Here is a 227134-nt window from a genome sequence, read left to right on the forward strand (position 1 = left end):
AATTCTTCGCGGTTCATCAGTTCGGCCATGGCGGAGGCTCCTGGTTGGCGATGTGGGGCGATTGAGTGGGTTGGATGCCGGGGTCGCTTCGTAAATCGATCAGCCCTTGCATGGTTGTATACTATATACAGTGAGGCAGCGACGACAAGGGCTTCGTTGACTAATCACGTAAGTGTTTACCCGTCGGTGGCGCGTGCGATGGCGCTCAGGCGACGCGACGCTCCGCCGCGCCGGCGATGCGGGACCAGGCGAAGCCCGCCAGCGCCACGTCCTCCAGCCCCACGCCGACTGACTTGTAGATCACGATGTCGTCGTCTCGCTGGCGCGGCGACACCTTGCCCAGGACCACGTCGCCCAGTTCGACGATCTTCTCGCGCGGAAGGGCCTGCGGATCGGCCAGCACGATGTCGCCCGCCTCGCGCACGGACTGCGGGCGCCACTCGACCACAATGGCAGCGGCGCGGCGCAGCGCGCTGTCGTCCAGTTCACGCGTATGCGGCAGGCTGGAACCAATGGCGGCGACAAAGGCGCCAGGTCGGAGCGACGCGCCCGCGAACAGCGGCGTGGTCGCGCGCGAGGCGGTGACGACGATATCGGCCTCCGCCACGGCAGCATCGGGCTCCGCCAGTGTGACCGGGATGCCGCACAGCGCCGACAGCCGCGCCGGCATGCCTTCATCGGCGTGCGGATCGGACACCAGGATGCGCGCCAGCCCGAGCGTCTCGCTGAGCTGGCGCGCGTGCTGCACACCCTGCATGCCGGCGCCGAACAGCGCCAGCGTGCGCGCGCCGGGCCGGGCCAGCCGCTGCGCCGCCAGCGTGGTACAGGCGGCCGTGCGCAGGCGCGTGATGGCGCCGGCGTCGAACAACGCGAGCGGCCGGCCGTCGTCGGTCGAGAAGATCAGGATGACAAAGGAGAACTGGCCGTTGATGGTGGTGTAGACCTTGGCGCCCGCCACACCCTGCTGCGGGATCACCGCACCCAGCGTGGACAGCTTGACGCCTCCCGCCTCGGTGCGAATGCGCTCCTGCATCGCGGCGTCGCCGCGCCCGAAGCTGGAAAACGCTGCTTCCATGACTTGCCGGGCATCCTCCGGACTGACGTGGGCATCGACCATCTCATCTGTGATGTGCTGCATGGGAACTCCGCTGATTGGATTGGCAGGGAAAGACAGGAAAACGCGCGGGCAACCGCGCGCAGAAATCGTCAGGCAAACGCCGTGCGTCCGAGCACGCCAAGCGCCCCGGCTGCGCACAGTCCCAGCAACAGGCGGCGCACGACGCCGGGCGAGACGTGCCCACGCAGGCGGTTCGAGAGCGCGAAGCCGGCCAGCAGGAACGGCGCAAGCGCCGCTGCCAGCATCAGCTGCGGCAGGCCGAAGCGCCCCGCCAGCGCGAGCATGGCCAGCGACAGCACTGCGCCGCCGGACAGGATGGTGCCCATGGTCGCGCGCATCGGCGCCGGCGCCATGTGCTGCATGACCAGCGCGAACGGCGGCGCGCCGGCCGAGGTGATGGTGCCCATGAAGCCCGACAGGGTGCCGGCAATGGCCACGTTGCGCGAACTCGGCAGCAGGCGCCAGCCCAGCAGGCTCAGCGCCACGGCGGCGAGTATCGACACCGAGAACAGCACCCCCAGCGGGCCCGGCGCCAGCCACGCCAGGGTCAGCACCGCCGCCGCCCCGCCGAGCGCGCGCCCGATCAGGGCGAAGCCTGCGATGCGCCACGCGATCGCCTCCCGCTCGCGCAGCGCGCCCATTAAAGAGAGACAGCAGCCCATCGCCAGCAGCGGTCCCGGCACGAGGTCGGGAAAGAAGATTGCGCCCAGCGGCGCCGACAGCATCGCGAAGCCGATCCCGCCCACGCCTTGCAGGCAGGCGCCCACGAGAATGAGTGCCCCCATCCATAGATATGTGGGGACGGAGAGTCCGGCTGGAAGCAGGGAGAGCAAGGTGGCGGGCAAGGCAGAGGCCATGGCGGCAGGTCGTAAAAGCGGCTTGGAAGGCGCGAAGGAAGCGCGTCGGACGGACGGCCTCTTGGGGGCATGCCTCCTGCAAGTCGCCGCACACGGTATACAGTCTACATGTCGCAGCGCAGTCGGGCAAACTCGCCGATCCGCCTGTGCACCACTTAAAGGACGCTTCGCATCGCCGCAAGCCCAATAAATGTGCGGCGTTCGGGCAACTTGCACCACTCTGGTATAGGCGTAAGTCCGGATGAAAAACCTGTTGTCGCGAGATGGCACTGGAATATAGTATACCGACACTGGGTTCCAGAACTGGTACGGAACCCGGGGCCCCACAACCCCTCCGCCCCCAGGGAGTCTTCATGTCACAACAAGTCGTGATCGGTGCCGCGCACTGGATCTATCTGTCAGGGGTAGCAGTCATCGTGCTGACGATGATCCTGCGCGCCAATGTTGTCGTCCCTTCCATCATCGGCACCGCCCTGGTCGTCTTTGCCCTCACCGGCAGTCCGGTCTCCGCACTGGGCGGGGTGTTCTCCGCGAGCCTGGTTGCCGCCAAGGAACTGTTCAATATCTTCCTGGTGATCGCGTTCATGACGGCGCTGCTCAATGCGCTCAAGACGCTGCGCTCCGACATCCGCATGGTCGAGCCCTTCCGCGTAGTGATGAAGAACGGGCATTCGGCGTTCTTTATCCTGGCGGGCATCACTTACGTCATCTCGCTGTTCTTCTGGCCCACGCCCGCGGTGCCGCTGGTCTCGGCAATCCTGCTGCCGGCCGCCATCGCTGCGGGGCTGCCGCCGCTGGCAGGCGCGATGGCCATCGCCATCGCCGGCCAGGGCATGGCGCTGTCATCGGACTACGTGATCGGCGTCGCGCCCGGCATCAGCGCCAAGGCGGCCGGCGCGGCGGTGAGCGCCGCGGTGGTGGCCGATCGCGCGCTGGCGCTGTCGATCATCACCGGCACGATTGCGCTGTGCCTGGCCTATCTGTCGATGCGCAAGCATATCGTCCCCGCCTGCGGCACCCTGCTCGACCGCTGGCAGGCGCGCGCCGGCGGCAGCGCCGAGGCGCTGGAAGGCGGCGGCACCTTCGACAAGGCCGAGATCGCCAGGGGCACCGCCCACGCCGAGCCGCTGGCCAGCGACAGCAATATCGAGGCAAGCCTGGCGATGGTGGCCCGGCGCCGGGTGAAGTGGTCGAAATGCTTCGCGATCGTCACGCCCATCGCCTTCCTCGCCGTGGTCGCCGTCATGGTGCTGCCCAAGCTCGGCGCTGGCGTGCAGGACCTCAAGGGCGGCGATGCGGCCGCGTTGGTCGGCGGCGTCGCTGCGGTGCTGATGATGCTGGCGACGCTGGCCGCGGAAGGCCCGCGCCGCATGCTCGACGTATGCCCGGAGCACATCACCGACGGCTTTGTCTTCGCCTTCAAGGCGATGGGCTCGGTGCTGCCGATCGCGGGCTTTTTCTTCATCGGCGCCGGCGAAACCGCCGCGCAGATCCTGGGCCTGCCGCCGGGCAAGGCGCCGAGCCTGCTGTTCGAACTGATCCAGGCCTACCAGCACATGATCCCGGACAACCACGTGCTGGTCGCCTTCGGGGTGCTGCTGGTCGGCATGATCACCGGCATCGACGGCTCCGGTTTCGCAGGCCTGCCGCTGACCGGCACGCTGGCCGGCGCGCTCGGCCCGGTGGTCGGCTTCGACCCTGCCACGCTGGCCGCGGTGGGCCAGATGGGCGCGGTCTGGACCGGCGGCGGCACGCTGGTGGCGTGGTCGTCGCTGATCGCGGTGGCCGGCTTCGCCCGCGTGCCGGTGCTGGACGCGGTGCGCGCGCTGCTGATCCCGGTGCTGATCGGGCTGGCCTGCTCCACCGTGGCCGCGATGGTGTTGTGGTCGTAGGCGGCCGCAAACAACAGCCAGGTCCCACCGATTTCTTCGACTATTCATGATGCCGGGCGGCCAGCCCGGCAGGAACCGCGCCATGCCGACAGTCACTTTCCACAAGCAGGGCCAGACCTTCGTCGACGAGGTCAAGTCCCAGACCAACCTGGTCGTCCGCGCCGGGATCCGCCAGTTCCCCTACCCCAACCTGCGCTATGAGTGCGGCATGGGCAAGTGCTCCAAATGCGCCTGCCGCGTGATCGCCGGCGCCGAACACCTGCCGCCGCCCAACTGGAAAGAGAAGAAGCAACTCGGCGAGCGGCTCGAACAGGGCTACCGGCTGGCCTGCCAGCTCTGGATCGAGCATGACATCGAACTGGCCCAGGACGACCTGCCCGCCCAGGCACCTGCCATCGTGGCCACGGCCGGCGCGGATGCCTGACATGTTCGTCCTTCTCACCAGCCGCCCCGGCCAGTTCCGCACCGAGCCCACTGCGGGCATGACCGCGGTCGAGGCATACGACTACGTCTTCTATGGCAAGCGCACCGCGCGCTTTGTCATCGCGGAACTGGCCGCCGATACCAAGGTGCGGGTCCTGGAAGAAACGCCGCCCGGCATCGTCAACCTGGTGTCGACCAAGTTCCTCGACAAGTACGCCACGCTTGAGGCCGCCCGCGTCGCGCTGCGCGAGCTGGCCAGCTTCGGCAGCATGGACATCGCCCTGGTGCCCGCCCCGGTCGCCATCGCAGGCGCTCCTGGCTACTAACGCCTGACCTTCAGTCAATCTTCGCCATGATCCAGATCACCTTCCTCACCAACCACGGCAAGACGGTCAGCGCACCGGTCAACAGCAATCTGCTGCGCGTGTCGCTGCGCGAGCAGGGCGGCATCCCTTTCAAGTGCGGCGGCGGCCTGTGCGGCACCTGCAAATGCCGCATCGAAAAGGGCCACGAGCATACGGACGCGGTCAAGCCGAAGGAAAAGAAACTGCTGACCGAAGAGGAGCTGGCGACGGGGTTCCGGCTGGCCTGCCAGACTTTTATCGATGGGAATATCGCGGTGTCATGGCAGCCCAGGGAGACGGTGCGCGGGTGAGCGGGCGCTGAGGAGAGTGCGCCTTCGGCTGGTATGACTTCCTGGCCGTGTCCGCGTACCAGCGTTTCGAACGCTAGTCTTCCCGCTACCGCCGCCTCGCCCCCACCAGCCCCGCCACCTCATCCAGCATCGCCATATCCACCGGCTGCGACAGGTCCAGCGCCAGCGTGTGCCGGTAGTAGGGGCTCAGGTCCAGCCCAACCCCCAGCCCCAGCACTTCCACATCTCGCAGCGTCGCATGCCGGGCCACCACCGCCTTCAGGTGGTTGTCGAGGTAGCAGGCGTCGTTGGCCTGCCCGGTCGCGGTATCCATGGGACTGCCGTCGGACACCACCACCAGGATGCGGCGGGCCTTGCCGCTGGCGTGCAGGCGCGCGCAGGCCCACTCCACCGCCTCGCCGTCCACGCCTTCGCGGAACAGGTCGGCCTTGAGCAGGGCGGCGATGTCGGTGCGCGCGCGCCGCCAGCTGCGTTGCGCGTCCTTGAACACCATATGGCAAGTCTCGTTGAGCCGGCCGGGGTGCTGCGGGCGGCCGCGCGCAAGCCAGTCGGCACGGGCGCGGCCGCCGTTCCAGGCGTTGGTGGTAAAGCCGAGCACCTCGGTGGCAACGCCGGCCTGGTCGAGCGCGCGGGTGAGCATGTCGATCAGCAGCGTGAGCGGCTCGGCCTGCGCCTTCATCGAGCCTGAGCAGTCGATCAGGAATCCGACCACGCAGTCGGCGTGGGCCTTGTGCGCTTCCAGGCGGAAGAGCCGGCGCTCGGAGGGGGAGCAGACCAGTTGCGCCAGGCGGCGGCCGTCGATGCGGCCGCTTTCCTCGCCGAAGGACCAGCCGTCCACGCGCGGCTGCGACAACGCGGCGCGCAGCCGGCGCGCCAGCCGGGCCATGTTCACGCCCGCGCGCGCGATGCGTGCGTCGAGCCGCGTGCGGTACTCGTCCAGCAAGGCGCGGCGCACCAGCGTGGCGGCGCGCACTTCGCGGTCGTAGCGGGTGGTGAAGACGCGGTAGCCGTCGGTGGCCTCGGCCAGTACGCGGCTGTGGCCGCTGTCGGCCAGCGCAAAGTCTTCCGCAGGCGGTTCGTCGAAATCCAGCCACAGCGCAAACCCGGCGCGCGCGGCCGAGGCTGAGTTGTCGTCGTCTTCGCCGGCAAGCGGGGCTTCCGCACGGATCATCTGCGCCACCGCGCGCGCCAGCGCCAGTGCGTGCGCGGCGTAGGCGGCCTGGTCGTGGCGTTGCGCGCGCAGGCCGGCCAGCGCGGTGCCCAGCACCGGCACGATGGCGGCGCGCGTGGCTTCGATCAGGTCTTCGGTCTCTTCCAGCACCGGCTCCCCCGTCAGGCGCGACCACGACACCTGCGCCACGGTATAGAGCAGGATGCCGAGGTGCCCCTCGGTCAGCCCGGAACGATGGAAGGCCCGCGACCACGCCATGAAGCGGTGGCGCAGGTTGGCCGCCACGCCGGCCATGCCGCGCGGCAGGCGGGTCTCGCAACGCAGCTGCTCCAGCAGTTCGAAGACCAGGCGCTCGACCGGATCGGCCGGGCACAGCTGCCGATGCAGCACGGCGTCGGAATGCGCCTGGCGCAGGGCGGCACCATCGGCCGCGCCGCGCAGGCAGGTGGCCGTGTCGGTCTCCAGGTCCGTGCGCAAGTGCGGCGCATGCTGCGGCACCGGGCGCATCGCGCGCCAGAGCTGGCCGTCGCGGAAATGCAGCGCCGCATCGCCGGTGATCGCGCGCACCGCGGCGCCGGACAGCTCATCCTGCCGCTGGCGCCGGCGCAACTGCTGCGCGACCGTGGCCGCGCTCATCGCGCGGGCTCCGATTCTGCGCTGACGCCGGCGGCTTCACCCGGCAGGTGGCCGAAGCAGCGCTGGTAATACTCGGCCACCACCGGCCGCTCGGCTTCGTCGCACTTGTTCAGGAAGGTCAGGCGGAAGGCGAGCGCGGGGTCGCGGAAGATCTGGCAGTTCTCGGCCCAGCTGATCACCGTGCGCGGCGACATCAGCGCCGACACATCGCCGGCGGCAAACCCGCGGCGCGTGAGCCCGGCCAGCGCCACCATCGCATCGACCAGCGCGCGCCCGGCGTCGTTGTCCAGTTCCGGCACGCGCGCCAGCACGATGCCGGCTTCTTCTTCATGCGGCAGGTAGTCCAGCGTGGCCACCACATTCCAGCGGTCGATCTGCGCGTGGTTGAGCAGCTGGGTGCCGTGGTAGAGGCCGTTGACGTTGCCCAGGCCCGCGGTATTGGATGTCGCAAACAACCGGAACGACGGATGCGGGCGGATCACGCGGTTCTGGTCCAGCAGCGTGAACTTGCCGTCACGCTCCAGGATGCGCTGGATCACGAACATCACATCGGGCCGGCCTGCGTCGTATTCGTCGAAGATCAGCGCCACCGGACGCTGCAGCGCCCACGGCACGATGCCTTCCTGGAATTCGGTGACCTGGCGCCCGTCGCGCACCACGATGGCGTCCTTGCCGACCAGGTCCAGCCGGCTGATATGCCCGTCCAGGTTGACACGCACGCAGGGCCAGTTCAGCCGCGCGGCGACTTGCTCGATATGGGTCGACTTGCCGCTGCCGTGCAGGCCCTGCACCATCACGCGCCGGTCGCGCATGAAGCCGGACAGGATTGCCAGCGTCACCTCGGGCTGGAAGCGGTAGGCCGGATCGATCTCCGGCACGTGGTCGTCGCGCTGGCTGAAGGCCGGCACCATCAGGCCGGAATCGATGCCGAACGTGCTGCGCACCGGAATCATCCGGTCGGGCTTGCCAAACTGGTCTTGCGTCACCTCATGCTCCTTGTTGCTTGCTGCCATGCCATCGGCACTGCGGCAAGCGGAGCAATCCGCGTGACGCCGTGCGCGCTATTCGTCCTCTTCCGCGCCGCCCTGCCAGCTGCCGGCGCTGTCGGCTTCGATAGCCGCCAGCGCGCCCGCCGCACGCTGCAGCGCGGGCAGCAATTGCAGCACCTTGTCGCGCGTCACGCGCATCACCGGAGCCTGCAGCGCCAGCCCCAGGTTGGACTTGCCGCCATCCGCGGCCGGCACCAGCACGCCGATGCAGACCAGCCCCGGCAGGAACTCTTCATCGTCCATCGCGTAGCCGTCGCGCTTCACGCGCTCCAGTTCGGCTTCCAGCTGCGCGTGGTCGGTCAGCGTGTTCTGCGTGTAGCGTTCCAGCTCCACGTTGGCCAGCAGCCGCTGGCGCTGCGCCGGCGCCAGTTGCGCCAGGAACAGCTTGCCCGTGGCCGAACAGTGCGCCGGCACGCGCGAGCCCGGATGCAGGTAGAAGCGCAGCGGCGCCGCCGTTTCCACGCGATCCAGGTACAGCACCTCGCCGCCGGAGAACGCGGTCAGGTTGCAGCTCTCGCCCACCTCTTCCACCAGCCGGCGCAGCACCATGTGGCGCGCACCGTGCGAGGTGCTGTTGAGCAACAGGTTCTCCGCCAGCCGGCGCAGCCGCAGGCCGGTGCCGTATTGCCGCCCGTCGCCGTTGCGCTGGATCAGGCCCGCGGCCTCGAGCTGCTGCAGCATGCGGTGCAGCGTGGGCTTGGGCAGGCCGGTTTCTTCCACCAGCGCCTGCAGGTTGAAGGACTGGTCCTTCTCCGCGATGACTTCGAGCAGGCCGAACAAACGCAGTGCCGGCGTGTCCCCATCCGGCTTGGCGTCACTTTTGGCGAGGCGCATATCGTTCATGCCTGGCTCCATCATAGGTAAGTTTCATTTTCAGAGTCAAATCATATCAATTATCGAAACTTCTGGTTGACCTTCCCCGGCGAACGGCCTACATTTCAGTGAAAGAACAATTTTTCGGAACTTCTGGTTCCAGTTTTTTAAGAGATCACCGGAGACAAGTCGACATGTACGGATAGGCCATCCCTGCCCGGGATTGCAAATACTGAACGACCACGGCCCCAGGCTGGCAATTACTGCCCTGCCACCTATACCAAGAGAAGCCGTGGCGCCTGCCTTAAACGCTGTACTGGCTGCAACGCAGTACCGACAGCAAGCGCAGCACAGGAGACACAACATGATCCAACAACCAGAGTCCGGCAACGGGCTATCCCACGGCCTGAAGCAACGCCACATGACCATGATCGCCCTGGGTGGCGTGATCGGCGCAGGCCTCTTTGTCGGCAGCGGCGTCGTCATCAAATCCGCCGGCCCGGCCGCGGTCCTTTCCTTCCTGATCACCGGGCTGCTGGTGGTGCTGGTGATGCGCATGCTGGGCGAGATGGCCTGCGCCATGCCCGGCAGCGGCGGTTTCTATGAGTATGCACGCGAAGCCTGGCGCGACCGCCCGGCAGTGGGCAACCTGGCCGGCTTCCTGACCGGCTGGATGTACTGGTATTTCTGGGTCATCGTGGTGGCGCTGGAAGCCGTGGCCGGTGCCGACCTGGTGCGCTACTGGCTGCCCGACGTGCCCAACTGGATCATCAGCCTGGTGCTGCTGGTGATGCTGACGCTGACCAACCTGGTATCGGTCAAGTCCTTCGGCGAGTTCGAGTTCTGGTTCGCATCGATCAAGGTGGCCGCGATCATAGTGTTCCTGTTCATCGCCGGCGTCTATGTGCTGGGCCTGGCCCCCGGGTCCCATGGCATGGAGGTGGCCAACCTGACCGCCAACGGCGGCTTCATGCCGCACGGCATTGTCCCGGTGCTGACCGGCGCGGTAGCCGCCACCGGCTTCTACTTCGGCGCCGAGATCGTCACCATCGCCGCTGCCGAGACCGCCGAGCCGCAGAAGGCGGTGGCCAAGGCCACCAGCTCGGTGATCACGCGCGTGCTGGTGTTCTATGTGGGTTCAATCCTGCTGGTAGTCTGCCTGGTGCCGTGGAACTCCACCAGCATCGCCACGCCGTACGTCAGCGCGCTGAACGTGATGGGCGTGCCGGCGGCCGCGCAGATCATGAACGCGATCGTGCTGACCGCGGTGCTGTCGGCACTCAACTCGGGCCTGTATGCCTCGTCGCGCATGCTGTTCGCGCTGACCCGCCGTGGCGACGCCCCCAAGTCGCTGGCCCGCGTGAGCCGCAACGGCGTGCCGGTGCGCGCCATCCTGGTGGCAACCCTGTTCGGCTACGGTGCGGTGGTGATGTCCTATGTCTCGCCGGATACGGTCTTTGCCTTCCTGGTGAATTCGTACGGTACGGTGGCGATCTTCGTCTACATCCTGATCGCGATCTCGCAGCTGCGCCTGCGTTCCCGCCTGGAGCGCGAAGCGCCGGGCCAGCTGCGCGTGCGCATGTGGTGCTACCCGTACCTCACCTACGTGGCGATCGTCGGCATGATCGGCATCGTGGTGGCGATGGCTTTCATCCCCGACCAGCGCACGCCGCTTGCGCTGGGTGTGGTGAGCCTGGGCATCCTGCTGGTGGCCTACGCCGCGCGGCAACTGTTTCGAGGTAGCGCGGATCCGGTAGTGCCGCTGGCGGAGATGCCACGCCCGGACCTGCACGAGTATTGATGACTGACCATGACTGACGTGGCGCGCCGGTGCAGTATGCTGGCGCGCTTCGCCGTCAAGGCAACGCCCCCTGCCCCATGAGCCTGAAGTCTCCCACCACCCTCTGGTCCCAGCTGTTCCAGCAGCATACCCACTCGGGTCTGAGCCTGCAGGGCAAGATCCGCCAGATGCTGGTCTCGGCCATCCTTGACGAGCAGTTGCCGCAGGGCGAGCCGCTGCCCAGCAGCCGCGAGCTGTCGGCGCAGCTGCGCGTGGCGCGCAATACGGTGGTGCTGGCCTACCAGCAGCTGGTCGATGAAGGCTACCTGGTGGCGCGCGAGCGCAGCGGCTACTTCGTCAACCCGGAGATCCTGGGCACGCGCGTGAGCGGCGTGGCCTCGCTGCGCGGCGAGGCGGTGCCCGCCCGCTCGGGCGAGCCGGACTGGGAGCGGCGCTTTGTGTTCCGCCCCACGCAGCAGCGCAATATCGTCAAGCGCGCCAACTGGCGCGACTATCCCTACCCCTTCATCTACGGCCAGTACGACCCGGTGCTGTTCCCCACCGCGGACTGGCGCGAATGCTGCCTGAAGGCGCTCAGCGTGCTCGACATCCACGACTGGGCCCAGGACATGATCCTGCGCGACGACGAATCCCTGGTGCAGCAGATCCGCACCCGCGTGCTGCCGCGCCGCGGCGTGTGGGCCGGCGCCGACGAGATCGTGGTGACCGTGGGCGCGCAACAGGCGCTGTACCTGCTGGCCGACCTGCTGGTCAGCCCCGACACGCCGGTGGGCATCGAGGATCCCGGCTATCCTGACGCACGCAATATCTTTGGCTCGCACACCTCCCACCTGGTGCCGCTACCGGTCGACGGCGACGGCCTGACCCTGTCTGACGCACAGCGCGCCTGCGACTACGTCTACGTGACCCCGGGCCACCAGTGCCCCACCACCGTCACCATGCCGCTGGCGCGCCGCCAGGCCCTGCTGCGCCAGGCCGAGGAAGCTGACTTCGTGCTGATCGAGGACGACTACGAAAGCGAAAGCCGCTTCGAAGGCGACCCCACCCCCACGCTCAAAAGCCTGGACCGCAGCAACCGCGTGATCTATGTCGGCAGCCTGTCCAAGAGCCTGGCGCCGGGGCTGCGCATCGGCTATATCGTCGGGCCGGCGACACTGATCGCCGAGCTGCGCGGCGCGCGGCGGCTGATGCTGCGGCACCCGTCGGCCTATATCCAGCGCGCGTTCTCGCTGTTCCTGTCGCTGGGCCACTATGACGCGCACCTGCGCCGGCTGGCGGCCGCGCACCGCGAGCGCGCCGAAGCGGTGCTGGCGGCGCTGGCCACGCATATGCCTGACTTCCGCGCGGTGCCGATCGCCGGCGGCGCCTCATGCTGGATCGAGGGGCCACCATGGCTCGATGCCGATGCGCTGGCGCGGCTGGCCGAGCTGCAGGGCGTGCTGATCGAGCCCGGCAGCGTCTTCTTCATGGCCGAGCCCGCGCCGCGCAACGGCTTCCGGCTGGGCTACTCGTCGATCTCGCTGGACCGCATCGAGCCCGGCATCCGCGTGCTGGCGGGCGTGGCGCGTGAGCTGCAGGCCACCGCCAGCGGCACCACAACCATCGCCGCCGTCACTTCCCGGGTCCGTCCCGCGGCCTGAGCCGGCCCGCGGCGGTGTCTCCCGCCGCTGGCCCAAGCGATTGTCCCGAACTGGCGCTACAGCGCCGCGCGTGGCTTCCCTATCCTCGAGTCATGGCCATTTCCCCACGGACCGGCAGACAACACTCAGGAGACCAACCCATGTCCAAGGACAACACCGCCACCGGCATCGAACTGCTGCAGGCCTTCAACGACGCTTGGAACCGCCACGACATCGAGGCCCTGATGCGCTTCATGGCCGATGACTGTGCCTTCCACGGCGTGGCCGGGCCCGACCTGCTGGGCCGCAGCTTTATCGGCCGCGAGGCAGTGCGCGAAGGCTTCCAGCTGGCCTGGCAGACCTTCCCCGACGCGCAGTGGGTCGATGGCGACCACTTTGTCGTGGGCGACCGCGGCGTGAGCGAATCCACCTTCCGCGGCACCCGTGCCGACGGCGCCCGGATCGAGGCGCGCATGGTGGACGTGTTCACCTTCCGCGACGGCAAGATCGCGGTCAAGAACGCGTACCGCAAGGATCGCCCGCCCGTCGTAGCGCCCGCAGCCTGACCGAGGAGACGCGCCATGCAAGCCGTAGCCCCCCGCAGCAGCCTCCTTGCCGGTGAGCAGTCCACCGCGCCCACCCGGCCGTACGACCCCGCCTACGATCCCCTGCACACCCCCACCCCCGGTCACGGCCGCGAATACGCGCCCACCTACTGGATCGGCACCGCGGGCGAACCGCCTGCCGACGACGGCCCGATCACGCATGACATCGACGTCGATGTGGCCATCATCGGCTCGGGCTTCACCGGCCTGACCTGCGCCATCTTCCTGGCACAGGAATATGGCATCAAGGCCACCGTGCTCGAAGCCAACCGCGTCAGCTGGGGCTGCAGCACACGCAACGGCGGCCAGGCGCAATGCGCGTCCGGGCGGCTCAAGCGCTCACAGTGGATCCAGCGCTACGGCCTGGACACCGCGCTGCGCCTACATGAAGAAATCTGCGACGGTATGGAGACCTTCAAGGGCCTGATCCAGGACATCAACTGCGACCCGCAGCCTGGCGGCCACCTGTATATCGCGCACCGCGCCAAGGTGATGCCGGCGCTGGAGAAGGAAGCCAAGCTCCTGCGCGAAGTCTTCAAGTACGACGCACGGATCATGGACGCCGACACCGTGCGGCGCGAGTATGTCGACGACAAGGAAGCCGCGGGCGCCATGCATGAGCCCGAAGGCATCGGCATCCACGCCGGCAAGCTCGCCTTCGGCTACCTGCGCCGCGCGCGCGAGCTGGGCGCCAAGGTGCATCCGTCCAGCCCGGTGACCGGCTGGGAAACGCGCAACGGCGTGCACTACCTGCGCACCCCCGGCGGCATCGTGCGCGCTCGCGCCGTGGGCGTGGCCACCGGCGGCTATACCTCGCAAACGCTGCACCGCGAGCTGAAGAACCGGCTGTTCCCGATCCTGTCGAACTCCATCGTCACGCGCCCGCTCACGGCCAGCGAACTGGCCGCGTGCAACTTCCGCACCACGCAGGTCATCACTGACACCCGCATCCTGCGCCACTACTACCGCCTGATGCCGGACGGCCGCCTGCAGATCGGCAGCCGCAGCGCCATCACCGGCAACGACGCACCGCAGGAGCAGTACAAGCAAAAGCTGATCGGCGACATGCACCGCAAGTTCCCTGCGCTGCAGGGGATCCAGGTCGATTACTCGTGGTGGGGCTGGGTCGATGTCAGCCACGACATGATGCCGCGCATCACCCAGCCGGATCCGGCCCAGTCGATCTACTACGCCATGGGCTACGGCGGCAATGGCGTGATGTACTCCGCGCAGGCTGGCAAGCGGCTGGCGGCGTTGATTGCTGGTAAGGCGTCGGCGCTACCGGAGTTGCCGATCTTTCGCTCGCCGCTACCGTTCCCGAATGTGCGGGAGATGGTGGAGTCGCAGATGTTTGCGCCGTTCCGAAGGATGGGGCAGCGGGTGCTTTACCACTGGTATCACTTGAAGGATGACGTGCTTTGAGGAATGTGGTCGGGCGGCTGCATCGAGGACGCCGGCAACGCGATAGCAGGCCTTCGCGCACTGCCGGTTTGCTCCCCTCTCCCGCCTGCGGGAGAGTCCCCCGCATGCGGCCCATGCCGGCTTGCCCCAGGAACCGGTCGTATAGTGGTTGATACTCGGCCTTGACGCGCAGTGTGGCCGCGTCCCCTCTGGTGCACTTCTTGTTGCCCGTGGGAGAGACTGGCTCCGGCAGACAGCATTGGGCTTGATTGGTGAGCGTCGTTAGCTTCCCGCTGGGTAGGTTTGTTTCCATTTTTGTGTCTGCCGGGCACGTTGGCGCCGATCCTTCCCAAGAAGAGGAGGCCGCAGATGAAAACGCTACCGGTATTGGATGACCGGGCCACCGGCATCGACGTGGGCAGCGAGAAGTTGCACGTGTCCATCGCGGGTGACACGCCGCGGGTCTTTGGCACCATGACCCAAGACGTGTCGACGCTGATCGACTGGCTGCGGGACCAAGGCGTGCGCTCAGTTGCCATGGAGGCGACCGGCGTGTACTGGCTGTACCTGTACGGTGCGCTGGAGGCCGCCGGCATCACGGTCCTGGTGGTCAATGGCCGGCAGGTGCGCAACCTGCCCGGACGCAAGACCGATATGGCCGACTGCCAGTGGCTGGCCACACTGCATGCGCACGGCCTGCTGCACTCCGGCTTCGTGCCCCCGGCCGAAATCCGGCAACTGCAGGACTATCTGCGCTTGCGCCAAGATCACATCACGCTGGCGGCCAGCCACGTGCAGCACATGCAAAAGGCGCTCGAGCGCATGAACGTCAAGTTCCATGCGGTCATCAGCGACCTCACCGGCGTCAGCGGGCTCAAGGTCATCGACGCCATCCTGGCTGGCCGGCGCGACCCCGCTGACCTGCTGACGCTATGCGACGCACAAATCCGCAAGCACAAGGGCGATCGGGTCAAGGAATCGCTACGCGGCATGTGGAAGGACGAACACCTGTTTGCCCTGCGCCAGGCCTTACAGAGCTGGCAGCACTACCAAAGCCAGATCAGCGAATGCGATCGCGCCATCGAACAGGTGCTACGCGCACTAAGCGGTCCACCCCGCGACGACGACCCGGCCTCGCCGGCCAAGCCGGGCGGCACGCATACGCCCAAGATCGACGGCCTGCACCGCATGCTGCTGCAGCTGTGTGGCGGCAATGATCCCACCCAACTGCCGGGGCTCGCCGACTACTCGCTGCTGCTCGTGATCGGTGAGGTCGGCACCGATCTGAGCCGGTGGCCCACCGCCAAGCACTTCACCGCCTGGACCGGGCTCGCGCCGGGCTCCCACCAGAGCGGCAAGCGCCGCTCCCAGCAATCGCGCCACCGCAACCGTACCGGCCAACTGTTCTGCACCATGGCCCGTAGCCTGGCCAACAGCGTTGACAAGGCCCTGGGCGGCTTCTATCACCGCCTCAAGGCCCGCCGCGGCGGCCTCATCGCCAACAAAGCGCTCGCGCGCAAGCTCGCTGCCTTGTTCTGGCAGACTATGGTCAAAGGCTCGGACTACGTCGAACACGGTCTGCGCTACTACCAGAGCCGTACCGCACAGTCCGAGCAACGCGTGCTACGCAAGCTCGCGCAGAAACATGGCCTTGATCTGGTGCCAGCAAAAACAATGGGTTAGCGATGGTTCCTGGGTAGGGGCCGGGGGAGAGGGCAGGCGCATGGCCAGCATCTGGGCGCCCCACTCCGCAGAGACGCCTGCCCTCTCCCCCGCCCCTCTCCCATAAATGGGAGAGGGGAGCAAACCGGCAGCGCCTCCCATCCTTGTCGGACCCCCACCGACACCCAAACCGGACCCCGCCGCCTCCACAGCCAGCACAGCGCCGCAGTATGATTCCCAAGTCTCCCGCCCCGGGAGCATCGCGGCCGCCCGCTGGCCGCAGTGCATCAGGAGGCACGCTTGGACCCAGCCCGGCCCCCGCAGGCTGAACCCACCCCCGCCGGCGACCTGATCGTCGCCCGCCCGGAGGGCCTGTATTGCCCACCGGGCGACTTTTATATCGATCCCTGGCGCCCGGTCGAGCGCGCCGTCATCACCCATGCCCACTCTGACCACGCCCGTTTCGGCCACGCCCATTACCTGTGTGCGGAACCCGGCCGCGGCGTATTGCTGGCGCGCCTGCCCGGCATCGACCTCAATACCCTGCCCTACGGCAAGCGCATCCGCCACCACGGCGTCACGCTGAGCCTGCATCCGGCCGGCCATGTGCTGGGCTCGGCCCAGTTGCGCGTGGAATACGGCGGGCAGGTCTGGGTCGCCTCCGGCGACTACAAGCTCGAAGCCGACGGCACCTGCGACCCGTTCGAGCCGGTGCCGTGCGATACCTTCATCACCGAAAGCACCTTCGGCCTGCCGATCTACCGTTGGCCGCCGCAGGCCGCGCTGATGGCGGAGATCTTCCACTGGTGGCAAACCAACGCGCAGGCCGGCCGCGCCAGCATCGTCTACGCCTACACCTTCGGCAAGGCCCAGCGCATCCTGCACGGCCTGCTGCGCCATGCCGGCGCCGACGGCATGCCGGGCCCGGTGATCGTGCACGGCGCGCTGACCACGCTCAATGCGGCCTATGCCGAAGCCGGCGTGGCGCTGCCGCCGATGGCACTGGCTTCAGATTTGCCGCCGCGGAGCCCGCTGCTGCACCAGGCGCTGGTGGTGGCGCCGCCTTCGGCGCAGCGCTCACCATGGCTGCGGCGCTTTGGCGATGCGTCCGACGCCTTTGCCAGCGGCTGGATGCAGTTGCGCGGCACGCGCCGGCGCCGCGGTGTCGATCGCGGCTTTGCGCTGTCCGATCACGCGGACTGGCCGGGACTGCTCAGCGCCATCGAGGGAACTGGAGCCGGGCGCATCATCGTGACCCACGGCAATGTGCCGGTGATGGTGCGCTACCTGAACGAACGCGGCTGGCAAGCACAGGCGTTCGAGACCGAATACGGCGACGACGACGAATCCGCGCGCAACGAAGCGCAGTCGGCGGACACCGAAGAGAAGCCAGACGCCGGCAACGAAGAGCCCGCGCCATGAAAGCCTTCGCCGACCTCTACGCCGCGCTCGACGGCACCACCTCGACCAAGGCCCGCCTCGCCGCGCTGATCGACTACCTGCGCGTGGCGCCGCCGGAAGACGCCGCCTGGGCGGTCTATTTCCTCGCCGGCGGCAAGCCGCGCCAGATCGTGCCGGTCTCGCTGCTGCGCGAACTGGCGCGCCAAGCCGCCGAGCTGCCCGACTGGCTGTTCGAGGAAAGCTACCAGGCCGTCGGCGATCTCGCCGAGACCATCGCCCTGCTGCTGCCCGAGCCAATGGACGCCGACCACGCCGGCCTGGCCGAATGGGTCGAACAGCGGCTACTGCCGCTGCGCGGCCTGCCGCCCGAAGCGCTGATGCCGCGTCTCGATGCGCTGTGGCGGCCGCTCGACGCGCACGGCCGGCTGGTCCTGTTCAAGCTGATCACCGGCGCCTTCCGCGTGGGCGTATCGCGGCTGCTAGTGACGCGCGCGCTCGGTGAAGTGGCCGGTATCGACCCCAAGCGCGTGGCCGAGCGCATGGTCGGCTACACCGACCTGTCCGCGCGTCCCGATGCCGCGCACTTCCTGGCACTGATCGCACCGGAAGGCGACGACCACCGCGAACTGCGCGGGGGCGGCCAGCCCTACCCATTCTTCCTCGCGCATCCGCTGCAGGCGCCGCTCGAAGAGTTCGATAGCGTCTTGGGCACCACGGAAAACTGGCTGGTCGAATGGAAATGGGACGGCATCCGCGCACAACTGGTCCGTCGCGGCGGCCAGGCCTGGCTGTGGTCGCGTGGCGAGGAACTGATCACCGAACGCTTTCCGGAAATCCTGGAAGCGGCCGGGCAACTGCCGGACGGCACCGTGCTCGACGGCGAGATCGTGGTCTGGCAACAGGGCCGCGTGCAGCCCTTCGCGCTGCTGCAGCAGCGCATCGGCCGCAAGACGCTGAGCGCGAAGCTGCTGCGCGAGGCGCCTGCCATCCTGATGGCCTATGACCTGCTCGAATGGCACGGCGCTGACTGGCGCACCCGACCAGAGGCCGAGCGTCGCGCGCGACTGGAACAAGTGGTGGCGGACTACGTCCACCCTTCGCTCGAACTCAGCCCGCTGGTGGAGGCCGAGAGCTGGGAACACTTCGCGCGGCTGCGCGATGCCTCACGCGAACTCGGCGTCGAAGGTTTCATGCTGAAGGCCGCCAGCGCGGCCTACGGCGCGGGCCGCACCAAGGACGTAGGCATCTGGTGGAAGTGGAAGATCGACCCCTACTCGGTCGATGCGGTGCTGGTCTACGCGCAGCGCGGGCACGGCCGCCGCGCCAGCCTCTATACCGACTTTACCTTCGCGGTCTGGAACGCCCCGCCCGGCACGCCCGGCCGCGCGCTGGTGCCGTTCGCCAAGGCATATTCCGGCCTGACCGATGAAGAGATGCGCGCGGTCGACGCGATCGTGCGCCGGACCACGGTAGAGAAATTCGGCCCGGTGCGCAGCGTGGAGCCCACGCAGGTATTCGAGCTCGGCTTCGAGGGCATCGCCCGCAGCGGCCGGCACAAGAGCGGCATTGCGGTGCGCTTTCCGCGCATGCTGCGCTGGCGCACCGACAAGCCAATCGAAGAAGCCGATACGCTGGCCACGCTGGAAGCGATGCTGCCGGGCGCCGCCGCGCCGCGGGAGGATGCGGCATGAGTCCGCCGCGCGCCGCGCGCAAGCCGGCGGAAGACACCGCTACCGAACCTCTGGCCGTCGCGCAGGGCCTGTCGGCGCTGTTCGACGCGCGCGGCTGGCAACCATTCGCCTTCCAGCGCGAGGTGTGGACCGCGATCGCGCGCGGCCAGAGCGGGCTGCTGCATGCCACCACCGGTACCGGCAAGACTTATGCGGCATGGCTGGGCGCGCTGATGGCGTTCGGCACGACGCGCGCGGCGCCGTCCCACGACAAACCCGCGCCGCCGCTGACGGTGCTGTGGCTCACGCCGATGCGCGCCCTCGCCGCCGACACCACGCGCGCCTTGCAGGCGCCGCTGGCCGAGCTGGACCTCGACTGGACCGTGGCGCTGCGCACCGGCGATACCGGCAGCGCCGAGCGCGCCGCACAGCAGCGTCGGCTGCCGACCACGCTGGTCACCACGCCCGAAAGCCTGACGCTGATGCTGACACGCGCCGATGCCCAGGAGACCCTGCGGCGCGTGCGCATGGTGGTGGTCGACGAATGGCACGAACTGCTCGGCAACAAGCGCGGCGTGCAGGTGCAGCTGGCGCTGGCGCGGCTGCGGCAGTGGCAGCCGGCGCTGATGGTGTGGGGGCTGTCGGCCACGCTCGGCAACCTGCCGCATGCGGCCGACGTGCTTCTGTCCGGCGTGCCCGAGGAGCAGCGCGTGCTGGTGCACGGGCATACGCCCAAGAAACTGGTGATCGACACGCTGCTGCCCAACAACGCCAGCCGCTTCCCGTTTGCCGGCCACCTGGGCCTGTCGATGCTTCCTCATGTCGTTGAAGAGCTGGCGCACAGCGGCACCACGCTGGTGTTCCTCAACACCCGCTCCCAGGCCGAGCTGTGGTACCAGGCGCTGCTCGACGCGCGCCCGGACTGGGCCGGCGAGATCGCGCTGCACCACGGCTCGCTTGATCGTGGCGTGCGTGAATGGGTCGAACTGAACCTGAAGAACGGGATGTTGCGCGCGGTGGTATGCACCTCCAGCCTCGACCTTGGCGTGGACTTCCTGCCGGTTGAGCGCGTGCTGCAAGTCGGCTCGCCCAAGGGCGTGGCGCGGCTGCTGCAGCGTGCGGGCCGCTCCGGCCACGCGCCGGGCCGCGCTTCGCGCGTGACGGTGGTACCCACGCACAGCCTGGAACTGGTCGAAGCGGTGGCCGCGCGGCATGCGGTACAGGCCGGCCGCATCGAAGCGCGCGAGTCGCCCGACAAGCCGCTCGACGTGCTGGTGCAGCACCTGGTGACGGTGGCGCTCGGCGGCGGCTTCCGCCCGGAAGCGCTGCTGGCCGAGGTGCGCTCGGCGTGGGCCTACCGCAACCTGACTGACGAGGAGTGGCAGTGGTGCCTGGACTTTGTGCGCCAGGGCGGCGCCACGCTGTCGGCCTATCCGGACTTCCGCCGCGCGGTGCCGGACGAGGCAGGCGTCTGGCGCGTGCCGGACGTGGGGCTGGCGCGGCGCCACCGCATGAGCGTGGGCACAATCGTCAGCGACGCCGCCATGCAGGTGCGCTACTGGAGCCGCGCGGGCAGCGGCGGCGCCTCGCTCGGCTCGGTCGAGGAAGGCTTTATCGCACGGCTGGCGCCGGGCGACTGCTTCCTGTTCGGCGGGCGCTTGCTGGAACTGGTGCGGGTGCAGGAGATGACCGCCTACGTGCGGCGCGCTACCGGCAAGCGCCCGGTGGTGCCACGCTGGAATGGCGGCAAGATGCCGATGTCGACCGAACTGGCCGAAGCCGTGATTGATACGCTTGAAGCCGCCGCCGCGGGCCGGCTCGATCCGCGCACCACGCCGGAGCTGCCGCTGATCCAGCCGCTGGTGGATCTGCAGGCGCAATGGTCGGCCCTGCCCACCCGCCAGACGTTGCTGGCCGAATCGCTGCACTCGCGTGAGGGCTGGCATCTGTTCCTGTACCCGTTCGCCGGCCGCTCGGTCCATCTGGGGCTGGGCAGCCTGCTGGCGTGGCGGCTGGGGCAGAAGGTACCGGCCACGTTCTCGGTCGCGGTCAACGACTACGGGCTCGAGTTGCTGGCGTCGGCGCCGCTGGACTGGGCCCACTGGCTGCCGCAGGTGCTGGCCGAGGAGCGCCAGCGCGACCTGGCCGCCGACGTACTGGGCAGCCTCAATGCGGGCGAGCTGTCGCTGCGGCGCTTCCGCGAGATCGCGCGCATTGCCGGGCTGATCTTCCAGGGCTATCCCGGCGCACCCAAGAGCGCGCGCCAGTTGCAGGCCTCGTCGAGCCTGTTCTACGAGGTGTTCCGCAAGCACGACCCCCGCAACCTGCTGCTGGGCCAGGCCGAGCGCGAGGTGCTGATGCAGGAGCTGGATGCGCACCGGCTCGCCGATACGCTGGAGCGCCTGTCGGCGCTGAAGCTCGACCTGCATGAACTGAAGCGGCCCACGCCGCTGTCCTTCCCGCTGGTGGTGGAATTTCTGCGCGAGAAGCTGAGCACCGAGAAGCTGGCCGACCGCATCGCCCGCATGCTGGCCGACCTGGAACTGGCGGCAGGTCCGGAGCCAGGCGAAGCGGAAAGCATGCCGGCCGAGGCAGTGGCGCAAGCCGCCAGATTCGGCATGGCCGACCACGCCGGCCCGTCCGGGCGCACGCCGCGCAAGCCGCGCCGCGTGCGCAAGCCTTCGAAGCCGTTGCCGCTGCTATGAAACCGGATGCCCGCACATTGGAAGCGCACGGCGCGTTCGCCGTGACGGCCGTCGGCGAGACGTTGTGGCTGCTGCCCGAGCATGCGATCTGGTGGCCTGCGGCAGGCATGCTGATGGTGGCGGATGTCCATTTCGGCAAGGCCGCGGCGTTCCGTGCGCTGGGGCAGCCGGTGCCGCACGGCACCACCGGCGACAACCTGGCGCTGCTGACACGGCTGACCCGGCAACTGCCAGTGGATGAGCTGGTCTTCCTCGGCGACTTCCTGCACGCGCGTGCCGCCCGTACGCAGGCGGTGCTACGGGCGCTGGACGACTGGCGTCACAGCCTGCTGCCGCAGGTCTGCTGCACGCTGGTGCGCGGCAACCATGATGCGCGCGCCGGCGACCCGCCTGAGTCCCTCGACATCTCCGTGGTGACCGAGCCCGCCGTGGCGGGCCCCTTCGCGCTATGTCATATGCCCGGCGCTTCTGCACAGGGCTATGTACTGGCCGGCCACCTGCATCCGGCCTGCCGCCTGCGCGGCGCTGGCGCAGACAGCCTGCGCCTGCCCTGCTTCCTGTTCGGCCCGCACGGCGCCATTCTGCCCGCCTTTGGTGCCTTCACCGGCCACGCCACCGTTCGGCCGCAACCGGACGAGCACGCCTATGTGGTCGGCGGCGGCCGGGTCTGGCCTGTTGGGCCTGCCAGACGTCCGGCTCAGAACAGCGTATAGCCACCGTCGATCACAAAGGTATCCCCCGTGTGGTATGCGGAAGCCGGGCTCATCAGGTAGACCGCGATGCCGGCGAAGTCGCTGCCCTCGCCCCAGCGGCGCATCGGCACGCGCTTGTGCACCATTTCCTGGAAGACATCGTTGCCCTGGGCCACGCTGGTCATCTCGGTCTTGATCCAGCCCGGCAGGATAGAGTGCGCGCGGATGCCCTTGCGCGCGTACTCCACCGCCAGCCCCCGCATCATCGAGATCACGCCACCCTTGGTGGCAGCATAGTGCTCGGAGCGCGGCGCGCCTTCAATGGCCGCGACCGAGGCCGTGCTGCACAGCACGCCGCCCTCGCCCTGCACCAGCATCTGCCGCACCGCGGCGCGCAGCGTGAAGAAGGCACCGTCCAGGTTGACGCGCATGGTCCTGCGCCAGGCCTCGGTCGGCATCTGGTCGAACGGCCCCTTGTTGCCGCTGCCCACGCCGGCATTGGCAAAGCAGCCATCAATGCGCCCCAGCGCCGCCACCGTGCGCTCCATTGCAGCATCGACCGCCTCCTCGTCGCCGACGTCGCAAAGCTCAGTATGCACCTTGCGCCCATGCTGGGCCAGGCGGTCGGCGGCGGCAGCGTTCTTGGCGGCATTCGTGCCCCAGATCGCGATATCGGCGCCGGCCGCGGCCAGCCCTTCGGCAATGCCCAGGCCGATGCCGCCGTTGCCGCCGGTCACCAGTGCCACTTTGCCGCTCAGGTCGAATGGATGCCTTGTCATGTGATTGTCTCCTTGGGTGGTGGGACATTCTTCACATGGCAAAGCGTTCAAGGCGTCGTCGGAATGGATGAAATCGCCGAGGCAGGTGACGGGCGCCAGGCAGGCCATTGCCACCGGATCGGCGGGACGGCCAGCCGGTGAATGCGCATTTGACGTCCTTATATGAACACCGCCCGGATGCCAAGGTAAATTGAAGGGCTTTGGCTTGTAGGTATGGGTTGCTGTCTTATATCCGACCTTGCTGCAGGAACGTGCCTGCGGGCCTTGATGGAATCAGCCGGGAACGTCCCCATCTCCCACGACGGGCTGTAAGCCGCTTGGATGTCATCGGGTTTGCGTTCCCGCGGTCCGACCTAGTTTGCCATCACACCTTATCTCCTTACCCTGTGCAACCCTGAAGGTATTCGTTTGTGCCCTGCTGTGGTCGTGCTTTCGCTACGCAGGCCGTGCGCTGACATAGCCGGGTTCATAGACGCGGCGATGGGCAAGCAATGCCCAGGCGGTGCGCGCCATCTTGTTGGCTAGCGCGACGATGGCAACATTGGTCGGGCGCCTGACCAGCAGGGCCTCAGCCCAGCACGGGCGCCGCTTCGAGCGGGTCAGCACGATGCGTGCGCCATGGATCAGCAGTTTGCGCAAATAGGGATCGCCACGTTTGCTGATATGGCCGAGGTGAACCTTGCCGCCGGTGCCACTCTGGGTTGGTACCAGGCCCAGGCTGGCCGCGAAGGCTCTGCCTGAGCGGTAAGCCTGGGGAGATCCCATGGTGGCAACCAGGGCCGTGGCGGTGATCGGGCCAATTCCCGGAATCGCATCCACACATTGGGCGGCAGGCTCGGTTTTTAGCCATGCAGCGATCTCTTGCTCGGCCGCGAGGATTTCAGCGTCCAACTGCCTGAGTCGCTGTAACTGGCGCGACAACAGTCGCCACAAGGGAGCCGGGATGGTTTGCTCGATCTCGCTCAGTCGGGTGACAAACTGCGCCATGGCAGCCTTGCGACCAAGCACGAAGTGCAGGCCGTATTCGCCCAGCAAGCCGCGAATCTGATTCACTTGCCGCGTGCGGCTGTCGACTAGTTCCGAGCGAATTCGGTGCAATCCAAGTAAGGCTTGCTGTGCCTCAGTCTTTACCGGTATCGGTCGCATCCCAGGTTGCTGCGCGGCTGTCCAGATCGCGCGCGCGTCGGCCGCATCGGTCTTGTTGGTCCGCACGAACGGTCGCACGTACTTTGGGTGGAGCAGGATGGCTTCATGGCCCAGGCTGATAATCTTTCTTGCCCACCAGTGCGCGCCGCCACACGCCTCCAGTACGAACTTGCCGGGGGTGCGATTGCTCAGAAAGGAAATCAGTTGGGTCTTGCTGAGGCGCCGGCTGTGCGTCTCGCCCGTCTCTGGGTCGACCCAGTAGAGTTGGAAGATCGACTTTGCAAGATCCAGCCCATATGTCGTAGCATTCATTTGGGCTTACCTCAAGTGATGGTTCGGATCTTCACTTTGGCACATCGATGCCGTCGGTCAAGCGAGAGCCCCTCATCGTGGAACCCCCGCTAGCGTTACTGACGGGCGGTGTTCATTCCATCTCCCCTGCCTAAAGGCCTGAGCTTTACCCACATCCTATGGACCTGAACTGAAGATGCGGAACATTTCGGTAATCTCGTGGAGGACGAAGAAGCCTCGCCAGATAACCGTGGCGCCAGGCGGAGGATCACTGCGGCGATTCAGGTAGCCACCCAGCGTGGCGATCCACAGTACTGCCTGATTCAGCGATGGCACTTTGTCCGGTGGCCGGGTGGTTCGGTGTACGCGGCAATACAGAGCCTGCCATTCGATGGGCTGAAGGACTACCTCGCAGGGCAACTCGCCATCAAGGCGAGCCAGTAGAGTCGTGTACAGAATGCGCCAGGCGATTACGGCAAACAGGGAGGTGGCCCGCACGAAGCGTTCCAGTGTACCGAATTGGCGGGCCTCGATACGGCAGCCACTCTTGAGCACACGGTGCCAGGTCTGTCGGGTAAAGGACTGGCGCGGTGCTCGGCGAACTCGGCCCGTTTCCAGCCCCTCCCCATAAGAACCACTCGTGAAGTTTTCCCTCAAGCGGCTCACCCAGTGAGATTCATCGCAAGGGTTATGGGTCCTGTCGGTATGGCGGCCACTTTCACGCGAACACCTCCGCACCCGACAGCGGGCGCGTTTTCCAGTCCCAGTACAATCCCAGGACACCGTAGAGGTACTCGTTACTCCATCGTCGCCACCCGACGCTCCTCTTATTGCGTCGCTTGCGCCGCGTTAGCAGAGTTCGAACCTTCATTTCCAGATAGTCGCGCACCTCACTGAAGGCGCGACTGGCGTTGCCGACCCGAAAGTACTTGACCCATCCCGCCACCGCAGCGTTGAGTCTCGCGATCAGCTTCACGGCAGGAGTCGAGCCTCCGTGCCGGATGATGTCGCGAATCTTCGCCTTGATGGCTTGACGAGCCTTCTTCTTGGGGGTCATCAGGACGAAGTACCCGTTCCCCGCTCGTTTGCGCACGCGACGTAGGTCGAACCCCAAGAACCCAAAGGCTTCACCGTGCAGCGTGTCCACCACCGTGGTTTTCTCCGTGTTCAACTCGACGCCAAGCGGCACGAGCTGTTCCCGCAGACGCAACAGGGCGCGTTCTGCCCAGCCGCGTTTCGTGTGGTGGCCACTGACGGTAATGACGATGTCGTCAGCAAACCGATGATAGTTCACTGCCTCGTAAGGGCCCTGTGCCGTCTTGCGGCGAATCTCGTCGAGCATCCAGTCAATCTCGGTCAAGTAGATGTTCGCAGCGAGAGGGCTGAATGGGCCACCTTGCGGTACCCCAACTTTGCCCGCTGCTTTGATAACCTGCTTGACCAAGTGCATGACCTGAGGATCCTGGATGCGCTTCGCGATCTTGCCCAACAGGGTTGAGTGTTGGATTGTGTCAAAGTAGCGCGACAAATCCACGTCAACCACCGTCGACATGCGCCGCAGTACACTGCGTCTGACTTCCGCCAGCGCGCGGTGTGGGGACCGCTTCGGTCGAAACCCGTAGGAGTTCGGGCAGAAGTCCGCCTCGAATACCGCTTCGAGGATCAGTTTCAGCGCCCCCTGCACCACGCGGTCGCGGATGCAAGGAACCTGGAGGACGCGGACCTTGCCGTTGCTCTTCGGGATCTCTACCCTGCGGTTCGGCTTGGGTTCATACCTGCCTGTTTTGAGGTCTGCCTGAATCTCCGCAAGGAATACAATGCGTCCCGATGCCTCGATGTCTTCAAAGCTCAGATCATCGATTCCCGGTGCACCGCCGTTCCTCTTGGCGATACGGTAGGCCTCGTCAAGGGTTTCGCTCTTCGCAATATGCACGAAGAGTCCCCAGAAGCGATGGGTCTTGTCAGACTTCGCCTTGCGATATATCCGCCTTCTCAGCTCCTGCAGACTGCCGGATGCCTTTGTCATTTCATCCCTGCCTCACCTTGTTGGACGGAGTACTCACCGGTCCGGGCCCTTCCCTCCGGGCGCGTTTTGCTGCACGCCCATCGACAGTACTACGACCCGATCCGTCACCCTGGCACCTATGCCCGCATTTCCCACTCGCGGTTATAGCGGACATCTCCTCGACGGGATTTCTCCGCCGGGTGCCGAGGGCTTCTCCAGTTTCCACGTTATCCTTCACACCATGTCGCCGCTGATACCCCGCCGGTGAGAGTTGCCGTATCGGACTCGTTTCGGACAACTCTTGCTGCTTTCGCGCGTTATCGACCGTCTCAGCCACCGGGTTTTCGTGTGACGAGGCTACATCTGCGTTCACTGCACGTTGCAACCTGGTGCGTTGCATACACTCCTTTCTGAGCATACTGTCGGAGGGCTCCGTCATCTTGCTTTCGCGCCATGACGCCTCCCTAGCTACGAGGACTGAGTCTTTTGCCTCGGTCGGACTTTCACCGACTGGATAACGTGTCCTTATCTGGACACACCGATGGTCCAGCGCCGCGCATACCACTGAAGCCGCTCAAGAGCCTGCTCAGGCGAGTGCGTGGGCACCGAACTGAGTAGCATCCATTCGAGCGGCTCGATACCGGCGGGCGGTTCGTCCTCGATGACATGCACAGCGAAGACATTCTGCTCGGGCAAGCCAGCCCGCGTCTGAGGTGGTTGCAGGCGAACGGGCGCGTATCGCAGCGTCAGGCGGGCCGTGCGTAGGGTGCGTGCACCTCTGGCCGGAATCAGCAACTCGGTGTAGCCTGCCGCAGGGGTGTCCAATACCGCTTGCCAGAGATAGCGCTGGGGATGGCGGGCACAGCGATTCCATGCTGCGCGCACCAGCCAGTCCACTCCGTCTGGTCGCTCGGCAGCAAACAGTTCATACACATCGCTTTCGCGATCTCCGATCCCTACCAGTTGGGTCTGTGCACAGCGCGACTTCAGCGCAGACAGATGGGCAAGACCCTCGATCCACTTAGCGCTTTCTTTCTCGTGGACGGGTCGGGACTTGCGCTGCGCAGCACTACCTTTGGTTGCTTCAGCGCGTGTCCACGTCTTCATGCCCAGCACCCCAAGCGGCAGCCCCTCTGGACTGACTGCCAGCAGGCTGTGCATCAGGAAACCACGCTCATTGCCACCGGTACAGCGACCTAAGCCCTCTGTGGCGTGCAGGTGCGTCAGATTGAATTCGGTCGTATCCTGTATTGCCAGCACCACTGGCAACTGTTCCATGCGGTGCAACGTCTGTGCAATATGCGGCGCCAGCACGCCGTTGGTATCGACCTGATCGTTATCGAAGAAGCGGTAGGCCGCCTTCAGTTCAGCTGGTGACAGGGCCTGGGGGAGCGAAGTGTGTGGACTGATGGCCAGCTGCCGGGCCAGCGCGACCAGTCGCTGCGACAGGCGAGCATCGCCGAGACTCGCCTCTGCGAATTCTTCGCTAGCCCAGTCTGCCGTGTCGTCTCTGATCGCCAATCCGCTGCAACAACATAAATAGGATGGGCGAAAGTTAACACCGCTCAATCCAGTTTACAACCGGATTTGTGGGTAATCCTCAGGCCTAAAGGCAGGGGATTCCCACACCTGGCGATGCACGTCCGCATCGGAGAATGTTTAACGCAGCATTGGTATCACGGTCATGCACGACACCACATCTACTGCAGGTCCACTCTCTTATTCGCAGTCCTGCGATACCTTTCGGCCGCGTCGTGCTGTCCTTCGAACCGCACGCCGAACAGGACTGGGTAGAACCGCTTTCGTTCACTTCCTCAAACGTGGCTCCGTGCGCAATCGCTTTGTAGCGGAGCTTGTCCCGGAAGGACGACCAGGATGCGTCGTAGACGCTCTTCGCCATCTTGGTTTTGGCGAGTTTCAAAGCCGACACGTTGCCGACCGCGATGTAATCGAAGCGCCGGACGAGCTCGAGCGCAAGCTTGTGCTGGAAGTCGGCGCGGGCATTCGCCACCTTGGCATGCAGCTTGGCAATATGCCGCTTGTGCTTTCGCGCACGCTGCGCCTTCGCCAGTCGTTCGGCGGCATGCCGGCCAAACCGGTCATTAGGGAGCTTCTCGCCGGTCGAAAGCGTCGCGAAGTCCTTCAAACCAAGATCGATGCCGACGCCAGTTTGAATCGGGCGTGCCGGCATATCAGCAACTTCTATCACGATGTTGAGAAACCAGTTCCCGCGCGAATCCTGCGCAAAGTTGCTGCCGTCCCTGACCTTGCCTTCGGGCAACAGGCGACTATTGAAAACGCGGAAGGTATGCCCGGCAAAGCGAAACGCCTCGCCCTCTCGTTTCAAATCGCGGCCCTTCATGGGCACCCATCCAAGGCTCTTCCTACCGCGGTATCGCAAGTAAGGACGGCGATGCTGGCTGCGCGATTTCGCGTACTGCTCGCATGTCGCGTTGACCGTGCCGGAATGGATGCCGAGTTCCTTGCTGCTGCCCGTGGTCAGCACGTTCAGATCGAACCCGCTCGGCCACGTCTTCCCCCATTTGAGCGCGTGCTTCTGCGTGTCATTGCAGAAGTTCCAGACGTAGTTCACCGCGCGGCTCTGCTTGTTGAGCAGGCCGTTGAGCGACTTCACCCGGTAGCGGTAGACACGAATCATGCCGCTCATTCTAACGTGGGAATGCCGCCTCTCGGCGGCGCCCCTTTCACTCCCCGCCTTGAATGGCGAGGTTTCTCGGAGCAAATCTGATGAACGAACTGGGCGTCAAGGGATTAGGTGAAATCGCGTTGGTGGGCGTGGCGCCGGCCGTGGCCAACGCTGTGTTCCACGCAACCGGAAAGCGCGTGTGGGAGCTGCCGATCCGCATCGAGCATCTGGTCGAGCAATAGTCCGCGCACGGGCCTGCCCTTGCTGTTTTCGTGATCCCGGACTGGCGTTATGATGGCCGCATTCCCAACCTCTGGTTGCCAGTCATGGACAAGGCCCGTGTCCTCACCCTCTTCCTCGGCGTGGTGCGCGCCGGCAGCTTCCATCGCGCCGCGGTGGAGGCTGGCGTCACCCCGCAGGCCGCCAGCAAGGCCGTGCGCACGCTGGAGGACCATCTCGGCGTGCGGCTGCTGCACCGGACCACGCGCAAGCTCAGCCTGACGGAAGAAGGCGCACGCCTGTTCGAGCTGGCCGCGCCGGGCATGCGCCAGCTCGACGAAGCGCTCGAGCAGGTCCGCAGCAGCAAAAGCGACGACGACGGCCTGATCCGCCTGACCGCTCCGCCGTCGCTCGGCAGCCGCGTGCTGATCCCGCTGGTGCGCGGCTTTCGCGAACAATACCCCGGCATCGCCTTCGATGTGGTGCTGAGCGACCTCTTCACCGACCTGGTCGAAGCCAAGATCGATGTCGGCTTCCGCGTCGGCACCAGCCCCGGCCAGAACCTGGTGGCGCGGCGGCTGTGCGACCTGCCGCTGGTCATCTGCGCGGCGCTGGATTACCTGGCGCGGCACGGCGAGCCGGCCACCCTCGACGACCTGCTGCAGCACCAGTGCACGGGCTTCCGCCGCCCCGCCACCGGGCGCATGGTGCCGTGGGAGCTGCAGGTGGACGGCGACCTGATCTACCAGGAGGTGCCTGCCGTGGCGAGCTTCAATGACGTGGAAACCGAGGTCGAAGCGGTGCGCGCCGGCATGGGCATCGGCCAGCTGCCCGCCTACATGATCCACGCCGACCTTGTCAGCGGGCGGCTGAAGGCGATCCTGCCGGGGTACAGCAGCAGCAATATCGGCATGTACATGTACTACCCGCATCGCAGCCAGATGCCGGTGCGGGTCCGGCGCTTCATCGACTTTGTGGTGGAGGCGGGCCGGGGCGCGGAGCAGTCGCTGTCGCGCCTGGTCGGGATCGTGCCCTGAGCCTGCTACCCCGCACTAGCAACCGTAAGTTGCTAGTGAAGCGCCATTCCACTCCCTAGTGCGACGTCCGCTCCACGCCTAGATTGGTCTCAACGGCGGCTGCACGGCGCCATCCCCGGAACCACACCGGGATATGCGCAGCACCCACCGTCCGCCTCATTCTTCGATGACCAGTCTCCAGGAGCGACATCATGATTGCCCAACTCGCACGCACCCTTGTTCCCGCCGCCATCTCGCTGGTGGTCGCCGTCTCCCCCCAGAACGCCAATGCCGCGCCAGCCGGCAACAGCGCGCCCGCCAGCGTGGCAGCGCGCACGCATGACGTGTTCACCGACGGCCAGCGGCAGGGCAGTTTCGACACCTTCTCCGAAGGCGCGCATAACCGTGGCGCCGCCGCGCTCGTTGCCGGCCTCGACCGCGGCGAGGTCTCGGCCACTCCGCGGCGAAAGTTCGATCCGTACACCGATGGTGCCCGTGCGGTCGAAGGCGATCCGCGCCCGCGCGGCACGGCGTTGAATGGCGCATCGGCGTGGGTGTGATCGCCCGCTCCGAAGTCGAGGCAACGCGGCAGCGCAAGACCTGAACGGCTGACTCCGGCCCCAGACAAAGCGCCTTTCCAGACATCTCATTCTGGCCCTTCGCTTGACTTTTTCTCAACCGAAAACGCCGGAAATATCGTTTGTCGCGCAGGCCGACGACGACAACTATTACGCCAAGGCCAACCCACAGGAGACAGCCATGTCAGACCAGCCCTATCCGCTCTGGAGCGCGGAACCCGTTCCCCACCTGCTTGCCTCGCGTGATCGTGCCACCGGCGAGTGGATCTTCCCGGCGCTGCCCGCCGACTCGCCGCTGGCGGACGGCCACGAAACCGTCGCCATCACCGGCACGGGCGTGCTCTACAGCTTCACCGTGATCCACCCCGCGCCCAAAAGCGGGCAGCCGCCGTATGCGCTGGGTTATGTCGACTTCGTCGGCCCGGTGCGCATCTTCGGCCGCCTGCAGGGCACGGCGCGTCCGGTCATCGGCGAACGCTACGCGCAGCGGCATGACGCCGGGCTGGGCTATGTCTTCGAGGCCGTCACAGCCTGAACGATCGAGAAAAGGAAAGGTAAGCAAGATGCAAGACATCTATATCCACGGCGGCGCGATGACGCCGTTCGGCCGCCACCCCGGCGTGCTGGCGCCGGAACTGGCGCAACAGGCGATCCTCAAGGCGCTGGCCGATGCCGAGGTGCCGGCCGGGCGCATCCAGGCGGTCTACTGCGCCAACGTGCTGGGCGGCATGATTCTCGGCCAGCTGATCGTGCGCGACCTGGGGCTCAAGGGCATCCCGGTCTACAACGTCGAGAACGCCTGCGCCAGCGGCGCCACCGGCGTGCACCTGGCACGGCACGCGCTGCTGGCCGGGCAATACGACACGGTGCTGGTCTTCGGCATCGAGCAGCTGACCGCGCTCGGCGGCGGCACCATCCCGCTGCAGCGCAATGACCAAAAGACCGAGCTCTATGCGAAGTCGGGCATGGTGCTGCCCGCGGTGTATGCGATGCGCGGCACGCGTTTTCTGCACGAGCGCGACGCCAATCCTGCCGACCTCGCCGAAGTGGCCGTGAAGAACCGCTACCACGGCTCGCTGAACCCGTATGCCCAGCAGCGCAAGACCACCACGGTCGAGGAAGTGCTGGCCTCGCGCATGATTGCCGACCCGCTGACGCTGCTGCAGTGCTGCCCGTCGCAGGTCGATGGCGCGGCGGCGGTGGTGCTGAGCACGCGCCGCCCGGCGCAGGCGCGGCCGGTGAAGGTGCTCTCGTCGGTAGTGGTGTCGGGCATGCGAGAGGAGGCCGACGACGACATTCTCGATGCCGAGATCACCGCGCGCGCTGCGCGCCAGGCCTATGAACAGGCTGGTCTCGGCCCGCAGGACGTCGACGTGGTCGAGCTGCACGACGCCTTCACCATCGCCGAACTGCTCTACTACGAAGCCCTCGGCCTGGCACCGCGCGGCGACGCCGTGCCCCTGCTCAAATCCGGCGCGACGCGCCTGGGCGGGCGCGTGCCGGTCAACCCGAGCGGCGGCCTGCTGGCCAAGGGCCATCCGCTGGGCGCCACCGGCGTGGCGCAGATGGTCGAGATCCTGTGGCAGCTGCAAGGCCGCGCCGGCGAACGCCAGGTGGCGGATGCGCGCATCGGCCTGACGCAATGCACCGGCGGCGGCATCGCGGGCGTGGACCACGCCGCCTCTTCCGTCCATTTGCTGGGAGTCTGAGATGGGCACGCAACGCTTCGATCCTTCCCATGTAGCCGTGGTCACTGGCGCCGCGCGCGGCATCGGCCTGGGCATCGCCACGCAACTGGCCCGCCAGGGGCTGGCCGTGGCCCTGCTCGACCGCGACGCGGCCGCGCTCGATGCCGCCGTCGGCGCGCTGGTCGCCGAGGGCTTCAACGCCATTGGCGCCAGCGTCGACCTGACCGACTCGGCAGCGGTCAACGACGCCTTCGCGCAAGTGCAGGCGCGGAGCGGCCGCGTCGACTACCTGGTCAACAACGCCGGCGCGGTCCGCGACATGCGTTTCCTGAAGATGACCGACGAGGACTGGGACCTGGTCATCGATACCAACCTGCGCTCGCAGTTCCTGTGCTGCCGCGCGGCGCTGCCGGGCATGGTCGAGCGCGGCTACGGGCGCGTGGTCAATATCTCGTCCCGGGCCTGGCTCGGCGGTTTCGGGCAAGCCAACTACTCCGCAGCCAAGGGTGGTGTGGTCAGCCTGACGCGCTCGCTGGCGATCGAGTTCGCGGCCAAGGGCATCACCGTCAATGCGGTGGCGCCGGGCATCGTCGATACCCCGCTGTTCCGCGGCTTTACGCCCGAGGTGCAGGCACGGCTGCAAAAGTCGGTCCCGGTGCAGCGCATCGGCACCGCCGACGACATCGCCAACGCGGTCAGCTTCTTCCTCGATCCGCAGTCGTCGTACGTGACCGGGCAGACGCTCTATGTCTGCGGCGGGCGCAGCCTGTCGTCGCCGAGCGTATAAGGAGGCCGCCATGACCGTACGACTCCACACCGAAGGCGCGGTCGCCGTGCTGACGATCGACCGGCCCGAGGCGCTCAATGCGCTGGACGTGACCGCGCTGCGCGAACTGCGCGCGCATCTCACCGAAGTGCGCGACCGCGACGACCTGCGCGTGGCCGTCCTGACCGGCGCCGGCACGCGCGCCTTCTGCGCAGGCGCCGACCTGAAGGGCACGCGCAGTTCGCCCGCCACCTACCCGGAAGCGCTGTTCCGCGCGCCGGAGCAGGCGGCCGACCTCGGCCTCTATATCCGGCTGATGGACCTGACCGACCTGAGCCTGTGCAAGCCGCTGATCGCTGCCGTCAACGGGCATTGCCTCGGGGCCGGGCTGGAGATCGCGCTGCAATGCGATGTGCGGATTGCGTCGGAGCGGGCGAGCTTCGGCCTGCCCGAAGCCGCGGTCGGATCGATCCCCGCCGTTTCCGGCCTGCATCGCCTGCTCAAGGCCGTGCCGGCGGCGCATGCGATGCAGATGGTGCTGACCGGCGAGCGGATCGATGCGGTGCAGGCCGCGCGCATTGGCCTGGTCACCGAGTCGGTGGCGCCAGCCGCGCTGCTCGACCGTGCGCTGACCATCGCCACCTGCATCGCCGCCAATGCACCGCTGGCGGTTCAGGCAGTCAAGCGGCTGTCGCGCCAGACCAGCCACCTCAGCGAAGCCGATGCGCAGCAGCTGACTGAACTCTACTGGGGCGTGCTGCGCGATACCGCCGACCGGACCGAAGGCCGGCAGGCATTTGCCGAGAAGCGCCAGCCCCGCTACACGGGCCGCTGAGCGTTTGAAAACACACACACACAGGAGACAAAGCATGACTCGCATTACCCGATTCGCACGCCTGGCGCTGGCCGGCATGCTGGCAGCCACCGCCCTGGGCGCGGCGGCACAGGCGCCCTTCCCCACGCAGAAGCCGATCTCCCTGGTAGTGCCGTTCGCCCCCGGCGGCGGCAACGACATCCTGGCGCGGCTGATTGCGCCCAAGATGGGCCAGTTGCTGGGCCAGACCATCGTCATCGAGAACAAGCCCGGCGCGGGCGGCAACCTTGGCGCCGACTACGTCGCCCATGCGGCGCCGGACGGCTATACGCTGGTGATCGCGTCGAGCCAGGTGACGATGAACCCCTTCCTCGGCACCAAGATTCCGTTCAGCATCGAACGCGACTTCGAGCCGGTGGGGCGGATCGCGTCGGTGCCAATCATGCTGGTCGCCAACCCCAACCAGCCGTTCCGCACGCTGCAGGACTTTATCCAGTACACCCGCGCCAACCCCGGCAAGCTCAGCTATAGCAGCCCGGGCAACGGCACGCCGCAACACCTCGCCGGTGAAGTCTTTGCCAAGCTCAACAAGACCGAACTGCTGCACGTGCCCTATCGCGGCACCGGGCCGTCGATCACCGACCTGATGGGCGGCCAGGTGCAGATCTCCTTCGCCACCTTTGCCTCGGCGATCCAGTACGTGCGCGCCGGCAAGCTGCGCGCGCTCGGCATCGCCGGCAAGACGCGCACCGCGCTGATGCCGGACCTGCCGACCTTTGCGGAAGCCGGCATGGCCGGCTACGACGCCGAGCTGTGGTACAGCCTGCTGGCGCCGGCGCGGACGCCCAAGCCGGTGGTCGACAAGATCAACGCCGCGCTGGTGGCGGCGCTGAAATCGCCTGATGTGGCGGAGCAGATGGGCAAGCAGGGCTTCGAGCCGCAGGCATCATCGCCGGCCGAGCTGAAGGCGTATATCGGCAAGGAGATGGCGCGCTGGCAGCGCCTGATCCGGGACAACGGCATCAAGGTGGCGCTATGAACACGCATACCGAAAGCCATGTCCTGCCCGCCACGGACAACCCGCTGCTGGACTACCTCGGCATCCGCCTGGCCAGCGTCGGCGACGGCCGCTGCACCTTCGAGCTCGATCTCGAGCCGCGCCACCTGAACCGCCAGGGCAGCGTGCAGGGCGGCGTGACTGCCACGCTGCTCGACGCAGCCTGCGGGTACGCCGGGCTGCCCGCCCGCCGTGACGGCGCGCTCGGCCACGCGGTCACTGTCATGCTGACGATCAGCTACCTCAGCAAGGCCAGCACGGGCCGGCTGCGCGCCACGGCGCAGGTCACCCGTGCCGGCATGAGCCTGTACTTCGCCTCGGCGGAGCTGACCACCGATGCCGGCGTGCTGGTGGCCACCGCGCAAGGCACATTCAAACGATCCCGCACCCTTCCGGAGGCATGACATGTTGCGCGACGCACTGGACGGCCTGACCGTCATCGACTTCACGCAGATCGGCGCCGGGCCGACCTGCACCATGCTGCTGGCCGACATGGGCGCCAGGGTCATCAAGGTGGAGCCGCCCGGCGGCGAACTGGGCCGCGGTCTGGGACCGGGCTGGCTCGGCGACGACAGCGCGCTGTTCCACGGCTTCAACCGCAACAAGCTGGGCGTGGCGCTCGACCTCAAGTCCGCTGACGGCGTGGCCGTGGCACGCCGCCTGATCGCGGGCGCCGACATCGTGGTGGAAAGCATGCGCCCGGGCGTGATGGAGCGCCTCGGCCTCGGCCATGCGCAACTGGCCAACGCGCACCCCGCGCTGATCTACTGCTCGATCTCCGCCTACGGGCAGGAAGGGCCGCATGCGCATCGCGCCGGCGTCGACGGCATCATGCAGGCCGATTCCGGCCTGATGAGCCTGATCGGCCTGCCCGACGGCGAGCCGTGCAAGGTGCAGGCGCCGGTGGTCGACGTGACGACCGGTTACGTGGCCTGCGTGGGCGTGCTGGCGAAGCTCGCGCAGCGGGCGCGCGACGGCCTGGGCGGCCATCTCGACGTCAACCTGCTCAATGCGGCGCTGGCGCTGCAGCAGTCGTCCATCACCAGCTATTGCGCCGACGGGAAACTGCCGGAACGCGTGGGCAGCGCGGCACCCTACTCCGCGCCCAACCAGGCCTTCCGCACCGCCGATGGCTGGGTCATGGTGGCCGCCTATATGCCCGAGCGCTGGCGCCGGCTGTGCGATGTAGTGGGCCGGCCCGAACTGGCCGACGATCCGCGTTTTGCCACCTCGCCGCTGCGCGTCGCCAATCGCGCGGCAATGGTGGAGGCGCTGACCAGTGTCTTCATCACCAGCACGACCGACACATGGCTGGCGTTGCTCCAGGACGCCGACATTCTGTGCGCCCCCGTGGCGACCTACGAGGACGTCATGGCGCATCCGCAGGTGGCTGCCAACCGCATGGTGCAGCGCGTCCGGCACGACACCCTGGGCGAGATCCGGATGCCGGGATTCCCAATCAACAGCGCTCAGGAGAACGCATTGCCATCGCGGCCGGCACCGGCTTGCGGGCAGCATACGCAGGCGGTGCTGGGCGAGCTTGGCTACAGCCGCGACGAAATCGCCGCGCTGTCGTCACGGGGCGCTATCCACTGCGGCGATATCGAGGAGAAGCGACACGTGGTCGCGGCGGCATCGTGAGCGCGCTCAACCCTGAGCGTCAAACTGCGCCAGCAACCACTGCCGGAACACCGCCATGCTCGCGCTTTCCTTGCGATCGGCGGGCGTCAGCAGGTAGTAGGTGAAATCGCCCATGTCCACGGTCTGGCGGAATGGCGCCACCAGCCGGCCGGCGTCGAGATCCGCCGCCACCAGGAAGCGCTGCGCGATGGCAAAGCCCTGCCCTTCGACCGCGGCCGCATAGGCCATGGCCGAGCTCTGGTAGGTCATGCCGCTGTGCGCATCGACCTGCCCCTCCGCGCGCGCGGCCTTGAGCCAGTGGGCCCAGTCGTCGGGCCGCGCGATCGAGTGCAGCAGGGTCTGGTGCTGCAGGTCAGCGGGCTTCTTCACCTTCGGCCCGCCCTCCAGCAGCCCTGGGCTGCATACCGGCACCAGGATGTTCGACACCAGCCGGTAGGTATTCACGCCGCTCCACTTGCCGTCGCCCAGCCGGATCGCGCCGTCGATGTCTTCCTTGCGGAAGTCGACCGGATCGAGCGACGCCGTCAGCAGCACCTCGATGCCGGGATTGGCGGCATGGAAGCTCGACAGCCGCGGGATCAGCCAGCGCATGGCAAAGGTGGTGTAGGCGCGCACCTTCAGCTGCTTGCGCTTGGCGCGCTTGCTCAATCGCCGCGTGGCCTCGCGCAGGTCGTCCATCGCCTTGGTCACGGCGCGGTAGTAGTCCTCGCCGGTGCGGGTCAGCGAGATCTGCCGGTGGCCGCGATGCAGCAGCTGCACGCCCAGCCCCTCCTCCAGCGCGCGGATCTGGCGGCTGACGGCGCCGGGCGTGACGTGCAGCTCCTCGGCAGCCGTGGTGATGCTGAGGTGCCGTGCGGCCGCCTCGAAAGCGCGCAAGGCGTTCAGTGGGGGCAGTTTGTCCATGCCGGCGAGTCTGCCACACGGTTGAGGTTTGCTCAATCGACGCGCTGGCTTTTCATTCACAACTAGTAGTTGTTATTGAAACTCGATTACGCCGCCTAGTGTTGCGGGCATCGCCAGCCTAAATTTGTCTCCGTGGCCCCCGCCATCAGACATCGCAGTCAAACCGAGCACCCTGAAAGGAGATTCACCATGTCCGCCAACACCACCAACACCACTGTCAACGCCACCAGCAAGGTCTGGTTCATTACCGGCGCTTCGCGCGGCTTCGGCCTGGAACTGACCCGTGCCGCGCTGGCACGTGGCGACCGGGTCGTCGCCACCGCGCGCCGCCCGGAAACGATCACCGCCGCACTGGGCGAACACGCCAACCTGCTGGGCGTGGCGCTGGACGTCACCAGCGAAGCCCAGGCCATCGCCGCCGCCGGGGCCGCCGTGGCCCGCTTCGGCCGCATCGACGTGCTGGTCAACAACGCTGGCTACGGCCTGCTCGGCGCGGTCGAAGAGGCCTCCGCGCAGGAAGTCGAGCAGCAGTTCGCCACCAACGTGTTCGGCGTGCTCACCGTGACGCGTGCCGTGCTGCCGCAGATGCGCCGGCAGCGCAGCGGCCGCATCCTCAACATCTCGTCGATCGGTGGCTACGCGGCGTACCCTGGCTGGGGCGTCTACGGCGCCACCAAGTTCGCGGTCGAGGGCCTGACCGAAGCGCTTGACGCGGAACTGTCGCCGCTGGGCATCCGCGCCACCGTGGTCGAGCCGGGCTTCTTCCGCACCGACTTCCTCGATGCCAGCTCGCTCGTGCGCGTGCGCACCGAGATCCCGGCCTACGCGGAAACGGTCGGCGCAATGCGCGAGCACATGACTTCGGCGAACCACCAGCAGCCCGGCGACCCGGCCAAGCTGGCGGCAGCCCTGCTGACGCTAGCGGACAGCGAAACCCCGCCAGTGCGCCTGCCGCTGGGCTCGGACACGGTCTACCGCATCGCCGAGAAGAACCGCAAGGTGGAAAGCGAACTAGCCGCGTGGCAGGCGCTGGCGGTGTCGACCGACCACGACGACGTGCGCCGCTGATCTTTGCTGCGGCGCACCAGCGCACGGTTTGCTGCAGTGCAGGCAAGCCGTGCGACCCGCGAAACAAAGGCCGGCCGAGCGCCGACCTCGCCACTTGCGGGCCATCTTGCGTCCGGCATTGCACGGTGTCGGGCATCCGCGTATGTCGCTTCCGGCGAATTTCGCCAATAATGCCCTGAGAGTCATTGCCGGACGAACCGAGAGCCAACATGCACGATAGTCCCGATGCCATCCGCACCGTCGCCCTGCTCGGGCACGCGGGGTGCGGCAAGACCTCGCTGGCCGAGGCACTGTTGTACAAGGGCGGTGCCGTGCACACGCCCGGCAGCATCGAACGCGGTTCCACGGTGTGCGACAGCGATCCGTTGGAGCGCAAGTACAAACGCTCGCTGACGTCCGCGGTCGCCCACCTGCACTACCGCGACACCCGCATCTACCTGGTTGACACCCCCGGCTACCCGGACTTCTCCGGGCTGGCGATCAGCGCACTGGCGGCGGTGGAAACCGCCGCCATCGTCATCAATGCGCAGACCGGCATCGAGATGACCACGCGCCGGGCCATGGCCTGGGCGCAGGCGCGCCAGCTGTGCCGGATGATCATCATCAACGGCATCGACGGCGACAAAGTCGACCTGCCCGCGCTGCTGACGGAGATCCAGGAGGCCTTCGGCAAGGAATGCCTGCCGATCAACCTGCCGGCCGACAACGGCAGCAAGGTGGTTGACTGCTTCTTCAATCCGGCCGGCGAGTCGGATTTTTTATCTGTGCCCTCCGCGCACGATGCGCTGATCGACCAGGTCATCGAGATCGATCCCGAGCTGATGGAGCTGTACCTGGAACAAGGCGAGGCGATCACGCCGGAGCAGCTGCACGCGCCGTTCGAGCGCGCGCTGCGCGAAGGACACCTGGTGCCGATCTGCTTTACCTCGGCGGCGACCGGCGCCGGCATCACCGAGCTGCTGGATGTGTTCGTGCGGCTGCTGCCCAATCCCACCGAGGGCAATCCGCCACTGTTCTATCGCGATACGGGTGAAGGCAGCGAGAACCGCAAGGCCGTGCGCGCGGAGCCCGTGCCGGACAAGCATGTGCTGGCGCACGTCTTCAAGATGGTCGTCGATCCCTATGTCGGCAAGCTGGCGGTGTTCCGCATCCACCAGGGCACGATCACGCGCGACAGCCAGCTCTATATCGGCGAAGGACGCCAGCCGTTCAAGGTGGCGCACCTGCTGCGGCTGCAAGGCAAGGAGACACAGGAAGTGCCACGCGCCGGGCCGGGCGATATCTGCGCGGTGGCCAAGATCGATGAACTCGGCTTCGATGCCGTGCTGCACGATGCCACCGAGGACGGCGATATCCACCTGACGCCGCTGGAATTCCCCACGCCGATCTACGGACTGGCGATCGAGCCGGCACGCCGCGGCAACGAGCAGCGGCTGGCGGAGGTACTGCACAAGCTGAGCGCCGAAGACCCGTGCCTGCGCGTGGAGCATCCGGCCGGCACCAACGAGACCGTCGTGTTCGGCCTGGGTGAGTTCCACCTGCGCTGTGCGCTGGAGCGGCTGACCGAGCAATACAAGGTGGAGGTGGTGACGCGCCCGCCCAAGATCGCCTACCGCGAAACCATCGGCGGCAAGGCCGAGGGCCACCACCGGCACAAGAAGCAGACCGGTGGCGCGGGGCAGTTCGGCGAAGTGATGCTGCGCGTGGAGCCGCTGTCGCGCGGCGAGGGCTTCGACTTCGTCGATGCGGTCAAGGGTGGCGCGATTCCCGGCCAGTTCATTCCCGCCGTGGAAAAAGGCATCCGCCAGGTGCTGGACAGCGGCCCGCTGGCGGGCTTCCCGATGCAGGACGTGCGCGTGACCGTGTTCGACGGCAAGAGCCATCCGGTCGATTCCAAGGAAGTCGCGTTCGCGACCGCCGGACGCAAGGCGTTTATCGACGCGGTGCTCAAGGCCAGGCCCAGCGTGCTGGAGCCGATCGTCGATATCGAGGTGACGGCGCCGGGCACCGCCATGGGCGACATCATCGGCGACCTCTCCACCAAGCGCGGCCAGGTCCATGGCACGCGCACCGCGGCCGGCAACGCCGTGATCGTGGCCGGCCAGGTGCCGCTGTCCGAGCTCAATGACTACCAGTCACGGCTGAACAGCATCACCGGCGGCCACGGCAGCTATACCATCCAGTTCAGCCACTACGACAACGTGCCGCCGGCGCAGCAGGACAAGATGGCATCGAAGCACAAGGCGCAGCAGGATACGGATTGAGGGGTTCGCGCCCGCGGCTGCATCTAGTACGTTTCCAGATGCAGCCGCCCTTCCCGCTTCAAGCCTTCAGCCAGCGCCTCCCACTGCAGCCCCGCCTGCTGCGCTACGTCCCGCAGCGCCAGCACCACGCCCTCTTCCATGCTCTTGAGCCCGCACACATAGAAGTACGTGTCAGGGCTCGCCAGCAGTGCCGTCAGGTCCGCCGCGCGCTCGCGCATCAGGTCCTGCACATAGCGCTTGGGCTGCCCCGGCGTGCGCGAGAACGCAAGGTTGATGTCGATGAAATCCTTGGGCAGGTTCTGCAGCGGGCCGAAATAAGGCAGCTCCTCCTGCGTGCGCGCGCCGAAGAACAGCATCAGCTTGCCGCCATCGAACTTGCCGGCCTTGCGCAGGCGCCGGCGCCATTCGGTCATGGCGCGCATCGGCGCGCTGCCGGTGCCCGTGCAGATCATCACGATGTTGGAGCGCGGGTGGTTGGGCATCAGGAAGCTGGCGCCGAACGGTCCGATCACTTCCACCTTGTCGCCGACCCTCAGGTCGCACATGTAGTTGGAGGCCACGCCGCGCACCGAATTGCCGTCATGGTCCTGCAGCACGCGCTTGATCGTCAGCGACAGGTTGTTGTAGCCGGGACGCTCGCCGTTGCGCGGACTGGCGATCGAGTACTGGCGCGCATGGTGTGGACGACCGCTGGCTTCAGTGCCCGGCGGCACGATGCCGATGGACTGGCCTTCCAGCACCGGGAATGGTGTCGCGCCAAAGTCCAGCACGATGTGATGCGTGTCGTATTCGCGGCCGACTTCAGTCACGCGCACATTGCCGGTCACGGTAGCGGTGATGGTCTGGTTGGCGGACTTGGCGCCGTACAGGTTGGTGTAGGCATGCGCTGCGGACCACGGCGGCACGGTGGCGCCGTGGCGGGCGCTGTTGACGGCGTCTTCACCGGTGCCGGCCAGCGGCGACGTGGCGGGAATCTCCGGCGCGGCGGTCTGCATCTCGGCGCCGGGTGCCAGGTCGGCCAGCTGCTCGGGCGTCAGTTCTTCCGGCAGCGTGTCCCAGGTGAGTTGCTCTTCGATGCTGTAGGCGCGCAGCTTCGGCATGGCGCGCCAGTTGTCGATCGAGCCCGTCGGGCACGGGGAAATGCAGGCCATGCACAGGTTGCACTTGTCGGCATCGACCACGTAGTTGCGCGAGTCGTGCGTGATCGCGCCCACCGGGCAGGTCGCTTCGCAGGTGTTGCAGCGGATGCAGATCTCGGGATCGATCAGGTGCTGCTTGATGACTTGAATTTCTGCCATGTCCATGGCGGTCTCCACAGAATCAGGGGCGTTCGGGGTGAGGGTCGTTGTTGCAGCGGCGCTTCATGGACGCGCCAGCCCTCTCCCCCGGCCCCTCTCCCGCAAGCGGGAGAGGGGAGCAAACAGGGAGCAATGGGTAAGACCGTGACTCAATTGAAGCGCACGTATTCGAAATCCACCGGCTGGCGGTTGATGCCCATCACCGGCGGCGCGATCCAGTTGGCGAACTTGCCCGGCTCGACCACGCGGCCCATCAGGCTGGCGACAAAGGCGCGGTCGCCTTCGCTGGGCAGCCACTGGTCGCGGAAGTCGCGCCATTCGGCATCGGAGATCACGCGGCCGTCCGGCGAAACCTTGACGCCGGCCAGCGCGCCGATATTGCGGTGGAAAGCCTTGTGCGGGACCTTCAGGCGGAACGGGATGCCGGCCTTCTCGATGACCTTGTTCCAGCGCTCCACGCCGCCCATGCTGTCCTTGATGTAGTCATCGCGCAGCACTTCATTGAGTGCGTTGAGCATCGGCACTTCCTTCTCGGTCAGCTGGCCGTTCTGCGCCTGCAGGATGCGGTAGGTCTGGCCCTTGAGCACGTGGTCGTCCATGCGCTTGCCTTCTTCGTAGCGGCCCTTGAGGCCGGTGCTGTAGAAGGTGGCGGCGTTGCTCGACTCATCGGCGCCGAACAGGTCGATGGTGACGCTGTAGTGGAAGTTCAGGTAGCGCTGCAGCGTCGGCAGGTCGATCACGCCGGCCGCGCGCAGCTTCGCGGGATCGTCGGTCTTGAGTTCGCTCATCACCTGGCAGGTGCGCTGGATCACGCGCGACACGCCCGATTCGCCCACGAACATGTGGTGCGCTTCCTCGGTCAGCATGAACTTCGTGGTGCGTGCCAGCGGATCGAAGGCGCTTTCGGCGAGCGCGCACAGCTGGAACTTGCCGTCGCGGTCGGTGAAGTAGGTGAACATGAAGAACGACAGCCAGTCCGGGGTCTGCTCGTTGAACGCCTGCAGGATGCGGGGGTTGTCCTGCTGGCCGCTGCGGCGCTCCAGCAGCGCTTCACCTTCCTCGCGCCCGTCGCGGCCGAAGTACTTGTGCAGCAGGTAGACCATGGCCCACAGGTGGCGGCCCTCCTCCACGTTCACCTGGAACAGGTTGCGCAGGTCGTACATGCTGGGCGCGGTCAGGCCCAGGTGGCGCTGCTGCTCGACCGACGCCGGCTCGGTATCGCCCTGCGTCACGATGATGCGGCGCAGGTTGGCGCGGTATTCGCCCGGCACGTCCTGCCACGCATCCTCACCCTTGTGGTCGCCGAAATGGATCTTGCGGTTGGCCTCGGCCGGGTTCAGGAAGATGCCCCAGCGGTAGTCCGGCATCTTGACGTGGCCGAAGTGGGCCCAGCCCTGCGGATCGACGCTGATCGCGGTGCGCAGGTAAATGTCATGCTGGTGCGAGCCTTCCGGGCCCATGTCGTTCCACCAACTCAGGTAGTTCGGTTGCCACTGCTCAAGCGCGCGCTGCAGGGTGCGGTCTTCGCTCAGGTTGACGTTGTTGGGGATCTTGTCGCTGTAGTTGATGCCGGACATGGAGGTCTCCTTCAAAGAACGATTCGGTTGTCGTGTAAGGCTGGATCAGACGCGGTTCCAGTCGAAGGCGGCCTTGTCGCCCTTGCCGTAGACCTTGAGCGCACCCTTTTCGCCCACTGCGTTGGGGCGCTGGAAGATCCAGTTCTGCCACGCGGTCAGGCGGCCAAAGATGCGGGTGAACATGTTTTCCTGGCCGTTGAAGCGCAGATTGGCTTCCATGCCGGTCAGCGCATCGGGCGACATCGCCACGCGTTCTTCCAGCGCGATGCGCACTTCATCGGTCCAGTCGATGTCGTCGGGGTTGGCGGTGACCAGGCCGAGCGCATAGGCGGCATCGGCATCGAGCGGCTGGCCGGCCTTGGCGCGCACCGCGTCCAGCGCGGGCTGCTCGTCGTAGAAGCGGCGGCCCAGGCGGCTCTGGCCGGTGGCCATCGGGTAGAGGCCGAAGTTGACTTCCGCCACGGTGATCTTCGGTGCGCGCTCCTCGTCGTCCGGCAAGGCCAGGTGGTAGCTGCGGTCGCAGGCCAGCGCCAGTTCCAGGAAGGTGCCGGCAAAGCACGATTGCGGCTCGATCAGCGCGAACAGGCTGCGCGACGACACATCCAGGCGGCTCAGCGTGCGGCGCAGCAGGCCGATGGTCTCGCGCACCAGCCAGTGGTCCTTGTGCGCCAGCAGCGTGGCGTCGGTGGCCAGCACCGCGGCGGCGTCGCCGCTGGTCTTGATCAGCCAGGTGCCGATGTCCAGTTCATTGGTGCGCATCGACAGGATCGCGTCTTCCAGTTCGCGCGCCAGTTGCAGCGGGTACCAGGCGGCGCCGGCTTCAACGATGTCATCGATGTTCTGCGGCTGCGTGCCCGTCGGCGCCTTGACCGTAAAGGTGGCGGTGCGGCCGGCGCGGTCGATCCCGATCGTCACATGCGTGTAGCGCAGCGCATCGGCTTCGATGGTGCGCTCGATCGGGGCAAGTGGCACGCCCTTGCCGTCGGCCGGGCGGTCGCTCTGCGCTGCCAGCGCCAGCGCGCGCTCCTGCACTTTCTGCGCGAACACGGCGGGCTTGGCAATGTCGTCGACCAGGCGCCAGTCCTTGGCACGCTGGCCGCGCACGCCTTCGGTGGTGGTGCAGAAGATGTCGGCCAGGTCATGGCGCACGTGGCGCTTGTCGGTCACGCGGGTCAGGCCGCCAGTGCCGGGCAGCACGCCCAGCAGCGGCACTTCCGGCAGGCTCACGGCCGACGAGCGGTCGTCCACCAGCAGGATCTCGTCACAGGCCAGCGCCAGTTCATAGCCGCCGCCGGCGCAGGCGCCGTTGACCGCGGCCAGGAACTTCAGGCCGCTGTGCTGCGAGGAATCCTCGATGCCGTTGCGGGTCTCGTTGGTGAACTTGCAGAAATTGACCTTCCACGCATGGCTGCTGACGCCCAGCATGAAGATGTTGGCGCCGGAGCAGAACACCTTGTCCTTGCCGCTGGTGACGACCACGGTGCGCACTTCCGGGTGCTCGAAGCGGACGCGGTTGAGCGCGTCGTTCAGTTCGATATCGACGCCGAGGTCGTAGCTGTTGAGCTTGAGCTTGTAGCCGGGGCGCAGGCCGGCGTTCTCGTCGATGTCCACCGCGAGCGTGGCGACGGGGCCGTCGAACGTCAGCTTCAGGTGCTTGTATTGGGTGGGGGCGGTCTGGTAGTCGACGCGGGGGGCGGTGGTCACGGCGGTGTCTCCTCTGCGAAACTGCACTATTTTGCACGAACAGGAATCTGGTGAGACGAACTATAGTTCATCAAGCAGAATTTCTGCAAGCAATATTGTGCAGATTTCTCAAGAGGTGCCGGTCATGGCCCGATGCCGCGTTATTGCGCCTCAGCCGTCACAACGGCATGCGCAGGGCCTGGCGTACCAGTTCGCGCAGCGCGGCAAATGTGGGTTCCAGCGGCTGCGCGCTGGTGTCCAGCGAGAACTCCGCCTTGGAATAGAAGGCCGCGCGCCCGGCCAGGATATGGCGCAAGTCCTCCATGGCCTCCTTGCTGGCCGCCATCGGCCGGAAGTCGCCCTGCTCGCGCACCCGCTCCATATGGTCTTCCGGCTCCGCCTGCAGCCAGACCGTGGTGCAGTGGGCCAGCAGCAGGTTGAAGGTGGCCGGATCAGAGACCAGGCCGCCGGGCGTGGCGATCACGGCCTCGGGATAGATCTGGATGGCTTCTTCCAGCGCGCGCCGCTCGTAGCGGCGGTAGGCATTCATGCCATACAGGCCCTGGATCTCCGAGATGCTGCAGCCGGCAAACTTCTCGATCTCGCGGCTCAGCTCGACAAAGGGGAAATCCAGGTCTTCGGCCAGCATCCCGCCCAGCGTGGTCTTGCCGGCGCCGCGCAGCCCGATCAGCGCCACGCGCGGGCTGCGCGCGGCCTGGCCGGCATTGTCGCCACCCGTGCCGAGCATCTCGCCCACGGCAACGCGCACGCGCCGCAGCGTGGCTTCGTCGCGGTGCTCCAGCAGCTCGCGCAACAGGATCCATTCAGGCGACGACGTGGTGACGTCGCCCAGCAACCCGGCCAGCGAGCACTGCAGCGCATCGGCAATGTGCTGCAGCACCAGGATGGAAGCGTTGCCGCTGCCGTATTCCAGGTTGGCCAGGTGCCGCTCCGACACGCCGGCGGCCTGTGCGGCGGCCTTTCGGGTCAGGCCGCGGCAGGAGCGCAGCTCGCGCACACGCTCGCCGAGCGTGACCAGGAACGGGTTCTTCTCGGTGCCGTTGGCAGCGCTTGCATCTGAATCATGGTGCAGGTCGGCTTCCGGGGTTAACCCAGCTTTATGCAATATAGTGCTTGACATGATTTCTGTGCGGCTCTATTTTTCATACATGCACAATAATGCATGAAGCCAGTGATAGCAACTGGCGAATCAGACGGAGCCCCTCACCATGTCCCCCACAGAATTCCGCAGCCAGATCGCGCAGCTCACCGCGCAACTGGCAGGCCGCCCGCTGGATACCGCACTCGATGCCTGGCTCAATGCCGAACACGGCGCCGGCACGCCCCACCTACCAGCAACTGAAGGACGCATGCCAGGCCGGCGTGGCCGAAGGCTGGCTGTGCGACCGCGAAGGCGGCGGCATCCGCTATGGCCGCATCTTCAAGCCTGCCGACGACCTGCACGGCTTTTCCGTCGACGTGGTCGACATGCAGGACATTGCCGGCCCGCATCACACCCATCCCAACGGCGAGATCGACCTGATCATGCCGCTCGAGGGCGAGGCACAGTTCGACGGCCGCCCCGCCGGCTGGCTGGTGTGCCCGCCGGGCAGCGCCCACCGCCCCACCGTCAGCAACGGCCGCGCGCTGGTGCTCTACCTGCTGCCGGAAGGCCGCATCGACTTCACGCGCTGAGATCCCCCATGACCGAATTGCTATCCAACTACCTCGGCGGCAAGTGGCAGGCCGGCAGCGGTGCCGGCACGCCCTTGTTCGATCCGGTGCTGGGCGACGAACTGGTGCGCGTGGACGCCACCGGGCTGGACCTCGCGGCCGGCTTCGCCTTTGCCCGCGAACAAGGCGGCGCTGCCCTGCGCGCGCTGACCTATCGCCAGCGCGCCGCGTTGCTGGCCGACATCGTCAAGGTGCTGCAGGCCAATCGCGATGCCTATTACGACATCGCCACGGCCAACAGCGGCACCGTCAGGAACGACTCCGCGGTCGACATCGATGGCGGCATCTTCACGCTGGGCACTTATGCAAAGCTGGGCGATACGCTCGGCGACCGGCACTACCTGCTGGATGGCGAGGCCGCGCGGCTGGGCAAGGACCCGTTGTTCCAGTCCCGGCACGTGCTGGTGCCCACGCGCGGTGTGGCGCTCTTTATCAATGCCTTCAACTTCCCGGGCTGGGGACTGTGGGAGAAGGCGGCGCCGGCATTGCTGGCCGGCGTGCCGGTGATCGTCAAACCCGCTACCGCCACCGCCTGGCTGACCCAGCGCATGGTGCGCGACGTGGTCGAGGCCGGAGTGCTGCCGGCCGGCGCATTGTCGGTGGTGTGCGGCAGCTCGGCCGGACTGCTCGACCAGTTGCAGCCGTTCGACGTGGTGTCGTTCACCGGTTCGGCCGATACGGCCGCGGTGATCCGTTCGCACCCGGCGATCGCGCAGCGCTCGGTGCGCGTGAATATCGAGGCGGACAGCATCAATTCCGCGGTGCTGTTGCCAGGCGACGGCCCGGACACCGAAGCCTTCGACCTGCTGGTCAAGGAATTGGTGCGGGAGATGACGGTCAAGTCAGGCCAGAAATGCACCGCGATCCGGCGCGTGTTCGTGCCCGGGGCGCTGTTCGCGCAAGCTGCCGAGGCCATCGGTGCGCGCCTGTCGAAAGTCACCGTGGGCAACCCGCGCAACGACGCCGTACGCATGGGCGCGCTGGTCAGCCGCGCACAGTTCAACGCCGTACAGGAAGGCCTTGCAAACCTGCGCAAGCATGCACAGGTGCTGCACGACGGCACGCAGCAGCCACTGGTCGATGCCGATCCCGCCGTAGCCTGCTGCATCGGCCCGATCTTGCTCGGCGTCAACGATGCGGACGCCGCCGCCGCGGTGCATGACACCGAAGTCTTCGGCCCCGTAGCCACCCTGCTGCCCTACCGCGATACCGCCCACGCGCTCACGCTGGTGCGCCGCGGCCAGGGCTCGCTGGTGACATCGCTCTATGGCAATGACGCTGCCGCGCTGGGCGCCGCCGCGGTGGAGCTGGCCGACAGCCACGGCCGCGTGCACGTGATCTCGCCCGACGTCGGGCAACTCCACACCGGCCACGGCAACGTGATGCCGCAATCGCTGCACGGCGGCCCCGGCCGCGCCGGCGGCGGCGAGGAACTGGGCGGCCTGCGTGCGCTGAATTTCTACCACCGCCGCAGCGCCATCCAGGCCAGCACCGCGGTGCTCGACACCCTCGCCTGACAGTCAGCCATCCGGCTTTACCGCGCCGCCACGCCCGCGTGGCGGCGCGCAGCACACCGTACACCAGAAACGGGGAGACACGCATGACCGCCATCACAGCAGACGTCCCGGTCCAGCCGCCGGGCACGTCCTTCAACTTTGCGGCGCACCTGCTCGGCTGCAACGCGGGGCGCACCGGCAAGACCGCCTATATCGACGACGACGGCCAGCTTAGCTATGGCGAACTGGCGCAGCAGGTGCGCCGCCTGGCCGCCGCGCTGCTTGATGCCGGCATCCGCCGCGAGGAGCGCGTGCTGCTGCTGATGCACGACTGCACGGACTGGCCGGTGTGCTTCCTGGGCGCGATGTATGCCGGCATCGTGCCGGTTGCCGTCAATACGCTGCTGACCGCCGACGACTACGTCTACATGCTGCAGCACAGCCGCGCGCAGGCGGTACTGGTCTCGGCCGCGCTGCTGCCGCTGCTGCAGGAAGCGCTGGCGCGGCCCGGGCATGAAGTCGGCAAGGTGTTCGTGTCGCGGGCGCGCGGGCCGCTGCCGGACGGCATGGTGGCGCTCGATACCGTGCTCGCCACGCAAGCGCCGTTGTCCGCGCCTGCCGCGACCAGTCCCGACGATCCCGGCTTCTGGCTCTATTCGTCCGGCTCGACCGGGCAGCCCAAGGGCGTGGTGCACAGCCACGGAAATCCGTACTGGACAGTCAGCCTGTATGCGGGCCCCGTGCTCGGCCTGCAGGAACAGGACATCTGCTTCTCCGCGGCCAAGCTCTATTTCGCCTACGGGCTCGGCAATGGCCTCAGCTTCCCGCTCAGCGTGGGCGCGACGGTAGTGCTGATGGCCGAGCGGCCCACGCCCGAAGCCACCTTCCGCCGCTGGCGCGAGCAGAAGCCGACCGTATTCTTCGGCGCGCCCACGGGCTATGCCGGCATGCTCGCATCGCCGGCGCTGCCCGCGCGCGACGAGGTGGCGCTGCGGCTGTGCTCGTCCGCCGGCGAGGCGTTGCCCGCCGACATCGGCCAGCGCTTCACCGCGCATTTTGGCTGCGAGATCATCGACGGCATCGGCTCCACCGAGATGCTGCATATCTTCCTGTCGAACCGGCCCGGCCAGGTGCGCTACGGCACCACCGGGTGGCCGGTGCCGGGCTACACCATCGAACTGCGCGACGAGGAAGGCCGCCCGGTGCCCGACGGCGAAATCGGCGACCTCTATATCCAGGGCCCCAGCGCCGCCATGATGTACTGGGCCAACCGCGAGAAGTCGCGCGAGACCTTCCGCGGCGGCTGGACCAAGAGCGGCGACAAGTACGTGCGCAACCCCGACGGCACCTACAGCTACGCCGGGCGCAGCGACGACATGCTCAAGGTCAGCGGCATCTACGTATCGCCGTTCGAGGTCGAGGCCACGCTGGTGCAGCACCCGGCCGTGCTGGAAGCCGCGGTGATCGGCGTGCCCGACCAGGAAGGGCTGGTCAAGACCAAGGCCTTCGTGGTGCTGAAGGCGGGCGCGCAGCTTGGCGACGGCGAGCTGAAGGCCTTCGTCAAGGAACGGCTGGCCGCCTACAAATACCCGCGTGCGATCGAGTTTGTCGAGGCACTGCCCAAGACCGCCACGGGCAAGATCCAGCGTTTCGTATTGCGCGAGCGCGAACTGAAGGCCGCCGAAGAGCGCGCCGCCGCGGTGGCGTGACCGGCAACGCCGGCCGCCCCGCCATACCACCATACCGGAGACAAACCATGCGTCAGATCGATGTCCACAAGCTGGCCGACGAGGCCCGCTTCAACCGCTTCCACGCGCTTATCCTGTTCTGGTGCGCGATCATCATCATCTTCGACGGCTACGACCTGGCCGTCGCCGGTATCGCGCTGCCATCGATCATGAAGCAGATGGGCGTGACGGCCACCAGCGCGGGCTTCATGGTCAGCTCGGCGCTGTTCGGCATGATGTTCGGCGCGATCTTCCTTGGCACCGTGGCCGACCGCATCGGCCGCAGGCGCGCCATCGCCATCTGTATTGCGCTATTCAGCGTCTTCACCGCGGCGGCTGGCTTTACCAGCGACCCGGTAACGTTCAGCATCACGCGCTTTCTCGCGGGCCTGGGCATCGGCGGCGTGATGCCAAACGTGGTGGCGCAGATGACCGAGTACTCGCCGCGCAAGCTGCGCGGCACACTGGTGACGCTGATGTTTAGCGGCTATTCGGTCGGCGGCATGCTGGCCGCGCTGCTGGGCAAGGGGCTGATCGAGAGCTATGGCTGGCAGTCGGTTTTCCTCGCTGCCGGCCTGCCCGTGCTGCTGGTCCCGCTGGTGCTGCGCTCGCTGCCGGAGTCGATGCCCTACCTGCTCCGCACCGGCCAGACCGACGCTCTGCAATCCGTGGTATCGCGCCTGGTGCCGTCGCATCGCGCGCAAGCCGGCGACGTCTTCACGCTGGCTGCGGACGACAACGCCGGCAGCGCGCCGATCCGCCGCCTGTTCCAGGACGGCCGCGGCTTCAGCACGGTGATGTTCTGGGTGGCGTTCTTCATGTGCCTGTTTATGGTGTACGCGCTCAGCTCGTGGCTGACCAAGCTGATGGCGGGCGCGGGCTACAGCCTGGGCTCGGCGCTGACTTTCGTTCTGGTGCTGAACTTCGGCGCCATGCTCGGCGCGATCGGTGGCGGCTGGCTGGCCGACCGGCTGCCGATCAAGTACGTGCTGATCGCCATGTACTCGCTGGCCGCGGTGTCGATCACGCTGCTGGGCTACCCGATGCCCAGCGCAGCGCTGTTCGTCGTGGTGGGCCTGGCAGGTGCTTCCACCATCGGCACGCAGATCGTCACCTATGCCTATGCGGGCCAGTTCTATCCGATGGCAGTGCGCGGCACCGGCATCGGCTGGGCTTCAGGCGTGGGACGCAGCGGCGCCATCCTGGCACCGATCGTGATCGGCGTGCTGGTGGGGATGTCGTTGCCGCTGCAGCAGAACTTCCTGGCGATGGCGATCCCGGCAGTGATTGCGGTGGGGGCGGTGTCGATGATCAATCACCGGCGCTCGGCGTCGGCGCAGGCGGAAGTCGCTGCGCCGCCGGTGAGGGGGGCTGTGAAGGAAGCCTGAGGGACCTTGCTTGCCACTTGGGTGTTCCCCTCTCCCGCTTGCGGGAGAGGGGAACAAACCAGCGGCTCGCTGAAGGGCGTTGCTTACTTGCTGCCCTTCACTGCCGTGTACGCCGTAATCAAATTCCGATAGTCCGGAATATGGTTCGAGAACAGCGTGCCCAGACCCTCGATGTCGTTGCGCCAGTCGCGATGCAGTTCGCAAGCCACGCCGAACCACGACATCAGCTGCGCGCCAGCGTCAGACATCCGTTGCCAGGCCGAATCGCGCGTGATTTCGTTGAAGGTGCCAGAGGCATCGGTCACGACAAAGACTTCGAAACCCTCTTCGATCGCCGACAACGCCGGGAAGGCCACGCAAACCTCGGTGACCACGCCGGCGATCAGCAGTTGCTTCTTGCCGGTGGCACGCACCGCGGCCACGAAGTCCTCGTTATCCCAGGCGTTGATCTGGCCCGGGCGCGGAATGAACGGTGCGTTCGGGAACATGGCCTTGAGCTCGGGCACCATCGGTCCGTTGGGGCCATCCTCGAAGCTGGTGGTCAGGACGGTCGGCAGCTTGAAGTACTTGGCCAGGTCGGCCAGTGCCAGCACGTTGTTCTTGAACTTGTCGGGCTCGATATCCCGCACCAGCGACAGCAGGCCGGCCTGGTGATCGACCATCAGGACGGCGGCCTGGCTCTTGTCCAGGCGCTTGTAGGGCTTGCTCATGACGTTCTCCTGTGAACAGAAGGTGCGGACCCGCGGCGTTCGCCGAGGGTCCGCACCCGGGGTGTGCAGGCCGTTGCCAGCCTGGCGTCAGCGCTTGGAGTCCAGGACCTCGTGGTTCTTCTCCACGTCCTGGGCCTTGAGATAGCTTTCGATCAGCAGGCGGTAGGCCGGGAAGATCTGCGTGTAGACCTCGGCCCATTGCTGCGCGTCGGGGCGGTTCCAGCTCTGCTGCAGTTCAGAGGCCACGGCGGCGGTATCCATCGGCACCACGCCGGCCTGGACGATGCGCGCCAGGGTGATTTCCTGCGCCATCTTGGAATAGGTGCCCGAGGCATCCACCACGGCGAACACCTTGTAGCCGTCGGCCACCGCGCTGATCGACGGGAACGCCATGCACACGCTGGTGATGGTGCCGGCGATGATCAGGGTCTTCTTGCCCGTCTCACGCACCGCGGCGACAAAGTCGGGGTTGTCCCAGGCGTTGATCTCGCCCTTGCGCGCGACGTATTTGGCATGGGGGGCGTTTTCGTGGATTTCCGGAATCAACGGGCCGTTCGGGCCTTGCGGCACGGATGCCGTGGTGATCACTGGCAGCTTGCACAGCGTCGCCATCTTGGCCAGCGCGGCAGCACGGGCGCGCAGCTCAGGCATCGGCATATCACCAACGGTCTGGAACAGGCCGCTCTGGTGGTCGATCAGCAGCATGGCCGTATCGGCGGGATCCAGTACCGGACGCTTGCCGTTGAAATTCGCGGGTGTGGTCATGTGGCTTTCTCCTATGCGGTTGGCGAAACCGGCGACTCGGGGCAGTCCCAAGCCGACCGTGTGGGCAAAGCATAGGTCTTGGCAGATCGCACCGGTAGGACGGAAAATCTGCCCTCAGCGTCCTACTGGCAGGACGACAGGAGCCGCCCGCTTGCATCCCGACCTGAATGACCTGTATTACTTCGCGCAGGTAGTCGACCACCAGGGCTTTGCGCCCGCCGGGCGCGTGCTCGGCATACCCAAGTCCAAGCTGAGCCGGCGCGTGGCCATGCTGGAAGAGCGCCTCGGCGTGCGCCTGATCCAGCGCTCGACGCGGCGCTTCTCCGTGACAGAACTGGGACAGACGTACTACACCCACTGCAAGGCCATGCTGGTGGAGGCCGAAGCGGCCGAGAGCGCGATCGTGCAAACCCGCGCCGAACCCAGCGGCCTGGTGCGCATGAGCTGCCCGGTGGCGCTGCTGCACGCGCGCGTGGGCGACATGATTGCGGATTTCATGGCGGCGAACCCCAAGGTCATCGTGCACCTGGAAGCCACCAACCGGCGCGTGGACGTGGTGGCAGAGGGGATCGACCTGGCCATCCGCGTGCGCGTGCCGCCACTGGAAGACAGCGACCTGGTGATGCGCGTGCTGGCCGAGCGCGCCTGGTGCTTCGTGGCCAGCCCGGCGCTGCTGGCCGGCCATGGGCCGCTGCTGGCGCCCGCGGACCTCAACGCGCTGCCAACGCTGGACCTGGGCCCGCCGCGCCCCTCGCACACCTGGTCGCTGTATGGCCCCGATGGCGCCAGCGCCGACCTGCACCACAAGCCCCGGCTGGTCACCGACGACATGATCATGCTGCGCACCGCGGCCGTGGCCGGTGCCGGCATCGTGCAGCTGCCGGTCATGATGATGACCGACGAGCTGCGCGATGGCCGGCTGGTGAAGGTCCTGCCGGACTGGTCGGTCAGGGGCGGCGTGATCCACGCCGTGTTCCCGTCACGGCGCGGGCTGCTGCCTTCGGTGCGTGAACTGATCGACTTCCTGTCGCAGCGCTTCGCGCAGATCAGCGAACACTGAGCACTACAAGGCGGCCGCACCAGGGGCACTGCCCGTCACGCGGGCAGGATTGGCCCGGAAGTGGTATCATTCGGCATTCTATGCACGGATCGGCAACGCCCGACATCCGTGCGCCAGCCGCAAGACAATCTCACAAAAGCATTCAGCGGCGGCATATCGGGCGTACACCCGATGCGTCTTTGGGCCGAACGGCCCACCACCCTTATCCGACCGGCGGCATGTCCGCTCCGCAACGATCGCCCCTGTACCCGGCGCATCGGCTTGCGCAGGCATGGTCCACTTCACGCCAGATTCAACGCCCGTGCTGCCGCGCGGGCCCGACGCTGGCACACAGCAACGGCGAACGGCCGCCACCGCGCGACGCTCAGCATCGGCAATCCGATGCATTGCGCCACTTGCGGCCGCGCCCATGAACAGGCATCACATTGAATCGAATCAACCCTACCCCTTACACCGTTTCCGTCTATCCCATCCAGCAGGAACCCGGCCTCTGGTTCGCGACCTACATGATTGCGGAATACCGCAATGGCGCCGAACGCATCGTCGCCAACGTGGCAATGCGCCACGACACGCACCGCTCTGAAGCCCGCGCGAGGCAGTCAGCCCGCCGTGCCGGCGAACGCGCCGCGGCACGCCTGCGCCAGCAGTAAGCCAGGCATAGCAAGCCCCATCCCATCGGCCAGTTGGTGTCCAGTTGGCCGTCACAACAGCTCGCGCACAAGCGGCGCGGCTACAGCAAGGAGCCTCCTTGGCAAAAGAAGAACTGGTCGAATTTGGCGGCAAGGTGTCGGAAGTCCTGCCCGACAACCGTTTCCGCGTGATCCTGGAAAACGGCTTCGAAGTCTGGGCGTACTCGTCCGGACGGCTGAAGAAGAACCGCATCCGCGTGCTGGCGGGCGACCGCGTCACGCTGGAGATGTCGCCCTACGACCTCACCAAGGGACGCATCAACTACCGGCACAAGTCGTAAAGCCAGCGTCCCCTCGCCATGGCATGCGCCGCGCCGGCGCGTGCCGTCCCGCTAACGATTCATCCCTCAATCAAGGAGAACCGATCATGTCCGTCATCGAAGAATGGGAAGCCGTGCACCTGACGCCCGAAGGCTGGCAGGCAGGCAGTTACCGGCATGCACCGTGGCAGGCGGTTGAAGTCGCACCGCCCGCGTCAGGCGTGCTGACCGTCAGGCGCCATGTGACGGCCACCTATTGCGGGCCGTCGCGCGCGGTGGAAGACCGTACTCCCGAGATCGCCGACATGGCGCTGATCGAGGCGCTGCTGGAGCGCCACGGCGACCCAGTATTCCAGATCTGACTGACCGGGCTTGACGATTGCGTGCGGCCTCAGCCAAGCACGCGCACATGCGGCCGGGCCGTCCTGAGCCCCGCGCCGACCGGCCTCAGCTCGCCGTCCCATGGTGAGGCGGCGAGGTCCAGAACCGAATCGCCCTCGCGTGCCTTGTCGTGCAACTGGTCGCGCACCACCTGGCCGATGGCCAGGCGGCACAGCGCCTCGCCGCTGGCGGCAAGCTGACCCTGCAGGGCCCCTTGCTCGGCCAGCACGCCGAACGACCGCCGCCCCACACCCACGAAGCTGGTGAACAGCACCCCAGTGGGACGCTCCGCATCGATAAAGCAGACTGCTACGTGATAGGTGATGCCTTTGCCCTCACCGGGCAACGTGCACAGAAAACCAGATGATCCCGAACGCATGTCCATGAACGGACTCCTTGCAGTCTGACGGATAGCGCCGCGCCTGTTTCCCCGCTCCGCAAACGGCCTGTATCAGGCCGCTGCGGAACCGGATAATACCTAGATCGACGTCACGGATTCGCCAGCGACCAGGCCATTGATGATATCTTCGCCGAACTGCAGCGCACCGCGGCGCGCCGAGCCGATGTTCTCCCAACGCGATTCACCCATGGGGTACACGCGCGCATGGTCGCTGCCAGGGCGATAGCCCTCGCGGCAAATCACGATCGACGCGAGGAAGCTGTTGTCGGGCTTGATGCGCGGCCAGGCCTGCTCAGGCCGATGGCGATAAACCAGGGGATACAGATCGAAACCCTTGTAGCTGGCAAAGGGCGTACTGCCGGGAACAGTGTTGCCGGGACTGCGGCTGGGACTGCTGTCGCTCACGACATCTCCATGCGGCATCGTGCCGCGCTGATAGGAAGGATTGCTGAACTCATGTGGATCACGCGCACGACATGAGCTATGGCCCTGCGCGGGCGTCAGTGGTAAAGAATGCACCACGGCGCCAGGGCCCGTCGTCGGACCTTCAGGACGCCATCGGCGCGCCGGCCGTTGTTACCGATACCCCCGGCACCGCGCCATTGATGATGGCCTCGGCATAGCGCAACGCACCGCGTCGCGCGCCACCGACGTTATCCCACGGTGCGGCGTCCAGGCGGAACGTGCGCGCCTGCATGCCTTCGGGCGACTCGCCTTCCAGGCAGATCACCACGGCAGCATCGAAGGAACGGTCGGGCCGCGGCTCGGGCCATATGCGCTCGGCGGCGTGCTTGTACACCAGGGGATAGAGGTCGTATCCCTTGTAAGTTGCAGCCGGATAGATATCCATGGCAGCCTCCGCCGTTTGGTGATCCTGCCCCCACTCTACGCTTGTTGCCGCGCCAGCAGTGGCTTTATTTCACCTTGCGGGGAATAGCGGCAACGGAAATAAAAAAGCTCCGCGTTGGCGGAGCTTTTTTCATTGGACTGGCGCCTCGGCGCTCAGCTCAACTCAGGTCGGTGCGATTCAGATCGGCTCGATCTTGGTCGCGGCCGGGCCCTTTTGGCCGACGCCAGCGACGTAACGCACCTTCTGGCCTTCTTGCAGCGACTTGAAGCCGTTGCCCTGGATTTCGGAGAAGTGCGCGAACAGGTCGTTGCCGCCTGCATCAGGCGTAATGAAGCCAAAACCCTTCGAATCGTTAAACCACTTGACGGTACCGGTTTCCATGTTGGATTCCTCAATAAGTTTTTTCTCACCGGCAAAAGCGCCGGCAAGGCATGACGATCAAGGAAGACACAAGGAGAAAAAGTGGCGCCGTGTGGGCAAGCACCTGGACTTCTAGGTTGCTGCTTGAAAGATCCTGCACTCAACCTTATACAGGCCCCACTCAGGCATGTCAATGAACTTCGCCGGATCGGGTCCAAATCACATGGAAAGTGCCGGGTTGAGGGTCTCGCCGGGCGAAATCCCGTGTGCGCCGCATGTGCACGTCCACTTCCGGCCCCGAAGGCGCCGGCATGCTACAGTGGCCGATCGAACGGAACAGACACGGATGACACTCTGCACTGCCTGCCAGGCCATTGAACGCCACGTGCGCGGCGCCCCCGGGCACGCGGCACTGCGCATCACCGACACCCGACGCATAAAGCCCGCCGGTTCCGCCGCCATCACCATCAGCAGCTTCGTCTGCCAGGACTGCGGCGCGCTCTGGACGTACCGTGACCAGAAGAGCGGTCCGGAACAGGGGTGGGACATCCATATGGAAGCGCAGCAGCCATAGCGCCATCTGCGGCGCAAAAAGAAAAACCCCGGGCCAGGGCCCGGGGTTGCGACACCTGCCGGCCCGCCAGGCGGGCCAGTCCGGTCAGGCCGTCACGGTCGACAGCGCGGCGTTCAGCGTCTGGCTCGGGCGCATTGCGGCGCTGAGCTTGTCGGCTTCCGGCATGTAATAGCCGCCGATATCCACCGGCTTGCCCTGCACGGCGCCCAGTTCGCCAACGATCTTCTGCTCGTTGTCGGTCAGCGTCTTGGCCAGCGGCGCAAACTTGGTGGCCAGTTCCGCGTCGTCCGACTGGACGGCGAGTTCCTGCGCCCAGTACATCGCCAGGTAGAACTGGCTGCCGCGGTTGTCCAGCTGGCCGGTCTTGGGCGACGGGCTCTTGTTGTTGTCCAGCAGCTTGCCGGTAGCAGCATCCAGCGTCTTGGCCAGGATCTTGGCGCGCGCGTTGCCGGTCTTGATGCCCACGTCTTCCAGCGACACCGCCAGCGCCAGGAACTCGCCCAGCGAATCCCAGCGCAGGTGATTCTCTTCCACCAGCTGCTTGACGTGCTTCGGTGCCGAACCGCCGGCGCCGGTTTCATACATGCCGCCGCCGGCCATCAGCGGGACGATCGACAGCATCTTGGCGCTGGTGCCCAGTTCCATGATCGGGAACAGGTCGGTCAGGTAGTCGCGCAGGATGTTGCCAGTCACCGAGATGGTGTCCAGGCCGCGGATCACGCGCTCCAGCGTGTAGCGCATGGCGCGCACCTGCGACATGATCTGGATGTCCAGGCCGGTGGTGTCGTAGCCCTTCAGGTAGGCCTCGACCTTCTTGATCAGCTCGGCCTCGTGCGGACGGTACGGGTCCAGCCAGAACACGGCCGGCATGCCCGAGTTGCGCGCGCGCGTGACGGCCAGCTTGACCCAGTCGCGGATCGGCGCATCCTTGACTTGGCACATGCGCCAGATGTCGCCCTGCTCAACGTCCTGCGTCAGCAGCACTTCACCGGTGGCCAGGTCGACGATGTTGGCGACGCCGTCTTCGGCGATCTCGAAGGTCTTGTCGTGCGAGCCGTATTCTTCGGCCTTCTGCGCCATCAGGCCCACGTTGGGCACAGTGCCCATGGTGGTCGGGTCGAAGTTGCCGTTGGTCTTGCAGAAGTTGATGATCTCCTGGTAGATGCGGGCAAAGGTGCTTTCCGGGATCACGGCCTTGGTGTCCTTCGGACGGCCGTCGGCACCCCACATCTTGCCGCCGATGCGGATCATGGCCGGCATCGAGGCATCGACGATCACGTCGTTGGGCGCGTGCAGGTTGGAGATGCCCTTGGCCGAATCCACCATGGCCAGTTCCGGGCGATGCTCGTGGCAGGCGTGCAGGTCGCGGATGATCTCTTCGCGCTTGGAGCTGGGCAGCGCCTCGATCTTCTCGTACAGGTTGACCAGGCCGTTGTTGACGTTCACGCCCAGTTCATCGAACAGCGCGCCGTGCTTGGCAAAGGCTTCCTTGTAGAAGATCTTGACGGCGTGGCCGAACACGATCGGGTGCGACACCTTCATCATGGTCGCCTTGACGTGCAGCGACAGCATCACGCCGGTCTTGCGCGCGTCTTCGAACTGCTCTTCATAGAAGTCGCACAGCGCCTTCTTGCTCATGAACATGCTGTCGATGATCTCGCCATCCAGCAGCGAGACCTTGGGCTTGAGCACGATGGTCTTGCCGCTCTTGGTGACCAGTTCCATCTTGACGTCACGCGCCTTGTCCAGGGTCATGGACTTTTCGCCGTGGTAGAAGTCACCATGCTTCATGTGCGCCACGTGCGTGCGCGAAGCCATGCTCCACTCGCCCATGCTGTGCGGGTGCTTGCGCGCGAAGTTCTTGACCGCTGCCGGTGCGCGGCGGTCGGAGTTGCCCTCGCGCAGGACCGGGTTCACGGCGCTGCCCAGGCACTTGGAGTAGCGCTTCTGGATGGCCTTTTCTTCGTCGGTCTTCGGGTCTTCCGGATAGTCCGGCACCTTGTAGCCCTTGCCCTGCAGTTCACGGATGGCGCTCACCAGCTGGTGCACCGAGGCGCTGATGTTGGGCAGCTTGATGATGTTGGTGTCCGGCAGCTGCGTCAGCTTGCCCAGCTCGGCCAGGTTGTCCGGCACGCGCTGTGCTTCGGTCAGGAATTCGGGGAATTCGCCCAGGATACGGCCGGCCACCGAGATATCGCTGGTGGTCACGTTGATGCCGGCCGGCTTGGTGAAGGTCTGGATGATCGGGAGGAACGCACTGGTCGCCAGCAGCGGAGCTTCGTCGGTCAGCGTGTAGATGATGGTGGGTTGCTGGTTACTCATTGCTTCTCTCAGATCCTCGAACGGGTGGTGGGACATCCGCCTGCTGGGTCACAGCCGGCGGCAAACTAGGCGAAAAATAGAATTTTGCCTCAGTTTGCTTTCAGGGGCCTGAAATCCCACTGCTTTTTGCGCGGCTATCGGCAAAAATCCGGACGCCGGTGCCGCATTGGGCCGCCCGCGCAGCATGATTGTTCGCAGATTGCACCGGCACGGTGCCCGCATGGCGCCTACGCTGCGGCGCAACATGACCGGGCCGTGCGCCCCGCGGATCACAGTCCTGTCAAACTTGGCGTCGACAATGCAGGGTTTTGTCCTCTTCAACGCCAAGGAAAACCACAATGTCTCGTCATTTGCTGCTGGCCCAGGCGGCCATCGCACTGGGCTGCCTGGGGGTGGCGCAGGCCTGGGCGCAGGCCCCTGCTGCCTACCCCGCCACGCTGGCCGGCCACGCGGTGCTGCCGGCCCAGACCCTGCTTGCCGTGCCGAAGGACGCGCCCGCTGACCTGCAGGTCAGCGGCAAGTTCACCACCGCGCAGCGTGTGGACACGCCGGGCACGGTCGAAGGCAAGTCCAATGGCCGCCCCACCGGCGTGTCGCTGCCGTTCCGCGGCCAGCCGGCACAGGGGCATTCCGGCATCAAGCGCATGGCCGACGGCAGTTTCTGGGTGCTGACCGACAACGGCGCCGGCGCCAAGGCCAACTCGCCGGACTTCATGCTGTACCTGAACCACTACAAGGTGGACTTTGGCAGCGGCCGCCTGCAGCGCCTGAAGACCATCTTCCTGCACGACCCCGACAAGAAGGTGCCGTTCCGCATCGTCCACGAGGGCACCAGGCAGCGCTACCTGACGGGGTCGGATTTCGATACGGAGAGCTTCCAGTTCGCCGGCGGCGCGCTGTGGATCGGCGATGAATTCGGCCCGTTCCTGATCAAGGCTGACCTGGACGGCAAGGTACTGGCCGTGTTCGACACCATGGTCGACGGCAAGGTGGTGCGCTCGCCCGACCATCCCGCCGTCACCGCGCCCGGCGCGCCGGACGGCAGCGTGAAGTTCCAGGTGCGGCGCTCCAAGGGTTTCGAGGGCATGGCGTCCTCGCCCGACGGCAGCAAGCTGTACGCGCTGCTGGAAGGCGCGCTGTGGGACGAGGCCGCCAAGGGTTACGAGAACGAAGGCGGCAAGCCCTACCTGCGCGTGCTGGAGTTTGATGTCAGGCAGCAGGCCTGGACCGGCCGCCACTGGAAATACGTGCTGGAAGGCGCCAGCCATGCCATCGGCGACTTCAACATGATCGATGCCACCACCGGCCTTATCATCGAGCGCGACAACGGCGAAGGCACGCCGGACAAGGCCTGCCCGGCCGGGCAGAAGCGCCCGGACTGCTTTGACGACGTGGCCAAGTTCAAGCGCGTGTACAAGGTCGAACTGAGCGATGCCAACGCCGGCGGGCCGCTGCGCAAGATCGGCTATATCGACCTGCTGCGCATTGCCGATCCGGGCAAGCTTGCGCGCAAGCCGTTGACGGATGGCGTGCTGGCGTTCCCGTTTTTCACCATCGAGAACGTCGACGTGGTCGACGCCACGCATATCGTGGTGGGCAACGACAACAACCTGCCCTTCAGCAGCAGCCGCGAGCCGAACCAGGCGGATGACAATGAGCTGGTGTTGCTGGAGGTGGCGGATTTCTTGAAGGCGCGGTGAGCGTCTGCTGTGATGGGGGATTCTCCCCTCTCCCGCTTGCGGGAGAGGGGAGAAAACAAACAGGGTGCGCTTACGCCGCCAGCCTGAACGTCGACACTGCCTCTTTCAGCCGCTGTGCCTGCTCCTCCAGCGAGCCCGCTGCAGCGGCGGCCTCTTCCACCAGCGCCGCGTTCTGCTGCGTCACGGTATCCATTTGCGTCACCGCCTGGTTGACCTGCTCGATCCCCGCGCTCTGCTCGGCAGAGGCCGCGCTGATCTCGCCCATGATGTCGGTCACGCGCTTGACCGCGGCAACGATCTCCACCATGGTCTGGCCGGCCTGCGTCACCTGCATCGAACCCTTCTCGACGCGATCGACCGAATCCCCGATCAGCGCCTTGATTTCCTTGGCGGCAGAGGCGCTGCGCTGCGCGAGCGTGCGCACCTCGCCCGCGACCACGGCGAAGCCGCGGCCCTGTTCGCCGGCACGCGCCGCTTCCACCGCGGCATTGAGCGCCAGGATATTGGTCTGGAAAGCGATGCCTTCAATCACGGCGATGATGTCGACCACCTTCCTCGACGCGCCGTTGATCTCTTCCATGGTCTCGGCAACCTTGCCCGCCGCGTCGCCGCCCTTCTCGGCGATGTCCGAGGCATTGACCGCCAGCGTGCTGGCCTGTCGCGCGTTGTCCGCGTTCTGGCGCACGATGCTGGTCAGCTCTTCCATGCTGGCCGCGGTCTGCTGCAGCGACGAGGCCTGTTCTTCCGTGCGCTGCGACAGGTCGGTGTTGCCGGCCGCGATCTGGCTGGTGCCGGACACGATCGACTCCGTGCCCGCGCGCACCTGGCGCACGATGCGCAGGATATTGGCGTTCATGTCCGCCAGCGCCTGCAGCAGCTGTCCGGTTTCATCGCGGCTGTCGACGTCGATGCGGCTGGTCAGGTCGCCCGACGCCACGGTGCGCGCCACCGCCACGGCGCGATGCAGCGGCCGCGTGATGCCCGCCGTCAGCCATACCGAGAACGCGATGCCGATCGCCAGCACCACCACGCCCAGCCCGATCAGGCTATTGCGGGCGTTGACGTAGATGCCGTTGATATCGCGCGCGGTGGCGTCGATGCTGGCGCGCTGGATGTCGAGCAGCTTCTGGATCTCGCCCAGGTAGGCGTCGCCGGCGGGAACGAAGTCTTTCTCCAGCACCTGGTTGGCCTCTTCGGTCAGCCCCTCTTGCTTGAGTTTGGTGATCTTGTCGCGGCCGTTGTTGTACGGGTCGCGCACACTCAGGATCTTCTGGAATGCGGCCTTCTCCTCGGCCGAGCTGAGCATCGGCTGGAGCTTGTCGCGCAGCGCGGCGATGCCTTCGATCGACGCCTTGGTCTCGGCCGCGAAGAATGCCCCGAGCGACGGGTCGGCACTGCGCGCCACCGCCGTGGTGCGGCGCACGCTGGTGTGCATGAGGCGGTACCAGTCGCTGACCAGCCGCTCCTTGGTCAGCGGCTGCTGCATCATTGCGTGCGTGCGCTCAGCCACCTGTTGCAGGCGCATCATGCCGAATACCGTCATGAGCGCAGAAAGCAGCAATACCACCCCAAAGCCGATGCCGAGGCGGACCCCGATGCCTAGATTCTTCATGTCTTCTACCTGATTAGCACTGGTTACGGCGAAGTGCCGGTCCGCGCCTGGGACCGGCGCGGCGTTCTTCGCTCTCATCGTCCGCGGACGGGCCCGGTCGGGCCGACGCACTTGCGGGCTATGGATGCCAACGGCATGGGGTCCGGAATCTTTAGGGTCTTCCTCGATTGACGGCCAGAAGTGTGCGGATACCGGCTATAGTGGACAGGAATCCGGCCGAAGGGAGCATGCCAACCCCGCCGCCGGCCACCCTGCCAGTCCTTCCAGAAGGAGACCCAGCATGGCCACGCCTCCCAATCCCTTTGCAGACTTCACCAAGATGATGGAACAGTTCCGCCTGCCGGGCGTGGACATGAGCGCGGTAATCGAAGCGCGCCGCAAGGACATCGAGGCCCTGACCGAGGCCAACAAGCTGGCCTATGAGGGTATCCAGGCCGTCGTGCAGAAGCAGCAGGAGATCTTCGCCCAGACCATGCAGCAGCTGCAGGCGGCCGCTCAGCAGTACAGCACCGCGGGCAATCCTGCCGAGGCCATGGCCAAGCACAGTGAATTCGTGCAGCAGCAGCTGCACCAGGCATTGGAGAACATGCGCGCGCTGGCCGAAACCGCGCAGAAGGCGCAGGCCGAGGCGCTTGCGGTGATCAGCAAGCGCGCCGAGCAGAATGTGAAGGAGGCTGGCGAGTTGCTCAAGCCGAAAACCAAAGGCTAGCGCAGACCACCGCTAGCGCTGCTCGGGCGGGCTGGGGCAATCGCCCCGGCAAAGCGGGCGTGCGCCTCGAGGTCCGCCGGCCGATGCTTCACCCTGGTACTGGCCGGGTCGTTGCCGAGGTAGTTGCTTCCTGTGTGGAGGAACGATTGGGGACCTACGCTATCGTAGCCGCAAGCCGTGCCACCGCCGCGGCAGGCGACGACCCTGGCACTACCGCCGCGGGTCCCGGCTCCCTGAAGGCGGCCTCACCGCACCCATCCCCGCTCCATCAACGGCACATCCCACGGCGGCTCGCCCTGCAGGCTTTCCGCCAGGTAGTCCACCAGCACCCGCACCTTCAGCGCCTGCCGCTGCGTGGCCGGATACACGGCGGCGAACTCGAACGATGACAGCGAATAGTCGTGCAGCACCGGCACCAGCCGGCCGGCCAGCAGGTCTTCGCTGGCGACCAGCGTGGGCAGGCAGACCACGGCGGCGCCGCTGACGGCGTAGTCACGCAACAGGTGGACGGAGTTGGTGCGCATGCGCGGGGCCAGGTCGATCTCGACCGATTCGGCATCGCGCGAGAAGGTCCACTTGTTGCGGGTCGGGTAGGCGGAATACAGCGCCACCTTGCTGCAGATCAGGTCCGCCGGCCGCTCCGGCTTGCCCCAGCGTTCGATGAACGCCGGGGCCACGCAGAAGATGCGGCGCAGCGTGAACAAGCGCCGCGCGATCAGCGAATCGTTCTGGGGCGCAAAGATCTGGAAGGCCACGTCGAAGCCTTCTTCGATCGGGTCGATGACGCGGTCGTTGACGACGATGTCCAGCTCGATATCCGGATACTGCTGGCTGAAGCCGGCCAGGATGTCGGCGAAGTGCCGGATGGCAAACCCGGGCAGCACCTGGATGCGCAGGCGCCCGGCCGGGGTGGCGCGCAGGTCGCGCATCTGGTCGGTCAGGTCGGTCAGGTTGGCGACCACGTCGGCGCATTGACGATAGTAGGTCTCGCCCACTTCCGACAGGCGCACGTGCCGCGTGCTGCGATGGAACAGCGGCGCGTTGATGTACTTCTCGAGCTGCTGCACGCGGTGGCTGACCACGGAATTGGTCACGCCGAGCTGGCGCGCGGCCTCGGCAAAGCTAAGCGTGTCCGCGACCCTGACAAAGGCTTCGATACTTAGAAAACGGTCCATGGCAAACCCGGCGGCGAAGGGATCGATGTTGACACGCGGCAGTGCTACCATCTGGCGCTCGCCGGGCCGATGAGAGCGCCCGGCAACTTGCCGCGCTTGGTTGCACAACGTTGACGCGCGGCGCCATTCCAGCCGCGATCAGAAGGCAGTTCGACGGCAATCATAGCGAACGAGGGGCAGATCCGTCATGCAGATCCGTGCATTGCATCGCCGCCGGCTGGTGCTGGGCGGCGCCGCGGCCGTGCTGCTGGCCGGCCGCGCCGGCGCACAGGCGCGCAGCAACGGCTCGCTGGTGCTGGTCGTGCCGTTTGCGCCAGGCGGCGTGGTCGACAAGACCGCGCGCGAAGTCCATGCGGGCCTCGGACGGCGGCTCGGCCAGAACGTGGTGATCGAGAACCACGACGGCGCCGGCGGCACCATCGGCACCAGCATCGTGGCGCGCAGCAAGGCCGATGGCCACACCATCGGCCTGGTCTATGACTCGTATGCAACCGAGCCGCTGGCCTACCCGAACCTGCCTTACCGCGCCGGGCGCGATCTCACCGGCGTGTCTTACATGGTGCGCGCGCCGATGGCGCTGGTGGTGCCGGCCGCGTCGCCGTGGCGCACGCTGCAGGACTATGTACGGGCGTGCCGGCAGTCGCGCGAGGTGTCTTATGCCTCCGTGGGTGTCGGCAGTTCCAACCACCTGACCGCCGAATGGTTCCACCAGGCCGCCGGCACCCATGGCCTGCACGTGCCGTTCCGCGGCGGCGCCCCGGCACTGAAAGACCTGCTGGGCGGCCATGTCGACTCGATGTTTGCCAGCCTGCCGCTGCTGCTGGCGCAACTGCAGGCCGGCAAGCTGCGGGCGCTGGCGGTCAGCGCTTCTGCGCGCAATCCGCATCTGCCGACGGTGCCCACGCTGGCCGACACCTGGCCGGGCCTGGTCAGCTACTCCTGGGTCGGCATGATCGCGCCGGCCGGTACGCCGGCCGCGCAACTCGACCGCCGGGCCGCCGCAGTCAGCCAGACGCTGCGCGAAACGGCCGTAACGCAGCGCCTTTACGACAATGGCTTCGAAGTCGTGGCCAGCGGACGTGAAGCGATGAATGCGCTAGTCGCTTCCGAAGCGGCGCGCTGGGCGGAGCTGGCGCGGCAACGCACGCTGGCGCTGGGCTAGCGCAATGCCTAGTGCGCCTGCGGCTGGTCCCCGGCGTCCTGCGCTGCCGGGCGTGCCGCCGTCGGCGCCGCCGGTGCGCCGGTGATCTTCGGCACGCACTCGCCACGGAACCAGGCCACCGTGACCGGCTCGCCCGCCAGCAGGCGCTTGACGGGCGGCACCACTTGCTCGCCGATCAGCATGCCCAGCAAGCCGATCAGCGCCACCACCGGCGGCGCCGGCGAGCGCACCTGCAACAGTGCATAGATGATGCCGACCAGGATGCCGGCGGCCAGTGATACCAGATAGAGCTTCATTGCTTTTTCCCTGAAATGGTTGGTGGTGCCGCGCGGGCGTCAGCGCGCAAAGTGCGGCGCAATGCCGGCATCCACGTTGATCCACACCGAGCGCGACTCGGTGTAGCCGTGCATCGCCTCGAACCCCATGTCGCGCCCGTAGCCGGATTCGCCCACGCCGCCGAAGGGGCTGCCCGGATGGACGCGCTTGTAGCAGTTGACCCAGCACATGCCGCCGCGGATATCGCGTGCGAGGCGGTGCGCGCGGGCCAGGTCGCGCGTCCATAGCCCGTTGCCCAGCCCGTATTGCGTGGCGTTGGCGATGGCCAGCGCCTGCTCGTCGCTGGCAAAGCGCAGTACCGTGACGACCGGGCCGAAGACCTCTTCCTTGGCGATGCGGTCCTGCGGGCGCGCAGCGACCACGGTGGGATCGACATAGAAGCCCTGGCGCAGGCGGGGGTCGGCGGGCGCCTTGCCGCCGGCCAGCACGGTGCCGCCCTGGGCCCGTGCCATCTCCACAGACTCCAGCACGCGGTCGCGATGGGCGGCCGAGGTCAGCGGCCCCATCTCGGTGGCGGGGTCGGCCGGATCGCCCACGCGGATCGATTGCGCCAGCGCCACGAAGCGCGCGAGGAAGGCATCGGCGATGTCCTCATGCAGCAGCAGGCGTGAGCCGGCAATGCAGGCCTGGCCCTGGTTGTGGAAGCTGGCCCAGGCTGCGCCCGCCACGGCGGCATCCAGGTCGGCATCGGCGAAGACCATATTGGCGCCCTTGCCGCCCAGCTCAAGCTGGATGCGCTTGAGGTTGCCGCGCGAGGCCTCGACGATGCGCCGCCCGGTGGCGGTGGAGCCCGTGAAGGCGATCTTGTCCACGTCGGGATGGTTGGCCAGCCGCTGGCCGGCCACGTTGCCGAAGCCGGGCACGACGTTGATCACGCCCGGCGGGAAGCCAACGTCAGCCGCCAGCGCCGCCACGCGCAGCGCGGACAGCGGCGTCAGCTCCGACGGCTTGAGCACCACCGTGTTGCCCGCCGCCAGTGCCGGCCCCAGCTTCCAGCCGGTGAACATCAGCGGGAAGTTCCACGGCACGATCTGCCCCACCACGCCGACCGGGGCCCGTTGCACGTAGTTGAGAAAACCGGGTTCGACCGGCACCACAGTGCCTTCGATCTTGTCGGCCATGCCCGCGAAATAGCGGAAGCACGCCGCGGTGCGCGGCACGTCAAGGCCGCGCGCATCGCGGATGGGGTGGCCGGTGTCGGCGCTTTCAAGTTCGGCCAGCCCCGTGTCGGCGTCAATGGCGTCGGCCAGCCGCGCCAGCAGCCTGCCCCGTTCGCCGGCGGCGAGGCGCGACCATGCTGGAAAGGCGCGGCGCGCCGCGGCCACGGCGCGGTCGATATCGAGCTGCGCGCCCGCGGCCACGCGCGTGATCAGGCTGCCGTCGTGCGGATTGACGATGTCGAGGGTGTCCCCGTCGAGGGCATCGACGAAGCGGCCGTCGATAAACAGCTGGTTGTGCATGGGGGTCCTTGGGGACGGGGAATGCGTAGCACGGCGAAGGTGCCATGCGCCAGCGGCGCGAAGCTGCCGCCGGCGGGGGCGGCGGCGCCGGGGATCGGCGCGGGCTTGGCGGCCTGGCTCATGCCTGGCCCATGGCCGCGCGGCGTTGCCGCAGGTCTTCCCAGGCCACCAGGCAAAGGCCGCCGGCCAGCGCGATATGCTCGAAAAAAGCGTTGGCCTGCCCGAAGCGCGCATCCGGCGGCGCCTGCCAGAAGCAGTTGGCGACAAAAGTTGCCAGCACGGTGAACACGGCCAGCGCCAGCGCGCCCAGCCACCGCAGCCGCCCGCTCAGCATCAGCGCGGCCGCGCCCAGTTCCAGCACGATCACGGCCGCCGCCAGGAGTGCGGCCGGCGCCAGGCCGAAGTGCTGCATCTCGGCGATGGCGGCACCAAAGTCAGCCGCCTTGACCAGTCCACCCTGCAGGTAGGGCGCGGACAGTGCCAGCAGCGCCAGCCAGCGCAGCCAGGCCGAGGGCGTGGTCGCTGCGCCCGCCGCGGGGGGGAGGGGATGGGCAGTCATGGTCGGGTCTCCTCGCATCGGCAACGCAGCGGCATCAGAACGCCCAGCATGAGCAACCCAGCGCGCCCCAGAACGTACTCTCGTCCGAGGCGGGCACGCCGGCCGTCCAGGCCCTGGCATGCGCATGGCCGTGCACGCCGCACGAACTGGCACAGCCGCAGGCCGTGTTCAAGGCCAGCTTTTGGGCTTGCGGGCGCGGCTGGTACTGGCTGCCGTGGCGGGCGGGCGACCAGTCCGGCATCGCGGGTGGGATCTGTGGCGAATGCTTGCCGAATTCCCTGTCTCCATAGACGATCTTGCCGCCGAGCACGGTCAGCACCGACGTGATGTCCTGGATGTCGTCGCCCGGCACCGCGAAGTAGTCGGCGGACAACACGGCCAGGTCGGCCAGCTGGCCCGCCTTGATCTGCCCCTTCTTGCCGGTTTCGGACGAGAACCACGTGTTGGCCTCGGTCCACAGGCGCAGCGCCGTTTCGCGATCGAGCAGGTTGGCCTGTGGATACATCGACATGCCGCCCACGGTCTTGCCCGTGGTCAGCCAGTACAGCGAGACCCACGGGTTGTACGAGGCTACGCGCGTGGCATCGGTGCCGGCGCCGACCTTCACGCCCTTCTCCAGCATCTTCTTGATCGGCGGCGTGGCTTCAGCGGCCTTGGCACCGTAGCGCTCGACAAAGTACTCGCCTTGGTAGGCCATGCGGTGCTGCACGGCGATGCCGCCGCCAAGCGCCGCGATGCGGTCGATGTTGCGGTCGGAGATGGTCTCGGCGTGATCGAAGAACCAGTTCAGGCCGTTGAACGGGATGTCCTTGGCGACCTTTTCATAGACGTCGAGCGCGCGCGTGATGGTCTGGTCATAGGTCGCATGCAGGCGCCACGGCCAGCGCTTTTCGGCCAGCAGGCGAATCACTGGCTCCAGGTCGGCTTCCATCGACGGCGCCATGTCGGGGCGCTCGACACGGAAGTCCTCGAAGTCGGCCGCGGTGTACACCAGCATTTCGCCGGCGCCATTGTGGCGATAGAGGTCATCGCCCTGGCCTGGCTTCACGGTCGACGTCCAGGTCTTGAAATCGCTGAGCTCTTCCTTGGGCTTCTGCGTGAACAGGTTGTAGGCCAGGCGCACCGTGAGCTGACCTTCCTTGTGCAGTTCCTCGATGATGCTGTAGTCCTCGGGATAGTTCTGGTAGCCGCCGCCCGCATCGATCACGCCGGTCACGCCCAGGCGGTTCACCTCGCGCATGAAGTGACACGTCGAGTTCTTCTGGTACTCGGGCGGTAGCTTCGGGCCTTTGGCCAGCGTGGCGTAGAGGATGGTCGCATTGGGCTTGGCCAGCAGCAGCCCGGTGGGATTGCCGCGTGCATCGCGCACGATCTCGCCACCCGGAGGGTTCGGCGTGTCCTTGTTGTAGCCCACTGCGCGCAGCGCGGCGCCGTTCAGAATGGCGCGGTCATAGAGGTGCAGGATGAATACCGGGGTATCGGGCGCCACGGCATTCAGTTCGTCGATGGTGGGCAGCCGCTTCTCGGCGAACTGGTGCTCGGTGAAGCCGCCCACCACCCGCACCCATTGCGGCGCTGGCGTGCGCGCGACCTGGTCCTTCAGCATGCGCATGGCATCGGCGAGCGAGCGCACGCCGTCCCAGCGCAATTCCATGTTGTAGTTCAGGCCACCGCGGATGATATGCATATGGCTGTCGATCAGCCCGGGAATGGCCCGCCGGCCATTCAGGTCGACCACCTTGGTCTGCGCGCCGGCCAGCTTCATGATGTCCTGGCGCGTGCCGACGGCGACGAAGCGTCCGTCACGGATCGCGACGGCGTCCGCCTGCGGCTTGGACTTGTCGAGCGTAGTGAACTTGCCATTGACGAGGATGAGGCTGGGTTGACTGCCAGGCGACATGGCGAAGGTCTCCGAAAAAGGCGCCGCGCCGAGCGCGGCGGCCGAAGCGATAAATTGCCGGCGGGTGACTGACATCTGGCTCAGGCCTTCAGGAAGGCCAGCAGGTCGGCGTTGACCTGGTCGGCATTGACCACGCACATGCCGTGCGAAGCGCCCGGATACACCTTGAGGGTCGCGCCCTTGACCAGTTCCGCCGACCGCTTCGCCGAAGCGTCGATGGGCACGATCTGGTCGTCATCGCCATGCAGGATCAGCGTGGGCACGTCGAACTTCTTCAGGTCCTCGGTGTAGTCGACTTCCGAGAATTCCCTGATACATGCGTACTGGCCCACGATGCCGCCGGCCATGCCCTGCGCCCAGAAGGCGTCGATGGTGCCTTGCAAGACCTTGGCGCCGGGGCGGTTGAAGCCGAAGAACGGCGTCGCCAGGTCCTGGTAGAACTGCGAGCGGTTGTCGGCCACGCCCTTGCGGATGCCGTCGAACACATCGATCGGCAGCCCGCCGGGGTTGGCCGCGGTCTTGAGCATGATCGGCGGCACCGCGCCGATCAGCACGGCCCTGGCGACACGGCCGGTGCCATGGCGGCCGATGTAGTGCGCCACCTCGCCGCCACCGGTGGAATGGCCCACCAGCGTGGCATCGCGCAGGTCCAGCGCGTCCAGCAGCGCCGCCAGGTCATCGGCATAGGTGTCCATGTCGTTGCCCTGCGCCGGCTGGTCCGAGCGGCCATGGCCGCGGCGGTCATGGGCGATCACCCGGAACCCCTGCCGCACCAGGAACAGCATCTGCGCATCCCACGCATCGGCATTGAGGGGCCAGCCGTGCGAGAAGACCACGGGCTGGCCACTGCCCCAGTCCTTGTAGAAGATCTGCGTGCCGTCCTGCGTCGTGATGATGCTCATGATGGGGCTCCTGGATGCAATCAAGGGATCGGGTGAACTTGCGGCGGGTTCAGTGCCGGCTCAGCGGGCAGGCACGGCGGCCAGTGCCTCATGCGGCGTGGCGGTGCGCTGCGCAGCCTTGTGGACCATGGTGTAGGCGTAGTCCACTCCCATACCGTAGGCGCCCGAGTGCTCCTTGACCAGTTTCATCACCGCGTCGTACGTGTCGCGGTGGGCCCAGTCGCGCTGCCATTCCAGCAGCACCTGCTGCCAGGTCACTGGCACCACGCCCGCCTGGACCATGCGCTGCATGGCGTAGTCGTGGGCTTCCTTCGAGGTGCCGCCGGAGGCATCGGCCACCATGTAGATCTCATAGTTGCCTTCGAGCATCGCGCACAGCGCGAAGGTGGTGTTGCAGACCTCGGTCCACAGGCCGGCCACGACCACCTTGTTGCGGCCGTTGGCCTTGAGCGCATCGCGCACCTTCTGGTCGTCCCACGAGTTCATCGAGGTGCGCTCCAGCGTCTTCTGGTCCGGGAACACGTCGAGCAGTTCCGGATAGGTGAAGCCCGAGAACGACTCGCTCTCGACGGTGGTGATCGTCGTCGGGATATTGAAGATCTTTGCCGCCTTGGCCAGGCCGACGACGTTGTTCTTCATCGCCTGGCGGTCCATCGACTGGACGCCGAACGCCATCTGCGGTTGGTGGTCGATGAAGATCAGCTGGCTGTTTTGCGGGGTCAGGACTTCGAGCTTGGGGTTCGTCATGATGATCTCCGGTCAGGGGGCGTTAGGTAGGCTGGCTTGCAAGTTAGTAATTGCTACCGCTGCATTCATTCACCAGTGGCGTTCGCTTGGTGTGTGTGCATAGTAGGCAAGGCGCCATACACTGACTACGGGCCAAACTCCGAGGACAGTGTTCGCGGTTTGCGAATAATCGGGAGATGCAGCCGGGCGGCAGGCCGTGGCGGCGGATGACGGCATGGGGGGCGCTGCCCGGCGCTGCGGGATGGATACTGCCTGGGGGAATCGGGGGGAGATGCGCCAGACGGGTGCGTGCCTGCACCCGCCCGGCAGCGGCCGGCATTGCGCCGGCCGGAACTTCAGGTCAGATCACGCCTTGCGCCAGCATGGCGTCGGCCACCTTGACGAAGCCGGCGATGTTCGCGCCTTCCACGTAGTTGATATAGCCACCCGCCTTCTGGCCGTGGTGGATGCAGTTCTGGTGGATGTCCTTCATGATCGCGTGCAGCTTCTCGTCGACCTCGGCATGGTGCCAGGACAGGCGCATGGCGTTCTGCGACATTTCAAGTCCGGAAGTGGCAACGCCGCCGGCATTGCTGGCCTTGCCCGGGGCGTAGAGGATCTTCGCGTCGACAAAGCGGTCCACGGCTTCCAGCGTCGACGGCATGTTGGCGCCTTCGGCCACGCAGATCACGCCATTGCCGAGCAGGGTCTCGGCGTCGTTGCCGTCCAGCTCGTTCTGGGTGGCGCACGGCAGCGCCACGTCGGCGGGCACGTGCCACGGGGTGCGGCCGGCTTCGAAGGTCATGCCGTGGCGGGCGGCAAAGTCGGACAGGCGGCCGCGCTCTTCATTCTTGAAGGCCATCACTTCGGCCAGCTGCCCGGTGGTCATGCCTTGCGGGTAGTGCAGCACGCCGCCGGAATCGGACAGCGTCAGCACCGTGGCGCCGAGCTCGATCGCCTTCTCTGCTGCGTACTGGGCCACGTTGCCCGAGCCGGAGATCAGCACGCGCAGGCCGTCGAAGGCGCGCCCGCGACGGTGCAGCATCTCCTGCGCAAAGTAGACCGTGCCGTAGCCGGTCGCTTCCGGGCGCATCAGGCTGCCGCCGTAGGCCAGGCCCTTGCCGGTAAAGACACAGGCGGACTGGTTCGACAGCTTCTTCATCATGCCGGCCATAAAGCCGACTTCACGTGCGCCCACGCCGATGTCGCCGGCCGGGATGTCGGTATCCGGGCCCAGGTGGCGGAACAACTCGGTCACCAGCGCCTGGCAGAAGCGCATCACTTCGGCGTCGGACTTGCCCTTGGGATCAAAGTCCGAGCCGCCCTTGCCGCCGCCCATGGGCAGCGTGGTCAGCGCGTTCTTGAAGGTCTGCTCGAAGCCCAGGAACTTCAACACCGACAGGTTCACGGTCGGGTGGAAGCGCATGCCGCCTTTGAACGGGCCGATGGCCGAGCTGTGCTGCACGCGGAAGGCGCGGTTGACCTGCACGCGGTTCTGGTCGTCGGTCCAGGCCACGCGGAACTGGATCACGCGCTCAGGCTCCACCAGCCGCTCAAGCAGGGCCTGGTCGGCGTAGCGCGGATTGCGCTCGACAAAGGGCCAGAGCGTCATCATCACTTCCTTCACGGCCTGGAGGAATTCAGGTTGATTGGGGTCGCGGCGGGCAACCCCCGCCAGGAATGCGTCAAGGGAGGGAGAATTCACGGATGTCTCTGCTGTGCTGGAGTGGCTGGATCCGGCAGCCTTGCCGGCTTGGTACCGGTCTGTGGTGCCGTCTGGCGTTGCGCCGATGGAAGGTGGGTGGCCTCCGGTTGTCAGACATTCACGGCGGGCCGTGAATGTCCGACAACGCAGCACTTTAGCACCAGCGTGGGGCACACAACAGTCAAAACACCTGTGACAGCGGCGTGAAAGCCGCATTTTTGTGCGTGAGGCGGGGATTTCCGTGCGATCAGCGGACAGCCCTAAAGCCATTCTTAATTCTGCTCTCAGAAATAATCAGGGCAATAAAGCACAAAGGTGGTATTTCTGCACGCATGGCATTAGTCGCTGCTCCCTACACTCGTCTTGCCGGACGGCAACACCGAACCAGGGGATAGATGAACCAGACAACGACCGCACTGCAAGGCGGGAAAGAGGCATTTGCTACTCGCGTAGGCCGCGTGCAGAGCTCTGCAATACGGGACCTGCTGAAGTACAGCAAGGCACCAGGCGTCATCTCGCTTGCCGGTGGCATCCCCGCACCGGATCTGTTCGATTCCGCAGGTCTTCGCGAAGCGCTGGCTGCAGTGCTTGACAGCGGCGATACCGCTGCGTTCCAGTACGGACTGACCGAAGGCGAGCCGGCGCTGCGCGATCAGATCGCGCAATTGCTCCGGCTGCGCGGCATCGTAGCGGATCCGACCAGCATCCTGGTCACGTCGGGTTCACAACAGGGCCTGGATCTGGCCGCGCGCGCTTTGCTCAACCCCGGTGACACGGTGCTCGTGGAACGGCCGTCCTACCTCGCAGCGCTGCAGACCTTCGGCCTCGCCGAGGCCAGTATTATCTCCGTGCCATCCGACGAAGCAGGCATCGATGTGGACTGGATCGAGTCCTACGCTTCGCGTCATCCGGTCAGGGCTATCTACGTCGTCCCGAACTTTGGCAACCCGAGCGGTCGCACGCTCTCCCTGACGCGACGCCGGCAGCTCGTCGACCTTGCCGGTCGCGCCGGCACCTACATCATCGAGGACGATCCCTATGGAGAGCTGCGCCTCTGCGGCAACCCAGTAGCCAGCATCCTGGGGCTCGCCACCGGCAGTGCCGCGCAGTCCCGCGTCCTCTACTTGTCGTCGTTCTCCACACGGCGCGCTGATCGGTGAGACGTATGCACGCCTGGTAGCGGCGCATATCGTGACCTGCTACGGCAAAGGGCCTCGCGGTGGCGGCCGAATGCCGGCGTTGACTGCCGTGCGCATGAAATGGCTGGATGAGTACATAGAAACGCACCTCACGCATCGGATCACGCTGGGGACCGTTGGCGCGGCAGGCGGGTCTCAGCCCCTACTATTTCACTCGCGTGTTCAAGGACGCCACTGGCCTGCCGCCCTCTCGATACGTCCTGCATAAGCGCATCGAATTTGCCTGCGCCGCCTTGCGCCGCGACGAGCTTTCGATTGAAAGTGTGGCGCTGGCCTGCGGCTTCAGCGACAGCGCGCAGTTCTCCAAGCAGTTCAGGAAGGTTGGCACACCGGCAAAGCGTGTAACGCCGAGCTCGTCGGCGACTTCCCGCAGCGTGCAGTCATCCAGCGTCATGAGGCACAGGCTGCCGAGCGGACGCACATAGCGCACGCTGTGGCCGCATCCGTTTGGCACATAAGCGGTGGAGCCGCGACGCTGCACTTCAGTCCTTTGCCCAGGCGCCGGACAACTTCGTGCTCAACGCCTTCGAGGCGCTCGACCGGGAACTGCGCAACGGCAATCCCCTGTGGGCGCGCTTCGCGCCGCAGGTGGATGCCGCGCAGGTGCTGCCGGCCGCGATCAAGGCCGGCGTGACCTTTGTGCCAGGCGCGGCATTCTTTGCCGATAACCCCGAACACAATACGCTGCGCCTGTCCTACTCGACCGTCGACGCCACATCCGCCGAAATGGGCGCCGCGCGGCTGGCCCAGGCGCTGCGCGCCAGCTGCAACGGCGTTCTGCCTTCGGCTACCGATGTACTGTTCCAGACCGGCGAGCACGCCATTGACGGGCACTACCTGATGGTCAAGCTCAATCCGCTCTCGATCGCGGAGCGCCGCATCGACGGCAGGCTACGTACAGATCTGCGGCGTACCGCCATCTGTCTATCGCATGGCGTGCAGGCGAGAGGAAATCGCGGGAATTGCATGAAACATGAGAAGCCCAACTCGCCTTCGCACAAGCGGTGAGGCGTGGATATCTCCAGAGCGCCAAGGCACCTGCGGCTCAAGCAATCAGCAGCTTCGTCCCGCGCTCCTTCAGCGCCGCCGCCAGTTCCGGCTCCGGCGCCATATCCGTAATCAGCCAGGCAGCCAGGTCGAAATGCTTGATGGTCACGCCGGTATTGCGCCCGAACTTGGTATGGTCAGCCACCACGCAGGCCACGTCGGCGGCCAGCAGCATGCGGCTGCGCAGCTCCGCCGCGGCGCGGGAGAAGTCGCAGATCTCGCCGCGCGGCGTGACGCCGCCGATGCCGACAAAGGCAAAGTCGGTGTGGTAGCGCGACAGCTGTTCGATGGTGTCCCAGCCGTGCGTGGCGTCTTCGTTGTCCTGCAGCTCCCCGCCCAGCACGATCACCCGGTTGCCGTTGCGCCGGCCCAGCAGCTGGGCGATGGCAAGGTCGTTGGTGTAGACCAGCAGGTTGTGGTGGCCATGCAGCGCCTGCGCCACCGCGTGGGTGGTGGTGCCGTAGTCGAGGATCAGGGAGGCGCCGTCGCGCACCAGCTCCGCCGCACGCACGCCAATAGCGCGCTTGCCTTCGGCATTGACCGCGGCGCGGGTCTGGGTATCGGGCTCGGTGCGGTCCGAGGCCAGCGCGCCGCCGTGGGTCAGCACCAGCAGGCCGCGCGCGGCCAGCGCGTTGAGGTCGCGCCGAATGGTCTCGCGCGAGACGTCGAGCTCGGTCACCAGTTCGCTGATGGCCAGCGCGCCGGTGGCGGACAGCTGGTCGAGGATGTATTTCTGCCGTTGTTCGGCGAGCACGGTGACTCCGGATTGGGGCGCGATGGGCGGGAAAATACCTGTTGGGCGCCGATTCTAGCGCAATGCAGGCAAAAGCCGGCGCAGTGGCCGGCTTGCCAGGGATGCGCCGCCTTTCCTCACCCCCACGGCAACGTAATCGTCTTCAGGTTGGTAAAGCTCTTTGCCGCCTCCTGCACGCCTTCCTTGTAGCCCAGCCCCGAATCCTTGATCCCCCCGAACGGCGTCAGTTCAATACGGTAGCCGGGCACCTCCCACAGGTTGACCGTACCCACATGCAGAGAATTGGCGATCCTGGTGAAATCCTCGATGCGGTTGGTACAGACGCCAGAGGACAGCCCGAACGCGGTGCCGTTGGAAATCCGGATGGCATCGCCCACGTCGCGGAAGGTGATGATCGGCGAAACCGGCCCGAAGGTTTCCTCGCGCACCACGGTCATCGACGGGTCCACGCGGTCCAGCACCGTCGGCGAATAGCTGGCGCCGTTGCGCTGGTTGCCCACCAGCAGCCGCGCGCCCTGCGCCACTGCCTCATTGACGCGGGCCTCGAACAGCTGCGCGGCCTGCTCGTCGATCACGGTGCCCATGTCGACGCCGCGGTCCATCGGGTCGCCGTATTTCCACGCGCGGGTCTTCTCCACCACCAGTTCGGTAAAGCGCGCGGCCACGGCTTCATGCACCAGCATGCGCTTGACCGCAGTGCAGCGCTGGCCGGAGTTCTTGTACGAGCCCTGCACCGCCAGGTCCGAGGCGCGGTCCAGGTCGGCGTCGTCCAGCACGATCAGCGGGTCGTTGCCGCCCAGTTCCAGCACCACGCGCTTGTAGCCGGCCTTGCTGGCAATGTACTTGCCGATCGCCACGCCGCCGGTAAAGGTCACCAGGTCCACGGCGGGGTGCGTGATCAGCTCGTCGGCGATCTCGCGCGGGTCGCCGGTGATCACCTGCAGCATCTGCGGCGGCAGGCCGGCTTCATACAGCAGGTCGGCCAGGTAGAACGCCGACAATGGCACCTTTTCCGACGGCTTGAGCACCATGCGGTTGTTGGTGGCGATCGACGGCGCCACCTTGTGCGCCACCTGGTTCATCGGGTGGTTGAACGGCGTGATGGCACAGATCACGCCCAGCAGCGGCTCGCGCTGGGTCATCACGCGGCGCTTCTTGCCGTGCGGAGTCAGGTCGCACGAGAACAACTGGCCATCGTCGCGCAGCGCCTCGGTGGCGGCAAAGCCCAGTACGTCGGCGACACGGCCGATCTCATACAGCGAATCCTTCTTGGACAGGCCGGATTCCAGCGTGATCAGGTCCGACGCTTCCTCAGTGCGCTCGCGCAGCAGCGCGGCGGCGCGGTTCAGGATGGCGGCGCGCTCATAGCGGGTCAGCGTGGAGCGGTAGGCCTGGACCACTTCGAAGGCACGGCGCACATCGTCCAGCGTGGCCTTGGGCACGGTACCGACCAGCGTGCCGTCATACGGATTGCGCACTTCGATCACGCGCTCGCGCACGATCTTCTGGCCGTCGATGCGCAGGGCCTCGGCGCGGAAATGGGGGTTGACGGCACCAGCGGGGAATTGGGGGGCGTTCATGTGTCTCCTCCGGTCAATACAGTTCGGTACGGCTCAATGCACTCAGTGCAGATGGTTCAGCGCGACATCGAAGATGTCGAAGTTGCGCAGCAGGGCCTTGCCGGGAATGCCGGCCGTGGCACGGTTGAATACCAGCGGCACGGTCTGCTCCGACACGCCGCCGTGCGAGCGCAGCGGCGCGTCCAGCCCGGAAAGGTCGTGGCGGCTGCGGCTGGTGCCCAGCACCACATGCTTGTCGCTGGTCACCACCAGGTCGCCGACGCGGTCAGGCGGCAGCTCGAAGCGCGCGCAGGCCTCGGCATTGGTCAGCACGCTTTCCACGCCCTGCAGGTCGGACAGCCGGGCCTGGATCGCGGCCGGGTCCGCATCGTCGGGCAGATAGATGGTGGCGTAGGACCCGAGCGCGCCGTGGTGGACCACGTAGGGATCGGTGATCGGCAGGATCACGCGCGCGCCGCCGTCTTCCACGCCGCGGCCCAGCCATGCGTCCAGCTGGTCCTGCAGGTAGATCACGTTGGGCGCCTTGGTGGCGTCGTCGTGCTTGGCGTTCATGCCGTGGTCGGCGGTCAGCGCGACCACGCAGCCCTGCGCGTCCAGTTGCGCCAGGTATTTGTCCATCATGGCGTAGAAGGCGTTGGCACCGTCCGAGCCGGGTGCGAACTTGTGCTGGATATAGTCGGTGGTGGACAGGTACATCAGGTCCGGGCGGCGCGTTTCCATCAGGCGCACGCCGGCGGCGAAGACGAACTCCGACAACTCCGCGCTGTACACGTCAGGCACCGGCATGCCGACCAGTTCGACCACGCCGTCGATGCCGTTCTCTTCCACCGTGGCCTGGTCGGCCTTCTCCGACGAGAAGCAGATGCCCTGCATGCCGTGGCCCAGCAAGCGGCGCAGCTTGTCCTTGGCGGTCACCACGGCGACGCTGGCCCCGGCGTCGGCAAACGCGGCCAGGATGGTGCCGGCGCGCAGGTACTTGGGGTCGTTCATCATCACTTCCTCGCCGCGCCCGCCGTTGGCGCTGCGGTCAAAGAAGTAGTTGCCGCAGATGCCGTGCACCGCGGGCGGCGCGCCGCAGACGATGGACAGGTTGTTGGGGTTGGTGAAGGTGGGCACCACGCAGGCGCCGCGGAAGGCGGAGCCGGCTTCCAGCAGCTGCTTCAGGTAGGGCGCGCGGCCGCTGGCGGCGGCGGCTTCCAGGTAGTCGAACTCGCAGCCGTCGACGCAGACCACCACGACGGGCTGCTGCATCCAACGATAGGTACGCTGGTTGACGGTAATGGTGCGGGCATTGGTGTCAGGCATGTTGGGGTTCCTGTGCGTGGGCGCGATCGGGGTCGGTACTTTCCGTGGATGCGGTCGGATTCAGGCGGCAGCGCCTTTGTCGGCGCTGGCCGGGTCCACCGCGGCATGCATGCGGGCGCGGCCACGCTCGACGTGCTCGCGCATCAGGCGCGCGGCCAGTTCGCCGTCACGCGCGGCAATCGCCGAGACGATGGCGCGGTGCTCGCGGGTGGAGTCGGGCATGGCGGCGTGGCTGCCGGACAGCGCTTCGCGCCGGAACAGCGTCAGCTCCTTGACCAGGCGCCGGTAGGTATCCAGCAGCTTGCGGTTGCCGGCCAGTTCCACCATCCGGTCGTGGAACGCCAGGTTCAACCGCGTGTACTCATCGACATCGCGCGCCTGGCTGGCGGCGCCCAGTGATTCCACCAGCGCGCGCAGTTCGCGCAGGCTCTCGGGCGTGATGCGGGCGGCCAGCTGCCGGCCGATGAACTCATCCAGCACGGCGCGCAGCTCATAGATCTCATCGGCTTCTTCCACCGAGATGGCGCGCACGAACACGCCGCGGTTCTTCTCGGTGCGCAGCAGGCCGGCCTGCTCCAGCGCCCGGAAGGCTTCCCGCACCGGTCCGCGCGACACATTGAGCTGCCCTGCCACCTCGATCTCATTGAGCTTGGCGCCGGGGGGCAGGTCGCCCGACATGATCCGCAGTTCCAGTTCGCGCTGCACCAAGGTAGCCAGGGACTGGCTCTGCAGGATGGTGATTTCGCTTGCCAGCGGTGCTTGGCGTGACATGAAAACTCCCGTTTGTGACGGATTGCGGGATATCGAAAATCCTTATTGCCATTAAAGCAAGCGGTTTGTATATTGTCAACAATCAAGACATCGGTGTAGCGCAGTTGGTGTCGTACGGAGCGCGGAAAACCAGGTATATGTCTTGCAAGTGTTGTAGCACAAGGGTTTCACGGTGATTCAATGTTGTGCGGCATGCCCCGCGGCAATGCAACATATTCACCAAATCGACACATATCTCCACCTACAATGCCAGAAGGAGTCCCCATGCAACCGTCCTTCACATCCACCCTGCGCACCGCCGCCGCCATGCTTGCGCTAGCCGCCTCCGGCACGGCGCTGGCCCAGAAGACCACCCTCACCGTCTACACAGCGTGGGAGATCGAGACCCTCAAGCCGTACGCCGAGGGCTTTGCCAAGGTAGCGCCCGATATCGAACTGAAGTACGTGCGCGACTCCACCGGCGTCATCACCGCCAAGGCGCTGGCCGAAAAAGGCAACCCGCAGGCCGACGTTATCGCCGGGCTGGCGGCGTCGAGCCTGGAACTGCTCAAGCAGGAAGGGATGCTGGCGCCCTACGCGCCCAAGGGCTTCGAGAAACTGACGCGCGACTACAGCGACAAGGCCACGCCGCCGTCGTGGGTGGGGCTGGACGTCTGGGGCGCCACCATCTGCTTCAACACCATCGAAGCCAAGAAGCGCAACCTGCCGCGCCCCGAGACCTGGAAGGACCTGGCCAAGCCCGTCTACAAGGGCACCATCGTGATGCCCAACCCGGCCTCTTCCGGTACCGGCTTCCTGGACGTGACCGCCTGGCTGCAGCTCTATGGCGAGCAGGATGGCTGGAAGTACATGGATGCTCTGCACGAGAACATCGCCCAGTACACCCATTCGGGATCCAAGCCATGCAAGCAGGCCGGCTCGGGTGAGTTCCCGATCGGCATCTCGTTCGAACTGCGCGCGCACAAGACCCTGGCCTCGGGCGCGCCGATCGAGATGATCTTCCCCAAGGAAGGCCTGGGCTACGACATCGAGGCTGCCGGCATCGTCAAGGGCACCAGGAAGATGGAGGCCGCGCAGCGCTATATGGACTGGCTGGCCAGCAAGGAGGCCAACCAGCTGTTTGCCAGGGACTGGGCCATCGTCGCCTACCCGGGCGTGGCGAGAAAGATCGAGACCATCCCGGCCAACTACGAGCAGATGCTGGTCAAGAACGACTTCAGCCATATCGCCAAGAACCGCGAGCGCGTGCTGACAGAGTGGCAGAAGCGCTATGCCAGCAAGTCGGAGAAGCAGCCCTGAGCGCCTGAGCGCCGTCCTGTACCGGCGCCCTCGCCCCGGGGCAGAGGACGCCGGGTCCCCCAACAGAACACACCGGGCCCACACGCCATGCAGACCTCCCCATCCACGGCCGAGACCTACCTCAGCCTGAAAGGCATCCACAAGCGCTTCGGCGGCAGCAGCGGCGCCTTCGTGGCACTCCAACATATCGACCTGGACGTGCGCCAGGGCGAGCTGCTGTGCTTCCTGGGCCCGTCGGGCTGCGGCAAGACCACGCTGCTGCGCATCATCGCCGGGCTGGAATCGCAGAGCGCCGGCACCATCCACCAGGGCGGGCGCGACATCTCCACGCTGCCGCCGATGGAGCGCGACTACGGCATCGTGTTCCAGTCCTACGCGCTGTTCCCCAACCTGACGGTGGCGGACAACGTGGCCTACGGCCTGGTCAACCGCCGCATGCCGCGTGACCAGCGCCGCGCCCGCGTGGATGAGCTGCTGACGCTGGTGGGGCTGCCCGAGCGCGGCAACCAGTACCCGGCGCAGCTTTCCGGCGGCCAGCAGCAGCGCGTGGCAATTGCGCGCGCGCTGGCCACCTCGCCCGGCCTACTGTTGTTGGATGAGCCGCTGTCAGCGCTCGATGCCCGCGTGCGGGTGCGGCTGCGCAGCGAGATCCGCGCGCTGCAGCAGCGGCTGAACATCACCACCATCCTGGTCACGCACGACCAGGAAGAGGCATTGTCGATGGCCGACCGCATCGTGGTGATGAACCAGGGCGCGATCGAGCAAGTAGGCACGCCGGCGCAGATCTACCAGCGCCCGGCCACGCCGTTCGCCGCGGACTTCGTCGGCAAGACCAATATGCTGGGCGCGCGCGTCTGCGGCGACGGCGAGCTGCACCTGGGCGGCGTGCGCATGCGCTGCGCCGCGCCCCAGGGCTGTTGCGCCGACGAGGACGTGCAGGTGTTCTTCCGCCCCGAAGACGTCTGCGTGCGCGGCATCGAACAGCATGGCCCCAACGTGCTGGAGGCCACCGTCGACAAGATCGAGTTCCTCGGCGCGTTCTCGCGGCTGACGCTGCGCCTGCCTGACGCAGCGTCCGGCGCACTGTACGCCGACCTCTCCCTCAATGACCTGCACGAGCTGCGCCCGAACACCGGCGACCTGCTGCGCCTGGCCATTCCCGCTGACCGTATCCGCATTTTCCGCCACGCATGCGCATGAGCCTCACTGCGGCGCCGGCTACCACGTCTGCCACTACGTCTGCCACCATGCCGGCCACCGATACCGTCCCCGCCCCCGCCACCAGCGGGCCGGCCGGGCCTGCCAACCCTGGCGCGCAGCCCGCGCCGCCGGCCCTGGTCGCCACCGCGGTGCGCGCACACTGGACCGACCGCCTCGCCCACGTGCTGCTGGCGCTGGCCGCGCTGGCGCTTGCATGCTTCGTGCTGGCGCCGATCGTGATGATCCTGGCCAAGAGCGTGCAGAACCGCGACGGCAGCCTGGCCGGCATCGCGCACTTCCGCGCGTATTTCGAGTCGCCGGCGCTGCTGCGCTCGGTGTGGAACAGCCTGTGGGTCTCTGCCCTGGCCACCTGCATCACGGTGCCGCTGGCGTTCAGCTTTGCCTATGCGCTGACGCGCAGCCGCATCGCCTGCAAGGGCCTGCTGCGCAACCTGGCGCTGATCCCGCTGCTGGCGCCATCGCTGCTGGCGGCGATCTCCTTCATCTTCTGGTTCGGCAACCAGGGGCTGTTCAAGCCGTGGATGGGCAGCACCCAGATCTACGGGCCGCTGGGCATCGTGGCGTCGCTGGTGTTCGCCACCTTCCCGCATGCGCTGATGATCCTGATCACCGCGCTGTCGCTGACCGACGCGCGGCTGTATGAGGCGGCCGATGCGCTGGGCACCTCGACCGTGCGCAAATTCTTCACCATCACCGTGCCGGGCGCGCGCTACGGCCTGGTCAGCGCGGCCATGGTGGTGTTCACCTATGCGATCTCGGACTTCGGCATCCCCAAGGTGATCGGCGGCAATTTCCATATGCTGGCCACCGACATCTACAAGCTGGTGATCGGCATGCAGGACTTCTCGCAGGGCGCGGTGGTATCGCTGATGCTGCTGGTGCCGGTGGCCGTCACCTACTACGTCGATGCGCGCGTGCAGCGCCGCCAGATGGCGCTGATGTCGGCACGCTCGGTGCCCTACGTGCCGCGCCGCAGTCGCCGCTTCGACCTGATCATGGCGGTGTTCTGCTGGCTGATGGCGGCGCTGATGCTGGCGGTGATGGGCATGGCGATCTACGCATCCTTCGTCAAGCTGTGGCCGTACAACTTCTCGCTGTCGCTGAACCACTACCGGGTGGGGCTGGTCGAGGGCGGCGTGGTCGATTCCTACCTGAACAGCCTGCGCATGGCGGGACTGGCCGCCGTGATCGGGCCGGTGTTCATCTTCGCCACCGCCTACCTGCTGGAGAAGACCCGCGGCATGGACTGGCTGCGCAGCTTCGTGCGGCTGATGGCGGTGCTGCCGATGGGCGTGCCGGGGCTGGTGCTGGGCCTGGGCTACATCTTCTTCTTCGTGCCGCAGGCCAACCCGATGCACGGGCTGTACCAGACGTTGGGGATCCTGGTGCTGGTGACCATCGTCCACTATTACGCCTCCTGCCACCTGACCGCCGTGACCGCGCTCAAGCAGCTCGACAGCGAGTTCGAGGCCGTGTCCGCGTCGCTCAAGGTGCCGTTCTACAAGACCTTCTTCAAGGTCACGGTGCCGGCCTGCCTGCCCGCCATCCTGGAGATCTCGCGCTACCTCTTCATCAATGCGATGACCACGGTCTCGGCAGTGGTGTTCCTGTACGGCGCCGACACCAAGCTGGCCTCGGTCGAGATCGTCAACCTGGATGAATCCGGCGACATCGGCCCCGCGGCGGCGATGGCGACGCTGGTGGTGCTGACCTCGGCCTTCGCCTGCCTGCTCTATTACCTGCTGCAACGCGTGCTCGATTGCAAGACCCAGGCCTGGCGCCAGGGCAACGACTGACCTTCTCCTATCTCCACTCCTTCCCAATCAGGAGCTCACCATGATTCGCGGCAACGACCCGATCCTTCTGACCCCCGGCCCCCTGACCACCTCGCTCGCCACCAAGCAGGCCATGCTGCGCGACTGGGGTTCGTGGGACACCGCCTTCAACACCATCACGCGCAGCCTGTGCGACGACCTGGTGCGCATCGTCCACGGCGAAGGCACCCATGTGTGCGTGCCGATGCAGGGTAGCGGCACCTTCTCGGTGGAAGCCGCCATTGCCAACGTGGTGCCGCGCGACGGCAAGGTGCTGGTGCCGCAGAACGGCGCCTACTGCCAGCGCATCCTCAAGATCTGCAAGGTGCTGGGCCGCGCCAGCGTGGAACTGCCGATCCCCGAAGACCAGCCCGCCACCGCCGCGGTGATCGAAGAGGCCATCCGGCGCGATCCGTCGATTACCCACGTGGCGCAGGTGCACTGCGAGACCGGCGCCGGCGTGCTCAACCCGCTGCAGGACATCGCCGCGCTGTGCCAGCGACTGGGCAAGGGGCTGATCGTCGACGCGATGAGCTCGTTCGGCGCGATCGAGATCGACGCCCGCACCATGCCGTTCGACGCGCTGGTGGCCGCCACCGGCAAGTGCATCGAGGGCGTGCCGGGCATGGGCTTCGTGCTGGTGAAGAAGGACGTGCTGGAAGCCAGCCAGGCCAACAGCCACTCGCTGGCGCTGGACCTGTATGACCAGTACGTCTACATGCAGAAGACCACGCAGTGGCGCTTCACGCCGCCCACGCACGTGGTGGCGGCCTTCCGCACCGCGCTCGACCAGTTCCTGGAAGAAGGCGGCCAGCCGGTGCGCGGCGCGCGCTACCGCAGGAACTGCGACGCGCTGGTGCAGGGCATGGCCGCACTCGGTTTCCGCGCCTTCCTGCCGGCGGCGGTGCAGGCGCCGATCATCGTCACCTTCCATGCGCCGGCCGATGCGCGCTATGACTTCAAGACCTTCTATGCCAAGGTGCGCGAGCGCGGCTACATCCTGTATCCGGGCAAGCTGACGCAGATGGAGACCTTCCGCGTCGGGTGCATTGGTGCAATTGATGACAACGAGATGCGCAATGTCGTGACGGCAATCGGCGAGGTGCTGGGCGAGATGGGGATCAAGGCGCAGGCGCCGCTGGCGGAAGCGGCTTAAGGCGTTTTCCTCCAACACCCGGCAGCAGGCTCCTCTCTCCCGCTTGCGGGAGAGAGGAGCAAACCAGCGGACTTGCGAACGCATCAGAAGACCACAAGAACGACCCCTCCTTCATGTCCCTCCCCCCAGACTTTCACGGCCTCGCCTTTGCCGCCGTGATGCTGTCCGCGCTGATGCATGCGTCGTGGAACGCCATCGTCAAGATCGGCGGCGACCGGTTGTCGTCGATGGCGCTGATTGACACCTTCTGCCTGCTGGTGGCGCTGCCCTTCCTGTTCCTGGTGCCGCTGCCCGCGCCCCAGGTCTGGCCTTTCCTGCTGGCCACCGTGGCACTGGAGGTCGGCTACAAGCTGTCGCTGGTGGCCGCCTACAACCGCGGCGACTTCAGCCAGGCCTATCCGCTGATGCGCGGCTCGGCGCCGATGATGGTGGCGATCCTGCTGTTGCTGGCCGGCAGCGAACGGCTGGGGCCTGGCGGCTATGCCGGCATTGCACTGATCTGCTGCGGGCTGGTCAGCCTGGTGCGCTGGCGCCGGCAAACGCCCGACCTGCTCGGCTTTGCGCTGCTGGCCGGGGCCTGCCTGGCGGGCGGCACCGTAATCGATGGCACCGCGGTCAAGCGCTACGGCGAGGTCTTCACTTACATCGTCTGGCTGCAGGCGATGTCGCACATCTTCATGCCGACCTACGCCTTCAGCCGGCGCGGCACCGCGCTGGTCACGCTGATGCGCACGGAATGGAAGCGCGCGTGGATCGGCGGCATCAACCGGGTGGGCTCGTATGCGCTGATGCTGTGGGCGATGACCATGGCGCCCGTGACCAAGCTGGCGGCGCTGCGTGAATCGAGCGTGATCTTTGCCGCGTTGCTGGGCCACTTCCTGCTGCGCGAGCCCTTCGACCGGCGGCGGCTGATTGCAACCGCGCTGGTCCTGGCGGGGATCCTGACACTGCAACTGGCGCGCTGATCCGCCGATGCATGTGGCATTTTGTGTTGTTGGTTGGCGTTTTTTTGCATAACATGGCAGGCAACGCCAACCACTTTCCTGCCGAGGTTTTCCCGCCATGTCCCCTGTCATCCCATCCCACTCCCGCGTCGTCATCATCGGCGGCGGCATCATCGGTTGCAGCGTCGCCTATCACCTGACCAAGCTCGGCTGGAAGGACGTGGTCCTGCTGGAACAGGGACAGCTGTCCTGCGGCACCACCTGGCACGCGGCCGGGCTGGTCGGGCAACTGCGCTCGCAGGAAAGCATGACGAAACTGATCCGCTACTCCACCCAGCTGTACAGCGAACTGGAAGCGGAAACGGGCCTCGGCACCGGCTGGAAGCAATGCGGCTCGCTGTCGGTCGCGCGCACTGCGGAACGCATGACGCAACTGCGCCGCACCGCGGCAGTGGCGCGGGCCTATGGCGTGGATTGCGAGGTGATCTCGCCCGCGCAGGCCGGCGAACTGTGGCCGGTGATGCGCACCGACGACCTGCTTGGGGCGGTCTGGCTGCCGGGCGACGGCAAGGCCAACCCGACCGACCTGACCCAGGCGCTGGCGCGCGGCGCGCGCAGCCGCGGCGCGGTCATCGCGCAGGATACGAAAATCACCGCGATCCATACCCGCGATGGCCGCGCCACCGGCGTGAGCTGGCGCAACAAGGCCGGCGACGAAGGCCGCATCGAGGCCGAGATCGTCGTCAACTGCGCCGGCCAGTGGGCGCGCAAGGTCGGCCAGATGTGCGGCGTGACCGTGCCGCTGCACTCGGCTGAGCACTATTACATCGTCACCGAGCGCATCGCCGGCGTGCACCCTGACCTGCCGGTGATGCGCGACCCGGACGGCTTCATCTACTTCAAGGAAGAAGTGGGCGGGCTGGTGATGGGCGGTTTCGAGCCCAATGCCAAGCCGTGGGGCATGCAGGGCATTCCCGAGCCGTTCGAGTTCCAGTTGCTGCCTGATGACTGGGACCAGTTCGAGATCCTGATGGAGAACGCGCTGATCCGCGTTCCGGCACTGGAGTCGGCGCAGGTCAAGCAGTTCTACAACGGGCCCGAGTCCTTCACGCCGGACAACAACTTCATCCTCGGCGAAGCGCCCGAGCTTCGTAATTTCTACGTGGGCGCGGGCTTCAACTCAATGGGGATTGCGTCTGCCGGCGGCGCCGGCATGGCGCTGGCGGAATGGATCGTCGCGGGCGAGCCGACCATGGACCTGTGGCCGGTCGATATCCGCCGCTTTGCCGGCTTCAACGGCAACGAGAGCTGGCTGCACGACCGCGTCAAGGAAACGCTGGGCCTGCACTACGCGATGCCCTGGCCCAACCGGGAACTGGATACGGCGCGGCCGTTCCGGCGCTCGCCGCTCTATGCCCACCTGCACGCTGCCGGCGCCAATTTCGGTAGCAAGATGGGTTGGGAGCGGCCAAACTTCTTCGCGCCTGCCGGACAGTCGCCCGAGATCCGCTACTCGTTCGGGCAGCAGAACTGGCTGCCGTGGAGCGGCGCAGAACACCGCGCCTGCCGCGAGGCAGTGGCGCTGTTCGATATGAGTTCGTTCTCCAAGTACATCGTCAAGGGTGCCGATGCCGAGGCCGTGCTGCAATACGTGATGAGCAACGACGTGGCCGTGCCGCCGGGGCAGACCGTGTACACCGCCATGCTCAACGACCGCGGCACCTATGAATCCGACCTGACCGTGACGCGGCTGGCGCACGACCAGTACTTGCTGGTGACCGGCTCGGCGCAGACCACGCGCGACTTCAATTATATCGAGCGCCTGATTCCCGCCGACAAGCGCTGCGCGATTGTCGATGTCACCGGCCAGTTCGCCGTGCTGGCGGTGATGGGCCCGCGCTCGCGCGAGCTGCTGCAGAGCGTGTCGTGCACCGATTTTTCCAATCAGGCGTTCCCGTTCGGCACCTCGAAAGAGATTGATCTCGGCTATGCCACGGTGCGCGCGACACGCCTGACCTATGTGGGCGAACTGGGCTGGGAACTGTATGTCCCGGTGGAATTCGCCGTGGGCGTCCATGACACCCTGCACGAGGCCGGGAAACGCTTCGGACTGGTCAATGCCGGCTACTACGCCATCGAATCGCTGCGCATCGAAAAGGGCTACCGCGCCTGGAGCCGCGAACTGACCACCGACATTCATCCGTTCGAGGCCGGGCTGTCTTTTGCCTGCAAGCTGAACACGGGCATCCCGTTCCGCGGGCGCGAAGCGCTGCTCAAGCTGCGCGCTGCCGGCGGCACCGCGCAGGTGCGGCGCCGCGTTGCCGTGGTCACGCTGGACGGCGCCAGCGAGGCCATGCTCTGGGGCGGGGAGGCCATCCTGCGCACCGCCCAGGACGGCACCGTGCGCCCGGCCGGCTTCGTGACGTCGGCCGCGTTCGGCCACACCCTTGGCTGTCCGGTGGGCATGGGGCTTCTGGCACGCGCCGATGGTCCGGCCGACGCGGCATGGATCGAGGGCGGCAAGTATCACGTGGACCTGGCCGGGCAACTGCTGCCCGCGCGCATCCATCTGCGCGCGCCGTACGATCCGGCCAGCGAACGGACCAAGGCCTGAACATCGATGCAAGCGGATACCGGAGTGCCCATGCCAGTGATCCAGACCGAAAGCGCCAGCTACATCCTGACGCTGTCGTGCCCCGACCGTCCAGGCATTGTCCATGCCGTCTCGGCGCTGCTGGTGGAAGCCGGCGCCAATATCGTAGATTCCGCGCAGTTCGGCGATCGCGACAGCGCGCGGTTTTTCATGCGCGTGCACTTCCAGCGGCCGCTGCCAGAAGGCCAGGATGGCGGCGATGCGCTCGCTGCCCTGCGCAGCACGCTGGCGGGCGTGGCGGCCGCGCATGAAATGGACTGGTCCCTCCACGACGCCGCGCGCAAGCCGCGCGTGATGCTGATGGTGTCAAAGATCGGCCACTGCCTGAACGACCTGCTGTTCCGCTACCGCACCGGCCAGTTGCCCATCGAGATTCCGGCGATCGTCTCCAACCACAAGGACTTCTACCAGCTTGCGGCGAGCTACGACATCCCGTTCCATCACCTGCCCCTGCTCAATGCCACGCCGCAAGGCAAGGCCGCGCAGGAAGCGAGACTGTGGGACCTGGTCTGCGACTACAGTATCGACCTGGTCGTCCTGGCCCGCTACATGCAGGTCTTGTCCGAGGATCTGTGCCGCCGCCTGGAGGGCCGCGCCATCAACATCCATCATTCCTTCCTGCCCAGCTTCAAGGGCGCGCGCCCCTACGCGCAGGCCTACGAGCGCGGCGTCAAGCTGATCGGCGCCACAGCGCACTACGTGACCGGCGACCTCGACGAAGGCCCCATCATCGAACAGGAAGTCGCACGCGTGGACCATGCCATGGATGCCGCGCAGCTGACCGCCATCGGACGCGATGTGGAATGCGTGGCGCTGGCGCGGGCGGTGAAATGGCATGCGGAACATCGGGTCCTGCGCAACGGCGGCAGGACGCTGGTGTTCCGCTGACGCGGCAGCCTTTGCCGCCGCTTCAGGCTGCCACCGCCCGCCGAACCTTGCGCAACGCCTGCTCCAGCGCATCCATCGAGATCGACCCGAGCGCCAGCCGCAGCGCATGCCGCACGCTCGCTCCGACCGCGAACGGCTCGGCCGTCGTCACCAGCACACCCTCTTGCTCCAGGGCAGCCGCGACCTGGTCGGCGCGCAGGTCCTCCTCGAGTTCAAGCCACAGGTAGTATGAAGACGGGTGCGCCGTGACGCGGCAGCCGCGCAGGATGCGCCGCGCCAGGCTCTGCCTGCGCCGGGCGTCCTTGCGCTTGCGCTCCTCCAGGTCATCGACGGTGCCGGCTTCGATCCAGAGGCAGCCTAACGCCACGGTCAGCGACGGCGTGTTCCAGGTTGACACGCGAATGGCGCGTTCCAGGGCCGGCACCAGCGGCCCGGGCGCCGCGACGAACCCCATCCTCAGGCCCGATGCCACGCTTTTCGACAAGCCCGAGACGTAGACGGTCCGCTCTGGCGCGAAGGTGAACACCGGCTTCGGCGCCGGTTCGGCAAGGAAGGCATAGGCACCGTCTTCAATGATCAGCAGATCATGCCGTTGCGCCAGGGCCGCAAGACGGCCACGGTCCGCCTCGCTCATGACATAGCCCAGCGGATTGTGCATGGTCGGCATGGTGTAGACCGCCCGCACCGGACGCCGCTTGCAGAGCGCGGCAAGCCGATCCAGGTCCAGGCCCGCGGCGGTCGCCGGCAATGGCTCCAGGTCGAGCCGGTACAGCTGCGCCAGCGCCTTCATGCCCGGATACGTCAGCGCGTCAACCGCCAAGACGTCGCCGGGATTGAGCAGTCCCATCACCGTCACCGCCAGGCCCTGCTGCGCGCCATTGACGATCAGCACCTGGCTGCCCGGCACCCGGATGCCGCGGTTGCGCAGGTGCCTGGCGACGGCCTGCCGTTCGTGCGGGCGCCCGCCCTGCGGCGCGGAGTGCAGCAGCGCGTCGAGATCGCCCGAGGCCGCGATGCTGCGCAAGCCATCGCGCAACAGTTCAACCTGCCCGGGCAGCGACGGATAGTTGAAGGTCAGGTCCACCGCGCCGGCGCGCACCGGATGCTGTTCCAGCCCCAGGCCGCGCGGCAGCGAGGTATCGCGCACGAACGTGCCCCTGCCGGTCTCGCCGACCACCAGCCCGACGGCCTCCAGCTCGACATAGACGCGTGCCGCGGTCGCCAGCGCCACGCCGTACTGCTTCATCAGCGCACGCACCGTCGGCAGTTGCGTGCCCGGAGGCAGCTCGCCGCAATGAATGCGCGCGGAAATCTCGTCAACAATGGTTTTGTAGCGCACGTGGGCCATGCTTTGTATCTAGAACAATGCTTTGCGTGTATCAGGCCAGAAGAATAGCCTGCATGCCTAGTCAACGCTAACCATTTCCTGCACATGATTGCCCTGACCACCCTGTCGATCTTCGCCGCGGCAGTGATGCTGCTGCTCCTGTCACCCGGCCCGAACATGGCATTCGTGATGGCACATGGCATCACCTATGGCCCTCGGGGCGGCGTTGCGACGGCACTGGGGATTGCCGTGGCCGACCTGGTCCTCACGGTCCTGACCGCCACCGGCATCACCGCCCTGGTAATGGCGTGGGCGCCGGCGTTCGACCTGATCCGCTATGCCGGCGCGGCCTATCTGCTGTGGATGGCGGTCAAGGCGCTCCGGCAGCCGCTTGCGCTGAAGGAGGCAGTGGTGACGCAAGCGTCCTTGCGCTCGGTGTTTGTGCGCGCCATGCTGAACAGCCTGCTCAATCCCAAGGCGCTGCTGTTCTTCATGGTCTTCCTGCCGCAGTTCGTCGATCCCGGCAAGGGCGGCGTAGCCCAGCAGCTGCTCATGCTTGGCCTGGTCCTGACAGTGATCGCCACCGTGTTTCACGCGTTGCTCGGCGCGGCTGGCGGTACCGTGCGCCGCTTCCTGTCACGCCACCCCAAGGCCGCGACACTGCAGTCGCGCGGCCTTGCGGCCGTGCTGGTGCTGCTGGCGCTGCGGCTGGCGCTGACCTCGCGCCCGGCCTGAAACCGTTTCTCACGCAGAGCCCTTGATGTATATCGCAGCCTTTATTTACCGGCCCGGCCAGGCCGATGACGAGTTCCACCGCCTTAGCGCCCTGATCGACGAGATCGCCGCCGGCATACCCGGCTTTGTCGGTGCCGAGTCCTGGCGCTCGCCAGATGGCCAGTTGTCCAACGCCAGCTACTACTGGCGCGACAAGGACTCCCTGCAGGCCTTCGCCACCCACCCGCGGCACCTGGACGCCAAGCGCCAGTACCGCAAGTGGTATGACGGCTATCACGTGGTGATATCCGAAGTGCAGCGCGCCTATGGCGACGGTTCGCTCCGGCATTTCGTGCCCGACAGCCGGCGCCAGCCGCAGGGCTAAACGCCTTCACCTATCCGGCCGATCTTTGGACGGCCGGCCGCCGGGATATGAATGATTCTGGCGGCGATCTATCTGAGCAGCCAGTACCTGAACAAGGGCGACCTGGCGGCGATGACGACCTACCTGCTCGGGGACAAGCCGCCCGCACCGCAGCCAGTCAAGCCCGTCAACGCCGATGCCGCGCAACTGGCACCGGGCCGCCGCCACTATGTGGCGGTCTGCGCCGGCTGCCACGGCCGCGAGGGCGAAGGCAAGCCGCACGTGGCGGTATCGATGGCCGGCAACTCGACCGTGCGCAACACCGATGCGCGCAACCTGATCGTGTCGATGCTCGACGGCATCGAGGCGCAGCGCTTCCCCGGCGCGGAGGCCATGCAGGACATGCCGGGCTTTGCCGCGCGCATGAGCGACGACGAGCTGGCGCTGCTGGCCAACTACCTGCGCGCCACCTGGGGCGGCCAGCCGGCCGACGTGACGCCCGCCGCGGTCAAGGCGCTGCGCGCCGCAGGCCCCGGGCACTGAAGCCCTGCCCCGGGTGTTCCATTCTGGAACACCCGGTGTCACGCGCTGGCACAGCCGTGCCGGCGTGTGACATATCCCACCCGTGCCACGCGCACGCGCCCCCCGCTTTTCCCCGTTCTTTCGTTCGATTCCCGCCCCGGCACAGCTCTTGCGATCTGCCTGTTGTGCGCATGGCCGGAATGCCGTGACGACACCACAGAAATCACTGAACGGAGCGAGACATGAACATGGCGGAAATCGCCCAGCTGGGCGTCAACAACCCCTACAAGCAGCAGTACGAGAACTACATCGGCGGCGCCTGGGTGCCGCCCGCCGGCGGCGAGTACTTCGAATCGATCACCCCGATCACCGGCAAGCCGTTCACGCGCGTGCCGCGCTCCGGCCAGCAGGATGTCGACGCAGCGCTGGACGCCGCGCATGCCGCCAAGGCCGCGTGGGCTCACACCTCCACCACCGAGCGCGCCAATATCCTGAACCGCATCGCCGACCGCATCGAGGCCAACCTGAAGCTGCTGGCAGTGGCCGAGAGCATCGACAACGGCAAGCCGGTGCGCGAAACCACCGCCGCCGACCTGCCGCTGGCGGTCGACCACTTCCGCTACTTTGCCGGCTGCATCCGTGCGCAGGAAGGCGGCATCTCCGAGATCGACGCCGACACCATTGCCTACCATTTCCATGAGCCGCTGGGCGTGGTCGGCCAGATCATCCCGTGGAACTTCCCGCTGCTGATGGCCACCTGGAAGCTGGCCCCGGCGCTGGCCGCCGGCAACTGCGTGGTGCTCAAGCCGGCGGAACAGACGCCGGCCTCGATCCTGGTGCTGATGGAAGTGATCGGCGACCTGCTGCCGCCGGGCGTGATCAATGTGATCAACGGCTTCGGGCTGGAAGCCGGCAAGCCGCTGGCATCAAGCCCGCGCATCAGCAAGGTGGCGTTCACCGGCGAGACCACCACCGGCCGGCTGATCATGCAGTACGCGTCGCAGAACCTGATCCCGGTGACGCTGGAGCTGGGCGGCAAGTCGCCCAACATCTTCTTCGAGGACGTGCTGGCCGCCGACGACGCCTTCTTCGACAAGGCGCTGGAAGGCTTTGCCATGTTCGCGCTGAACCAGGGCGAAGTCTGCACCTGCCCGTCGCGCGCGCTGATCCAGGAATCGATCTACGACCGCTTCATGGAGCGCGCGCTTAAGCGCGTGGCCGCGATCCGCCAGGGCCATCCGCTCGACACCGGCACCATGATCGGCGCGCAGGCGTCCGCCGAACAACTGGAGAAGATCCTGTCGTACATCGACCTGGGCCGCAAGGAAGGCGCGCAGTGCCTCACCGGCGGCGAGCGCAACGTGCTGGACGGCGACCTCGCGGGCGGCTACTACGTCAAGCCAACGGTGTTTGCCGGCCACAACAAGATGCGGATCTTCCAGGAAGAGATCTTCGGGCCGGTGGTGTCGGTGACCACCTTCAAGGACGAGGAAGAGGCGCTGGCCATCGCCAACGACACGCTCTACGGGCTCGGTGCGGGTGTCTGGACACGTGACGGCGCGCGCGCATTCCGCATGGGCCGCGGCATCCAGGCGGGGCGCGTGTGGACCAACTGCTACCACGCCTACCCCGCGCATGCCGCATTCGGGGGCTACAAGCAGTCCGGCATCGGCCGCGAGAACCATCGCATGATGCTCGACCACTACCAGCAGACCAAGAACCTGCTGGTGAGCTACAGCCCCAACGCGCTCGGGTTCTTCTGACCATGGCGGGCTCGACGTCCGCTCCCGCCACCGCGCCGGTCGCACGCGTGGTGGCAACCCCGGCCGCGCTCACGCTGATCGCGGAGCTGGCCGCGCGGCATGGCCCGCTGATGTTCCACCAGTCCGGCGGCTGCTGCGACGGCAGCGCGCCGATGTGCTACCCCGCCGGCGAACTACTGGTGGGGCAGGCCGATGTCTGCCTGGGCGAGATCGGCGGCGCGCAGTTCTATATGACGCGGGCGCAGTTCGAGTACTGGCAGCACACGCGGCTGGTGATCGATGTGGTGCCAGGGGCAGGCGGGATGTTCTCGCTGGAGGGACGGACGGGGAAGCGGTTCCTGACCCGGTCGGAGTTGTTCAGCGATGAAGAGGCTGCGTGGCTGGCGGCACAGCCGGGGTTGTGAGGGTGATTGCTTGCTGATGTCGGTAGTTGCTTGCCGACGGAGTGCTCCCTCTCCCGCTTGCGGGAGAGGGAGCAAACAAGCGGTCGGCGGGACTGCCTCAGCGCTCCGATTCCGGCTCGCCTTCCAACCCCTCCCTCAACCTCCGATAGATCGTATTGCGCGACACCCCCAGCTCACGCGCCACGTGGCTGACATTGCCGCCGTGCCTGGCGAGCGCCTGCCGGATCAGGCCAGCTTCCCAGTCGCGCATCCGGCTGGCCTTTGAGGACGCCGGCGGCTGCGCAGAAGCCGCTGCATCACAGCGCTCCACCTCATCGCCACACTCCTGCTCAAACCCTTCCGGCAGGTGTTCCACCCCGATCTCCGCCTCCCCTTCCGCCAGGATCGCCGCCGTGCGCAGCACGTTGGCAAGCTGCCGGATATTGCCCGGCCACGGGTGCCGGCGCAGCAGCGCCAGCACCTGCGCGTCGACATGCACCGGGGACGGCAAGCCGGCGTCTTCGCCCTGCCGCTGCAGGATGCGATCGACCAGAAGCGGCAGGTCGCTGCGCTCGCATAGCGACGGCAGGGTCACGGCCAGCGCATTGATGCGGTAGTACAGGTCTTCGCGGAAGGCGCCATCGGCAATCATCGCGCGCAGGTCGCGGTGGGTGGCGCAGACCACGCGCACATCGACCGGCAGCGCGCGGGCGCTGCCCAGCGGGGTAACCGCACGCTCCTGCAGCACACGCATCAGCCGCACCTGCTGTGCCAGCGGCATGTCGCCGATCTCATCCAGGAACAGCGTGCCGCCGTGCGCCTGCACGACCTTGCCCTCGCTGCCGCGGCGGCGCGCGCCAGTGAAGGCGCCTTCTTCGTAGCCGAACAGTTCGGCCTCGATCAGCGATTCGGGGATGGCCGCGCAGTTGACCGCGACGAAAGGCCCGCCGGCGCGCGGCGAGGCGGCGTGGATGGCACGCGCCAGCCACTCCTTGCCGGTGCCGGTGCGGCCCTGGACCAGGATGGTGATATCGCGCCCGCTGACCTTGCGCACGCGGCGCAGCACTGCGGCCACGGCGGCGTCGCCGGTATCGAGCGCGGCAAGTGCCGGCGGCAGCGGATCTTCGGCGCTGGGCTGGCGCACCGCGATGGGCGTGGCCAGGTATTCGATGCGGGCAAACACCTGTACCCGGCTGGGCAGCGTCAGCGTCTGCAGTGATCCCGCCGCGCCGCTGCGCGCCTGCATCGCCGCGCGCACCGGCTGGCCGAACAGCCCGGCAAAGCCGGCTGCCGCCAGCGCGTGCGGGGCCAGCCCCAGCTGGAACAGGCCGCTGCGGTTGGCAGCCAGGAAAGCACCGTCGGGCGAGAACGCCGCCATGCCCTCGAACAGCGTGCCGACGAACTCGGGCCGCGCATGGAAGCGCACCAGCAGCGCGTCCGGGAAGTGGTTGGCAAACAGGTGGTTCTCGATCATCTGCGCCGACATCCGCACCAGCGCCATGGTGTGCCGGTGGAAGCCGCGATGATCGCCGCTGACATCGAGCGTGCCCAGGATGGCACCGGTCGGGCTGGCGATCGGCGCGCATGAGCAGGTCAGCTGGTGGTTGGACTCGAGGAAATGCTCGCTGGCGTGGATCAGGGTGGGGCGGGCCTCGGCCAGTGCGGTGCCGATGGCGTTGGTGCCCTTGCTCGGCTCCGACCACGACACCCCCGGCGCCAGCGCAACGCGCCGCGCCCGCGCAACGAAGTCGCCGTCGCCCAGGCTGTGCAGGATCACGCCGCTGCTGTCGGTCAGCAGCACCATGCTGTCGGTATTGGCGATCTGCGCGTGTAGGGTCTCCATCACCGGCAAGGCATGGCGGTACAGGTCGCAGCTGGCGTCCACCAGCTCACCCAGCGCGCGCGGGCTGACGGCATCGAAGCCGGGCGCATGGCGCGCATCCAGCCCGAAGCCGGCCGAGCGCGCATGCGCGCGGGCGATCAGGCCGGCGCGGTCGGCATCGGTCGGGTCGACATGGGCAGCCTGGGGGGCAACATCGGAAGGCGCAGCGGGATGGGCGGCACGGTGCATGACGGCGGGTCTCCTGTATCAGCAGGCGGCGCGCGTCGCGGCCGCTGCCCTGCCGTCCCGTGGCGCGTGCCGTGCAGTTCAGGTGCGGCGGCAGGCCGGGCGGCTGTATTCCGGCAACCTTATCACAGGCTCCCGGCCATGTATTGCCCCCGCGCCATGCCGGGCCGGGGTCAGCGTTTTTCGTCGAGCAGGTCGTTCAGGATCTCGTCGAAGGTGGCCTGGGCATCTTCCAGCGCCTGCAGCGCCGCATCGAACGTCTGCAGCGCAAGCTTGGATGGCTTGCCGCTGCCCTGCGGCGGATAGTGGGTCTGCAAGGCGGTGAAGGCCACCTGCACCTGCCGCGTCGCCGCGACCACGCGTTCCATCGCCTGCGCCTCTTCGGCGCGGTATTGCTCGTGTTTCTGCTCGCTCATGCCTGTTTGCTCCGTATGCGCGTCGTCTCGGGAGGGGGCGCGCGCGCGTGAATGAGGTATATCGTACAAGAACTGCGGCGGCCGGCTTGCGCTGCGCGCTTGCGCCAGACAAAAATGAGGTAGGCTGCGCGGCTGGGCGGCAAGGCCGGCGCTGGTGCGCCTCGCCTGGCAGCGACACTGAAGACTAGCCATGCCATTGATCACCCGCCGTACGCTGGCAGCCGCGCTGATGACTGCCAGCGGCTTCGCATGCTACTGGACCTACCTGACGCTCAACCAGGAGCGGCTGCTGTTCGATGCGCGCCGGCGTCCGCCGCGCGACCTGCCCGACGGCATCATTGGCTACTCGCACCTGATCCCCGGCGGCGTGGTGCGCGGCTACATCTACCATACCCCCGGCGACAACGTGCGCGACCTGCTGTTCTACCTGCCCGGGCGTGGCGAGGATGTGCTCGAAACGCTGCAGTACGCACGCTGGCTGCCCGCCGGCATGGCCTTCGCCACCTACGACTACCGCGGCCTGGGACACTCCGACGGCCTCCCGTCCGAGGGCGCCGCAGTGGCCGACGCCAGCCAGTTCCTGCTGCATGCGCGGCGTGTCTTCCCCGACACCCGTGTGCATGTGGTGGGGCGCAGCCTGGGCACCGGCGTCGCGATCCAGCTGGCGGACCTGCAGGACTTCGAGAGCCTGCAGCTGATCACGCCCTACGACTCACTGCTTGAACTGGTGCGCAAGCGCTTCCCGCTGGTGCCGCTGCGCCAGCTGATGCGCCACCATTTCGATTCGATCTCGCACTGCAAGAAGGTCGTGCAGAGCACCAAGGTGCTGCTGGCCGAGACCGATGAAGTCGTGCCCCATGAATGCTCTGAACGGCTCATGGCCGCCTGGCCGGGCCCGGTGGCGCTGCAGACCGTGCCAGCCACGGATCACTTCACTATCATCGAACGCGAGGAGACCTGGCTGGCGCTGTGCGAATTTGCCCGGCATCACAGCCAGGCCAGGCTGCGCGTGGCTACGGCACAGCCCGCCCGGCCCGCCCCGCCGGCCGCCGCCGGCACGCCGCCCGTCGACCATGACGAGCTCGGCAATCCGTTGCCGCTGGCGGCCAGGCGCTAGCACCAGTCAGCCAGCGGGTAAAATGCGCGCATGAAAAAAATCGCAGTCAAGGCAGGCGGCGCCGTACTGGCGCTGGCTGCAGCCGGTGCCTTGCTTGCCGGCTTTGCCGCGGTGGTAAGCCTGCGGCAGCTTCCCCCAGTCGACGCCCTGCGCGACTACCGGCCCGACGTGCCCCTGCGGATCTACACCAGCGACAACGTGCAGATCGGCGAGTTCGGCAGCGAGCACCGCGAGTTCATCCCCTTCGGGCAGATGCCGTCGCGCATGGTCCAGGCGCTGCTGGCAGCCGAGGACGACCAGTTCTACCAGCACGAGGGTGTCGACTTCCCCGGCGTGCTGCGCGCCGCGCTGGCCAACCTGGGCCAGGGCTATGCGCAGGGCGCCTCCACCATCACCATGCAGGTGGCGCGCAATTTCTACCTGTCGCGCGAAAAGACGCTGGCGCGCAAGTGGTATGAAATGCTGCTGGCCTGGCGCATCGACCAGACCCTGCCCAAGGACCGCATCCTTGAGCTGTACATGAACCAGGTCTACCTGGGCGAGCATGCCTACGGCTTCGGCAGCGCCGCGCATGCGTACTTCGGCAAGCCGCTGGCGTCATTGTCGCTGGCCGAGACGGCCATGCTGGCGGGGCTGCCCAAGGCCCCCTCCTCCATCAACCCGGTGGTCAACTTCCCGCGCGCCAAGCGGCGCCAGGAATATGTGCTGGGCCGCATGCTGGCGCTGGGCATGATCAGCCAGGACGACTACCGCGAGGCCCGCGCCGCGCGCCTGGCGATCTCCGACAACAGCCCCGGCAGCTTTGCCGGGCATGCCGAGTACGTGGCCGAACTCGCGCGCCAGCTGGCGCGCGAGCGCTTTGGCGACGAGGCCTACACGCGCGGCCTGAACGTCTACACCACGGTGTCGTCGGTGCGACAGACGCTGGCTTACGATGCGGTGCACGGTGGGCTGGAAGGCTACGCGCGGCGCCACCGCAAGTTCGTCAAGGACCTGTCGCAGGGTCCGCAGGCCGCGCTGGTATCGCTGGACAGCGCCACCGGCGCGATCGAGGCGATGGTGGGCGGCGCCGACTTTGCCACCAGCCGCTTCAACCATGCCACCCAGGCGCAGCGCCAGCCGGGCTCGACCTTCAAGCCCTTCGTCTATGCGGCGGCGCTGGAGCGCGGCGTGTCGCCCCGCACGCTGATCAATGACGCGCCGCTGCCCAATGGTTCGCGCTGGCAGCCGACCAATGACGACGGGCGCTTTGTCGGCCCCATCACCGTGCGCCAGGCGCTGGCCGAATCGCGCAACCTGCCGGCGATCCGCACGCTGCAGGCGATCGGCATCCCGTACGCGGTGGAGTTCGCCAGCCGCTTCGGCTTCGCGCCCAGACGGCTGCCGCGCTACCTGCCGCTGGCACTGGGCACCGGCACCACTTCGCCGCTGCGCCTGGCCGCGGCCTACGGCGTCTTTGCCAACGGCGGCCACCGCACCGAGCCCTACCTGATCGCGCGCATCACCGACAGCGAAGGCAAGGTGCTGTTCTCTGCCGAGCCGGGCAACGCCACGGACAGCCCGGCCCCGCCGCGCGTGATCAGCGCCCGCAACGCCTTCGTCATGGACAGCCTGCTGCGCAGCGTGGTCGACGACGGCACCGGCGCCGGCGTGCGCCGCTACCTGCGCCGCGACGACGTGGCCGGCAAGACCGGCACCACCAACGATTCGGTCGACGGCTGGTTCGCGGGCTACGCCGGCGGCGTCGTCACGGTGGCGTGGATGGGCTACGACGACAACCGCAGCCTGGGCGAGCATGAATTCGGCGCCACCACCGCGCTGCCGGTGTGGGCCGCCTATATGGAGGGCCGCCTTGCGGGCGTGCCTGTGCCTGCAGCCGAAGCGCCCGCCGGCGTGGTCCGCGTGAGCGACGACTGGATGTACGCCGAGTATGCCGATGGCAGCCACGGCATCGCTGCCATTGGCTTCCCGCCACCGGCACCCGCGGCGGCGCCGGCGGTCGATCCGGTCGCCAGCAGGCTCGGCGGGCCCGCGGCCGCGGCACCGGCTGGCTCCGCACCGACGCCCGTCACCAGCGAGGCGATTGGACTGTCGGCGCCCGGCGCTGCCACGCCGGCCGTCCCCGCAGACGCCAGCCTGTAGACTTCGGGCTTTCCACTGTCCCGATCCCGATGTCCAGCCACGCCCCTCTGCTGATCTGGTCGGTCGCCGCGCTGACCACGGCCGGCGTCCTGTTCCGCCCGTTCCGCCTGCCCGAAGCCTTCTGGGCCACCGCCGGCGCCCTGCTGCTGTGCGTCACCGGCCTGATGGCGCTGCCCGACGCGCTGGCGGCGGTGCTGCGCGGCTACGACGTGTACCTGTTTCTCGCGGGCATGATGCTGATCTCCGAGCTGGCCCGCAAGACCGGGCTGTTCGACCACGTCGCCGCGCTCGCCGTGCGCCGGGCGCGCGGCTCGGCGCTGCGGCTGTTTCTGCTCGTGTACGGCTTCGGCACACTGGTGACGGCATTCATGTCCAACGACGCCACCGCCGTGGTGCTGACGCCCGCAGTGCTGGCCGCCACGCGCGCCGCGCGGGTCCGGCATCCGCTGCCCTACCTGTACGCGTGCGCCTTCATCGCCAATGCCGCCAGCTTCGTGCTGCCGATCTCCAACCCGGCCAACCTGGTCATCTTCGGCACACGCATGCCGCCGCTGGCGGGCTGGCTGGCGAGCTTCGCGCTGCCGTCGCTGGCCGCGGTGCTGGCCACGCTGGCGGCGCTGTGGTGGACGCAGCGCGCGGCGCTGGCCGAGCCCATCGAACATGACGTGCCGGTGCCGCCGCTGTCGCCGCAGGCCCGGCTGACCGCGCTGGGTATCGTGCTGACCGGCCTGATCCTGCTGGTGGCCTCGCTGCGCGGCAACGACCTGGGCTGGCCGACCTGCGCGGCGGGCGTGGCCACGCTGCTGCTGGTCTGCGCCACCCGGCGCGAGCTGCTGGTCCCGGCGCTGCGCGAGGTTTCATGGGGGGTGTTGCCGATGGTGGCTGGGCTGTTCGTGCTGGTGGCGGCGCTGGAGCAGACCGTGGTGATCGGCCACCTGGCCGATGCCGTCGCAGCGGCGTCGCGCGACGGCGGCGCGCTGGCCCTGCTGGGCGTGGGCGCGGTGGTGGCACTGGCGGGCAATATCGCCAACAACCTGCCGGCAGGCCTGATCGCCGCCTCGGCGCTGGCGGGCGGACATGCCTCGCACGCCGTGACCGGGGCAGTGCTGATCGGCATTGACCTTGGCCCCAACCTGTCCGTCACCGGCTCGCTGGCCACGTTGCTGTGGCTCACGGCGCTGCGGCGCGAAGGGCATATGGTCAGCGCCGGCCAGTTCCTGCGCGTGGGGGCCGTGATCATGCCGGCAGCGATGCTGCCAGCATTGGCGCTTTTGCTGCTTTAGAACCCGTTTCAGAATGAAAATGGGGACGCGTTCAAGCCAGGCGCGGCGCAGGCTAGGCGCGGGCCGCCGGCCTTAGTCATTCCAAGGTCAAGGCCCGTAACAACGCATGCGCCGCGCCTGGCTTGAACCCAAAGGGAAGGCTGCTGCCGGGCCCCTTTTTCATTCTGAAACGGGTTCTTAAGCCGCTGACTCAGCTGGTGGCGGCGTCGTTGGCCGCGGGGGTGCTGGCGGCCTGCAGCAGGGGCCGGCGCAGGCCGGTCGCGCCATGGCGCACGGCACTGGCGTGGTGTTCCGCCACGCCCGTTTCCACCGGCGTGGCCGGCAGCGGCACTGTGACCACATGGAGCAGCATGAGGCTGCTGCACGGAAAGGCAATCGGCATGATTACGTTTTTCCCGACAAAGAGTCTGGCCGCGCGCTGCAGCGGCCGGGTGCCGGCGGCTTTATGGCGGGCTGCCTAGCGTTGTGCAGACATTATGTGCGCTTGTCGGCGTTGTGCGGCGCGGGCTTTAGCGATGTCATGAACTATTCACGGAGCAATGCCGGCTTGTGGCGTAATCGGCCCACCGCACCGCATCCTGCCATGCCCCGCGCGGGTTGTGAGGCCACGGCATCTGCCATATAGTGAATCCGGCACACCCGCTGCGCAGTCATCCATCCCACCACGCATAACCATGACCAGCAAGGACGCGGCGCACCGCGCGAAGGACAGCAACGCCGGCGACGATGCCGGCCACCCCCACACCCACAGCGTCTCGGCCCGCATCCGCGCACGGCTGGAGGCCGCCCAGGAGCGCTTCCACGCCAACGACAATATTGCGCACTACATCGAGCCGGGCGAGATGGAGCAGCTGCAGGCGGAAGTGCAGACGCGCCTGGAAGACGTGCTGCGCGCGCTGGTGATCGACGTCGACAACGACCACAACACCCAGGAAACCGCGCGCCGCGTCGCCAAGATGTACCTGAAAGAGATCTTCGCCGGCCGCTACGCCAAGGCCCCGCCGGTGACCGAGTTCCCCAACGTCGGCCAGCTCAACGAACTGATGATCGTCGGCCCGCTGCGCGTGCGCAGTGCCTGCTCGCATCACCTGTGCCCGATCATCGGCAAGCTGTGGGTAGGGGTGATGCCGAACCAGCATTCCAACCTGATCGGCCTGTCCAAGTACGCGCGGCTGGCCGAATGGATCATGTGCCGGCCGCAGATCCAGGAAGAGGCGGTGGCACAGGTCGCCGACCTGCTGCAGGAAAAGATGAATCCCGACGGCCTGGCCATCGTGATGGAGGCCGAGCACTTCTGCATGCACTGGCGCGGCGTGCGCGACACCGATGCCAAGATGACCAACAGCGTGATGCGCGGCTCGTTCCTGAAGGACGACAGCCTGCGCCGCGAGTTTCTCACGCTGCTGAACCACAACCGCGGCTAGGCGGCACGCCCCGCCACCCACCAGCCGCCACAACCGAGCGCCACGACCATGCTAGTCCGCCTGCTCTATGCCAGCCGCGCCCGCCAGGCCATCGACGCCGCCCTGCTCGACGCCATCCTGGCCGCCAGCCTGGAACGCAATCCGCGCCACGGCATCACCGGGGTGCTGTGCCACGGCAACGGCATCTTCCTGCAGGCGCTGGAAGGCGACCGCCAGGACGTGTCACAACTGTTCCAGGCGATCGCACGCGACCCGCGCCACCACGACGTGACCCTGCTGCATTTCGAGGAAACCTGCACGCGCGACTTTGCCGGCTGGGCGATGGGCCAGGTCAATGCGGCGCGCATCAACACCGCCACCCTGCTCAAGTTCTCGGCGCGGGCCGAACTGGACCCGTACCGCACCTGCGGTGCGGCGTCGCTGGCATTGCTCAAGGAGCTGATCGCCGGCGCGTCAGTCGTGTCGCGCACCGGCGAACGCGGACGGCACTGAGCCGCGCCGCCAGGGCCTGCGGCGCGCTTCTGTCACCAGGGCTAGGCCGTCACCTGGCCGAACAGGCCGCACTCCAGGTCACTCTCGAATTCCTCGACCCAGACCGAATCGGGGCCGGCCTCATAGACACTGGTCTTGTCCGTGCCCACCCGGCGCACGCTGACGCGCCGCACCCCGGCCTCGCGGCTTTCCTCGAGAATCTCGAACATCTCGGCCGCCAGCCCGACATGCCTGCATACCTGCAGGACCTGTTGCTGCTCGTCGGCGGGAAATTCGGTGAACGGTCTCGTTGCCATGGCATCCTCCGTCAAGGTTGAGATCGCCGCTTGCGCGCAGCGCTAACGCGCGTGGTGCCCATGCACCACGCCTGGAAAAGACATGCCGCGGCCGTCAGCCGGCGGCACATCCGCGCGCCCGCGGCACTACGGGGCGGCGGGCCGCAAACCCTCCTGGGAGGTAGTTGTTCGGACTCGGCGGACTCAGCTCTTGCGCTGGGTCACTGCCACGAACGGGGCCGGTGCGTGCTGGACGGACTGGCTGCCGCAGTTCGGGCAGTTCGGATGGGCAGAGGCGTGTTCTGCGAGATGCTCGGTTTTCTCGAACATATGGCCGCACTTCTCGCAGCGGTATTGGTAGACGGGCATGGCGTTCCCCAACGCGGTGCACGCGCCGCGGGGCGCGTGTCAGCTTCATTCTAGGACAGCGGTCCGCGCCCCGATGCGTGAAAGTTCGCGCTGCCGGAGCCGGCGCGCTGCGCGCACGCGGCGATGTCACCGCGAATCCACTTTCTCTCGCCGCGCTCCTGCCGCCACTGCATGAATGCGTCTTCCGCCGCGCATTGACATCAGGCAAATAGCTGGTCGCGCTCGCCGCGGAACAAGCGCCGCAATGCTGCGCAAACCCAGGTCAAGCATCGCGGCATGGCGCCGTTCAATTGGCAGGTCACGCATTTCCCGAACTGGCCGTGTCCATGCCCGCCTCAAGCAAGTTCCCTGAACTAGCAGAATTACGATTCAAGGGGTGGCGGAACATAGCCAGAATTTCGGATTTGTGGTGACGCAATCGCCCAGTGCAACCGGCGTGGACCGGTTGCCACCCATCCGGAGATAGCTATGTACGACGGAGTCTTGCGTGTCGCCCTGGCGGACGACCACCCGCTGGTCGTGGCCGCCCTGCGCGACTGCCTGCAGCGCAGCGGCAGTGTCCAGATCAGCTGCGAATGCCGCAACGGCACCGAGTTGCTCGGCGCGCTGGACAAGCATCCCGCCGATATCGCCATCACCGATTTCTGCATGGGCCACGGCGATACCTCGCTGGACGGCTTCAACCTGCTGGGCCGCCTGGCGCGCCGCCATCCGCTGACGCGCGTGGTGGTGATCAGCGCCCAGTCCAATCCCGCCATCATCCGCCGCGCCATGAAGCTTGGGGTGCGCGCCTTTGTCAGCAAGGAAGACCACCTGGAGGAGGTCGTGCGCGCCTGCATCCACATCGCATCCGGCGGCAGCTGCTTCTATTCGCCCGCGGTGCACGCCATCCTGCAACACGCCACGCTGGCCGGCGCACCGGCCACCGAACTGACGCAGCGCGAACTGGAAGTGATCCGGCTCTATGCGCAAGGCCTGCAGCTGACGGACATCGCCGGCAAGCTCGGCCGCTCGGTCAGCACCATCTCCAGCCAGAAGACCGTGGCCATGCGCAAGCTGGGGGTGCAGACCAATACCGGGCTGATCGGCTACGCCTATGAAAACCGCCTGATCTGACACGGCCGGACCCGCCGATGCAGCAAACCGTCGACCGAACCCGTGAGACCCTGGCCAGCGCCTTCGATGCGCTTGCCCACAACGCGCGCCGCCAGCAACACCTGTACTCGGTGACCATCGCGGTGCTGATCGCCATCGTGCTGTTCTCCGGCTTGCTGCTTGCCGGCCTGGCAACGGAACAGCACCTGGACTACCGCAGCAGCGACGTCTCGCGGTACGCCAGTTCGGTCTCGCAGTTGCTGCATAATGAGTCCTCGTTCCTGCGGCGCACCGTGCTGAGCATTCGCTACAACCTCGATGCGCCCGCACCGGAGCCGTCGCGCGATGCCGCCTTCGGGGCCTTCCGGCGCACCGGCACCGCGAGTCTCCACGTCGATGCCGTGCGCAAGGACTATCACCTGCTTGCCACCGAGGCAACGCGGCAGGGCTGGGGGGCCGGGCTGCCGGCGCAGTTCGTGCGGCTGCGGCAGATTGCCCTGGCTGCGGTGGCCACGCAGCAGGCGTTCGATCTCGACCACGGGGCCTACGCGGTCGCGCTGGACGAAGACAGCGCCGTGGTCATCAGCCAGCCCGAGGCCGGCGCGCGCGCATCGCTCGCGCTCGACCCGACGTTGATCCCGCGGCTGCGCACATGGCTGACCCAGGCGCTGCTGGAGCGCAGCGGCCACACCGTGCCGGCGCGCGACCAGCAGGTCTGGTTGGGTCCGCTGCGCCACCCGGTGGACGACGCCCCTGTCATGGTGCTGGCCGGCGCCGCCTATGCCGGCGACACGCCCACCATGCTGGTGGCCACCTGCGTGCCCCTCCAGGCGTTCCCCGCCGAATTGCAGCGCGCGGATGATCCGGCGCTGCTGGCGCTGCTCAATCCAGCCGGCGAGATCATCGATGTATAGCCACGCGACTGGCCGGCAGCATCGGCCAGCGTCCACGATGTGGCGGCCGGCGCGCGCCTGCTCTCGCACGGCACGCTCGATGTCACGCCATCCGGTGTGCGGCTGGTGCAGGCGCTGCCGGCCGGCTTCGGGCGGCTGGTCTACCACCTGCCGTACCGCATGCTGGGTGCGGCGCTGGCAGCGGAGCTGGCCGTGATCGCCGGCGCCATGCTGCTGCTGACCGGCGCCATCGGGCTGGCCGCGCGCTACTGGAGCCGGCACCTGCTGCGGCGCACGCACGCCGAAGCCTCGCGCGCGCTGGAAAGCGAGCTGATGAACCACGTGCTGGTCAATGCCACGCCGGTCGGCTTGTGCATCGTGCGCCAGCACGACTACGCCGTCCTGACGTCGAACCCGCTGGCCGGCGTGCTGCTGCAGTGGCAGCCCCATGGGCGCCTGCCCGATGCAATAGCGGAGGCGTTCAAGCGACAGCCGTGCGGTGGCGACAGCGGGCACGCCTCCATTTCCAGCTTCACCGTCGCGGCACCGCCGTGCGCGCCGGCAAATGAGCCACCCGGCCCCGGCGCCGCCGGACAGCGCTTCCTGCAAATCACCTACGCACCGGCGCGCTACCGCGAGGAAGCGGTGCTGTTCTGTGCCGTGCAGGACTGCACCGCGCAGCAGGCACTGCAAGAGCAGCTGCGCTCCGCCCAGCAGGCCACCGAGGCAATGATGCGCGCACGCTCGACCTTCTTCGCCGCGATGAGCCACGAGATCCGTACGCCGCTGAACGCATTGCTGGGCGCAACCTGGAACTGCTCGCGCGCGGCAGCGGCCTGGCAGCACACGCGCCCCGGCTCAGGGCGCTGGACACCGCCGCCGAGACGCTGCGCCGGATCGTCAACGATGTGCTGGACTTTTCCAAGATCGATGCCGGCAAGCTCAGGCTGGTCAACGCGCCCTTCCGCCCCGTCGAGGCGCTGGAGAGCGTGGCGCTGACCCATGCGCCGATGGTGGCCGGCCGTCCCATCCGCTTTCACCTGCAGCTGTCGCCATCGCTGGATGCGGAGGTCACAGGCGACCGCATGCGCCTGGTGCAGGTGTTCAACAACCTGCTGAGCAACGCCTTCAAGTTCACCGCCAGCGGCCGCATCACCGTAAGCGGCGAGCTGCGTCAGGACCACCACGGCACGCAGCGGCTGGTCTGCCGCGTCAGCGATTCCGGCATCGGCATGCCGCCGTCGCTGGCGGCGCGCGTATTCCAGCCGTTCGTGCAGGGTGATGCCGCAACCGCCAGCCGCTATGGCGGCACTGGCCTGGGCTTGTCGCTCTGCGCCCGGCTGTGCGAGCTGATGGGCGGCAGCGTCAGCGTGGATAGCGTGCCGGACGTGGGCAGCGCATTCACGGTCTCGGTGCCGCTGCCGCCGGCCGCTGGCACGCAGCGGCCGCTTGTCCCGGCCGCCGCGGCGCAGTGCGGCGACGTGGTCGTGCTGTGCCAGGACATGCGCACCGGCGAGGCCCTGGCTGCGTGGCTCACTACGGCAGGCTGGCGTGCCGATGTGCTGGCATCGCAGGCGGCCGCGCTGGCGTCCCTCCAGGTCAAGCTGCCACGCGTCATCGTCGCCACGGAAGAGCACCCCCTGGCGGCACTGGGCGGCCTGCGCGATGCGGCAAAGGGGCCGCTTGTGTGGGTGACGCCGGAGGGCCCGCATCGGCCACGCCAGTGCGCCCCCGGCATCCTCGAAGTCACGGCCTACAGCCACCGCGCGCTGATCGACTGCGTGGCCCAGGCGGCCGAGGGCGCCACGCCGGCGCTTGCGCCGGCTGACGGCAACACGCTGGCGGTGCAGGCACTCGCGGCACCGGCCGCGGCGCCGCTGACGATCCTTGTCGCCGAGGACAATCCGCTGAACCAGACCCTAATCGCCGAACAGGTGCAGGCACTTGGCTGCCACCCGATCATTGCAGGCAACGGCAGGCAGGCATTGGCGGCGCTGGAGAGCACGCACATCGACGCGGTGCTGACCGACATCCATATGCCAGTCATGGACGGCCTCGCGCTGCTGCACGCGGTGTGCGCGCGGCATCCCGGCATGCCGGTACTGGCCTTCAGCGCATTCACGTGCGGCGAGCCGTCGGCAGACTGGCGCCTGCGCGGCTTTTCCGGCTTTGTCGCCAAGCCGGCGTCGTTGCAGGACCTGCAAGCGTGCCTGCATGGCCTGCACGGCCGCAGGCATGCCGCGGCCCCGCCTCCCGCCACCCATGACGATACGGCTGCGGCCTCACACGCCGAAGCCGCCGATCGCCGTCGCTATGAAGCCATGCTGCGCCGGCAACTGCAGCAGGACTTGCCAGCGTTGGCGCACATCATTGCACAGCAGGACCTGTCGGCATTGCGACACTGGGTCCATGCCGTGGCCGGCGCCTTCATGATCGTGCGCCGCCAGCCCATCGTCGAGGCGTGCTTGGCACTGGAAACACTGTGTGACGCCGCGCAGGCGTGGACCCCGGCCGCCGCAGCCGCGGGATAGTGCGCCCCGCGCGCAGCGCTCTACCACAATTAGCGGATTTGCGAGCATCGCCACGCGGGACGATAATGGCAATGCTGCGCCGTGGCCGTCCTGGCCATGCCTGACCGATGCTGGCGCGGCATTGTCTTCAATGTCTCTCCCCATGCAGCCAGAACAAGGCCTTCCCCAGCCACAGCGGACCTGGGCGATCCTCACTGTTTTCTTCGGCCTGATCATGGCCGTGCTCGATGGCTCGATCGCCAACATCGCCCTGCCGTCGATCTCGCGCGAGCTGCACGCCGATCCGTCCAGCACGATCTGGGTGGTCAACGCTTACCAGCTGACAGTGACCGTGTGCCTGCTGCCGCTCTCGTCGCTGGGGGACATTCTTGGCTACAAGCGCGTGTACCGGGCGGGGCTGGCCACCTTCCTGCTGGGCTCGCTGCTGTGCGCGCTGGCGGTCAACCTGCCGATGCTGGTGGCCGCGCGGGTGCTGCAGGGCATCGGCGGCGCCGGCATCATGAGCGTCAATACGGCACTGGTGCGCTTTATCTACCCGCCCACGCGCCTAGGCCGCGGCATCGGGCTGAACGCGCTGGTGGTCGGCGTTACCATCGCCGTGGGTCCGTCGCTGGGCGCGCTGATCCTGGCGGTCGCCAGCTGGCAATGGCTGTTCGCGGTCAACGTGCCGGTGGCCATCGTCGCGCTGGTGCTGAGCCGCACTTCGCTGCCGGCGACGCCGCCGCAGCCGCGCGAGTTCGACTACCCCAGCGGGCTGCTGTCGGCGTTGGTGTTCGGCATGTTCATCCTCAGCGTCGATGTTCTGGGCCATGCCGGCTGGCGCATCGCAGGCGCTGCGGGCATGGGCGTGGCCGTGGTGCTGGGTTGGCTGCTGGTGCGGCGCCAGCACGGCCGCGCCGCGCCGCTGGTGCCGGTGGATCTGTTTGCCAGCCGCGCCTTCAGGCTGGCGGTGGGCACCTCGTTCTGCTCCTTCATGACGCAGATGCTGGCCTTTATCGCGCTGCCGTTCTATCTCGAATACCAGCTCGGCCGCTCCCTGCAGGAAACCGGCCTGCTGATCACGCCCTGGCCGCTGATGGTGGCCGTGATGGCCACGGTGTCGGGCCGGCTGTCGGACCGCTATCCGGCCAGCATCCTGGCCGGCATCGGGCTGGCCATGCTGGCGTGCGGACTGGTCGGGCTGGCCACGCTGGGCCCGGACGCCGGCAGCCTGGACATCGTCTGGCGCATGGCGATGTGCGGCACGGGCTTCGGCTTCTTCCAGTCCCCCAACAACCGCGCCATGATCGGCGCCACGCCGCCCGAGCGCAGCGGCGGCGCCAGCGGTGCACAGGCGACCACGCGGCTGCTGGGGCAGACCACCGGTACCGCGGTGGTGGCGCTGCTGTTCAGCCTGGCGCCGACCAGCGCGGCGCGCATTGCGCTGTATCTGGCGGCAGTGGTGGCGGCGCTGGGGGCCTTGATTAGCCTGAGCAGGTTGCGCGATGCCAGCGGCGCGGAGCCTGCGCGCGGGGCGGTGGAGCCGGACGCCTGATCAGCAATTGCGTGCGCCCTCTCGCGCAAGCGGGAGAGGGGAGCAAACCCTCTGGGTTTAAAGGCCTACTCCGCCTTTGCCCCCGACTCCTTCACCACCCTCGCCCACTTCGCGATTTCCTGCCGCTGATAGGAAGCCAGTTTCTCCGGCGTGCCCAGGATCGGATCCAGCCCCAGCGTCTTCAGCTTCGCCTGCACATCCGGCAGCGTGAAGATGCGGTTGAGTTCGGTGTTGAGCCTGGCCACCACGTCCTTCGGCGTATTGGCCGGCGCGAACACGGCGAACCATGAATCGGCTTCAAAGCCCGGCAAACCCTGCTCGGCCAGCGTCGGGATATCCGGTGCCGAGGCCGAGCGCTTCGCGCTGGTGATGCCCAGCGCGCGCAGCTTGCCCTCGCGCACCACGGGCAAGGCCGACGGCAGGTTGTCGAACATCATGGTGATATGGCCGCCGAGCAGGTCGGGGATGGCCATGGCGCGGCCTTTGTAGGGCACATGCGTGATCTTGACGCCGGCCATCGAATTGAACATTTCCCCGGCCACGTGCGGCGAGGTGCCGACGCCGGGAGTGCCGAAGGTCAGGCCGCCCGGCCTGGACTTTGCCAGCGCGATCAACTCGGCCACGCTCTTTGCCGGCACCCCGGGATTGACCACCAGCACGTTCGGCGTCGAGGCGATCAGGATCACGGGGGCGAAGTCCTTGACCATGTCGTACGGCATCTTGCTGTACAGCGCGCCGTTGATCGAGTGCGTGCCGACCGTGCCCAGCGCCAGCGTATAGCCGTCGGCCGGCGCGTGCGCCACGGCTTCGGCGCCGATATTGCCGCCCGCGCCCGGCTTGTTGTCCACCACCACCGGCTGGCCCCATGCGGGCGAGATCTTTTCCGAGACGATGCGCGCCAGCGTGTCGGGCGCACCGCCGCTGGGGAAGCCGACCACGATCCGGATCGGCTTGGCGGGATAGCCTTGTGCCAGCGCGGGGGCCGCGCTCACCAGGGCGGATGCGGCGAGCATTGCCGCGGCAACGGTACCGAAACGCATGGATTCTCCTCCTGTTGCCGGCGGCTACATGGCTGCCCGCATTGTGAAGACGGCGGCCAATGCCGCCGCCGGAACCTGCCAGGACTACTCGTGCCTTCAGACCGCGATGCCGCCGAACTCCTGCATCACCTTGTCATGCAGGCGGCGCATGCCGCGCAGCCAGCGGTCGTAGTCTTGGCCCTTGCGGCGATAGTACTCAAGCACCTCCGGGTGCGGCAAGATCAGAAAGCGCTCGTCGGCCACCCCTTCCAGCGTCACCGCGGCGACGTGCTCGGCGGTGACCGAGCCTTCCTGCAGGAAGCCCTTGCGCTCACCCTTCTCGCCGAACAGCATGTTGGTCTGCACGCCCTGCGGGCAGATGCAGCTGACCTTGATGCCGCGGTCGCCGTAGGTGATCGACAGCCACTCGGCAAAGCCGATGGCGGCGTGCTTGGTCACCGCATACGGCGCCGAGCCGATCTGCGACAGCAGTCCCGCGGCCGAGACCGTGTTGATGAAGTAGCCGTCGCCGCGCTCCAGCATCTGCGGCAGCACCGCCTTGGCCGCGTGGATATGCGCCATCACGTTGATTTCCCAGATGCGCTGCCAGTCGTCGGCGCTCGCCTCCAGCCCCTTGCGCAGGATGATGCCGGCGTTGGAACAGAAGATATCGACCTGGCCAAAGCGGCGCGTGGCCTCGTCGGCCAGGCCCTGCACCGCGGCGGCATCGGCCACGTCGACCGGCTGGGCGAACACCTGGCACGCAGGCGCCGCGGCCTGGACTTCGGCGGCAACTGCGGCGGCGCCCGCCGCGTTCAGGTCGGCCACGGCCACGCCGCGCGCGCCGGCCTGCGCAAAGGCCAGCGCCAGCGCGCGCCCGATGCCGGTGGCCGCGCCAGTCACCACGACGGTCTTGTTGCGTACTTCCATGGGTTGTCTCCTCGTTGAATTCGGATGCTTGCGTCAGCCGTTGGACGCGTCGGCGCGGGTGCATGGGCCGGGCTCAGGCTGCGCTGAGGCAAAGCGGGCGGTCGCACGCGCGCCGCCCGGCTGCCACAGCCGCGCCTGCAAGGTCTCTGCAAGGTCGCGCACGCGCGGGCCCAGGTTGCTTTCCAGGATCTCGGGCGACAGCCGTGTCGCGGCCCCGCCGATATTCAGCGCCAGCACCTCGCTGCTGCCCGCCAGGCGCAGCGGCGCCGCGGCGCCGCTGACGGTGCGGTCCCATTCGGCATGCGCCACGCAGAAGCCGCGCCGCGCGTGGTCGCGCAGCGCACGGTCGATGCCGGTGCGCACGGCGGGCCAGCGCGTGCCGTAGTGGCGCGCCAGTTCGGCCAGCGCGGCCTCGCGGTGATCGACATCCAGCCCCGCCAGCCAGGCGCGGCCGATCGCCGAGGTGGCCATCGGCAGGCGCGCGCCCGGCGCCAGCCGGATCACCAGCGCCCCGCGCGGCTGGCAGCTTTCCAGGTAGACCATGGCGTGCCGATCAGGCATGGCCAGTGCCACCGTGCAATCGGTGGTAAACGCCAGTGACTGCATCAGCGGCTGCGCGATCTCGCGGATGCCGGCGCCGCCTACATAGCGGTGGCCCAGCACCATCGCGCCCTGCCCCAGCCGGTATTTCTCAGTGGCTTCAATGTAGGTGAGATAGCCGAGCGTGGCCAGCGTGTAGGTGAGCCGCGACACGGTCGGGCGCGGGATGCCAGTGCGCCGCGACAGCTCGGCGTTGCCCAGGTAATCATCCTGCGGCCCGAAGGCGCGCAACAGCTCCATGCCGCGTGCCAGCGCCGTGACGAAGTTGCGGTCGTCGGCGCAGGCATGGGCCGCCTGCGCGTCGGCCGGCACCAGGATATGTGCGGCATCGGGCGGCGGGGTTGGAATGGTGGTGGTGCGTTTCATGGGCAGGCGGCCGGGAAGAGAACATTGATAGCAGTAACGGGACTGCCCAGGGGCCGCTATGTAGGGAAAGCATGTGCGCTAGAAACGGCGTTGATGGATACGAATCAGTAAGGTAGTGCGACTTTTGTCATCAACAACAGTAGAACGCTTTGAACAGGGGAAGGTGGGGCGCACGCCGCCGCCCCTTACATTGACTACGATGGCGCCCTGCCCTCCTACGGACTAGGCGCAATTTGTAAGCGCACCGCACGAAATTCTTGTAAATACAAACCATTCTCATTTATGATGCGCCACTTTCGTTGCTTTCGCCTTGGGCCGTCATGTTTGTCCGCCGTCTTGCCATACCCGCCGCCGTCAGTTGCCTGTTCCTGCCTCCCGTTGTTTCCCACGCCGCCGAAGGTCTCACCACGCTGCCATCTGTGACGGTCAGCGCCGCCGCCGACGGGCAAACTGACCTCGGCTTCACCACGCGGCGGCCGGCCGGAGTGACCAAGTCGGATCAATCAGCGGCCGACGCCGCGCAGTCGATCACCGTCATCACACGCGACCTGCTCGACAGCCAGCAGGCACAGAACCTCAGCGACGCGCTGCAGAACTCAGCCGGCGTGGTCACCAACGTTTATGGCAGGCGCGGCTGGGACGACTTCATCATCCGCGGCCAGCGTGCATCGGAATCGATCTTTGCCGACGGATTGCTCGTCGACAGCAACAACCGCGTGGCGCAGGAGCTGTTCGGCGTGGAACGCGTGGAAGTGCTCAAGGGACCGGCCTCGATCCTGTTCGGCGCGGTACAGCCGGGCGGCCTGGTCAACATGGTCAGCAAGCGCCCGCGTGCCGAACTGTTCGGTGAACTGGGCCTGACCGTCGGTAACTACGGCTTCCGGCAGGTGACGGTCGACGTAGGCACGCCACTGGCCAAGGACAGCAAGGCCGCGTTCCGCCTGAACGCGCTGATGATGAACAGCGACGATCCGACCGACTACGTCTGGTATCGCAACCGCTGGATCGCGCCGTCGCTGACGCTCGACCTTGGCGCGCACACAGACTTCACGATCCTGACCAGCCACAACCAACGCAATTACGTGCGCCAGCAGGGCCTGCCCGTGAATGGCACCCTGGTGCCGAACCGCAATGGCGTGGTGCCGAGCAACCGCTTCATCGGCGAGCCGAATGCGCCGTCTTATGACGGCGAGCAGAATCGCATCGGCTACGCGCTGACGCACCGCTTCGACTCCGGCTGGACGTTGAACCAGAACCTGCGCTACCAGACGTCGTCGCTGACCGGCACGCTAGTGTCGGCCGGCACGATGGCCGTCAACAGCCAGGCGATGAACCGCAGTGGCACGCAGCAGAGCTTCTCGGGGGACTCGTTCGGTGTCGACACTAACGTGCAGCGGACTTTCGCGTTCACGGGGCATGCCCACAGCGTGACCTTCGGCATCGACTACCGCCATACGAAGGAAGACCGCTTGCAGAAAACGTGCCGCGTGGCAGCGCTGAACGTCTACAACCCGGTCTATGGCGCCAGCATCAACTGCCCGTCCGCCTATAGCCTGGACGCGACCGATACGCTAAACGCGGTTGGCCTCTATCTGCGCGATCAAATCCGTATCGCCGAGCGCTGGACTGTGACCGGCGGCGTGCGCTACGAATCCACGCAAACGAGCACAACGGACCGGCTGGCGCGGTCGCGTACCGGCAACGACAACAACGCCGTCACCGGCAGCGCGGGCGTGATGTACGACCTGACGCACTGGGCGCGTCCGTACGTGAGCTTCGCCACTTCGTTCCTGCCGAACGCCGGCACCGACGTCAACGGCGCCACGTTCAAGCCCGAGAAGGGCCGCCAGTACGAAGTGGGCATCAAGTTCGACATGCCGGACAAGACCGGCCTGCTGACACTGGCCGCGTTCGACCTGACACGCACCAATGTGCTCAGTACCGATCCGGTTAACACTGGCTTCAGCGTGGCCGTCGGCGAACAGCGGTCGCGCGGGCTGGAAATGGAACTGACGCAGGATCTCGGCAATGGCCTCAGCGTTTCGGGCGCCTATGCCTACATCGCAAGCGAAGTCACCGGGGACACCACGGCTGCGAACGTCGGCAAACCGCTCAACAGCGTGCCCCGGCACAGTTTCTCGGTCTGGAGCCAGTACCGCTTCCGCGGCGCGCTGGCCGGCTGGTACGTCGGTGCCGGCCTGCGCGGCGAGAGCGCCAAGCGCGGCTACAGCTTTAACTACACCGTGCCGGGCTACGCGGTGGCCGATCTTGCCGTCGGCTACGTAGCATCGCACTGGCGCGCGGCGTTCAACGTCAAGAACGTGTTCGACAAGATGTACTACGCGGGCGGTCTGAACAACAACGTGCTACCAGTGGGCAATCCGCGGGTGGCCATGCTCAACGTGACGATGAACTATTGATACGGCGCCCACCTGGAACCTCCAGACCAGTAGTGAGGCGGCCACCAAGCTGCTGTGGTTCGAATCGAACCGATCGCGTATCGGCGGCCATAGCATCGAGTCGTCAGCCTACCTGAAACCCGTTGTCAGCCTGGCCCTGAGAACCCAGGCGGGAAAAACGCCGCCCCATCACCGCAATCACCGACCCTAGAATCTGCATCCCCCGCTGAATCTGCTCCACCGTCAAACTCGCATAACCCAGCACCAATCCAGCCGCTCGACGCTGTCCATGCGACCGGGCCCCTGCAAACAACGGTGATACCGGGTAGACCCCCACATCCTTGCCGCGCGCAGCGGCCACCAGCGCTGTCTCGTCCTGGGGCCGCAGCGACGGCAGCCACAGCACCACATGCAGCCCCGCCGCCGTACCGCAGACTTCCGCGTCCGCTGGCAGGTAGCGTGCGACGCCATCCAGCAAGGCTGCTCGCCGACGCTCGTTTTCCCGGCGCATGCGCCGCACATGGCGTTCGTAGGCACCGCTTTCGATCAGCGCTGCCAGCACGCGCTGCTCCAGCACGGGCGCATGGCGGTCGGCCAGCCGCTTGGCCTGCCGGAACACCGGCACCAGTTCAGGCGGCAGCACCAGGTAGCCGAGCCGCAGGTGCGGCGACAGCGCCTTGGAGAAAGTGCCGACGTAGATCACGCGGCCGTCGGTGTCGATCGAGCGCAGGGTGTCGATCGGGCGCTGGCCGTAGCGGAACTCCCCGTCGTAGTCGTCCTCGATGATCCAGGCGTCGTGGCGCTGCGCCCATTGCAGCAGCTCCAGGCGCCGGCCGATCGGCAGCACACCCCCTAGTGGGAACTGGTGCGACGGTGTCACGTACACCAGGCGGACACGATCGTCCTGGGGAAGGCTGGCGGTATCCAGGCCATGCCCGTCCACTGGCGTGGCCTGGCACCTGGCGCCGGTGGCTTCGAAGCAGCGCCTTGCCATCAGGTAGCCAGGGTCTTCGAAGGCGAAGGCATCGCCGGCATCCAGCAGCAACCGTGCGCACAGATCGATGGCCTGCTGCGAGCCATGTACCACCAGAACCTGCTCGGCCTCGCAGGCCAGTCCCCGGGCACGCCGCAAATAGCCCTGGAGGGCGCGTCGCAGCGATGCCTCACCTTCGGGCGGGGCGTATGACAGGCTGTTTTGCTGACGCAGCAGTTCGGCCTGGTAGGCACGCCGCCAGGCCAGGGTTGGAAAGTCCCGGGAAGCCACCGCCCCATACAGGAAGTCGAAGCGAACCGGTTCAGCTTGCAGCGGTGCCGGCATGCCGAGTCCCGCCACGCGACGCCCGAATTCGGACAGGGTTGGGGCCGACCTGGAGTGCCGGCCTGCGGTCAGCCCGGCTGGTGCCGGTGCCGCCAACGGGCTGGCGATTCGGGCCACCCGCCCCACCGCGGTGACGAGGAAGCCCTCGGCCACAAGTTGTTCGTAGGCGGCGGTGACGGTGGTACGCGATACACCCAACTCGGACGCCAGCGCTCGCGTGGACGGCGCCCGGGCACCCGGCGGCAGTGAGCCGTCCGCGATCTGGGCGCGCAGAAGATCGTAGATGCGGCGTCCCGCGCCCGTGGCTCCGGCACGGTTACCGGCTGGCTGGCGTGACTGGCCCATAAAGAATCATGAAAACTGGACCTTCTGATTGTGCCAGTTGTCGGCGAGAGTATCGAGCATTCCATCCCTTCCGATTCCCCACCATGTACATTCCTGCTCACTTTGCTGAAAACCGGCCAGAGGAACTGAGCCGCATCATCCGCGAGCACCCGCTGGGGATGCTGGTTACGCAAGGCAGCGCCGGACTGGATGCCGACCACATCCCGTTCGAGTTCGATCCCGGCGAGGGAACCCACGGCGTGCTCACAGCCCACGTGGCCCGCGCGAATCCACTCTGGCAGCGTTGCCCCACGGGCTCGCCGGTCATGGTCGTCTTCCGCGGCGCCGAGGCCTATATCTCGCCCAACTGGTACCCGAGCAAGCATGAGGCGCACCGCCAGGTGCCGACCTGGAACTACGAGGTGGTACACGCGCACGGCACGATCACCGTGCATGATGACGAGCGTTTCGTTCGCCGCCTGGTTGCGCGCCTGACCCGGCGGCACGAGACAGCCGAAGCCAGGCCCTGGAAGATGGGGGACTCCGCGCCGGAGTACATCGACAGCATGCTGCGCAACATCGTGGGCATCGAGATCGCCGTCACTTCGCTGGTGGGCAAGGTCAAGCTCAGCCAGAACAGGGAGTTGCGGGATCGCCTCGGTGCCGCCGACACCCTAGAGGCGCGGGGGTATGGCGAACTTGCACAGTGCATGCGCAAGGCTGGTTGAATTGCCCCCGGACCCGCGCTCAGCTTTGCCTCACCATTGACGAACACCACATCATGTCACTCATCCCCTTCCTGATCGCTGCCATCGTTCTCGCCATCACCCCCGGCCCGGGCATCGCCTATGTCGTTGCACGAACGGTGGCTGGCGGCCGGTCCGAGGGCCTGGCTTCATGCTTCGGCACCGCCCTTGGTGGCTTGCTCCATGTGCTCGCGGCGGCCTTGGGCCTGTCGCTGGTCATTGCCCAGTCAGCCGTGGCGTTCAACCTGCTCAAGTATCTGGGTGCGGCTTATCTGGTGTACCTGGGGATTCGCATGTTGATGCGCAAGCAAGCGCCGGTCACGCTCGAAACCATGTCATCCAAAGGTGCGCGCCGCGCTCTGGTCGAGGACATCATGGTCGAGGTCTTGAATGTCAAGACGGCGCTGTTCTTTCTGGCGTTCCTGCCGCAGTTTGTCTCGGCAAGCGAACCTCTGGTGCCGCAGTTGGTGCTGCTGGGCTGCATTTGCGTCGCGCTCAATACGCTGGTCGACGTTGTCGTCGTGTTTGCCGCGCATCGTCTGCTCAAGTCTGGCGCCGCCCGCGAAGCTCGCGCCCGCTTGATGACCCGGATGTCGGGTGTCACGATGCTGGGCCTGGGCGCCTTCCTTGCGCTGGCCCGGCGCGAGGCCTAGACAGGGGGCGGTTCGGCGCAGGGCTCGAACCGCCCGCCTCTCAAGCCGCAGCCCGCCGGGCCGCACAGCGATACTGCGCCAGCAACGCCTCCCGCCGTACTGCCGCCGCATCCATGCTGGCCTCCTTCACGTGGCCGTAGCCGCGGATATCCTCAGGCAACGCGGCAAGCGCCAGCGCGGCGTCGACGTTGTCCGCGCTCAGGGACGCTGCGAACTCGTCGACCATGGCCAGATAGTCGTTGACCAGCGCCCGCTCGGCGCGGCGCTCGGCAGTCTTGCCAAACACATCGAACGCCGTGCCACGCAAAACCTTCAGGCGCGCCAGCAAGCGGAATGCCGTCATCGTGCGCGGACCGAAGCGGCGCTTGACCGGGCGGCCCTTGCCGTCACCCTTGTCGTTCTTGGCCAGCAACGGGGGCGCTAGCCAGAAGTTGAGCTGGTAGTCGCGGCCGGGCTCCCCTTCGAACTGGGCGCGCAGCTTGTCCAGGAAGGCGGGATCGGCGTAGAGGCGCGCCACCTCGTACTCGTCCTTGTAGGCCATCAGCTTGGCCAGGTTGCGCGCCACGGCCTCGGTCAGCGGCAGCTTGCGCTCGATGCCCAGTTGCTGCTCCGCTGCGCGGATGCGCTCGACGGCCTCGCGGTAGCGGGCAGCGTATGCGGTGTTCTGGTAATCGGCCAGCATCGTCTCGCGCTTGCGGATCAGGGTGTCGAGCGTCTGCGGGATTGCCACGACCTGTGCGGCCGGGGCCGCCGGAGCACCCGGCAAGAGCGCCTTTACCGCCGCCTCGCCATGGTGCGCGAGATACCGTCCCCATTCGAATGCCAGCCGGTTCTTGTCGATCGACACCCCATTGAGTTCGATCGCGCGCAGCAGGCTTTCACGCTGCAGCGGGATCCAGCCCTTCTGCCAGGCAAAGCCGAGCAGCAGCGGGTTGGAGTAGATGGCGTCGGCCAGCAGGGTCACCGCCCATGCGCTGGCGTCGAAGAACGCGCAGGCATCGCCCACGCTGGCGCGCAGGTCCTGCTCGGCGCTGGCGCCGGGGAACTTCCACTTCGGGTTCTTGATGAATTCCGCGGTGGGCGTGTTGGCGCTGTTGACCACGGCGGCGGTCAATCCGTGCCGGATCTTCGACAGCACCTCGGCCGAGGCCGAGACAATGGCGTCGCCCCCGATCACCAGGCGCGCCTCGCCCGTCGCGATACGCGTCGCATGCAGGTCGTCCGGGCCCGGTGCGATCTGCACGTGGCTGATCACCGCCCCGCCCTTCTGTGCCAGGCCAGCCATGTCCAGCACGGTCACGCCCTTGCGTTCAAGGTGCGATGCCATGCCCAGCAGGCCGCCGATAGTGACCACGCCGGTGCCGCCCACGCCGGTGACCAGCACGCCGTACGGCCGCTCCAGGGCTGGCAGCCGCGGCAGCGGCAGCGCTTCGAAGTCGGCGCCGGTGCCCTTGCCACCCGCTGCCGCCGGCTTGCGCACCTGCGCCCCCTCGGCGGTGACAAAGCTAGGGCAGAAGCCGTTGACGCAGGAGAAATCCTTGTTGCACGACGACTGGTTGATCTTGCGCTTGGTCCCGAGTTCGGTCTCCAGTGGCTCCACAGACAGGCAGTTGGACTTGGCCGAGCAATCGCCGCAGCCCTCGCAGACCGCATCGTTGATAAAGGCGCGCTTGGCCGGGTCAGGATAGGTGCCGCGCTTGCGGCGGCGGCGCTTCTCGGTCGCGCAGGTCTGGTCGTAGATCAGGATGGTGACGCCCGCGGTATCGCGCAGCTCAACCTGGACGGCGTCGAGCTGGTCGCGGTGGAACACGGTCACGCCGGACGGCAGCATGTTACCGTCGCCATACTTCTGCGGCTCGTCGGTGACGACGACCAGCTTCTTCGCGCCCTCGGCCAGCACCTGGTGCGCAATCTGCGGCACCGTCAGCACGCCGTCGATGGGCTGCCCGCCGGTCATTGCCACGGCGTCATTGAACAGGATCTTGTAGGTGATATTGGCCTTTGCCGCGATCGATGCGCGGATGGCCAGCAGCCCCGAGTGGAAATACGTGCCGTCGCCCAGGTTGGCAAACACGTGCTTGTCACCGGTGAAATGCATCTGGCCGGTCCAGGCCACGCCCTCGCCGCCCATCTGGCTGAAGGTGTCGGTATTGCGGTCCATCCACAGGGTCATGTAGTGGCACCCGATGCCGGCCAGCGCACGCGAGCCTTCCGGCACGCGCGTGGACGTATTGTGCGGGCACCCTGAGCAGAACCAGGGCTTGCGCTCCAGCGCGATGCGCGGCTGCGCGGCCTCGCGCTCCTTGGCCTCGATCAGCGCCACGCGCGCTGCAATGCGTGCGCGCACCGCTTCCGGCAGGTCAAGGCGTTCCAGCCGGCGGGCGATGGCCTTGGCGATCAGCGCCGGCGACAATTCATAGTGCGCCGGCAGCAGCCAGTTGCCACGCGGCACCGACCACTCGCCGCCATCGTTGCCACGCTGGTCGAACTTGCCGAAGACCTTGGGCCGCACATCCTCGCGCCAGTTGTACAGCTCTTCCTTGAGCGCGTATTCGAGGATCTGGCGCTTTTCTTCCACCACCAGGATCTCTTCCAGGCCGGTGGCGAACTCACGGGCGCCGTGCGCCTCCAGCGGCCACACGCAACCCACCTTGTAGACGCGGATGCCGATGCGGGCGCAGGTGTCGTCGTCCAGGCCCAGGTCTGCGAGCGCCTGGCGCACGTCAAGATATGCCTTGCCGGCGGTCATGATGCCGAAGCGCGCGTTCGGCGAATCGAGCACGACGCGATTGAGCCGGTTGGCCCGCACATAGGCCAGCGCCGCATACCACTTGTGGTCAAGCAGCCGCGCTTCCTGCTCCAGCGGGGAATCGGGCCAGCGGATATTGAGGCCGCCCTGCGGCACGACAAAGTCCTCCGGCAACGCGATCTGCACGCGCTCGGGATCGATCTCGACCGAGGCGGTCGACTCCACCACGTCGGTGACGCACTTCATTGCCACCCACAGGCCGGAATAGCGGCTCATGGCCCAGCCATGCAGGCCGTAGTCGAGGTACTCCTGCACATTGGCGGGGTACAGCACCGGGATGCCGGCAGCCTGCAGCACGTGTTCCGACTGGTGCGCCACGGTGGAGGACTTGGCGGCATGGTCGTCGCCGGCCAGCAGCAGCACGCCGCCATGGCGCGACGAGCCGGCCGAATTGGCGTGCTTGAGCACGTCGATGGACCGGTCCACGCCCGGCCCCTTGCCATACCACATCGAGAACACGCCGTCGCGCGTGGCGCCGGGGAACAGGTTGACCTGCTGGCTGCCCCAGACGGCGGTCGCGGCAAGGTCTTCGTTGACGCCGGGCTGGAACACCACGTCGCTGGCCGCCAGGTGCTGCTTGGCCTTCCACAGCGCCTGGTCCACGCCGCCCAGCGGCGAGCCGCGATAGCCCGAGATAAACCCGGCGGTGTTGAGGCCGGCGGCGCGGTCGCGCGCCTTCTGCAGCATGGGCAGGCGGACCAGGGCCTGCACGCCGCTCATGTAGACGCGGCCCTGCTCCAGGGTGTACTTGTCGTCCAGGCTGGCGCTGGCCAGGGCTTCGAGCAAGGCGGGGTTCAGCGGGGCATTCACGATTCTCAGTCTCCGTGCTTGTTCTCTTGTATCTGGAGCAGTTTAGAAATCCGTGCCGTCATCGTAAAATCATGAATTCCAACACCTGATATCTGCAGAACGGATACCTCGGAGACCCCCCATGTTCAAGGTGCGCGAAGGCTCGGAAAGACTGGCCAAGGAAGTCACGCTGAGGCAGTTCCGCTATTTCGTCGCGGCCGCGGAGACCGGGCAATTCTCGATGGCCGCGACCGCCGAGCATGTCTCGCAGTCGGCCATCACCAATGCTGTGCTGGCGCTTGAGCAGCGCCTGGCCGTACGCCTGTTCGATCGCCGGCCCCACGGTGTGACGCTGACGGCAGAAGGCCACCTATTCTTCCAGCACGCCCGCCAGATCCTGGATTCGGTCGAGGATGCGCTGCGCGAGCCGCGCTTCCAGGTGCACGGGTTGCAGGGCAGCGTGCGCCTGGCCGCCTCCTACACGGTGCTGGGCTACTTCCTGCCGGGGCTGCTGGCGCGCTTTCGCACCAACTATCCGGACATCGAACTGGATCTGCTCGACATGGACCGGCCGGATATCGAGCGAGCCGTGCTGGCGGGGGAGATTGAGCTGGGCATTGCGCTGCTGTCGAACCTGGAGCGGCCCCAGCGCTTCCAGCGTCATACGCTGATGCGTTCCCGGCGCCAGCTGTGGACCTCGTCCAGCCATCCGCTGCTGGCCGTGGAGCGGCCTTCGCTGCGCGATATTGCGGCCTATCCGTATATCCTCATCACCGTGGACGAGGCCGAGGAATCCACCCTGCGTTACTGGCGCAGCCACCGGCTCGCACCCAAGGTCGCATTCCGGACCGGCTCGATGGAGGCCCTGCGCGGGCTGGTGGCGCATGGCTTCGGCGTCACCGTGCTGTCCGACATGGTGTATCGCCCGTGGTCACTGGAGGGAAAGCAGATCGAGGCCCGGCCGATTGCCAATGCGGTGCCGGACATGGAGGTCGGCATGCTGTGGCAGCCCGGGCGCAAGCTGGGCAAGCCGGCGGATGCGCTGAGGGAGTTCCTGATTCACGCTTGCGGGAGCTGAGGCGCCGAGTCCTGCGGTGTCGTGTCGTGCCCAACCCAGCGCAGAAAACCAAAAGAATTGGTGCAATGCAACATAAATGCACCTATGCTTGGAGGCATGCCGGCCGGACACGCCTTCAAAAAGCGATCCAGACGCCGCTCGCCTCCCAAGAATTTGCCAGGTGTCCGTTTTCATCGGATGCCGAAGGAAAACCCGCGTGCCCTCCTCCGTTATTCCGCAGCCTGTCCTCGACGCTTCTGCAACAAACTCCTCCCGCCTCTTCAGTGAAATGTGCGAACTGCTCCAGGCGGCAATACATGTCGTCAGCATTCGCACTACGCGCATGGCGATCGCCGGTCCGGCGCCTGACGAGCAGGACCAGCGCGAATTCAGCCTGATGAGCATTGAGAAGGGAGAGGCCGCATCGGAATCGTTGCTTGCGATGGGTTCGGGATGGATCAACCTGACCATGACCCTCGCAAAGGACACCAGCGACCATCTCTGGGCGACATCCGCGGCCGCGGCCACGCTGGCATGCAGTCGTTCCACCGCGCAATGGTTCGAACGCCAGGCCGACCTTCTGCAATTGGCCGCCGGGTTCCCCGGCAACCCGCTGAAGCTGGCAGACCTGGCGACAAACCTGATGCAGGAAATCCTCGCGCCGATCCACGGCCGTGCGATGGCAAATGCGAAGCGCCTGGGCGCAGCGTGAAGGGCGCCAGGCCCGCGGTTGCATCGCCACGGACCGAATCAGACAGCACCCGCACGCAGCCGCGCGAACAGGAAACCGCTGACCAGGCCGACCCGGTCGGAGCCAGACGCCGGCAACGCTTGCGCCGATTTTCTAGACGGTGACGGCCGCGACCCCTTCCAGCGCGATAATCCTTGTTGTCGCACACCTTTCCCGAATCGCCTTGAGGCGGGCGTACTCTGGCGAGTCATACCAGGCCATCAAGGCATCCATGTCCGGGAACTCGACGATGACGAGACGATGCGGCTGCCAGTCTCCTTCGAGAACTTTGGTTGGACCGCCACGGCCCAGATACTTCCCACCATACCGCACCTCGGTAGCAGGTACGTCTCGTTTGTACTCTTCAAAAACGGCGGGGTCCGTGACGTCAACGTCGGCAATCAGGTATGCAGCCATGACACGCTCCTATCTGCGCTAGTTCCCCGCTTGATTGTAGTTGCCACAATTGCCAGTGCAGGCCGCCTGCTCGACGCCGCGCCGGTAAAATGCAGGTCGCCGGCATTCATTCGCGAGCACGGCATGGACTGGTTCTCGTAGCATTCACCAGCCCATACAAACTACACGGACGGAGACATGCCTTGAACATAAAGAGCCGATTCACCCTGGGCCTGTTGGCGACGGTAAGCGTTATCGCGGCTACACCAGCTTGCGCACAAGAGCAATGGCCGAGCAAGACAATCCGCTTTGTCGTGCCCTTTGCCGCCGGCGGCGCCAATGACCTGATGGCGCGCGCCGCGGCCGAGGGCGCCACCAAGGCGCTGGGCCAGACCGTGCTGATCGAGAACCGGCCCGGCGCGGGCGGCACCGTGGGCGCCGACATCGTGGCCAAGAGCGCGCCGGATGGCTACACCTTCCTGATCAGCGCAGCCGGCGTCATCTCGAACGGCATGATCAAGAAGTCCATGCCGTTCAAGGATGACGCGCTGGTCCCCGTCGCCATGATCGGCCTTGCGCCCTCGGTCATCGTGGTGCCGAAGAACGCGCCCTACAAGGATCTGCGCGACTTTGTCGAGGCGTCAAAGAAGGGGAGCGGTTTCAACTTCGCGACCGCGGGAACCGGCAGCACCCCGCACTTCGTGGCGGAGATCCTGAATGTGAAGTACGGCGCGAAACTGCAGCCGGTGCCCTACAAGAGCGGGTCGGAAAGCACTACGGCAGTGCTGGGCGGCCAGGTGGAAGGAACCTCAGAGGCCAGCATCATCGCCCTTCCGCATATCCTGCACGACGGCAAGTTCAAGCCGCTGGCCACCACCTGGACGCAACGCATCTCGGCCTACCCGCAGCTTTCCACCGCCGTGGAGCAAGGTTTCCCGGAGTTGCAGATCGCGCATTGGGCCGGCGTCCATGCACCCAAGGGGACGCCCGATGCGATCCTGGACAAGGTGGCCGCCGCGGTGGACAAGGCCATGAAGGACCCGGCCGCCGCCGCCAAGCTGAAGGCCGTGGGCATCGAGCCGGTCGGCGGCACGCGTGCGGACTTCGTGAAGTTTGTCGATGCGGAGCGCAAGCGGCTGGGCGAGATCGTCAGGGCTGCTAGGATGCAGGAGAAGTAATCGCTGCGCCCGCCATGCCGCATCAACGGTCAAGACGCTGGGGCGGCGTTGCTTTCATTGGCCGATGCCGCAGGCAGGTTGCGGCGCCCCCAGTTCTCTGCCTGCCGCTCCAGATGCAGGCGGATAAAGTCCATCAGCGTTCGCGTTGCCAGCGTCGGATAGCGGTTTGGCGCGGTCAGCATGTAGACGCTGTCGCCCACGCCTTCGGCTTCGCACTCGGCCAGCGCCTCGCGCATTTGTCCGGACTGCATTTGCCGCCAGACCGCATAGCGCGGCAGCAGTGCCACGCCCAGCCCGCCCATCACCGACTCGAACAGGAACGGATAGTCGCCTGACTGGATCCGGGGCGACACGCGCAACGTCATCGGCGTACCCGCCAGCCATACCTTCAGCGTAAAGCGGCGCCCTAGCGATGCCGGGGCAATCATGTCGCAGCGCTCCAGGTCGGCCACGGTCCGGATCGGACCGTGACTGTCCAGGAACGATGCCGACGCGCACAGGCACCAGCCGACATCGCAGATGCGCCGCGCCACGTGGTCATCCGGCGGCTGCGAGGTGATCTTCAGCGCCACGTCGACCTCGGCCGGGATCAGGTCGCCAATGTTGTCGTTGATGACGACGCGCAGCGAAATCTGCGGGTAGTTGCGGGCGAATTCCAGCAGCAATGGCGTCAGGTAGAGATGACCCAGTCCCGTGGGCAGGCGGATACGCACGTCGCCGCGCACCACCTGGCCAAGGCTGTCGATCGAGGTATTGGCCGACTGCAGTTCGTCCAGCATGCGCAACCCATGCGCGTACAGCAACTGACCAGCTTCGGTCAGTTCGACATGGCGCGTGGTGCGGCGCATCAATTGAGCGCCCAGGTGCTGCTCCAGCAATTTCAGGCGGCGCGATACGTTGGAGCGGGTCATGCCGCTGCGCTCGGCGGCGGCGGTCAGCGTGCGCGACTCGACCATGGTGACGAAGAGCCGCACCAGGTTGAGATCGAAATTATTGTCAATCATGAGTCAACACCGTAGGCACAAATCGAGGGATTGTCCTGGCAGGAAGCCAACCCTAGCATAAACCTCCTGCTTATCCACCTTCAAATCCCATGTCCGCACTGCCCGCTTCCGACCTGTCCGACACCGACCTGCCCTTCACCGGCCTGCGCGTGCTGGACATCAGCCAGGGCATTGCCGGCCCGTACTGCGCGCACATCCTGTGGCAGCAAGGCGCGGAAATCGTCAAGGTCGAGCCGCCCGCGGGCGACTGGGGCCGCAAGGTCGGGGTCGTGCGCGGCGATACCAGCGCGCTGACGATTGCCTATAACGCCGGCAAGCGCAGCGTCTGCATCGACGCCACCACCGACGCCGGCAAGGAAGTGCTGCTCGGCCTTGCGCTGCAAGCGGACATCGTTGTGCAGAACTTCCGCCCTCAAGTGGCGGAACGGCTGGGCGTGGGCTATGCGGCACTGGCCGCACAACGGCCCGCGCTGGTCTATGTGTCGATCAGCGGCTATGGCCCGGACGGTCCCTATGCCGACTATCCAGCGTCGGACTCGGTGATGCAGGCCGACTCCGGGCTGATGTTCGCCAACCGTGCCGCCGACGGTGGCGCGCGCCGCATCGGCATGCTGCTGGCCGACGCCGCCACCGGCCTCTATGCCGCCCAGGCCTGCGCCGCGGCGCTGTGCCGGCGCTTTCGCAGCGGGCGCGGCGGCCATGTCGAGCTGAACCTGTTCGATGCGTGTTGTGCGCTGCAGGCCAACAACCTGCTCGAGCACGCGATCGGTGGCCCGACGGCCGCCGGGCCGGTGAGCGCGCCCAATGGCGTCTATGCCAGCAGCGACGGCAGCGTGACGCTGCTGGCGCTGAACAACGCGCAGTTCGCCAAGCTATGCCATGCGCTGGACCGCACCGACTGGCTGGAAGACCCGCGCTTTGCCGACAATGCCGCGCGCATGGCCCACGCCGGGCTGCTGAACCAGCAGGTGGCCGGGCAGATCGCCACGCGCACGACCGCGCAATGGCAAGACATCCTCAGCCGGCATGACGTGCTGCATGCCCCGGTGCGCAGCTATGACGACGTGCTGGCGCACCCGCAGGCCGCACACCGGCAGACCTTCCAGACGATCGCGCAGCCGGGGCTCGGACCGCTGCCCTTCGCCGGCATCCCGGCGCGCGACATGCGCCGGCCAGCCGGCCCGGCGCCGGCCAACGGCGAACATACCGTGCAGGTCCTGCGCGAGGCCGGCTTCGGCCAGCAGGCCATCGACGCATGGCTGCAGCAGGGTGTGGTGCGACAGGCGACGGCCCCGGCGGCCAAGGCAGGTGTGCAATGAAGGCGCTTGTCTGCAAGCAGTTCGGCGGCGTGCAGGACTTGGCGCTGCAGACCATTCCGGAACCGGCGCTGGCCGACCCGCATGCGGTCACGATTGCCGTCGAGTACGCCAGCGTCAGCCATGCCACCGGCCTGATGATCGCCGGCCAGTACCAGCGGCGCCCCCCGTTGCCCTTCGTGCCCGGCACCGAAGCGGTCGGCCGCGTGGTGGCCTGCGGTGACGCGGTCACGCGGCTGCGTTCCGGCGACCGGGTGGTGGCGATCGCGGACTGGGGCTGCTTTGCCGAGCAGGTCACCGTGCCCGAGTACACCGTCTACCGCGTCCCGGACGCGCTGCCGCCAAAGGCTGCGCTGCCGATCCCGATTTCCTATGGCACGGCGTATTGCGGGCTGGTGTGGCGCTGTGCGCTGCGCCCAGGCGACACGGTGCTGGTGCTTGGCGCCGGGGCCGGTGTCGGCCTGGCCGCCGTGGAGATTGCGCGCCAGCTCGGCGCCACGGTCATCGCCTGCGCCAGCACCGAGGCCAAGCGAGCCGACGCGCTGCGGCGCGGCGCCACGCACGCGCTGGCCCCGGCGGACCTGGCGGCATCGGTCAAGGCGCTGACGGACGGCCGTGGCGCGGACGTGGTGGTGGACCCGGTCGGCGGCGACCTGTTCAACCAGGCGCTGCGCGCGGCGGCGGCGAACGCACGCATCCTCAGCATCGGCTTTGCCAGCGGCACCATCCCGCAGGCCCCGGTCAACCTGCTGCTGGTCAAGAACCTCACGCTGCACGGGTTCTTCTTTGGCCGCTACATCGGCTGGACGCCCGCCAACGAGCGAGCCGAGCATGCGGAGGCGCTGCAGGAGGTCATGGCGACGCTGTTCGATTGGGCCGCGCAGGGCAAGCTGGAGCCGACCGTATCCGCGGTCTATCCGATCACCGGCCTGGGCGACGCCCTGGCCGCGCTGGAATCCCGCCAGGTGGTGGGCAAGGTAGCGATAAAAATCAAGGAGACAGAGACGTGAACACCCGATACCAGAAACGACTTCCTGCGTGGCCGCGGCTGCGCGCCGCACTGATGCTGGCGGTAGCCGCGGCTGCGTTGCCGGCTGCCGCCGTCGCGCAGGACTTCCCGCTGCATCCCGTGCGCATGGTGCTGCCCTACCCCGCCGGCGGACCGACCGACCTGCTCGCTCGCGTGGTCGCAGTCAAGATGGGCGAGAGCCTGGGCCAGAGCGTGGTGGTCGACAACAAACCCGGCGCCAGTGGCATGATCGGCGCCGAAGCCGTGGCGCGCGCGCCCGCCGACGGCTACACCATCCTGGCCAATGCCTCGCTGCATGTAATCAACCCCAGCATCCAGCCGAAGATGCGCTATGACTCATTCAAGGACTTCGTGCCCGTCACGCAGCTGGCCGACGTGCCGCTGGTGCTGGTGGTCAACAACGCATCGCCGGTAAAGACCGTGCAGGACCTGATCGCCTACGCAAATAGTCAGGGCGGTGCGCTCAACTTCGGCTCGGCTGGCAATGCCTCGGCCCAGCACCTGGCCGGCGAATCGTTCAAGCTGGCAGCAAAGGTGCCGATGCAGCATGTGCCGTACAAGGGCAGCGCGCCGGCGCTGACGGACCTGATGGGAGGCCAGATCCAGCTGATGTTTGATTCCATGCCGTCGGCGATGCCCTTCATCAAGTCCGGCAAGCTGCGTGCCGTTGCCGTGACCACCGCGCGCCGCGCGAGCGCGCTGCCAAACGTGCCCACCGTCGCCGAGTCCGGCCTGCCCGGCTTCGACATCAGCACCTGGTACGGCCTGTGGGCGCCGCGCGGCACGCCGGCCCCGGTCGTGGAAAAGCTGGCCGCGCATGCGGCCAGCGCGCTGAAGCGGCCCGATGTGCGGCAACAATACGCCGACATGGGCGCCGAGCCGGTCGGCTCTTCACCCGGCGACTTTGCCCGCTACAACGCTTCCGAAGGCAGGAAATGGGCGGAAATCGTGCGGCACTCGGGGGCGAAGGCAGACCAGTAGCGCACTGCGGTTGCGGCAGGACTGGCCGATGCCGGGTGTCGGCCAGACGCGCAGTTGGCCAATCTTTCAGATTGCCGCGATCAGTTTCCGGTCGGAACCGACCAGTCCTCCACCACCAGGCCAGGAACGCGCCGGAACGCCTGGTCATTGGTCACCAGCACCGCACCAGTCTCCAGCGCGTGCGCGGCAATCAGCAAGTCCAGTGCCCCCATTGGCTGTCCTTGGGATTCCAGCGCAGCGCGGGTCTCACCATAGCCGGCCATTACTGAAGGGGTCCAGGGCAACACCTCGACCCTGCGCAGCAGTTCGTCGACTGCGCGCGCGAGGCGCGCTGCACCGGGGCGTTTGGCCAGCCCGTACATCAGTTCCGCGCCGGTGATGGCTGACAGGCACAGCGCCGCCATCGGCGCGGCCGTCACGCGTGCCACGACTGCCGGATGTGCCCGCAGCAGGTGGCTCACGATATTGGTGTCGAGCATGTAGCGCGTCATTCGAGGCCCGCCAGCGGATCCCTGGCTTGTTCGCCCTGCGCGCGGCCGGCCAGGAAGTCTGCCGGCACGGCGCTGTCCTTGATGGCTGCCAGGAAGCCGTCCCAACTCTCCGGCCGGCGCGACAGGATCACGTCGCCGGTGGACGGGTCGCGGCGTATATATACCTCGCGCTCGGCGAAGCGGAATTCCTGCGGCAGCCGTACCGCCTGGCTGCGGCCAGTGGTGAAAATTTTGGCAGTGGTGCTCACGATGTTTCCTTTGATAGCTATCAAAAGATATACCATAGTTCGATAGATATCAAGATACTTATCTGTGCCTCGCATCCGGGAGTCGTTTAGCACCGCAAACGTGCGCCCAATGCGCGCAAGTTGAGCATCGGACCCACGGATCCGCTCCTCATTTCCCCCACACCCCCATTCCAGCTACGGGTTATTGCTCGTTGAAGGGTGGCATGTCTGTTGCATAGCATTCAAGTAACTTGAATTTGGTGCAGGCGGCTTTCAAGAAGCCGCCCCGGGTATCCGCAGGCGGCCCGCATCGGTTCGGGTCCGTGACGCCGGGCCAGTGGCCCGTCCAATTTGTCCATGCAACCCAGGGGGAAAGAGAGTGCGCAAGAAACACACTGCAGTAGCCGCCGCCATGGCAGCCGCAGCGACCGCAATGGTCCTGACGGCAGCACCGGCGCAGGCCAAGGATGTCGTCAAGATTGCCTTTGTCGGTCCGCTGACCGGTGGCGTGTCGTCGATCGGCCTGGGCGGACGTAATTCCGCGGACCTGGCCGTGCGCTTGCGCAATGCGGACCCGAAGGCCAGGTACACCTATGAACTGGTGGTGCAGGACGACGAATGCCGGCCGAACGTCGGCGTGCAGGTGGCGACCAAGATCGCGGCGGACAAGTCCATTGTTGCCGGCGTGACGCACTTCTGCTCTGCCGTGGCCATGGGTACAGTGGGCGTCTACAACCGCTTCGGCATGCCCGCCGTCGTGTGGGGCGCCGTGCTGCCCGAGGTCACCTACGGCAACAAATTCAAGGAGATCCATCGCGTCAACGGCACGATGATCAACCAGAGCGAAGTGGCAGCCAAATTCATGACCGGGCTGGGCTACAAGAAGTGGGCGATCATCCATGACACCACCGACTACGGCAAGGGCCACAACAAGTATTTCAGCGAGTTCCTTAAGAAGGATGGCGGCACCATCGTAGGCACGTTCGGCGTGACAGCCGATCAGCAGGACTTCACCACGGAGCTGACCAAGATCCGCGAACTGAAGCCCGACGTGGTGTATTTCGGCGGCCTCACGCCGCTGGGCGTGCGCATCCGCACGCAGATGGACAAGCTCGGCATCAAGGCCCAGTTCGAAGGCACGTCGGGCATCAAGTCCGATGCCTATATCGAAGGCGTGGGCAAGCCGCTGTCGGAGGGTTCGCTGGCGTTCATCGAAGGCGCGCCGGTAGAGAAGCTGGCGGGCGGCCAGTTCTTCATGGAACGCTACACGCAGCAGAAATACGGTGAACCGCCCGAAGCGTACGGCCCGTTTGCGTTCGCCGCGGCCAACCTGATCATGGACGCCGTGGAAAAGGTGGGCCCGGACCGCAAGAAGGTGCGTGATGTGCTGAACGGCACCAGGGACGTGAACACCATCATCGGCAAGGTCACCTTCGACGACCACGGCCAGAACGTGGTGCCGCTGATCACCAAGTATGTGGTGGAAGACGGCAAGTGGGTGATCTGGGAAGACAGCACCTACGGCAAGGGCAAGAAGAAGCTGACCGGCCTGTAAGCATGGCGGCCGGGTTCGGGGCGCTCCTGCCCCCCGCCCGGCCCCGCGCCCGCCTGGGCATCCGGAATTCGGAGGATACCGATGAGTGTATTAGGGCAGTACGTCTTTAACGGGCTGATGCTCGGGATGATCTACGCCATGGTGGCGGTCGGGTTCACGCTGTTCTTCGGCGTGCTCGACGTGATCAAGTTTTCTCATGGCGATGTGCTGATGGTGGGCGCGTTTGCCGGGCTGGCGGCATCAGCCGGCGTGGTGGCGATGCACGTGGATTCCCCGTGGCTGCAGCTGCTGGCCATCGTGGTGTGCGCGGTGACGGTGACCGGCCTGCTGGGCGCCGGCATCGCCCGCGTCCTGATCCTGCCGCTGCGCCGTGCGCCACCGCTGAACACGCTGCTGGCCACGCTGATGCTGGGCACGGTGCTGCGTGAGGCGGTCCGGCTGTTCTACCCGGACGGCTCGAACCCGAAGCCGTTTCCCGCGCTGCTGCCCGCTGGCGAGTTCACCATCGGCGCGCTCTCCATCCGCGCGGACAACCTGATCCTGCTGGCCGCCGGCGTAGCCATCATCCTCGGCGTGCATCTGCTGATCACCCGCACGCGCTTTGGCATGGCCATTCGTGCCGTGGCCCAGGATGGCGAAACGGCCCGGCTGATGGGCATCAACTTCGAGGTAGTGGTACTGGTCACGTTTGCGCTGGGGTCCGCCATGGCGGCACTGGCGGGCGTGATGAATGGCCTCTACTACAACGAGATCAACTTCAACGTCGGGCTGCTGCTGGGAGTGATCGGCTTTGCCGCTGCCATCCTGGGCGGGCTCGGCAATATCTACGGCGCCATCCTCGGCGGCTTCCTGTTTGCGGCGCTGCAGGTACTGGGCAGTGCCATGCTGCCGGCCCTGGTGCCAGACATCCCGAGCGCCTACAAGGACGTATTCGCCTTTGCCGTGGTCATCGTGCTGATGGCCTGGAAGCCGACCGGACTCATCGCGGAGAAAGCCAGTGAACGTGTCTGACAACGTCTCGAAGCCGCTGCCTGCGGTCCCCGGCGCAACGACCGACGGCTCGCAACGCCGCCCGGCCATGGTGCTGGCCATCGCGGCCATCGCCATGGTGGCCTATCTCTACTGCTTCCTGCATGCGGAATCGCAGCTGGCAGTGGCCGTGCTGCTGGCACTGGCCGGGGCCGCGGTGTTTGCGGCGGGCCGGCTGGGCCTGACGCAGGCCGTGGAGCAGGCGACAGTGCGGCGACCGGGCCAGTCCAGGCTATGGGCGCTGGCCGGCACGCTGGCGCTGATCGCGCTGTTCCACGAGAGCCATTTCGTCCTGTTGATGCTGTGTGCGGTGCTGCTTTACACCACCGCCTGCCTGGGGTTGACCGTCCAGTTCGGGTTTTCCGGCGTGTCCAACTTCGCGGGCGCGGCGTTCTTTGGCATCGGCGCCTACACCACGGCCGTGCTGGCCACGCACACGGGCATTCCTCACGTGCTGGTGATCGTGCTGTCTGGCGTGGCAGCGGCCGTGATCGGCTCGGTGCTGGTTGCACCCGTGCTGCGCACGCGCGGCCACTATGCGGCGCTGGTGACCATCGCGTTCGGCATCCTGTTCAAGACCTTCCTTGAGGTCAACGACGTGCTGGGCGGGCCGCAGGGCCTGCAGGTGCCCGGGATGACGCTGTTCGGCTTCGCGTTCAATGAGGGCGTGACACTGTTCGGCGTGGACGTGTCGTTCTACGCCAGCTATGCGCTGCTGAGCCTGCTGATCTGCGCAGGCACGTTTGTCGTAGTCAAGGCGCTGGAACGCTCGTGGGTAGGCCTGGCGATGGACGTGGTGCGCACCGACGAGACCGCCGCCGCCGCGTTCGGCCTGCACATCGCCCGCTGGAAGGTGATTGCGTTCATGCTCGGCAACTTCTTTGCCGGCATCGCGGGCAGTGTCTACGGTATGGTCACTGCGTTCGTGGCGCCCAACAACTTCACCTTCGCCGACTCGCTGCTGATGCTGTCGATCGTGATCCTGGGCGGCCTTGGCAACGTGGTGGGCCTGGTGCCAGCGGCGATCATCGTGCTGGTGCTGCCCGAAAAGCTGCAATTCATCCAGGAATACCGCTTCCTGTTCTACGCGGCGCTGGTGATCGCCATCCTGCTGTTCCGCCCGGACGGCCTGATGCCGCGCAAGACCCGCCTGTTCTTTCCCCGGGAGGATGCGCAATGAGCGACGCGATGATCCAGGTGCGCGACCTGACCATGCGCTTTGGCGGCCTGACCGCGCTGGACAAACTCCAGCTCGATATCCGCCGTGGCGAGATCCTGGGCCTGCTCGGCCCCAACGGCTCCGGCAAGACCACGTTCTTCAACGTGCTGACGGGGCTATACAAGGCCAGCGCCGGAACTATCACTTATGACAGCGACAACGTCATCGGCAAGACGCCACAGCAGATCTATCGCAGCGGCGTGGCGCGGACGTTCCAGCGTTCGCGGCTGTCGCTGCCGCTGACGGTGTTCGACAACATCGTGATCGGCGATTACCAGAACATGCAGCACGGGCTGGTCTTCAACCTGTTCCGGCGCAAGGCGTTCCGCGCCGAGTACGAGCGCTACGTGGAGTCGGTGCGCGAGCTGCTGGGCATCTTCAGCCCGCCGCTGGTGGCGCGGCTGTTCGAGCCGGTGGAAACGTTCACGATGATCGACCGCCGCCGCATCGAGGTCTGCCGGGCCCTGATGAGCCGCCCTCGGCTGCTGCTGCTCGACGAGCCTTCGGCTGGCATGACGCATGACGAGACCCACGAGCTGATGGACGACATCCTGCAGGTGCGCGGCAAGCTGCAGGACCTGTCGGTGGTGCTGATCGAGCACGAGATGAACGTGATCGAGCGAATCACCGACCGCTGCATCGTGCTGAACTACGGCAAGAAGATTGCCGAGGGAACCTACGCCGAGATTACCGCCGATCCCGACGTGCAGACCGCCTATCTGGGGGAGGAAGCCGCATGAGCGACAGCACACTGCGCGTGGAAGGGCTGACCACGGGCTATGACAAGGTCAACGTCCTGCACGATGTCTCGATCGAGGTGCCGCCGGGCAAGATCACATGCATCCTTGGCGCCAACGGCGCCGGCAAGAGCACGCTGATCCGTTCGATCCTGGGCCTGACACCGCCGCGCCAGGGACGCATCCTGTGGGACGGCACGGACATCGCGGACGAGAAGACCCACAACATCATCGCACGCGGCATCTCCTGCATTCCCGAAGGCCGCAAGGTGTTCCCGCGCATGACGGTGGCTGAAAACCTTGCGCTGGGCGCCTTCCTTGAGGCGGACCCGGCCAAAGTGCGCGAGCGCATCGAGCGCGTGTACACGATCTTCCCCCGGCTGCGCGAGCGCGCGGGCCAGCTCGCCGGCACCATGTCCGGCGGCGAACAGGCGATGGTGTCGATCGGGCGCGGACTGATGGCGCAGCCGCGGCTGCTGGTCATCGACGAGCCGTCGCTGGGCCTGTCGCCGCTCTACGTGAAGGAGAACTTCAAGGTCATCCAGCAGATCAACGAACTGGGCATGACTGTGCTGCTGGTGGAACAGAACGCGCGCCAGACGCTAGCCATCTCACACCAGGGCTATGTGCTGACCCAGGGCCGTGTCGTGGCCCAGGGCACCGCGCAGGCGCTGCGCGAGAACGATGAGGTTCGTGCAGCCTATTTCGGCTGATCCGGAGAACATGCGATGGACGATTTCCTCGATCTTCCGGTCCGCACCCTGGCGGCGATGGTGTCCCGGCGCGAACTGAGCGCCGAAGCGGTGGTCCGTGCGGCGCTGGCCCGCATTGCAGCGCAAGACGCAGGCATTCTGGCCTGGCAGCACGTGGGTGGCGACACCGCCGTGGCGCATGCGCGGCGGCTAGATGCCGGCGGCGCGTCAGGCGCCTTGCCGGGCGTCCCGCTTGGCGTCAAGGACCTGATGGATACGGCCGACATGCCGACCACTTATGGTTCGCCGATATACGCCGGACATCGGCCGGGCGTGGATGCGGCGGCGGTAGCACTGGCCCGGTCGGCGGGCACGGTCGTGGTCGGCAAGACCGTCACCACCGAATTCGCCACGTTTCAGCCTGGGCCGACCCGCAACCCGCGCGCGCCGGCGGACAGGCCCCGCACCCCCGGCGGCTCCTCGAGCGGATCGGCCGCCGCCGTCGCCGCAGGCATGGTGCCGCTGGCCTTCGGCACACAGACCGCGGGATCGATCATCCGGCCGGCCGCCTATTGCGGCGTGGTGGGCTACAAGCCCACGCATGGCACGCTGCCGCTGGCCGGTATCAAGCCGCTGGCACCGAGCCTGGATACGGTGGGCGTGCTGGCCCGCCGCGTGGACGACGCGGCCTTGTTCATCGGCACCTTGGCGCGCGATGCCGCGGTAGCGGATGCGTCGACGGTACGCCACGCGCCGCTGCGCATCGGCATTTGCCGCACGCCGCATTGGGAACGCGCCAGTGCCGATACCCAAGCTGCGCTGGACACCGCGATCCGTGCGCTCGAACGCATCGGTGGCACGGTGCGCGACTTCAACCTGCCGCAGGCTTGCCACGGGCTGACTGAAGCCCAACTGGACATCATGGCATTCGAGGCACTCGCCGCATTCGCGCCGGAAGCACGCGAGCACGCAGAGGGCTTTAGCGCGGCTTTCGCGCGCCAACTCAAAGCGGGCCGCGCCGTCACCGGCCAGCGCTTCCATGTCGCGCTGGCCCACGCGGAAGCAGCCCGCACGGCGTTCAGTATGGCGATGGCCGAATTCGACGTCGTACTGGCCCCGAGCGCCGAAGGCGAAGCGCCTGCTGGCCTTGGCGCCACCGGCGATCCGATTTTCTGCCGCATGTGGTCGCTGCTGGGCACCCCATGCGTCCATGTGCCAACGGGGACCGGCGCCACCGGCATGCCGGTTGGCGTGACCGTGACGGGGCCGCGCCATGCCGATGCCCGCGTGCTCGGCATGGCTCATCGTCTTGAGCAGGCGCTCGGCGCCAGCCTTGCCTGATATCTGGAGACCAAATTGACCGTATCGAACCCGCCCACCCTCACCAACGCACAAACCATTGCCGAACGCGCGCAGGATCATGTGGGCGCCGAGCGCCTGGCCGCATCGCTGGCAGCCCTGGCCCGGTTTGGCCTGCGCCACGACGGCGGCGTTTCCCGCGAAACGCTGACCGCGATCGACCTGGCCGCCCGGCGCCACCTGATCGACCAGGCACGCGCGCTGGGCTGCACAGTCGGCATCGACGATTGCGGCAACCTGTTTTTCCGCCGCCCCGGCCGCGAAGACCTGCCGCCGGTGCTGACCGGCAGCCACGCCGATACGCAGCCGGTGGGCGGCAAGTACGACGGCGCGTACGGCGTGCTGGCCGGCCTGGAAGTAATTGCCGCGCTCAACGCGGCCGGCATTGAGACATTGCGCCCCGTCGAGGTTGTGTCCTGGACCAACGAGGAAGGCAGCCGCTTCGGTCCCGGCGCGATGGGGTCGAGCGCCTTCGTCGAACCCGCGCGGCTGGCAGGCTATCGCGACGTGACTGATGCGGCCGGTATTCGGTTCGGCGAGGCGCTCGATGCCGCGCTGGCGGAAAGCCATGACGTGCCCAGGGTGCCGATGGCGCGGCCCATGGCGGCATGCGTCGAACTGCACATCGAACAGGGGCCGGTGCTGGAAGGCGCAAATGTGCCGCTGGGCGTGGTCACCGGCATCCAGGCGGTACGCTGGTTCCGCATGGAATGCACGGGTACGATGGCCCATGCCGGCACCACGCCGATGGCGGTGCGACACGATGCGATGGCCGCGGCCGTGGCCATTGCGCAAGACCTGTACACGCTGGCGCCGCGCCATGCGGCCGCCCCCGGCACTCCCGAACTGCGCCTGACGCTGGGCCGCTGGAGCGTGGCGCCGAACTCGGTCAACACCATTCCCGGCCACGTCACGTTCACGGTCGATATGCGCTGCCTGGACGACGCCGCGCTTGATCGCGCCGAAGCGGCATTGCGCGCGGCGTGTGTCAGGCACGCACATGCGCCCGAAGCGGTCACGGTCACGCGCTTCTTCCATCGCGAGCCGACGCATTTCCCCGAGGCCATGCTGGGCACCATCGAGCGCGCCTGCTCGCGTGCCAGCGGCAACGCCGGCCGGGCGCTGCCGATGCGGCTGACCTCCGGCGCGTTCCACGACGCCATGTACCTGGCCGACCATTGCCCCACGGCGATGATCTTCGTGCCAAGCAAAGGGGGCATCAGCCACAATGCCGCCGAAGATACGGAAGGCGCCGATCTGTTCCTTGGAGCCCAGGCACTGGCTTACACTGTCGCCGAACTGGCCAGCCGCTGAACACATCGACGTACGGCGCCTGGCGGCCGATCCAAGTCCAACCCATTCCGAGCCTGCATGGCAAAGACCGAGCGCCCCACACCTGAAACGGCCGACAGCAAGTCGGCCACCCTGACGCTTGGCGTCAAGCTGCGCCACGCCCGGCTGGTGGCCGGCTACACGCTGCTACAGCTCGCCGGGAAGGCGGGGTGCTCGGAAAGCCTGATTTCAAAGATTGAGCGCGGGCTGGCCACCCCGTCGTTTACCACGCTGCACCGGCTGGCCGTAGCGCTGGACACCAATATCGGCGCGCTGACCAGCGACGAGGAGCCAAACCAGTCGCCGATCCTGCGGCATGGTGAACGCCCGGTGATCCGGGCCGGCGGCGTGGCGCTCGAACGCGTGGTGCTGCCCAAGCGTGGCGGCCTGCTGCAGGCCAACATCCACATCGTCTGGCCCGGCGAGGCCAGCGACGGGCAGATCGAGCACCAGGGCGAGGAAGTGGGCTACGTGCTCGAAGGACAGCTCGAACTGATGCTCGGCGACGACGTCTACCTGATCGGCCCGGGCGATGCCTTCACGTTCGCCAGCCAGGTGCCGCATGGCTACCGCAATGTGGGCGACGTCGTGGCCAGGGTGCTGTGGGTGAATTCGCCGGCCACCTTCTGAGACGGGCGGACGAAATGCGGGCTTCCGCAGGGAAGCCCGCGCCTTGGGGTCAGGCCCGCAGGAAGGCAGACTTAGCGTAGAACCCGTCTTCAGTCCTAGTCGTCATCGTGCCAACGGCGCCACTCGCGATGGCGCTCTCTCCACTCGCGTTCCCTCCACCGCCGTTCACGCCACTGTTGTTCACGCCATTCGCGTGCTTGCCAATCGTCGTAGTAACCAGGCGCCACTACCACCGGGCGCGGAGCCACGTAAACTGGGGCCGGCTCGTAGTACACCGGGGGTGGAGGCGCTGCAACTACGACACCTGGAATACCGATGCCAATTCCGACGTCTACCCTTGCCTGGGCGGTGCCTGACGCAAGCACGGATGCGGCTGCAATTGCACAAACTGCCAAGATCTTCTGCATGATGCTGTTCCGTCGAATGTTGCCAATACCTTAGGGGGTTCTCGCCATGTTTGGTATGAGCAGAACCTAAAGCTGGTTACCTCGTGTAACGGCGACAGCTTGTGACAGTTGACCACGGCGCTTGAGAGTCTTGTAAGGCTTTGTATCCACGCCTTCGTGGGCTGACGCTTCATTGACGTCCTTATATGAACACCGCCCGGATGCCAAGGTAAATTGAAGGGCTTTGGCTTGTAGGTATGGGTTGCTGTCTTATATCCGACCTTGCTGCAGGAACGTGCCTGCGGGCCTTGATGGAATCAGCCGGGAACGTCCCCATCTCCCACGACGGGCTGTAAGCCGCTTGGACGTCATCGGGTTTGCGTTCCCGCGGTCCGACCTAGTTTGCCATCACACCTTATCTCCTTACCCTGTGCAACCCTGAAGGTATTCGTTTGTGCCCTGCTGTGGTCGTGCTTTCGCTACGCAGGCCGTGCGCTGATATAGCCGGGTTCATAGACGCGGCGATGGGCAAGCAATGCCCAGGCGGTGCGCGCCATCTTGTTGGCTAGCGCGACGATGGCAACATTGGTCGGGCGCCTGACCAGCAGGGCCTCAGCCCAGCACGGGCGCCGCTTCGAGCGGGTCAGCACGATGCGTGCGCCATGGATCAGCAGTTTGCGCAAATAGGGATCGCCACGTTTGCTGATATGGCCGAGGTGAACCTTGCCGCCGGTGCCACTCTGGGTTGGTACCAGGCCCAGGCTGGCCGCGAAGGCTCTGCCTGAGCGGTAAGCCTGGGGAGATCCCATGGTGGCAACCAGGGCCGTGGCGGTGATCGGGCCAATTCCCGGAATCGCATCCACACATTGGGCGGCAGGCTCGGTTTTTAGCCATGCAGCGATCTCTTGCTCGGCCGCGAGGATTTCAGCGTCCAACTGCCTGAGTCGCTGTAACTGGCGCGACAACAGTCGCCACAAGGGAGCCGGGATGGTTTGCTCGATCTCGCTCAGTCGGGTGACAAACTGCGCCATGGCAGCCTTGCGACCAAGCACGAAGTGCAGGCCGTATTCGCCCAGCAAGCCGCGAATCTGATTCACTTGCCGCGTGCGGCTGTCGACTAGTTCCGAGCGAATTCGGTGCAATCCAAGTAAGGCTTGCTGTGCCTCAGTCTTTACCGGTATCGGTCGCATCCCAGGTTGCTGCGCGGCTGTCCAGATCGCGCGCGCGTCGGCCGCATCGGTCTTGTTGGTCCGCACGAACGGTCGCACGTACTTTGGGTGGAGTAGGATGGCTTCATGGCCCAGGCTGATAATCTTTCTTGCCCACCAGTGCGCGCCGCCACACGCCTCCAGTACGAACTTGCCGGGGGTGCGATTGCTCAGAAAGGAAATCAGTTGGGTCTTGCTGAGGCGCCGGCTGTGCGTCTCGCCCGTCTCTGGGTCGACCCAGTAGAGCTGGAAGATCGACTTTGCAAGATCCAGCCCATATGTCGTAGCATTCATTTGGGCTCTCCTTACCTCAAGTGATGGTTCGGATCTTCACTTTGGCACATCGATGCCGTCGGTCAAGCGAGAGCCCCTCATCGTGGAACCCCCGCTAGCGTTACTGACGGGCGGTGTTCATTCCATCTCCCCGTCCTCAGCCTTCGGCTGCCGCCTTACGGCGGAAAGGACGAGGATTCCTACGGCGCTACGTGATGCTCTACGTAGTCACTTCGGTGGGTTCCTGCTTCGTAGAGCGGCTTGACTACGCCGACTCTCCACAGGCTGCAACGCGGTGCCCCCGCGCCAAAATGTTGATCGCGCCGACCACGTCGGCGTGATTCGCATAGCCGCATGCCACACAGGCGAAGCTCGCCTGGCTCTGCCGGTTCTCGGCAGATACATGCCCGCAGCAAGGGCACGTGCGACTGGTGTGCTGTGGCGGCACAGCTATTAGCCAGCCGCCATTCCACGCTAGCTTGTATTCCAGTTGACGCCCGAACTCGTACCAACCCTGATCGAGGATGGCCTTGTTCAGGCCGGACTTGGCCCTGACGTTCTTGCCCGGTTGCCCGCTTGAACCGGCCGCTGACTTGGACATGTTCCGTACCTTCAGGTCCTCGATACACACCATCGCTTGATTTTCGCTGATCGTGGTCGTGGCTTTGTGCAGGTAGTCGAGGCGGGCGTTACCGATGCGTGCGTGGATACGCTGGATTCGGGCCTTGGACTTCTTCCAGTTGTTGCTGAATTTCATCTTGCGGCTCATCGCCCGCTGCGCACGGCGCAGTCTGGCTTCGTGCTTCCTAAAGCTGTTGAGCGGCGCGAGGAAAGTGCCATCGCTCATGGTGGCAAAGCGAGCGATGCCCATGTCGATGCCGATGGCGCTGGTGGCTTTCGGCACAGGTCGCTCGACCTTCCGCTCAGTCTGGATCGAAACAAACCACTTGCCGCCCGAAAGACTGACGCAGGCATTGCGTACCTCACCGAGTACGTCGCGGCTGTTCCTGTATCGCAGCCAGCCCAGCTTGGGCAAAAAGATACGCGAGTTGGTCTGATCAAGCTTGATTTGCTTCTGGTCGGGATAGCGGAAACTGTCGCCCAGACCCTTCTTCTTGAAACGCGGGAAGTCGGCCCGTTTTGCGAAGAAATTTGTGTAGGCCCGCTCCAAGTCCTTGAGCGTCTGTTGAAGAGGATGGACTGGTGCATCAGCCAGCCATGCTGTTTCCGTGCTGTTGCGCCACTCCGTGAGTTGCTTACACAGACCGGCATAGCTGAGCTTCTTTTCGCCTTGATCGTAACGCTGTTTCTGCAACGCCAGCGCCTTGTTATAGACGAACCGGCACGATCCGGCATAACGGCGCATGTTGCGCTGCTGCTCGCCGTTCGGCATCAATTCGTATTTGAAGGCTTGAAGACGCTGCATGGCCCAATCATACTCTTGGCCTATGAGCGACGACAATGACATTCGGCAGAGGACCTGCGCGACATATTTACCGGCGTTTGCGCAGATTTCGAAGCTGAACTGGTGGAGTTCGATGGGGAGGACGATCACGTTCACCTTCTTGTGAACTACCCGCCAAAGGTCGCGGTGTCCGCACTGGTAAACAGCTTGAAAGGGGTATCCAGCCGTATGATCCGAAAGAAGAACTACCCGAGCATCAGCAAGAAGCTATGGGGCGGTGCGCTGTGGTCGCCGTCTTACTTCGCAGGGAGCTGCGGCGGTGCGCCCATCGAGATCATCCGCCAATACATTGAGCAACAACAGACGCCGCATTAGCCGCCGAAAGGACGCCGACGGCGTCCGCGCTATCCTTCTCCGGCCTAAAGGCCGAGGCTTGCCGCGCACCTGGTCAAGCGGCGGAGCTCCTTCCGTCAACGGGTAGTGCTATCGGTCAGCGCGTCGCAGCTGCGCTCGCAGGCCTGCCCTGCGATGCGGGCAGAAGTCAGGGACTGGCGCATCAATCCTTGTTACGGTCTCTGCCGCGACCGTTGCCACCGTCGGCATCACGATTCCGCCCACGGTCATCACCGCGGTTACCGCCACGGTCATTGCCCCGGTCCTCGCCACGCTCGCCTCGCCGGTCCCGGCCGCGATTCTCCGCGCGCACATCGCCGCGATTCCATCCACGCTTCTCGCCGCGGTTTTCACCTTGATCTCCGCCACGGTTCCAGCCGCGGTTATCACGATCGCTCCAATCACGGCCCCTGTTTCGCTTCTCGTCCCGGTCCCAGCCCCGATCCCAGTCACCGCCCCACTTTCGGTTGCCGCCGTAGTACCTCGCGCCGTCCCAATCGGAGTAACCGCCGCCGTAAATGGGACGCGAGTAGCCGCCGTGGTAGTAGCCGTCATCATAGGGAGCGATGGCGCAGCCGGTGAGAAGTGCTGCCGTGGCTACGGTGAGCACAAATAGGGATTTCATGGTGACCTGCGCTTGCAGTTGGCGAATTTGCCGCAAGGATACCGACGGGCACCTCCCCTGGTTGTAAGAAATGGTGTCCCACAGCGCGGGGGCGGAGCTAGCTGTAGTCGTCAACCCGCGCCGATGACGGCAGCACCGGTCGCCAGCGTGCCTGAGATGGCGAGCCAGTCGGCGAAGGAATCGAAGCGATTTGGGGTAGCCGCATGGGGCTACAAGCCGGTCTTGGTGTTCTCGACGCAAGCCTTTGCGTAAGCGATTGCTTCGGTCATTGCCTCGTCCTCGCTATTGAACGAGGCTTTGATCTTGTGCCGCAAGCCTGGGACAAACTCGTTCGCGTGATCGATTCTTCGCTCGAACAATACCGATGCATCCCAGGTCCCGGATTTGGACTTCCAGACCGTGCAGTGGCAGTAGTACTCCCCTTCTTCGACCCAGGCATGGCTCGACATGGCGACCTCCCATCGTTTCGAGGAATCCTAGCATGACAAAAGACGCCTCATCCGGCATCAACTGCGGCGGCGCATAGGCTGCCAATCCGTAGGTCTGGGGGTCGATTTCAGAGGGGTTCAGCCGTGATCATCTACTCACGCTTTCGCCCAGGCAATGCCGGCTGCCGCAGCACGCTCGAACGAGGGGTAGTACCCCAAGGGATCCGATCCTTCCTCGATGCGGCCGTCCTTCTCAACTGCACCGGATGCCTCGAAGGATCCGTCGCCAAGCTGCTTGGCAAAGCCGCGGACGATGTAGCCCTGGTAGCTTTCGATTGTCATGACGACCTCCGATTCAGATAGGAAAATCGTAGCATGAAGACACCGGTCAACCCGCAGTGCGCGCTGTGCATCAAGCGCGCCGGACGATACGTGTCCTGACGGAAATGGGGTTCACACGCTGCAGGGAAGCTACACTGGCAAGCTCGGGCTCTATCTAACTCACGCTTGGAGGAACCACGATGGCAAAGCTGATGGTGCTATACAAGAAGCCTGCGGACACGGCGGCGTTTGATTCCTATTACTTCTCGACCCATGTTCCGATCGCCAAGAAGATCGCCGGCCTGCGAAGCTACGAGGTCAGCAGCGGCCCGGTTGCAAGCCCAGCCGGCGATTCGCCGATTCACCTGGTTGCGGTGCTGAGCTTCGATTCGCTGGCGGCTCTCCGGCAGGCAATGGCTTCGCCTGAGGGCGCCGCCGCAGCAGCTGACCTGGCCAATTTTGCCCAGGCCGGCGTTGACATGCTGATATTCGACACGAAGGAAGTTTAGGTCGGCGCTTCGCGGCCCCACTGCGGCACAGAGGAGGCGAGAGATCGGCGGCGGTGCAAAGCACATGGCCGCCTCCAGCGCTCCACCTCTTCTGGCTTTCCAGGAGCCAAAGCCGACTTAATTTGCAGCCGCCTTTGAGGCCTGTGCCGCACGACGTTGCATGCCTTTCGAGGCCACCTGCGCAGCAGTATTGAAGCTGCTCTCGGCCACTTGCACGGCCTGCTTTGCCGTCGTTTGCATCGACTCATAGAGCGTAGTGGTCGCGTTGACTGCCTCCTGCCAGGCAGCCAATGGCGCCGCCGCCGTGCCGGCTGGCGTTTGGCTCACCACGCTTCCAAGGAAGTCTTGCAGACCCTGCTTGCCTGCCGTGTATTGGACCTCGGCGACCTTCTCGAACTCCGCCCGGGTGGCGGCGAGGATGTCGTACAGTTGACGGCGATACGCCAAGACATTGTCGGCTGCGGGTTGAAATAGCTCGATTTGCAATTCGACCAGTTCTTGCGGGTCCTTGGCTGAGAGCGCTTTCCTGGCGCCTTCTCGTGAATCAGCCAGCGCCGTCTTCATCGTTTGCAGATTCAGCTCCAGCAGTTTTTCGAAGCCCTCAAAGGCCTTGCCGGTCAGCCCGGTCAGGGCTTCAATGCCTGCCAACTGGACCTTCATGAATTGCTCGGGGGACCACTGAGTCATCTTGCGTCTCCTAAGTACGACCCGCCACCTGAGCCATCCGATGAGAGCTCCGACGGGACGTGAATCGATTGGAAAACGATGGCTGCATTGTGACCCTGGCAGGCCACGCCGATCAGCCGAAAGCGCGCCAACGTCCGCAGTCACTACCAGCTAAAGCAATACGCTCATAAGCAGGCCTGGCGAGCCTGACCTTCCCTTGCGCGAACTCGGCCGAGGGATTTCAGAAAAGCGTAGCCCTGGATTGTCACCTGAGGGCGGCTTTGGTTTGGCCCAAGGCGCTCAAGCGTAACCAGTTGATACGCGAGCAGCGTATCCATATCCGCGCGGTCCAGCTCCGTTGGGTCGGAACTGCCGCTTACCAGCACAAGCGTGGCGAATTCATGATGACTCAGCACAGTCGTCTCCCAAGCTGTAGGTTTACTTTTGCTACGGGACTTCACTACCGTCCGTGACAGCCGGCCTGGTTTGCACAGGCCGCTTGTTTCGCCTCGGACGCGAGGTTCTGGCTGGCGGGTGCTTGTTCTCGCACCCGGAACGTTCATCTTAGTTGCTCGCCACCTTGTGTTCAATATGATTGGAAGCATGTCTGACGTAATCCCCAGTATTTTCTCCATTGCCAAAACGTGCGCAGGGGAAGCTCGACGAATATCGCAACGTGTTATGCATCCAGGTTCAGGAGCATTCATTCGCCGACCGGCCGGACGGCTTGCATTAGCACCACTCGGCGAGGTCCGCTACCAATATGCCGCTGCTGGGGAAAGGCATTGAGCTTCAGGCCGAATGAGGACCACTCTGTGTCAAAAAAAACCCGCGTCGCCGGAGCGGTTGCGCGGGTGGTGGTAGCAGGACTACAGGGCGATTCTATATTGACTTAGATTTTTCTTACGTCAGAATTAAGCAGGATCTTGACTCCAAATCTGAAGCCAAGAGTCATGAGCGGGGCGACGTGGCGTTGAGTTCAGTAGCACGTTGAAGCAGGCCGGCAACCCCCGCGCGGGAAGGTGTGAGTGGAGGCAGAAATGACAACGGCTCGGGCTGGAACCAAAGGGGAAGCTATCAGGCTCCTGGAGGCAGAGGGGGTCGCGCTGGTCGAGCTCGACTATGAGTCAGGCTGGCAGGATGCCATTGAGCTCGGGCGCCTGGGTAATAAGGTAGGGATACGGGTGGAGTATCGCGGACACGAAAGCATCGCCGTGAAGTCCCTCGCGGCGCTCATTGCCGGCCTCAGCCGGCCGAAGGTGTCCTTCCGGCAACGGAACCTTTACTGCCAGTTTGCATTGGACCAGCTGGCAGCCAACGAGTTGGTGGCCCTGGAGACAAAGGCCATGAAGGCTGGCGACTACATCCTGGCCGGACACCTGTTGCGGGACGTCGATGCCGTCTGGACTGAGTAAGCCTGGATCGGGGGGATTTCCTCGGATTCGGCGCTCGGAAATTTGCGCACCCCGCCCGTATCGCGACTCGCCCGCCTCATCTTCAGCGCTCTCACCCAGAGGTTAACCCGCAGATACTGCCCGCCCTCCTCTTCGGTATGCTAGGGGTTCGGCGCGCCGTATCGCGTTCAACCATATTCTGGCGACGGGGCGATTCTGGGGCGGGACTTCTCAGCACGCAACCTGTGTGCACTAAATGTCGAGGACGAGATGGCGACTGGCATCGTGAAGTGGTTTAACAGTGAAAAGGGCTATGGGTTCATCACGCCGGATGATGGCGGCAAGGACTTGTTTGCCCACCACAGCGAAATCCAGGGCACCGGGTTCAAATCGCTGGAGGAAGGCGCGAGGGTGGAATTTGAAGTCACGCAAGGTCAGAAAGGCCCACAAGCGTCACAGATTCGCCCGCTATAGTCGCCCTGCGCCGCCTGACGGCCTGAATTGACAAAGCCCTCCACGAATTGCGAAGGGCTTTTCTGCTTTCCGGCTCGTGGCGACCCCATCCTGGGGATCGCTATTTCCTGCGCCAATATCGACTGACAACAGCATTCCGGGCTCAGCGCGACAGGTCTCGGGCTCATGGCGACGGAGGTAGTCGACCACCGTTGCGAGTTTCAAACGGAGCCGCTTGCCGCCCCGTGTAAACTCCTGCATCGGCGGATCGCCAACCATCCCCTATTGAGGAAGAACATGACTCGACAATCACTTCGTACGCTGTGCCTGACCCTGCTGCTAGCCGCTGCCACCACACCGGCGCTGGCCGATGACCTGAAGAACGCCGTGGGAGGCGGTCTGGGCGGTGCCGCGGGCGCGGCCGTCGGTGGCGCACTGGGCGGCAGCACGGGTGCCGTGATCGGCGGCGCGGTGGGCGGCGGTGCGGGCGGCGCGGTGACTGCCAACAAGAAGGAACGGACTGGCGCCGTCGTGGGTGGCGCGCTGGGCGGTGGCGCCGGCGCGGCGGCCGGCAATGCCCTGGGCGGCCGGACCGGCGGCATCGTCGGTGCCGCGGCCGGTGGTGCAGCGGGTTCGGCGCTGGGCGGCAATGTGTCGCGCAACAACTATGCCGATGACCACAGGAACGGCAATGTGTCGCGCAACAGCTATGGCGACGACAAGAACGGCAATCGGGGCAAGCACAAGGGCCAAAAGAAGCATCGTCACGACGACTGAGCGAGGCGACGCGCGATGGCGCCCGTCATTGGGGCATCTGTCCCATCGCGCGCTTGACCGCGTCGCGCGCCGGGTTCCGGACGGCCGCCGCTGCGGTCGACCGGCTCGGGTCGCGCTGCGTCGGCGGAAGCTGTGAAGGCGAATTTCGCGTCCGCCAGCGTCGGCGTCAAAACCTCCAGAACAGGAAGTGCCGATGCTGTTGCGCCTGGACCTTGCGAGGAGCCCTGGTCTCAGGGGTGAGCCGCGCGTCCGGATCGATCACCCGCGCACGCAGCGCCATATCGTAGAACGCGCCCACCATCGGCAGGGCGCTATGCGCGCCCTGGCCCCAGTCGTTGCCGAGCGTCACACGTCCATCGTCAAAACCCACCCACGCGCCCGCGACCAGTTGCGGATGCATCAGGATGAACCAGCCATCCGCGTTGTCCTGCGTGGTGCCCGTCTTGCCGGCCACGTCGGCGCGAATCCCGAAGCGCGTCCGGATACCTGCGCCGGTGCCCCGGATAACGACGTCGCGCATCACATCGACGAGCGTTTGCGCGGCGGCGGCGGGCAGTGCCTGCTCCGGCGCTGCGCTCGCAAATTCGGCGAGCACCTTGCCGTCGTGATCCTCGATGCGGGTAACCATGCGCGGCTCGACATAGGCGCCACGGTTCGCGATCGTGCTGTACGCCGATACCATTTCCTTGAGCGTGACCGGGCTCGTGCCGAGCGCGAGCGACGGCACCGCTTCGAGCGGACTGTCGCGCACGCCCATCGCGCGCGCAAGCCGTGCGACCTTCTCGGGGCGTTCCTTTTGCATGAGCTGAGCGGTGACGCGGTTGCGCGAATACACTAGCGCGTCGCGCAGCGTCATCGGCCGGTCGGTGGGCGGCGCCGCGTCGGTAGGCCGCCAGGTCGCCTGGCCGGCCAGTGGAATGGCGACGTTCCGGTCTACGATCGTATCGCTTGGCCGCGCGCCGTCCGCGAACGCCGCCCCGTAGACGAACGGCTTGAAAGTCGAACCCGGCTGGCGCCGGGCCTGTTGAACGTGATCGAACGGTGCGTCACTGAAGTCGCGACTACCGACCCATGCCTTGATATCGCCGTTGCGCGGATCGATCGCGACAAAACCCGCCTGGACCTGAGTCTTGCTCCGGCAGAGTGCGCGGACGAACGTCGGGTTGGTGCCGAGTTTCCTGAGCGCCGCCTGATCCGATTGACCAGCATCGCGTGCGGCGCGATAGTCGGGCGTTTGCCGGATGAACGTCCGGAACAGGTCGTTGCCAGGCCAACAGCCCGTGCGTTCGTTCCACGCCCCGTTCGCGATCCATTGCAGCTGGCTCGCCTGCCAGTCCATCGCCTGCACCGCCATCGCCTGCAGACGGTAATCCATGGTCGTGCGCACGACCAGCCCGTCGGCGTATATGTTGTAGCCATTGCGGCTGGCCCATGCGATCAGCCATTTGCGCAGCAGCGCGGAAAAATGCGGCGCCGCGCTTCGTGGCGCGGTCTGCAGTTCGAAATTGACGTTAAGCGGTTGCCGGCTCAACCAGGAGTAAGCATCGGGCTTGAGCTTGCCGTACTTGTTCATCTGCCCGAGCACCGTGTTTCGCCGCTCCAGTGCGCGCTCGGGATTCAGGACCGGGTTGTAGGTGCTGTTGGCCTTCAGCATGCCGACGAGTGTCGCGCTTTCGAGGATGTCGAGCTGATGCGCCGATTTGCCGAAGTAGGTGCGTGCGGCCATTTCCACGCCGTAGGCGTTATACAGGAACGGCACATTGTTCAGGTACGTCTCAAGGATCTGGTCCTTGCTGTACACGGCTTCGATCTTGAGCGCCGTGATCGCTTCCCTGATCTTGCGCGCGAGGGTCGGCGCGCGGCCGACTTCGTCGGGATACAGGTTGCGCGCGAGCTGCTGCGTGATCGTCGAGCCTCCCTGCCGGTCGCCAGAGAACGTATGCAGCGCGGCCGACGCGGTACGCAGCCAGTCGATCCCGTAATGCTCATAAAAGCGGCGATCTTCGGTGGCGACCAATGCAGCCACCATGTACGGCGAGATCTGCCCGAGCGATACCCACTCGCGATTGACCGGTTTGAATTCGTCGATCACTCTGCCGTCGGCCGATACGATCAGCGCTGGGCGGTCGATGCGGGCTTTGCGGATGTCGCCGATGCCCGGCGTAAACGGCACGAGCGCCAGCACGTACAGCAGAAACAGCGCCGGCACTGCGGCGAGCGTCAGCATGATGCCGCGTCGCGTCGGGTGGCGAAGCCGGCGCAGCGCGCCGGGAAAGACGCGCCTGGCTATCGTGACGCTGGCAGCGGCCAGCGATTGGATGCGGATGAGCCACCGTGCGCAGTACTCACGACAAAACAATAGACAGCGGCGATTCACGGTGGCGGGACGCTTTGCGGAAAGAGCGGGATCGTACCAAAGCGGAAGGAAGCATCTGTTGTCAATACGGGGCTGCGCGGGCGGCATTAACAAACGATTACATTTGTTTCGTACGGCCAACGTGCGCTACCTGTGCTCCTGGCTTTGCGGCGGTCATTTTTGCGATCAATGCCGGCGGGCGGCGTATGGCATGCGAGCGCGCGTCGGCGATCCGAACGCCTGCGCTCGATCGCATAGCGAACTGAGGTAGTGAAGCAATCGCCTGACCTCTGACGCGCTTCAGCGGCCCATGCGGCGGTTGTAGCTGCGCGAAATGCGCGCCATCAACGCCGGATCAGGTGCAGCCATGCCGTCGAATTCCACCCGTACGAAGCCGTCTGCCTGCTGGTGAACTCCGGCCATCACCGTGCTGGTATCCAGACTGCCGACGACCACGCCATTGACCGGGTCCTCGACGCTGATCGCCAGGCCCTGGTCGCGCATTGCCTCGGCGGCTGCGGTGAAGGTGCGATCGAAGCTGGCCGGCCCCATGACGGTAAAGGCGCCTGTTCCGGCCGGCTCCAATGTACATGCCGAAAGCGCCAGCATGGCGCCGCAGACTATCAGTGAGAGTCGCATGATGATGACTCCTTCTGCCAGCCCCGGATCGAAAATGTACGCGTTGCGACTTCAGGCGAGTTTTCCACTCCCCGGTCGCTAAATTACAAGATTAGGCGACGTCGGCGCATAGACACAGCTTGCCAGGTGCGCGCCCGCACCCTGCGGACGCCGACCTGCTCACCTGACCGGCTGCCCGATGGCCGCCAATGCCAGCGCCAGCCTTGCCCCCACCTCGGCGTTGTGTTTTACGAGCGCGATGTTTGTCGCCAGGCTGCGTCCGCTCGTCAGCGCCTTGATGCGAGCCAGCAGGAAAGGCGTCACGGCCTTGCCGGTGATCCCCTGCGCCGTGGCCTCGGCGAGCGCCTGCTGAGTCAGCGCGTCGATCTCCCCGGACGTCATCGCTGCCGCTTGCGGCACCGGTGTGCTCAACACCACGCCGCCCGCCAGGCCCAAGTCCCACTTGGTGCGGATGAAGCGCGCCTGCTCCGCCGCGTTGTCCAGCCTGAAGTCAGCACGAAAGCCGCTGTCGCGCGTGTAGAACGCAGCAACATTGTCTTGCTCACAGCTGAGCACCGGCACGCCGTGTGTTTCCAGGTATTCCAGCGTGAGTCCGATGTCCAGGATGGACTTCGCCCCGGCACAGACCACCACCACCGAGGTCCTGGCCAGTTCCTGCAGGTCGGCCGAGATGTCAAAGGTCTCCTGCGCACCGAGGTGCACGCCTCCAATCCCGCCGGTGACGAAGACCTCAATGCCCGCCAGCGCGGCACATATCATCGTGCCGGCCACTGTCGTGGCGCCGAGCCCGCCACCGGCCAGCACGGCTGGCAGGTCGCGGCGGCTCACCTTGTGCACCCGGTCCGAGCGCCCGAGCAGTTCCAGTTCGTCGTCCGAAAGCCCGATGCGGATTCGTCCGCCAATCAGCGCGATCGTCGCAGGCTCGGCTCCCAGGTCGCGGATCAGCGCCTCCACTTCGCGCGCAGTGCGAACGTTCTCCGGGTAAGGCATGCCGTGGGCGATGATGGTCGATTCCAGCGCCACGAGCGGGCGGCCGGCAGCCTGTGCAGCGGCCACAGGCGCACTGAAGGTCAACCAGGAGCGGGCAAGGTCGGCAACCATGTCGATGCTTTCGATGGCGTGAGCCGCATAGTGTGCAGCACAAGGCTGGTCCATGAGGGGCAAGCGCGGGACCACCTCAAGGCACCAATGGTACAGCGAGCCCCGGGCCTGGAATATCGTTTCATAGCCGGGCGGGTGCTGCCGGAAACCTCACGCTAAGGTATGCTGCCGCTTTCGGATCGATTCTCTCCAGAGGGGCAAATGCGGCGCGTCGTCTTCAATCAGAAGGGTGGGGTCGGAAAATCGACCATTGTATGCAATCTCGCGGCGATCAGCGCCAGCGAGGGCTTGCGCACCCTGGTCATTGACCTCGATGCACAAGGTAACTCCACCCAGTACCTGCTTGGCGCGCAGGCCGCGGAGGCAAGTCCGACCGCGGCCAATTTTTTCGAGACCTCCCTGACCTACAACTTCAGGCCGGTGGAATTTACGTCCTTTGTCCACCCGACGCCGTTCGAGAACCTAGATGTGATGCCGGCGCATCCTGACCTGGATTCCCTCCACGGCAAGCTCGAGTCCCGCTACAAGATCTACAAGCTACGCGACGCCTTGCTCGAACTGGAGGCAGTCTATGACGCCATTTACATCGACACGCCACCGGCCCTGAATTTCTATACCCGCTCCGCACTGATCGCCGTGGAGCGCTGCCTGATCCCGTTCGATTGCGATGACTTCTCGCGCCGTGCCCTCTACACGCTGCTCGATAACGTGAAGGAAATCCAACAGGACCACAACGACGGGCTGCAGGTCGAGGGGATCGTGATCAACCAGTTCCAGCCGCGAGCCAGCCTGCCGCAGAAGCTCGTCGACGAACTGGTAAGCGAGGGCCTGCCGGTACTTGAATCGCGGCTGTCTGCATCGGTGAAGATCCGCGAATCGCATCAGCATGCCACCCCCATGATCCATCTGGATCCGCGCCACAAGCTTGCGCAGGAATACGTGGCGTTGCACCGCGAGCTGGCTGGTTGAAGACGAGACCCTCGCGCGAACCTAAACCGCAATTAAAACAAGTAGATAGGAAGGGATTTCGGGAGAAACCCCAGACGGCCCTGCGACAGCCTGAATGTGTCGGAGCCGGCTCGCGGATGTGGAGGCGTGCGATGCGTGGGATGGGCCATCCGGCTCACTCTTCCTCCCACCGCAACGCCCCCAGGCAAGCAACCAGCGCCGTCACCACTTCATCGTCCACCGCCTGCCGCCGCCACATCACCCCCACCGGTGGCAGATCCCAGCTAAGCGCATGCGGCAACGCAGTCGCCCCCTTGGAATCGGCCAGTTCGCTGGCCACCGCCTTCGGCACGATGGTCGTTGCCGCCGGATGCTTGCGCATCAGCGTAGCCATGGTCTTGATCGAATAGGTCTCGACGATCGGCGTGGGCTGCGCCACCCCCGCCACCGCAAAGATGGTGTTGATGGTGCGCCGGATCGGCGTGTTGGGCGGTGGCAGTATCCAGTCGCGCTCGGCCAGCTGGCGCCAGTCGAGCGGGCCGCGCGCCAGCCGGGCCGCTGCCGCGGTGGGCACAACCAGCGCCGGTTCTTCGCGATACAGCGGCTGCTGCGCGATGTCCGCGCCCGGCGCATAGAAAGTGCGCGCCACCACGCAGTCCAGTTCGTGCTCGCGCAGTGCGCTGACCAGTTCGTCGGTGGTGCCTTCGCGTACCAGCACCGAGATCCGCGGTGTCTGGGCCAGGCCGAAGGTGCAGGCGGCGTCGAGCACGCTGCGGCTGATGTACGGAATCACGCCGATGCGCAGCCGGCCCGACAGCCCGGACTCGATCGCTGCCAGTTCGCGCCCCAGCGCATCGGCATCGGACAGCGTCAGCCTGGCATGCGCCAGCACCGCACGGCCGGTGGGCGTGGGCTCCAGTCCGCGCCGGGTGCGGGTGAACAGCGGCGCCATGAAGATGTCTTCAATCTCGCGCAGAGTCTTGGTGACGGCCGGCTGCGACAGGTTGAGCTCGGCAGCCACCCGCGACACCGAGCGCTGGCGCTCCAGCGCCAGCAGCAGCGGCAGGTGCCTGAGGCGCAGGCGGGACACCAGGTTGTGGACCAGCTTGTCGGGGGCGATAGACACGGGGCCTTCCTGCAATGGAGGAGCAAGTCGCATTACCGGATGGTAATACCACAATAACCAAAGAGGCACTGCTGGTTATTCGCCAATCCTATACTGGCTAGCATCACAGGAGCTGCAAGCCATGTTCACCACCCGTCCCGAGATCGTTGGCACCTTTGGCGTCGCCGCCTCCACGCACTGGCTGGCGACGCAGACCGCCATGGGCGTGCTCGAGCGCGGCGGCAACGCCTTCGACGCCGCTGTCGCCGCCGGCTTTGTGCTGCAGGTGGTCGAGCCTCACCTGAACGGCCCCGGCGGCGAAGTGCCGATCGTCTACTGGAACGAGCGCGAACGCGCCATGCGCACTGTCTGCGGCCAGGGCCCGGCCCCGGCGCTGGCCGATCCGGGCGCGCTGCGCGCCATGGGCCTGGACCTGGTGCCCGGCATCGGCCTGATACCTGCCGCCGTGCCCGGGGCCTTCGGTGCGTGGCTGACGATGCTGCGCGAGCACGGCACGTGGTCGCTGGCCGACGTGCTGGCGCCCGCCATCGGCTATGCCCGCGACGGCTTCCCGCTGGTGCCGCGCATCTCGCGCGCGATCCTGGCGGTGCAGGCACTGTTCCGCGACGAGTGGCAAAGCTCGGCACGGACGTGGCTGCCGGACGGCAAGGTGCCGCGCCCCGGCAGCCTGCATACGCTGCCGGCGCTGGCCGCCACCTACACCCGCATCATCGAGGAGGCCCAGCGCCACAGCGACACCCGCACCGGCCAGATCGATGCGGCGCTGGACTGCTGGTACCGCGGCTTCGTCGCGCAGGAGATCGACGCGTACTGCCGCAATACGCCGGTGCGCGATACCACCGGCGACAAGCACACCGGCCTCCTGCGCTACGACGACATGGCCAGCTGGGCGCCGGAGATCGAGGCCCCGGTCACGCTGGACTTCGGCCGCTACACCGTGGCCAAGTGTGGCGTCTGGAGCCAGGGGCCGGTGTTCCTGCAGCAGCTGGGCATGCTGCGCCACGCCGCTCTGGAGCAGCACGCGCCAGACTCGCCGGAATTCGTGCACCGCATTGCCGAGGCCACCAAGCTGGCCATGGCCGACCGGCTGGCGTGGTATGGCGATCCGCATTTTGCGCCGAGCCCGCTGGCGGCGCTGCTCGACGATGGCTACCTGGCGGCGCGCGCGCAACGCATCGGCACACGTGCGGCGTTGTCGCTTGACCCGGGCATGGTGAACGGCATGGCACCGCGCCTGCCCGACCTGGCCGCGGCCGAGCGCACGCTGCAGCGCGCCGACGTGCGCTTCGGCGTGGGCGAGCCGACCTTTGCCGAACTGCCGCCGGTAGCTGAATGGGCCGAGCAAGAAATCTTTGTCGGCGATACCTGCCATATCGACGTGATCGACCGCCACGGCAATATGGTCGCGGCGACGCCGTCGGGCGGCTGGCTGTCGTCGAGCCCGACCATTCCGTCGCTGGGCTTTGCCCTCAATACCCGCCTGCAGATGACCTGGCTGGAGCCCGGCCTGCCCAACACCCTCGCACCCGGCCAGCGGCCCTGCACCACGCTGTCGCCATCGCTGGCGCTGCGCGACGGCGAGCCATACATGGTGTTCGGCACGCCGGGCGGCGACCAGCAAGACCAGTGGTCGCTGGCGTTCTTCCTGCGCCATGCCGTCCACGGCATGAACCTGCAGGAGGCAATCGACGCGCCGGCCTGGCACATCGATCATTTCCCGGCATCGTTCTGGCCGCGCCAGACGGTGCTCAACCGCATCAGCGTCGAATCGCGCTTTCCCGAGGCGACCCTGGCTGCACTGCGTGAGCTCGGCCACGAAGTGCGTATTGGCGAGCCCTGGTCGGAGGGGCGCATGTCCGCCTGCTCGCGCGAGCGGGACCCCCGCGGCCGGCTCGTGCTGCGTGCCGGGGCGAACCCGCGCGGCATGCAGGGCTACGCGGTCGGACGCTGAACGGCAACCATTAAAGGCCGGCTGTACCTGACAGCCAGGCCAGACATCAAGGAGAAAACCCATGAAGTGCGTCGTGAAATCCCTGCTGCGCGGCATCGTCGTGCTGGCGCTTGGCGTCGCCGGGCTTGCCCAGGCAAGCGAAGCCTATCCGCAAAAGCCGATTACGCTGATCGTGCCTTGGGCGGCGGGCGGCTCGACGGATATCCTGGCGCGCGTGCTGTCCGAGCACCTGACCCGCTCGCTCGGCCAGCCGGTGATCGTCGACAACAAGCCGGGTGCCTCGGGCAACATCGGCTCCGCCATGGTCGCCCGTGCCAAGCCCGACGGCTACACCCTGCTGGTCGGTTCAATGAGCACGCACGCCATGAACCCTGCGCTGATGCAGAACATGCCGTTTCGGGGCGTCGAGGATTTCACCCCGCTGGGGCTGCTGGCGTATGTGACCAACACAATGGTGGTGCACCCGTCGGTGCCCGCGCAGAACGTGAAGGAACTGATCGCCTACGCAAAGGCCAATCCCGGCAAGCTGGCCTATGCCAGCGCCGGCTCTGGTTCCACCAACCACCTGAGCGCCGCGCTGTTCGAAAAGCTGGCCGGCGTCCAGCTGCTGCACGTCCCGTACAAGGGGGGAGCGCCAGCCGTGGTCGACACGGTCGCGGGCCAGACACAGCTGCTCTTCTCGGCCGGCACCCAGACGCTGCCGCATGTGAGGGCTGGCAAGCTGCGCCTGCTCGCCGTGACGGAGTCCAGGCGCTCACCGCTGCTGCCCAACGTGGCTACGGTGGCAGAGACCCTGCCCGGCTACGAGCTGGCGGTCTGGTACGGCGCCTTCGGCCCGAAGGGGATGCCGGCCGACCTGACCGCGCGCCTGAACCGCGAGATCAATGCCGTCATGTCGATGCCCGAGGTGAAGGCGAAGATGAATGCCATCGGCGTCGAAACGACCACATCGACACCGCAGCAGTTCGGCACCATCCTGCGCCGCGATGCCGACCGCTATGGCAAACTGATCCGCGAACTTGGCATCCAGGGGGAGTGACGTGGAAGCAATTCTCGGCAATCCACAGCAGTTGATCGCGCAGGTGAACCGCCTGTGTGATGCCTTGCAGCGTGCGGCAAGTCCGCTTGCAACGCTCGACGCCATTGGGCACGCGACCATGGAGATGCTTGGCCCGGGGTTGCTGACCATCAATGCCTGGTATGCCGATGCCGCGCAGATCGAGCGGCTCTGGTCATCGAGTACTACCGCCTACCCCGTAGGCGGCCGCAAGACCAAGGGCGACAGCCCGTGGAAGCGTCAGCTGCTGGAGCGCGGTGAAGTCTTCGTCGGTGAAGGTGACGCGGCGCTCGCCGAGGTGTTCGACGATATCGACACCATCCGCTCGCTGGGCTGCAGGGCTGTTGTGAACGTGCCGCTCTGCCACGCGGGCAGGGTGATCGGGACGTTCAACTACCTAGCGGATCGGTCGGTCTGGTCTGGCGCCGAACTGGCCGCGTTGCGCACCATGGCCAACCTCACCGTACTGGCGGTCAAGACGCGGCTTGCATCCACCGAATGACCGAGGCGCGTCAAGGCCGTGCCAGGCATTGCCTGAATGAGATGGCATGCGCGGAAGCTGCATGCCGGTGCACTGGTGAGCATCACAGCCCGCCCTACTCGGTAGTCGTGCCTGCGGCGAATCGCCCTCAATGACCTTGAGGGCTATCGCTCGCTTAACGCCCAGCCTTGTCCTGCGAGACGTCCATGATCATCCGCGTCAGCAGGTACAACCGCGGCGTGACCGAGTTCAGATCGACATACTCGGCATCATTGGAGTGAGCACCGAAGCCTCGCAGCCCGAAGCGCTCGATCACCGGCGCCTTGGTGTCCGCAGCCGCGAAGGCGGCATCGGTGCCTCCGCCTTCCGCGGTGTCGTGGACCTGGAGCGTTTCACCGATCTCCGCATAGATGCCTTGCGCATGCGCGGCGAGCTTGCGTGCTGGGTCGCTTACCTCCAGCGGGGGACGGCGGCGCTCGAATTTCACGTCAACCTTGGTGTCGGGAATGAGCTGCTTGCGGATGCGTTCCTGCAGCGTTTTCTCGAGGCTATCGTAGTCAGCGGTGCGCAGCACGCGTACGTCTGCCTGCGCGGTAGCGGTGGCCGGGATCACGTTGCGATTGGTGCCGGACGAGGAGACTGTCCAGTTGACCTTGAGGCCGGTGGCGGGATTGGAGAGGTCGCGCATCTGCAGGACCTGGTGCGACAGTTCATAGAGCGCATTGCGGCCCTGCTCGGGCGCACTGCCCGCGTGCGACGCCTTGCCCTGCGCCGTGAGATAGATCGAACCGATGCCACTGGTCGCCAGCGACAGGCGGTCGCCGGTGACGCGGCTGGCCTCGCATGAGAACACGGCATCCTGCTGTGCGCCCAGCCGGGTCAGCACGGCCCGCGCACCGGGCGAGCTGATTTCCTCGTCGCCGTTGATCAGCACCGTCAGCGTGCCGTAGTCCTTGAACTTCATCTTCTGCAGGATGGCGATGGTGTGCAGGATCACGGCCACGCCGTTCTTGTCGTCGGCGATGCCCAGCCCGTAGGCGCGGTCACCCTCGATGCGGAAGGGCTGCTGGGCCAGCATGCCGCGCAGGTACACGGTGTCCATATGGGCGATCAGCATGATGTTCCGCTTGCCGCTGCCCTTGAACTGCGCCATCACCATCTTGCCCACTTGCTTGGGCGTGTCTTCCATCCGGTAGATTTCGGCTGGCTCGACCAGCTTGGCTTCGGTGGCTCCCAGTGCCGCCAGCCGGTCCCGGATCAGCGTGGCGATGCGGTCCAGCCCTTCGATGTCCTTGCTGCCGGACTCGATCGACACAAGGTCTTTCAAGGTCGCGATGAGTGCGGGCTTCTCCTGTCGTGCGAACTGATGAACCGGCTCGACCGCGGTGGCTGCGGCGGTGCCGGCAAGCGTGGCACCGGCGATGAACAGGACGGCAGCGCGCAGAGAAAAAATGCGGCAAGGCATGGGTAGGGTCTCCTGGGTTGCAGGTTACGGAGCGAAAAAGGCGGGAAAGCAGACAATGTCCCAACGGCCGGCATACAGCGCGCACGAGCATAGCGCGTCGCCGTATGGCGCACAACGGCGGGTACGCAGCCATGGAAGGATCCGCGGAAGCTTCGCACAGCCCCGGGTGGCTCGCCGAAAGCGGCGTAGGTCGGCACATCCGTCACGTACAGCAGTCCATGCAGGGAAAACATAGGGGTCATATGCCCCGTCGATGGCGGCGGGCAGACCCTCTCAGGACTTACCCGCAGGCCAGTGCCCTGCTATTTCGCGGTGCGGAATACTCCGCCGCTTTCCTTGACGGTGCCGCGAAGCCTATGCAACAGTCGGTGAAAACGAACGATCGTGCGGGAACACTCCCGACACCTCGTCACCGGGTCGCAACGCCGCCGTCCTCGTCGACGCGGCCAGTGCCCGGCTTGCCTGGCGGCCATCGCGCCGCATCGCACAGGAGACAACCATGCAGTACCTGCAACACGCATCTGCGCACCCGCACCGTGACCGCCACGGCGCGCCCTGGGCCAGGCCATCCCGCCCGCGCATCGCCGCGCGCGAGCCGGCACCGCCGCCCGCCTGAGTTCCGCCCCCGACTTCCTGACCGTGGCCGCGCCTGGCGCCGCCGCGATGGAACACGCACGGCCCTTGCCGCTGCGTGCCTGGTTTCACGAACCGCACGAGGTACCCCTGTGGCATTGTTCCTTCAACAGTTCCTGAACGGCCTGACGCTGGGAGGCGTCTACAGCCTGGTGGCGCTTGGCCTGACGCTGGTCTACGGCATCCTGCACGTGCCCAACTTCGCGCACGGCGCCTTCTACATGGCTGGCGCCTATGTGTCGTACTTCCTGATGACATCGCTGGGCGTGAACTACTGGCTGGCGATGCTGGGCGCGGCGCTGGCGGTGGCCGTATTGTCGATGGCTGCCGACCGGCTGGTGTTCCACCCGCTGCGCAACTCGCCCGAGTTGCACGACATGATCGCCGCGATCGGCATCCTGCTGTTCCTGGAAGCCGGCGCGCAGGCGCTGTGGGGCGCGGACTTCCACCGCATGCCCACGCCCTATGGCCAGATCGTCGACGTGTTCGGGCTGACCGCGCCGCTGCAGCGCCTGCTCATCATCGGCGCCGCCTTTGCGCTGATGGTGCTGCTGCACCTGTTCCTGACGCGCACCATGACCGGCGCCACCATCATGGCCATGGCGCAGAACCGCGAAGGCGCCGCGCTGGTCGGCATCGACGCCACCCGCGTGACGCTGCTGGTGTTTGCCATCTCCGGCGCGCTGGCCGCAATCGCCGCCACGCTCTACGCCCCGATCAACCTGGTCTACCCCAGCATGGGCAACCTGGTGATCACCAAGGCCTTCGTCATCATCATCCTGGGCGGCATGGGCAGCATCCCCGGCGCCATCGTCGGCGGGCTGATCATCGGCATGGCCGAGAGCTTCGGCGGCTTCTACGTTTCCACCGACTACAAGGACATCATCGCCTTCGTGCTGCTGGTGGTGATCCTGTCTATCCGGCCGCAGGGCCTGTTTGCCGGCAAGACAGCCTGAGGAGACTCCAGACATGAAAGCACTGCAAGGAAAAACCGGCTGGACGCTGCTGCTGGCGCTGGCCATCGCCTTCCCGCTGATCACGCCCAACAGCTACTACCTGACCGTGATGACGCTGGCCTTCATCTACGCCATCGCCACGCTCGGGCTGAATCTGATCACCGGCTACACCGGGCAGCTGAACCTGGCCCATGGCGGCTTCATGGCCATCGGCGCCTATACACTGGGCATCCTGACGGTGGACCACCAGGTGCCGTTCTGGCTGGCATTCGTGCTGGCCGGCGCGATCTGCATGGTGCTGGGCTATGTGATCGGCGTGGTGTCGCTGCGCCTGAAGGGCCATTACTTCTCGATCTTCACCATGTGCGTGGGCTACATCATCTACCTGCTGATCGAGAAGTGGGAAAGCCTGACGCATGGCACGGTGGGCCTGATCGGCATCCCGGTGCCGGCCGCGATCGGGCCGCTCAGCTTTGACAGCGTGCAGGCGCAGTACTACCTGGTGCTGTTCTTCCTGGCGGTCGGCACCTTCCTGATGCACCGCATAGTCACCTCGCTGCTGGGCCGCAGCTTCATGGCGGTGCGCAACAGCGACGCCCTGGCCGAGGCGCTGGGCATCAACCTGATGCGCACCAAGGTACTGTCGTTCGTGCTGTCGGTGGGCTACGCCGGCTTTGCCGGTGCGCTGTACGCCGGGCAGGTGCGCTTCCTGGGGCCGGATATCGCCCGCACCGACCTGACCTTCGACATGGTGATGTCGATGCTGGTGGGCGGCATCGGCACCATCTTCGGGCCGCTGCTGGGGGCGGTGCTGGTGCCGTGGATCACGCAGTCGCTGCAGTTCATGCAGGACTACCGCATGCTGGTGTTCGGCCCGGTGCTGATCCTGCTGATCATTTTCGTGCCGGACGGCATCGTGGGTTCCTGGCTGAAGAAGCAGGCGCGCAAGGCAGCCGCCGCACGGCGCGGCAAGCCGGCGCAGAACGCCAGCGCCCCTGCAGTATCGACCACCCGCGCCGGAGCCGACCATGCTTGAAATCCGCAACCTGACCAAGAAATTCGGCGGCCTGACCGCGGTGCACGATGTCTCGGTGACCTTCGAGCAAGGCCATATCAACGCCATCATCGGCCCCAACGGCGCCGGCAAGACCACCTTCTTCAACCTGGTGGCAGGCACGCATGCGCCCAGTTCCGGCCAGATCCTGTTCAAGGGCCAGGACGTGGCCGGCCTGCGCGCCGACCAGATCGCGCGCCTGGGCGTGGCCCGCACCTTCCAGGCCACGGCGCTGTTCGACCGCGCCACGGTGCTCGACAACCTGATCGTCGGCCACCGCCTGCGCACCCACTCGGGCCTGCGCGACGTGCTGTTCAACACGCGCCGCCTGCGTGAAGAAGAGCGCCTGTGCCGCGACAAGGCCGAAGCCGCGCTGGACTTCGTCGGCCTGTCGCACCTGGCGCATGAGGTCGCCGCCGACATCACGCAAGAGGCGCGCAAGCGCGTGGCCTTTGCGCTGGGGCTGGCGACCGACCCGGAACTGCTGCTACTGGACGAACCAGCCGGCGGCGTGAACCCGGAAGAGACCGTGGGCCTGGCCGAGCTGATCCGCAAGATGGTGCGCCATGGCAAGACCGTATGCCTGATCGAACACAAGATGGACATGATCATGCGCCTGGCAGACAAGATCATGGTGCTGAACTACGGCGAGAAGATTGCCGAAGGCACGCCCGCGCAGATCCAGCAGGATCCGCATGTCATCGAGGCCTACCTGGGAGCCGACCATGTTGCAGCTTGAACGCGTCTCGCTGTCGTACGGCAGCTTCCGTGCCCTCGACAACATCACCCTGCACGCCCGCGCCGGCGAGCTGGTGGTGCTGCTGGGTGCCAACGGCGCCGGCAAGAGCTCGATCTTCCTGGCGATGAGCGCGATCCACCGCATCAGCGGCGGCAGCATGCGCTTTGACGGGCGCGAGCTGTCGGGCATGAAGCCGTCGCAGATCGTTCAGGCCGGGCTGGTGCACTGCCCGGAGGGCCGCAAGCTGTTCCCGGCGATGAGCGTGGAGAAGAACCTGGTGCTGGGCGCCTACGTGCACCGGCGCGATGGCGCGGGCATCCGCAAGACGCTGGAAGAGGTCTATGAACTGTTCCCGATCCTGCGGCAGAAGAAGGACGATGCGGCCGGCTCGCTGTCCGGCGGGCAGCAGCAGATGGTGGCACTGGGCCGCGCCCTGATGAGCCGCCCGCGCGCGCTGTTGCTGGACGAACCGTCGCTGGGTCTGGCGCCGCTGGTGGTCAAGCAGATGTTCGAGATCATCCAGCGAATCAACCGCGCCGGCACCACCGTGCTGCTGGCCGAGCAGAACGCCTACGCGGCGCTGGGGATCGCGCATCGCGCCTATGTGATCGAGAGCGGGCGCATCGTGATGGAAGGGGATCGGGATACGTTGCTGAAGGATGAGGGGATTCGGAAGGCGTATATCGGGGGGTAGGTTCAGAGGAGCCGGCCCGCGACAGCAAGACACAACCAGACCTAGCAAGCGCAGTACTTTCAGGAGACAAGACAATGCAAAGCAAGATCATGCGCCGAATCTTCCCGCTGGCCGCCACCGCCGTGGCCGCCATGCTGGCCTCTGGCACCGCACTGGCGCAGGAAGTGGTCAAGATCGGCTATACCGGGCCGCTGTCCGGCGGCGCCGCGCTGTATGGCAAGAACGTGCTGTCGGGCGTGCAGATGGCGGTGGACGAGATCAATGCATCCGGCCTGGAAGTCAAGGGCAAGAAGGTCAAGCTGGAGGTGGTGGCGCTGGACGACAAGTACTCGCCCGCCGAGGCCGCCATCAACGGGCGCCGCCTGGTGCAGCAGCACAAGACCCCGGCGGTGTTCGTGCCCCATTCGGGCGGCATCTTCGCGCTGCAGGCCTTCAATGAGCAGGAGAAGTTCCTGGTGATGGCCTACTCCAGCGTGCCGCGCATCACCGACGCCGGCAACAAGCTGACCATCCGCATCCCGCCCGCGTACACCGGCTATATCGAGCCCTTCGTCAAGGCGCAGATGAAGCGCTACGGCAAGAACGTGGCGCTGGCCCCGGCCGACCACGACTACGCCAAGGCCTGGGTGCAGGCCTTCGTGCCGGCGTGGGAATCGGCCGGCGGCAAGGTGGTGGCCAACAATCCGATGTCATACACCAAGGCCACCGACTTCTACAGCGGCGTGTCGCGCGCGATGAGCGAGAAGCCGGACGTGATGTTCGTCGGCGGCCCGTCGGAGCCGACCGCACTGGTGGTCAAGCAGGCGCGCGAACTGGGCTTCAAGGGCGGCTTTATCGTGATGGACCAAGCCAAGATGGATGAAATGGCCAAGGTCACCAACGGCCTGGGCATGCTGGAAGGTTCCATCGGCGTGCTGCCGCTGGTCAACGACAGCCGCCCCGCCGCGCAGAACTTCAACGCCAGGTACAAGAAGCTGCATGACGGGCGCGATGCCACCACCGAGATGTCGCTGAACTACACCATGGTGTACGCGCTGGCCGGTGCGATGAAGCTGGCCGGCACCACCAGCGACGCGGCAGCGATCCGGGCGAAGATGCCCGACGCGGTCAAGGGGCTGGCCAAGGAGGTCAACCCCAACGAAGTCGATGGCATCGACGCCAAGGGCGGGTCGATGGCCGACACCATCGTCGGCTGGGTGCAGAACGGCAAGATTTCGCAGGTCCGGTTGTCGGAGCTGGCGAAGTAAGCCAGGCTGGGGCGCCGCCCGCGCGGCGCCGCGCAAGAACAAACCCCCGCAGGCCGCGAGGCCTGCGGGGGTTTCTGCCTTACGGGCTCCGTCAAGCGGGCCGTGCTACTGCCGGCGATCGCCGTCGCGCCCGTTGCGCGCCTCCATCCGCCCGCGTCAGTTCTGGGCGCGCTGTTGCTGTTGCTGCTGCTGGCGCTGCTGCTCCATCTGCTGCCGCTGGCGCTCCTGCATCTGCCGTTGCTGGTCCTGCTGGTGCCGCTGCTGCTCCTGCGTCGCACGCTGCTGCTCCTGCGCGGCACGCTGCTGCTCCTGCATGTGGCGCTGCTGCTGTTCCGCCTGCTGGCGCTGCATGGCCTGCTGCCGTTGCTGCTCCTGCGCCTGGCGTTGCTGCTCCTGCATCTGCCGTTGTTGTGCCATCTGCTGGCGCTGGGCCGCCTCGGCCTGCCGCTGCTGCGCCTCCTGCATTTGCCGCTGCTGCTCGAAACGCTGGCGCTGCATCTCCTGGCTCTGCCGCTGCTGCTCGGCCATCTGGCGCTGGCGCTCCACCTGCTGGCGCTGCTGGTCGGCGGCCTGGCGTTGCTGGGCTTCGGACTGGCGCTGTTGCTCCATCTGCTGGCGCTGGATGTCCTGCGCCTGGCGTTGCCGCGATTCCTGCATCTGCCGTTGCTGCTGGGCTTCGGACTGGCGCTGTTGTTCCATCTGCTGGCGCTGGGTGTCTTGCGCCTGGCGCTGCCGCGATTCCTGCATCTGCCGTTGCTGCTGGGCTTCGGACTGGCGCTGTTGCTCCATCTGCTGGCGCTGGACGTCTTGCGTCTGGCGCTGCCGTGATTCCTGCATCTGCCGTTGCTGCTGGGCCTCCTGCATCTGGCGCTGTTGCTGGGCATCCTGCATCTGCCGTTGCTGCTCAAAGCGCTGCCGCTGCATGTCCTGCGATTGCCGCGCCGGATCGGGACGGTCCTGCCCATCCGCCCACTGGCGCTGTTGCATGCGCTGCTGATCCTGCTGGCGCTGCTGGTCGCGGGCCTGGTCCTGCCACTGGCGTTGCTGGGCGTCGCGTTGCTGGGCATCGCGTTGCTGGGCCTCGTGCTGTTGCCGCTGCAGATCAGGCCCCTGCCGCTGCTGCTCGCGCAGCGCGCGCTGCTGTTCCCGCTGCTGTTCCATCTGCTGGCGCTGCAAAGCCTGCTGCTGTTCGCGCTGCATGCCCTGCGCCTGCCGTTGCGCGTCGGCCGGTCCGCCCGGCTGGCCCGGCTGGCCAACAAAGCCGCGCGCTTCGTCGGGCCGGCTGCTCTGGCCGCGGCCGTTGCCGCGCCAGGGTTCGCCCGGGGCGTTCGAATAGTTGCGATCGCCGCGATCGCCACGTGCGGGGCCATCGGCATCGCCGCGGCCGGCGCGCGGCTGCGGCGGCGTGTGGTCGCGCGCGGCGATGGCTGCCTGGCTCATGCGCACATCGGGTGCCCGCTGCACATCGCGCCCGGGCCGCCGTTCATTGCCACCGCGCCAGGCTGGGCCGGCGCCGGGCACAACCCCGCCCTCACGCGCGAAGCGGCGGGCCAGGTCGTCCGTGGCGGGCCGGCCCGGCGGACGGGCGGCGATGGCCTGGCGCTCGAAGCCAGGGCGGGCCTGCGGCGGCAGCGGCCGCATCGGGGCCGATCCCACCAGACTGCTCTTGACCGGCGCCACCGGCGGCGCCCCCCTGGCCTCGCCTGCCGGCAGGTTGCGCCATTCGTCGCGATGCATGCCGTGCGCCGGGCGGCCTTCGACGAAATTGCGTGCCGGCATGCCGGTGATGGCGCCGGGCACGTTGCGGTTGGCGTAAGGCGGAGGCCGGCGGTCGCCCATCACGATGTTGTTAACGGTGACCCGGTTGATGCGGGCGACATAGGTCGGGCTGGCACGATAGACCGGCCGGTACGCGTCGCGCGGCCCCAGCGGATACCAGGCCACGCCCGGCCCGCTGCCAACGCGCACGCTCCAGTTCGGCCCGCTGGCGCCGACAAAGGCCACCACCGCCGGGGCGTAGCACGGGCGCACGCGCGGGCCCGGCACCCAGCCCCAGCGCGAGCCCACATAGGCCCAGCGGCCGTAGTGCGAAGGCGCGAAGCCCCAGGGCGCGTCGTCGATCCAGGTCCAGCCCCACGGGGCGATCCAGGCCCAGTGCCCGGCGCTGTACGGTGCCCAGCCGGCGCTGACCACGCGCGGGAACCAGACCGCGCCGTAGCCGGGGTCTTCCTGCCAGTCGCCGTAGCCGTCCAGCGCGGCGTAGCCCGGCATCTCGCGCGGCACGTAGCGGGCGGACGGCGAGGCGTCTTCGCGCGCATCGCGTGCCGCGGTCCAGCGGTCGAAGGCATCTTCCGGCGCGCCGCCGCCACCGGCGTCGGCCAGGTCGGTGCCGGCAAAGCGCATGCGGTCGCCTCGCTGCAGCTCGATCGAGCGGCTGTCGCCATAGACCACGGCGCTGCCGTGGCGCATGGTCACGGTAGTGGTGCTGCCGTCCGGCGCCACGTCCAGCCGATAGTCGCCCGGCTCGCGCGGCACGAAGGCCAGGTTGGGGGTGTCGACCTCGACTGTCTGGCCCGGCGGCAGCGCGCGCACGCGCAGCTGCAGCGTGCCCTGGGTCAATTTAACCTGCGTGGCGCTGTCGTCCAGGTTCAGGATGCTGGCCGCGGTGGCGCCGCCCAGCCGGACCGCCACCGTGCCGGCGTGCAGCTCGGCACGGCCGCCGTGGTCCAGCCAGAGCCGGTCGCCGGTGGTGATGGGCCGGTTCAGGCCGGCGGCAGCCCAGTCGTCTGAGCCTGCCGGCGCAAAGCTGAGGTTGCCGTCGACGGCGGTCAGCGTGGCAATGCGCGAGGAAGGATCGGCTTGCTGGTACTGGCCGTCAGTCGCCGGCGCATCAAGATAGGCCTCGCCGGGGGGGCCGGCGGGCACCTGGGCCAGTGCAGCAGCCGCCACCGCCAGGCCGGCGGCAGCGGCCAGGGCCGTCAGCGCCAGCCTGCCACGGAGTTGGCCACGAGCAGGGCGGGAAGATTGGGAAGGATCGAACATGGAAGTCAGGGCCGGGACAAAACGCATAACGCACCGGGGCGGCCGGCCGATGTCAGCGGCAACCCTAATGTCACCATACATTGCCCCGGCTGCCGCGGCACGCCCGGCGCGGCAGACTTTGTAAGTTCGTATTTCGCCATGCGGCAATGCAGCGCAGGCCGCAGCGCTATCCCGGGCAGGCTGCGGGCCGGCGGGGGGTCAGCGGGTGCCCGGGACGGGCAGGCTCGCCGTCAAAGGTGGAAACAACTTCCCTGGCAGCGCGGGGAGCGGAGGCGGGCGGAACGGGGGCAGAGGCGGCTCAGCGGCCGGACTGCTGGCGCAGCATTTCGGTCAGGCGCTCGGCCGGCATCGGGCGGCCGTACAGGTAGCCCTGCGCCTCATGGCAGCCGTTGGCCAGCAGGAAGTCGCGCTGCTCGGTCGTTTCCACGCCTTCGGCGACCACGCCAATGTGCAGGCTTGCGCCCACGCTGATCACCGAGCGCACGATTGCGGCATCGACCGGGTCTTCGGTCACGTTGCGGATAAAGGACTGGTCGATCTTGAGCCGGTCCACCGGGAATGACTTCAGGAAGCTGAGCGACGCATAGCCGGTGCCGAAGTCATCGCAGGTCAGCGTCACGCCGTCGCGGCGCAGCGCCTGCAGCTGGTCCGCGACCTCGTCGCCCTGCTGCAGCGCGATGGTTTCGGTGATCTCGATCTCCAGGCAGTCCGGCGCCAGTTCCAGCGCGCGCAGCACGTGGCGCACCTCGGTCAGCAGCCGGCTTTCGGACAGCTGGGCCGCGAACAGGTTGATGGCCACCCGCGGCGGTTGGGGAAAGGCCAGCGACCACGCGCGCGCCTGGGCGCAGGCGGTCTGCAGCAGCCACATGCCGACATCGCTGGCGATGCTGCTGCCGGCCAGCGCGTCGATGAAGGCGGCGGGCGGCAGCAGCCCGCGGGTCGGATGGCGCCAGCGCATCAGCGCCTCGGCACCGTGCACGCGGCCGTCGCGCAGGTCGACCTGCGGCTGGTACAGCAGCTCGAACTGGCGCTGGGCATAGGCTTCGTGCAGCGCCTGCACCAGCGACAGCCGCGTGGTCACGTCCGAGCGCATCTGCGGCTTGAAGAAGCGGATGGTGCGGCCGCCGTCGTGCTTGGCGCGGGCCAGCGCCAGGCTGGCCGCGGCCAGCACGTCCGAACCCTGTTCGCCGGCGGCGGGGATCACGCAGGCGCCGATGCTGGCCAGCACATGGTGGCGGCGACCGGCGCTCTCATGCGGGGAGGACAGCATCGAGAGGATCGCCGCACCAACATGGCGCACCAGCGTGGGATCGGCAATGGAGGGGAGCAGCACACCGAACTCGTCGCTGCCAATGCGGCCGATGGCGGCGTCGCGCGGCGAGGCGTCGCGCAGGCGGCGCGCCACGCGCTGCAGGATCAGGTCGCCTTCGGCATGCCCGTGCATGTCGTTGAAGGCGCGGAAATCGTCAATGCCGATCAGCAGCAATGCACAACGGGGCACCGCCTCGCTCTGCAGGCGTGCCTCCAGCCGCTTCAGAAATCCCTGGCGATTGTCAACGCCGGTCAGCGGATCGAGATCCGAGCCTGGCGAGGCGCCAGCCGCCTTCGCCCCCGACTTGGCCACCATCCCTGCCCCATCTGTAATTGTCGACATTGTTACCTGCTAGCAATTTAGCAAGTGTGACGAAAACTTGGAAAAAATCAAGCAGTTCCGATTGCGGCGGGAACGGCTATGCGGCCGCGCAACGGCGCCGCATTGCGCGTTGAATCGGTTCCCGGCTTACAGTACCCTACCGCGCATCAGGCCGCCCCCGCCGCCCCGCGACCTCCTGCTTGCCCCGGAGCGGCGCCCCTGAGGCGGCTTTGCGGGGAACGGCCGCTCCTGAACAAGAACATCACCGGGACCTCACCGTGAACGAATGGACCATCCGCACGCGCATCCTGGCAAGCTTCTCGCTGATCCTGCTTGTCATGGCACTGATGGGCGTTGTTGCCTACACCCGCCTGAGCGCCATCGAACGCGAAACCACGCTGATGCTGCAGGACGCTCTGCCCGGGCTGAACTACAGCACCGGCATCCGCGGCGTCTGGGGCGAGCGCTATGTGCTGGCGTGGCAGACCATCAATGCCACCGACCCGGCTGAGCGCCGCGGCTTCCAGCAGCAAGGCCAGGACGCCGCCGGCCGCCTCGACAAGCTCGAGCAGCAGTACGAGACCTCGATCACGCGCGACGAAGACCGCGTCGCCTTCAAGGCCTATCGGGACGTGCGCGCGCGCTACGAGCAGGCCTCCGAAATCCTGTCCCGCCAGGGCGAGTGGAACGGCGCCGCGGCCGCGGCAGCGCTGCGCGGCGAAGCGCATGATCGCTGGGTCGAGGCGCGCAAGGCGGCCCAGCACCTGGTGGACGACAACAGCGCGGTCAATTCGCGGGCGGCGCGGGGTATCGACGATGCCGTCGGTGCCGCCAAGATCGGCATCGAAGCGGCGCTGATCGTGGCCCTGGTGGTCGCCGTGGTCTGCGGCTACCTGCTGCTGCGCGCGATCACGGTGCCGATGCAGTCGATCGTCAACCTGCTGTCCGGCATCCGCGGCGGCGACCTGCGCCTGCGCATGGCGCTGCGCCGCAAGGACGAATTCCATGAAGTGGAGGAAGGTTTCAACCAGATGACGGGCGAGCTGACCTCGCTGGTGGGCCAGGCGCAGCGCACCGCGATCCAGGTCACCACCTCGGTCAACGAGATCGCCGCGACGGCGCGCCAGCAGCAGGCCACCGCCACCGAGACCGCCGCCACCACGACGCAGATCGGCGCGACCTCGCGCGAGATCTCGGCCACCGCGCGCGACCTGGTGCGCACCATCCATGAAGTCTCGAGCGCCGCCGAGCAGGCGGCCGGGCTGGCCGGCACCGGCCAGGTGGGGCTGTCGCGCATGGAAGGCACCATGCAGCATGTGATGGACGCCGCCGGCTCGGTCAATGCCAAGCTCGCCACGCTCAACGAAAAGGCCGGCAATATCAACCAGGTGGTGACCACCATCGCCAAGGTGGCCGACCAGACCAACCTGCTGTCGCTGAACGCCGCGATCGAGGCCGAGAAGGCCGGCGAGTACGGCCGCGGCTTTGCCGTGGTGGCGACCGAGATCCGCCGCCTGGCCGACCAGACCGCGGTGGCCACCTACGATATCGAGCAGATGGTGCGCGAGATCCAGTCGGCGGTGTCGGCGGGCGTGATGGGCATGGACAAGTTCTCGGAGGAAGTGCGCCGCGGCATGTCCGAGGTCACGCAGGTGGGCGACCAGCTGTCGCAGATCATCGCGCAGGTGCAGTCGCTGGCGCCGCGCGTGCTGATGGTCAATGAAGGCATGCAGGCCCAGGCCGGCGGCGCCGAGCAGATCAACCAGGCACTGATGCAGCTGTCCGAGGCCGCGCAGCAGACCGTGGAGTCGCTGCGCCAGTCGAGCCAGGCGATCGACGAACTGACGCTGGTGGCCAACGACCTGCGCAGCGGCGTATCGCGCTTCAAGGTCTAGGGCCTGCGCCCCGCCGCCATGAAACTCTTCCTGCTGTTCCGCCTCGGCGCTGACCACTATGCGCTCGATGCCGCCGAGGTGGCCGAGGTGCTGCCGCTCACGCGGCTCAAGCAGATCCCCGGCGCGCCGGCCTGGGTGGCGGGCCTGATGGAGCGCCGCGGCCAGCCGGTGCCGGTGATCGACCTGCCGGCGCTGGCCACCGGCGTGCCGGCGGCGCTGCGCACCAGCACGCGCACGGTGCTGGTCCACTACCGCCGCCATGGCGGCGAGGCCAGCCGGCTGCTGGGCCTGCGCCTGGAATCGGCCACCCAGACCCTGCGCTGCCCGGCGGAATCGTTTGTCGACGGCGGCATCGGCGGGGCCAGCCCGCGCTACCTGGGGCCGGTGCGGCACGACGCGCGCGGCCTGCTGCAGTGGGTGCGGGTCGAGGCCCTGCTGCCGGACGACGTCCATGCCATGCTGTTTGCCGACACCGCCGGGGAGGCCGCGGCATGAGCACAGCCACGCACATCGAGGCCCTGCTCAAAGCCCGCATCGGCCTGGACGCGGGCGCCATCGGCACCGGCGCAGTGGCACGTGCCGTGCGTGAGCGCCAGCAGGCACGGCAGGCGTCGGACACCCAGGCCTACTGGGACTTGCTGCACGGCACCGCCGATGAATTCCAGGCGCTGATCGAGGCCCTCGTGGTGCCCGAGACCTGGTTCTTCCGGCATCGCGAAGCGCTGCTGGCGCTGGGCCGCCTTGCCGCCGAGCGCGCCTTTGCCGACGGCAGGCGCACGCTGCGCGTGCTGAGCCTGCCCTGCTCCACCGGCGAAGAGCCCTACTCAATCGCCATGGCCATGCTCGATGCGGGCGTGCCGGCGGGCCGCTTTGCCATCGATGCAGTGGACATCAGCGCCCGCGCGCTGGCCCGCGCGCGCCTGGGCGAATACGGCGCAAACGCCTTTCGCAGCGCGCCGCTGGATTTCCGCGACCGTTATTTCACGGCCACGCCCACCGGCTATGTGCTGGATGCACGCGTGCGCGCGCAGGTGCGGCTGCTGCAGGGCAACCTGGTCGATCCCGGCCTGCTCGCCGGCGAGCCGCCCTATGACTTCGTGTTCTGCCGCAACCTGCTGATCTACTTCGACGCGCCGGGGCAACGGCATGCGGTGCAGACGCTGGCGCGGCTGGCCGCTGCCGACGGCCTGCTCTTTGTCGGGCCGGCCGAGGCCAGCGTGCTGAGCTCGCAGGGCCTGGAGCCGGTCGGCTTGCCGCTGACCTTTGCCTTCCGCAAGCCGTCCGCCGTGCCAGCCGCCAGGGCGGCGCCGCGTGTGCCCGTGCACGCGGCCCAGCCGCCCCGCATGGCCGCACCGCCACGGCTGCCGAGGCCACCAGCCTCGCTGCGGCCTGCCCCGCTCACGCGCCCACTCCTGCGGCCCGCCGCGCCCGCGCCTGGCAACGATCAGCGCGCCGCGCTGGCTGTCATTGCCGCCCAGGCCGATCGCGGCGAGCTGGAGGCCGCCACCGCCGCCTGCCTGGCGCTGCTCGAGCGCGCCCCGGATGCCAACGCCGACGCCTATTGCATGCTGGGCGTGCTGCACGACGCCGCCGGCCGCACCGCGCAGGCCCATGCCGCCTACCGCAAGGCGCTGTACCTGGACCCGGCGCACCAGGAAAGCCTGTACCACCTGGCCGCGCTGCTCGATACCGAAGGCGATCACGATGGCGCCATGCGCCTGCGCCAGCGCGCGCAACGCCACACCCGCAAGCACCATGGCTGAGCCCCAAGGCATTGCCCTGCGCACCGAAAACGTCGACGACTGCTGGCGGCGCATCGGCGTGCGCGGCGACGGCTCGTGCCCCGCGCTGGCCGAGCACGCGCACTGCCGCAACTGCCCGACCTACGCCCAGGCCGCGGCCATGCTGCTGGACGCGCAACGGCTGGACGTCGTGCCGGACGCACTGCCCGATGCCGCCACGCTCACCGACGATGACGGGGCCTTGCCGGCCGAACGCGGCATCGCGCTGGCCTGCCTGGTGTTCCGCATCGGCGATGAATGGCTGGCCCTGCCGACCGCCGCGCTGGGCGAAGTCACCGCCCCCTGCCCGATCCATTCGCTGCCGCACCGCCGCGATGCCGCCGTGCTGGGGCTGGCCGCCGTGCGCGGCAACCTGCTGGCCTGCCTGTCGCTGGCGCGGCTGTTCGACGCGGGCGCCGGTGAAAGCGCCAGCGGCAGCCGCTTCCTGATCCTCGGGCAGGGCCGCGCCGCGATTGCGCTGCCGGTGGCCGAGGTGTCCGGCATCGCCCGCGTTCCGCAGCCCGCGCTGCAGCCGCTGCCCGCCACCCTAGCGCGGGCGTCGGCGCGCTATACGCAGGCGCTCTTCCTCGACCAGGGCCGCAGCGTCGGGCTGCTCGATGCCGCACTGGTGCGCCAGGCGCTGGCCAGGAGCCTGGCATGAATCCCGAGCAACTGCGCGACGCCTCGCTGCTGGAACTGTTCGCGCTCGAGGCCGATGCCCAGGCCGAAGTCCTCAATGCCGGCCTGCTGGCGCTGGAGCGCAACCCGGCAGCGGCCGAGCAGCTCGAAGCCTGCATGCGTGCCGCCCACTCGCTCAAGGGCGCTGCCCGCATCGTCGGGCTCGATGGCGGCGTGCGGGTGGCACACGCCATGGAAGACTGCCTGGTCGCCGCACAGGGCGGCCTGCCGCTGACCGCCGCGCATATCGACGCGCTGCTGCAAGGCACCGACCTGCTGCTGCGCATCGGCCATCCGCCCGGCGGCGATCCGGGCTGGGCCGAGCATGCGGGCCGCGCCGAGATCGATGCAGTGGTGCAGCGGCTCGGCATGGTCGATGGCGGTGCCGGGGCGCTGGTCGTGCCGGCACCGCCAGCGCCGGCCCCGGCCCTGTTACCGGAACCAGCGCCCGCGATATCGGCAGACGACACCCAAGAGCGCATGCTGCGCGTGAATGCCGATGCGCTTGACCAGCTGCTGGCGCTGTCCGGCGAGGCCATGGTCGAGTCGCACTGGCTGCGCCCCTTCGGCGCCTCGCTGCAGAAAGCAAGGCGGCAACAGGCACGCGCACTGCGCGCCGTCGATGCGCTGCAGGAAGCCTTGCGGGACGCACCGGACGGCGACCCTGGCGCGGCTGCGCACACCGCACTGGCCGAACTGCGCCAGCTGCTGGACGAAGGCCACGACCAGCTGGCCGCGCGGCTGGAAGAGTTCGAACAATACGATCACCGCGCCACGCGGCTGGCGCGCCGGCTCTATGACAGCGCGCTGGCCTCGCGCATGCGCCCGCTGGCGGACGCGCTGACCGGCTACGCGCGCATGGTGCGCGACCTCGGGCGCGCGCTGGGCAAGCCGGTGCACCTGGAGCTGATCGGCGCCGGCACGCAGGTGGACCGCGACATCCTGGAAGCACTGGACGCGCCGCTGGCGCACCTGCTGCGCAACGCGGTCGACCACGGCATCGAAGCGCCCGGGGTGCGCGCGGCGCAGGGCAAGCCGGCGGAGGGCAGCGTCACGCTGCAGGCGCGCCACAATGCGGGCCGCCTGGTCATCGAGATCTTCGACGACGGCGCAGGTGTCGACCTGGATGCCCTGCGCCGCGCCATCGTGCGGCGGCGGCTTGCGTCCGAAGAGACCGCGGCGCGGCTGTCGCAGGCAGAGCTCCTCGACTTCCTGCTGCTGCCGGGCTTCAGCATGCGCGACACGGTCTCCGAGGTCTCCGGCCGCGGCGTGGGCCTGGACGCCGTGCAGGAGATGGTGCGCCGCGTGCGCGGCAGCCTGCGCCTGACGCAGCAGCCGGGCCAGGGCCTGCACTTCCGGCTGGAGCTGCCGCTGACGCTGTCGGTAGTGCGCACGCTGCTGGTGGAAGTCGCGGGCGAAGCCTATGCCTTCCCGCTGGGCCGCGTGCTGCGCGCGACCTCGGTGGCGCGCAGCGAGATCGAGCAGACCGAAGGGCACCAGCATTTCCGCCACGAAGGCCGCGCCATCGGGCTGGTCAGCGCGGCGCAGGTGCTGCAACGCCCCGAGGGCGACGCTGCCAACGTGCGCGAGCAAGTGCCGGTGGTGGTCATCGGCGAGGCCGAGCGCATCTATGGCATTGCCGTCGACCGCATGCTGGGCGAGCGCCTGCTGGTGGTGCAGCCGCTGCCCGCGGCACTGGGCAAGGTTCGCGACATTGCCGCCGGCAGCCTCACCGACGACGGCACGCCGGTGCTGATCTTCGATGTCGAGGACGTGATCCGCTCGGTCGAGAAGCTGGTCTCCGAGGGCCGCATCGAAGGCGTGCGGCAGGCGGCCGTGGCCAGCGTCCAGGCGCGTGCGCGGCGCGTGCTGGTGGTGGACGACTCGCTCACCGTGCGCGAGCTGCAGCGCAAGCTGCTGGCCGGGCGCGGCTACGATGTGGCGGTGGCGGTCGATGGCATGGACGGCTGGAATGTGCTGCGCGCCGAGCCCTTCGACCTGGTCATCACCGACATCGACATGCCGCGCATGGACGGCATCGAGCTGGTGCGCCGGATCCGGCAGGACGCCGCGCTGCGGCAGCTGCCGGTGATGGTGGTGTCGTACAAGGACCGCGAACAGGACCGCCAGCGCGGCCTGGAGGCCGGCGCGGACTATTATCTGGCCAAGGGCAGTTTCCACGACGCCGCGTTGCTCGACGCGGTCCAGGACCTGATCGGCGAGGCACGTTCATGAAAATCGGCATCGTCAATGACTCGGCGCTTGCGGTAGCCGCGCTGCGCCGCGCGCTTGCGCTGGATCCGTCGTTCGAGATCGCCTGGGTCGCCGGCGACGGCGAACAGGCGGTGCAGATGGCCGCGCGCCAGACCCCGGACCTGATCCTGATGGACTTGCTGATGCCGGTCATGGACGGGGTCGAGGCCACGCGCCGGATCATGGCCGCCACCCCCTGCGCGATCGTGGTAGTGACCATGGACCTGGGCCGCAACGCCTCGCAGGTGTTCGACGCGATGGGCCACGGCGCCATCGACGCCGTCGACACCCCCACGCTGGCCGAGCCCGATGCCCAGCTTGCCGCCGGGGCGCTGCTGCGCAAGCTGCGCAATATCGGCCGGCTGCTGGCGGGCCGCGTGGCCCCGCAGCACACACTGACGGCGGCGCCGCGCGCAGTGGCTGCGCCGCGGCTGGTGGCAATCGGCGCCTCGGCCGGCGGCCCGGCCGCGCTGGCCACGCTGCTGGGGGCGCTGCCGGCGGACTTCGGCGCCGCCGTGGTCACCGTGCAGCATGTGGACGAGGCCTTTGCCGCCGGCATGGCCGACTGGCTCGACGGACAGTGCGCGCTGCCGGTGCGCATTGCCCGCGCCGGCGACGCGCCCCAGGCCGGCACGGTGCTGCTGGCCGGCACCAACGACCACCTGCGCCTGGCCAGCCCCACGCGCATGTCCTACACCGAGCAGCCCTGCGACTACCTGTACCGCCCCTCCATCGATGTCTTCTTCGAAAGCGTGGTAGAGCACTGGCGCGGCGACGTGATCGGCGTGCTGCTCACCGGCATGGGCCGCGACGGCGCGCTGGGGCTGAAGGCCATGCGCGAGCGCGGCTTCCTGACCATCGCGCAGGACCGCGCCACCAGCGCCGTGTATGGCATGCCCAAGGCCGCCGCAGCCATGGGCGCGGCCGCGGAGATCCTGCCGCTGCCGCGCATCGCGCCGCGGCTGGTGCAGGCATGCGGCGGCGCTGCGCTGCTTTGACCCAATGCAATACGTCCCGGCCGGCACCGGGACCGTGACACCAGGAACTGAACATGCAACCCGAATCACCCAACCAACCCGCAGCGCCTGCATCCGACAAGGACTACCTTGCCATGGTGCTGCTGGTGGACGACCAGTCCATGGTCGGCGAAGCGGTGCGCCGCGCGCTCTCCACCGAGCCCGACATCGACTTCCACTACTGCTCGCAGCCCGACGAGGCCGTGGCGGTGGCGCAGCGCACCAAGCCCACCGTGATCCTGCAGGACCTGGTCATGCCGGGCGTGGACGGCCTGACGCTGGTGCAGCGCTATCGCGAGAATCCCGCCACGCGCGACATCCCCATCATCGTGCTGTCGACCAAGGAAGAAGCCGCGACCAAGGGCGCGGCGTTTGCCGCCGGCGCCAACGACTACCTGGTCAAGCTGCCCGACAGCATCGAGCTGATTGCGCGCATCCGCTACCACTCGCGCTCGTACCTGAACCAGCTGCAGCGCGACGAGGCCTATCGCGCGCTGCGGCAAAGCCAGCAACAGCTGCTGGAAACCAACCTGGAGCTGCAGCGTCTGACCAATTCAGACGGCCTGACCGGCTTGTCCAACCGGCGCTATTTCGATGAGTACCTGGGCGCCGAATGGCGTCGCGCACAGCGTGAGCAGACCCAGCTGGCAATGCTGATGATCGATGTCGATGCGTTCAAGGCCTACAACGACACCTACGGCCACGTGGCCGGCGACGAGGTGCTGCGCCGCGTGGCCGCGGTGATCCGCGACAATTGCGCGCGTGCCGCCGACCTGCCCGCGCGCTTCGGCGGTGAAGAGTTCGCGATGGTGCTGCCGGCGACCTCTCCGGGCGGCGTGCGCCTGCTGGCCGAGAAGGTGCGGCGCGCGGTGCAGGCGCTGGCCATCGCCCACAGCGGCTCGCCCACCAGCGACTGCGTCACTGTCAGCATCGGCGGCGCGGTGCTGGTGCCCCAGCCTGGCGATCCGTCGGACCGGCTGGTGGAGACGGCTGATGCCGGCCTCTACCAGGCCAAGCGCAATGGCCGCAACCAGGTGGTGATGATGTCGCAAGGCTGAGTCACGGCAGCAGCACAGCTGCAACAACCAGTTACACACTGGCAGCCACCCGGCCAACGGCGCCACCTGCCACGCCCACCTCCGCCGAGGCCCCGCGCCTGCGGGCCTGGCCGCCCCGCCGCGCACGCACGCGTCATCGCATGTCGGAATCGTCCGACATGCGATTCGGAACCCCGCGGCTGTCTCGCCCTTGGGTTGATGCCTATCTTTGCATCACGGCAAGCGCTTCGCCGCGCCTGCACGCCAAGCAAGCAGATAGCGAACTGGCCTCGCTACCGGCGCGCCCGCGCGGGCATGGGCCAGCACGTCCCTGAATCCAATGAACGGTAAGAGGTGATCCATGTTCCGATCCAAGACACTTTTGATAGGCCTGGCGCTGGCCGCCACGGCGGTGCTGTCGGCCTGCGGCGGCGGTGACGACGATCTCGGCGACCGCATCGGGCTGAGCAAGCCGACCATCCGCGTGATCCACGCCATCACCGGCGGTCCCAATGTCGACGTGCTGCAGAACGGCGTGAAGACCAGCTTCGTGAACAAGCCGTACAAGTTCGTTTCGACCTACTTCAACGTTGAAACCGGCAACCAGCTGATATCGTTCAACACCGCCGGCACGCAGACCGAACTGGCCCGCGCCACCCTGGTCGCCGCCACCGGCCACAAATACACCGTGGTGGCGCTGCCGGGTGCCAGCGCCGCAGAAACGCTGACGATCGACGATCCGTTCGAGAAGGGCCTGCTGTCCAACAAGGCCCGCGTGCGCTCCCTGAACGCCTCGTTCAACGCGCAGAACGTCGATGTCTACATCACCATCCCGGCGATCGACCTGAATTCGGTGGCGCCGACTTTCGGCGCGGTGGGATACAAGCAGGCCTCGCCGGCTTCAGGCAAGGACTCTCTTGACCTGGACGGCGGCACTTATCGTCTGCGTATCACTACGGCGGGCACCAAGACGGTGATCTTTGACTCGGGCGCGCTGACGCTGGCGAACAATGCCGACTGGCTGATCACCACGATCCCGGTCGACGGCATCGGCGGGCTCACGCCGAACAAGATCAAGGTGCTGGTGGCGCGTGGTGATGACGAGTCGCAAGCTGGTCTTGAGCTCGTAACGCAGTAACAGCGTGCTTGCAACTAGCTGCCTGCGGCAGGCGGGCAGCATGCAAGAGGCCGGTCCGAAGGATCGGCCTTTTTTGTCTGACGGGTGGCGGCTGACTGCCCTACGCTTCCTCCCCCGGCTCCAGCCCCGCCTTCAGCACCGCCAGGTGCGACATATAGGCCTCCAGCTCCGCCCGCCCCTGCTCGGTGATGCAATAAACGCGGCCACTACCTTCAACCAGCTCGGCAGTAATGGCCCGCGCCATCATCAGGCTGCGCAGGATCGGCCGCAACGAGCGGATATTCTTGTCGATACCCCGCTCGCGCAGCCGGTCGACCAGGCTCAGGACCGTGGACGGGCTCGACTGGACGAGCTTGAGCACATAGATACGTGAGAAAAACCGGTCAAAGATAGGCGGTTTCATGGGCGCTGTCGGCGCACCCGACGGTGCGGGAATCCTGATCATCATGCGCAGCCCATGACTGCTGCCGCAGTCGGGCACTCTCTGGTATGGATGACGGGCGGACGCGCAGCGCGATCGGCCCGCGAAAGCAAACGGGGTGCGCGAAGGCACCCCGAATGCTTGCGTTGCGTGCGCCGTCCGGCATGAGCCAGGCCGGCGCCATTCCGGGGAGCGCGCGTGGCGCTATTCTTCCTGGAACGCTTCTTCGCGCTTGGCCTTGATCGACGGCAGGGCCACCACGGCAACCAGGGCGGCGGCTGCGATCAGCAGGCCCAGCGACAGCGGGCGCGTCACGAACACGCTGAAGTCACCGCGCGAGAGCAGCAGCGAGCGGCGGAAGTTCTCTTCCATCATCGGTCCCAGCACGAAGCCCAGCAGCAGCGGTGCCGGTTCGCAGCGCAGCTTCAGGAACAGGTAGCCGATGATGCCGAAGCCCGCAGCCATGAACACGTCGAAGGTCTGGTTGTTGACCGAGTACACGCCAATGCCGCAGAACACCAGGATCGCCGGGTACAGGAAGCGGTACGGCACGGTCAGCAGCTTCACCCACACGCCGATCATCGGCAGGTTCAGGATGATCAGCATCAGGTTGCCGATCCACATCGAGGCGATCAGGCCCCAGAACAGCGCCGGGTTGCTGGTCATCACCTGCGGGCCGGGCTGGATGTTGTGGATGGTCATCGCACCGACCATCAGCGCCATCACCGCGTTGGGCGGAATGCCCAGCGTCAGCAGCGGGATGAAGGAGGTCTGCGCCGCGGCGTTGTTGGCCGACTCCGGACCGGCCACGCCTTCGATCGCACCCTTGCCGAATTCATGCGCGTACTTCGAGGTCTTCTTTTCCAGCGAGTAGGCCGCGAACGAAGCCAGCGCCGCGCCGCCGCCCGGCAGGATGCCCAGGGCCGAGCCCAGGAACGTCCCGCGCAGCACGGCCGGGATCATGCGCTTGAAGTCTGCCCTTGTCGGCCAAAGGTTCGTCACGCTATCGGTGAACGTCTCACGGGCTTCCTTCTGCTCCAGGTTCGCGATGATTTCCGCGAAGCCGAACATGCCCATGGCCAGCGCCACGAAGTCGATGCCGTCGGTCAGTTCCGGCACGTCGAACGAGAAGCGCGCGGCGCCCGAGTTCACGTCGGTGCCGATCAGCCCCATCAGCAGGCCCAGCACGATCATGGACACGGCTTTCGGCAGCGAGCCGGAAGCCAGCACCACGGCGCCGATCAGGCCCAGCACCATCAGCGAAAAGTATTCGGAAGGGCCGAACTTGAACGCCAGTTCCGACAGCGGCGTGGCAAAGGCGGCCAGGATCAGCGTCGCCACGCAGCCGGCGAAGAACGAGCCGAGACCGGCGGTGGCAAGTGCCACCCCCGCTCGCCCTCGCCGCGCCATCTGGTAGCCATCGATGGTGGTCACCACCGAGGACGATTCACCAGGCAGGTTCACCAGGATGGCGGTGGTCGAACCACCGTACTGGGCGCCGTAGTAGATGCCGGCCAGCATGATCAGCGCGGCCACCGGCGGCAGCGTGTAGGTCACCGGCAGCAGCATGGCGATGGTGGCCAGCGGCCCCAGGCCCGGCAGCACACCGATCAGGGTACCCAGCACGCAGCCCAGGAAGGCGTAGGCCAGGTTCTGCAGCGACAGGGCCGTGGAAAAGCCCAGCGCAAGGTGATCAATCAATTCCATGGTCGGCGCTCCTTAACCGGTGATAAAGGCCGGCCACACCGGCATCTGCAGGTTGATGCCGTAGACGAAAGCGCCAAGGCTGATCAGCACCAGCACCACGGCGTTGAGCAGCGCACCCTTCCAGCTGAATTCATGGCTGGCCATCGAGGACACCATCACCAGCACGAACACCGACAGCACCATGCCCAGCGGCTTGAGCAGCAGGCCGAACAGCACCACCGAACCGAGGATCCACAGCAGCGTCTTCAGGTCCCAGCGGGCGAGATGGTCTTCCTCCCCCCTGGACGACAGCGAGGACAGCAGCACCAACGCCCCGAGCACTGCCAACACCAGTCCCAGCAGGAATGGAAAATATCCGGGTCCCATCTTCGCGGCCGTTCCCATGGAATAGCCGCGAGCGACCCAGGAAAAGCCCAGACCGACCAGAACGAACATCAGGCCGGAGGCAAAGTCCTTTTGGCTGCGTATGCGCAAAACGATTCTCCTCAAAGTTCACGAAATGCCGTGCCGGGGGGCGCGCACTGGCTCGGACGGCAAGGCATGCGCCCTGCCTGCTCCCCGACGGTTGACCCGAACCTTAGAGACGTGATCTTTCAGGTGCCTTTCATTTGTCTTGTTTTAGGGGTATTCACCGATACCCCTTGAAAACAAGGCAATTCCAGCCGATGCGCACAAGTAGATGCATCACAACGTGATGGAATTACTTGTGAAGAATCCGGGAGTAAAGGCGACGGGAATGTCAGACGAACAAGACGGCACGCGCACTTGCGTCAAGGCAAGGCGCGGCCGGAAAGACGCGCACGCCTGCTCTGGCCAGGCAGGCGACGCGTGCGCTGGGAGGGAGTGCCAGCGATGGCACGATGACACACCGATCTTTCGAATGGCTTTCAAAGCCGGCGACACGATCACGGGCCGCTGCAGGTCAGCGCACGCCTGCGGGCTCGGGTGTTGCCGGGGCGGCCTCCTCGACGACCTCGCCCGCGTCTTCGCAGGGCGTTCCCATGCTGGTATCGGGCGCCTGCCCCACGGCTTGCGCCGGGTGCGGCACGGTGGGCAGGATATGGCTGCGGCGCCAGTTGCCGAAGCGGTAGTAGCCAGCCGCCAGCACCAGCGACACCACCGAGCCCAGCGGAAAGCTCCACCAGACCGCCTCGGCGCCGATGCGCGGGCCCAGCGCCCACGCGAACGGCAGCCGGATCACCCACATCGACAGGAACAGGATCACCAGCGGCGCCATCACCGCGCCGGTGGCGCGCACCGTGCCGAAGATGACGATGGTGAAGCCAAACAGGATGAACGACCACAGCACCACCACGTTGATATGCTGCGCGATGCCGGTGGCCACGCCGTCAGTGCCCAGGAACAGGCCGAGCGAATGCCGGTTGAACAGATAGATCAGCGCGACCAGCGCACCGGTCATCACCACATTGATCAGCAGGCCCACGCGCGTGATGCGCGACACCCGCTGCCACAGCCCGGCGCCGACGTTCTGCGCCACCATCGACGACACGCTCGCGCCTACCGCCAGCGCGGGCATCTGCACATAGGTCCACAACTGCGAGGCCACGCCGTAGGCGGCGGTGGTCTGCGAGCCATAGGCATTGACCAGCGCCATCATCCCGATCGCCGACGACGAGATCACCACCATCTGCAGGCCCATCGGCAGGCCCTTGACCACCAGCGCCCGCAGGATTGCCGGATCGGGCCGCAGCAGTGCAAGCTGGCCACGGTGCAGCAGCAGGAAATGGCGGCGCCGGTACAGCAGCACCATCATCGCCGCCAGGCTCACTAGCTGCGCGATCAGCGTGGCCAGCGCCGAGCCCGCGATGCCCAGCGGGGGGATCGGGCCCATGCCGAAGATCAGCACCGGGTTGAGCGCCACGTCCAGCACCACGGACAACAGCATGAACCAGAACGGCGTGCGCGAATCGCCCGCGCCGCGCAGCGTCATCATCACGAAGTTGTAGAAGTACATGAACGGCAGCGCCAGGAAGATGATGCGCAGGTAGCTCACCGCCAGCGGCGCGGCGTCTTCCGGCGTGTGCATCGCCGCCAGGATGGCCGGCGTATAGAAATAGCCAAGCGCCGAGGCCAGCACCGACAGCCCGACAAAGAAGGTGGTGCTGGTGCCGACCACGCGGCGCGCCTCGTCCAGGTCGCGCGCACCCACGGCCTGCCCGATCATGATGGTGTTGGCCATGCTGATGCCGAACACCACGCCCAGCAGGAAGAACAGGATGATGTTGGCGTTGGAGGTTGCCGTCAGCGCGGCCTCGCCCAGGAAGCGGCCGACCCAGACCGAATTGATCGAGGCATTCAGCGACTGCAGGATGTTGCTGCCGAGCACCGGCAGCGAGAACAGCAGCAGGGTGCGGCCGATCGGGCCGGTGGTCAGTCTGGCGTCTGGCTTCATGAGGCGTTGCGCATGGGGAAATCCGCCCAGTCTATTCCTGCCCGGAGGCGGCTACAAGGACACGCGGCCGGCCACGGTACCGCGCTTTTTACCTGAATGAGTTATTCCCCTCCAGTTGCGGCCCCCTGCATACTCGGCGCGGGAGCACCGCGTCCCAGGCCGGCTGCCGGAAGGAATGCCCGGCATGCGCGTGCGCCCTTCAGTCGCAGTCAAAACGAAGAGGTGGGGTCATGTTTGTCGGTTTCCAGCCTGTTTCCGGCGCCCTGGTGCCGTTTGCCTATGACTGGCCGATGGTGGGCCTGTCGTTCCTGATCTCTGTCTGCGGCGCCTACGTGGGCCTGCGCTGGTCGCGGCGCGTGCGCATGCCCGACGGCCGCCTGGATGTGGACCGGCTGTTGTGCGCCAGCGTGGCGCTGGGCGGCGGCGCGGTCTGGTCGATGCATTTCATCGGCATGGTGGCCTACCAGACCCCGACGCACCGCGAGTTCGGGCTGTTCATGACGCTGGCTTCGCTGGTGGTCGTGATGGTGCTGGCCGGCGCCGGGCTGGCGATCGCCTCGCGCCCGCGCGGCAGCCGTACCGACAACGTGGTCAAGGGCGGCGTGCTGACCGGGCTGGGCGTGGTGGCGATGCACTACACCGGCATGGCGGCGATCCGCTCCAACACCCGCTTCGACTGGGACCTGGCCATCATCGGGCTGTCGGTGGTGATCGCGGTGGTGGTGTCGGTGGTGGCGCTGTGGCTGGCGACCACGGTGAAGACCCGCGGCAAGCAGCTGGCAGCGGCGGTGGTCATGGGCATTGCCGTCTGCGGCATGCACTACACCGGCATGTCGGCGGGCACGATGATCTGCACCAGCCCGACCTACGCGCCCAGCCTGTTCGCCATCGAGGGCGACAGCATCGGCTATGCGGTGTTCGCCCTGACGCTGATCACGCTGCTCGTGATCCTGGTGGTGGAAGCCACCCGCACCGGGGCTGAAGTCCTGCCCGTGGCACGGACGCGCGATACCGCCTGATATCGGCTGCACCGGTCGCGGGGACATTCCCGCACATTCCTCCCGGGAACGCACCCGGCGCGCTGCATGAACGCGGCCGCCGGGTTAAGCTTGCGGTTTCACCGCCCACCAGGAGAACACGCATGTACCAGGATCTCGCCCTCTATATCGACGGGGAATTCATCAAGGGAGGCGACCGGCGCGAGCAGGATGTCATCAACCCGGCCACGCAGGAAGTGCTGGGCAAGCTGCCGCATGCCAGCCGCGCCGACCTGGACCGCGCGCTGGCCGCCGCGCAGCGCGCCTTTGAAACCTGGAAGAAGACCTCGCCGCTGGAGCGAGCCAGGATCCTGCGCCGCGTGGGCGAGCTCACCCGCGAGCGCGCCAAGGAGATCGGCCGCAATATCACGCTGGACCAGGGCAAGCCGCTGGCCGAGGCCGTCGGCGAAGTGATGGTCTGCGCCGAGCACGCCGACTGGCACGCCGAGGAATGCCGCCGCATCTATGGCCGCGTGATCCCGCCGCGCCAGCCCAATGTGCGCCAGATCGTGGTGCGCGAGCCGATCGGCGTTTGCGCCGCCTTCACGCCGTGGAACTTTCCGTTCAACCAGGCCATCCGCAAGATCGTGTCGGCGCTGGGCGCCGGCTGCACGCTGATCCTGAAGGGCCCGGAAGACTCGCCCAGCGCGGTGGTGGCGCTGGCGCAGCTGTTCCATGATGCCGGCCTGCCCCCGGGGGTGCTCAACATCGTCTGGGGCGTGCCCAGCGAGGTCTCGACCTACCTGATCGAATCGCCGATCGTACGCAAGATTTCGTTCACTGGCTCGGTGCCGGTGGGCAAGCAGCTGGCGGCGCTGGCCGGCGCGCATATGAAGCGCGTGACCATGGAGCTGGGCGGCCATTCGCCGGTGCTGGTGTTCGACGACGCCGACATCGACCCCGCCGCCGAGATGCTGGCCCGCTTCAAGCTGCGCAATGCCGGCCAGGTTTGCGTGTCGCCGACGCGCTTCTACGTCCAGGAGAAGGCCTATGACCGCTTCCTGGCGCGCTTTACCGAGGTGATCGGCTCGATCAAGGTGGGCAACGGCCTGGAAGACGGCACCCAGATGGGGCCGCTTGCGCATGAGCGCCGCGTGCTGTCGATGGAGCAGTTCCTGGACGATGCCAGCCAGCGCGGCGGCAAGGTCGTGGCAGGCGGCTCGCGCCTGGGCGACAAGGGCTACTTCTTTGCGCCCACCGTGGTCACCGACCTGCCCGACGACTCGCGCCTGATGACCGACGAGCCGTTCGGCCCGGTGGCGCCGGTGACGCGCTTCAAGGACACGGCCGAGGTGCTGCGCCGCGCCAACAGCCTGCCCTTTGGCCTGGCGTCGTATGTGTTCACCAACTCGCTGAAGACCGCGACCGAAGTGTCCAACGGCCTGGAAGCCGGCATGGTCAATATCAACCACTTCGGTATGGCGCTGGCCGAGACCCCGTTCGGCGGCATCAAGGATTCGGGCATCGGCAGCGAAGGCGGTCAGGAGACCTTCGATGGCTACCTGGTGACCAAGTTCATCACCCAAGCCTGACCATCCTGACGCTGGCGCCGTTCACGCTTGCGTGAGCGGCGCCAGCGCCCTTCTTCCCCCGTTCGGCCCCCGCTCACCCTCCCCGCGCCTCGCGGTAATCGTCCGCATACGCCTTCCACTGCACCACCGACACCGCGCAGCCATGCCGTGCCAGCCGCAGGACGCCGGTGCGCCAGCGGGTGCCGCCGGCAAACGCCTGCAGCTGCTCGATCCGGTCCGCGGCCTGGTGCCCGCAGCCACGCAGATGCGCCCATGCCGCGGCATGCGCCATGGTGCCCAGCAACTCGCGTAGCGCTGCAAAGTTGCTGCAATGCGCCAGGTCGACGCGGTCGGCAGTTGGCTGCAGGCTCTTGACCAGATAGGAAGCCTTGCCCATGTCGACAGCCGACAGCAGCGCCGGCGAAGCCGCCTGCATGACTTGCTGCACCGCCGCCACCCGCCTTGCATCGCTGCCCCAGGGTGGCAGGGACAGGCTGGGCAGGTCCTGCCATGGACTCGGCGCGGCGCGCTTGATGTCGACCAGTCGCTGCATGCCGCTCAGTTCGTCCCGCGCCAGCACCATATAGCGTTCCAGCCCGAGGCTGCCAATGCCCGCCACGCGCCGCGCGGCATCGTCGAGGGCCAGGCGGTGGCCATGGTGGCCCTGCTTCGAGTAGGCCGCAAGGATCGCGCGAGCGCGCTCACGGGCCGGCTTGTCCGCCGGCAGCGCATGGCGGCCGTTGCATACCAGGCGCCGTTTGCCCTTGCGCAGCGTGGTGAGCTCGGCCAGCAGCGCGCCGCGCTTGCGGCCCTTGACCCGGCGCAGCAGGGTGGCCACCATGCCGACCGCCGTGGCACGCTCGAGCCAGCGAGGCTTGCCTGTCTGCAGCACGGCGGCATAGGTGGACAGCATGGCCTCGCAGGCGCGCATGGCGCCGGCCTCGGAAAGGCCCAGCTGGCCGGCGGCCACCAGCACGCTCGACAGCATCCGGACCACATCCACCGTAAGCGGCGCGACCAGGGCATCGTCAAAGTCGTTCAGGTCGAAATAGACCAGCCCGTTGTCGCCCTTGAAGCTGCCGAAGTTCTCCAGGTGCAGATCGCCGCAGACGTAGGTGATGGGCGCATTGCACATTGCCGCCTCATCGCGCAGCGATGCGGCATAGAGATGGTTGGTGCCGCGAAAGAAGGCAAACGGGTCCGCGGCGATCGCCGCAAGCTTGCGGGTCAGCCGCTCGGGATCGCGGCCATGGTTGAAGGTGAGGATGGCTTGCGTGGCGGCGTGCATGGGCTCGGCTTCCGTTCCGCGTTGACATCCGGCAGCGGCGCGGCCGGTCAGCGAAAGAACAGGCCGCGCGTGAGGAAAGTGTGATTGGCTTCTTCCGCCATCAGCCAGACCAGCACCAGCAGGCACAGCGGCGGTACCAGGATGGCGCAGATCAGCGCCATGCGCTCCCATGCCATGTGCATGAACACTGCCACGATCAGCCCCGCCTTCAGCCCCATGAACACCAGGATCAGCGTCCAGCGCAGGTAGCCGGTGACATGGAAATAATCGACCAGGTACGACAGCGTCGACAGCACGAACAGCAGCGCCCAGATCTTCAGGTACAGCCCGATGGGATGCTGTTGGCCGGAGTGGGCGGCATGGCCGGCATCCGGGCCGGAGCCATGCGCTGGCGTCACCGGGGTTGCGGGAGTTGCCGGATTCGATGCCATGGCCGCCCTCACCAGAGATAGAACAACGCAAAGATAAACACCCAGACCAGGTCGACGAAGTGCCAGTACAGGCCCGCGATCTCCACGATCTGGTAGTTGCCGGTGGCCTCGTAGCGCCCGCGCAGCACGCGCGTGGCCACGATCAGCAGGTACACCACGCCGCACGACACATGCAGGCCATGGAAGCCCGTGATCATGAAGAAGGTCGAGCCGAACTGCGCCGCCCCCATCGGGTTGGTCCACGGGCGCACGCCCTCGTCCACGATCAGCTTGGTCCATTCGAAGGCCTGCATGCCGACGAACATCATGCCGAACAGCGCGGTCACCAACATCAACAGCGCGCACTCGCGGCGCGCGCGCCGGTAGGCAAAGTTGACCGCCATCGCCATGGTGCCGCTGCTGCTGATCAGCACGAAGGTCATGATGGCGATCAGCAGCAACGGGATGTCGGCGCCGCCCACGTGCAGTGCGAACACCTCGCTGGGATTGGGCCACGGCACCGTGGTCGACATGCGCACGGTCATGTAGCCGGTCAGGAAGCAGCTGAAGATAAAGGTGTCGGACAGCAGGAAGATCCACATCATCGCCTTGCCCCACGACACCTTGAAGGCCTGCTGGTCCGACGACCAGTCGGCCAGCAGGCCGCGCACGCCGCCCACCTGGGGCGCAGGCGCCACGCCGGGTGTGCCCGATGGTGAAGACAATTGCGTTGACATGCCGGTCCTCCTTGCTGCCGCCGCCGCTAGGCCGTGCCGCAGATATAGCGCACCAGTTCGGGCGTGAGCCACCCCAGCGCCGCCAGCAGTACCACCCACACCGCCAGCAGGAAATGCCAGTAGCGCGCGCACAGCCGCATGCGCAGCACCACGGCCTCGCCGCTGCCGCGTGACGACATGGCAAAGCCCCAGCCGGCCAGGCCGCCCAGCACGTGCAGGCCGTGCATCGCGGTCAGCAGGTAGAAGAAGCTGCCGGCCGGGTTGCCGGCAGGCATCACCTGCATCGCGCCCAGCGCCTGCCAGGCCCACAGCTGCGAGGCGACGAAGCCGGCCGCGCCCAGACCGCCCAGGCGCAGCGCCAGCCTGGCCACGGCCATCTCGCCCCGGCCCGCGGCGCGCGACGCCACCGCCATCGCCACGCTGCCCGCGGCCAGCAGCGCGGTGGACAGCCACACCTGCCAGGGCAGCCCGATGCGGTGCCAGTCCGGGCTGTCCATGCGCAGCGCATAGGCGGTCAGGAACAGCGCAAACAGCGAGGTCACCACGCCCATGAACACCCACAGGCCGATGCTTGCGGGGGCGCGCCCGCGCGGCCGGTGGTTGGCGGCATTCTCGTCGGACGGGTTGCCGCCGAAATCGTCGCGGCTGACCTTGTACAGGGCTTCGGCGTTCATGCGACGGCTCCGCGGCTGGCATGCGGTTCAGGCTCGGCCCCGCCCTCTTCCGGCGGCGCGTTCTGCGCGATAAAGTCCTCACGCGCGCCCGGCACGCTGTAGGCATAGGCCCAGCGGTACACCACCGGCAGGTGCGGCCCCCAGTTGCCGTGCGCGGGCGGGGTCTGCGGCGTCTGCCATTCCAGCGAGGCGGCGCGCCACGGGTTGGCGTCGGCCTTGCGGCCATGCCACAGGCTCCACACCAGGTTGAAGACAAAGAGCAACTGCGCCGTGGCGACGATGAACGCGGCCACCGAGATATACATGTTCATCACATGCGCAGATTCCGGGATAAAGGCGTAGTTCTCGTAGGCGTAGTAGCGGCGCGGCATGCCCAGCACGCCCAGGTAGTGCATCGGGAAGAAGATGGCATAGGTGCCGACGAAGGTGACCCAGAAATGGATCCGGCCCATGTTGTCGTCCAGCATCCGGCCCGTTACCTTCGGGTACCAGTGATAGATGCCGCCGAACACCACCAGGATCGGCGACACGCCCATCACCATGTGGAAGTGCGCCACCACGAAGTAGGTGTTGGACAGCGGGATATCCACGCTCACATTGCCCAGGAACAGCCCGGTCAGGCCGCCGATGACGAAGGTGCTGATGAAGGCGATCGCGAACAGCATGGGCACGGTGAAATGGATATCGCCGCGCCATAGCGTGATGACCCAGTTGTAAACCTTGATCGCGGTGGGGATGGCGATGACCAGCGTGGTGGTGGCAAAGAAGAAGCCGAAGTACGGGTTCATGCCGCTGACGAACATGTGGTGGGCCCACACCACCACCGACAGCACGCCGATCGCCAGGATTGCCCACACCATGGTGCGGTAGCCGAAGATGCTCTTGCGCGAATGCACGCTGACCAGGTCCGAGACGATGCCGAAGGCAGGCAGCGCGACGATATACACCTCCGGGTGGCCGAAGAACCAGAACAGGTGCTGGAACAGCAGCGGGCTGCCGCCCTTGTATGACAGCTGCTGCCCCATCGATACCATCGCCGGCATGAAGAAGCTGGTGCCGAGGGTCTTGTCCAGCAGCATCATCACCGCCGACACGAACAGCGCCGGGAACGCCAGCAGCGCCAGGATGGTGGCCATGAAGATGCCCCACACCGACAGCGGCATGCGCAGCAGCGTCATCCCTTCCGTGCGCGCCTGCAGCACGGTGGTGACATAGTTGAGGCCGCCCATGGTGGCCGCGACGATAAAGATCGCCAGTGACACCAGCATCAGGATGATGCCCCATTCATGGCCTGGGGTGCCGGCCAGGATGGCCTGCGGCGGATACAGCGTCCAGCCCGCGCCGGTGGGCCCGCCGGGCACGAAGAAGCTGGTCAGAAGCACGATCACCGACAGCAGGTAGACCCAGAAGCTGAGCATGTTGAGGAAGGGGAACACCATGTCGCGCGCCCCCACCATCAGCGGGATCAGGTAGTTGCCGAAGCCGCCCAGGAACAGCGCGGTCAGCAGGTAGATCACCATGATCATGCCGTGCATGGTGACGAACTGGTAGTAGCGGTTGGCGTCGATGAACTCGAAGCGCCCCGGGAAGCCGAGCTGCATGCGCATCAGGTTGGACAGCGCCACGCCCACCAGGCCCACCATGATCGCCACGATGGTGTACTGCACGGCGATCACCTTGTGGTCCTGGCTCCAGACATAGCGGGTCCAGAAGCTCTGCGGCGCGTGATGGGCGGCATCATCGGCGTAAGCCATGCGGGTCTCCTCACTTCCTGGCGGGCGCGGGCGCCGCCGAGGGCGGCACGGCCACGGCCGTCGAAGTCGTATAGGTGCCGGACGCAGCCCCGGGCGTGGCAGCGGGTGCCCCGGAGCCAGCGGTTGCCGTGGTAGCGGCGCTGGTCGCGGCGGCCGGGCCGGCGGGCACGTCCGCGGGAGCGACCGGCGCAACGGTTCCCGCCTCGGCCGCGCCGCTGCCGGCCGACTTGATATAGGCGGTCAGCGCCGCGACCTCGTCCTCGCTCATCGGCAACTTCGGCATCACCGGCCCGAAGCCTTTGACCAGGCGCGCATGCGGGTCGGTGATCTCCTTGTGCAGGAAGGCATCGTCCACCTTGGCGCTGCTGCCGTCGGCAAAGGTCTCGGTCTTGCCGTACAGGCCCTTCCAGGTCGGCCCCACACCCGGATTGCCGTCGATGCTGTGGCAGCCGACGCAGCCCTTGCTCTGCGCCAGCGCGCGGCCCTTCTCGACGGTGCCGGCGTCGCCCGCTGCGCCCGGTGCGGCAGCGGCCATTGCCGCCGGCGGTGCCGCGGCCTTCGCCAGCGTCATGGCAAAGGTCTGCTGCTTCGCCAGCCATGCCTCGTACGCAGCCGGTTCTTCCACCACCACCGTGCCGCGCATGTTGTAGTGCCCCACGCCGCACAGCTGCGCGCACAGGACGTCGAAGCGGCCCGTCTGCGTCGGCGTGAACCAGAACGACGTCACCATGCCCGGCACCATGTTCATGCGCGCGCGGAACGGCGGCACATAGAAATCATGCAGCACGTCCTTGGAGCGCAACAGCACCTTGACCGGCTTGTTCAGCGGCAGGTGCACCTCCGGGCCGACGATCACGATATTGTCCAGGCCGCGCGGATCGTCGGGGTCCAGGCCGAGCGGATTCGCACCGGTGACAAAGCGCGGATCGGAAGCACCCAGCTGGCCGCTCTTGCCCGGAAAGCGGAAGGCCCAGGACCACTGCTGCCCCACCACTTCCATCACCATCGCGTCGCGCGGCGGGCGCACGTAGTCGGCGTAGACGAACAGGCCCGGCGCCAGCAATGCCACCACGCCCAGCGTGGTGCCCCCGATCAGCCACAGTTCAAGCTTGCTGTTCTCCGGGTGGTAGGACGCGCGGTGGCCGGTGCCGCCATTGGGGTGCGGCGCCTCATGCCGGTAGCGCCAGACGATGTAGCCGACAAACAGGTTGATGCCAATAAAGAAAATGCCGGTGATGACCAGGGTAATGGTCAGCGTGTCGTCCATCTGCTTCCAGTTGGACGCCAGCGGAGTCGCCCACCACGGGCTCAGGAAATGGAAGAGCACCGAAGCGACGACCATGACTACGAGTGCGATGGCCAACGCCATATCCACCCTCCTACTCGCGCGCGGCGAGGGATGTGCAAGTCACGCAGGTAGACATAAGACTAGTGCATGCCGTCAGGTCACTGCAAGGCGACATGCCAATGCATTGGTGTCGCACTGCACAAGCGCGCAGGGCGGGAAAAAGCGGCGGCGGGAACCCCTGGTTCCGGCCGCCGCAGACCTTGCGCGCGTATCCGCCCAGAGGCTGGCGCGCGCAATGCAACCGTCATGTGCGGGCGCCTCACCGCGCCCTGCCCCGATGCGATTGTCAGTGCGATACGTCCTTGCTCTCCAGCTTCCAGTAGCACGCCGCCGCGGCCATCCCGAAAATCAGGTGCCCGATAAACGTATGCCACCCACGCACCTCGACAAACCAGTGGAAGGCCCGCGTCATCACATAGAAATTGAAGAAATACACCACCAGGCCGAATACGGCACCCGCCAGCATTGCCATGCCCAGGCTCGAATCCAGCGTGAATGGCGCGATGATGGCCGCCAGGATCATGCCCAGCACGGCACCCAGCACGAAATGGATCACCAGCGCCGCGGCCACGGTGCCGACGGTGAACGTTGCGCTCTGCAGCACGCTCTGGCCCATCAGGATCCCGGCGATCATGCGCGTGGCTACCCACGGGTTCACGCCCGACACCATCGACGACCAGAACAGCTCCAGCACCAGCAGCAACGCCCCGGCCGCCAGCCCCGAGACCGCTGCCGCGGTCCAGTCCGGCTGCCGCCGCACGTAGTGGTGCGATTGCATGTGAAGTTCCATAGCCACCTCCGTCTCTCTCGGTCTGCGGGGCATTGGACTGGAATGGGAACGGGGCCCCGCGTCTCTGATCAGCATAGGACACGTGTTTCCCGCTTCGGGGTTCGCATGGCGAAAAACGTGGGGCATGCGTACGCAGCGCAACGCCTGAACGGGCCTATGTGCGCGCATCGGTACCTGGGTGGCATCCGCACCGCCCGGGCTCGGGACAATACCGATGCACGCAGCCGTGCATCGGGCACACACTGCCTATACTGGAATCACAAAAGAGAGACAGGAGACCACCATGCACTTCACCGCGCATGATCTTGTATTCCTGATTCCGATGGCGCTGGTAGGCGTGATCGCCATGGGTTCGATCCCGGTGACCGCCAAATTCCTGCGCATCAGTTGCCGCACCATGGGCGCCCTGATCGGCGCGCTGGTTGCGGTGTTGGTGCTAGAGGCATTACCGCTGCTGATCTGACCCCCAGAGGTCGGGCAGACGGTTTTTGGGGAGGAGGGCCGTTATGTCGATCGGCCTGCTCGCTGCCGTCATGGCGGCGCTGCTGTTCATTACCGTCCTGCGGGCCATCTGGCGCTGCAGCCATCCGTACCGGATGCGCTACCGGCGCTGCGCTGCGCAACGGCAACGCGCGGGGCTGTGCCGGCATACGCTGCGACGGCACGGCTAGCAGTAGCACGACCCCGCTTGCACCTTCCCCGGTACGCGAACCGGGCAATCGCCCGTCACGCCGTCGGCGCGCGCAACGCCGCCAGCGGCGCGTTCACTGACTCTCCCAGCCGCTCCATCAGCGAATAGCGCGCCACGTAGTGCCGGAAGTGCTCGAGGAACGCCGCCTCGGCCGGCGTCTGGCGCCGCTCCGGATTCCACAGCAGGTACATGTCGATATCGGCCACGCCCTCTTCGGGCGGCAGGCGCCACAGCCGTTGCTGGGCGACATCGTCGGCAACGATATGTTCCGGCAGGCAGCCAATGCCATAGCCCGCGAACACCAGGCGCCGGATTTCATCGAGGCTGGGCGAGGTCGCGACGATGCGGCCCGAAAAACCGTGCTGGTCGCGGAAAACGGCCAGTGGCGCCAGCACGTCGCCAAGCTGGTCGCTGCTGAACGACACGAAATTCTCTGCCAGCAGGTCGGCAATGGCCAGCCCGGTGCGCCCGAACAGCCGGTGATGGCGCCCGCAGAAGATGGCGTAGCGCTGGCGCAGGAACAGCATGTGCTCAAGCCCGTCGCCCGACTGCCGGCCCGACTGCCGGTACAGGCTCAGGCCCACGCCGGCAGCCTTCTGCGCGAGCGCGTCTGCGATCTCGGTGCTGCGCATCACGTCCACCTGCAGCGTGACGCGCGGATGCTGCCGATGGAACGCGGCCAGGCATTCGTCATAGACGCCGGAATGGATCCGGCTCACGGTCAGCAGCCGCAGCAGGCCGCTGACTTCATCCTGCTGCTCCGCCAGTTCCGCCCCCAGCCGCGCCACGCTGCCATAGACATCGGTGGCGATGCGCAGCACCTCTTCGCCGGCCCGGGTCAGGCGGAAATTGCTGCCGCGCCGCTCGATCAGCGTGTGTCCCAGATGCTCTTCGAGCCGGCGCAAGGCCAGGCTCACCGCCGGCTGGGTGATATGCAGCCGCACCGCGGCGCGGCTCAGGCTGCGCTCGTGGACGATGGTCAGGAATGTGCGCAGCAGGTTCCAGTCGAGCCGGTCGGTCAGCAGGGCCCGGTCCAGGGCAGAACGCTCCATCACGCCACCGTATAAATTCAGATTATATGAAAAATAAATATTAGAAATTTGACTGATGTTTGTCAACGGGCGATAACTCCTCCCACAGCTGCCCCTGATGCAGCGGCACAAACATAGTGAGGAGCCAGTCCATGCAAGTGTCCCCTTCCGGCACGCGCCAGCCCGTGCGCGCCGCCACGGCCGCCTTTGTCGGCACCATGATCGAGTGGTACGACTTCTACATCTACGCTACCGCCGCCGCGCTGGTGTTCGGCCCGCTGTTCTTCCCCGGCGGCGACCCCTTCCTGAGCACGCTGGCGTCATTCGGCACCTTCGCGGTCGGGTTCTTTGCCCGTCCGCTCGGCGGCATCGTGTTCGGCCACTGGGGCGACCGCATCGGCCGCAAGAAGGCGCTGATGACCACGCTCATGATGATGGGCGTGGCCACCATCGGCATCGGCCTGCTGCCGACCTACGCCACCGCGGGCGCCATCGCGCCGGTGCTGCTGGTGCTGCTGCGCGTGGTGCAGGGCATCGCCGTGGGCGGCGAATGGGGCGGCGCGGTGCTGATGGCGGGCGAGCATGCCCCCAAGGGCCGCCGCACCTTCTTCGCCTCGTTCGCGCAGCTCGGCAGCCCGGCCGGCCTGATCCTGTCGCTGCTGGCTTTCCGCGCGGTGACATCGATGGAGCACGACGTGTTCATGGACTGGGGCTGGCGCCTGCCATTCCTGGCCAGCGCGGCGCTGCTGCTGGTGGGCGTGGCGATCCGGCTGGGCGTGAACGAATCGCCCGAGTTCGCGCAGGTGCAGGCGCAGCGCAAGACCGCCAGGCTGCCGATTGCCGAAGTCTGGCGCACGGCCCGCGTGCCGGTGCTGCTGTGCATCGGCGCCAATACCATCGGCATTGCCGGGGTGTACTTCACCAACACTTTCATGATTGCGTACACCACGCAATACCTGTCGCTGTCCAGGACGCTGATTCTCGACTGCCTGTTCGCCGTGGCCATCATCCAGTTCCTGGCGCAGCCGCTGGCCGCCTGGCTGGCCGAGAAGCTTGGCGGCGCGCGCTTCCTCAAGCTGGCCGCGCTGCTGGCCATGGCTTCCCCCTATCCGATGTTCCTGCTGGTGCAGACGCGCCAGGCGCCGGCCATCGTGCTCGGCATCGCGCTGGCGGTGGTGTGCATGGCGAGCTTCTATTCGGTGATCGCGGGCTTTGTCAGCGGTGTCTTCGAAACGCGCGTGCGCTACTCGGCGATCTCGTTGTCCTACCAGGTCTGCGGCGCGGTGGCGGGCGGGCTGACACCGCTGGTGGGGACCATCCTCGCGCAGCGCTTCCAGGGCCAATGGTGGCCGCTGGCGGTGTTCTACACCTTGCTGGCCGGCGTGTCGCTGCTGTGCATCGCCAGCATCGATGCACGCCAGCGCCAGCAACCACAACCCGCCGCGCAAGCCGCGCAGGCCTGACGCCTTTCCACGGACATTGCCAACCCCATGCTGACGTTTTTCCATCCCGAGCAATTGCTGCACCATCCGCAGAGTTACTACTCGCGCGGCAAGATGCGCTCGCCGCAGGAGCTGCCCGCGCGGGCACAGCGGCTGGTGCAGGCGGCAGAGGCGCTTGGCTTCGCGCTCCACGCCCCCGCTGACCACGGCCTCGCGCCGCTCGCCGCCGTGCACGACCAGCCTTACCTGCAGTTCCTGCAGGACGCCCATGCCAGCTGGCGCGAGCTGCCGGAGGACTGGGGCGACGAGGTCATGTCCAATATCTTCGTGCGCGAGCCCAACGCCCTGCGCGGCGTGCTGGCGCAGGCCGCGCGCTATCTCGCCGACGGCAGCTGCCCGGTGGGCCTGAACACCTGGCGCTCGGCCTACTGGTCGGCGCAGAGCGCGGTGGCCGGCGCCCTGGCGCTGCTGGACGGCGAACGCAGCGCCTACGCCTTGTGCCGGCCGCCGGGCCATCATGCCCGGCGCGACGCGGCGGGCGGCTTCTGCTACCTGAACAATGCCGCGATCGCCGCCCAGGCCCTGCGCGCGCGCTTTGGCCGCGTGGCCATCCTCGATACCGACATGCACCACGGCCAGGGCATCCAGGAGATCTTCTACGACCGGGCCGATGTGCTCTACGTGTCGATCCACGGCGACCCGACCAATTCCTATCCGGTGGTCGCGGGCTTCGACGATGAGCACGGCCGCGGCGCAGGCGCCGGCCACAACCTCAACCTGCCGATGCCGCACCGTTCGCCCGAGTCAGTCTTCTTCGACAAGCTGGACACGGCGCGCGGCGCCATCGAACGCTTCCAGGCAGACGCGCTGGTGCTGTCGCTTGGCTTCGACATCTACCGCGAGGATCCGCAGTCGCTGGTGGACGTGTCCACCGAAGGCTTCGGCCGCCTCGGCCGCGCCGTTGCCTCACTTGGCCTGCCCACGCTGATCGTGCAGGAAGGCGGCTACCACCTCGATTCGCTCGCCGCCAATGCAAAGGCCTTCTTCGGCGGCATCCAACAGTCAGGAACGGGCGCATGAACGCAATCACGATCAATGGCGAACGCCTGTGGCAAGCGCTGATGGACCTGGCGCAGGTCGGCGCCACGCCCAGGGGCGGCAATGCGCGCCTGGCCCTGACCGCGCTGGACGGGCAGGCGCGCGACCTCGTCACCGGCTGGATGCGAGAGGCCGGCCTGACCGTGCGCATCGACCGCGTGGGCAATATCTTCGGGCGCCGGGCGGGCCGCAACGACGCGCTTGCCCCGGTGACGACCGGCAGCCATATCGACACCCAGCCCACCGGCGGCAAGTTCGACGGATGCTATGGCGTCATGGCCGGACTGGAAGTCATGCGCACGCTCAATGACCACGGCGTGACCACCGAGGCGCCGCTGGAACTGGCGATCTGGACCAATGAGGAAGGCGCGCGCTTCGTGCCGGTGATGATGGGATCGGGCGTGTTCGCCGGCGTTTTCCCGGAGGCCACCGCGTTGGCGGCAGCGGACAACGCCGGCAAGTCCGTTGCCGGCGAACTCGCGGCGATCGGCTATGCGGGCACCGCCCCGGTCGGCCACAAGGTTGGCGCGTACTTCGAGGCGCATATCGAGCAAGGCCCGATCCTCGAGGCCGAGGACAAGGTCATCGGCGTGGTGACAGGGTCGCTTGGCCTGCGCTGGTATGACGTCACGGTGACTGGCATGGAGGCGCATGCCGGCCCCACCCCCATGCCGCTGCGCCGGGACGCCCTGCATGGCGCGTCGTTCCTGTTCCAGGAAGTGACGAAGATCGCGAACGACTTTGCCCCCGATGGGCGGGGGACGGTCGGGGTGGTCAATGTCCACCCGTCTTCACGCAACGTCATCCCGGGGCGAGTGCAGTTCAGCGTCGACCTTCGCCATCTCGATGGCGGCCAGCTTGACCGGATGGAAGCAAGGCTGCGCGCGGCGTGCGCGGCACTGGCCAGCGGCAGCACGACAGGTGCCGTGCTGGCGGTGGAAGTCGAAGCGATCCAGCGCTTCGAGCCGACGCCCTTCGCGCCCGAGCTTGTGGCGCATGTCCGGCAGGCGGCCGCGGCGCGTGGCTACACGCATTGCGACATCGTTACCGGCGCGGGCCACGACGCGGTCTACCTGGCCAGGGTGGCGCCGACGGCAATGATCTTCGTGCCGTGCAAGGACGGCATCAGCCACAACGAGATCGAGGACGCCAGGCCCGAGCATCTCGAGGCGGGCGCCAATGTGCTGCTTGCTGCCATGCTGGCGCAAGCCCAGGGCTGAGCCTGGAAGGATCAGCCGGACAGGAAAGTGCCTGCGACGTTACAGCTCGATCATGGCGAATTCGGCCTTGCCGACGTCGCATTCCGGGCAGCGCCAGTCCTCGGGGATGTCTTCCCAGCGCGTGCCGGGGGCGATGCCGTCTTCCGGCCAGCCCTGTTCTTCGTCGTAGACCCAGCCGCAGATCACGCACACCCAGGTCTTGTAGGCGACGGCGGCTTCCAGTTGATCCTGCTGCAAAACACACTCCTGAATCGGCTATGGAACGGATTGTCCGGGCCGAATCATACCGGTTTTCGCGGCCTTGATTGCTGCGCCGCCGCGCGGTGCGCCGCCGGCTAGTCAGCCCGAGAATCGTCCACGATCCGGAAATCCGCCCTGAGCGGGTGTTTCCCGAAGCCACCGCTTATTTTCTTCAGTCGTTATTTCCGGTTTGCGAGCAAATGTATGGTCGCTGTTTCGCGCCGGGGTCGTTTTTGCGCCGCCGCAGGCTCTCTCAGCATACGGGACCTATTTAAAAATACCTAATAGCGCACTTAATATTGCAAATGTCTATTACTACATACATTGATCCAGAGTCTGAATTGTCTGTGTCGGCAACACAACGCGAATTGCAACAACAATCATTCGTATTTATATTTCGACTCGCCCAGAGGAAGACCCCATTTTGACCCCTTTCGCGCAACACCGGCCCAGGCATATTCGTGCGTGGCGGCGTAGGACGGCTGGGCCCCGACCGCAGGGGTAGACCAAGACCATAACCATGAATCGCCGCACCCCCATTGCCACCGCGCTGCTCGCGCTGTGCGCCACGCCCGCCGCCACTCTCGCCCAGCAAGCTCCCGCACCTTCAACCACCACCACGCAGATAAAGCCGGCCGCCACGCTGCCGGCAGTGGTGGTCAACGGCGAGGCCTCCCGCGGCGATTTCAACGCCGGCAAGGCGTCGCTGAGCAAGCTGCCGGCCGACCTGCGCGACGTGCCGCAGTCGGTCACCGTGGTGAACAAGGCGCTGATGGAATCGCAGGGCGTCAGCTCGCTGGCCGATGCGCTGCGCAACGTGCCGGGTATCACTATCGGCGGTGCCGAAGGCGGCCAGATCGGCAACAACATCAACCTGAACGGCTTCTCGGCGCGGACCGACATTTACCTGGACGGCTTCCGCGACCGCGGCCAGTACTATCGCGATACCTTCGCACTCGAGCAGGTCGAGGTGCTGATGGGGCCGTCGTCGATGCTGTTCGGCCGCGGCTCCACCGGCGGCGTGATCAACCAGGTCAGCAAGAAGCCGACGCTGAAGGCCGCCACCGAGGTGACCGGCTCGGTCACCACCAACGGCCTGGTGCGCGCCACCGCCGACTACAACACGCCCACGGGCGACACCTCGGCGTTCCGCATATCGGCCATGGCGCAGGACGGCAAGCCGAGCACGCGCGACGAGATGACGGTGCGGGACTTTGGCATCGCGCCGTCGTGGCGCACCGGCATCGGCACCTCGACCGAGATCACGCTGTCGGCGCTGCTGCAGCATAACCGCGACATGCCGGACTATGGCTTCTCGAACCTGAACGGCCATCCGACCAATGTCGACCGCAATACCTTCTACGGCTTCACCGACGACCGCACCATCCAGGACATCGCGTCGCTCAACGCCGGCATCACGCACAAGTTCTCGCCCAACCTGCGGCTGCGCAACCAGACGCAGTTCAACTACGTTGAGACCGATGCCCGGGAGACCGCGCCCAACTCGGTTGGCTCGGTCGGCGCCAGGGGCTTCACGCCGCTCACCACCAGCACGCTGCCGCTGGACCAGCTCTTTGTTCGCCTGCAGAGCCATGACCGCAAGATCCGTGACTACTCGATCTTCAACCAGACCGAACTGACCGCCAGCTTCGACACGGGCCCGGTCAAACACACGCTGCTGGTGGGGGCCGAAGTGGGCCACGACGGCTACAACAACCAGAACTACTATCGCAACGGCAGCTGCAACGGCGTGGCGCTGAACCCGGCCGCCACTGCGACCGCCGCGGCTGGCACCTCCGGTTTCGTGGCCTGCGAGCCGCTGGTCAATCCGGCCTACACCGCGTCGCCGGCCAGCGTGCCCACCAGCACCGGCAACCTGCAGGGCGGCTCGGCCAATACGCTGGCGGCCTACCTGAACGACTCGATCGAGTTCAGCAAGCAATGGAAGGCGGTGGCGGGCGTGCGCTACGACCGCTACATGGCCAGCATCACCAACTCGGTCAACTCGACCAACACCCTGGGCAACACCGCACTGGCCAATGCCGAGCAGACGGTCAACTTCACCAGCGTGCGCCTGGGCGGCATCTGGCAGCCTACCGAGGCGCAGTCCTACTACGTGTCGTACGGCACCTCGTTCAACCCATCGCTGGAGCAGCTGACCGGCACCGTGGGCCAGCAGAGCCTGGACCCCGAAAAGAACAAGTCCTATGAAGCGGGCGGCAAGTGGGACCTGCTTGGCGGCGACCTGTCGCTGACGTCGGCAATCTTCCAGATCACCAAGGACAACGCCCGCAGCCAGATCGACGCCACCACCTATGCGCTGAGCGGCAAGATCCGCGTCAACGGCTTCCGCGCGGGCGCCACCGGACGCATCACCAGCCGCTGGCAGGTGTTTGCCGGCTACACCTACCTGGATGCCGAGATCGTCAACGGCATTGCCGCCAACACCACCGGCAAGGTGCCGACCAACACGCCCAAGCACACCACCACCGCCTGGACCAGCTACGCCTTCCTGCCCAACTGGGAAATCGGCGGCGGTGCCTTCTATATGTCGGAACGCTTTGCCAACAATACCAACACCGTCCAGGTGGGCAGCTTCGTGCGCTGGGACGGCATGCTGGCCTACCACCAGCCGAAGTACGATGTGCGGCTGAATCTGTTCAATATCTTCGACAAAAAGTATTACGATGCGCTGATTCAGTCCGACGGCGGGCGGTCCGTACCCGGCACCGGCCGCACGGCGATGCTTTCGTTCACCTACCGGATGTAACCCGCGGCTGGCGGCCCCCTGGTGCCGCCGGTCGTGGCGCCAGGAGCCCCATGCTAGTCGTCATCCCCAAAGTTCTCAGCGCCGAACAGGTCGGCGCCCTGCGCCAGCGCCTGGAGCAGGCCGGCGAGGCCTGGGTGGACGGGCGCGTCACCGCCGGTTACTCGGGTGCGCCGGTCAAGTTCAACCAGCAGATCGACGAACGCTCGGAAGTGGCACGGGAGTGCCAGCAGCTGATCCTGTCGATGCTGGAGCGCAATCCGCTGTTTATCAGCGCGGCGCTACCCAACATCGTCTATCCGCCGATGTTCAACCGCTACAGCGAAGGAATGACCTTCGGCGCCCATGTGGACGGCAGCGTGCGCATCCATCCGTACGACGGGCGCAAGCTGCGCACCGACATCTCGGCCACCCTGTTCCTGTCGGAGCTGGACAGCTACGACGGCGGCGAGTTGCAGGTGCGGGACACCTACGGTGCCCATTCGGTCAGGCTGGAGGCCGGCGACATGGTCGTCTATCCCGCCACCAGCCTGCACCAGGTCACCCCGATCACGCGCGGCGTGCGGCTGGCCAGCTTCTTCTGGATCCAGAGCCTGGTGCGGGACGATGCCCGGCGTGCGATGCTGTTCGATATGGACAATGCGATCCAGACCTTGAACCAGACCGGCGCCGATGAGGGCGCCCGGAGGACGCTGGTGGGGTGCTATCACAATCTGCTGAGGCAGTGGGGCGAAACGTGAGATTGGGGCGCCTCGCGGTGTGATGGCATGACACGCCCGCCATGCGGCGGGCGGCCTTGCAAATCGTCTCCCCCGGCGTCTACCCGCGGATGGAGAAGTCCACGCGGTTGGGCGCGCCCTTGTCCTTGATGCCCTCGGCGCTGAGCTTGGGCGCGGTCAGGAACAGCCGGCTTTCCGGCACCTTGCCCTCGCGTTCAAGCGACTGCTTGACCACCAGTGCGCGTTGCTCGGCCAGGCGCTTCAGGTCGGCTTCGGTGACCGTGGAGTTGGCCATCAGCAACTTTTCCATTTCCTCGGGCGGCAGGGATTTAGTGAAGCCGACGAAATTGCGCGGCTTCTTCATGGAAGTGCGCTTGTAGACCTGCTCCAGGTACTTCGGGTATTCCTGTTTCGAGACCTTGATCTCGGCGCCCTGCTCGCCGGCTTCGTCGTTGCCGGCCTCGCCGCCCGCCTGTGCGCTGTCGCGCTGGTCGCGCCGCTTCTGCTCGGCCACGCGCGCATCCAGCCACGCGCGGCGCGCGCCGGCCTCGTCGGTGGCCGGGTCGATGCGGCCGCTGATTTCCAGCCGCAGCGACGGCCTGTCATTGAGCGCCTGGCCCAGCTTGGCGATCTTGTCCTTGGCCGCCGGCGTCAGCGTCGCGGTGCCGGGCGCGAACTCGACGTAGCCCAGTTCCTCGCCCCCGCCGCCGCCAAAGGCCGAGGCGATCAGCGAGAACGGCGACGTGATCGCCTTGGTCAGCAGGTTGACGATCACGCGCACGATCACGCCGCCGATGCTGAACTCCGGATCCGACAGCGAGCCCGACACCGGCAGGTTCACGTCGATCACGCCGTTGCGGTCCTTCAGCAGCGACACCGCCAGCAGCACCGGCAGCTTGGTCGCATCCGGGCTGTCGACGCGCTCGCCGAAGGTGAGCTGGTCCAGGAACAGGTGGTTGCTCGCATCGAGCTTGCCGTTCTCGATCTTGTAGGCCACGTCCACCGTCAGCTTGCCCTTGGTGATCGGGTAGCCGGCGTACTTGGCCGCATAGGGCGTGAGCCGGGTCAGTTCCACGCCCGAGGCCTTGGCGGCAATGTCCAGGAACAGCTGCTCACCCAGCGGATTGAGCTTGCCGCTGATATTGACCGGCGCATCGTCGTCGATGCGGCCATCCAGCACCAGGTCGGCCGGGGTGGGGTCGCCCGACGACACCTTGGACACCTTGCCCTTCATGCCGGTCAGGTTGGCCGAGTAGTTGGGCTTGACGAAGAAGTCCGAGAAATTGATGTTGCCCTTCTCGAGCGAGACCCCGCCGATGCGCACCTGCGGCTTGGGCCCGCCCGGCTTCTGCTCCACCTGGGCCGTGCGCGTATCGCCGACCTGCACCGGCGGCGTTGCCGGCGCCGATGCCGGGCTGGCCTGCGTCAGGCTGGTGGACGGCGCTGCCTCGCCCTTCGCGGCGCCGCCGGCCATCACGTCCTGCAGGTTCAGGCGGCCGTTGGCGTTCAGGATCACGCGGGCATAGAAGTCAGACAGCGCGACATTGCCCAGGCTCACGCGCATCGGCCCCTTGCTCTCGTCCATGGCAAAGTCGATGCCCGACACCGCCAGCGAGCGCCAGCGCAGGAAGTCGTCGCCGCTGATACGGTCGACCGTGCGCACGTTGCCGGATAGCACGTTGCCAGCGAATTGCGCCGCGATGGGCTTGCCTGTGGGCGCGTCGACATTGAGCTTGCCCTTGACCGTCAGCGTGCCGCTGCGCAGCGCGGCATTGAAGCGGTCGGCCAGGTAGGGCTGCAGCGGGCGCATTTCCACCTCGCGCAGGTCCAGTTGCAGGCGGCTGGCCGGGACGGTCGGCAGCACCGAACCGTCCACGCCGATCACGCCGCGCTGGCCTGACTCCGCATGCAGCCTGACCGGTACCGCCGCCGGCGTCAGCGGCCAGGCGATGGCGCCGGTGGCGAGCGCGATATTGCGGAACTCGTGGATCACCGGGCGGCCGCGGTTGGCCTCGGCTGGCTGGTAGTCCGCCAGGCGCGCGCTGCCGCCGTCAACGGTGACCTTGCCGATGTTGGCCTTCCAGCCGCCGGGGGCTGGCGCGCCGCTGGCGGTGGCTGCGGCCGGTGCGGCCTGGCGCGGCGTGGCGCGCGCCTGCTGTGCCGATTCCGTGGCCCACAGTCGCGCCATCTCGATCAGCTGGCCGTGGTAGTCGCGCGTGGCGGCGATCTGCGGCTGCGCCAGCGTGACCTGGCTGGTGGCGAAGGTCTGTTTGGCGAGGTCGAACTGGATATCTTCCAGCACCAGCTTTTCCGCACGCAGCAGCGGCAGGTTGGCGCCTTCGCGGTCGGCGGCGGCGCGCTCGCGTTCGCGGCGGCTGGCGCGGGGGCCAGCGTTGCCGTTGGCAGTGGCCCGCTCCTGCGCGTCAGCGCCGGCGCGGGCGGCCGCGGATACCGGCATCGTCACCGGCTCGCGCGTCGCGACATAGAGCGGCGCCAGCTCCAGTCGCGACTTTTCCAGCACGAACTGGAACTGCGGCGTGGCCCACGCCATGCGGTAGTGCAGCTCGGCATTGACCGCGGTCTCGCCGAACTGGCTGCGAAGCTCGCGCGGCCACCACGCGGCAAACCCTTGCGGGCGCAGGCCGGTGGTTTCCAGCGTGCCGGCCAGCGTGCCGTCGCGCAGCAACAGGTCGCCGGTGTGGTGCAGCGTCTGGCCGTCGGCCACGGTCAGCGTGGCGTCGATGCGGGCCGGCTTGTCCCCTTCCGTGCCGGCAAAACCCTTGACCTCGGCATCGAGCGGGCCGAGCGCAAGCTTGCCCTGGCCCGACGGCGCCAGCGCGTCCTCAAACCCCAGCCTGGCCTGCTTCACGACGATGCGGTCGACCGCATAGCGCCACGGCACGTCCTTGGCTGCCGTGGCCGGCGGCGCCGCGGGCGTTGCCTGGGCGCCTGACGCCGCGACGGGCGCGGATGCCGGTGTCGGTGCCGGCGCCACACCATCGGTGGACTTGCTGACCGCCTGCGGCAGGAACGCCGTGGCCAGGTTCAGCGAGCCATCTGCGCGCCGTGCGGCTTCCACGCCGAGCCCTTCAATCTCCACGCTGCGCAGCTGCGCGCGGTGGGCCAGCGGTTCGAGCTTGCCGATATCCACTGCCAGGCGGCCGCTCTTGACCAGCGGCTGGCCGGCGCGCGTGACGACCTCGGCATCGCGCAGCGCGGCCGTGCCCATCACCAGCATCTCCTGCGTGTCCTTCTGCTGGCGGAAGGCCACGGTCAGGCGCGTGTCGAGCTTGCCGGACTTGACCTCGGCATCGCGCAGCGGCGGCGCGAACGCCATCAGCCGCGCGACCTCCAGGCCGTCAAGGTTGACGTTGAGCCGGGTCTGGCGCGAATCGGCAAACGGCAGCACCTCGCCATCGAGCGCCAGCCGCGTGCCGTTGACCTGTGCGCTCAGCGTGGGCCGCGTCACGATCTCGACGTCATGCGGCAGGTTCGACAGGAACGGCAGGGTCAGCGTCAGGTTGTCGACGCGCAGGCTGGAACCGAGCTGCTTGTCGTCATAGCTGAAGCTGGTGCCGGTGACCGCGATGTTGTTGACCGAGAAGCGCGCGGGCTTGGCATCGGGCGGCTTGGGCGGCAGGGCCGCAAGCTTGTCCTGGACATCGGCAAAGCTCATGCGGCCGTCGGCGCCGCGCAGCACGTGCACGGCCAGCCGGTCGACATGCAGGTTGTCCACCACCGGCGCCAGGTGCCAGACCGAGGCCAGCGAAGTATTGGCCTCGGCCTCGCCCAGCGTCAGCGCGGGGGTCTTGCCGTCGCGCTCATAGATAGTGAGGTCCGTCAGCGTGGCCGCCAGCTCGAACGGGCGCACGTGGGCCTTGCCCAGCGTGACCTTGCGCCCCAGCGCCTCGGTCGCGTTCTTTTCAATCAGGTATTTGAGCAGCGGCGGGCCGCCAAAATACCCCGCCAGCCCGAACACCGCGAGCGCCGCGACCACGCCGCCGGCGACGCGCGTCGCCAGCCGGCCGCGTGGCGTGGCAGCCACTGCCTGGATGGATTGCTTGAAAGCCATGTCGTTCCAGAAGATCTGACCCCGCATTCCGATGCTGCACGATGGTTTGTGCCCCGGATTTCACATTTTTCGACATTATGGCAACGGTTTCGGACAAAGCAAAGAAATCAGAATTGCCCCCTCAACGCCGCATAGGCCGATCTGGTATCTTTACGTCCTTTGCGAAGCGTTTCGTCGCAAGCCTGCGGCTTACCCGCCGCATCGTGCCTGCCTCCCCTGCGCTGTACCCTCCGGCCACACCCATCACGTATTCCGTGCTGCGCGCTTCGCATGCGATCTCTTCCATGCGAGTCCATTCATGTCTACCAGCAGCAGTACCGCCGTGGGTGTCGGCGCGCCGCGAGCCAGCGCGCGCCCGCTGACCGGCCAGGATTACAAGACCCTTGCCCTTGCCGCGCTTGGCGGCGCCCTTGAGTTCTACGACTTCATCATCTTCGTTTTTTTCGCGACGGTCATCGGGCAGCTGTTCTTCCCGCCGTCGGTGCCGGACTGGCTGCGCCAGTTGCAGACCTTCGGCATTTTCGCGGCCGGCTACCTGGCCCGGCCGCTGGGCGGCATCATCATGGCGCACTTCGGCGACCTGCTCGGCCGCAAGAAGATGTTCACCCTGTCGATCCTGCTGATGTCGGTGCCCACGCTGCTGATGGGCCTGATGCCCACCTACCAGTCGATCGGCCTGGCCGCGCCGGTGCTGCTGCTGGTACTGCGCATCCTGCAAGGCGCGGCCGTCGGCGGCGAAGTGCCCGGCGCCTGGGTGTTCGTCTCGGAGCACGTGCCGGCGCGCCATGTCGGCTATGCCTGCGGCACGCTGACCGCGGGGCTGACTGCCGGCATCCTGCTGGGTTCGCTGGTCGCCACCGGCATCAACAGCGTCTTCACCCCGGCCGAACTGGCCGACCACGGCTGGCGCGTGCCGTTCCTGATCGGCGGCGTATTCGGCATCGCCTCGATGTACCTGCGGCGCTGGCTGCATGAGACCCCGGTCTTCGCCGAACTGCAGCAGCGCAAGGCGCTGGCCGCGGAAATGCCGCTGAAGTCGGTGGTGCGCAACCACCGCGGCAGCGTCGCGGTGTCGATGCTGCTGACCTGGATGCTGTCGGCCGGCATCGTGGTGGTGATCCTGATGACGCCCACCTTCCTGCAGAAGCTGTATGGCTTTGACGCGCGCACGGCACTGGTCGCTAACAGCGTTGCCACGCTGTGCCTGACGGTCGGCTGCGTCGTCTCCGGCGCGCTGGCCGACCGCATCGGCGCGCGCCGCACGCTGTTCTTCGGCGGCCTGCTGCTGGCCATCTGCGCCTACGCGTTCTACACAACCATCTTCACCCGCCCCGACCTGCTGCTGCCGCTCTATGCGCTGGCCGGCTTCCTGGTCGGCACCATCGGCGCGGTGCCGTTCGTGCTGGTCAATGCATTCCCGGCGCAGGTGCGCTTCTCGGGCCTGTCATTCTCGTACAACGTGTCGTATGCGATCTTCGGCGGGCTGACGCCGATGGTCGTCACGCTGATGCTGAAGCAGGATCCGCTGGCGCCGGCCCACTACGTGGTCGCCCTGTGCGTGCTGGGCATGGTGACCGCGCTGTTCGTCAAGGACCGCTCGCGCGGGTGACGCTGCTGCTGCAATGAAAAAGGGAGGGCAGGCGCCCTCCCTTTTTTCATGCGCTTGACAGCTTCTTGCGCATTGGTGCCGCCGGACTTCAGCGCCGGTGCTGGCTGAAGAACTGCCACATCATCGAGCTCGCATCCGGGCCGATATCGCTGTGGTAGCCATAGCTGGCGTCCCCGCCGCTCCAGGCGTGGCCCAGGCCCTCCACTTCCACCAGCGTCACCAGGTCGCGGCGCCAGCGGCCGAAGCGGTATTCATGGGACCGGCCCGGCGCTTCGTCATCCGGGTTGGACGGCTCGGGCGTACCGGCGAGCCGGTCTTCCAGGCCGTTGTAGGCCAGGAACTGCCGCGCCAGCAGACGGCCGTTGACCGGATGCACGGCATCGTCGGCCAGGCCGTGGATCACCAGCGCGGGCATCTCGGGACCGCCCGGCGTCACGCCGGCGGCATCCAGCAGCCATGACGGCTCGGCGGCCGAGCCTTGCTGCATCGCCCGCAGGCCGGCGCGCGGGTTGTCGGCCGCGCCGATGACCACGCCGGAATGCAGGGCCGCGGCCGCCACCTTGCCCGGGTAGCGCAACGCCACCAGCGCGGCCATGGCCGCGCCGGCGGACATGCCGGCCAGGTAGATCTCGCGCTCGCGTACGTCGTGGCGCGCGGCCAGCGTATCGATCAGCGCGGCCACCGCCTGCGCCTCGCGTCCGCCCTCGGCGGCACCCAGGTCGAACCACTGCCAGCAGCGCTGCACCTGGCGCCGCAAGGGCTGTTGCGGGTAGGCCACGATAAATCCCTCGCGCTCGGCCAGCGCATTCATGCGGGTGCCGGCCGACAGGTCATCCGGCGTCTGACGGCAGCCATGCAGCACTACCACCACCGGCAACGGGCCGCGATGGGCCTTGGACGGTATGTAGAGGTGATACGAGAGTTGCGGCACCAGTTCGCCGGGCAGCGGCGCCAGGCGCAGCCTGTGCGCCTGCCAGGTACCGGGCAGGGAATCCGGCGCGGGTGCCGGCCGGGCGGGCCGGACTTTGCCCGGCGGGCCAGCAGGGCGAGCCGGTGTGAGCGGATTCAGCGAATCCATGCGGCCCAGCCAGGACTTCACCTGGGCTTCCGTGCGGGCTTGCGCGCGGCTCAGTCGCCGGATCTGCGCATGCCAGTCAGCGGCGAGGCTTTTGGTCATGAGGACTCCTGGTCGTGTGACGGAATCTCCCCCCTATGCCTTTATTGTTGCGTTGCAGCATACCACAATCAGCCTTACGTCCACCGGCGTGCCCCGTTGTTATGGCACAAACGCAACGCGCCTCGCCCCCGCGATGCGAAATTTCTAAATTAGCAATACGAAAGAATGCAGATCGCAGCGAGATGGCCTGCGTTGCCGGCATCTTATACTTGGCCATCGCCACCGGAGGACAATGACACCATGCCGGACAGCGGCGCCCCAGCCTGCCTGCTCTGCCTCTTTCGCCACGTTTGCCATAGCGCGGGGGCGCAAGCTCCCCTGTCGCACGCGCCGGTGGCGCTGCAGCCGCAGCGGGTGGAAGTGCGCACCGGCGAGCATGTTTTCCGCCAGGGGCGCCCTGCGCTGACGGTCTACCCCCTGCGCCATGGCAGCGCCAAGCAGGTCTATGAATCGCCGCTGGGCTGGCGGCAGGTAACGGGTTTTTCGCTGCCCGGCGATGTGCTGGGGCTTGAGCCGCATGAAGGCCCGCTCCACGGGACCGCCGCCATCGCGCTGCAGGACTCGGTGGTTTGTGCTGTATCGGTCGAGTCCCTGCGCGCGCTCATGCAGGCCGCCCCATTCCGTGAAACGGTGCTGGACGCGATGCGCCGCAATGCCGAGCGCGAACGCGTGCTGCTGGTGGCAGTGGGATCGATGAGGGCGCCGCAGCGCCTGGCCATGCTGCTGCTCGACCTGGCCGGCGAGCAGGCGCGCCGCGACGGCAACCGCGACGGCACGCTGACGCTGGCCATGTCGCGCACCGACATCGCCAGCCTGCTCGGGCTGACCCTGGAAACGGTGTCGCGGCTGCTGTCGCGCTTTGCCTCGGTCGGGCTGATCTCGGTGCGCCAGCGGCACCTGCGCATCATCGACCGCGACGGGCTGGCCTCGGTCTATGCCGACCTGGATCCGGCCCCGCGCCAGGCGGCGGCCAGATCAGACGCCTACGGCGCGGAGTTCGGCGAACCTCGGCTGGCCTAGACGGCTGGCCGGGCGCAAGAGGGCTTAGCGGTCCGCCACGCGCTGCCAGCCGGCCGGCGAAAAACTGCGGATAGTCCTGGCGCGCGATGCCGTGCTGGACCCGAGGTCGCGCTCATAGAACACGCGGTCGCTGCCGAGCATGAAGGTGTGCACGCCGGTATCGCCATAGCGGGCCGGCCATGCAATCAGGCCGTACTTGGCGTCGCTGGCCTTGGCCGGCGGCAGGATCCGGTAGTGGTAGCCGTAGAAGGCGTCTGCGGCGGGCGTATCCGGGCCCATGGCCAGCGCATCGGGACCGATCGGGCTGGCGTCCTGCTCGCTGGCCGCGGGCCAGTACAGGCCGTTGGTCTTGCCCGGCGCGCTGATCAGCTGGGTGGGGTGGCGCGCCCAGGCGCCAAGGAATTCGTAGACATCGTCCCGGTCGATGGCGCCCTGCGGCACCAGCGCTGGTATTGCTTGCCCAGCACGCGCTGCAGGGCGTCGCCGTCGCTGCGCGCGATGGCATCGCCCAGCGCCTCGGCAGCCGCGTCAGGACTCGGGAACACCTGCTGGGCCATCGCCGGCAGGCCCAGGGACAGGGCGACGGCCGCCACCAGCGTGCGCAGCGCACGCGCTCCGGCTGCAGCAGAGAATGGGTTATCGGTCATGCGCATCATGACTTACCTCCGACCATGGCCGAAATGTTCACCGCCGCCGCCCAGTCCACCACCCTGGCGCCCGCCGCCGTTCTGGTGGAACCCGGCTGGGCGCGCATGCGGCGCTTCCCGCTGCGGCGTTGCCGCGTGCTGGGTCTGCTGGCGCACGCGGTCGCCGTTGCCGGCATCGCGCAGCGCGCTGTCCCGGTTGGCATTGCGGGCACGGTCGCGGGCCTGGGCCTGGTCTGCGCGCTGGCGGTCGGCACTTGCCGGCCGCGGATTCTGCACGCCACCGCCGGCCGCACCGGGCCGCGAGCGCTCTGCCGCCCCGCCCGCATGGCCCGCATGGCCCGGGATGGATTGTCCGGTACGGCCCTCGAAGGACTGCGCGGCGCGCTCACGCGCCTGGTCGCGCTGGGAAGGCTGGCGCTGCACCCCGCCGCCAGCAGGCCCCACGCGCTGGCCGGCTTGCGTACCCTGCTGGCGGCTGGCGAGGCCAGACTGGCGCTGCTGGTCATAGCGACCGCGCATCGCCGCATTGTTGTAGGGCACGTTGCCGCGGTTGGCGGGGTTGTGCTGCCAGTTCACGTTGGCACGATTGACGTCCAGGCGCTGGTTGACGTTGATGTTGTTGTAGCGGTTCACATTGATGTTGACGTCATGGCTATTCCAGTTGAACCCGCCCCACATCGCATCGACCGCCGCCACGCCAAGCCCGAAGCCGATGCCCGTTACCAGTGCCGTGGCAAACACGGAGCCGGGCGGCGGCGGGTAGTACGCCGGCGGATACGCGGGGTACGCCCAGGTGCCGTAGACCGTGGTCGGGTTGTAGGCCGGCACGTAGACCACTTGCGGATTGGCCGGCTCGATCTGCACGATCGTGGTGCCGCCGGTGGTCTGCGTCACGACCTTCTGCTGCTCGGTCGTCTTCAGCGTGCCCGCGTTCGCGCCTGCGCCTGCACCCGCAGCCGCTGCACCGAATCCATCACGTCGTTGGGCTGGGCCAGGAAAGCGTCGCCAACCGACTGCACCGACTGCGGCTGGCGGCCCATCATGTCGAGCACGGACGGAAACGTGGCCAGCGACTGCACGCTGGGGTCCCAGGCCTGGCTGGCGACTGCCTTGGTCGCAGCATCGCCAGACAGGCTGGGATTCGCCTTGGACCATTGCGCCGCAGCCGCGACATCGGCCGGAAAGGCGGCCGCCATCAGCACCTGCGACAGCAGCGCATCGGGATACAGCGCAATCGGCGCGGTCAGCTGGTCAAGCTGGGCATTGCTCAGTTTGGACTGCGCCATCGCTGGCCCGTGCGGCGCCATCAGCATCAGTGCCAGGCACCATGCGAAGAGGTGTTTGAAACAGTGCATGTAGGCTCTCCACAAGTACGCAGGTGACGGCCTGCTGCCGGGGGGCGCCTCAGCGGCGCTGCTGCGCGCACTCCTGGCGATACGCCTCTTCCAGGCGCTTGCGATCTGCCTGGCGTTCCAGTGTCGGATAGGTGCGCCCGTCGGCAGTGGCTACCGACGACTTGCCGGTGGACCACTGCGGCCCGCCGGGCAGCGCGTTGATCTGGTCCAGCAATGACTGGCAGTGCTGCCGCTGCGACGCGGACAGCGTGCCATCAGGTCCTTCCACCACGGCCGTGGCTTCGTCCAGCATCCGTGGCGGCGGCGGGGCCACCATCGGGGTGCCGGCGGCCGCGGCCGCCGATGCAGCACTGGCCGCCCACGCCGGGACAGCCACCATGGCGGCGCATGCCAGCACGCCCGCCTTGATCAGAAACTTCGTCAAACCAATACTCCAGAACCCTCCGCGGTATGTGGAACCGACACCGCGGCGCATTGCAGGAACCGTCCGCCGCTAGCGATCCTTGCCTGTGCCATTGCGGCGGCCGGTACGGTTGCGCATCAGCTCAAGCTTGAGCAGCGCATCCGCAAGCATACTCTTCAGCCGGGCATTCTCTTCCTGCAGCTCGCGCAACTTGCGGCCGTCACGTGCATCCCCCTGGCTGGGCTGGCCATAACGGGCACGCCATCCGTAGAACGAAGCATCGCTGAAACCATAGCGCGCGCACAGCTCGCGCACTGGCACGCCACTGGCCGCCTCGGCCAGGTAGCTGCGGATCTGCTCTTCCGAATACCGTCTGTTCACGAATCTCTCCGCATCACAACAGCGGGCCTCAAGCGGCGCCAGCCGCGCCGCCAACCGTGCCGACTCTGGCCCTACGTTAGCCCAGGGCCGCGCCAAAAGGCAATTCAGTGTCTTCGCTGCGCGAGTTAAGAAAATTATCTCTGCGCAAGCTGCTGCGTGCGCTGGCGCGCATTGCCAAATTTCGTTAAGCCAATTTGGAATCTAGTTAGACCGTTGGCGCTGCGCATCGCGGAAACGGAAATACCGGCCCCCATATCACATGAGCATGACGGCCTTCTGCACGGCGGTGGTCGTGCATGAATCGGCCCGCAACCCCGATTTCAAGCCATGTATTGATGTACGGACAAAGACGTACTAAAGAAAATTAGAAGACTGCCCTCAATTCAAGTTTCTATGACTTTCGCTGAGCATGTATTAAGATTCCTCGGCACAACTAAATTTCGCACGCCTTCGCGCGGCGCCCTGGCGGCGCCGGCAGAAGAGCGGCCAGGCAGCCCGCACCACCCTGACGTTGTACGGTGCGCATTCCACGCTGCCAACATGTACCGGGCCTGAAGGATCGAGTCGTCACTGCGCCATTTGTCGACGCAAGTCGGACATTTAGGAGTCGTGCCATGCGTTTTCGCAGCATCCTGCCCGGGCCTTTGCCCGCCTGGTTTTCATCCGGACATGCCCGCATTGCTCGCCGTGCATGCCGTTTGCGCCTGTCCCAGTCAGGGACCGGATCATTGCCCTGACACCTGGCCGCTCTTGCGCCCCATGCGCAGTGCAGTACGCGTCGGACAAACAAAAAAAACAGCGAAAACAAAGTCGTGGATCGGGAGAAGTCGGAATGCGTCACGTCAGCACGAAGTTGTTGCATGTCTTTGTCCTCGTCATGGAATACCGGGACCTCAGCGCCGTTGCAGCCTGCACGCAGGGACGCGTGCCCACGGTGGCCTACAGCCTCGCGCGCTTGCGCGAAATCACCGGCGATCCGCTGTTCGTCAAGCGCAACGGGATGCTCGAACCCACTCCGCACGCCCTGCGCCTGGAGCAGACGGCGCGGCAGATCCTGGCCAAATGGAACCAACTGGTGCGCCCCGGCGAGCCTGGCCTGAGCAAGCGCCGTGACGACGGCAGGCGCGTCTCGATCGGCTTTTCATCGTCGATCGGCGACCCGGTCATCACCGAGATCCTGACGGCACTGTGCGAGCAGTTTCCGCAAGACAGCTTTGTCACGCGTCCGGTGATTGCCGACGCCGCGCTTGCCGGCCATCTCGGCAGCGGCGAACTGGACTGCGCCTTCGTCGTCGACAGCGGCCACGATCCCGAATGCGTGCGCCAGCACAACATCATGGCCACGCCGCGCCGGCTGGTCAGCGCCACGCGCGGCGGCAGCCATGACGAAGGCGAAAGCGAAAGCGACTGGATCCTGCTGCAGGAAGACTGCGAGGCCGGCAGCCCGCTGCGGACCTTCCTGAGCCGCCAGGCCAGCACCCCGGGGCATCGCGAGACCGTGGTCCCGTCATGGCATACCCAGATCACGCTGCTGCATTCGGCCGGGGGCATCTGCCCGGTGCTGGACTTCAACGTGCCGCTGGTCACGCGCGAGCGCTCGACGCGCCTGCTAGCACCGCCAAGCAGCTTCCCGGAATGGGCCGCACTGCATTTCTGGGCACCGGAGCGCAGCGGCGACAAGGGCGTGCTGCGCGACATCATGGACGTCGGCAGCGCCGTGCTGCGCGACCCGCTCAAGGCCATCGACGGCCGCCGCAACGGGCGCCCCGCAGCCCACGCGCAGCCCGCGCCGGCCTGACGCAACTCCCGCAGCACCGGCGTCCGGAAGGCGCTGGCAGCCGCATGGCGCCAGCGCCTTTTTCTTTGGCCTCGCAGCAGCGGCGGCGTCTTTATTGCAGTCTTGAGACATTTTTCCGAGCGCTGACCTTGCGCTACACTCGCGCGACTTTGGCCCGCTCAGGCCGATGCGCCATGGCGGCGCTTTGCGAATCCTCCTAGTTTCGCCAGGCCGCGCTGCCGATATCCTGCAATGGCATTGCAGCGGTCCGGCCGTCTCCCGTTTGGCCCGGTCCCGGGGCAATGCATGCAGTTGTCTGGCGTCGTATTGTTTGGCGTCGTTTTTGCGCCGCACGTCTCGCTGACGTGCGGCGTTTTCTTGATGTCGGCGCTGCCACGAACCAGAATCGAGCAGCAACCAGATGACATTGAGGATCCTGCTTGCCGACGACCACCCCCTGGGTAAGCGCGGCCGTCGCGGACCGCTTGTATACCCAGACCGGGTGGGAGGTGTGCGGCAGCGTGACCAGCGCGACGGCCTTGCTGAACAGCGTGGAAAGCCTACGTCCCGATGTCGTGATCACCGACTACCACATGCCCGCACAGGGCGAGGGCAACAGCGACGGCCTGCGCCTGCTTGCCAGCCTGCGGCGGCGGCATCCGTCGCTGGCCGTGATCGTGCTGACCTCACCAATCCGCTGGTGCTGCGCTCCATCCTCGACACCCAGGTGCACGGCCTGTTGCTCAAGGACTCGCCGCTGTCAGAACTGGTGACTGTGGTTTGCCGTATCCAGCGGGGCTTCCACTACATCGGCAAATCCGCGCTGGAAGTCCTGTCGCAGGCCGATCCGGGCAACCCGGCCGCACCCGGCCAGGCCGGCGCGGAGCGCCTGTCCCGGCGTGAAATGGAAGTATTGCGGCTGTACCTGACCGGGCGGTCCGTGAGCGAGATCGCTGTCCTGCTCTGCCGCAGCGTCAAGACCATCAGCCGGCAGAAGAACTGCGCCATGCAGAAGCTCGGCGTCACCAACGACCGGGAACTGTTCGAATTTGCGGCGCTTAACGGCATGCTGCTGACTGCCTGAGCACCAGCGGCACGAGCGCAGCCGTATCAGGCGGCGTCGGCTGCCTGTGCCGCGTGGGCCTGCGCGTAGGCGATGCCGGCCTCCAGCCGCGCCAGGCCGCGCGACAGCTCGCGCATGGTCGACGGCGACACCTCGGCCAGCACATCCTCCAGGAAAGCTGAGCGCAGCGGCATGGCTTGCGCCACCACCTGCTGGCCGGTCCGTGACAGCGTGACGTGCGTCACGCGGTTGTCGCGTTCCGAGGTGCTGCGCTCCACCCAGCCAAGTTCCTGCATGGCCTTGAGCTGCCGCGTCAGCGCGCCGGGGTCCATGCCGACCAGGTCAGCCAGCGCCTTCTGGCCGATCGCGCCCTCCTGGTGATGCAGCGCATGCAGGATGCGCCAGCGGGGCAGCGGCAGCCCCAGGCGCTGCTCGAACGCGGCCGCGTAGGCGCGGTAGGTGCGGCCGAACTGCTGCAGTACGGCCACGCTTTGTCGCTCCAGTTCCATCCGTTTTCCTCAGGTTACGTTGCAGGCCGGCGCGTCAGTCGGCGGCCATGGCGGGCGCCGGCGCCCGGGTCAGCTTGATCGACGGTACCCGGCGGGCGCACCACACGCCCAGCGCGGCGGCCACCGCAGCGACCACCAGGCCGAGGTGGATGGCACTGACCAGCGACACGCGCGCCTGCTCCAGCAGCAGGGCGCCATTGTGCCCGGCTTGCTCAAGCTGGCCGAGCAACGCGACTTGCGACGCCTTGTCGATCAGCACCTGCGGGTCCGCCATGCGCGCCGTCCACTGTCCGGCATTGGCGGCGGCCAGCGCATGTTCCACACCTCCGGTATAGCTGCGCGTGACCAGCGTGCCCACGATCGCGGTGCCAACCATGCCGCCCACCATGCGCAGCGATTGCAGCATGGCCGTGGCAATGCCAAGGTGTTCGCGCCCTGCTGTCTGCTGCGCGAACACCGTCAGGTTCGGCATGATGAAGCCGAGCCCGAACCCGCCGATCAGCATGATCGTCAGCAAGACGCCGTGCGGCATACTGCGCGTGGCCTGCGACAGGCCTAGGCAGGACACCGCCAGCATGCCAAAGCCGGCATAGAGCATGGTATTCGGGCGGCGAATGCGCGTGACGATGCGGCCGTTAAGAATGCTGCCCACGGTAATGCAGACCACCAGCGGCGTGATCAGGATGCCAGCCTCCTTCGGCGAATAGCCAAAGCCGCCCTGGAACAGCAGCGGCGCATAGAGCAGCAGCGCGAACATGGTGAAGCCCGTGAACACCGCCAGCTGAAACAATGGCGCCAGCCCCGGGTTGCGGAACATCTCCACCGGCAGGATCGGGTTGGCACAACGCTGCTCCCACTGCCACAGCGCCACCAGTGCCACCGCCGCCAGCACCAGCAAGCCGCCGGTATAGGCGTCGATCCCGCGCGCCGGCAGCAGTTCAACGCTCAGCTGCACGCACCCCAGCCCGCCTGCGATCAGCAAGGCACCGAGCCAGTCCACGCGGATCGGCCCGCTATGTGCCTGCTGGCGCAGGTGCGGCAGGTAGCGCCACGCAAACCACAGCCCCAGCACGCCCACCGGCAAGTTGACATAGAACACCGCGCGCCAGCCGTACCACTCCGTCAGCAGCCCACCCAGCGACGGCCCCACCGCATTGGCAATGCCGAATGCCGCGCTCATCATCACCTGCCAGCGCAGCCGCACATGCGTATCCGGAAACAGGTCGGCAATGCAGGCAAAGGCGGTGCCGACCAGCATGCCGCCGCCAATCCCCTGCAGGGCGCGCGCCAGCACCAGGAACGGCATGCTCGGCGCCATGCCGCACAGCGCCGAGGCCACCGAGAAGACCACGATCGATGCCAGCACGAACGGCTTGCGCCCGTAATAGTCCCCCAGCCGCCCGAACACCGGCACGGTGATCACCGATGTCAGCAGGTAGGCCGTGGCAACCCAGGCGTAGTACTCGAAGCCTTGCAGCTCGGCCACCACGGTCGGCAGCGCCGTACCGACCACGGTCTGGTCCAGCGCCACCAGCATCACCACAAAGGCCACGCCAAGCATGGCCAGCAGGGACTCGCGAAACGGCAGCACCTGGCCGTTGACCTCAGACTTTTCTGGCTGTGGGGTCACTTTATTGCTCGATCAATCGTTGTGTTATCAAGCATTATAGGTGCAGTTCGGCCAGCCGCGTCATTGCCCTGTGATCGCGAGAAATAATGTCGCCCCCTCATTCGCAACCGCCAACAGGCATGGGCTTGCCGGAAACCCTTGTTGCAAAGGCTTTCTGGGAAACCGCCAGATTTTGCACGAAAAGCACCATTGTCCCTCCTTGCAACTATCTGACAGATCAGCTATTGTCTCGTCAGCAAGCAAGGAAACTCGCCATGGACCACTACTCAAAGGAAGGCTTCCAGATCACCCAGAGCATCGGCTTCTTCCTCAACCGCGCCCGCAACACGCTGCTGATGGAAATGGATGCGGCATTGAAGGACCTGGACATCACGGGCCAGCAGATGGGGATCCTGATGTCGCTCACGCATGGCGTCGCTACCACCCCCTTCGAGCTGAGCAAGTTGCTGGGCATCGACACCGGCCTGATGACCCGCATGCTGGACAAGTTGGAGGCCAAGGGCCTGCTGTCACGCAGCCGCAGTCTCGACGATCGCCGTGTGGTCAACCTGACGGTGACCCGAAAGGGCCAGGAAGTTGCCGAGCGCATCCCGGATGTGGCCCCCAAAGTACTCAATCAGCGGCTCAGGAACTTCAGCAAGGAAGAATTTGCCGAGTTCCGCCGGCTGCTTGCCAAATTTGCGGGCGCCTGAACGCCTCTTTTTTGCCCATTTGGTTGATTTGGTCAAAAGGTGCCAGGGCCTGTGCCCGCCTTTTTTTACCCACTTAACTGACAGATCAGAAAATGCTCAGTCAAATTACTCTCCCGGCAGCGCCCCGCCTGGCCTGCCGCTTTGCCGGTCTCCTGCTGTCGGTGCTGGTAGCAGCATTCCTGAGCGCCTGTGCCAACTACGCCGGCATCCACAGCGACAAGCAAATCGCCGAACCTACCACCTACACCACCACGCAAAGCATCCCCGCCGAGCAGGGCCACTGGCCTTCGGCGGACTGGGCCGACCAGTTCGGCGACGCCCAGCTCAAGGCATTGATCACGGAAGCGCTGCAGGGGAGCCCGTCGTTGGAAAAGGCCCGTGCCCGCGTGGCCTCCGCGGTGGCGTTCAGCGAGGGCGCCAATGCCAACACGCTGCCGCAGGTGGGCGCAGGCTATTCGTTCAACCGCCAGCGTTACACGGAAAACGCGATGGTGCCGCCGCAGTTCGCCGGGACGTGGCAGTCGGAGAACAAGGCGTTCATCAACGCCTCGTATGACCTCGACCTGTGGGGCAAGAACCGCGAGGCGCTGAAGTCCGCGGTGTCTGGTGTACATGCCGGCGAAGCCGAGGCCGAACAGGTGAAGCTGACGCTGAGCAGCGCCATCGCGCGCGCCTACAACGAACTGGCCCGCCTCTACACGCTGCTCGACATCTCCAGCGACGAAGTCAGACAGCGCCGCGAAGTGCTGCGCGTGACCAACGGCCGGGTGACCATGGGCCTGGAGACCGAAGTCGAGAAACGCACCGCCGAGGCCAATCTCGCCGCCAGCGAAGTCGCCGTCGCCGCGCTGGAAGGCAGCATCCAGCGCACCCGCTACCAGCTCGGCGCGCTGCTCGGCCAGGGCCCGGACCGCGGCCTGGCGATCGCCCGCCCCAACCTCGGCGCCGGCGACGACGTCCGCCTGCCCGACAACCTGCCGGCCGACCTGGTCTCGCGCCGCCCCGACATCGTTGCCGCGCGCTGGCGCGTCGACGCCACCCTGCACGACATCAAGGTGGCCAAGGCCGAGTTCTACCCGGACATCAACCTGACGGCGATGATCGGCCTGGACGCCATCGGGTGGGGGCGCTTCCTGCGCGCCGCCAGCCGCACCGCCTCGGGCGGCGCCGCGATCCACCTGCCGATCTTCGACGGCGGTGCGCTGCGCGCCCAGCTCAAGGGCCGCTATGCAGAGTTCGACTTCGCGGTCGCCAACTACAACGAGACGCTGGTGAACGCCCTGACCGACGTGGCCACCCAGCTCTCTGACATCCGCGCCGTCGACGCGCAGATCGACAACGCCGTACGCAGCGACACGGCCGCGCAACGCGCCCTGACGCTGGCGCTGGCGCAGTACAAGGCCGGCCTGACCACGCAACTGACCGTACTGAACGCACAGACCAACGCGCTGCGCAGCAGCCAGGTGGTGGCCAACCTGCGCATGAACCGCCGCGACCGGCAGATTGCGCTGGCCGCCGCGCTGGGCGGCGGTTTTACCGATGCTTCCGAATCGACCACAAAGGCGGCCCTGGTCCGCTGATTCTCCTCTCGACGCAAGAAACTAAGTTTCAGTTAACGCCATGAACGATACGACCAAGACCACACCGGCCGACCCGCAAACCGCACCCGCCGCGGCCACCCCGACGTCCGCCAGGAACACCCGCAAGCGCCTGCTGGCCCTGCTCGGCCTGACCAGCGCGCTCACCGCCGCCGGCTATGGCGCCTACTACTACACCATGGCCCGCTTCCACGAGGACACCGACGATGCCTACGTCAACGGCAACCTCGTCCAGCTCACGCCGCAGGTCGCCGGCACGGTGATCGCGGTGAATGCCGATGATACGCAAATCGTGAAGGCCGGCGAGCCCGTGGTGACGCTCGACGCTGCCGATGCAACGGTGGCGCTGGCCAATGCGGAGGCCACCCTCGGCCAGACCGTGCGCCAGGTCAGCGCGCTCTATGTCAACAATGACGTGCTTGGTGCCACCGTCAAGCAACGCCAGGCTGACCTGGACCGCGCCCGTGACGACCTGCGCCGCCGCACCGGGGTGGCCGAATCCGGCGCCGTCGCAGCGGAAGACGTGGCGCATGCCCGTGACGCCGTCAAGACCGCCGAAGCCGCGCTCGAGACCGCCCGCCAGCAGCTTGCTGCCAACCATGCGCTGACCGACAAGACGAGCGTAGCCGACCACCCCAGCGTGCAGGCCGCATCCGCCAAGGTGCGCGACGCCTACCTGGCCAACGCCCGCAACACGCTGCCGGCCCCCGTGACCGGCTATGTGGCGCGGCGCTCGGTGCAGGTGGGCCAGCGAGTTGCCCCCGGCAACCCCCTGATGGCCATCGTGCCGCTCGACGGCGTGTGGGTCGATGCCAACTTCAAGGAAGTCCAGCTCAAACACATCCGCATCGGTCAGCCGGTCGAGCTCCGCGCCGACCTGTATGGCAGCGGCGTGACCTATCACGGCAAGGTGATCGGCTTGTCGGCCGGCACCGGCAGCGCGTTCTCGGCCCTGCCGGCGCAGAATGCCACCGGCAACTGGATCAAGGTCGTGCAGCGCCTGCCGGTGCGCATCCAGCTCGATCCGGCGGAGCTGCGCAAGCATCCGCTGCAGATCGGCCTGTCGATGCAGGTCGACGTGGAAACGCGCATGGATTCCGGTTCGCCCTTGAGCCCGGGCGCGGAAGTACCGCAACGCACCGCCTATCGCACCGAAGTATTCCAGCGCTACGGCGAAGAGGCCGACCGCGAGATCACGCGGATCATCGCGCAGAACAGCAACGGCAAGTCAGCTGTGGGGCAATCATCGCCAGCTTCGCAAGTTGCGCAGCAGCCTCAGGCGATCAAGCGCACGGCGCAAGTTGCCGGCAGCGCCTCCGGCGCATGAGCGGCATCACGCCATTCGCCTTCCCGCGCCAATTTAACTGACCCATCAGAAAAAGCGGCCCAAAACCCCGGAGCGCATCTTGCAACCCCAAGCCCAGACCTCACTCGTGCCAGCCCCGCTCACCGGCGGCAAGCTCCTGTTGGGAAGCTTCGCCGTGGCCCTGGCCACCTTCATGAACGTGCTGGATTCATCGATCGCCAATGTGGCGATCCCGACGATCGCCGGCAACCTCGGTGTGTCGATCGATGAAGGCACCTGGGTGATCACGCTGTTTGCCGCGGCCAATGCTGTCGCGATCCCGCTGACCGGCTGGCTCACGCAGCGGATCGGACAGGTCCGCCTGTTCGTCGGCGCCATCCTGCTGTTCGTGCTGTCGTCCTGGCTATGCGGCGTGGCGCCGAACCTGACCACGCTGCTCGCCGCGCGCATCCTGCAGGGCGCCGTGGCCGGGCCGCTGATCCCGTTGTCGCAATCGATCCTGCTGTCGTCGTACCCCAAGGAAAAAAGCGCCACCGCTCTGGCGCTGTGGGCCATCACCGCCACCGTCGGCCCCATCGCCGGCCCGGCGCTGGGCGGCTGGCTGACCGACAGCTACGCGTGGTCGTGGATCTTCTACATCAACGTGCCAGTCGGCCTGTTCGCCGCTGCCGTGACCTGGGCGATCTACCGCGACCGAGAAACGCCGACGCGCAAGCTGTCGATCGACGTGGTGGGCCTGGCATCGCTGGTCACCTGGGTTGCGTCGCTGCAGATCATGCTCGACAAGGGCAAGGACCTGGACTGGTTCAGCTCGCCCGTCATCATCGGGCTGGGCATCGTCGCGCTGCTCAGCTTCATCTTCTTCGTGATCTGGGAGCTGACCGAACCGAATCCGATCATCGACCTGCGCCTGTTCAAGGGCCGCAACTTCCTGGCCGGCACCGTTGCCATCTCGGTCGCCTTTGCGGTGTTCTTCGCCAACCTGGTCGTGCTGCCGCAGTGGATGCAGCAGTACCTGGCCTACCCGGCCGTCAACGCCGGCCTGGTGACCGCGCCGCTGGGCATCTTCGCCGTGCTGATGGCCCCGGTGGTGGGCAAGATCCTGCCGAAGTCGGAGTTGCGCGTGCTCGCCACCCTCTCCTTCCTGGGATTCGCGGCGGTGTACTTCATGCGCTCGCACTACACCACGGGCGTGGATACCTACACGCTGGTGCTGCCTACCTTGCTGCAAGGCATTCCGACCGGGCTCTTCTTCGTGCCGCTGACGGCCATCATCCTGTCCGGCCAGCCGCCCGAGAAGGTTCCCGCCGCGGCAGGCCTGTCAAACTTCGTCCGCGTGTTCTGCGGTGCGGTGGGTACGTCGCTCGCGACCACCGGCTGGAACAACCGCGCCATCCTGCACCACGCGCAGTTGGCGGAACAGGCCAGCGTGCACAACCCGCTGTACGCCAGGACAATCGAATCGCTGCAAGCGACGATGGGATTCACGCAGGGCCAGGCCGCCGCCTACTTCGAACGCGGCCTGAACACGCAGGCCATCATGCTGGGCCTGAACGACATCTTCTGGATCTCGGGCGTGATCTTCGTCGCCATCGTGCCGCTGATCTGGCTCACGAAGCCCGCCAGGGGCGGCTCCGCGGCCACTGCAGCGGCTGCGCACTGAGTGAACAGACGACGCACGTCCCGCAGTCATGACAGGACGCCTGAATAAAGCGATAACCTTGAGTGGTCAGAGGACAATACCGTGCTCGGCCGTTGGCACGGGGATATCGCACTTCTCGCCAAGCATGTCCATGAGTTCGTTTTCGATCTTCCGGCAGATCTGTGCCATGGGCACATCATTGGCGTTTCCTTCGAACGGGTTCTCCGTGCTTTCGCCCACTTGCTCCAGCGCGAGATACATCCAGGAGATCATCGTGCTAAATGGAATGACCAGCCAGATCATGCTGCCATGCATGACGCCTGAAACGCTGGCATTGAGCTTTTCGAATTCCGTAAGAATGCCAAAAGGCAGTAGCAGACAAAAAGTACGGACAAAGAGCTTGTTGACGACCGCATATTGCCTGGGATACGGATAGTCCTTGATACGCTCCGCCCGTCCTTGCTGCGCGAACAAGCCTTTGATCGATCCTACCAACTCCAGATAGAAGGCATTGCCGATCTCGCCAGCGTCAAGGAGCCGCCTGATCGTCGCCGACTGCGTTCCCAGCAACCGGCTTGTCTTGCTCTCGGCGTGCGCAAGCGAGTCGAGTTCGGCCTGTGGCAGATACCGCGCAAGCGCCTCGTGCAATGGAGTCTCCCACTCTGGAACCCGGTAGTACTTCCGGTACTCCACGTTGGATGCCTTGCCCGCGCTTTCCCAGATCCTTGGGGTTCTCAGTTGATAGCGGAGCGCCGTCAGCCACGCGCAATGCCGGAGAATCAGATCCCGCCCGGCCGCCTGCCCTGCCAGAAAGTCCCGGCTCATCACACCCAGACACCGGCTGCCATTCAGGATCTCAGTCCAGATCTGCTGTGCCTCCAGGGCCCTGCTGTAGGTCTGCACGTTCCGGAAACCCACGATGAATGAAGTGGCCGTGCCCAGCAGCACCACAACCGAGACCGGGACCGACAGCCATTTCAGCCCGAAGAACTGATAAAGGACTACGGGCAGCGAACCGCACGCTAGCGAGGCATAAAGTTGCCGTCTCGACCAGAACGAGAACTCGGATATTGTGTACGATTTTCCCAGGTGCATGGTGCGCATCTCGCGGCGGTGGGGCAGGTCGCGGGTCCGAGGTCCGAACTGCGGCAGGCAGCACGGCCAACCGCCCTCACCACCGACCAGATCGCTGCCCGGGACCTGGTTTTGTCATGGTGATATTGCCAAGAAACCGACGTAGTATCAATTTCCGTCCCACAACCCTTCACACCACCCTGGAAAACAGCGGCACGGCAAGAGCAAGCGGTAGCGCCGCTCTTGCCGTGCCGGACAGTGCGCACCGGCATTGCCGGTGCCTGAATGGAGGTCGACTACTTCACCGGCGTCAGGATCGGCGCGCCCTTGTTCTTGATCAGGAACACGACAAACTTTGCTGGCTGCGTCTTGCTGGCATTGCGTCCGACGGTGTGGATATCGTTGGGACCTTCGTGGAAGGTATCGCCCGCTTTGAGCGTTACCTCTTTTCCGCCCTTGAGGCCCATGACGATGCTGCCCTCGAGCACGTAGACGAAGGCGTGGGCGTCATGGCGATGCACGGGATCGGCGCTGCCCGGCGGATACTCCACGATGATCATCTCGGCTTCCTTCCCCGGATATTCGGGCAACGCTTCCTTGGCCAGGGGCGTGACACTCGCCTCCGGCGCGGCGGCGGCCGGCTGTGCAACCGTCAGGCACGACAGCACAAGTGCTGCCGCAACGGAAGTGACCGTCTTCATGGCATCACTCCAGGTTGGCCTTGTCGAGCCCGAACGCCTTGTCCGACGAACCAGGCACCATGCGGAAAGCCACGTTCAGGCGGTTCCAGGTATTGATTGCCCCCACCAGGAAGGTGAGGTCAGACAGTTCCTTCTCGCTGTACTGGGTGCGCACGCGCTCATAGATATCGTCGGGCACGCCTTCGGCGGGAAGCCTGGTCAGCACCTCGGTCCAGGCCAGCGCGGCGCGTTCGCGCGGCGAGAACAGCGTCGACTCGCGCCAGATCGCCACATGATGCAGGCGCAATTCGCGCTCGCCGTGGATCTTCGCCATCTTGATATGCATGTCGACGCAGAACGCGCAGCCATTGAGCTGCGATGCGCGAATCTCGACGAGCTCGCGAATGGGCTCTTCGATCGTGGTCTTCTGGAACAGCGCGCCGAACTCCATGAGCTTCTTGGACAGTTCCGGGGATTGCTGGAAGTAATTCGTACGTTGGGTCATGTTTGCTCCTGGTGATCTGCTCAATGTGGTACTGACGAAAGCGCTGCTGCTTACGTGGGCATGCGCCCTGCGGACTATCGTTGCTGCGATTGACGCAGCCATTCCTCTAAGCCGATGCGCCCGAGGCGCGCCTCGCCCAACGGCACGAGCGAATGTTCCTCGACCCGGCCGCCGAAGTAGCGGGCCTCGGGGTCGCGCACGACTTCACGCGGGTCGCCAACCGCCTTGAGATAGCGGGCGACGATCTCGTTGAACGGGGCTCGTTCCGGGCCGGCGATCTCGACGATGCCGTTTCGCGGTGGCGCGAGCGCTACATCGGCAACGATTGCGGCAACGTCGTCCGCCGCAATCGGCTGGAACAGCCCACGCGAAAGGTGGACGACATTTCCTTGCGCACTGGAATCGGCG

At 66.6% G+C, this 227134-nt stretch carries 204 protein-coding genes and 6 pseudogenes (2 of these 210 only partly in view); 118 read left to right on the forward strand and 92 right to left on the reverse strand.

What is annotated here, in order from left to right; all coding sequences use genetic code 11:
- The 3 genes from CNE_RS27040 to CNE_RS27050 form a co-directional block, all read right to left on the reverse strand.
- Nucleotides 1–29, reverse strand: the 5' portion of a protein-coding gene (locus tag CNE_RS27040; protein ID WP_013953477.1) for a TenA family transcriptional regulator. Its footprint begins 703 nt before the window's first position; only the first 29 of its 732 coding nucleotides appear in the window; it begins with the start codon at nt 27–29; its stop codon lies off the left edge, out of view.
- Between the two features lie 176 nt (nt 30–205).
- Nucleotides 206–1138 (reverse strand): ornithine cyclodeaminase family protein, encoded by a 933-nt coding sequence (locus CNE_RS27045; RefSeq protein ID WP_013953478.1) that lies wholly within the window; start codon nt 1136–1138, stop codon nt 206–208.
- Between the two features lie 68 nt (nt 1139–1206).
- On the reverse strand, nt 1207–1902 hold the full coding sequence (locus tag CNE_RS27050; RefSeq protein ID WP_049800648.1) for a sulfite exporter TauE/SafE family protein: 696 nt from the start codon (nt 1900–1902) through the stop codon (nt 1207–1209).
- Nucleotides 1903–2327: 425 nt separating this feature from the next.
- On the opposite strand from CNE_RS27050, the gene CNE_RS27055 reads away from it, so the two are divergent.
- From CNE_RS27055 to CNE_RS27070, 4 genes are all read left to right on the forward strand, one after another.
- Nucleotides 2328–3866 (forward strand): hypothetical protein, encoded by a 1539-nt coding sequence (locus CNE_RS27055; protein ID WP_013953480.1) that lies wholly within the window; start codon nt 2328–2330, stop codon nt 3864–3866.
- Between the two features lie 82 nt (nt 3867–3948).
- Nucleotides 3949–4290 (forward strand): 2Fe-2S iron-sulfur cluster-binding protein, encoded by a 342-nt coding sequence (locus CNE_RS27060; protein ID WP_013953481.1) that lies wholly within the window; start codon nt 3949–3951, stop codon nt 4288–4290.
- A 1-nt stretch (nt 4291) separates the two neighbouring features.
- Nucleotides 4292–4615 (forward strand): hypothetical protein, encoded by a 324-nt coding sequence (locus tag CNE_RS27065; protein WP_013953482.1) that lies wholly within the window; start codon nt 4292–4294, stop codon nt 4613–4615.
- A gap of 26 nt (nt 4616–4641) precedes the next feature.
- On the forward strand, nt 4642–4944 hold the full coding sequence (locus tag CNE_RS27070; protein WP_013953483.1) for a 2Fe-2S iron-sulfur cluster-binding protein: 303 nt from the start codon (nt 4642–4644) through the stop codon (nt 4942–4944).
- Between the two features lie 85 nt (nt 4945–5029).
- Here the strand turns inward: CNE_RS27070 and CNE_RS27075 are convergent, their stop codons facing one another.
- From CNE_RS27075 to CNE_RS27085, 3 genes are read right to left on the reverse strand one after another with little or no spacing between them, the layout of a single operon-like run.
- The gene (locus CNE_RS27075) at nt 5030–6751 is read right to left on the reverse strand and encodes a cobaltochelatase CobT-related protein (protein WP_013953484.1); all 1722 of its coding nucleotides are present in this window, start codon (nt 6749–6751) and stop codon (nt 5030–5032) included.
- The gene (locus CNE_RS27080) at nt 6748–7764 is read right to left on the reverse strand and encodes an AAA family ATPase (RefSeq protein ID WP_013953485.1); all 1017 of its coding nucleotides are present in this window, start codon (nt 7762–7764) and stop codon (nt 6748–6750) included. Before CNE_RS27080 ends, CNE_RS27075 begins: the two co-directional genes overlap by 4 nt.
- A 48-nt stretch (nt 7765–7812) precedes the next feature.
- Nucleotides 7813–8643: an IclR family transcriptional regulator gene (locus tag CNE_RS27085; protein WP_013953486.1), complete on the reverse strand. Its 831-nt coding sequence runs from the start codon at nt 8641–8643 to the stop codon at nt 7813–7815.
- Between the two features lie 334 nt (nt 8644–8977).
- On the opposite strand from CNE_RS27085, the gene CNE_RS27090 reads away from it, so the two are divergent.
- The 9 genes from CNE_RS27090 to pdeM all read left to right on the forward strand — a co-directional run bounded on the left by CNE_RS27090 (nt 8978) and on the right by pdeM (nt 22190).
- Complete coding sequence (locus CNE_RS27090; RefSeq protein WP_013953487.1) at nt 8978–10414, forward strand: amino acid permease; 1437 nt, start codon at nt 8978–8980, stop codon at nt 10412–10414.
- A 77-nt stretch (nt 10415–10491) separates the two neighbouring features.
- Complete coding sequence (pdxR, locus tag CNE_RS27095; protein ID WP_013953488.1) at nt 10492–12054, forward strand: MocR-like pyridoxine biosynthesis transcription factor PdxR; 1563 nt, start codon at nt 10492–10494, stop codon at nt 12052–12054.
- Between the two features lie 140 nt (nt 12055–12194).
- Nucleotides 12195–12599 carry a nuclear transport factor 2 family protein gene (locus CNE_RS27100; RefSeq protein ID WP_013953489.1) on the forward strand — a complete coding sequence of 135 codons (405 nt, stop codon included), beginning with the start codon at nt 12195–12197 and terminating at the stop codon, nt 12597–12599.
- 15 nt (nt 12600–12614) lie between these two features.
- Entirely contained in the window at nt 12615–14060 is a 1446-nt protein-coding gene (locus tag CNE_RS27105; RefSeq protein WP_013953490.1) for an NAD(P)/FAD-dependent oxidoreductase, read from the forward strand.
- Nucleotides 14061–14372: 312 nt separating this feature from the next.
- Entirely contained in the window at nt 14373–15722 is a 1350-nt protein-coding gene (locus CNE_RS27110; RefSeq protein ID WP_148271675.1) for an IS110 family RNA-guided transposase, read from the forward strand.
- A gap of 279 nt (nt 15723–16001) precedes the next feature.
- The gene (locus CNE_RS27115; protein ID WP_049800649.1) at nt 16002–17123 is read left to right on the forward strand and encodes a ligase-associated DNA damage response exonuclease; all 1122 of its coding nucleotides are present in this window, start codon (nt 16002–16004) and stop codon (nt 17121–17123) included.
- Nucleotides 17120–18793: an ATP-dependent DNA ligase gene (locus tag CNE_RS27120; protein WP_013953493.1), complete on the forward strand. Its 1674-nt coding sequence runs from the start codon at nt 17120–17122 to the stop codon at nt 18791–18793. Before CNE_RS27115 ends, CNE_RS27120 begins: the two co-directional genes overlap by 4 nt.
- On the forward strand, nt 18790–21477 hold the full coding sequence (locus CNE_RS27125) for a ligase-associated DNA damage response DEXH box helicase (protein WP_013953494.1): 2688 nt from the start codon (nt 18790–18792) through the stop codon (nt 21475–21477). The genes CNE_RS27120 and CNE_RS27125 overlap by 4 nt, the downstream gene beginning before the upstream one ends.
- The gene (gene pdeM / locus CNE_RS27130) at nt 21474–22190 is read left to right on the forward strand and encodes a ligase-associated DNA damage response endonuclease PdeM (protein ID WP_013953495.1); all 717 of its coding nucleotides are present in this window, start codon (nt 21474–21476) and stop codon (nt 22188–22190) included. The genes CNE_RS27125 and pdeM overlap by 4 nt, the downstream gene beginning before the upstream one ends.
- Here the strand turns inward: pdeM and CNE_RS27135 are convergent.
- From CNE_RS27135 to CNE_RS27160, 6 genes are all read right to left on the reverse strand, one after another.
- Entirely contained in the window at nt 22175–22948 is a 774-nt protein-coding gene (locus tag CNE_RS27135) for an SDR family NAD(P)-dependent oxidoreductase (RefSeq protein ID WP_013953496.1), read from the reverse strand. The genes pdeM and CNE_RS27135 overlap by 16 nt on opposite strands.
- Nucleotides 22949–23383: 435 nt before the next feature.
- Entirely contained in the window at nt 23384–24406 is a 1023-nt protein-coding gene (locus tag CNE_RS27140) for an IS110 family RNA-guided transposase (RefSeq protein ID WP_013953497.1), read from the reverse strand.
- A 156-nt stretch (nt 24407–24562) separates the two neighbouring features.
- A complete protein-coding gene (locus tag CNE_RS39495) occupies nt 24563–25168 on the reverse strand; it encodes an IS4 family transposase (protein WP_456236801.1) in 606 nt (201 codons plus the stop codon).
- Nucleotides 25104–26411, reverse strand: coding sequence for a group II intron reverse transcriptase/maturase (ltrA, locus tag CNE_RS27150; protein WP_013953498.1), 1308 nt, complete (start codon nt 26409–26411; stop codon nt 25104–25106). Before ltrA ends, CNE_RS39495 begins: the two co-directional genes overlap by 65 nt.
- Before the next feature lie 504 nt (nt 26412–26915).
- Nucleotides 26916–27911 carry an IS4 family transposase gene (locus CNE_RS27155; protein ID WP_238553100.1) on the reverse strand — a complete coding sequence of 332 codons (996 nt, stop codon included), beginning with the start codon at nt 27909–27911 and terminating at the stop codon, nt 26916–26918.
- A gap of 85 nt (nt 27912–27996) precedes the next feature.
- Complete coding sequence (locus tag CNE_RS27160; RefSeq protein ID WP_041228685.1) at nt 27997–29049, reverse strand: RNA-guided endonuclease InsQ/TnpB family protein; 1053 nt, start codon at nt 29047–29049, stop codon at nt 27997–27999.
- Nucleotides 29050–29138: 89 nt separating this feature from the next.
- Between CNE_RS27160 and CNE_RS39505 the strand changes: the two are divergent.
- The 10 genes and pseudogenes from CNE_RS39505 to CNE_RS27205 form a co-directional block, all read left to right on the forward strand.
- Nucleotides 29139–29279 (forward strand): annotated as a pseudogene (locus CNE_RS39505) (hypothetical protein); the annotation flags it as partial.
- Between the two features lie 84 nt (nt 29280–29363).
- Complete coding sequence (locus tag CNE_RS27165) at nt 29364–30293, forward strand: LysR family transcriptional regulator (protein WP_041228686.1); 930 nt, start codon at nt 29364–29366, stop codon at nt 30291–30293.
- 191 nt (nt 30294–30484) lie between these two features.
- Nucleotides 30485–30832: a hypothetical protein gene (locus tag CNE_RS27170; RefSeq protein WP_013953503.1), complete on the forward strand. Its 348-nt coding sequence runs from the start codon at nt 30485–30487 to the stop codon at nt 30830–30832.
- 199 nt (nt 30833–31031) lie between these two features.
- Complete coding sequence (locus tag CNE_RS27175; RefSeq protein WP_041228687.1) at nt 31032–31385, forward strand: Zn-ribbon domain-containing OB-fold protein; 354 nt, start codon at nt 31032–31034, stop codon at nt 31383–31385.
- 28 nt (nt 31386–31413) lie between these two features.
- Complete coding sequence (locus tag CNE_RS27180; RefSeq protein ID WP_013953505.1) at nt 31414–32559, forward strand: thiolase family protein; 1146 nt, start codon at nt 31414–31416, stop codon at nt 32557–32559.
- 1 nt (nt 32560) lies between these two features.
- The gene (locus CNE_RS27185; protein ID WP_013953506.1) at nt 32561–33325 is read left to right on the forward strand and encodes an SDR family oxidoreductase; all 765 of its coding nucleotides are present in this window, start codon (nt 32561–32563) and stop codon (nt 33323–33325) included.
- 10 nt (nt 33326–33335) lie between these two features.
- The gene (locus CNE_RS27190; protein WP_013953507.1) at nt 33336–34139 is read left to right on the forward strand and encodes an enoyl-CoA hydratase/isomerase family protein; all 804 of its coding nucleotides are present in this window, start codon (nt 33336–33338) and stop codon (nt 34137–34139) included.
- Nucleotides 34140–34173: 34 nt separating this feature from the next.
- Nucleotides 34174–35157: a tripartite tricarboxylate transporter substrate binding protein gene (locus tag CNE_RS27195; protein ID WP_013953508.1), complete on the forward strand. Its 984-nt coding sequence runs from the start codon at nt 34174–34176 to the stop codon at nt 35155–35157.
- Nucleotides 35154–35579, forward strand: coding sequence for a PaaI family thioesterase (locus CNE_RS27200; RefSeq protein WP_013953509.1), 426 nt, complete (start codon nt 35154–35156; stop codon nt 35577–35579). The genes CNE_RS27195 and CNE_RS27200 overlap by 4 nt, the downstream gene beginning before the upstream one ends.
- A gap of 1 nt (nt 35580) precedes the next feature.
- Nucleotides 35581–36816, forward strand: a complete 1236-nt coding sequence (locus CNE_RS27205) for a CaiB/BaiF CoA transferase family protein (protein ID WP_013953510.1) — start codon at nt 35581–35583, stop codon at nt 36814–36816.
- 6 nt (nt 36817–36822) lie between these two features.
- On the opposite strand, the gene gcvA is transcribed toward CNE_RS27205, so the two are convergent.
- Entirely contained in the window at nt 36823–37719 is an 897-nt protein-coding gene (gene gcvA, locus CNE_RS27210; protein ID WP_013953511.1) for a transcriptional regulator GcvA, read from the reverse strand.
- Nucleotides 37720–37908: 189 nt separating this feature from the next.
- On the opposite strand from gcvA, the gene CNE_RS27215 reads away from it, so the two are divergent.
- Together CNE_RS27215 and fusA are read left to right on the forward strand one after the other, a co-directional pair.
- Entirely contained in the window at nt 37909–38787 is an 879-nt protein-coding gene (locus CNE_RS27215) for an oxidoreductase (protein WP_013953512.1), read from the forward strand.
- A 209-nt stretch (nt 38788–38996) separates the two neighbouring features.
- Entirely contained in the window at nt 38997–41051 is a 2055-nt protein-coding gene (gene fusA / locus CNE_RS27220; RefSeq protein ID WP_013953513.1) for an elongation factor G, read from the forward strand.
- Nucleotides 41052–41074: 23 nt separating this feature from the next.
- Here the strand turns inward: fusA and boxA are convergent, their stop codons facing one another.
- From boxA to CNE_RS27240, 4 genes are all read right to left on the reverse strand, one after another.
- Nucleotides 41075–42355, reverse strand: coding sequence for a benzoyl-CoA 2,3-epoxidase subunit BoxA (boxA, locus tag CNE_RS27225; RefSeq protein ID WP_013953514.1), 1281 nt, complete (start codon nt 42353–42355; stop codon nt 41075–41077).
- Nucleotides 42356–42498: 143 nt separating this feature from the next.
- Complete coding sequence (gene boxB, locus CNE_RS27230; RefSeq protein ID WP_013953515.1) at nt 42499–43926, reverse strand: benzoyl-CoA 2,3-epoxidase subunit BoxB; 1428 nt, start codon at nt 43924–43926, stop codon at nt 42499–42501.
- A gap of 45 nt (nt 43927–43971) precedes the next feature.
- Entirely contained in the window at nt 43972–45630 is a 1659-nt protein-coding gene (gene boxC / locus CNE_RS27235) for a 2,3-epoxybenzoyl-CoA dihydrolase (RefSeq protein ID WP_013953516.1), read from the reverse strand.
- 157 nt (nt 45631–45787) lie between these two features.
- Nucleotides 45788–46750: a helix-turn-helix transcriptional regulator gene (locus CNE_RS27240; protein ID WP_013953517.1), complete on the reverse strand. Its 963-nt coding sequence runs from the start codon at nt 46748–46750 to the stop codon at nt 45788–45790.
- A gap of 88 nt (nt 46751–46838) precedes the next feature.
- Between CNE_RS27240 and CNE_RS27245 the strand changes: the two are divergent.
- The 4 genes and pseudogenes from CNE_RS27245 (at nt 46839) to CNE_RS27260 (ending at nt 51954) form a co-directional block, all read left to right on the forward strand.
- Nucleotides 46839–47304: pseudogene (locus CNE_RS27245) on the forward strand (DUF4863 family protein).
- Nucleotides 47305–47312: 8 nt separating this feature from the next.
- Complete coding sequence (locus CNE_RS27250) at nt 47313–48860, forward strand: 3,4-dehydroadipyl-CoA semialdehyde dehydrogenase (protein WP_041228688.1); 1548 nt, start codon at nt 47313–47315, stop codon at nt 48858–48860.
- Nucleotides 48861–48943: 83 nt separating this feature from the next.
- A complete protein-coding gene (locus CNE_RS27255; protein WP_013953519.1) occupies nt 48944–50548 on the forward strand; it encodes a benzoate-CoA ligase family protein in 1605 nt (534 codons plus the stop codon).
- A 47-nt stretch (nt 50549–50595) separates the two neighbouring features.
- Nucleotides 50596–51954 carry an MFS transporter gene (locus CNE_RS27260; RefSeq protein WP_013953520.1) on the forward strand — a complete coding sequence of 453 codons (1359 nt, stop codon included), beginning with the start codon at nt 50596–50598 and terminating at the stop codon, nt 51952–51954.
- Between the two features lie 83 nt (nt 51955–52037).
- On the opposite strand, the gene ycaC is transcribed toward CNE_RS27260, so the two are convergent.
- Entirely contained in the window at nt 52038–52664 is a 627-nt protein-coding gene (ycaC, locus tag CNE_RS27265; protein WP_013953521.1) for an isochorismate family cysteine hydrolase YcaC, read from the reverse strand.
- 87 nt (nt 52665–52751) lie between these two features.
- Nucleotides 52752–53429 (reverse strand): isochorismatase family protein, encoded by a 678-nt coding sequence (locus CNE_RS27270; RefSeq protein ID WP_013953523.1) that lies wholly within the window; start codon nt 53427–53429, stop codon nt 52752–52754.
- Nucleotides 53430–53580: 151 nt separating this feature from the next.
- Between CNE_RS27270 and CNE_RS27275 the strand changes: the two genes are divergently transcribed.
- The 4 genes from CNE_RS27275 (at nt 53581) to CNE_RS27290 (ending at nt 55800) form a co-directional block, all read left to right on the forward strand.
- The gene (locus tag CNE_RS27275; protein ID WP_041228689.1) at nt 53581–54489 is read left to right on the forward strand and encodes a LysR family transcriptional regulator; all 909 of its coding nucleotides are present in this window, start codon (nt 53581–53583) and stop codon (nt 54487–54489) included.
- Nucleotides 54490–54914: 425 nt separating this feature from the next.
- Complete coding sequence (locus CNE_RS27280; RefSeq protein ID WP_013953524.1) at nt 54915–55139, forward strand: hypothetical protein; 225 nt, start codon at nt 54915–54917, stop codon at nt 55137–55139.
- 98 nt (nt 55140–55237) lie between these two features.
- Nucleotides 55238–55459 (forward strand): translation initiation factor IF-1, encoded by a 222-nt coding sequence (gene infA, locus CNE_RS27285; RefSeq protein WP_008646230.1) that lies wholly within the window; start codon nt 55238–55240, stop codon nt 55457–55459.
- A gap of 86 nt (nt 55460–55545) precedes the next feature.
- Nucleotides 55546–55800: a hypothetical protein gene (locus CNE_RS27290; protein WP_013953525.1), complete on the forward strand. Its 255-nt coding sequence runs from the start codon at nt 55546–55548 to the stop codon at nt 55798–55800.
- Between the two features lie 29 nt (nt 55801–55829).
- Here CNE_RS27290 and CNE_RS27295 read toward each other — a convergent pair whose 3' ends face one another.
- The 4 genes from CNE_RS27295 to CNE_RS27310 form a co-directional block, all read right to left on the reverse strand.
- On the reverse strand, nt 55830–56204 hold the full coding sequence (locus CNE_RS27295; RefSeq protein ID WP_013953526.1) for a hypothetical protein: 375 nt from the start codon (nt 56202–56204) through the stop codon (nt 55830–55832).
- Between the two features lie 93 nt (nt 56205–56297).
- A complete protein-coding gene (locus tag CNE_RS27300; RefSeq protein WP_041228690.1) occupies nt 56298–56624 on the reverse strand; it encodes a hypothetical protein in 327 nt (108 codons plus the stop codon).
- A 142-nt stretch (nt 56625–56766) separates the two neighbouring features.
- Entirely contained in the window at nt 56767–57069 is a 303-nt protein-coding gene (locus CNE_RS27305; protein WP_013953528.1) for a hypothetical protein, read from the reverse strand.
- 177 nt (nt 57070–57246) lie between these two features.
- On the reverse strand, nt 57247–57450 hold the full coding sequence (locus CNE_RS27310) for a cold-shock protein (RefSeq protein ID WP_010812830.1): 204 nt from the start codon (nt 57448–57450) through the stop codon (nt 57247–57249).
- A 325-nt stretch (nt 57451–57775) separates the two neighbouring features.
- Between CNE_RS27310 and CNE_RS27315 the strand changes: the two genes are divergently transcribed.
- Nucleotides 57776–58003 carry a hypothetical protein gene (locus CNE_RS27315; protein WP_018308943.1) on the forward strand — a complete coding sequence of 76 codons (228 nt, stop codon included), beginning with the start codon at nt 57776–57778 and terminating at the stop codon, nt 58001–58003.
- A gap of 84 nt (nt 58004–58087) precedes the next feature.
- On the opposite strand, the gene CNE_RS27320 is transcribed toward CNE_RS27315, so the two are convergent.
- Entirely contained in the window at nt 58088–60325 is a 2238-nt protein-coding gene (locus CNE_RS27320) for an NADP-dependent isocitrate dehydrogenase (protein WP_041228691.1), read from the reverse strand.
- A gap of 338 nt (nt 60326–60663) precedes the next feature.
- Between CNE_RS27320 and CNE_RS27325 the strand changes: the two genes are divergently transcribed.
- Entirely contained in the window at nt 60664–62025 is a 1362-nt protein-coding gene (locus CNE_RS27325; protein ID WP_013953532.1) for an esterase-like activity of phytase family protein, read from the forward strand.
- A 70-nt stretch (nt 62026–62095) separates the two neighbouring features.
- On the opposite strand, the gene CNE_RS27330 is transcribed toward CNE_RS27325, so the two are convergent.
- Nucleotides 62096–63637: a methyl-accepting chemotaxis protein gene (locus tag CNE_RS27330; RefSeq protein ID WP_013953533.1), complete on the reverse strand. Its 1542-nt coding sequence runs from the start codon at nt 63635–63637 to the stop codon at nt 62096–62098.
- A gap of 280 nt (nt 63638–63917) precedes the next feature.
- Here CNE_RS27330 and CNE_RS27335 point away from each other — a divergent pair, with 280 nt between their 5' ends.
- Entirely contained in the window at nt 63918–64346 is a 429-nt protein-coding gene (locus CNE_RS27335; protein WP_013953534.1) for a phasin family protein, read from the forward strand.
- A 245-nt stretch (nt 64347–64591) separates the two neighbouring features.
- On the opposite strand, the gene CNE_RS27340 is transcribed toward CNE_RS27335, so the two are convergent.
- Nucleotides 64592–65521, reverse strand: coding sequence for a LysR family transcriptional regulator (locus tag CNE_RS27340; protein ID WP_041228923.1), 930 nt, complete (start codon nt 65519–65521; stop codon nt 64592–64594).
- A 187-nt stretch (nt 65522–65708) separates the two neighbouring features.
- On the opposite strand from CNE_RS27340, the gene CNE_RS27345 reads away from it, so the two are divergent.
- Nucleotides 65709–66683, forward strand: coding sequence for a tripartite tricarboxylate transporter substrate-binding protein (locus CNE_RS27345; RefSeq protein WP_013953537.1), 975 nt, complete (start codon nt 65709–65711; stop codon nt 66681–66683).
- Nucleotides 66684–66691: 8 nt separating this feature from the next.
- Here CNE_RS27345 and CNE_RS27350 read toward each other — a convergent pair whose 3' ends face one another.
- The 7 genes from CNE_RS27350 to gdhA all read right to left on the reverse strand — a co-directional run bounded on the left by CNE_RS27350 (nt 66692) and on the right by gdhA (nt 74271).
- Entirely contained in the window at nt 66692–66979 is a 288-nt protein-coding gene (locus CNE_RS27350) for a XapX domain-containing protein (RefSeq protein ID WP_013953538.1), read from the reverse strand.
- Nucleotides 66980–67018: 39 nt separating this feature from the next.
- Nucleotides 67019–68479 (reverse strand): aldehyde dehydrogenase family protein, encoded by a 1461-nt coding sequence (locus CNE_RS27355; RefSeq protein WP_013953539.1) that lies wholly within the window; start codon nt 68477–68479, stop codon nt 67019–67021.
- 118 nt (nt 68480–68597) lie between these two features.
- On the reverse strand, nt 68598–69038 hold the full coding sequence (locus CNE_RS27360; protein ID WP_013953540.1) for a DoxX family protein: 441 nt from the start codon (nt 69036–69038) through the stop codon (nt 68598–68600).
- Nucleotides 69039–69072: 34 nt separating this feature from the next.
- Nucleotides 69073–71013, reverse strand: coding sequence for an amidohydrolase (locus CNE_RS27365; RefSeq protein WP_013953541.1), 1941 nt, complete (start codon nt 71011–71013; stop codon nt 69073–69075).
- Between the two features lie 5 nt (nt 71014–71018).
- Entirely contained in the window at nt 71019–71840 is an 822-nt protein-coding gene (locus tag CNE_RS27370; protein WP_013953542.1) for an alpha/beta fold hydrolase, read from the reverse strand.
- Between the two features lie 60 nt (nt 71841–71900).
- Nucleotides 71901–72587 carry a hydrolase gene (locus tag CNE_RS27375; protein ID WP_013953543.1) on the reverse strand — a complete coding sequence of 229 codons (687 nt, stop codon included), beginning with the start codon at nt 72585–72587 and terminating at the stop codon, nt 71901–71903.
- 340 nt (nt 72588–72927) lie between these two features.
- Nucleotides 72928–74271: an NADP-specific glutamate dehydrogenase gene (gene gdhA / locus CNE_RS27380; RefSeq protein ID WP_041228692.1), complete on the reverse strand. Its 1344-nt coding sequence runs from the start codon at nt 74269–74271 to the stop codon at nt 72928–72930.
- A 395-nt stretch (nt 74272–74666) separates the two neighbouring features.
- On the opposite strand from gdhA, the gene CNE_RS27385 reads away from it, so the two are divergent.
- The 3 genes from CNE_RS27385 (at nt 74667) to CNE_RS41880 (ending at nt 76478) form a co-directional block, all read left to right on the forward strand.
- Nucleotides 74667–75431, forward strand: a complete 765-nt coding sequence (locus tag CNE_RS27385; RefSeq protein WP_013953545.1) for an aminotransferase-like domain-containing protein — start codon at nt 74667–74669, stop codon at nt 75429–75431.
- Nucleotides 75432–75628: 197 nt separating this feature from the next.
- Nucleotides 75629–75895 carry a helix-turn-helix domain-containing protein gene (locus CNE_RS43125; protein WP_371827406.1) on the forward strand — a complete coding sequence of 89 codons (267 nt, stop codon included), beginning with the start codon at nt 75629–75631 and terminating at the stop codon, nt 75893–75895.
- Nucleotides 75896–75983: 88 nt separating this feature from the next.
- The gene (locus CNE_RS41880) at nt 75984–76478 is read left to right on the forward strand and encodes a hypothetical protein (protein ID WP_193351075.1); all 495 of its coding nucleotides are present in this window, start codon (nt 75984–75986) and stop codon (nt 76476–76478) included.
- 37 nt (nt 76479–76515) lie between these two features.
- Here the strand turns inward: CNE_RS41880 and CNE_RS27400 are convergent, their stop codons facing one another.
- From CNE_RS27400 to CNE_RS27415, 4 genes are all read right to left on the reverse strand, one after another.
- A complete protein-coding gene (locus CNE_RS27400) occupies nt 76516–77271 on the reverse strand; it encodes a DeoR/GlpR family DNA-binding transcription regulator (RefSeq protein ID WP_013953548.1) in 756 nt (251 codons plus the stop codon).
- 116 nt (nt 77272–77387) lie between these two features.
- Nucleotides 77388–78851, reverse strand: a complete 1464-nt coding sequence (gene phnY / locus CNE_RS27405; protein ID WP_013953549.1) for a phosphonoacetaldehyde dehydrogenase — start codon at nt 78849–78851, stop codon at nt 77388–77390.
- Between the two features lie 42 nt (nt 78852–78893).
- A complete protein-coding gene (gene phnA, locus CNE_RS27410; protein WP_013953550.1) occupies nt 78894–80156 on the reverse strand; it encodes a phosphonoacetate hydrolase in 1263 nt (420 codons plus the stop codon).
- 60 nt (nt 80157–80216) lie between these two features.
- Nucleotides 80217–80927 (reverse strand): phosphonate utilization associated transcriptional regulator, encoded by a 711-nt coding sequence (locus CNE_RS27415; protein ID WP_013953551.1) that lies wholly within the window; start codon nt 80925–80927, stop codon nt 80217–80219.
- Between the two features lie 264 nt (nt 80928–81191).
- On the opposite strand from CNE_RS27415, the gene CNE_RS27420 reads away from it, so the two are divergent.
- The 7 genes from CNE_RS27420 (at nt 81192) to purU (ending at nt 90902) form a co-directional block, all read left to right on the forward strand.
- Entirely contained in the window at nt 81192–82226 is a 1035-nt protein-coding gene (locus tag CNE_RS27420; protein WP_013953552.1) for a putative 2-aminoethylphosphonate ABC transporter substrate-binding protein, read from the forward strand.
- 87 nt (nt 82227–82313) lie between these two features.
- Nucleotides 82314–83426, forward strand: a complete 1113-nt coding sequence (locus CNE_RS27425; RefSeq protein WP_013953553.1) for a putative 2-aminoethylphosphonate ABC transporter ATP-binding protein — start codon at nt 82314–82316, stop codon at nt 83424–83426.
- Nucleotides 83417–85243 (forward strand): putative 2-aminoethylphosphonate ABC transporter permease subunit, encoded by a 1827-nt coding sequence (locus tag CNE_RS27430; RefSeq protein WP_013953554.1) that lies wholly within the window; start codon nt 83417–83419, stop codon nt 85241–85243. The genes CNE_RS27425 and CNE_RS27430 overlap by 10 nt, the downstream gene beginning before the upstream one ends.
- Before the next feature lie 40 nt (nt 85244–85283).
- Nucleotides 85284–86417, forward strand: a complete 1134-nt coding sequence (locus CNE_RS27435; protein ID WP_013953555.1) for a 2-aminoethylphosphonate--pyruvate transaminase — start codon at nt 85284–85286, stop codon at nt 86415–86417.
- A 113-nt stretch (nt 86418–86530) separates the two neighbouring features.
- Entirely contained in the window at nt 86531–87382 is an 852-nt protein-coding gene (locus CNE_RS27440; RefSeq protein WP_013953556.1) for an EamA family transporter, read from the forward strand.
- A 97-nt stretch (nt 87383–87479) separates the two neighbouring features.
- Complete coding sequence (locus tag CNE_RS27445) at nt 87480–89975, forward strand: GcvT family protein (protein ID WP_013953557.1); 2496 nt, start codon at nt 87480–87482, stop codon at nt 89973–89975.
- A 30-nt stretch (nt 89976–90005) separates the two neighbouring features.
- A complete protein-coding gene (gene purU, locus CNE_RS27450; protein ID WP_013953558.1) occupies nt 90006–90902 on the forward strand; it encodes a formyltetrahydrofolate deformylase in 897 nt (298 codons plus the stop codon).
- A gap of 22 nt (nt 90903–90924) precedes the next feature.
- Here purU and CNE_RS27455 read toward each other — a convergent pair whose 3' ends face one another.
- A complete protein-coding gene (locus tag CNE_RS27455) occupies nt 90925–92250 on the reverse strand; it encodes an aminotransferase-like domain-containing protein (RefSeq protein ID WP_013953559.1) in 1326 nt (441 codons plus the stop codon).
- A gap of 84 nt (nt 92251–92334) precedes the next feature.
- On the opposite strand from CNE_RS27455, the gene CNE_RS27460 reads away from it, so the two are divergent.
- The 5 genes and pseudogenes from CNE_RS27460 (at nt 92335) to CNE_RS27480 (ending at nt 95996) form a co-directional block, all read left to right on the forward strand.
- Nucleotides 92335–92964 carry a LysE family translocator gene (locus CNE_RS27460; protein WP_013953560.1) on the forward strand — a complete coding sequence of 210 codons (630 nt, stop codon included), beginning with the start codon at nt 92335–92337 and terminating at the stop codon, nt 92962–92964.
- 25 nt (nt 92965–92989) lie between these two features.
- Nucleotides 92990–93328 (forward strand): antibiotic biosynthesis monooxygenase family protein, encoded by a 339-nt coding sequence (locus CNE_RS27465; protein WP_013953561.1) that lies wholly within the window; start codon nt 92990–92992, stop codon nt 93326–93328.
- A gap of 66 nt (nt 93329–93394) precedes the next feature.
- Nucleotides 93395–93850: pseudogene (locus CNE_RS27470) on the forward strand (c-type cytochrome); the annotation flags it as partial.
- Between the two features lie 221 nt (nt 93851–94071).
- Nucleotides 94072–95592 carry an aldehyde dehydrogenase gene (gene adh / locus CNE_RS27475; RefSeq protein ID WP_013953563.1) on the forward strand — a complete coding sequence of 507 codons (1521 nt, stop codon included), beginning with the start codon at nt 94072–94074 and terminating at the stop codon, nt 95590–95592.
- Nucleotides 95593–95594: 2 nt separating this feature from the next.
- Nucleotides 95595–95996 carry a DUF779 domain-containing protein gene (locus CNE_RS27480; protein ID WP_013953564.1) on the forward strand — a complete coding sequence of 134 codons (402 nt, stop codon included), beginning with the start codon at nt 95595–95597 and terminating at the stop codon, nt 95994–95996.
- A gap of 97 nt (nt 95997–96093) precedes the next feature.
- On the opposite strand, the gene CNE_RS27485 is transcribed toward CNE_RS27480, so the two are convergent.
- Complete coding sequence (locus tag CNE_RS27485; protein WP_013953565.1) at nt 96094–98046, reverse strand: sigma-54-dependent Fis family transcriptional regulator; 1953 nt, start codon at nt 98044–98046, stop codon at nt 96094–96096.
- A gap of 170 nt (nt 98047–98216) precedes the next feature.
- Nucleotides 98217–98459: a hypothetical protein gene (locus tag CNE_RS27490; protein WP_018308883.1), complete on the reverse strand. Its 243-nt coding sequence runs from the start codon at nt 98457–98459 to the stop codon at nt 98217–98219.
- 190 nt (nt 98460–98649) lie between these two features.
- Between CNE_RS27490 and CNE_RS27495 the strand changes: the two genes are divergently transcribed.
- From CNE_RS27495 to CNE_RS27505, 3 genes are read left to right on the forward strand one after another with little or no spacing between them, the layout of a single operon-like run.
- Nucleotides 98650–99576 carry an alpha/beta hydrolase gene (locus tag CNE_RS27495; RefSeq protein WP_013953566.1) on the forward strand — a complete coding sequence of 309 codons (927 nt, stop codon included), beginning with the start codon at nt 98650–98652 and terminating at the stop codon, nt 99574–99576.
- A 30-nt stretch (nt 99577–99606) separates the two neighbouring features.
- Entirely contained in the window at nt 99607–101718 is a 2112-nt protein-coding gene (locus CNE_RS27500; protein ID WP_013953568.1) for a penicillin-binding protein 1A, read from the forward strand.
- Nucleotides 101719–101747: 29 nt separating this feature from the next.
- Nucleotides 101748–103001, forward strand: coding sequence for an arsenic transporter (locus CNE_RS27505; protein WP_013953569.1), 1254 nt, complete (start codon nt 101748–101750; stop codon nt 102999–103001).
- A 190-nt stretch (nt 103002–103191) separates the two neighbouring features.
- Here CNE_RS27505 and CNE_RS27510 read toward each other — a convergent pair whose 3' ends face one another.
- The gene (locus CNE_RS27510; protein WP_013953570.1) at nt 103192–103353 is read right to left on the reverse strand and encodes a hypothetical protein; all 162 of its coding nucleotides are present in this window, start codon (nt 103351–103353) and stop codon (nt 103192–103194) included.
- 322 nt (nt 103354–103675) lie between these two features.
- Between CNE_RS27510 and folE the strand changes: the two genes are divergently transcribed.
- Nucleotides 103676–104425, forward strand: a complete 750-nt coding sequence (gene folE, locus CNE_RS27515; protein WP_041228695.1) for a GTP cyclohydrolase I — start codon at nt 103676–103678, stop codon at nt 104423–104425.
- 48 nt (nt 104426–104473) lie between these two features.
- Nucleotides 104474–104917, forward strand: a complete 444-nt coding sequence (locus tag CNE_RS27520; RefSeq protein WP_013953572.1) for a BLUF domain-containing protein — start codon at nt 104474–104476, stop codon at nt 104915–104917.
- Nucleotides 104918–104958: 41 nt separating this feature from the next.
- On the opposite strand, the gene CNE_RS27525 is transcribed toward CNE_RS27520, so the two are convergent.
- Together CNE_RS27525 and CNE_RS39515 are read right to left on the reverse strand one after the other, a co-directional pair.
- Nucleotides 104959–105213 carry a hypothetical protein gene (locus CNE_RS27525; protein WP_013953573.1) on the reverse strand — a complete coding sequence of 85 codons (255 nt, stop codon included), beginning with the start codon at nt 105211–105213 and terminating at the stop codon, nt 104959–104961.
- 183 nt (nt 105214–105396) lie between these two features.
- A complete protein-coding gene (locus CNE_RS39515; RefSeq protein WP_010812787.1) occupies nt 105397–105561 on the reverse strand; it encodes an FmdB family zinc ribbon protein in 165 nt (54 codons plus the stop codon).
- A 468-nt stretch (nt 105562–106029) separates the two neighbouring features.
- Between CNE_RS39515 and CNE_RS27535 the strand changes: the two genes are divergently transcribed.
- The 5 genes from CNE_RS27535 (at nt 106030) to CNE_RS27545 (ending at nt 111614) form a co-directional block, all read left to right on the forward strand.
- On the forward strand, nt 106030–106677 hold the full coding sequence (locus tag CNE_RS27535) for a response regulator transcription factor (protein WP_013953575.1): 648 nt from the start codon (nt 106030–106032) through the stop codon (nt 106675–106677).
- Nucleotides 106678–106694: 17 nt separating this feature from the next.
- Nucleotides 106695–107570 (forward strand): hypothetical protein, encoded by an 876-nt coding sequence (locus CNE_RS42265; protein ID WP_013953576.1) that lies wholly within the window; start codon nt 106695–106697, stop codon nt 107568–107570.
- Between the two features lie 39 nt (nt 107571–107609).
- Nucleotides 107610–108548 (forward strand): histidine kinase dimerization/phospho-acceptor domain-containing protein, encoded by a 939-nt coding sequence (locus CNE_RS42270; protein WP_228772679.1) that lies wholly within the window; start codon nt 107610–107612, stop codon nt 108546–108548.
- A complete protein-coding gene (locus CNE_RS42275) occupies nt 108458–110080 on the forward strand; it encodes a hybrid sensor histidine kinase/response regulator (RefSeq protein ID WP_238553101.1) in 1623 nt (540 codons plus the stop codon). The genes CNE_RS42270 and CNE_RS42275 overlap by 91 nt, the downstream gene beginning before the upstream one ends.
- 142 nt (nt 110081–110222) lie before the next feature.
- Complete coding sequence (locus CNE_RS27545) at nt 110223–111614, forward strand: MFS transporter (RefSeq protein ID WP_080569603.1); 1392 nt, start codon at nt 110223–110225, stop codon at nt 111612–111614.
- Between the two features lie 65 nt (nt 111615–111679).
- Here CNE_RS27545 and CNE_RS27550 read toward each other — a convergent pair whose 3' ends face one another.
- The 3 genes from CNE_RS27550 to CNE_RS27560 form a co-directional block, all read right to left on the reverse strand.
- Nucleotides 111680–112654, reverse strand: coding sequence for a Bug family tripartite tricarboxylate transporter substrate binding protein (locus CNE_RS27550; protein WP_013953577.1), 975 nt, complete (start codon nt 112652–112654; stop codon nt 111680–111682).
- A 96-nt stretch (nt 112655–112750) separates the two neighbouring features.
- Nucleotides 112751–113563 carry an SDR family oxidoreductase gene (locus CNE_RS27555; protein WP_013953578.1) on the reverse strand — a complete coding sequence of 271 codons (813 nt, stop codon included), beginning with the start codon at nt 113561–113563 and terminating at the stop codon, nt 112751–112753.
- Between the two features lie 33 nt (nt 113564–113596).
- Entirely contained in the window at nt 113597–114529 is a 933-nt protein-coding gene (locus CNE_RS27560; RefSeq protein WP_013953579.1) for an IclR family transcriptional regulator, read from the reverse strand.
- Nucleotides 114530–114849: 320 nt separating this feature from the next.
- Here CNE_RS27560 and CNE_RS27565 point away from each other — a divergent pair, with 320 nt between their 5' ends.
- Nucleotides 114850–116949, forward strand: coding sequence for a TonB-dependent siderophore receptor (locus tag CNE_RS27565; protein ID WP_013953580.1), 2100 nt, complete (start codon nt 114850–114852; stop codon nt 116947–116949).
- Between the two features lie 103 nt (nt 116950–117052).
- Here the strand turns inward: CNE_RS27565 and pdxR (CNE_RS27570) are convergent, their stop codons facing one another.
- Nucleotides 117053–118591 (reverse strand): MocR-like pyridoxine biosynthesis transcription factor PdxR, encoded by a 1539-nt coding sequence (pdxR, locus tag CNE_RS27570; RefSeq protein ID WP_013953581.1) that lies wholly within the window; start codon nt 118589–118591, stop codon nt 117053–117055.
- Between the two features lie 83 nt (nt 118592–118674).
- Here pdxR (CNE_RS27570) and CNE_RS27575 point away from each other — a divergent pair, with 83 nt between their 5' ends.
- Entirely contained in the window at nt 118675–119298 is a 624-nt protein-coding gene (locus CNE_RS27575) for an FMN-binding negative transcriptional regulator (RefSeq protein WP_013953582.1), read from the forward strand.
- 53 nt (nt 119299–119351) lie between these two features.
- Nucleotides 119352–119969: a LysE family translocator gene (locus tag CNE_RS27580; protein ID WP_013953583.1), complete on the forward strand. Its 618-nt coding sequence runs from the start codon at nt 119352–119354 to the stop codon at nt 119967–119969.
- A gap of 40 nt (nt 119970–120009) precedes the next feature.
- Here CNE_RS27580 and CNE_RS27585 read toward each other — a convergent pair whose 3' ends face one another.
- Nucleotides 120010–123588 (reverse strand): indolepyruvate ferredoxin oxidoreductase family protein, encoded by a 3579-nt coding sequence (locus CNE_RS27585; protein ID WP_013953584.1) that lies wholly within the window; start codon nt 123586–123588, stop codon nt 120010–120012.
- A gap of 121 nt (nt 123589–123709) precedes the next feature.
- On the opposite strand from CNE_RS27585, the gene CNE_RS27590 reads away from it, so the two are divergent.
- Nucleotides 123710–124645 carry a LysR substrate-binding domain-containing protein gene (locus CNE_RS27590; protein ID WP_013953585.1) on the forward strand — a complete coding sequence of 312 codons (936 nt, stop codon included), beginning with the start codon at nt 123710–123712 and terminating at the stop codon, nt 124643–124645.
- 196 nt (nt 124646–124841) lie between these two features.
- Nucleotides 124842–125336 carry a polyhydroxyalkanoate granule-associated phasin gene (locus CNE_RS27595; protein ID WP_238553102.1) on the forward strand — a complete coding sequence of 165 codons (495 nt, stop codon included), beginning with the start codon at nt 124842–124844 and terminating at the stop codon, nt 125334–125336.
- A gap of 132 nt (nt 125337–125468) precedes the next feature.
- Here the strand turns inward: CNE_RS27595 and CNE_RS27600 are convergent, their stop codons facing one another.
- Nucleotides 125469–125771 carry a DUF1330 domain-containing protein gene (locus CNE_RS27600; RefSeq protein ID WP_013953587.1) on the reverse strand — a complete coding sequence of 101 codons (303 nt, stop codon included), beginning with the start codon at nt 125769–125771 and terminating at the stop codon, nt 125469–125471.
- A gap of 206 nt (nt 125772–125977) precedes the next feature.
- Between CNE_RS27600 and CNE_RS27605 the strand changes: the two genes are divergently transcribed.
- Nucleotides 125978–126928 (forward strand): Bug family tripartite tricarboxylate transporter substrate binding protein, encoded by a 951-nt coding sequence (locus tag CNE_RS27605; protein ID WP_085959708.1) that lies wholly within the window; start codon nt 125978–125980, stop codon nt 126926–126928.
- Between the two features lie 29 nt (nt 126929–126957).
- On the opposite strand, the gene CNE_RS27610 is transcribed toward CNE_RS27605, so the two are convergent.
- On the reverse strand, nt 126958–127932 hold the full coding sequence (locus tag CNE_RS27610) for a LysR family transcriptional regulator (RefSeq protein WP_013953589.1): 975 nt from the start codon (nt 127930–127932) through the stop codon (nt 126958–126960).
- An 89-nt stretch (nt 127933–128021) separates the two neighbouring features.
- On the opposite strand from CNE_RS27610, the gene CNE_RS27615 reads away from it, so the two are divergent.
- From CNE_RS27615 to CNE_RS27625, 3 genes are read left to right on the forward strand one after another with little or no spacing between them, the layout of a single operon-like run.
- The gene (locus CNE_RS27615) at nt 128022–129251 is read left to right on the forward strand and encodes a CaiB/BaiF CoA transferase family protein (RefSeq protein ID WP_013953590.1); all 1230 of its coding nucleotides are present in this window, start codon (nt 128022–128024) and stop codon (nt 129249–129251) included.
- A complete protein-coding gene (locus tag CNE_RS27620; RefSeq protein ID WP_013953591.1) occupies nt 129248–130258 on the forward strand; it encodes an NADPH:quinone oxidoreductase family protein in 1011 nt (336 codons plus the stop codon). The genes CNE_RS27615 and CNE_RS27620 overlap by 4 nt, the downstream gene beginning before the upstream one ends.
- Nucleotides 130259–130311: 53 nt before the next feature.
- Nucleotides 130312–131259, forward strand: a complete 948-nt coding sequence (locus tag CNE_RS27625) for a tripartite tricarboxylate transporter substrate binding protein (RefSeq protein WP_049800681.1) — start codon at nt 130312–130314, stop codon at nt 131257–131259.
- Nucleotides 131260–131339: 80 nt separating this feature from the next.
- Here CNE_RS27625 and CNE_RS27630 read toward each other — a convergent pair whose 3' ends face one another.
- Together CNE_RS27630 and CNE_RS27635 are read right to left on the reverse strand one after the other, a co-directional pair.
- Entirely contained in the window at nt 131340–131750 is a 411-nt protein-coding gene (locus CNE_RS27630; protein WP_013953593.1) for a type II toxin-antitoxin system VapC family toxin, read from the reverse strand.
- Complete coding sequence (locus CNE_RS27635; protein ID WP_041228698.1) at nt 131747–131998, reverse strand: antitoxin; 252 nt, start codon at nt 131996–131998, stop codon at nt 131747–131749. The genes CNE_RS27630 and CNE_RS27635 overlap by 4 nt, the downstream gene beginning before the upstream one ends.
- A 358-nt stretch (nt 131999–132356) precedes the next feature.
- On the opposite strand from CNE_RS27635, the gene CNE_RS27640 reads away from it, so the two are divergent.
- The 8 genes from CNE_RS27640 to CNE_RS27675 all read left to right on the forward strand — a co-directional run bounded on the left by CNE_RS27640 (nt 132357) and on the right by CNE_RS27675 (nt 140530).
- Nucleotides 132357–133532, forward strand: a complete 1176-nt coding sequence (locus tag CNE_RS27640; RefSeq protein ID WP_013953595.1) for a branched-chain amino acid ABC transporter substrate-binding protein — start codon at nt 132357–132359, stop codon at nt 133530–133532.
- 81 nt (nt 133533–133613) lie between these two features.
- Nucleotides 133614–134543: a branched-chain amino acid ABC transporter permease gene (locus tag CNE_RS27645; protein WP_013953596.1), complete on the forward strand. Its 930-nt coding sequence runs from the start codon at nt 133614–133616 to the stop codon at nt 134541–134543.
- The gene (locus CNE_RS27650; protein WP_013953597.1) at nt 134530–135741 is read left to right on the forward strand and encodes a branched-chain amino acid ABC transporter permease; all 1212 of its coding nucleotides are present in this window, start codon (nt 134530–134532) and stop codon (nt 135739–135741) included. Before CNE_RS27645 ends, CNE_RS27650 begins: the two co-directional genes overlap by 14 nt.
- Nucleotides 135738–136520, forward strand: a complete 783-nt coding sequence (locus CNE_RS27655) for an ABC transporter ATP-binding protein (RefSeq protein WP_013953598.1) — start codon at nt 135738–135740, stop codon at nt 136518–136520. The genes CNE_RS27650 and CNE_RS27655 overlap by 4 nt, the downstream gene beginning before the upstream one ends.
- The gene (locus tag CNE_RS27660) at nt 136517–137230 is read left to right on the forward strand and encodes an ABC transporter ATP-binding protein (RefSeq protein WP_013953599.1); all 714 of its coding nucleotides are present in this window, start codon (nt 136517–136519) and stop codon (nt 137228–137230) included. Before CNE_RS27655 ends, CNE_RS27660 begins: the two co-directional genes overlap by 4 nt.
- A 15-nt stretch (nt 137231–137245) precedes the next feature.
- Complete coding sequence (locus CNE_RS27665) at nt 137246–138550, forward strand: amidase (RefSeq protein ID WP_013953600.1); 1305 nt, start codon at nt 137246–137248, stop codon at nt 138548–138550.
- Between the two features lie 15 nt (nt 138551–138565).
- Entirely contained in the window at nt 138566–139882 is a 1317-nt protein-coding gene (locus tag CNE_RS27670) for a M20 family metallo-hydrolase (protein WP_013953601.1), read from the forward strand.
- Nucleotides 139883–139939: 57 nt separating this feature from the next.
- The gene (locus CNE_RS27675) at nt 139940–140530 is read left to right on the forward strand and encodes a helix-turn-helix domain-containing protein (RefSeq protein ID WP_013953602.1); all 591 of its coding nucleotides are present in this window, start codon (nt 139940–139942) and stop codon (nt 140528–140530) included.
- Between the two features lie 95 nt (nt 140531–140625).
- On the opposite strand, the gene CNE_RS39520 is transcribed toward CNE_RS27675, so the two are convergent.
- From CNE_RS39520 to CNE_RS27685, 3 genes are all read right to left on the reverse strand, one after another.
- On the reverse strand, nt 140626–140937 hold the full coding sequence (locus CNE_RS39520) for a hypothetical protein (RefSeq protein WP_080569604.1): 312 nt from the start codon (nt 140935–140937) through the stop codon (nt 140626–140628).
- A 458-nt stretch (nt 140938–141395) separates the two neighbouring features.
- The gene (locus CNE_RS27680; RefSeq protein ID WP_013953603.1) at nt 141396–142418 is read right to left on the reverse strand and encodes an IS110 family RNA-guided transposase; all 1023 of its coding nucleotides are present in this window, start codon (nt 142416–142418) and stop codon (nt 141396–141398) included.
- A 244-nt stretch (nt 142419–142662) separates the two neighbouring features.
- On the reverse strand, nt 142663–143823 hold the full coding sequence (locus tag CNE_RS27685; protein ID WP_049800682.1) for an RNA-guided endonuclease InsQ/TnpB family protein: 1161 nt from the start codon (nt 143821–143823) through the stop codon (nt 142663–142665).
- Between the two features lie 54 nt (nt 143824–143877).
- Between CNE_RS27685 and tnpA the strand changes: the two are divergent.
- Nucleotides 143878–144177 (forward strand): annotated as a pseudogene (gene tnpA / locus CNE_RS27690) (IS200/IS605 family transposase); the annotation flags it as partial.
- A 181-nt stretch (nt 144178–144358) separates the two neighbouring features.
- Here the strand turns inward: tnpA and CNE_RS27695 are convergent.
- The 3 genes from CNE_RS27695 to CNE_RS27705 form a co-directional block, all read right to left on the reverse strand.
- Nucleotides 144359–144820, reverse strand: a complete 462-nt coding sequence (locus tag CNE_RS27695; protein WP_013953605.1) for a transposase — start codon at nt 144818–144820, stop codon at nt 144359–144361.
- 209 nt (nt 144821–145029) lie between these two features.
- Nucleotides 145030–145269 (reverse strand): hypothetical protein, encoded by a 240-nt coding sequence (locus CNE_RS27700; protein WP_013953606.1) that lies wholly within the window; start codon nt 145267–145269, stop codon nt 145030–145032.
- 135 nt (nt 145270–145404) lie between these two features.
- Nucleotides 145405–145590 (reverse strand): hypothetical protein, encoded by a 186-nt coding sequence (locus CNE_RS27705; protein ID WP_013953607.1) that lies wholly within the window; start codon nt 145588–145590, stop codon nt 145405–145407.
- 179 nt (nt 145591–145769) lie between these two features.
- On the opposite strand from CNE_RS27705, the gene CNE_RS27710 reads away from it, so the two are divergent.
- Entirely contained in the window at nt 145770–146078 is a 309-nt protein-coding gene (locus CNE_RS27710) for an EthD family reductase (RefSeq protein ID WP_013953608.1), read from the forward strand.
- Nucleotides 146079–146195: 117 nt separating this feature from the next.
- On the opposite strand, the gene phaP4 is transcribed toward CNE_RS27710, so the two are convergent.
- A complete protein-coding gene (phaP4, locus tag CNE_RS27715) occupies nt 146196–146765 on the reverse strand; it encodes a TIGR01841 family phasin PhaP4 (RefSeq protein WP_013953609.1) in 570 nt (189 codons plus the stop codon).
- Between the two features lie 1019 nt (nt 146766–147784).
- On the opposite strand from phaP4, the gene CNE_RS27720 reads away from it, so the two are divergent.
- The 3 genes from CNE_RS27720 to CNE_RS27730 all read left to right on the forward strand — a co-directional run bounded on the left by CNE_RS27720 (nt 147785) and on the right by CNE_RS27730 (nt 149368).
- Complete coding sequence (locus CNE_RS27720) at nt 147785–148159, forward strand: hypothetical protein (RefSeq protein ID WP_010812735.1); 375 nt, start codon at nt 147785–147787, stop codon at nt 148157–148159.
- Nucleotides 148160–148408: 249 nt separating this feature from the next.
- Nucleotides 148409–148612 (forward strand): cold-shock protein, encoded by a 204-nt coding sequence (locus tag CNE_RS27725; RefSeq protein ID WP_013953610.1) that lies wholly within the window; start codon nt 148409–148411, stop codon nt 148610–148612.
- 276 nt (nt 148613–148888) lie between these two features.
- Nucleotides 148889–149368, forward strand: coding sequence for a hypothetical protein (locus tag CNE_RS27730; RefSeq protein ID WP_013953611.1), 480 nt, complete (start codon nt 148889–148891; stop codon nt 149366–149368).
- A gap of 166 nt (nt 149369–149534) precedes the next feature.
- On the opposite strand, the gene CNE_RS27735 is transcribed toward CNE_RS27730, so the two are convergent.
- The 3 genes from CNE_RS27735 to CNE_RS27745 all read right to left on the reverse strand — a co-directional run bounded on the left by CNE_RS27735 (nt 149535) and on the right by CNE_RS27745 (nt 153464).
- Entirely contained in the window at nt 149535–151595 is a 2061-nt protein-coding gene (locus CNE_RS27735; protein ID WP_238553103.1) for a penicillin-binding protein 1A, read from the reverse strand.
- A gap of 429 nt (nt 151596–152024) precedes the next feature.
- Nucleotides 152025–152363, reverse strand: coding sequence for a hypothetical protein (locus CNE_RS27740; RefSeq protein WP_013953613.1), 339 nt, complete (start codon nt 152361–152363; stop codon nt 152025–152027).
- Between the two features lie 159 nt (nt 152364–152522).
- Nucleotides 152523–153464 carry a pseudouridine-5'-phosphate glycosidase gene (locus CNE_RS27745; RefSeq protein ID WP_041228933.1) on the reverse strand — a complete coding sequence of 314 codons (942 nt, stop codon included), beginning with the start codon at nt 153462–153464 and terminating at the stop codon, nt 152523–152525.
- A gap of 201 nt (nt 153465–153665) precedes the next feature.
- On the opposite strand from CNE_RS27745, the gene CNE_RS27750 reads away from it, so the two are divergent.
- The gene (locus CNE_RS27750; RefSeq protein ID WP_013953615.1) at nt 153666–154433 is read left to right on the forward strand and encodes a ParA family protein; all 768 of its coding nucleotides are present in this window, start codon (nt 153666–153668) and stop codon (nt 154431–154433) included.
- A 154-nt stretch (nt 154434–154587) separates the two neighbouring features.
- Here the strand turns inward: CNE_RS27750 and CNE_RS27755 are convergent, their stop codons facing one another.
- A complete protein-coding gene (locus CNE_RS27755; protein ID WP_063712353.1) occupies nt 154588–155538 on the reverse strand; it encodes a LysR family transcriptional regulator in 951 nt (316 codons plus the stop codon).
- A gap of 121 nt (nt 155539–155659) precedes the next feature.
- Between CNE_RS27755 and CNE_RS27760 the strand changes: the two genes are divergently transcribed.
- From CNE_RS27760 to CNE_RS27770, 3 genes are all read left to right on the forward strand, one after another.
- Nucleotides 155660–157489, forward strand: a complete 1830-nt coding sequence (locus CNE_RS27760) for a gamma-glutamyltransferase family protein (RefSeq protein ID WP_013953617.1) — start codon at nt 155660–155662, stop codon at nt 157487–157489.
- A 61-nt stretch (nt 157490–157550) separates the two neighbouring features.
- Nucleotides 157551–158528: a Bug family tripartite tricarboxylate transporter substrate binding protein gene (locus CNE_RS27765; RefSeq protein WP_013953618.1), complete on the forward strand. Its 978-nt coding sequence runs from the start codon at nt 157551–157553 to the stop codon at nt 158526–158528.
- A 1-nt stretch (nt 158529) separates the two neighbouring features.
- Nucleotides 158530–159048, forward strand: a complete 519-nt coding sequence (locus CNE_RS27770; RefSeq protein WP_013953619.1) for a GAF domain-containing protein — start codon at nt 158530–158532, stop codon at nt 159046–159048.
- 154 nt (nt 159049–159202) lie between these two features.
- Here CNE_RS27770 and CNE_RS27775 read toward each other — a convergent pair whose 3' ends face one another.
- Nucleotides 159203–160492: a M20/M25/M40 family metallo-hydrolase gene (locus tag CNE_RS27775; RefSeq protein ID WP_013953620.1), complete on the reverse strand. Its 1290-nt coding sequence runs from the start codon at nt 160490–160492 to the stop codon at nt 159203–159205.
- Between the two features lie 725 nt (nt 160493–161217).
- Between CNE_RS27775 and CNE_RS27780 the strand changes: the two genes are divergently transcribed.
- From CNE_RS27780 to CNE_RS27800, 5 genes are all read left to right on the forward strand, one after another.
- A complete protein-coding gene (locus CNE_RS27780; RefSeq protein WP_013953621.1) occupies nt 161218–162081 on the forward strand; it encodes a branched-chain amino acid ABC transporter permease in 864 nt (287 codons plus the stop codon).
- Nucleotides 162082–162094: 13 nt separating this feature from the next.
- Nucleotides 162095–163117, forward strand: a complete 1023-nt coding sequence (locus CNE_RS27785) for a branched-chain amino acid ABC transporter permease (RefSeq protein ID WP_013953622.1) — start codon at nt 162095–162097, stop codon at nt 163115–163117.
- Nucleotides 163110–163874 carry an ABC transporter ATP-binding protein gene (locus CNE_RS27790; RefSeq protein WP_013953623.1) on the forward strand — a complete coding sequence of 255 codons (765 nt, stop codon included), beginning with the start codon at nt 163110–163112 and terminating at the stop codon, nt 163872–163874. Before CNE_RS27785 ends, CNE_RS27790 begins: the two co-directional genes overlap by 8 nt.
- On the forward strand, nt 163861–164568 hold the full coding sequence (locus CNE_RS27795) for an ABC transporter ATP-binding protein (RefSeq protein WP_013953624.1): 708 nt from the start codon (nt 163861–163863) through the stop codon (nt 164566–164568). Before CNE_RS27790 ends, CNE_RS27795 begins: the two co-directional genes overlap by 14 nt.
- A gap of 74 nt (nt 164569–164642) precedes the next feature.
- Nucleotides 164643–165815 carry an ABC transporter substrate-binding protein gene (locus CNE_RS27800; RefSeq protein WP_013953625.1) on the forward strand — a complete coding sequence of 391 codons (1173 nt, stop codon included), beginning with the start codon at nt 164643–164645 and terminating at the stop codon, nt 165813–165815.
- A 156-nt stretch (nt 165816–165971) separates the two neighbouring features.
- On the opposite strand, the gene CNE_RS27805 is transcribed toward CNE_RS27800, so the two are convergent.
- Both CNE_RS27805 and CNE_RS27810 read right to left on the reverse strand, forming a co-directional pair.
- On the reverse strand, nt 165972–168857 hold the full coding sequence (locus tag CNE_RS27805) for a DUF6600 domain-containing protein (RefSeq protein ID WP_049800651.1): 2886 nt from the start codon (nt 168855–168857) through the stop codon (nt 165972–165974).
- A 298-nt stretch (nt 168858–169155) separates the two neighbouring features.
- Nucleotides 169156–170484 carry a putative bifunctional diguanylate cyclase/phosphodiesterase gene (locus CNE_RS27810; protein WP_013953627.1) on the reverse strand — a complete coding sequence of 443 codons (1329 nt, stop codon included), beginning with the start codon at nt 170482–170484 and terminating at the stop codon, nt 169156–169158.
- Nucleotides 170485–170768: 284 nt separating this feature from the next.
- On the opposite strand from CNE_RS27810, the gene CNE_RS27815 reads away from it, so the two are divergent.
- The 8 genes from CNE_RS27815 to CNE_RS27850 all read left to right on the forward strand — a co-directional run bounded on the left by CNE_RS27815 (nt 170769) and on the right by CNE_RS27850 (nt 180288).
- Nucleotides 170769–172385 (forward strand): methyl-accepting chemotaxis protein, encoded by a 1617-nt coding sequence (locus CNE_RS27815; RefSeq protein ID WP_049800652.1) that lies wholly within the window; start codon nt 170769–170771, stop codon nt 172383–172385.
- 18 nt (nt 172386–172403) lie between these two features.
- Entirely contained in the window at nt 172404–172880 is a 477-nt protein-coding gene (locus CNE_RS27820; RefSeq protein WP_013953629.1) for a chemotaxis protein CheW, read from the forward strand.
- The gene (locus CNE_RS27825; RefSeq protein WP_013953630.1) at nt 172877–174148 is read left to right on the forward strand and encodes a CheR family methyltransferase; all 1272 of its coding nucleotides are present in this window, start codon (nt 172877–172879) and stop codon (nt 174146–174148) included. The genes CNE_RS27820 and CNE_RS27825 overlap by 4 nt, the downstream gene beginning before the upstream one ends.
- On the forward strand, nt 174141–174827 hold the full coding sequence (locus CNE_RS27830) for a chemotaxis protein CheW (RefSeq protein WP_013953631.1): 687 nt from the start codon (nt 174141–174143) through the stop codon (nt 174825–174827). The genes CNE_RS27825 and CNE_RS27830 overlap by 8 nt, the downstream gene beginning before the upstream one ends.
- Nucleotides 174824–177079 carry a hybrid sensor histidine kinase/response regulator gene (locus tag CNE_RS27835; protein WP_013953632.1) on the forward strand — a complete coding sequence of 752 codons (2256 nt, stop codon included), beginning with the start codon at nt 174824–174826 and terminating at the stop codon, nt 177077–177079. The genes CNE_RS27830 and CNE_RS27835 overlap by 4 nt, the downstream gene beginning before the upstream one ends.
- Nucleotides 177076–178095 (forward strand): chemotaxis response regulator protein-glutamate methylesterase, encoded by a 1020-nt coding sequence (gene cheB, locus CNE_RS27840; RefSeq protein ID WP_013953633.1) that lies wholly within the window; start codon nt 177076–177078, stop codon nt 178093–178095. Before CNE_RS27835 ends, cheB begins: the two co-directional genes overlap by 4 nt.
- Nucleotides 178096–178148: 53 nt before the next feature.
- Entirely contained in the window at nt 178149–179171 is a 1023-nt protein-coding gene (locus tag CNE_RS27845) for a diguanylate cyclase (protein ID WP_013953634.1), read from the forward strand.
- Between the two features lie 340 nt (nt 179172–179511).
- Nucleotides 179512–180288, forward strand: a complete 777-nt coding sequence (locus CNE_RS27850; RefSeq protein WP_013953635.1) for a DUF4397 domain-containing protein — start codon at nt 179512–179514, stop codon at nt 180286–180288.
- A 100-nt stretch (nt 180289–180388) separates the two neighbouring features.
- Here CNE_RS27850 and CNE_RS27855 read toward each other — a convergent pair whose 3' ends face one another.
- The 4 genes from CNE_RS27855 to CNE_RS27870 all read right to left on the reverse strand — a co-directional run bounded on the left by CNE_RS27855 (nt 180389) and on the right by CNE_RS27870 (nt 184829).
- The gene (locus tag CNE_RS27855) at nt 180389–180691 is read right to left on the reverse strand and encodes a helix-turn-helix transcriptional regulator (protein ID WP_041228935.1); all 303 of its coding nucleotides are present in this window, start codon (nt 180689–180691) and stop codon (nt 180389–180391) included.
- A gap of 222 nt (nt 180692–180913) precedes the next feature.
- Entirely contained in the window at nt 180914–182416 is a 1503-nt protein-coding gene (locus CNE_RS27860) for a tripartite tricarboxylate transporter permease (RefSeq protein ID WP_013953637.1), read from the reverse strand.
- Between the two features lie 12 nt (nt 182417–182428).
- Nucleotides 182429–182890: a tripartite tricarboxylate transporter TctB family protein gene (locus CNE_RS27865; RefSeq protein ID WP_013953638.1), complete on the reverse strand. Its 462-nt coding sequence runs from the start codon at nt 182888–182890 to the stop codon at nt 182429–182431.
- Between the two features lie 448 nt (nt 182891–183338).
- Nucleotides 183339–184829, reverse strand: a complete 1491-nt coding sequence (locus CNE_RS27870) for an MATE family efflux transporter (protein WP_013953639.1) — start codon at nt 184827–184829, stop codon at nt 183339–183341.
- A gap of 230 nt (nt 184830–185059) precedes the next feature.
- Between CNE_RS27870 and CNE_RS27875 the strand changes: the two genes are divergently transcribed.
- Both CNE_RS27875 and CNE_RS27880 read left to right on the forward strand, forming a co-directional pair.
- Complete coding sequence (locus CNE_RS27875; RefSeq protein WP_013953640.1) at nt 185060–185848, forward strand: MHYT domain-containing protein; 789 nt, start codon at nt 185060–185062, stop codon at nt 185846–185848.
- Nucleotides 185849–185970: 122 nt separating this feature from the next.
- Nucleotides 185971–187398: an NAD-dependent succinate-semialdehyde dehydrogenase gene (locus CNE_RS27880; protein ID WP_011617618.1), complete on the forward strand. Its 1428-nt coding sequence runs from the start codon at nt 185971–185973 to the stop codon at nt 187396–187398.
- 73 nt (nt 187399–187471) lie between these two features.
- Here CNE_RS27880 and CNE_RS27885 read toward each other — a convergent pair whose 3' ends face one another.
- The 7 genes from CNE_RS27885 to CNE_RS27915 all read right to left on the reverse strand — a co-directional run bounded on the left by CNE_RS27885 (nt 187472) and on the right by CNE_RS27915 (nt 194378).
- Nucleotides 187472–188665, reverse strand: coding sequence for a DUF2252 domain-containing protein (locus CNE_RS27885; protein WP_013953641.1), 1194 nt, complete (start codon nt 188663–188665; stop codon nt 187472–187474).
- Nucleotides 188666–188712: 47 nt separating this feature from the next.
- Nucleotides 188713–189096 (reverse strand): cytochrome C oxidase subunit IV family protein, encoded by a 384-nt coding sequence (locus tag CNE_RS27890; protein ID WP_013953642.1) that lies wholly within the window; start codon nt 189094–189096, stop codon nt 188713–188715.
- Between the two features lie 8 nt (nt 189097–189104).
- Nucleotides 189105–189812, reverse strand: coding sequence for a heme-copper oxidase subunit III family protein (locus CNE_RS27895; RefSeq protein WP_013953643.1), 708 nt, complete (start codon nt 189810–189812; stop codon nt 189105–189107).
- 26 nt (nt 189813–189838) lie between these two features.
- Complete coding sequence (locus tag CNE_RS27900; RefSeq protein WP_013953644.1) at nt 189839–190486, reverse strand: cytochrome c oxidase subunit 3 family protein; 648 nt, start codon at nt 190484–190486, stop codon at nt 189839–189841.
- Nucleotides 190483–192240 (reverse strand): cytochrome c oxidase subunit I, encoded by a 1758-nt coding sequence (gene ctaD / locus CNE_RS27905; RefSeq protein WP_013953645.1) that lies wholly within the window; start codon nt 192238–192240, stop codon nt 190483–190485. Before ctaD ends, CNE_RS27900 begins: the two co-directional genes overlap by 4 nt.
- Nucleotides 192241–192250: 10 nt before the next feature.
- Nucleotides 192251–193609, reverse strand: coding sequence for a cytochrome c oxidase subunit II (locus CNE_RS27910; RefSeq protein WP_013953646.1), 1359 nt, complete (start codon nt 193607–193609; stop codon nt 192251–192253).
- A gap of 265 nt (nt 193610–193874) precedes the next feature.
- On the reverse strand, nt 193875–194378 hold the full coding sequence (locus tag CNE_RS27915) for a membrane protein (protein ID WP_041228701.1): 504 nt from the start codon (nt 194376–194378) through the stop codon (nt 193875–193877).
- Between the two features lie 283 nt (nt 194379–194661).
- Here CNE_RS27915 and CNE_RS27920 point away from each other — a divergent pair, with 283 nt between their 5' ends.
- Together CNE_RS27920 and CNE_RS41770 are read left to right on the forward strand one after the other, a co-directional pair.
- Nucleotides 194662–194841, forward strand: a complete 180-nt coding sequence (locus CNE_RS27920; protein WP_041228702.1) for a hypothetical protein — start codon at nt 194662–194664, stop codon at nt 194839–194841.
- Between the two features lie 43 nt (nt 194842–194884).
- Nucleotides 194885–195049: a hypothetical protein gene (locus CNE_RS41770; RefSeq protein WP_010811070.1), complete on the forward strand. Its 165-nt coding sequence runs from the start codon at nt 194885–194887 to the stop codon at nt 195047–195049.
- Between the two features lie 55 nt (nt 195050–195104).
- On the opposite strand, the gene CNE_RS27925 is transcribed toward CNE_RS41770, so the two are convergent.
- Entirely contained in the window at nt 195105–196121 is a 1017-nt protein-coding gene (locus CNE_RS27925; RefSeq protein ID WP_013953649.1) for a LysR family transcriptional regulator, read from the reverse strand.
- Nucleotides 196122–196252: 131 nt separating this feature from the next.
- On the opposite strand from CNE_RS27925, the gene CNE_RS27930 reads away from it, so the two are divergent.
- Genes CNE_RS27930 through CNE_RS27940 form a run of 3 tightly spaced genes read left to right on the forward strand, consistent with a single transcriptional unit; the run spans nt 196253 to nt 199860 of the window.
- Complete coding sequence (locus CNE_RS27930; RefSeq protein WP_013953650.1) at nt 196253–197563, forward strand: MFS transporter; 1311 nt, start codon at nt 196253–196255, stop codon at nt 197561–197563.
- Between the two features lie 27 nt (nt 197564–197590).
- A complete protein-coding gene (locus CNE_RS27935) occupies nt 197591–198622 on the forward strand; it encodes a histone deacetylase family protein (RefSeq protein WP_013953651.1) in 1032 nt (343 codons plus the stop codon).
- Nucleotides 198619–199860 carry a Zn-dependent hydrolase gene (locus CNE_RS27940; RefSeq protein WP_013953652.1) on the forward strand — a complete coding sequence of 414 codons (1242 nt, stop codon included), beginning with the start codon at nt 198619–198621 and terminating at the stop codon, nt 199858–199860. The genes CNE_RS27935 and CNE_RS27940 overlap by 4 nt, the downstream gene beginning before the upstream one ends.
- 39 nt (nt 199861–199899) lie before the next feature.
- On the opposite strand, the gene CNE_RS27945 is transcribed toward CNE_RS27940, so the two are convergent.
- Nucleotides 199900–200097 (reverse strand): rubredoxin, encoded by a 198-nt coding sequence (locus CNE_RS27945; protein WP_011617624.1) that lies wholly within the window; start codon nt 200095–200097, stop codon nt 199900–199902.
- A 523-nt stretch (nt 200098–200620) separates the two neighbouring features.
- Here CNE_RS27945 and CNE_RS27950 point away from each other — a divergent pair.
- Both CNE_RS27950 and CNE_RS27955 read left to right on the forward strand, forming a co-directional pair.
- Nucleotides 200621–202870 (forward strand): TonB-dependent receptor, encoded by a 2250-nt coding sequence (locus CNE_RS27950; RefSeq protein ID WP_013953653.1) that lies wholly within the window; start codon nt 200621–200623, stop codon nt 202868–202870.
- Nucleotides 202871–202920: 50 nt separating this feature from the next.
- On the forward strand, nt 202921–203607 hold the full coding sequence (locus CNE_RS27955; protein ID WP_013953654.1) for a Fe2+-dependent dioxygenase: 687 nt from the start codon (nt 202921–202923) through the stop codon (nt 203605–203607).
- Between the two features lie 79 nt (nt 203608–203686).
- Here the strand turns inward: CNE_RS27955 and CNE_RS27960 are convergent, their stop codons facing one another.
- A complete protein-coding gene (locus tag CNE_RS27960) occupies nt 203687–207685 on the reverse strand; it encodes a DUF748 domain-containing protein (RefSeq protein WP_013953655.1) in 3999 nt (1332 codons plus the stop codon).
- A 271-nt stretch (nt 207686–207956) separates the two neighbouring features.
- Here CNE_RS27960 and CNE_RS27965 point away from each other — a divergent pair, with 271 nt between their 5' ends.
- Nucleotides 207957–209267: an MFS transporter gene (locus CNE_RS27965; RefSeq protein ID WP_013953656.1), complete on the forward strand. Its 1311-nt coding sequence runs from the start codon at nt 207957–207959 to the stop codon at nt 209265–209267.
- An 88-nt stretch (nt 209268–209355) separates the two neighbouring features.
- On the opposite strand, the gene CNE_RS27970 is transcribed toward CNE_RS27965, so the two are convergent.
- Entirely contained in the window at nt 209356–210444 is a 1089-nt protein-coding gene (locus CNE_RS27970; protein ID WP_013953657.1) for an extracellular catalytic domain type 1 short-chain-length polyhydroxyalkanoate depolymerase, read from the reverse strand.
- 240 nt (nt 210445–210684) lie between these two features.
- Here CNE_RS27970 and CNE_RS27975 point away from each other — a divergent pair, with 240 nt between their 5' ends.
- Entirely contained in the window at nt 210685–211464 is a 780-nt protein-coding gene (locus tag CNE_RS27975; protein ID WP_013953658.1) for a Crp/Fnr family transcriptional regulator, read from the forward strand.
- 24 nt (nt 211465–211488) lie between these two features.
- On the opposite strand, the gene CNE_RS27980 is transcribed toward CNE_RS27975, so the two are convergent.
- The 5 genes and pseudogenes from CNE_RS27980 to CNE_RS41580 all read right to left on the reverse strand — a co-directional run bounded on the left by CNE_RS27980 (nt 211489) and on the right by CNE_RS41580 (nt 214250).
- Entirely contained in the window at nt 211489–211905 is a 417-nt protein-coding gene (locus tag CNE_RS27980; RefSeq protein WP_013953659.1) for a DUF2950 family protein, read from the reverse strand.
- Nucleotides 211830–212120, reverse strand: a complete 291-nt coding sequence (locus tag CNE_RS43130; RefSeq protein WP_404997171.1) for a DUF2950 family protein — start codon at nt 212118–212120, stop codon at nt 211830–211832. The genes CNE_RS27980 and CNE_RS43130 overlap by 76 nt, the downstream gene beginning before the upstream one ends.
- 3 nt (nt 212121–212123) lie before the next feature.
- Nucleotides 212124–213466: pseudogene (locus CNE_RS27985) on the reverse strand (DUF3300 domain-containing protein).
- A 49-nt stretch (nt 213467–213515) separates the two neighbouring features.
- On the reverse strand, nt 213516–213890 hold the full coding sequence (locus CNE_RS27990) for a hypothetical protein (RefSeq protein WP_041228703.1): 375 nt from the start codon (nt 213888–213890) through the stop codon (nt 213516–213518).
- Nucleotides 213891–213959: 69 nt separating this feature from the next.
- A complete protein-coding gene (locus tag CNE_RS41580) occupies nt 213960–214250 on the reverse strand; it encodes a transposase (RefSeq protein WP_013953661.1) in 291 nt (96 codons plus the stop codon).
- 832 nt (nt 214251–215082) lie between these two features.
- Here CNE_RS41580 and CNE_RS28000 point away from each other — a divergent pair.
- Together CNE_RS28000 and CNE_RS28005 are read left to right on the forward strand one after the other, a co-directional pair.
- Complete coding sequence (locus CNE_RS28000) at nt 215083–216048, forward strand: LysR family transcriptional regulator (protein WP_013953662.1); 966 nt, start codon at nt 215083–215085, stop codon at nt 216046–216048.
- 400 nt (nt 216049–216448) lie between these two features.
- Nucleotides 216449–217111, forward strand: a pseudogene (locus CNE_RS28005) (response regulator).
- 26 nt (nt 217112–217137) lie between these two features.
- Here the strand turns inward: CNE_RS28005 and CNE_RS28010 are convergent.
- Nucleotides 217138–217599, reverse strand: coding sequence for a MarR family winged helix-turn-helix transcriptional regulator (locus CNE_RS28010; protein WP_013953664.1), 462 nt, complete (start codon nt 217597–217599; stop codon nt 217138–217140).
- Nucleotides 217600–217633: 34 nt separating this feature from the next.
- On the reverse strand, nt 217634–219160 hold the full coding sequence (locus tag CNE_RS28015; RefSeq protein ID WP_153953379.1) for an MFS transporter: 1527 nt from the start codon (nt 219158–219160) through the stop codon (nt 217634–217636).
- 323 nt (nt 219161–219483) lie between these two features.
- Between CNE_RS28015 and CNE_RS28020 the strand changes: the two genes are divergently transcribed.
- From CNE_RS28020 to CNE_RS28035, 4 genes are all read left to right on the forward strand, one after another.
- Nucleotides 219484–219921 (forward strand): MarR family winged helix-turn-helix transcriptional regulator, encoded by a 438-nt coding sequence (locus tag CNE_RS28020; RefSeq protein ID WP_041228704.1) that lies wholly within the window; start codon nt 219484–219486, stop codon nt 219919–219921.
- Nucleotides 219922–220013: 92 nt separating this feature from the next.
- Nucleotides 220014–221501 carry an efflux transporter outer membrane subunit gene (locus tag CNE_RS28025; RefSeq protein WP_013953667.1) on the forward strand — a complete coding sequence of 496 codons (1488 nt, stop codon included), beginning with the start codon at nt 220014–220016 and terminating at the stop codon, nt 221499–221501.
- 40 nt (nt 221502–221541) lie between these two features.
- The gene (locus CNE_RS28030; RefSeq protein ID WP_013953668.1) at nt 221542–222846 is read left to right on the forward strand and encodes an HlyD family secretion protein; all 1305 of its coding nucleotides are present in this window, start codon (nt 221542–221544) and stop codon (nt 222844–222846) included.
- Between the two features lie 79 nt (nt 222847–222925).
- Entirely contained in the window at nt 222926–224488 is a 1563-nt protein-coding gene (locus CNE_RS28035) for a DHA2 family efflux MFS transporter permease subunit (RefSeq protein ID WP_013953669.1), read from the forward strand.
- Nucleotides 224489–224554: 66 nt separating this feature from the next.
- On the opposite strand, the gene CNE_RS28040 is transcribed toward CNE_RS28035, so the two are convergent.
- The 4 genes from CNE_RS28040 to CNE_RS28055 all read right to left on the reverse strand — a co-directional run.
- Nucleotides 224555–225562, reverse strand: coding sequence for a bestrophin family protein (locus tag CNE_RS28040; RefSeq protein ID WP_041228705.1), 1008 nt, complete (start codon nt 225560–225562; stop codon nt 224555–224557).
- 275 nt (nt 225563–225837) lie between these two features.
- The gene (locus tag CNE_RS28045; RefSeq protein WP_013953671.1) at nt 225838–226242 is read right to left on the reverse strand and encodes a cupin domain-containing protein; all 405 of its coding nucleotides are present in this window, start codon (nt 226240–226242) and stop codon (nt 225838–225840) included.
- Nucleotides 226243–226246: 4 nt separating this feature from the next.
- The gene (locus CNE_RS28050; RefSeq protein WP_013953672.1) at nt 226247–226726 is read right to left on the reverse strand and encodes a carboxymuconolactone decarboxylase family protein; all 480 of its coding nucleotides are present in this window, start codon (nt 226724–226726) and stop codon (nt 226247–226249) included.
- 74 nt (nt 226727–226800) lie between these two features.
- Nucleotides 226801–227134, reverse strand: partial view of an SDR family oxidoreductase gene (locus tag CNE_RS28055; protein ID WP_013953673.1) — the end only. Its footprint extends 419 nt past the window's final position; 334 of the gene's 753 nt are visible here — the last part of the coding sequence; its start codon lies beyond the right edge, outside the window; the stop codon is at nt 226801–226803.

Origin of the sequence: Cupriavidus necator N-1, assembly GCF_000219215.1 — a bacterium.
Taxonomy (GTDB): Bacteria; Pseudomonadota; Gammaproteobacteria; order Burkholderiales; family Burkholderiaceae; genus Cupriavidus; species Cupriavidus necator.

What these genes read in the sequence shown, in the direction of transcription:
- CNE_RS27255 (WP_013953519.1), top strand. Translation starts at nt 48,944, where the DNA reads ATGACCGCCATCACAGCAGACGTCCCGGTCCAGCCGCCGGGCACGTCC.
- folE (WP_041228695.1), top strand. Translation starts at nt 103,676, where the DNA reads ATGACCAGCAAGGACGCGGCGCACCGCGCGAAGGACAGCAACGCCGGC.
- CNE_RS27345 (WP_013953537.1), top strand. Translation starts at nt 65,709, where the DNA reads ATGCAGATCCGTGCATTGCATCGCCGCCGGCTGGTGCTGGGCGGCGCC.
- CNE_RS27970 (WP_013953657.1), bottom strand. Translation starts at nt 210,444, where the DNA reads ATGACCAAAAGCCTCGCCGCTGACTGGCATGCGCAGATCCGGCGACTG.
- CNE_RS28020 (WP_041228704.1), top strand. Translation starts at nt 219,484, where the DNA reads ATGGACCACTACTCAAAGGAAGGCTTCCAGATCACCCAGAGCATCGGC.
- CNE_RS27680 (WP_013953603.1), bottom strand. Translation starts at nt 142,418, where the DNA reads ATGAATGCTACGACATATGGGCTGGATCTTGCAAAGTCGATCTTCCAG.
- CNE_RS27820 (WP_013953629.1), top strand. Translation starts at nt 172,404, where the DNA reads ATGAAACTCTTCCTGCTGTTCCGCCTCGGCGCTGACCACTATGCGCTC.
- CNE_RS27705 (WP_013953607.1), bottom strand. Translation starts at nt 145,590, where the DNA reads ATGACAATCGAAAGCTACCAGGGCTACATCGTCCGCGGCTTTGCCAAG.
- CNE_RS27060 (WP_013953481.1), top strand. Translation starts at nt 3,949, where the DNA reads ATGCCGACAGTCACTTTCCACAAGCAGGGCCAGACCTTCGTCGACGAG.
- CNE_RS27215 (WP_013953512.1), top strand. Translation starts at nt 37,909, where the DNA reads ATGTCCGCCAACACCACCAACACCACTGTCAACGCCACCAGCAAGGTC.
- CNE_RS27560 (WP_013953579.1), bottom strand. Translation starts at nt 114,529, where the DNA reads ATGAAACGCACCACCACCATTCCAACCCCGCCGCCCGATGCCGCACAT.
- CNE_RS27675 (WP_013953602.1), top strand. Translation starts at nt 139,940, where the DNA reads ATGGCAAAGACCGAGCGCCCCACACCTGAAACGGCCGACAGCAAGTCG.
- CNE_RS27695 (WP_013953605.1), bottom strand. Translation starts at nt 144,820, where the DNA reads ATGAAATCCCTATTTGTGCTCACCGTAGCCACGGCAGCACTTCTCACC.
- CNE_RS27810 (WP_013953627.1), bottom strand. Translation starts at nt 170,484, where the DNA reads ATGGTGGCCAAGTCGGGGGCGAAGGCGGCTGGCGCCTCGCCAGGCTCG.
- CNE_RS27335 (WP_013953534.1), top strand. Translation starts at nt 63,918, where the DNA reads ATGGCCACGCCTCCCAATCCCTTTGCAGACTTCACCAAGATGATGGAA.
- CNE_RS27630 (WP_013953593.1), bottom strand. Translation starts at nt 131,750, where the DNA reads ATGACGCGCTACATGCTCGACACCAATATCGTGAGCCACCTGCTGCGG.
- CNE_RS27955 (WP_013953654.1), top strand. Translation starts at nt 202,921, where the DNA reads ATGCTAGTCGTCATCCCCAAAGTTCTCAGCGCCGAACAGGTCGGCGCC.
- CNE_RS27775 (WP_013953620.1), bottom strand. Translation starts at nt 160,492, where the DNA reads ATGCCTTGCCGCATTTTTTCTCTGCGCGCTGCCGTCCTGTTCATCGCC.
- phnY (WP_013953549.1), bottom strand. Translation starts at nt 78,851, where the DNA reads ATGAACGCCCCCCAATTCCCCGCTGGTGCCGTCAACCCCCATTTCCGC.
- CNE_RS27805 (WP_049800651.1), bottom strand. Translation starts at nt 168,857, where the DNA reads ATGTTCGATCCTTCCCAATCTTCCCGCCCTGCTCGTGGCCAACTCCGT.
- CNE_RS27710 (WP_013953608.1), top strand. Translation starts at nt 145,770, where the DNA reads ATGGCAAAGCTGATGGTGCTATACAAGAAGCCTGCGGACACGGCGGCG.
- pdxR (WP_013953488.1), top strand. Translation starts at nt 10,492, where the DNA reads ATGAGCCTGAAGTCTCCCACCACCCTCTGGTCCCAGCTGTTCCAGCAG.
- CNE_RS27455 (WP_013953559.1), bottom strand. Translation starts at nt 92,250, where the DNA reads ATGGCCCACGTGCGCTACAAAACCATTGTTGACGAGATTTCCGCGCGC.
- CNE_RS27950 (WP_013953653.1), top strand. Translation starts at nt 200,621, where the DNA reads ATGAATCGCCGCACCCCCATTGCCACCGCGCTGCTCGCGCTGTGCGCC.
- CNE_RS27850 (WP_013953635.1), top strand. Translation starts at nt 179,512, where the DNA reads ATGTTCCGATCCAAGACACTTTTGATAGGCCTGGCGCTGGCCGCCACG.
- CNE_RS27655 (WP_013953598.1), top strand. Translation starts at nt 135,738, where the DNA reads ATGAGCGACGCGATGATCCAGGTGCGCGACCTGACCATGCGCTTTGGC.
- CNE_RS27700 (WP_013953606.1), bottom strand. Translation starts at nt 145,269, where the DNA reads ATGTCGAGCCATGCCTGGGTCGAAGAAGGGGAGTACTACTGCCACTGC.
- CNE_RS27915 (WP_041228701.1), bottom strand. Translation starts at nt 194,378, where the DNA reads ATGGAACTTCACATGCAATCGCACCACTACGTGCGGCGGCAGCCGGAC.
- fusA (WP_013953513.1), top strand. Translation starts at nt 38,997, where the DNA reads ATGCACGATAGTCCCGATGCCATCCGCACCGTCGCCCTGCTCGGGCAC.
- CNE_RS27825 (WP_013953630.1), top strand. Translation starts at nt 172,877, where the DNA reads ATGAGCACAGCCACGCACATCGAGGCCCTGCTCAAAGCCCGCATCGGC.
- phnA (WP_013953550.1), bottom strand. Translation starts at nt 80,156, where the DNA reads ATGCCTGACACCAATGCCCGCACCATTACCGTCAACCAGCGTACCTAT.
- CNE_RS28025 (WP_013953667.1), top strand. Translation starts at nt 220,014, where the DNA reads ATGCTCAGTCAAATTACTCTCCCGGCAGCGCCCCGCCTGGCCTGCCGC.
- CNE_RS27910 (WP_013953646.1), bottom strand. Translation starts at nt 193,609, where the DNA reads ATGGCGTTGGCCATCGCACTCGTAGTCATGGTCGTCGCTTCGGTGCTC.
- CNE_RS27190 (WP_013953507.1), top strand. Translation starts at nt 33,336, where the DNA reads ATGACCGTACGACTCCACACCGAAGGCGCGGTCGCCGTGCTGACGATC.
- ctaD (WP_013953645.1), bottom strand. Translation starts at nt 192,240, where the DNA reads ATGGCTTACGCCGATGATGCCGCCCATCACGCGCCGCAGAGCTTCTGG.
- CNE_RS27510 (WP_013953570.1), bottom strand. Translation starts at nt 103,353, where the DNA reads ATGCTGCTCCATGTGGTCACAGTGCCGCTGCCGGCCACGCCGGTGGAA.
- CNE_RS27750 (WP_013953615.1), top strand. Translation starts at nt 153,666, where the DNA reads ATGCGGCGCGTCGTCTTCAATCAGAAGGGTGGGGTCGGAAAATCGACC.
- CNE_RS27785 (WP_013953622.1), top strand. Translation starts at nt 162,095, where the DNA reads ATGAAAGCACTGCAAGGAAAAACCGGCTGGACGCTGCTGCTGGCGCTG.
- CNE_RS27295 (WP_013953526.1), bottom strand. Translation starts at nt 56,204, where the DNA reads ATGGACATGCGTTCGGGATCATCTGGTTTTCTGTGCACGTTGCCCGGT.
- CNE_RS27260 (WP_013953520.1), top strand. Translation starts at nt 50,596, where the DNA reads ATGCGTCAGATCGATGTCCACAAGCTGGCCGACGAGGCCCGCTTCAAC.
- CNE_RS27050 (WP_049800648.1), bottom strand. Translation starts at nt 1,902, where the DNA reads ATGGGGGCACTCATTCTCGTGGGCGCCTGCCTGCAAGGCGTGGGCGGG.
- CNE_RS27505 (WP_013953569.1), top strand. Translation starts at nt 101,748, where the DNA reads ATGTCCAGCCACGCCCCTCTGCTGATCTGGTCGGTCGCCGCGCTGACC.
- CNE_RS27610 (WP_013953589.1), bottom strand. Translation starts at nt 127,932, where the DNA reads ATGATTGACAATAATTTCGATCTCAACCTGGTGCGGCTCTTCGTCACC.
- CNE_RS27890 (WP_013953642.1), bottom strand. Translation starts at nt 189,096, where the DNA reads ATGGCATCGAATCCGGCAACTCCCGCAACCCCGGTGACGCCAGCGCAT.
- adh (WP_013953563.1), top strand. Translation starts at nt 94,072, where the DNA reads ATGAACATGGCGGAAATCGCCCAGCTGGGCGTCAACAACCCCTACAAG.
- CNE_RS27290 (WP_013953525.1), top strand. Translation starts at nt 55,546, where the DNA reads ATGTCCGTCATCGAAGAATGGGAAGCCGTGCACCTGACGCCCGAAGGC.
- CNE_RS27520 (WP_013953572.1), top strand. Translation starts at nt 104,474, where the DNA reads ATGCTAGTCCGCCTGCTCTATGCCAGCCGCGCCCGCCAGGCCATCGAC.
- CNE_RS27920 (WP_041228702.1), top strand. Translation starts at nt 194,662, where the DNA reads ATGCACTTCACCGCGCATGATCTTGTATTCCTGATTCCGATGGCGCTG.
- CNE_RS27240 (WP_013953517.1), bottom strand. Translation starts at nt 46,750, where the DNA reads ATGTCAAGCACTATATTGCATAAAGCTGGGTTAACCCCGGAAGCCGAC.
- CNE_RS27760 (WP_013953617.1), top strand. Translation starts at nt 155,660, where the DNA reads ATGTTCACCACCCGTCCCGAGATCGTTGGCACCTTTGGCGTCGCCGCC.
- CNE_RS27935 (WP_013953651.1), top strand. Translation starts at nt 197,591, where the DNA reads ATGCTGACGTTTTTCCATCCCGAGCAATTGCTGCACCATCCGCAGAGT.
- CNE_RS27305 (WP_013953528.1), bottom strand. Translation starts at nt 57,069, where the DNA reads ATGGATATCTATCCGGCTGCAACTTACAAGGGATACGACCTCTATCCC.
- CNE_RS27720 (WP_010812735.1), top strand. Translation starts at nt 147,785, where the DNA reads ATGACAACGGCTCGGGCTGGAACCAAAGGGGAAGCTATCAGGCTCCTG.
- CNE_RS27460 (WP_013953560.1), top strand. Translation starts at nt 92,335, where the DNA reads ATGATTGCCCTGACCACCCTGTCGATCTTCGCCGCGGCAGTGATGCTG.
- CNE_RS42265 (WP_013953576.1), top strand. Translation starts at nt 106,695, where the DNA reads ATGCAGCAAACCGTCGACCGAACCCGTGAGACCCTGGCCAGCGCCTTC.
- CNE_RS27100 (WP_013953489.1), top strand. Translation starts at nt 12,195, where the DNA reads ATGTCCAAGGACAACACCGCCACCGGCATCGAACTGCTGCAGGCCTTC.
- CNE_RS27790 (WP_013953623.1), top strand. Translation starts at nt 163,110, where the DNA reads ATGCTTGAAATCCGCAACCTGACCAAGAAATTCGGCGGCCTGACCGCG.
- CNE_RS27080 (WP_013953485.1), bottom strand. Translation starts at nt 7,764, where the DNA reads ATGGCAGCAAGCAACAAGGAGCATGAGGTGACGCAAGACCAGTTTGGC.
- CNE_RS27870 (WP_013953639.1), bottom strand. Translation starts at nt 184,829, where the DNA reads ATGAAGCCAGACGCCAGACTGACCACCGGCCCGATCGGCCGCACCCTG.
- CNE_RS28015 (WP_153953379.1), bottom strand. Translation starts at nt 219,160, where the DNA reads ATGCTTGGCGTGGCCTTTGTGGTGATGCTGGTGGCGCTGGACCAGACC.
- CNE_RS27055 (WP_013953480.1), top strand. Translation starts at nt 2,328, where the DNA reads ATGTCACAACAAGTCGTGATCGGTGCCGCGCACTGGATCTATCTGTCA.
- CNE_RS27125 (WP_013953494.1), top strand. Translation starts at nt 18,790, where the DNA reads ATGAGTCCGCCGCGCGCCGCGCGCAAGCCGGCGGAAGACACCGCTACC.
- CNE_RS27355 (WP_013953539.1), bottom strand. Translation starts at nt 68,479, where the DNA reads ATGCACAACCAGCTGTTTATCGACGGCCGCTTCGTCGATGCCCTCGAC.
- CNE_RS27340 (WP_041228923.1), bottom strand. Translation starts at nt 65,521, where the DNA reads ATGGACCGTTTTCTAAGTATCGAAGCCTTTGTCAGGGTCGCGGACACG.
- CNE_RS27195 (WP_013953508.1), top strand. Translation starts at nt 34,174, where the DNA reads ATGACTCGCATTACCCGATTCGCACGCCTGGCGCTGGCCGGCATGCTG.
- CNE_RS27465 (WP_013953561.1), top strand. Translation starts at nt 92,990, where the DNA reads ATGTATATCGCAGCCTTTATTTACCGGCCCGGCCAGGCCGATGACGAG.
- CNE_RS27350 (WP_013953538.1), bottom strand. Translation starts at nt 66,979, where the DNA reads ATGAAGCTCTATCTGGTATCACTGGCCGCCGGCATCCTGGTCGGCATC.
- CNE_RS27925 (WP_013953649.1), bottom strand. Translation starts at nt 196,121, where the DNA reads ATGGAGCGTTCTGCCCTGGACCGGGCCCTGCTGACCGACCGGCTCGAC.
- phaP4 (WP_013953609.1), bottom strand. Translation starts at nt 146,765, where the DNA reads ATGACTCAGTGGTCCCCCGAGCAATTCATGAAGGTCCAGTTGGCAGGC.
- CNE_RS39520 (WP_080569604.1), bottom strand. Translation starts at nt 140,937, where the DNA reads ATGCAGAAGATCTTGGCAGTTTGTGCAATTGCAGCCGCATCCGTGCTT.
- CNE_RS27885 (WP_013953641.1), bottom strand. Translation starts at nt 188,665, where the DNA reads ATGCACGCCGCCACGCAAGCCATCCTCACCTTCAACCATGGCCGCGAT.
- CNE_RS28000 (WP_013953662.1), top strand. Translation starts at nt 215,083, where the DNA reads ATGCGTCACGTCAGCACGAAGTTGTTGCATGTCTTTGTCCTCGTCATG.
- CNE_RS27250 (WP_041228688.1), top strand. Translation starts at nt 47,313, where the DNA reads ATGACCGAATTGCTATCCAACTACCTCGGCGGCAAGTGGCAGGCCGGC.
- CNE_RS27105 (WP_013953490.1), top strand. Translation starts at nt 12,615, where the DNA reads ATGCAAGCCGTAGCCCCCCGCAGCAGCCTCCTTGCCGGTGAGCAGTCC.
- CNE_RS27310 (WP_010812830.1), bottom strand. Translation starts at nt 57,450, where the DNA reads ATGGAAACCGGTACCGTCAAGTGGTTTAACGATTCGAAGGGTTTTGGC.
- CNE_RS28030 (WP_013953668.1), top strand. Translation starts at nt 221,542, where the DNA reads ATGAACGATACGACCAAGACCACACCGGCCGACCCGCAAACCGCACCC.
- CNE_RS27900 (WP_013953644.1), bottom strand. Translation starts at nt 190,486, where the DNA reads ATGAACGCCGAAGCCCTGTACAAGGTCAGCCGCGACGATTTCGGCGGC.
- CNE_RS27165 (WP_041228686.1), top strand. Translation starts at nt 29,364, where the DNA reads ATGGACAAGGCCCGTGTCCTCACCCTCTTCCTCGGCGTGGTGCGCGCC.
- CNE_RS27575 (WP_013953582.1), top strand. Translation starts at nt 118,675, where the DNA reads ATGTACATTCCTGCTCACTTTGCTGAAAACCGGCCAGAGGAACTGAGC.
- CNE_RS27045 (WP_013953478.1), bottom strand. Translation starts at nt 1,138, where the DNA reads ATGCAGCACATCACAGATGAGATGGTCGATGCCCACGTCAGTCCGGAG.
- CNE_RS28045 (WP_013953671.1), bottom strand. Translation starts at nt 226,242, where the DNA reads ATGAAGACGGTCACTTCCGTTGCGGCAGCACTTGTGCTGTCGTGCCTG.
- CNE_RS27500 (WP_013953568.1), top strand. Translation starts at nt 99,607, where the DNA reads ATGAAAAAAATCGCAGTCAAGGCAGGCGGCGCCGTACTGGCGCTGGCT.
- CNE_RS27315 (WP_018308943.1), top strand. Translation starts at nt 57,776, where the DNA reads ATGACACTCTGCACTGCCTGCCAGGCCATTGAACGCCACGTGCGCGGC.
- CNE_RS27765 (WP_013953618.1), top strand. Translation starts at nt 157,551, where the DNA reads ATGAAGTGCGTCGTGAAATCCCTGCTGCGCGGCATCGTCGTGCTGGCG.
- CNE_RS28050 (WP_013953672.1), bottom strand. Translation starts at nt 226,726, where the DNA reads ATGACCCAACGTACGAATTACTTCCAGCAATCCCCGGAACTGTCCAAG.
- CNE_RS27065 (WP_013953482.1), top strand. Translation starts at nt 4,292, where the DNA reads ATGTTCGTCCTTCTCACCAGCCGCCCCGGCCAGTTCCGCACCGAGCCC.
- CNE_RS27800 (WP_013953625.1), top strand. Translation starts at nt 164,643, where the DNA reads ATGCAAAGCAAGATCATGCGCCGAATCTTCCCGCTGGCCGCCACCGCC.
- CNE_RS27845 (WP_013953634.1), top strand. Translation starts at nt 178,149, where the DNA reads ATGCAACCCGAATCACCCAACCAACCCGCAGCGCCTGCATCCGACAAG.
- CNE_RS27140 (WP_013953497.1), bottom strand. Translation starts at nt 24,406, where the DNA reads ATGAATGCTACGACATATGGGCTGGATCTTGCAAAGTCGATCTTCCAA.
- pdeM (WP_013953495.1), top strand. Translation starts at nt 21,474, where the DNA reads ATGAAACCGGATGCCCGCACATTGGAAGCGCACGGCGCGTTCGCCGTG.
- CNE_RS27495 (WP_013953566.1), top strand. Translation starts at nt 98,650, where the DNA reads ATGCCATTGATCACCCGCCGTACGCTGGCAGCCGCGCTGATGACTGCC.
- CNE_RS27365 (WP_013953541.1), bottom strand. Translation starts at nt 71,013, where the DNA reads ATGTCAGTCACCCGCCGGCAATTTATCGCTTCGGCCGCCGCGCTCGGC.
- CNE_RS43130 (WP_404997171.1), bottom strand. Translation starts at nt 212,120, where the DNA reads ATGATGCGCATGACCGATAACCCATTCTCTGCTGCAGCCGGAGCGCGT.
- ycaC (WP_013953521.1), bottom strand. Translation starts at nt 52,664, where the DNA reads ATGAGCAAGCCCTACAAGCGCCTGGACAAGAGCCAGGCCGCCGTCCTG.
- CNE_RS27425 (WP_013953553.1), top strand. Translation starts at nt 82,314, where the DNA reads ATGCAGACCTCCCCATCCACGGCCGAGACCTACCTCAGCCTGAAAGGC.
- CNE_RS27975 (WP_013953658.1), top strand. Translation starts at nt 210,685, where the DNA reads ATGCCGGACAGCGGCGCCCCAGCCTGCCTGCTCTGCCTCTTTCGCCAC.
- CNE_RS27445 (WP_013953557.1), top strand. Translation starts at nt 87,480, where the DNA reads ATGTCCCCTGTCATCCCATCCCACTCCCGCGTCGTCATCATCGGCGGC.
- CNE_RS27860 (WP_013953637.1), bottom strand. Translation starts at nt 182,416, where the DNA reads ATGGAATTGATTGATCACCTTGCGCTGGGCTTTTCCACGGCCCTGTCG.
- CNE_RS27485 (WP_013953565.1), bottom strand. Translation starts at nt 98,046, where the DNA reads ATGCACCGTGCCGCCCATCCCGCTGCGCCTTCCGATGTTGCCCCCCAG.
- CNE_RS27875 (WP_013953640.1), top strand. Translation starts at nt 185,060, where the DNA reads ATGTTTGTCGGTTTCCAGCCTGTTTCCGGCGCCCTGGTGCCGTTTGCC.
- purU (WP_013953558.1), top strand. Translation starts at nt 90,006, where the DNA reads ATGCCAGTGATCCAGACCGAAAGCGCCAGCTACATCCTGACGCTGTCG.
- CNE_RS27185 (WP_013953506.1), top strand. Translation starts at nt 32,561, where the DNA reads ATGGGCACGCAACGCTTCGATCCTTCCCATGTAGCCGTGGTCACTGGC.
- CNE_RS28040 (WP_041228705.1), bottom strand. Translation starts at nt 225,562, where the DNA reads ATGCACCTGGGAAAATCGTACACAATATCCGAGTTCTCGTTCTGGTCG.
- CNE_RS27590 (WP_013953585.1), top strand. Translation starts at nt 123,710, where the DNA reads ATGTTCAAGGTGCGCGAAGGCTCGGAAAGACTGGCCAAGGAAGTCACG.
- CNE_RS27090 (WP_013953487.1), top strand. Translation starts at nt 8,978, where the DNA reads ATGATCCAACAACCAGAGTCCGGCAACGGGCTATCCCACGGCCTGAAG.
- CNE_RS27205 (WP_013953510.1), top strand. Translation starts at nt 35,581, where the DNA reads ATGTTGCGCGACGCACTGGACGGCCTGACCGTCATCGACTTCACGCAG.
- CNE_RS27180 (WP_013953505.1), top strand. Translation starts at nt 31,414, where the DNA reads ATGCAAGACATCTATATCCACGGCGGCGCGATGACGCCGTTCGGCCGC.
- CNE_RS27430 (WP_013953554.1), top strand. Translation starts at nt 83,417, where the DNA reads ATGCGCATGAGCCTCACTGCGGCGCCGGCTACCACGTCTGCCACTACG.
- CNE_RS27615 (WP_013953590.1), top strand. Translation starts at nt 128,022, where the DNA reads ATGTCCGCACTGCCCGCTTCCGACCTGTCCGACACCGACCTGCCCTTC.
- CNE_RS27525 (WP_013953573.1), bottom strand. Translation starts at nt 105,213, where the DNA reads ATGGCAACGAGACCGTTCACCGAATTTCCCGCCGACGAGCAGCAACAG.
- CNE_RS27385 (WP_013953545.1), top strand. Translation starts at nt 74,667, where the DNA reads ATGAACCAGACAACGACCGCACTGCAAGGCGGGAAAGAGGCATTTGCT.
- CNE_RS27830 (WP_013953631.1), top strand. Translation starts at nt 174,141, where the DNA reads ATGGCTGAGCCCCAAGGCATTGCCCTGCGCACCGAAAACGTCGACGAC.
- CNE_RS27940 (WP_013953652.1), top strand. Translation starts at nt 198,619, where the DNA reads ATGAACGCAATCACGATCAATGGCGAACGCCTGTGGCAAGCGCTGATG.
- CNE_RS27480 (WP_013953564.1), top strand. Translation starts at nt 95,595, where the DNA reads ATGGCGGGCTCGACGTCCGCTCCCGCCACCGCGCCGGTCGCACGCGTG.
- CNE_RS27360 (WP_013953540.1), bottom strand. Translation starts at nt 69,038, where the DNA reads ATGACTGCCCATCCCCTCCCCCCCGCGGCGGGCGCAGCGACCACGCCC.
- CNE_RS27415 (WP_013953551.1), bottom strand. Translation starts at nt 80,927, where the DNA reads ATGTCACGCCAAGCACCGCTGGCAAGCGAAATCACCATCCTGCAGAGC.
- CNE_RS27420 (WP_013953552.1), top strand. Translation starts at nt 81,192, where the DNA reads ATGCAACCGTCCTTCACATCCACCCTGCGCACCGCCGCCGCCATGCTT.
- CNE_RS27730 (WP_013953611.1), top strand. Translation starts at nt 148,889, where the DNA reads ATGACTCGACAATCACTTCGTACGCTGTGCCTGACCCTGCTGCTAGCC.
- CNE_RS27440 (WP_013953556.1), top strand. Translation starts at nt 86,531, where the DNA reads ATGTCCCTCCCCCCAGACTTTCACGGCCTCGCCTTTGCCGCCGTGATG.
- boxA (WP_013953514.1), bottom strand. Translation starts at nt 42,355, where the DNA reads ATGGACATGGCAGAAATTCAAGTCATCAAGCAGCACCTGATCGATCCC.
- CNE_RS27565 (WP_013953580.1), top strand. Translation starts at nt 114,850, where the DNA reads ATGTTTGTCCGCCGTCTTGCCATACCCGCCGCCGTCAGTTGCCTGTTC.
- CNE_RS27175 (WP_041228687.1), top strand. Translation starts at nt 31,032, where the DNA reads ATGTCAGACCAGCCCTATCCGCTCTGGAGCGCGGAACCCGTTCCCCAC.
- CNE_RS27330 (WP_013953533.1), bottom strand. Translation starts at nt 63,637, where the DNA reads ATGAAGAATCTAGGCATCGGGGTCCGCCTCGGCATCGGCTTTGGGGTG.
- CNE_RS27325 (WP_013953532.1), top strand. Translation starts at nt 60,664, where the DNA reads ATGTCTCGTCATTTGCTGCTGGCCCAGGCGGCCATCGCACTGGGCTGC.
- CNE_RS27200 (WP_013953509.1), top strand. Translation starts at nt 35,154, where the DNA reads ATGAACACGCATACCGAAAGCCATGTCCTGCCCGCCACGGACAACCCG.
- CNE_RS27645 (WP_013953596.1), top strand. Translation starts at nt 133,614, where the DNA reads ATGAGTGTATTAGGGCAGTACGTCTTTAACGGGCTGATGCTCGGGATG.
- CNE_RS27435 (WP_013953555.1), top strand. Translation starts at nt 85,284, where the DNA reads ATGATTCGCGGCAACGACCCGATCCTTCTGACCCCCGGCCCCCTGACC.
- CNE_RS27685 (WP_049800682.1), bottom strand. Translation starts at nt 143,823, where the DNA reads ATGCAGCGTCTTCAAGCCTTCAAATACGAATTGATGCCGAACGGCGAG.
- CNE_RS39515 (WP_010812787.1), bottom strand. Translation starts at nt 105,561, where the DNA reads ATGCCCGTCTACCAATACCGCTGCGAGAAGTGCGGCCATATGTTCGAG.
- CNE_RS27930 (WP_013953650.1), top strand. Translation starts at nt 196,253, where the DNA reads ATGCAAGTGTCCCCTTCCGGCACGCGCCAGCCCGTGCGCGCCGCCACG.
- CNE_RS27120 (WP_013953493.1), top strand. Translation starts at nt 17,120, where the DNA reads ATGAAAGCCTTCGCCGACCTCTACGCCGCGCTCGACGGCACCACCTCG.
- CNE_RS27725 (WP_013953610.1), top strand. Translation starts at nt 148,409, where the DNA reads ATGGCGACTGGCATCGTGAAGTGGTTTAACAGTGAAAAGGGCTATGGG.
- CNE_RS27545 (WP_080569603.1), top strand. Translation starts at nt 110,223, where the DNA reads ATGCAGCCAGAACAAGGCCTTCCCCAGCCACAGCGGACCTGGGCGATC.
- CNE_RS27795 (WP_013953624.1), top strand. Translation starts at nt 163,861, where the DNA reads ATGTTGCAGCTTGAACGCGTCTCGCTGTCGTACGGCAGCTTCCGTGCC.
- CNE_RS27550 (WP_013953577.1), bottom strand. Translation starts at nt 112,654, where the DNA reads ATGCGTTTCGGTACCGTTGCCGCGGCAATGCTCGCCGCATCCGCCCTG.
- CNE_RS27895 (WP_013953643.1), bottom strand. Translation starts at nt 189,812, where the DNA reads ATGTCAACGCAATTGTCTTCACCATCGGGCACACCCGGCGTGGCGCCT.
- CNE_RS27735 (WP_238553103.1), bottom strand. Translation starts at nt 151,595, where the DNA reads ATGCTGACGCTCGCCGCAGTGCCGGCGCTGTTTCTGCTGTACGTGCTG.
- CNE_RS27270 (WP_013953523.1), bottom strand. Translation starts at nt 53,429, where the DNA reads ATGACCACACCCGCGAATTTCAACGGCAAGCGTCCGGTACTGGATCCC.
- ltrA (WP_013953498.1), bottom strand. Translation starts at nt 26,411, where the DNA reads ATGACAAAGGCATCCGGCAGTCTGCAGGAGCTGAGAAGGCGGATATAT.
- CNE_RS27070 (WP_013953483.1), top strand. Translation starts at nt 4,642, where the DNA reads ATGATCCAGATCACCTTCCTCACCAACCACGGCAAGACGGTCAGCGCA.
- CNE_RS27600 (WP_013953587.1), bottom strand. Translation starts at nt 125,771, where the DNA reads ATGGCTGCATACCTGATTGCCGACGTTGACGTCACGGACCCCGCCGTT.
- CNE_RS27745 (WP_041228933.1), bottom strand. Translation starts at nt 153,464, where the DNA reads ATGGTTGCCGACCTTGCCCGCTCCTGGTTGACCTTCAGTGCGCCTGTG.
- CNE_RS27740 (WP_013953613.1), bottom strand. Translation starts at nt 152,363, where the DNA reads ATGCGACTCTCACTGATAGTCTGCGGCGCCATGCTGGCGCTTTCGGCA.
- CNE_RS27160 (WP_041228685.1), bottom strand. Translation starts at nt 29,049, where the DNA reads ATGATTCGTGTCTACCGCTACCGGGTGAAGTCGCTCAACGGCCTGCTC.
- pdxR (WP_013953581.1), bottom strand. Translation starts at nt 118,591, where the DNA reads ATGGGCCAGTCACGCCAGCCAGCCGGTAACCGTGCCGGAGCCACGGGC.
- CNE_RS28010 (WP_013953664.1), bottom strand. Translation starts at nt 217,599, where the DNA reads ATGGAACTGGAGCGACAAAGCGTGGCCGTACTGCAGCAGTTCGGCCGC.
- CNE_RS27535 (WP_013953575.1), top strand. Translation starts at nt 106,030, where the DNA reads ATGTACGACGGAGTCTTGCGTGTCGCCCTGGCGGACGACCACCCGCTG.
- CNE_RS27625 (WP_049800681.1), top strand. Translation starts at nt 130,312, where the DNA reads ATGCTGGCGGTAGCCGCGGCTGCGTTGCCGGCTGCCGCCGTCGCGCAG.
- CNE_RS41770 (WP_010811070.1), top strand. Translation starts at nt 194,885, where the DNA reads ATGTCGATCGGCCTGCTCGCTGCCGTCATGGCGGCGCTGCTGTTCATT.
- CNE_RS27135 (WP_013953496.1), bottom strand. Translation starts at nt 22,948, where the DNA reads ATGACAAGGCATCCATTCGACCTGAGCGGCAAAGTGGCACTGGTGACC.
- CNE_RS27370 (WP_013953542.1), bottom strand. Translation starts at nt 71,840, where the DNA reads ATGAGCATCATCACGACGCAGGACGGCACGCAGATCTTCTACAAGGAC.
- CNE_RS27660 (WP_013953599.1), top strand. Translation starts at nt 136,517, where the DNA reads ATGAGCGACAGCACACTGCGCGTGGAAGGGCTGACCACGGGCTATGAC.
- CNE_RS27855 (WP_041228935.1), bottom strand. Translation starts at nt 180,691, where the DNA reads ATGAAACCGCCTATCTTTGACCGGTTTTTCTCACGTATCTATGTGCTC.
- CNE_RS27835 (WP_013953632.1), top strand. Translation starts at nt 174,824, where the DNA reads ATGAATCCCGAGCAACTGCGCGACGCCTCGCTGCTGGAACTGTTCGCG.
- CNE_RS27880 (WP_011617618.1), top strand. Translation starts at nt 185,971, where the DNA reads ATGTACCAGGATCTCGCCCTCTATATCGACGGGGAATTCATCAAGGGA.
- CNE_RS27490 (WP_018308883.1), bottom strand. Translation starts at nt 98,459, where the DNA reads ATGAGCGAGCAGAAACACGAGCAATACCGCGCCGAAGAGGCGCAGGCG.
- CNE_RS27320 (WP_041228691.1), bottom strand. Translation starts at nt 60,325, where the DNA reads ATGAGTAACCAGCAACCCACCATCATCTACACGCTGACCGACGAAGCT.
- CNE_RS27665 (WP_013953600.1), top strand. Translation starts at nt 137,246, where the DNA reads ATGGACGATTTCCTCGATCTTCCGGTCCGCACCCTGGCGGCGATGGTG.
- CNE_RS27555 (WP_013953578.1), bottom strand. Translation starts at nt 113,563, where the DNA reads ATGGAAGTACGCAACAAGACCGTCGTGGTGACTGGCGCGGCCACCGGC.
- CNE_RS27620 (WP_013953591.1), top strand. Translation starts at nt 129,248, where the DNA reads ATGAAGGCGCTTGTCTGCAAGCAGTTCGGCGGCGTGCAGGACTTGGCG.
- CNE_RS27375 (WP_013953543.1), bottom strand. Translation starts at nt 72,587, where the DNA reads ATGACGAACCCCAAGCTCGAAGTCCTGACCCCGCAAAACAGCCAGCTG.
- CNE_RS27170 (WP_013953503.1), top strand. Translation starts at nt 30,485, where the DNA reads ATGATTGCCCAACTCGCACGCACCCTTGTTCCCGCCGCCATCTCGCTG.
- CNE_RS27965 (WP_013953656.1), top strand. Translation starts at nt 207,957, where the DNA reads ATGTCTACCAGCAGCAGTACCGCCGTGGGTGTCGGCGCGCCGCGAGCC.
- CNE_RS27075 (WP_013953484.1), bottom strand. Translation starts at nt 6,751, where the DNA reads ATGAGCGCGGCCACGGTCGCGCAGCAGTTGCGCCGGCGCCAGCGGCAG.
- gcvA (WP_013953511.1), bottom strand. Translation starts at nt 37,719, where the DNA reads ATGGACAAACTGCCCCCACTGAACGCCTTGCGCGCTTTCGAGGCGGCC.
- cheB (WP_013953633.1), top strand. Translation starts at nt 177,076, where the DNA reads ATGAAAATCGGCATCGTCAATGACTCGGCGCTTGCGGTAGCCGCGCTG.
- CNE_RS27960 (WP_013953655.1), bottom strand. Translation starts at nt 207,685, where the DNA reads ATGCGGGGTCAGATCTTCTGGAACGACATGGCTTTCAAGCAATCCATC.
- CNE_RS27580 (WP_013953583.1), top strand. Translation starts at nt 119,352, where the DNA reads ATGTCACTCATCCCCTTCCTGATCGCTGCCATCGTTCTCGCCATCACC.
- boxB (WP_013953515.1), bottom strand. Translation starts at nt 43,926, where the DNA reads ATGTCCGGCATCAACTACAGCGACAAGATCCCCAACAACGTCAACCTG.
- CNE_RS27085 (WP_013953486.1), bottom strand. Translation starts at nt 8,643, where the DNA reads ATGAACGATATGCGCCTCGCCAAAAGTGACGCCAAGCCGGATGGGGAC.